We start from the raw sequence: 230,686 nt of genomic DNA, 5'->3' as shown, positions 1-230,686 counted from the left end.
AAAGAAACAATCTCGCTTAAAATTGACTTTGCATAAGCTTAGCTTGATAGCGATGGGGTATTTCTTTTTATTAGCCGAATAGCGATGAGGTACCGTCATATCGCTATAGCTCTTCTAAACTCCTTGTTTACAATGATTTAAATGTATATTTTTGATAATAATTTTATAGAAAGTACGCGATTTGCAATAAATTTAAAATTTGAATATAAAATTAACAATATATACATTGGAACATCTTATTAAAGTTTGTATACAATAGAGTGTAATTAAAAATGTATTAATATGAAAATGGTATTTTTTTCATACAAAAGGCCTAGTTTCTACTAGGCTTTTTGTTCAATCCATTTATATTCTACATACCCCCCGAATTGAAGCGTTATTCAAACTTTTAAATTTTAACATTTTTTTTGAAATTCAATATATGATGCTATGAACAATTACAACATAGTCTTAGTCTTTAAAAGAAAAAAAGATCTCTAAAAAATAGAGATCTTTTTTAAACTAAGGAATTGAGAGCTTAGATAATTATTTAGATTTAGTAATTATCATATTTATTTTTACAATCTTTGTTGTGATGAGGGTAATAAGGTTCAAAACGACAATAGCATTTTTTCACGTAGTATTTTTTGTAGTAGTAGTCATAGTCTTTTTCTTCATATCTATATCTATCTTTTTTATAATCATCACAATCATGTCTTTCTTTTTTATGATGACCACAATCATGTTTCCAATAACTCATATTTATCCCTCCTTTATATTTTGTATATAACACATTTTTATAATATGATCTTTTTATTCCGTAGTATCAGCTTGTCCCCTAGATTAGTTAAAAAAAGGGGAATGCCTATGCCCATCAACTTAAGAAAACAAATCCATCCCAAAACGAAAAAATGATCTTTTTTATTACAAATTAAGACAAAATCTCGTTTTGGGGGTAGTTGTATTTCCTTAGCTTGATAGCGATGGGGTATCGCCAGCATTTCTGAAAAAACACGCTAATGGTATAAAAAAATTATACAGTTTTCGGTGAATACAGTAACAAACGAGAACCCTAAAAACCATGCCAGGATAGGAATATATATTTAAGATGAATAGAGTTATAAAAGAGAAAAAAGGGAGTTCTTGTAAGAGTAAGAACCCACTTTTTATTGCAACTGATAATGAGACGTTATGTTAACTAGTTCTGTATAGAGTATTCATATGTTTTTAATAATTCATCTTGAATCTAAGTACATTTCCTTAACAAGTGCATAGAATAATTTTGTAAAAACGTGAAAGGATTGGGGAAAATGCACTATAATCCTTATATATATCCATATCAATATTTTTATTATGTTACCATGCCAATACCAATGTATAACTATGGAAGACAGTCTGTTTACTCGACTTTTCCTAATGAGATAGAGCATGCAAACAGATATGATTCTTTTCGTTCTTCCAACGGTGACAGAAGAATTTCATTAACAGATTATGGATCAAAACCATTTGTCGTTAATATCAATGAAGCAACGAAACAAAATAATACCTATCGTACTGCTTTATGGACAGGAACACATTTACAAGTTACTTTAATGAGTCTCAATGTTGGCGAAGATATCGGTTTAGAAATGCATTCAAACGTTGATCAATTCTTACGTATTGAACAAGGCCAGGGGATTGTCCAAATGGGAAAAAGTAAAGATAATTTAAACTTTAAAAGAAATGTCTATGATGATTATGCCATAATGATACCGGCTGGAACATGGCATAATCTAACTAATACAGGTAATATCCCTCTAAAACTTTATTCAATATATGCTCCTCCTAACCATCCATTTGGTACTGTACATGTAACAAAAGCTGATGCCATGGTAAATGAATAAAATTATTAAAAGTATTAAAAAGGATCTTGGATTGAAGATCCTTTTTTTATGTCTATAATAGGACGTTATGTCTACCTGATATGTATAGGATATACATCGTCAGTTTTACTGGACAAGTATACAAGCTAAATTACTTGATTTGAATATAATTAATTATATTATGTTTCAAAAAAAGGCGGTGAATTATTTTGGACTCATATTTTTCAAAACCAAAGGGACGCTGTCGTAGGCTTTTCCCTGCTTTCCCACCTGCTGTTCCTCCTATTATTGTGAAAGCTAAATTTCTTTATGTATCTAGTACTGACGGCGGCATTGATGATGACACTATAGAAATTTATAATATTATTAATCCTACGGCTCCTATACGTGTAGGAGAGTTTACATCAGTAACTAATTTAGGTCCTGCAGGATTAGCTATTACAGGTACTATTCTTTATATCGCGAATTTAGGAGATGGTGTGGAAATCTACAATATCACTAACCCTATAGCCCCTATACGCATAGGAGAATTTGGCACAGCAGATTTAAATGTTCCTGATCAATTAGCAATTACAGGTACCACTCTTTATATCTCAAATGGTGGTAATAACACAGTGGAAATTTATAATATTATTAATCCTACGGCTCCTATACGTGTAGGAGAGTTCGGCACTGGAGATTTAAATGCTCCTTCCGGCATGACTACTACAGATACCACTCTTTATGTAGCAAATACTGGAGATAACACAGTAGAAATTTATAATATTACTAATCCTGTGGTTCCTGTGCATGTCGGGGAATTTAACGCTGGAAATTTAAATATCCCTGCCGGATTAGCTGTTACAGGTACCACTCTATATGTCGCAAATGCTGGTGATAACACGATAGAAATTTATAATATAATCAATCCTACAACCCCTGTTCGTATAGGAGAGTTCGGTGCTGGAGATTTAAATGCTCCTGCAGTATTGGCTATTACAGATACTACTCTATATGTCGCAAACACTGGAGATAACACAATAGAAATTTATAATATAATCAATCCTACGACCCCTATACGTGTAGGAGAGTTTGGTGCCGGAGATTTAGATTTCCCTAATGGATTAGCAATTTTCACAGTATTTGGATACAACTACCAATAACGAGAATTATGTAAATAAGCTGTCTATATGGGCAGCTTATTATATTTTTTCCGCATAGTGTAGGTTATTTTGCAAAATGCTGGTGGTATCCGTATCCCTATGCAGTTACTCATAATTTTCGTGCTGTGTAACTCAAAAGAGAAAGTGAAATGAAATCAATGATACCAAGGGATTCAGCGAAGGGGTCAGTTACACACAATATAAGATATGGGTAAGTGGTAGTATCAAGGAATTGAATGGTGTATATACATAAATATAAAATGTAAGGGGGAGGTAATTGTGATTCATGTTAAATGAAGAACTATTAGAAGTAATAATTAGATATAAAAGGAATACTGGAAGAAATCCTGATGTGTTAAAGCTAAATCCAACTTATTTTAGAAATATTCTAGAAGAATTGAATTATCCACAGTGGATTATAAAAAAGAAAATGACAGAAATGAAAAAAAGTATATTCGGTGTATCAGTGGAATTAACAGATGCAGTGGGAAAATTTGAACTATGAAAAAGTTGGCAGAGTCGTGACCGCTTTTTGGCAGGAAATGTGCCGGTTATTTTGTAATTAACGTGTTATATTTGTATTGTGGGAAGTGGCGGGAAACACAACTCATTATGTTGTTTTTTAAATTCTAAACGGTTCGTAATGATGGCGCATAAAATCCGAAACCAGCAGATGGTAACGATTGAATGATACCGTTATTAAGGAGAGCTTTTGCTCTTCTTCCAGTTACTTAATAATGCATAAAAAGATTGGTGCAGCAATATTAGGTGATTGGAAGAAGGGTAAAACTTCATTTACCTTAATTAAAATACAAATAAATAATTGATATCAGAGCATCCGTAACGGTTGCTTTTTTCTTTGTTATATAGAAATTACACATTAAACGTATTTAAATACTGTTTTAGGTATAACATGAATTGACAACAATATTAGATGTTAAATGTACCGTGAAACTCTTGGAAATACAATGATGGGAAATTATAATGATATTGGTATATTACGGGAGAAGGCGGAATTGTAGGAGTAAAGGGAATGTGCCCAGGTTGCATACCATATTGACCATATGAAGGATATTGAGGTAAATGTTGCCAAGCAGAAGCTGGAGCTACAACAATCCTCATCGGTAAAGGATTCATAATATAATCACTCCTAAAGTAGTATTCATGTAATAGGGTATGCGCTCACTGAATATAGATGTGCACAATCTAGGCCTATAAACATAATAATTAACGAACAGAAAATACGGTTACTAATCTTATGATGTGTCCATTAGGGATGTTTTATTTTTAGAACAAACATGTGTATAGCAATTAGAGCAGGCGCTGCCGTGATCTGGGTGGTGTCTTGTTTGTTGTTAAGGAAAGATAAGCGCAAACGTGTTGCATTTATTATGAGGTGATACATATGGAATTAGAATTATTAAATGATTTAACAGCAGAGTTAAAGACACGAGTTTTATCTGATGCAGTTACATGGGAATTAATTAATATTATTGTATTGGATCATTTAGAGAGAATGACAGATAAAACAAAAATGAATGAAATGGGTATAGGGATGTATGGTGTTAAATGGGAAGATGTTAATTTGAAACCATATGCAGCGCTAGATAATGTTATTGGTGTTAATGATGCTCATCTTATTAGCGGTCTTTCTCCTGGTCATATAAAGAATCTATGTGCAGCAGGTGCTATTGAATCCAAAAAGGTCGGCAATACGTGGATTTTAGATAATGAGAGATTTAGAGTATGGTTTGAATGCTCCCAATTAAACGAAACAAACTCAACACAACCCAAATATTGTAAGGGGTGATGGTATTGTCAAATGTACAATATACTGCTCATGCAAATAATGGTAGTAAAGATGCTACAGAATATGTAAATGCATTAGCTTATATATCTTCATTTTTGTTAGCTTATTCTGATCAGAAAGTTATCGATAAATTGCTAACTCAATCCAATGAAAAAGAAACTGAACTAATTAATGGTATTTTAAGTGGATTGCAACTGCGTTTGTCCGAAAACTAGTGTCTCAAAAACAAAACATTATGAGACACTGAATATATGGGCCTTAAAACCTATAAAAATGGTATAACAAATGTCTCAAAACTATGTATCAATTAATAATTGATTTTGATACAGGAATTTGATACGATTTTTATATCAAATAACAAGGGATGATGGTGCATGATATTCGGATATGCTAGGGTTTCTACTAAAAAACAAAATTTAGATATGCAATTGGATGAATTAAACCGTTATGGTTGTGAAGAAATAGTTACAGAAAAAGAAAGTGGAGCGAAAAAGGACAGAAAAGAGCTTCAATTATTACTTGGCAAACTTCGCAAAGGTGATACATTGGTTGTTTACAAGTTAGATCGTTTAGGAAGAACCATGCACCAGTTAGTTAATTTATTGCAAGAATTTAATGATAAGGAAATTCACTTTGTTTCTATTAAAGATGGTATTGATACATCTACAACAATGGGAAGGTTTTTATTTCATATATTTGGTGCAATGGCTGAAATGGAACGCGAGGTTATTAATGAACGCGTTGTTAGTGGTGTAGCTGCTGCAAAAGAACGAGGAAAACAAGGCGGTCGCAAACGTGCTCATACTCCGGAACAGATAGAGGGTATGCTAAAAATGGTTGAACAAGGGTTACCTAAAGTTGATGTCTGTAAGATGTTCAATGTCTCAAGGGCAACTTTATATAGATACATAAATGAAGAAGAAAAAAATACGAAAAATTTGAAGTAGCGAATTCGCTGCTTTTTTATTTTGTGAAGCGATTAGCGTGAGGTGGTGTAAATGGAAGAAGAAACTATAAACGTTCCTACATGCTCTGTTTGTAATGAGCCGTGCATGTGGACATTAAAAATGCCATTAACTATTACTCATTTTGATAAAACATATCTCCGTGAAGCAAATACGGATAATGCTCATATATGCATTGAGTGTTTAGAGAAGGAAGTACAAACAATTGGATAAGGGGGCAGGTGTTATGTAATTATGGCCAGACAAAGAAGTCCAGACCGTAACAAAGCGTATGAAATATTTAAAGAACATAACGGTGATATTACGAATCGTAAAATTGCTGAATTGTTGTCTACATCCGAAAAAGCTGTAAGCGAAAAAACGGTTGGTGGATGGAAATCCAAAGATGGATGGATAGACAAATTAAATGGAGTACTCCATAAAAATGAACGGAGTACTCCAAAGAAAGATACGGAGTACTCCAAAAAGAAACCAGGAGCACCTAAGGGTAATAAGAATGCTGTAAACAATCGTGGTGGAGCTAAAAAGGGTAATAAAAATGCTGTTGGTAATTCCGGTGGTGCTGCTCCACTACGTAATGGTAATGCTGCTACTCATGGTTTATATAGAAAGTACTTACCGCAAGAAATATATGATTTAAAAGAAGAATTAAAAGAAGCAGTTAACAACGATTCCTTAACAATCATTTGGGATAGTATTATGCTGCAGTACACTCAAATCATCCATGCTCAACGTATTATGTTTGTTAAAGACAACGAAGACATGACCAAAGAACTGCGGAAAAATAAACTTACTGAAAGTGGTTTTGAAGAAGAGTGGGAGATACAATTCGCTTGGGATAAACAAGCTAGTTTCTTAAATGCTCAATCGAAAGCAATGTCAACGCTAGTAAATCTAATTGAAAAATACGATAGATTAGCTAATACAGAAGAACAAAAACTACGCATTGAGAAACTCAAGAAAGAGATCGCTGCTATTAAAGTTGATGGTGATACTAATCAGAATACAGAAGACTGGAAAGAGTCTCTTATGAAGATAGCAGAGCGCAGACGTAAGCAAAAGGAAGCTGAACAAAATGAGTAATACGGCTTTTAGCGAATTTATGGAGATTATCGATATTTATTGGGATGATCCTGTAGCGTTTGCTGAGGATATGCTAGGTTTTTATCCGGATGAATGGCAGAGAAAGGTTCTTATGGATTTGGCACAAAGTCCAAAGGTTTCAGTGCGTTCTGGCCAAGGTGTTGGTAAAACAGGTCTTGAGTCAGTTGTTGTTATCTGGTTCCTCTGCTGTAGGCCGAATCCAAAAGTTATTTGTACAGCTCCCACAAAGGAACAGTTATTTACTGTACTTTGGGCTGAAATAGCGAAGTGGTTAGAAGGTAGTGCAGTTAAAAATCTACTTAAATGGACTAAAACACGAGTATACATGATTGGTAGTGAAGAACGTTGGTTTGCTACTGCTAGAACGGCAACAAAGCCGGAGAATATGCAAGGTTTTCACGAAGATTATATGTTATTTGTATGTGATGAAGCTTCTGGTATAGCAGATCCTATTATGGAAGCTATACTTGGTACTTTATCTGGCGCAGAAAATAAATTGTTTTTATGCGGAAACCCAACAAGAACAAGCGGTGTATTTTATGATTCTCATAATCGTGACAGAGATTTATATAAAATACATAAAGTCTCTAGCTTAGATAGCCCTCGAACCAGTAAAGACAATATAGAAGTATTGAAAAAGAAATATGGTGAGGGTTCAGATGTTTGGCGTGTACGTGTACTTGGTGAATTTCCTAAAGCAGAAGCAGATGCATTTATCCCGTTAGAAATTGTAGAGCAAGCAGCATCTTGTAAAGTGGAGCCAACTGGTGAAACACTTGACTTAGGTGTTGACGTTGCGCGATTTGGTGATGATGAAACTGTAATTGTTCCAAGGATAGGAAATAAAGTCTTTAAATTATTAAACCACTATAAACAAGATACTATGGAAACTGCTGGTCATGTATTGAAATTAGCTAAGGAATACATGGCAAAGTACAAGCAGTTAAAAAGAGTGGATATAAAAGTCGATGATAGTGGTGTTGGTGGTGGTGTTACGGACAGATTGAAAGAAGTTATTAAATCTGAACGATTACCATTCAAAGTATATCCGGTTGTGAATAACGGGAAGCCGCTTGATGATGAGCATTATGATAATGCAGGTACAGAAGGTTGGGCCGTTGTAAGAGATTTACTTGAAGAGAATATGAAAGCATTTATACAGGGTGAAGAACCTACAATGGAGATTCCAAATGATGAAAAAATGATTTCTCAATTTTCTAGCCGTAAATACAGAATAACAAGTAGAGGTAAGATTGCATTAGAGCGAAAAGAAGAAATGAAGAAACGCGGATTGCAATCACCCGATAGAGCAGATGCTATAGTTCTAGCCTTCTATAAACCGAAAGTAGTTATGGGCGGTAAGGTTAAAAGAGTGTAGTCGGACATTTATTGTTCGGCTATTTCTTTTGATCTCTATTAATAGAAGAAAGGAGGACACACAAACGGTATGAGCAACAAGAAAACCATTAAGAATGTAAAAGTATTTGGTATTAATAAAGCAGCAGATGACCCAAAAAATAGGGAAGACAACAGTAAGCAAATGACTGTAGATCCATTCGCGCAAATATATGGCGATAAAGGGTTGGTTAAACCACCTTATGATATGTCGGTGCTGTTGGAAATAAAGGAAAGTAATCCAATCCATTCTGCTTGTATTAGCGCAAAAGTCGATGATATTGCAGGTGTTGGTTTTGACTTTGTTCCTTTTGAAGAAGTGAAAGAAGCGAACCAGGAGCAATATAAAAGGTTAAAAGAATTTATGCGGAATTGTAATCCAGAAATGACGAGTTCAGAAATTCTTAGAGCTGTATGGGATGATTATGAAACTGTTGGCTGGGGGATTATCGAAGTTGTTCGGAATCAAAAAAACGAACCATCGGAACTGTACCATATTCCGGCGCATACGGTTCGTGCTCATAAGGATAAAGTCCGATTTGCTCAAATTGTAAATAACAAAGAACGATGGTTTAAAAAGTTCAATTATCCCGATGATTTCCGTCTTGCTGATGGTAGGGCGATAAATGCAGAGGATGTTGCAGAAAGCGGAACAGAAAAAGCTGGAGAAGTAATTGTTATTCGTAAATTCGGTTCTCGTTCTTCTTATTATGGGATACCTAATTATGTTAGTTCTATCGGCTCGATAGTTGGATCTCAAGCAGTAAGAGATTACAATATTAACTTCTTTACAGGAAAGACAATTCCGGATGCTCTGCTATTTCTTGAAGGTGTTGATGAAATAGATGATGGAACGGAAAATGAACTAAAAGCATTCTTCTCTGTAGAAACAAAAGGAGAACATCATAAATTGGCCGTTGTCCCCGTGCCGCCAGGGGCAAAAGCTAGATTAGAAAAAGTTAGTCCAGATGTAAAAGAAGGCAGTTTTCGTTTATATAAGCAGGATAGCGCAATGGAGATATGTGTGGCTCATCGTGTGCCGCCTTATCGTATCGGCTGGGCTATGACAGGCTCATTAGGACAAACAACCGCTAAAGAAATGAACGAGATGTACAAGCGTTCTATTATTGAGCCTGGACAAGGAATATTAGAACATCGATTAAACTATCAATTATTTCGTGTATTTGCTGAAATACTCGGTGGATTAGATTGGTATTTCAAATTAAACGAAATTGATACAGATGATCGTGAAGCTGATATGCAATATGCGGCAGATGGTTATGAGAAACGTATATTAACACGGAATGAATCTCGTAAAGTAGTAGGTTATGAACCTGTAGCAGATGGAGATACATTCTTTGAAGGTGGTCCATCCGTTTCTCAAATAGAACCAATTGCAAAAGCTGCAGATAATGATCAAGAGAACATAATTGCTATTAATGAATTTAGGGAAAAGCATGAAGAAGTAGAGAAAGCTATGCAAAAGAAGGTGGCGGATTTTTTTCCGAACAGGGAAAACGGCTCTTAAACCTGCTTCCCTTAATTCGTATTAATAAAGCAGATGAAGAGATTGATCTTGTAATTGCTGAAGCAGAAGTTGATAAATTTCTTGATAGTGTCGATTGGGATGAAGAAAGACAAATGTTTGTTGATGAAGTCACGGACACACTACAGGATGATGTAACGGAATTCGTCCAAAGTACCATTGCATCAAACGGACTAACTTGGATGGTGCTAGATCCAATTGGTGACGTCGCTGCAAAATGGGTTGCTGCTTATGCATTCGAATTAGCAAAGGGAATCCATGGAACTACTAAAGATAGATTAAGAGAAGCAATGTTAAAGAATCTTAGTGAGGGAATGGGTGTCGATGCATTAAGTGTTTCTATTGCAGATGTAATGTCAGAAGCAAGTAACTACAGAGCAATGATGATTGCACGTACAGAAACAACATATGCGATGAATTACGGCAATTTAATTGCTTATAAAGGTGCAAATAGAAACAAGAAAACATGGCTTACAGGAAACGATGAGCGTGTTTGTAAAGAATGTGGCGGTTTACATGGCGAAACAGTAGATATTGATGATTTATTTAGCAACGGAAAGATGTGCCCGCCAGCTCATCCACATTGTCGCTGCACTATGATTTCAGAAGAGTAATAAAATACACCTATTTGATTGGGGTTTCATCGTCAAAACGTATGCAGCTTTAAATTGGCTATTATGCGTTTTGACAGTGGAACCCCAATATTTATAGGGAAGGAGGTAAAACGATGGGATACGAACTAAAAAACGCCAATATCAGCTATGTTTCATTAGTTACAAAGGGTGCTAATGGTCGTCAATTCGCCATTATGAAAAGCGAATCTGCTAAACAACCAAATATATCAAAGCAAGTTCCAATCCTTAAAACAGAGGAAGAGAAGCAGCTTGTTACAGGAGTTGTGTATGAACCGGATGTAGAAGATTCACATGGGGATACAATGACTGCAGAAGAAATAGAAAAGGCCGCTTATACCTTTATGGAAAATTACCAGCACATCGACAAGCAACATGACGAAATCGCTGGTAAAGGAACGGTTGTTGAAAACTGGATTGCTAAAAGTGATATGAAGGTAGGCGAACAAGAAGTACAAGCAGGGACATGGCTTATGACTGTTCGCGTTGATGATGCAGATACGTGGGAAGAAATTAAAAAAGGTGAAGTCACTGGTTTTTCTATGGGTGGATTTGGTGAACGTGTGGAAATCGCTAAGACTGATGATTTTACTCATGAAGATAAAGGTCTTATTCGAAAGATGTTAGATTTCGTTAAAGGTGAAACTCACAAAATCACAAAAGGCGAAGTAAAAGACCGCTTTATTGATGAAAAACAAAAACGTGATTTACGAGCTGTATTTAATTTGTTTGAAGATGTGTTCTATTGGGAGATTTGGGAAAGTAATCCCGATATCGACCGTATGGCAGTTGCTCTTGATGATATGAAGGACATACTTTCTTCCATTAAAGGCGGTTATACCATTGCGAAATCAGAAGACAGTGTACAAGCAGAAAGCATTGTTTTAGAAAGTATTAAAAAAGCTGGTAAAGTATTATCCCAAAAAAATCATACAAAATTAGATGAAGCATTAGCTTTAATTACTGAAATAAAAGAAGCTGCTTCACCACAGGAGGAAGATGAAATGAAAGCAGAAGATATTGCAGAGATTGTAAAACAAGCAGTAGAACCACTAGCTACTAAGTTAGAAAAGATTGAAAAGCAGGTGAATGGTGAAGAGGTAGAGCCGACGCCAGAAGAGCAAACAGAAGAAGAAAAAGCTGCAGCAGTTATTCAAAAAGCACTAGAACCAATTACAAAGCGACTTGATAATATCGAAAATGCTGCTTCTATCCGTAAAGGTTTAGATCCAGATGAAGAAGTTACACCAGGACAACAACAAATTAAAAAATCTAAATGGGCAGGATTGAACCTGTAAGGGGAGGATTTATCATTATGACAATGACTAACGCACAATTATTAAAACGTTTAGATCGTATTGAAAAGGCAGCAATGACAACAAGTGGAATGAATGCAGGGTTATTAAATCCAGAACAAAGTAAAGAGTTCTTCCGAATGGCATTTGATACAACGCCATTCTCACAATTACACCGTAAAGAAATGCGTAAAGCAAAACAAGGTGAATTAGATAAAATTGCAATTGGTGGCCGTATCTTACGCAAGAAAACAGAAAACAGCGATGATAATTACCGCGCAGGTGTTCAAACTTCTAAAATTGAGTACAATACAAAGGCTATTCGTTTACCTTGGGAAATTACAGAAGAATTACTCCGCGAAAATATTGAAGGTGAAGGTTATGAAGATACTGTAATGGCTCTTATGTCTACACAATTAGGTATCGATTTAGAGGATTTACATTGGAATGGTGATACAGAATCTTCCGACGGAATGTTATCTATCAATGATGGATGGTTGAAAAAAATCAAGAAATCGAAAGAGTCTCATATTGTCGATCATGCTAAATTGGTAACTGGTACAGGCGAAGCTGCTGCAGCAAATGGATTTGGAAAAGGCTCTATCTTTGCTTTATCCGGTGCAATGCCAAATAAATATAAAAACAGCAACCTACGTTGGATTATGTCTCCAAGCCGTAGAGAGAAATGGATTGAGTATTTAACAAATCGTCCTACTGGTGCTGGTGATGCTGCGTTACTTGGAGCAGGAGATCAAGTTAATAAACCGATGGGATACGGAATTGTTACGGTTCCATCTTTAGAAGACGATGTTATTATTCTTGCAGATCCTAAAAACTTCATTGCGGTTAATACATACGACACTCGTGTTCGTAAGACTACAGAAGGTAAAACTGCAGTAATGGAAGATAAACGATTTTATGTAATTCACTTTGACGATGATGCTGTAATTCAAGAAATGGATGCAGTAGCAATTCTAACAAATATTCCGGATACGTTTGGAGCTTAATATCCAGGCGTATTTTTTATGGGAATAAACCCATTGTTATTAGGGTTTTGAATGTATACTTTTTTACTGTTTTCTTGTTTTAAATAGAAAACGAGTAAGAACCAATAAAACCAACAATACGAATGTAAACTTTCATGTAATAGTTTACATTCGTGAAAGGGGTGTTAATTATGAAAGTAGTTACGCTACGATACGGTGGCACTTACACCGCTTATGGACAAAAGTTTAAGAATGGCCAAGAAGAAACAGTTGCAAATGAAAAAGCTGATTACCTTGTAAGTACTGGACATTTTGAACTTGTAAAAGAAGTCGATAAGAAGGAGAAAGAAACATAATGGATATTACCTTGCAGGACATTAAAGACCGCGTAAATGTGCAAAAGATGCCTGATACAGTAATTCAAGAACTAATAGATTACTATGCAGTTATTACTAGAAAGTATTTAAGAGTTAAGCCGGAGAATCCAATGAAAGAAGTCATCCAAACAAGTAAACTAGCGTGGCTTTCTTTTCCTGCTGAATCTATAGCAAAAGTAACTCATGTTAGTTCTAAACAAGATATGACCGATTCTATTACTGTAAATGGGCGGATTGTTTATGGTTTATCCAAAAATCAGTTATATGAATTCGAATATAAGATACAAGATTATGATGATCTGCAGGTACTTATGAAGAAATGTATTATTGATTTGGTTGTTTCGGCAGTAGTTCGTGCTAACTTACAACGAAAAGGTATGAAGACATCGGAGAGTATTGGCGATTATTCGTACCAGATTAGCCCAGAAACGCTGGATGAACCAGCAACAAACAATAAGATACTCAATGGTTTAAAAGGGTTTAGAGCAAGAGTTAAGCCGGTGATGGCTACATGAATACGTACTTCGATGATGGTGATATGGATGATTTATATATTCATGAGGTAGTAGTAAAACGAAAAATGAAAAAGAAACAATCCGCTGGTAACTATGCGGAAGTACCAGTGGACGTTTACGAGAAGATGATTTGCCGTGTAACTACTAATTCTGCTACTGATAATGAGAGATTTAAGCGTGATAAACAAAATTTTGATACAACCTTTAAGATATATGCACCTGCTTCTTACATAATTAAACCCAATGATCTTATTCATTTCAAAAATGAAGATGTGGGTGTTGATTATACATTTGAAGTAAAAGGAGAGCCGCGTAATCCTGCATTTATGAATCATCACATTGAAATTTATTGCGAAAAGGTATGATTCTATATGGCGAATTCAGTAGAAATTGAGTACTCAAGTAATATGGAGCAAGTAAAGACGCATATTAACGCTATGTGTGTTGAAAAAGTCACAGCAGCATCTATTCATTTACAAAATCAAGTTAAGAAGAATCTCACAGGTAGCCGTAGCGGTAAGCAATACAAAATACCTCATACGAGTCGTAAATATACTGCTTCTAAACCAGGTGAAGCTCCTGCTGTTCGTACCGGTGACTTGTTAAATTCGATTAAATACAATGTTAAACGGTCACAATCAGAGGTATTGGGTGCAGTAGGGAGCGATTTGAAAAAAGCAATATGGCTTGAAACTGGTACAAGTCATATGGAAGCCCGTCCATTCCTATTAAAAGCGTTTGAAAAAGAACGTAGAGAACTTAAAAGAATGATGGGAGGGTAATACATGTCTAACGCTATTGCAGCTATTAGAATGCTTGTAGAGAACGATGAGATAATAAAAGATAATCTATCAGAGTATGGTGAAGGCGAGGACAAAGGGCCTGCTCTTTCATTCCAAACTGCACAAGATGATATGGAAATGCCTTATGTAGTGATGAGAATTGAAGCAGATAATCCGGATGATGTTGAAATTATAGATCGTATGATTCTAAATTTCGATGTGTATTGTGATAATGGGGATTATGATAAGGCAAAGTTAATTGCTACACGTATTGAGAAGTTACTAGATAGAGAAGTGGGTTTAAAAGATGATGGGATACTTTCTATACATCGTGCAGGGAAACTGCCGGTACCGGATGAAGACCCATCTATCATTCATATAAATGCAAAATTTCTTGTCCGAACCATGCGAACGGACTTGTATTAGGGGGTAGGACAAATGAGCTGGAAATTAATTAATGGTGTCCGTGAAGGGACTACAGATAATTTTGTTATCGGTCCTGGTGTCATGTACAAAGGATTTAAAAGTGTAAAAGAATTAGGTGAACTTGTAGGAGCGACTACAGGCGGAACTAAAGTGGGTTTTGATCGTGAGTATTATGATGCAGATATTGATGGTGTGCTAGGTAAAATGGTGCGTGGTAAGTGGTTATTAAAAGATGAACCACATGTAGAACTTACATTAGTAGAGTTCACAAAAGAAAACCTGCAGTTAGCTTTACCTGGTATGACGGTAGATAGTACAACTGAAGAAGAATACGATATTATGAAACCTTCAAATGATATTCCAGATTCAAATTATCATGATATTGCACTCATTGGTATGATTTCGGGTAGTGAGCTACCAGTTATTTTTGTAATTCGTAATACAATGGTAGTTTCCTCTATTGAAGTAGATCTTAAAGACGGTAAAGGAACGGTTGGTTTGAAATGTAAATTTATTGGTCATTACAGTGAATCTGCACCAACTACACCACCATACGAAATTTATTTACCAAAGAAAAAGAAAACAACAGTACAAAAAGCACCGGCTACCGCATAAATGGTAGTCGGTTTTCTATTACATAAAACGAGCTAAATGCTAAAAGGAGAGAACAAAATGGCTTCTATTTTAGAAAAAATGATGAGTACCGGTACAGAAATTACAATCCTAGGCGAAAAAGTAGCAATGCGCCGATTAAATGTAACGGACGTTTGGCGATTTGCAAAAATTATCTCAAAGGTTGGACGCAGTGCAATGGCTAACTTTGCTGGTTTCGGTAAGGATAAGCAAGAAATGGATGAACTAACTAAAGCTGCTGAATCTCTTCCAGAAGAAGAAAAACAAGCGCAATTATCTGCACTTAAAGAGAAGCAACAACAAAAAGGATTAGAATTTGCTTTCCGTGTTCTAACGATGATCCCTGCTTGCGAAGATGATTTTACAGAGTTCTTTGCTAGTTTATTAAAAGTGAAAGCAGAAGAATTTAGACAGTTCCCTCCGGAAGCAATGGTTGCTGTTATACAGGGCCTATTAGAAAGTGAAGACTTAATGACTTTTTTCAACCAGGTCAAGGGACTCGTGAAAGTTCAGAGCGAGAAATGGAGCCAATCAGCAGTAATTCCAGCAGCAGCTCCGATTCAAGCGTAAATGAAAATTCAGATGAATATTTAGAAGAAGCCGAACAAAACATGTTACGTGCTTTCGACAAGATCCAAAAGCGGTATGGATGGACAGATGAATATGTCTTATCTATACCGTATTCGCGTTTAATGGACCTATTTTCTTTAATTGCACGAGAAGAGCAGCAAGAAGAACTGAATGAGTGGAAGAAGATGGCGTTCATTGGCTTTCAAACTCGTCAACTAGAAGAAGGTACTACTTTTAATGATTATCTTCAAGCTTTTGGACTAACTGACACCCAGGACAATAAAGAGTCATCTTATGAAATGGGTGAAGTATGGACGAAAGAAGAGTGTGAAGCGCATGTTGAGCAGATTATGGCTCAATTCCAGGAAGACGACGATGAAGAATAAAAGGGTTATCGGCCCCAGAAGGGGGTGCGTAAATGTTAGCTGAAATGTTCCAACTGTTCGGAACGATTGGTATTAAAGCAGAAGGCGCTTATAAAGATTTACAACAGTTTGAAGATCGAGTACAAAAGACTGCAAATGGAATGCATGATAAATTCCAAAAGGCAGGGGAATCCATTAGTCATGTAGGTAACAAAATGAAAGATGTTGGTACAAACATGACAACGGGCGTTTCCTTACCTTTAGCTGGTATCGGTGCTGCAGCTGTAAAAGTGGCTTCTGATTTCGATACTTCTCAAAGAAACATCCAATCTTCTTTAGGTCTTACTGAAAAAGGTGCTGAAAACCTTGGTAAAATCGCAAAAGAAACTTGGAAAGATGGATTTGGCCAAAGTATTGAAGAAGTGGATCAGTCTCTTATAAAAGTGTATCAGAATATGAAAGACGTTCCTCACGAAGAATTAGAAGAAGCTACAAAAAGCGCTATGACATTGGGTAAAACATTTGATTCTGATATCAATGAAGTAACTCGTGGTGCAGGGCAGTTAATGAATCAGTTTGGTATTTCTTCAAAGGAAGCATTCGATTTATTTGCTGCTGGTGGACAAGAAGGTTTGAACTATTCAAATGAAATGTTTGATAATGTGGCCGAATATGCGCCATTGTACAAACAAGCCGGCTTCTCTGCTAACGAGATGTTTACCATTATGGCAAACGGTACTCGTGATGGAAGTTATAATCTCGATTACATTAACGACCTTGTAAAAGAGTTCGGTATTCGGGTACAGGATGGTTCTAAAGGTGTATCTGATGCCTTTGCTGAAATGTCACCCCAAACACAAAAAGTCTGGGATAACTTTAACAAAGGTAAAGGAACTTCTGCAGATGTGTTTAATGCCGTCTTAGTTGATTTAGGTAAGATGGACGATAAAGTAAAAGCAAACCAACTTGGTGTTGCTGTATTCGGTACAAAATGGGAAGACATGGGTGCTCAAGCTGTATTAGGTCTTAATAATGCAAATGGTGCGTTAGGCGATGTCGAGGGCACAATGGGAAAAATGCAGAAGACACAGCAAGAAGCTTTTGGTGTTCGTTGGCAAAAGTTAATGCGTACTACAATGGCATCTTTAGAACCATTAGGACAAGCTATTTTAGATATTGCAGAAGTAGCACTTCCTCCAATTATTAAAGCGGTAGAAGTTGCTGCAAAAGCATTTAGTTCTATGCCTAAGCCAATTCAAATTGGTATTGTAGCAATTTTAGGTATGGTCGCTGTATTAGGACCATTAGTCGCCATGATGGGCTTTATGACAAGTGGAGTTGGAGCATTTGTTGGTTCATTAAGATTCCTAGTACCAATACTTACTAAAGTACCAATGCTATTTACAGGCATTCTTAAAGTCGGCCCTAAACTTATCGGTATGTTTGGTGGAATCGGGAAAGCTCTAGCGCTGTTGGGCCGATCCATGATGACTTTACTGATGAATCCCTGGACGATTGCCATACTAGCAATTGTAGGATTAGTATATCTAATTTATAAAAACTGGGATGACATCGTAAAATACACCAAGAAAGCAGTTAAATGGATTGGCGATGTCTGTTCTAAAGCTTGGGACGCAACCGTAAAAGGTGCAAAAAAGGCATGGAATGGTTTAGGTAAGTTCTTCTCTGGATTTTGGAATGGTACAAAAAAACTTTTCAAATCTGCTTCATCATTTTTGGGGAAGGTCTTAGAAGAAGCTTGGAAATATATAAAACAAAGAATTGAATACAACATTAAAATTTGGAAAAACATTTTCGAATTTGGATGGAATGCCATTAAATTTGTTTTTAATCTAGCATTAAGCGGTTTGAAAAAAATTGTAGATGGCACATGGAAATTCATTAAGAATAGTGTCCAAAAGGCAGTTAACACCTGGAAGAAAATTTTCTCTACTGGATGGAATGCTATTAAAAGAATTTTCTCTATGGCTTTAGCAATAATAAAGCAGTACGTAAAAACCGAATTCGAAAAAATGAAAAATACAATATCCAGTGTTTTTAATACGATTAAGGAAATTGTAAAGAAAGCCTGGGACGCAATTAAATCAACCTTTACTACAGTATTAAAGTTCTTAAAAGATTTTGTGAAATCTTCTTGGGAATCTATTAAAGATACAATTTCTAGCGTTATGAACACAATTAAAAATGTGATTCAATCGGCTTGGAATTTTATAAAGTTTACAATCATTAATGCAGTTCGTGAATTTGTTGGGTTTGTAATTACTAATTTCAACAAATTATATAACACGATAACTGATGTTGTGGGCGGTATAAAAGAATTTATTGTTAGTAACTTTAAAACTATAAAGAAAGCAATCACTGGTGCATTTACAGGGGTTGTAGATACTGTAAAAGATGTATTCAGTAAAGTTGGTTCTATAGTAAAAAATGTAGCAAAAGATGCAGTTAGCTGGGGAAAAGATATTATTGCCGGTATTGGTGAAGGTATGTCAGGAATGGCAGATTGGCTTATAAAAAAAGCTAAAGGAGTTGTTTCGGGAATACCTAAAGCCGTATTAAAGTTCTTTGGTATTCGAAGCCCATCCCGGTTAATGATGGAATACGGGGGCTATATTACAGAAGGTCTTGGTGTAGGGATGGAAAAAATGATTCCTGCAGTAGACAAAGCTTCTGAACTATTAAATAAAGCTGTCGTTCCACCTAAACCAATGAAACTAGTAACCGATGTATCTAATCAAATTGGACAAATGGGCGCACGTTCTGCTGATCTAATCGGTAAAACTGCACATCCATTTGCTGGACAAACCCACGTTGAGAAGAAAACGGATAATGGCGTAACAATTCAAAATGCTACTTTTAAAGTCTCTGTTGAAAAACTACAATCTGCAGATGACTTTGTAAAAATGAGAAAGCTGCTACAAAACGTAGTTGCTGATGATCTAATGGGAATGGCGGTGCGAAATGTATGAGTATATTAAAAACATTGCATAGAAGAGGTGGTTCATACCATCTCTTAGGAAAGGCTGCAGAGTTAAAAGACACAATACGATATACCATTGATTTCTCATGGCCAGGGACATATAACTTTTCGTTTTTGTCCCTGGTTCCTATTGGTTCTGATGGCATGTTACCAGATAAGTACTTTATTGTTCGGGTAAATGGTATTGAAAGATTTAGAGCAAGAGGACCTTATGACTGGGAAGCAAGAGAAATCTTTGTAGGTGCAGGGCCACAAACAATTGAATTTACAACAATCGGTTATGGTTCCTCTGACATAGCATATATACGCGACGTACATTACTATGCATTTGGGCATGTACCTAATATCGAAAAGATTGAACAAACAAAATTACCAAAATCACTAGATGGCTTAAAATTACATAATGTCATGCATGGATACCCGCGTTCTCAAAGTGCAGGTAGCAAAGGTTGTGAAGTAGAATTCACTGTACTATTTAAAGATATCAGTTATTGGCGTGATTTCATGAGGGAAATATACCGTCCTCATATTATTACTGGCGATTACGGTACCTACGGGGGTATAATTCCGCCGAATGAAGTAGATGCAATACGAAAAGGAACGTTAGTCATAGCAAAATGTAAATTAATGTCCATGTCACAAGCAGGAGTAGGAGTTGATGGAATGTGAGAGAAGGATCTATTTCTTTAATTAGAATGTTGGGGAGCTATTTCCAAGTTGGGAATAACTCCCCTAATTTAATTGTTTATATGAAAAGAAGAGACTCTTCTTCTTACGTACAAATACAACATCGTGTAATAGGCTTAGAAGTGCAGGAGAACGCAGATCAGTTTGCTAGTACATTTACTATTACCTTTGCAAATGAATACGGTCAAATGGCTCCTGACAACTGGTATGGGAAGTTCTCTTCTATTTCAGAATGGTTTTATAACAGTGAGGTAACAAATACAAACCAGCTATATCCGCAGACTGAATTTAAAGTGTCTATTGGCTACGGTGAGGAAGCATTACCTTATATACATGGTTTTGTATCTGATGTGAAGGTAAATGCCGAAAGCGGCACGATTTCAGTAACCTGCACTACATCCTATAAGAAGGTTTTACATAAATCAGTAATCCCAACACCTGGATCAGATGAAATTGTTGCACCTACCGGTAATGTTTATGATGTTGTGAAGTTCTTCTTTGAAAAAGCAGGAGTTACATTGCACGGTAACAGAGTAAATATTCCTGGAACCAATCAGAGCTGGATTGTAGAAGGAGCAACCGGTAAGAGATTTCAAAAATGGGATGAAATTGTTCGAGATATTATAGATACGACATTCCACTATATTAAACACGAACCAGACGGAAGTTGTACATTTATGAAAATGCCAGACTATGCAATTAATGAACCTGCAAAGTTTAGTTTTAGAGAAGGGGAAAACCTTATCTCTTTAGATATGCAGCTAACTGATCAGGATATAAGTAATAGTATTGTTGTTAAATGTGGAGATTACGCAAACGGATTTCTTAATTCGTTTCTATTAAAAAATGTATCGCAGGGTGATTTACGAGAGGAAATGATAGAAGTGCCCTGGGCAACAACATTCTTTGCAAGAAGAGCGGTTGCTGCAGCATATCATTTAAAAGCAATCCAGAAGTTCAGAACATTAACGGTTGCAGTTGTTGGGGATCCAAGGATTCAATTATTCGATGTTATTTCTGTTTACAATAGAGATTCTGGTCAACAGTGGAATTACTTTGTCAAAGGGATTAATACAATGATTTCTGCAGATGATGGATTCTATCAAACTTTAGATTTAACTGTTAACTATGGGTATGAACCTGCTCCATATACAGATATAACTGGTATTACAGTAAATGTAGATACATTACGATTAAAACTTTGGGACTATGATTATGAAGATGGCGACTTATTAAATATTTATTGCAATGATAAGTTAATAGAGGAAAATTACTTTATACGTAATAATCCTACATACGTTGATATACCACTCGAATACGGTGCAAACATGATTGTTTTCGAAGGGGTACGGACTCCTTTAAGATGGCTTACCGGACGGATACAAGTATTAGATACACAAAATAATATTTTATACGATTATGGTTCTTTACCCGATTTAACATTTAAACGAGTAAATATAGATGAATCAACTGGGTATTATATCAAACGCCCAGCGAAAACTTGGGCTGTCACAAGGGTAAATTAGGGGTGATCTTATGATAATGCAAAAGAATTTATATGATCCGATTATGTATCTAATGAAAGGGTTGATTGACAGGCAAATATATAACGGCGGTAAACCAATGCCTGGAAATGACCCGAACGATGTATTTAAAGAAGGTATGACAGAAGGCTATACCCTTATTCGTGATGGTGCTCGTTTGTCTGCAGTTGATGGAGATAAATATTTACACTATGATTTAGCCTTTAATTCACAAGGTATGCTAGAAAAGGTTCTTATCTCTCATAAAGTAACCGGAAAAGAGATGGAGATACAATTAATATACAATGCACAAAAGCAATTAGAGCGTGTGCAGCCGAGACTCCTTAATAAAGGTAACGGTATACTATCTGATTTACCAATTCCCGATGTGTCGTAATGATGCACGGGAATTTTTTAATACAAGAAAAGGGTGATTGCTCTTGTTTGAAACAACCTATTTAGCCGGTGGCCGATTAGATCCACCTTTTCATCCGACTAAAACAGAACCATTCATACCTGGTTTCATTATGGATTCCACATCATTTAAAACGGATGAAGTGAAATATACATTACCTGCAGATATGGAGATTTACGCAATTAGTGTTAGTTCTTCCATTTACGAATTAGATGATAAATGGGATTTAATCGTAAACGGGCAAACCGTTTGCCAAGATATTTATACAAAACGGCTTCCGGAAGGGATGCACTTTATGGTTTATAAAGCAGTTAAAGCAGGAGACACAATTGTATTTCGATTCCATAACCAAGGAATTCTTGATAAAACAGTTTGGTTTGAATTGCACTTTTTAAGATAAGGGGGCGTATTGATGAGTTTTGCTGTTACCTATATGGCTGGTGGAAGATTCGACGCACCTTACTTCCCGACAAAAACAGAGCCATTCATACAAGGGCGAAGAGTTGGTATACATGATGAAATTCATGTAGATAAGTTTTCATTACCATTCGAAACAGAAATGATTGCTTTTTCTGTTGCCGCTTCACATTACAGTGACTCGGACTACTGGAATTTATTTATTAATGGCCAACAAGTATTTAAAGAGGTTTATGTAAAAGATGTGCCAGAGGGATTTAATTTCTCCATTGTAAAACCTATACCTGTTAATGCAGAGCTAAAGTTTGAATACCACAATGCATCTGCAGAGAAAAAAGCTATATGGCTTAATTACCAACTATTAAGAGATTAGGAGCGTGAAATAGATGGCATACGTTGAAAAAATGTATACAGAAGGCGAATTCCAAGACGAAATTGTTAAATTGGTAATCGCTAACGGATGGAAGAAAGTAAAATCGTTTTTCAGAGCCGTTTATCCGGATTTAGACGTAAAATCCGACGATGATACAAAATTTGAATTCGGCATGAGTAAGCACATGCTAGTGAAGAACAATAGCGGTTCTATTTATGGAATTGCTCAAACTTCAAAATGGTCACTTAAAAAGTCAGAGATTAAATACAACTTCACAAATGAAGAAGGAAAGAAAGCTTTTGCCGAAGACGGTAAAAAACGTCTAGCAAGCGGTAGGGATCGTTCTTGTTTTTATGTTTACATGATTGAAAAAGAACCAAGCGTTGCTGATGAAGGTGTACTTGTTCTTCCTTATGAATCTAATAAATTTGAAAAAGTATTATTAGATGTAGAATTAACCAAAATAACAGTTACTCCAAAAGTAAATAATGGTATATCTTACAAAGTTTACTCCTATGACGAAGCAGAGACACAAGTCATGATGTCCCCTTGGGTTAAAGTAACATTACGAAATACGAATTTACAAGGTATCAACGCTCAAACAAATTGGTGGCCGGATTCATTGGTCCGGATTAATGGCCAAGTTGATGAAAGCCGTGTTGTTTTATTAATACAAGCTGATAATACACCAGCCTTTGAAAACAACGTAGTTCCAGTTACACCGCTTTATATGGGCCAATTAGAAAGTTACGCTAATGATGATACATTAGGTGATGCATTATGGGCGGGAACAGCTTTTGATACAGGTAATGAAGAAGCATCACATAAATTCGATTTTAACGACACGAAACCATATAGAAATGTAGAAAACTACATGCCTGTCATGAAGTCTTATCCACGTTCCCCTGGTAATGGTATTGATAACGTAATTATTAAACGTTCAAGATTAGGAGCAAGGTACCAGGCTCATTTTATTGCTTGGAATGTAGCGCCTAATGCAATGCCACCAGATCGCGTTGGTAAAGATGGCGGTCAATATTCACTAGCATGGCAATCACAAGATAATGACGAATACAAATATCAATTTAACCCGTCTGTTTATAGCAATAAAGTACATACTTCTCGTGCTTATATTGTTCATCCAGATGAAGGTGTACGTGGATATTTACCTTATATGATCCTATTGTCTCCGTTAGGTCTATTAAATGGCGATAGATTAAAAGTTAGAAAGAATACTTGCCCGGATTCACACGACATTTACAAATTCTTTAATGTAGATGCTATTTCACCAATTACAAAAAGACCTTCTACGGCGTATCGTCCTGCTGGATTAGGTATTTTTGAGAAAACAGTATAAAGGAGTGTACATATATGTGGTTTGATAAAGTCGTATATTTACAAACATTACCGCAAGAATTAGAAAAACTATTTGCTGATAACGGTTGGAAACGAACGCTGTTTTTCCAAATTAAGAGCGGCATTTCAAAATTTATTGATGTAAGGTTGTTTGAATCGTTAGGAAGCGATGGAGAACGTAGAAGATTCGGCATAGCAAATGCGTATGACACTGCTGATTCTGATTTCACTGATAGCCGGTTTATTTCTGCAGATTCTCCACTAGGTAAACTAGGGATGGGAGATGGCGTGAAGAAAGATTTCTCTATCCCTGTTTCTCCTGTTCTTGGCCCTTCTGTCATTGTATATGTAAATGGGTTTGAACAAGAAAAGAGTAAATATAAGGTGGATGCAACTACAGGAAAAGTAACATTCACTACTGCTATTGCAAAAGGCGATAAAGTAACGTGCGAATACAGATTAGCTACCAACACATATGAGCCAAACAATGACATGCTGCTATTCACTTTCAATCGATACTTTATTGAAAAAGAGATCCTTTCCGGTGATAAATTAGGGGAATTAGGAAATGGAAATGGAACGAAAAAGAACTTCGCATTGCCATTCCCTAACTTTGACGAAAGCAGGACCGTAGTTTACAAGGATAATACTATTGTTGATTCTAGCGAGTACTCGTTCACTGAAACGGAAATTGTATTTAAAACCGCACCTGCAGCAGATACAACAATTAAGATTAGCGGTATTTATTTCTTATTACCAAAAGAAGACGGAACACTGGATACATTAACGGCAAAAACAAGTTTCGATGTACAAAAGATGGAAAGTATTATGGGCGAAGTATATTCTACGATTAATTTTGTGAACCCATCCCCTTATACATCAATTAGTTTTACACCGGAGCAGCGTTTCTCTAAAGAATTAAATCGCGATTCTGTTGTTTATCTGTATGGGAACGCAAACAATGACCGCTTAATTATGTTTATGCGTGTAGATCCAACACCAAATCCAGTTCGTGCATTATTTGTTCCGTTGTATATCGGAAAATTATATACATTCGATGTTGCACCAAGAAAAAATATGATTATTTTAAGCGGCTGCAGACCAGGCGACCAATTTGTATATTCACCAAATAAGAAAATTGGTAATGCGCCACTTGATTACGGTTCTGATACATCAAACGGAAACGAAACGGTTCAATTATCACAATCAAGCACAGGAGCCATGTATCAACACCATTATTTAGCTTTCATTACTCATGATATGTCAGTAGATAGTGGACAAGGACGCTTTAATCCATCGGTTTATAGTGGTAAATATCATTTATCTCAAATTTATATTGTTCATCCAAACGATGGATATGTTGGAAAACTAGATGATGTTTATGCAGTTCATCCAAAGAATATCCAGCAAGCTGATGAGCTAGAAATTGAAAAAACAGTTGTAGATGAAGTACTTGGACAAGGTGATGGCCATCGTAAAGTATTTCATTTAGAACATAAGCCGAAGGGCGAAACGTTAAGATTATTCATTTCATGTAAAGAAGTAGAAAAAACGGATTATGTATACAATGCAGAAGATAAGACCGTTACATTTAACGAAGCACCGGTTATTGGTTCTGAAATCACAGGCGCTTATGAAATGGCTCAATTATATCGTTACACATTACCAACAACGCCAGTTTGTCCTATGACACAAGCGAAAGTAACACCATTTAATCCAATTGGTTTAGCGATCTACAAAGAAGATATTTAAGTATAAGGGGGTAGCAGAAGAATGAGTGAAAAAGTTTATTCTATTGCTTCCCCTTCTATATGTACCAAAGAAAAAAGTCATGTTGTTGTCGTTGGTTCTGGACCAGATCGGAATAAAAAAGTTTATTCTTTTTCTATTACACCAGCGAATACAGAAAACAAAAATGATGTTGATTATCCAATTTGCATTGCTCCTTATGCGAGATATAAAGCTGTTAAAGAAGATAACGCAGGAGTAACCGCTACAAAAGTAAGAGCAAAAGGGATTTTAACAGATGTTGTAGAGAATGCATTGCGACAAATAGAGGTAGAAGCCTACATTTCAAATACAACTGATTCTGATATAAATCGAAATATAAATGTGGCCAACATTGAAATGCAGCATTCGCAACGAATGGACAGTATTTCTGTTCAACTAATTTCTTCAGAAGGATCACAACAACATAGACGAATTTTCGATATAAACCATATCGAAGGGGTAGAGAGCACAAAACCAAACGAGATAGAAGCAATGGTACACGCTTCTGATGAAACAAATCTTATAACGAATGAGTATGAAGCTGCACCAATCATAAAGCAGGATTTACTAAAAGGTAAGTTACGTGAATTCGCTGCAGGTGTAGAAGTATTACCGGAATGGATAAATGTTGCGCGCATTGTATATGGTGAAGGTTTTTATAATGATCTTATGGCCGATAGAGTTACAACGGATTATGAAGCTGTATCAATGCATAATGAAACGAGCGAGATTGTTACCAGGGAGCTAACAGCTACACATGCAGAGGTTACTTTATCTACTGCAGTTCCAAATATATTACCTGTATCCATTGCCGAAAATGAAACTGGTGATATACAGAAAAAAGAAATACTTCTTCATGCTCCGGCACAATTTGAATTTGGTACAAAAGAGCGAGAAGTCAAAGGAATCATAGAAGAATTTGATTTGTTCAATGGTATGGGTATACCGGTTTATCTTCCGGATTATGATTTATTTGCTCGTATGCAAAGAGACATTGAAACGTCTATTGCTAAACAATATGAGTTGAATCGTGTAGAAGAAATTGAAAATGTGGACCTGCTTCCTTATGAAGATATTGAAAGTGCGTATTTAATTCGTGACATAGATGTAGCTCAAATTAACCTGGATCACTCTATTCGAACAAAGGAACTTGCTGCAGATGTTATTACAAATAACGAAGTAAGCAAGAAAATAAATATATTTGATTCTGAAAGAAACGAATCCGCATCATTTACAAGAACAAAAGAACAGTATGCGAATGTAGATACAACACACACATTTAAACGTATCGTAGAAACACTTGATTCTGTTTATACGGATCAACAAGAATTCGCAAATAAAGAAAATGTATTTACTGCAGCTATAGAGGTGGGACAAGAAGTTGAAAATACTTCACGGATATTATCTGTTAAAGACATTTCCGAAACTGACGATGCGAATAAATCGCAAAACATATTCGAGATACAGACAATTGTCACAGAAGAAGCAGAAAGGTTACATGAAATAAATGCCGGCATTACTGATGCAGATTATTCTCATCGTATCTTCAAAGAATTACAAGGCGTATCGCCAGACGTTACATTTGCAGAAGTAAAAAATGAGCTACAAGCAACTGTAGTTAAACTGGAACAAGCTAATAAAGAAGATACTGCAGTACTTACACATGTTGATGAAATTTCTTCATTCGGATTAAAAGAACGCGTACTTATTACTGATGTAAATACTGATGAAGTTGCCAATAAAACCGAAAAAGAATTTCAAGCTAACATAGAAGAGTTTGATTTATTTGAGGGCCTTGGTATTCCTGTATATCTTCCGGAATTCGATTTGTTCGGCCGTGTTCAAAAAGAACTAGAAACACGTATTGCCTTACTTAATGATTCATCTAAATCACTAAATGTGATGCAAATGAAGCTAGATCAAACAATTGAATCTGAAAAAGCAATAAAAGAACATACAACTGCAGTAATTGAAGAAGTAGCTTCGGACACCGTTCCAATTACCTTAGATGCTGAACATATAACTTTAGACATTTCTTACAAACAAGATTCACAACAAGCCCTTATTACAGAGCAAGAAGCTTTTAACGGTATTCGTGAATTTGAGGGCGGAATTATCTCTGATATAACACCAGCTGATAAAGAAGTTATAACAAGAGATACAAATGTAATTGAAACTGCAGATGCAGCAAGGGAATCTGAACGATATGCAATCGTTAGTGAACATGAATTATTAGAGCGACAGACTAGCATAGAAGCTGCAACTAACAAAGCAGATACATTTTATAGGGAACATGAATTAGAAAGCGTTACAGAGAAATATGAACGGTTTGAACGTACGCCAGAAAGAGAATCAGTTCTAGAAGATAATGAGCTATTCAAAATGGAGAGAGTACTAGATACAGAAAAACCAGATGAATTAATAGTTATCGAAAAAGAAAATGATGATCCTAAGTTATGGTTGCGGCATAGTCGTCAATCTTGGTGGACAAATTCAAATTGGAAGAAAACAAGATAAAGAGAAGGTGATAAAATGGTAAGCCAATTAGGAAAAAACCTATTGCAACCAGAACCAGGGTGGACTCGTGAATATTGCACTTTAGAAAATGCTGAACCAGGTAAGTTTTTTTCAAATGTAGCATTAAACAACATTAATACAGGAGATAAATGGCGTGCAGTAGGTGATTCTGATAGTTTAGAACGGAATAGCGCCTGGTATATTGGTGCTGCATTAGGTCGTTCATTTTATTTTAAGTTTACAGGGAATGCAGTACGTATATTATTAAAAAATTTTACAACTCATGCATTCAATATTGAAGTGACAATAGACGGTATTAGATATCCTGGTTCAGTTCCTGCATATTCTTCCGACTACTCTCTTGTCGTATTTGAGAAACTTGATCTATTTAAGGGTGAACATAACGTTAAAGTAACTACAGCAGGAAAGGCTTCTGGTGAACATGGAACTTCTTTTACGCTTTTAACTGCTATTGATTACGCAGATTTAATAAAAGTAGGAGATGTTCTAAAAAAAACGGAACCTGGGTGGAAACGGTTTGATGATACGGATAGAAATATTCGGTACACAGGAGTATGGGCAAATTCAACTCATAGTGATTTTTATAACTCGACTTTGCACTTTAAACACAGTACGTCAAACAATCCACCTGATAAGAATCCAGTTTCAATCAAGTTCAATTTTATCGGTACAAGACTTAGAGTTATCGGTCTTATGAACTCGTCGTATGATACTAACGCTAAGATACTAGTTGATGGAGTCGAAGAAATAATCAGCTTCTTTAGACCTGGTAGTCAATCCCAGACACTAGTATATGAGAAGATAGGTCTAATGAACCAAGAGCATACTGTTGAAATAAAAGGATATTTTATAAACCTCGATGCAATTGACATCGATGCCGACGGAGAGTTAGTTCCTTTTAAACAAGAAAAAACAAAAGTATCCTTATACGAAAAAGAAAGCGGAAAAATATTTGTAGATGATTTTGATTCCGTAAATCCAAAATGGCTTATGTCACCATCAAATTCATTTAACAATGCTGTTAAAAAGGGATTCTTACGTATGAATCATTCTACAGATAAAGACGTTATGCTTTTAATCGATAAACCACAAAGTAACTTTGCAATCCAGGTTATTGCGGATTATGCTCCTATAAAAGAAGGAGATGAAGGCGGCTTACTAATCTATCAAAATGAAAAGAATAAAGTCGAGTTTCTTGAATCCTATTCTGCTAATGGTTCACAAAGCGTTAAAGAGTGGATGGCAATATGCAAGGAAAATCAATGGGACTTTTATACAAAGACAGATACATTTTTTGATTATGCGGATAACGATTCATTGGCAGCAAAAAGAATTGGTGTTGTTTTAAAAAGAGGAACTGCAGAGGGATTTGTACCGCTAGACATCAATAAAATTATTATGACAACAAGCAACATGTTACGTCTGCGCCAACTATATGAAAATTATAAGGTTGTATTAAAAGATACTGCAGATAATATCCTGTCTACTAACATCGTAGCTGCAGCTCATACCGGCATTGACATTCTACTTCCTTCTTTAGAGTTTGAGGGAATCATAGAAATATATGACGAGGAAAACGAATTGATAGCAAAGAAACAAGCTACCTTTTACGGTGGGGATATGTATTGCATGGGTTCATCCCTGCAAATCAAAATGAATAGCGCAGAATTAAATACAACGGATCCAACGAACTTAGGTTACATGGTGAATAACGAGCGTATTGTAAAAATGACAATCGTAAATGATAACATCGGTGCTGCTACAAATATAAAACTATCTATTCAACAGTACATGGAGAAAATCGGTTACACCTGGGCGCTAATTTCGTTAGATGGGACAAACTATTTAAATGAAATACAGATTGATTCAGTAGCCGCACAAAGTACGCGTGATTTTTGGGTAAAGGTTGTGAAGGATACAAATTTCCTAGCATTCGAACCAATTTATTTTAATATTCATCTAAAAAATAATTGAGGTGAATACAATATGGGAACTGTAATGAAATTATATAGATATACATCGGAAAGTGAGATTACACCATCAATCCTTATTGAGAGGAATATAAAAATTACAATTGAACCAGGAAAAACTCTATATGCTCCACTAGATGTAGGTTGTAACAAATACGATATTCGCACGATTCAAGTTACAAATGATTCAAATGTTGAAGCAATGTTATTTATGTACGATCAAAAAGAGAATGGGAATCAAATCTATAAAAGTTTATCCGAAAAAAGAACGTATGATATTTTATCCATTCCTTGCGAGGATAAAGATCATACAAACAAGGTCCATCTTTATATAGAAAATAGGGGCGTAGCAAACTCTACTTTTAATGTTTCTATGAAAGCGATACGTTTAAGTTAAGGAGGAACATACAGAATGACAAATAAAATTTGTAAGTTACACAGACTAGAGCGAAGAGAAGTCTTTATGAAGATTATCGATGAAATGAAAAAGGCTGGGTGGCAGCAATTAAATGCTGATGCGCCATCAAAAGATAAAATTTACGTCATGTACTCAAGTGGTAACGACGGTATGAAGAACCATTTTATAGAATTGCGGCCATTCGAAGTCGCTGCTGCAAGTAGCCAAGATATTATAGCAGATAAATATCCCCATCTTGATATAAGGGATTCTGCTAATTCTGTTACTGATGCAAGCTTTAGATTAATTGAACGATATGATAAAGAGAAGGATGTTACTTTCGGAGGACCTGGTGCGTTCTATCCATTATGTTTTCATCAAGGGAAAACAATTAACAATACTAGTCTTACTACTATTAGTAAACCAATTGCTATGGTGGACCTATATTTATACGTTGATAAAGACATTGTTATCTATTGTGTTTATGAAAACGATGATAATCTTCCAGAACGAAAAGGGAAGACTGTAATAGGATTATTTGGTATTCCAGATGAACTATATCAACAAGAACAATTCACACCTATATCTTCTCCTTTTAGTGTATTGGTGAGCGTTTGTCCAAAATGGGACCCTTATGCAGCATTGGTGGCTGCTAGAAGTAAACTTATATATGAGGGATTAAAAAATGTTTCTGTTCCTATTTTCATTTGGGATAAGGTATTTTTAAAGGCACCATCTTTAGAAGGAAATATAATATTTACATCATTTTTTATGGGAGATAACGTAGATGGATTAAGAGCAAAATTTGATGGACTTTACACATATAGGGGTTCAAATTTTGTAATTGGCGATATCGTTGAAATTTCTCAAGATGGAGAAGTACAGAAATATAAATTATTTAACACCTACTACTCAAGTGTATGGAGTTCATTTTCGGAGTTCAACATTGCATTAAGAGTAGAATAAGGCTGGTGATTTTATGACAATAAAAGGCATAATAATTCAACCCAAAACACTGTATCCAACCGTACAACGTAAACCACAAATACGTAAAGGTTCAAAATTAGAAATTAGTGATATGTATATTACAGGGGGTAGGAAAACTTCTGTACGGAAAGGAGTTATGTTTAACTTCTCTCGAAACGAAAGCAAAACTACTGAAAAAGCAGTAATGAAACCACCACGTACTGAACCACTAGAATACGCGTGGAAGAAAATGAACATATAACTTTATCGAAATTAAGCGTGCTGCAGCAGGCTTTTTTATTTTGGTCAAAATTTGAAAGGAGGTGAGAACTTGGAAAGAATTCACGAACTCATCAAGGCATTGAATATAAGCGATGTTATTACAAGTACTCAATTTAAAGTAGGTGGTGCTATAGGCGGTGGATTAGGAACAATAATTAATTTGTTATATGGTAAAGCGAACTTAATTTGGATCTCGATTTACTGCTGGATTATCATGCTCGACTGGATTACTGGTAGTAAGGCTTCAAAACTAGATGGAACATACTCATCACAATATGGAATTGAGGGCATCACGAGAACCGTGGTGCTTTTATCATTACCAGCTCTTGCACATTTATTTGATATTGCTCTTAAACTACCTGATTTCTTTTTCTTCATGGTAGTCGGTGGATTGAGTTACCACATTTTTAATAGTTTCGCAGCAAACTGCGCACGAATTGGCTGGGAAAAATGGATTCCTGCATGGTTATTAGAAAGTGTAGCATCCGAAATACAAGCAAAAATCCAAAGAAGTGATGCACGAAAAGAAAAACATAATACCAAATAAAAAAATACACGCCTTACATAAGAAGAGCATTGTCAAAAGACGGTGCTCTTTTTGTTTGGCAAAAAGGGGAAAATACACAATGAAAAAACCAATTAAACTATTCAGCTCATTATTTATGACTCTATTACTCTTATTTTCGTTTGCTACGGCTTCTTTTGCCGATAGAGTACTAATTATCCAAGACTTACCGAAACAAGCATATCGCTACGGTGTAGGCGCTTATGAGGGCGTTGTAGCACATAGTACTGCAACGCCAGAAGCACCAGCAATTAACATTCGAAATTATGAAGCTAGAACATGGAGAAATGCATTTGTACATTATGCTGTAGATTGGAACGAAACAGTCCAAATTGCTGATACAAAATATGTTGCTTATGGTGCTGGACCATCTGCAAATAAAAGATTTGTTCACGTAGAACTTTCTGAAACTAGCAACCCAAATAAATTTAAATCTTCTTACGAGCGTTATGTAAAACTATTAGCTAAGATTTTAAAAGATAGAGGAATTCATCCAAGCAAAGGTTTATGGACACATAAAGATATTACTTACAAATTAGGTGGAACTGACCACGAAGATCCGATTGATTACCTTCGCAGTCACGGTGTATCAGAATCGCAATTCAGAGCGGACGTACAAAAGGCGTATGAAGGCGCAACAGTTACAGTTAAACCAAAACCACAAGAACCATCTCAAAACGTTGCAGGCGAAACAGGAGTAGCTTATATTGATGGTTTTAACGTAAACCTAAGAAGTGGGCCATCAACAAATTATGGTGTTATCCGTCAATTAAATAAAGGAGAAGCATATCAAGTCTGGGGAAAACAAGGTGATTGGTTAAATCTTGGTGGTAACCAATGGATTTATAACAACCCTTCTTACATTAAATATCAAGGGGAACAAACTACTACTTCAAGTTCTGTAGTAGGAAAACGTGTTGTTTCTAAAGTGGACGACCTTCGTTTCTATGATTCTGCTTCTTGGTCTGATAAAGATGTAGCAGGAACAGTAGATGAAGGGCTTGGATTTACTATTGATGCTAAAGTATCCGTTAATGGTTCACCGCAATACAAAGTGCACAATAGTAAAGGAACAACATACTATGTAACTGCAAATGAAGCCTATGTTTATGTGAAGTAAAAGAGGCCTACTCTATCATGAGTAGGCACTTTTTGTATATATTTTAAACTAATTAAATTAACCACCTGTATGACCGTGCGAGTATTGTACAACTTCTTCAGAGGATACTTGTGTTTCTTTTGGGGTATTTGCATTTCCTAAGATTAAGGTAAAAGCAGTTAATATTCCTAACGAATAAAGAATTGTTTTTTTCATTTTATTGCCCCCCTAAATGATTTTTTCCGTTCATTATAGAACATAAATAAAAATACTCACTTGACTTCACATGATTATTTTCCCGATAGAATGTTAGTGCTAATTTTTCATTATATTCCTTTACATACTCATATATATTTTCTCGTTCAAAATATACATTACCTGCTAATACAATTTTTTCTAATTCTTCCGCACATACACCTTTTGCTATTGCTTGTGAAATTTTAAAGTGATGTTCATATTCTTCATTTTTCAGATCTGTACTAATTTTCAAGCCTTTCTCAAACAACTCTAATGCTTTTTCTTTTTCCCCAATTTTTTCATGTTCACATGCTGCAATCAATATAGCCTTATAATCATTTGGTAATTCTTTAATGACTTCTGAAAGGTGACGAATAGCTAAGTCTGATAGCTTTTGGTTTGCGTACATAAACCCTAAATTGTGACGCACATATAAGATAGCCTGTTCTTCTTTTTGTTTTTGAAATATATTCATTGCAGACATAAAAAATTCCTCGGCTGTTTCAAATTCATTTAAATGTGTACAGATAAGACCAGATACGTTATTGCAATATCCTATATTTAGTTCGTATCCGTTATATTTAGAGAAGATTTCTTCTGCTTTGGACACTTGTTGAAATGCAGGTATATACTGCTGATGGTGACAGTTAAATGTAGCGAGTTTGAAATAAAACTCCGCATGCTCTAACTGATCTGGTATTTCTCTTAGTTTTATTTCAGCTTTATCATAGTAAATTTTAGCTAAGTTGTAATTTCCGACTATCGTCGAATGCATCGCCTTAAAAAAGTAATAGTAGTATATAAGAGAATCATCTGTTGGAATATTAAAAGATTCGATTTTGTTGAAACTATCTTTTCCAATACTTAAACTATCAACTAAATATTGATGACGAAAATCTAATAGAGAGTAGTATAAAAGTAAGTTTTGATCTTCTTCCATATTTTTCATTTTTTTATCAATTTCAGTTTTTAATAGATGTGCATTTCTTAAGCGTCTAGCGCGAATTTCAATGTACCATTCATTCAGCATTTGCATGATTTGTTCATTTGTTTGTGCCTGAACCTCCATACAACAACCTCCTCTTAGAGTGACAATGTTTATTATTTCCATTTATTTTAACACGCCTTTAGATATATAAATTTTTAAAAACTTGATATAATATATACTGAATATTCAGTATATATTATTGATATTAAAAAGAACTCTTCAAGTCATGAAAGAGCTCTTTTTTTAACTATATTTAAGAATACAGGTTACTTAACTATTTTTTGCTATTCTGTAGAAAAAAATAACTAACAATGTAATCCCCATTCCTAAAATTATTGATATCAATATTACTAAATCATGTAATACATAGAATGTTAATAAACTCCATAATCCTAAAGTTAAAAAAATTAAGGTTAAAAACAAATTTGGTTTAATGTATTTAAATTTTTTCGCATACAGCAGTAATAGCATTATAGGAATAGTATAGATAACAAACATGAGAATGTCTTTTTGATCATCTAGATTCCTAATATCAAATCCTATTACAATGATTACCACTAAAGCAATCAACATAAACGCTATTTCTTTTATTTTTCCACATTAAACAATCCTTTTTTTACAAAAATTCCGAATTTTATACACAAACATATAACAACATAGTATACTTGGATATATTAACCATATATGGAGGGGTATTGTTAAAAGAATTATTGGGATTTTGTTCAGTTTAGTTTAATTGAAGAGTACTCTGGAATTTTAGCGAAAAAACTTTATCAAGAAGGGAATTATGAGAAAGCTAGCCAATATTTTAATATATCTTATGATGCTAAAGAATTACTTCAGAAGGGAAGTGCGTTAAAATGAAAAAATTACTAATGGGATTTTTTAGTTTTGCTGCTGTTTTAACTATTGGAAGCTTTACTGAATCTTTTACATCACAAGCTGATCATGGTAGACCACCTGCACCACAAAGACCAGATTATATTTCTAATGTGGCCGATTTTGATCACGGTAGACCACCTGCGCCGGCATACGAATACGGCGATACTTATATTGATCATGGTGAGCATATCTAAAACAAAAAGAGGACGAGATCTTGATATGATCCCCTTATAGTAGACAGGAAAAAGAAAGCGCATTAACCTGTTTACTATGGAGGGGATTTTTTTATGGGGAAAATTAGAGTCACTTACGATGTAGAATTTAAGAAAAAAGCTATAGATTTATACTTAAAAGAAGGCATGAGCTATAAAAACATTGCGAAAGAATTAGGTATTCATCACTCGGTTGTAAGTCGTTGGGTGAAATACTTTGAAGCTGAAGGTATCAAAGGACTAGAAGAAAAACGTGGAAAAGCGAAAGGGCCAGGTATAGGAAGAACAAAACCAAAAGATCCAGAAGCTAAGATTAAACGATTAGAAGCCGAGAATGAAATGTTAAAAAAGCTCTTAGGGATGTAAAAGGAGGTATGCAAGCTATATCCAAAACGAGAAAGTTTGAAGCTATACTTGAGATGTTAGAAAAGGGGTATACGATTAGCCTATTATGTGCCATCGCTGGTGTAACTAGAAGTGGGTATATAAGCGGACAAAGCGGCACTTAGTGCCTTCTGAAAAACAACTAGAGGACGCTAAAACCAAGAAAAAGATATTGAAGTGTCATAAAAAACTAAGAGGGATTTATGGATATAGAGGAGTGCAAGTGTGACTGAAAGTCACCTATAACCTTCATTTGAAGCATAAGCGCATACAAAGATTGATGAATCAATTAGGCATCAAAGATTTCAAAAGAAATTAAATAATCTGAGTCCATATAAATATAGAACTCAGGTTACTTAGTTGCGCTTTTTAAATCCTGTCTACTTGACAGGGGTCACTGCAGGCATCAATTCCTTGTGTTTCGAGCTGTTTTTTCCAAACAGAAATCGTTGAAGGGGCAGGAATATTAAAGATAGCTGCCGTCTCAAATAAGGACATACCGTTTTCAGTCATAAAGTTTAGTACGTCTAGTTTAAATTGTTGTGTGTAATTTGTACATCGTTTTAGAAAAGCTTCCAGACCATGCTGTTTATATTGGTTTACCCAATTCAAAATGATTGTGTCACTTATACCGAGCAATCTACCCATTTCTCGATAACTTTCATTTCCGTTCAAATAACGTAGAACGATTTGTATTTTTTCATCAGCTGTAAATTTAGCCATAGAAAAACTGCACCTCCAATTGTTAGACACAGTCTAACAATTGGAGGTGCAGTTCATTATAGGGTACTCTTTTATGAATCAGTACACCATTCATATATTGTTAATGTTTGTGAGTCATGAACAATTAAATGGTTTAACAAGTAAGGATTCAAGATAATGTATGTAAGATGAGTATAAATCGTTATAAAAAAATAAAGAAGAGCACCATTATATAGTACTCTTCTATGAATCAGTACACCATTTATATATTGTTGATGTTTGTGAGTCATGAACAATTAAATGGTTTAACAAGTAAGGATTCAAGATAATGTATGTAAGATGAGTGTAAGTTGTTACAAAAAATAAAAAAGAGCACCATTATAGGGTACTCTTTTATGAATCAGTACACCATTTATATATTGTTGATGTTTGTGAGTCATGAACAATTAAATGGTTTAACAAGTAAGGATTCAAGATAATGTATGTAAGATGAGTATAAGTTGTTACAAAGAAATAATTAGTCAGCAAAAGCAAAATGATTAGCTCTTAATGGAAAATGAAATGTATTATTAGAAACTCATGATATAAACAACTAGGTTGTGAAGATTAAAGTTTTTCAAAAAACTTCATTTGGTATTACTCTAGAATGGAATTATTGAACTTATAAATTAATATGCCTTTTCGTTTATTGACAAAATAAACACGTTGATAGGAGTAATAACGTATTCCTTTAAAAATACGCTTTTTCATTAGGGAATTAATCTAAGCACTAGATAAATAGATGCGTATACTTATATTATGTGAGTTGTGAATGTAATTAAACTGAATTTTTATAGTTTAATTATTAGTAACTATTTTTATTCTAAGAAAAATGGATATTTAAAAATATTCAACACCATTATAATTGAGTGTTTCTTAGTATAAGAATATTCTCTCAAAATTATTAAATAAGGAGGAAATAAATGAAACATAATGATTGTTTTGATCATAATAACTGCAATCCGATTGTTTTTTCAGCAGATTGTTGTAAAAATCCACAGTCAGTTCCTATAACTAGGGAACAATTAAGTCAATTAATTACTTTACTAAACTCATTAGTATCAGCTATTTCAGCATTTTTTGCAAATCCAAGTGATGCAAACAGATTAGCGTTACTCAATTTATTTAATCAATTTTTAATTTTCTTAAATTCCTTACTACCTTCCCCAGAAGTTAATTTTTTGAAACAATTAACTCAAAGTATTATAGTTTTATTACAATCTCCAGCACCTAATTTAGGACAATTGTCAACATTATTGCAACAATTTTATAGCGCCCTTGCACAATTCTTCTTCGCTTTAGATCTTATCCCTGTATCCTGCGACTCAAATGTCGATCCTGCAACTTTACAAGTTCTTTTTAATTTATTAATTCAATTAATCAATGCTACTCCAGGGGCAACAGGTCCAACAGGAGCAACAGGTCCAACAGGCCCAACGGGAGCGACAGGTCCAACAGGAGCAACAGGAACGGGAGCAACAGGTCCAACAGGAGCAACAGGTCCAACAGGCCCAACAGGTCCAACAGGTCCAACAGGTCCAACAGGTCCAACAGGTCCAACAGGTCTAACAGGTCTAACAGGTCCAACAGGTCCAACAGGTCCAACAGGCCCAACAGGAGCAACAGGTCCAACAGGTCCAACAGGAGCAACAGGTCCAACAGGTCCGACAGGTCTAACAGGTCCAACAGGCCTAACAGGAGCAACGGGAGCTGGAGCAGTTATTCCGTTTGCATCAGGTGGGCCAGTAGCGTTAGCAACTGTTTTAGGTGGATTAGCAAATACAGGAGCACTTCTTGGATTTGGAAGTTCATTCTTCCCTGTAATTGTCCCACCTGGTGGCCCGATTACTATAGGCCCTGTACCTCCAGTATTTGATTTCGCATTTGTAGCTCCTCGCGCAGGTACAATTACTTCGTTAGCAGGATTCTTTAGTGTAACTGTAGCGGTTGCTTTATCGATAGGAAGCATACAAATTCAAATGCAGTTGTACAGCGCACCAGCAGCAAGTAATACTTTTACTCCAGTAGGTACACCGTTACTATTAACACCAGCATTTAGTGGTCTTATTGCTATCGGTAATACCTCAAGTGGTATTAGCGCACAAGCAATTGCGGTCGCTCCACAAGATAAGATATTACTTGTTGTTTCATCGACTACACCAGGTTTTGATATAGCTACTGCTATTACAGGCTTCGCAAGTGCAGGTATAACATTTGTATAATCACTTGTAAGTTTTGTAGTTGAAAATTTTGATATAAGAAAAGAGATTGTCAAAAAAGTATCCTCAGATTAACTTTTGAAGACAGTCTCTTTTCTTTAATTGTTTTTATACTTTATGTCTGGTGAAAATGATTAAATATACTATGAAAATGTAGTGTAATTGTGTTAAGTTAAATGATCACTGCTAGTAAATTACACATTAATAGGCATAAGAAAATGAAGGTTTCCAACCTATATGGGATACAGAACTAATTTCATACACATATAAAGGCATATATATAATATTTTAAATTTTAGTCTTACATATGTAAGGATTGAGAAGTGGGAGGGTTATATAATGAAGTATATGAGTATCAAAGAATTAAATGATGATTACATTTATACTATCCTTGCAATGAAACCAGGTAAGTTTTATAGAAAACGTAAATCAGGTATCATCAACTTTGCTACAGCGCTTGGCATGATTTAAAAAGTGATGGAATTTTAGGAGTACTGTTCGGGGCACTATTTAGGGCACTTAATCAGGTGCCTTTTTACATTGGAATCGGCGGTACGATATTTCTACAGTTAATTGTTCTTTGAAAAAAGAATACTGTGGGGATAGCGTAGCTCCTTTATCAAAACGTTACTTGGTCGGAATGGACGGAGAAAAAAGGAAGAAAAAGACGAAAAGCTTAATTGATTTTATATATAAAGCCACGGTGCATAAGTGTCGTGGCTGGATATCATGAAACTGTCCGGGTGCCAACGGGAAAAAGTGTTGGCTTTTCATATAAATCTCATAATTGAGAATTGGTTTAAATAACCAGTGCACCAACAGCAAAATGCGATTCATATATTTGCGCACATTTTGCTCACATTTTGTTCACGTACTATATAAAAAAGTATGAAAATCTATAAAAACAATTATTTCAATAAAATTTATTCTGGATATTAAAAAGTGCCAAAACCCTTGTTTTATAAGGGTTTTGGCACTTTTGTGTTTTTGTATTTTATCAAATAAACAATTCTAAAATTGTTCATTCTTCTCCCAAGATTCAACGATATAATGAGCAATCGTCGGATTGAAGCCTTTACCAACTAAAAACATAATTGCAGCAACTTCTGTTAATGCGTGTTCGTGTGATGTATGTTTTGCTTCATTTAAACCGTAATCTACCCATGGTTTTACGAAATCTAGTACAGGTTTCTTGAAAGGTAAAAACTGTGTACCGACAACTTGTTGAATTTGTTGTTGTGTTGGTTCAGTAATTGGTCCAGGTGGTAAGATTTGTGGTTGTGTAATGTCTAGTGTTGGTCCGGGCGGTAAAATTTGTGGCTGAGTTGGATCTATTGTTGGTGGTTTAGGTGGTGAGACACGTGCGTCGTAGTTTGGTTGATACATTTGTTGTTGATATTGCGGTTGTTGTGGTTGAGTTGTGTATGGGTTTTGTGGTGCTGCATATGGATTTTGAGGATATTCATAATTTGGACGTGTGTCATATGGATTTTGTTGAAATTCAGTTTCTTGGTTTTGCGTTGTTGCATATGGGTTTTCGTCATATTGTTGCTCTTGCTGTTGTAACTCTTGTTCTTCGTATTGTTCTGTGTATCTCTGTTCTTGTTGTTGAGGATACAATGGTTGCCTTGGATAAGGCGGTTGATTATTATAGAACATGTTTATTCCTCCTTCATGATGATGCCTACCACCTAGTGTATGGGCGGACAAGAAAATATGTGATGAAAAAATGCGGGCGTGTTACAATAAGTAACTGGGTGAAGATAAAATGACAAAACAAGAAAAAATTCAAAAAACAATTACTTTTGTAAAACATATTTTAGAAAAAGATGCGAGTGGGCATGATTGGTATCATATTGAACGTGTACATAAAATGGCGATTTCTTTATCTGAGCAAGAAGGTGGAAATCGTTTTATAATTGAAATGGCAGCATTACTTCACGATGTGGCAGATGAAAAGCTAAATGAAAGTGAAGAAGCAGGAATGAAAAAAGTTTCTGATTGGTTAGAAGAGCTACGTGTTGAAGAAGAGGAAAGTAAACATATTCTTCATATCATCGCCAATATGTCTTATAAAGGTGGCTATGGCGGCACAGTAGAGTCACTTGAAGGGAAAATTGTTCAAGATGCGGATCGTTTAGATGCTCTTGGTGCAATAGGAATTGCTCGTACATTTGCATATGGTGGGGCGAAAGGGAGATTAATGTATGACCCAACTATTCCGCCGCGTGAAGAAATGACGAAAGAAGAGTATAGAAAAAATAATGATCCATCTTTAAATCATTTTTATGAAAAACTTTTGAAATTAAAAGATTTAATGAATACGAATGCAGCAAAACAAGAGGCTGAAATTCGTCATCGTTATATGGAACAGTTTATTGAACAATTTATGAAAGAGTGGAATGCACAAATATGAAAATGTTAACTGTGGAGAACTTATCAAAATCATATGGAGAAAAGCCGTTATTTGATGGATTATCATGTAGTATTACAGAAGGACAACGTGTCGGAATTATTGGTGTAAACGGAACTGGTAAATCGACATTATTAAAAATTATTGCAGGATTAGAAGCTCCTGATACAGGTGATATGACGCATTCACGTGGGTATACAATTAGTTATTTATCACAGCAACCAGAGTTTGATGAAAAACTGACAGTATTAGAGCAAGTGTTCCATGGTGATACACCTTTAATTCGTCTTCTTCGTGATTATGAAAAAGCACTATTAAATATTGAAAAAGATCCAAGTAATGAAAAAGTACAGGAACAATTATTTGCAGTGCAGCAACGTATGGATGCAATGAGTGCATGGGAAGCAAATGCAAATGCGAAGTCTCTTTTAACGAAATTAGGAATTACGGACTTCACTGCAATTGTTGGGAATTTATCTGGTGGACAGAAAAAACGTATCGCAATGGCACAATGTTTTATTGAAACACCGGATTTATTAATTTTAGACGAGCCTACGAACCATCTTGACCATGAGACAGTTGAATGGTTAGAAGAATATTTAGCGAGATATACAGGTTCGGTATTACTTGTAACCCATGATCGTTATTTCTTAGATCGTGTGACGAATCGTATTTTTGAATTAGATAATGGTAAACTATATAGCTACGAAGGAAACTATAGTACATTTTTAGAAGCGAAAGCACTTCGTGAAGAGCAAGAATTGGCACAAGAATCGAAACGCCAAAATTTATATCGTCGTGAACTTGCTTGGATTCGTCGTGGTGCAAAAGCCCGTTCTACGAAACAAAAGGCGCGTATTCAGCGTTTTGATGAGCTAAAGGCACAAGAAGGACCAGCTGCAAAACAGTCAGTTGATATTGCACTAAGCGGAAGTCGTCTAGGAAAGAAAGTACTTGAGTTAAAAGATGTAACGAAAAAATTTGGCGATAAGACGGTATTACATAATTTTAATCATATTGTGAAACCGGGTGATCGTATCGGAATTATTGGGGCGAATGGAAGTGGGAAATCTTCCCTATTAAATATGCTTGCAGGTAAGTTATCTCCTGATAGTGGTGAAGTGGAAGTAGGACAAACTGTAAAAGTTGCTTATTATACGCAAGAAAATGAAGAGATGAATTTAAATCAGCGTATGATTGAATACATTAAAGAGATTGCAGAAGTTATTCATACGACAGATGGAAAAGTAATTGGTGCATCTCAAATGTTAGAACGTTTCTTATTCCCGACGCATTCACATGGTACACCACTTGGTAAACTATCTGGTGGTGAAAGAAGACGTTTATATTTATTACGTATTTTAATGGGAGAACCAAACGTACTTTTACTTGATGAACCTACGAACGATCTAGATACACAAACATTAACAGTACTAGAAGATTATTTAGAAGATTTCCCAGGTGTCGTTTTAACTGTATCGCATGACCGTTACTTCTTAGATAAAGTAGTAGATGAACTGTTCATCTTTACTGGCGGAGGCGAAGTGCGTGAGTTTCTAGGTAGTTATACAGATTATTTAGAAATGGAAAAAACGAGAGAACTTATGGAGAAAGCGGAAGTTCAAAAAGAGAAAAAAGTTGTAGAAGAAGCTCCAAAACAACAACGTAAACGTAAACTTTCATACAATGAACAGCGTGAATGGGAAACGATTGAAGATACAATTGCCGAACTTGAAGAGAAAATTGAGTCAATTGGAGAAGAACTTGCGAAAGTTGGATCTGACTTCACAAAGGCACAAGAATTATCTGAAGCACAGCAGAAAACAGAAGAAGAGCTAGAAAAAAAGATGGAAAGATGGAGTGAACTATCAGACATCGTTGAAGGATTAAAATAAAAACAAGCTGCATATATTGAAAAGTAAAGAGAAAAACTTTACACTATTGGTAGAACCTATTTTAGGAGGGAAAAAATGAGAACATCTAATCCAATGTTGAAAAAAGAGGCATTCCGTAAAGAGGGAGCAAGTGCTTCTGCGATGACGATTGGCGGAACAGTAGGCAAAACGTTCATTATGCTTATCTTGCTACTTGCAACGTCTGTCTATTCATACATACAGATGATGCAGGGGACGATGAAGATGCCAGTATTAATTGGTGCTTTAATCGTTGCGGCAATCATCGCATTTGCGTCTATGTTCTTCCCGCGTATTTCACCTTTTGGTGCACCAATCTACGCAGCGGTAGAAGGGGTTGTGTTAGGAAGTATTTCAGCAGTTTATACAATGAAATTTGGCGATTCTATCGTTTTAAATGCTGTATTACTAACAATCTCAATTCTATTTGCAATGTTAGTGTTATATGCAACACGCGTAGTAAAAGTAACGGATAAATTCCGTACAGGCGTGATGGCAGCAACACTTGGAATTATGGTTATGTATTTAGTCGTATTTCTACTAAATATGTTTGGTGTAACTGTTCCATACATTCACCAAGGTGGTACAATCGGTATTATTATTAGTGCAGTTGTTATTGTAGTTGCTGCATTAAACTTATTACTAGATTTCGATTTAATCGAAAATGGTGTACGTAGTCAAGCTCCGAAATATATGGAGTGGTATACTGCGATGGGATTAATGCTTACATTAGTATGGTTATACTTAGAAATTCTTCGTTTCGTTTCGTACTTTACGAAAAATGACTAATAAAAAAATCCTGCATGAAAAATGCAGGATTTTTTTATTTTCAAAGATATATTGAATGTATGGTATAATATGGATGATAGCAACTTGAAGTGAAGGAGATGGAATATGATGAAAGAGAAGAAGGGGATTATGAAAAAACTATTTTCTAAAAGTTTTTTCATAGAACTAGATGAAGCTTTAACGTATCCATCATCAAAAGTTATTACTTCAGCGATTGAAGGATATGCAACTGAATGCAATGAAAGACTAAAATTTGAGAGTAAAGTTAAACCGATTACTTTCTACTTAGAAAATGCAATGTACCGTGCTGAAATAAAGATGGCTCGCGGAGGATATTACATATCTTGTACTGAAGTGTAATAAATTTTGAAACCATACATGTTTGAACTATGTATGGTTTCTTTTTTTGTTTTGTAAGGTCTAAAATAATACTTTTTACTTACGGATATATCATTTTGTGCTTTTTACCATTCAAACATTTCTCCTTACAATGAAGAAAAACATGTGAGGTGGTATAACTTATGATGAATCGAGTTGTATTAATCGGTAGATTGACAAAGGAGCCAGAATTATACTACACAAAACAAGGCGTCGCTTATGCACGAATATGTGTTGCGGTGAATAGAGGATTTCGAAATAGTTTAGGTGAACAACAAGTCGATTTTATTAATTGTGTCGTTTGGCGCAAATCGGCTGAGAATGTAACTGAATATTGTAAGAAGGGGTCGCTCGTTGGGATTACAGGGCGTATTCAGACTAGTAATTACGATGATGAACAAGGAAAGAGAATATATAGAACTGAAGTTGTGATTGAGAGTATTACCTTTTTGGAGAGAAGGCGGGAGGGGGCATCGTAATAAAAGGTGATTTTAAGTAATAGCTTCGGAAAAAATTGTGGAAAGTATTTTAATAAACTTAATGGATAAAAAATAAAAATCATCGGAAACGAAAGCTTTTAAAATCCCGTTCCTAATTTAAAATGTAAAAAGAATGAAATAGTATGGTAGCGGGAAGAAAGTAGTAAAATTAAGCATCCGAGTAGGAGTATAGAGTGATAACATGTTACAATACAGCTAAGAACATGCAATAAAGGAGAGTTTTTTACGTGAAGATTAAAGCAATTGAACCGACGCCAAGTCCAAATACAATGAAAGTTATTTTGAATGAAGTATTACCATCAGGAGCACGTAATAATTATACAAATGAAAATAAAGAACAAGCACCAATGCAAGTGCAAGAAATTTTGAAAATTGAAGGCATTAAAGGTGTATATCATGTAGCCGACTTTTTAGCAGTGGAGCGAAATGCGAAGTATGACTGGAAAGTTTTATTACAACAAGTTCGTGCTGTTTTTGGCGAAGAAGTAGTGGAAGAAAGTGAAGAACAACAACTTGCTCATTTTGGAGAAGTGAAGGTGTTTGTTCAAATGTTCTTTACAATTCCAATGCAAGTAAAGTTAACAGATGGAACGACGGAAGAACGTGTTGGTTTACCAGATCGTTTTAAAGAATCAATTATGAAAGTGCAAATGTCTGCACCAAACGTTGTAAAAGAGCGTAAATGGGTAGAACAAAGTACACGTTACGGTAATTTTGAAGAAATTGGGAAAGAAGTAGTGGAAGAGATTGTTGCTGCTTATTCAGAAGAACGTGTAAATGAAACGGTTAAAGAATTATTAAATCAAGCGGGTGCTGTTGAAGTAACGATTCAAAAGCGTGAGCCATATAAAGTAACAGAAGAGATGATGAAAGATTCTGACTGGAAAAACCGTTTTGCAGCATTAGAACAAATGGATCCTACTGAAGAAGATATTCCAGTGTTGAAGATGGCGTTAGATGATGAAAAAGTTTCAATACGCCGCTTAGCAACAGCGTATTTAGGTATGGTAAAAGGTGATGAAGTATTACCGTTGTTATATAAAGCGTTGTTAGATCGCTCTGTAAGTGTTCGCCGTACTGCAGGAGATTGTTTATCAGATGTAGGTGATCCGGCAGCGATGTTCGTTATGATTAAATCTCTGAAAGATCCAAGTAAATTAGTACGCTGGCGTGCAGCGATGTTCTTATTTGAACTTGGAGATGAAAGTGCGATTCCAGCATTAAAAGCAGCGCAAGATGATCCAGAGTTTGAAGTAGCCATGCAAGCACGTCTAGCATTAGAGCGTATTGAAGGCGGAGAAGAAGCAAAAGGTTCTGTATGGAAACAAATGACGGAGTCTCGTAAAGGGGAATAATGTATGATTGTTTTCTATGATAGTTGGTGTCCGATGTGTACGGCCGTTGCAGAACGTACGAAAAAATTAGATAAAAAGGGTAAGATGAAATTTGTTTCATTTCGAAATGAAGATGTAGTTGAGAAGTATGAACTTTCTCAAGAACTACAAAGTAAAATGGAACAAAGACTGTATATTTTAAAAAATAATAAGTGGTATGACGGCATTCAGAGCATAGATGTATTAGCAAAGGCCGTTCCATCTTATTGGTTTGCAGTTCCTTTTATAAAGCTATCTATCGTACTTGGTTTTGGAAGTAAAGTATACGATTATATCGCTAATAATAGAAAACTTGTTCCAGTGGGACATTGCCGCGGTGGGGTTTGTGAAATCCCTACAAAAAAATGAAATCATCGTTATCTTTCTTTTGCACCTATTAATAGAGCGTGATATGATGAATTTGGAATGAAAGTTGAAGGAGAGATTACAAGATGTCAAATGCTTATGAAGAATACATGCGCCAAATGGTAATCCCAATGCGCCAAGAGTTAGTGCGTTCTGGGTTTGAAGAGTTAACTACAGAAGAAGCTGTAACAGAATTTATGGAAAATACATCAGGTACAACTTTAGTAGTTGTAAACTCTGTTTGTGGTTGTGCAGCTGGTTTAGCACGTCCATCAGCAGGTCAAGCGGTTGTTCGTGCTGAAAAACAACCTGATCATCTTGTAACTGTATTCGCAGGTCAAGATAAAGATGCTACTGCAAAAATGCGTGAATATTTCGGAGAAATTCCTCCATCTTCACCATCTATGGCATTATTAAAAGGAAAAGAAGTTGTTCACTTCATTCACCGTCATGAAATTGAAGGTGCAACTATGGACGAAATTATTACGAACTTAGAGCAAGCTTTCGAAAAGAATTGCTAAAGAAGGGGGAGAGTAAATCTCCCTCTTTTCTTTATATAGAGGTGAAACAATGATAGTAACAACAGCAGGAAGAACAAACAAAGAAATGACAGCATATGCAAAAAAGGTAGCAGAAGAATTAAATCGTTCTTTCATTTTACGTAATGATATACCAGTGCATAAATTACATGAGCAGTATGAACAAGATATACTTGTCGTAGGGAAGAACCGATTAGCTATTTATCCAAAAGGTACGGAAGAATCGTTTTTCTTTCATCCGAACTCAGCGATGTTTCGTGTGAAAAGGTTAATGCGTGGAGAACACGATCCGTTTGTACAAGCCACGCAATTAGAGAGAGGAATGACAGTGTTAGATTGTACGCTCGGGATGGCATCAGATAGTATTGTAGCTAGTTATGTTGTTGGGGAAAGCGGAAAAGTAACAGGACTTGAAGGCAATGAGTATATGGCTTATATTATGGAAAATGGTTTGAAAACATGGTCTTCATCTGTTTCTGAAATTGATGAAGCAATGCAAAGAATCCAAGTAAAGCAAACGGAGCATTTTTCATTTTTAGCGCAATGTGAAGACAATAGTTACGATGTCGTTTACCTTGATCCGATGTTTGAAGAAACTGTCATAGAATCCGATGGAATTAAAGGATTAAAACACTTCGCTTTGTATCATGATATTACTGACGAAACAATTGCGGAGGCAAAACGAGTGGCGAGAAAACGTGTCGTTTTAAAAGATCATTTCCGTAGTTCTAGATTTGAAAAACACAATTTTCACGTATACAAAAGAAAAAGTGCTAAGTTTCACTTTGGTGTAATTGACCTTTGCTAATTGTTTGAAAAGATGTATAATAAGCAATAATTAATTAAATATACTGTCTGTGATGAAGAGAGTAGTCTTTTTTAGAAGGAAAGCGAGCTAGGGATGGTGTGAGCCTAGTACGGAAGGAAAAGATGAAGCGCACTTCGGAGATGCTTCTTGAACGAATAGTAGAGAAAGCCGAGGCCCCCTGTCCTCGTTATAAACGGGAAAGTGGTTCGTAACGAACAACAAGGGTGGTACCACGGGTTCAAACTCGTCTCTTTTTTAGAGACGAGTTTTTTGTGTTTAAAAAATAAGGAGGTTGTAGTATGGAATATAAAACACAGTTTGCGAAAAGTTTATCGAATATTTTTGTAAATGAATTAACGCAAAATCAAATTTTAGATTTAATCGAAACACCGAAACAAGATGAATTTGGAGATGCAGCGTTCCCATGTTTTTCATTAGCGAAGCAATATAAAAAAGCACCAGCTATTATCGCAAAGGAAGTGGCGGAGAAGTTAAATGATCCGTTCTTTACAAAAGTAGAAGCCGTTGGTCCTTATGTAAATGTATTTTATAATCGTGAAACTGTAAGTGATGAAGTATTAAAGAAAATTTTAGCTGAGAAAGAAGAGTACGGTCAAAATCACTTTGGATGTGAAAAAACAGTAGTTATCGATTATTCTTCTCCTAATATCGCGAAACCTTTTTCAATGGGGCATTTACGTTCTACAATGATTGGAAATTCATTGAAGCATATCGCAGAAAAATGTGGATATGAAGTTGTAGGAATTAATTATATAGGGGATTGGGGAACACAGTTTGGAAAGTTAATTACGGCTTATAAAAAATGGGGAAATGAAGCAGTGGTGAAAGAGGATCCAATACGTGAGCTATTTAAGTTATATGTTCAGTTTCATGTAGAAGTAAAAGAGAATGATGAATTAGAAGAAGAAGGACGTGCTTGGTTTAAAAAGCTAGAAGAAGGCGATGAAGAAGCAGTTGAACTTTGGAATTGGTTCCGTCACGAATCATTAAAAGAATTTTCTCGTATTTATGAACTTCTCGGTGTGGAATTTACTAATTTTCAAGGCGAAGCTTTCTATAATGATAAAATGGAAGACTTTATTGGGATTTTAGAAGAGCACGACTTACTGGAAGAATCAGAAGGCGCATTAGTCGTTAATTTAGAAGAAGAAGGAATGCCGCCTTGCTTAATTAGAAAATCAGATGGTGCGACGATTTATGCAACGCGTGACTTAACGGCAGCTTTATATCGTCAAAACACTTATGGGTTTGATAAAGCGCTATATGTTGTTGGTCCAGAACAAAGCTTACATTTCAATCAATTTTTCACTGTATTAAAAAAACTTGGCTATACTTGGGTTGATGGTATGGAACACGTACCGTTTGGCTTCATTTTAAAAGATGGTAAGAAAATGTCGACACGTAAAGGAAGAGTTATTTTACTTGAAGAAGTACTCGAAGAAGCAATCGAACTTGCAAAACAAAATATTGAAGAGAAAAATCCAAACTTAAAACAAAAAGAAGTAGTAGCAAAGCAAGTCGGTGTAGGTGCAGTTATTTTCCACGATTTAAAAAATGAGCGTATGCACAATATTGAATTCTCATTAGAAAACATGCTGAAATTTGAAGGAGAAACAGGCCCGTACGTACAGTACACACATGCACGTGCTTGCTCTATTTTAAGAAAAGAAAGTGTAGAATTTGAAACATGTACGTTTGCTTTAAAAGACGATCATAGCTGGAGTGTCGTAAAATTACTAAATAAATTCCCGCAAATAATTGGAGCAGCTTTCAATAAAAATGAGCCATCGATTATTTCGAAATATATATTAGATGTAGCACAATCATTCAATAAATATTACGGTAATGTTCGTATATTAGAAGAGAGCAAAGAAAAAGACAGCAGACTCGCATTGGTTTATGCTGTGACGGTTGTATTAAAAGAAGGATTACGTTTACTTGGGGTGGAGGCACCTGAGGAGATGTAACATAGTAGTAAACTGACAAACTGGGTCTAGTATAAACCTGGTTTGTTTTTTTATTGGATATATATTTTTTTTGCAAAATCAATTAAAATCTTTTTAGAGAGGGTGATTCATATTGATTCGAACTTTTATTTTACAAATTCCTTGTCATAGAAGATTAGATAGGAGTTTTTTTAAACTACAAAAGTACATACCTTTATGTGCACGTTGTACAGGCATGCTTATTGGTATTTTAATGTTTCCAATTTATTTTTATATGACACCTTCATTTCTTTTGGCAATCATACTATCATTTTTCGCTCAAATTCCGTTACTTATCGATGGGTTCACCCAAAAGTGGAAATGGAGAAATAGCTCAAATTTGCTAAGAATAACTACTGGTGTATTAAGCGGTAATGGTATGGGATTATTCATTTCCTCTAGTGTTATATGGATATTATCTTAAGATATATAGTAATGGAGGTATTTACATAGATGTTCTGGATTTACTTAATTCTAATTTTTATTTCAGGCGGAAGTGGAATTGGTTTTATGACTCAAAATAACTATACAGAAGCAATAATAGCTTTTGTTATTTGTATACTATTGTTTGGGCTACTGTATTATTATCTTAAAAGAAACAAAAGAAAGAGAAAAGCAGATTGTGACGATTTAGACTGTACGGATTGTTTTGATTGTGATTGTACTTGTTAAATTTTTCTTCCAAATAAAAAGCTAGTGTATTATTAAAAATACACTAGCTTTTTTGCTTTGAAATTTTAAGAAAAGTGTAGGAATACGGCTATTATATAGAGAACTTTAGTTTTGTATATAAAAGGAGGCGTTAGATGTTGGAAACATATGATTGGAACAATAAACTAACATATTTAAAAAACACGAGAGATTTATATTACAACGACGATTATGTAAGCTTTTTAGTAAATACAGTTTGGAAGATTACTAAGCCTGTACATATCGTTGATTACGGTTGTGGATATGGTTATTTAGGGTTAGTATTAATGCCATTACTCCCAGAAGGTTCAAAGTATACAGGTATTGATAGTGGAGAAACATTATTAGCTGAAGCCAGAGAGTTGTTTCGTTTACTTCCGTATGATTCAGAATTTCTTGAAGGAGATGCTACAGAAATTGAACTGAACGATAAATACGATATAGCAATCTGTCATGCTTTCTTATTACATATGACTACTCCAGAAACAATGCTACAAAAAATGATACATTCAGTTAAAAAGGGTGGAAAAATAATCTGTTTTGAACCACATTGGATTTCTAATATGGCTTCTTATTTACTAGATGGGGAGAAACAATCGGAATTTATTCAGCTAGGTGTTTTGCAGAAATTATTTGAAAGTGATACGCAAAGAAATGGTAAAGATGGCAATATAGGCATGAAAATACCGATATATTTAAGTGAATTAGGTGTGAAAAATATTGAATGTAGAGTAAGCGATAAAGTGAACTTTTTAGATTCAAATATGCATCACAATGATAAAAACGATTTGTATCAATCATTAAAAGAAGAGGGGATTGCAGGTGATCCGGGTGATAAGCAACAATTTGTAGAACGTTTAATAGCCAGAGGATTAACATATGATAATGCGCTAGCTCAATATGAAGCTGAACTACGATTTTTCAAGGCATTTCATCTTCATTCTTCTTTAGTATATGCTCCGAATATGAAAATTACATTTGGTGAAATAGAATGTTGAAAGATAGTGATTTATTAAGGATTGCTACCTTCAATATATGGAACCATAATAGTCTTTGGTTGGAGAGATTAGAAGCTATTTGTGAGGAAATTTGAATTATTTCTCCACATATTCTTGCTCTACAGGAGGTTAGAAGTTGTGTTAATTTGAATTCAAAGAAAAATGTTGCACAGTATATAGCGGGTCAAATAGAGTATCCGTTTTGTATATTTAAGGAGTACCCTGATTTAATGAATGAGAAAAATGTCATTTTTTGTTGGTAAGTCGATATTCACCGTATAATCGCCGATATAATTTCATGTACTGTTTTTAACTAACAAAAGATAGGATACACATGTTACGTTATTCTATATAATCAAACAAAATACAGAGAAAGACAATCATTTTTACTATATTTTGTTATAAATTTGAATAATATTAATTAATACCATCCATTATAAGAGATTTTAGTTGAATACATACTATATGGTGTGTAAAATCTAAGCAAGTAGCAGTATAAATATAAATTCGAGGTGAATGCATGCTAGATTTTAAGCAGTTAGAAACTTGTTTAAAAGACAAGAGATTTGTAGATGGATTACAGGAAATAAATAATGAAATTGCATATATAAAAGAAACGAATACTTTATCCTATGTGAAGAATTGGCTTGCCAATATTCCTTCGCATAAGGAGTTCGATATATTAATTCGTCTTACTGATGAAGGGCTTATGCACCAATACAGTTCATTCCTCATTCGTTACGCTTATAAAAAATTCCCAAATATGAGAACGCTCTCTTTATATTGTGATGAGTTAATTGATGAGCGGAAAATTCTTGAAGCAGAGCAGCTGTTAAAAGAAACTTTAGAAGAGAGTAATAAAGAAGAAATAGATGCAGATTTTTTAGCGAAAACATATTTTACGTTAGTACGATGTCTTTTAGAAATGAAACGAAACGAAGAAGCGTTAATGTATATGCAAAAAGCAGAGGAGTACAGTGCACGCGCAGTGTTTGATAAATGGGGCTACGTTTATATGCATACAGGTGAATGGGAGAAAGCGGAAAAACAATTTATTGCTGGCATGCAGCATGAAGATTGTGAAGAGTTATCTACCTATTTATTATCACAATTGTATGCGAATAAAGGAGAACAAAAACGCGCGATACAGTTAATCGATGATGCAATTGTAAAATTCCCACAAGTACCATATTTTCATTTTGAGAAGATAAAGTATTTATTAGATTTAGAGCGATATGAAGAGATGTTAGCGGTAATAGATAACATAAATACTCAGCTGCCGTATCATGCCTATAATACTTACTTTGTACATTTACGTGCAGAAGCACTGTACAAAATGAATAAATTTGCAGATTTACAAAAACTATTAAAAGAAGAAAAGAGTTTAAAAGAATCTTTATATCATAATTTAGAAAAAAATCCGGATGGAAAAAAGGTTCACTTGCCGATAGTTCCTATTGTACAAAAGGATAATTATTGTGTTCCGACAAGTTTAGAGATGATGTTGCGTATATGGGGAGAGAAACGTACACAAGATGAAATAGCAGAGTTTATTTTTGATATGACAGGTTCGAAGTTTTCAGATACTGTTTCTTATTTAGAAGAATTAGGTTATGAATATCGTTATTTTAAAGGGAATGAAGAGAATTATAAGAGACTGATTGACGAAGGAATTCCTGTTTTATTAAGTATAGATATTGAGCATGCTTCACACGTACAAGTTCTATCTGGATATGATGATACATTGCAAGCTTTCTATGTTCAAGATCCAAACTTTATAGAACCAGTTCTTGTGGAATATAGTAAATTACAAGAAAAATATCGTTATACAGGCTGTTTAGCAATCACGTTTGTTCCGAAAGAAAAGAAGGAGCAACTAGCGTTTCTAAGTGAGGAAGAAAATCGTTACTTTAAATCTATTTTTTCTCTTACGGATCATTTAGATGAACATGACAAAGAGGGGATTAGTAACTTAGTACAATTTTTAAAAGAAACGAGTGATAATCCAAATACGTGGTTATATACGATAAAGCACTTAGATGTTGAAGTAGATAAAGAATTTATTTTATATTGTATCGATAAGTTAATGGAAAAGTTTCCGAACTCGGACTTTGTTAAATTGCATGGTGCACAGTGTTTTATTCGTCTTCAAGAAGTAGAGAAAGCGGAGCAAATGCTGACAAGCGTTGAGAAGAAAAATAATCGTGCTTTATATCATTTAATAAATGGAAGATATGCTTTTGAGCAGGAAAGTTATATAGAAGCGATTTCAAGCTTTCGTTCATCGTTACAATTAGACGCAGATCAGCCTATTGCTTGGAGTTTTCTCGCTTTATCCTATATGTATATTGATCAATCTGAAAAAGCATTGCAATACTCTCAAGTTGCGTTAGAGCGTAGTCCTGAAAGGTTCACTTTAACAAATCACGGTTTAATATTAATAGATTTAGAAAGATATGAAGAAGCATATGAAATCTTTAATGACTTGTTAAAAGAGTATAAATATGAAGCGCATGTATGGTATGAACGAGCGAGATGTGCACATCAACTAGGGAAATTATATTTAGCAATAAAAGGGCTTAAAGTAGCGATTCGTTTGGATAGTAATGCACCTTACATTTATACGAAACTTTCGGAAATATACGAATCTGATTTGAAGGATGAGGAAAGTGCGAAAGAAATTTTATTAAACGGTATTGAGAATTGTGATGATAAAGCACCTCTTTACGTAAAATTAGGTGATTATCATTTTCAAAATGATAGCTTGGAAGAAGCAGAAGTATTGTATAAGCGTGCTTTAGAAGAAAATGATGAGGATGTTTATTCTCACTTCGGACTTACACAAGTTTATATGGCAAGAGAACAATATAAGGAAGCAAAAGAATATATACTTGGTCTTGAGAAGCAAATTGAAAAGAGCCAAGATTTCCTCATGAATGCAGGAATGGTTTTATGGGATGCTGAAATTGAACTTGGTGGAAATGAAGAAGGGTTTAAAGTAGCACTATCTAAGTTAGAAAATGGTATAAAGAAAAGTGATTATAATGTAGCAAGTGCGTTAGATGAATATGTGAATCGAATTAAAGGAACGGAATTTGTACAACGAGGTATAGCATTTTTAAGAACGTTACACAAAGAAAGAAATGAAGTAAGTGAGTACGGTTGTTATGCAGGTATTTTATATGAATCTATTGGACAGTACGGCCAAGCGATGAAAAGATATAATAAGGCGATAGAACAAATGGAAACGGCATTACCGTATTACCGAATTGGTGAAACACTTATGGCATTAGGGCAATTGACGGAAGCAAAACAAGCGTATGAAACATGTTTAGAGCTTGATGGGAATTTCGTAGGTGTACATTTACAGCTTGCGGAAATATACGAAAAAGAAGAAAACCGTTCTAAAGAACAAAGTCATATGGTTCAGGCGATGAAAGAAGAGCCGTTGCATATTAATATGGAATATTTAGCACAGCTTTCAGTAGATATGAATCTTCAGGAAGAATTGCTGACTGAACTAGAACAATTAGTGGACGAAGTACCTGAAATATGGCGTTTAGATGCGATTGCATATGTGTACGGAGCGATGAATGAAATAGATAAAGAACAAGCACAGGTTGAATACGCACTACAATTAGATGGTGAGCATATAGAAGTTCTATATCATTATGCAAAAGTATTAGTGAAAAAAAGAAATGTAAAAGCAATTGAAGTTGCAATGAAAGTAATACAAAAAGATTTTGATAATGAACGTATATTTGATGTTTATGTAAAAGCAGTAGAGCAACATAAAAAATTGTCTAACATACGAGATTTTCTTCATACGTTAAAGGTGAAAAAAGCAGAAAGGAGTACAGCATTCATGTATGCTGCAGCTGCGGTTACGGAAATATGGATTGAACGCCAGCTGCATGAACAGCCAAAACGATCTATCATTACGAGAGCTTTTTATCGTATGAAAAATCGTGCGAAAGAAATTTCAATGGTTACTATGATAATTGATTTATATGAAATCTCTTTAAAGTTAAATCCGAAAAATAGTATGGCAGCACAGCGATTTGCGCTATTTTATGAGAATGTAGAGATGAATAAAGAAGCAATAGAGATTCTGCACACGTCACTAGAAAATAAATGGGATTATGACGTAGCGAAGCAACTTGTAAATCTTTTCGTTGAGTGCGAGGAAGAAGATATGTTAAGAGATGCTTTGGAATTAACGAAACAAATGGTTCGAGAACTACCAGATGATTATGATACTCTTCTTCTGCAAGCACAAGTATTCTTTAAAGCAGGGGAAGAAAGAAAAGCAGAAAAGATTATCTTGCAATTAACAGAGCAAACACCGTTTGTAAGTAGAGCATTTCTTGCTTTAGGAGAAATATATCAAAGTCAAGAAAGGTTTGAAGAGGCAATTCATGTATTAGAAAATGCTTCTATACATCATCCAAATGAAACAGCAATTCTTCTTTCTTTAGCATCTTCATATCATGGTGCAGGCCAAACGATAAAGGCAGAAAAAATAACAAATGAAGTATTAATAATTGACGCGAGTGATTTGTTAGCAAGATATGATCGAGCTTGTTATTTAGCACAGTTAAATAGAAATGAAGAGGCGAAGGAAGAGCTTGAATTTGTCCTTCGTGAGGATGAATCGGGATTCTTTGCTGAACTTATTGAGGATGATGAAAATTTAGCAGCATTGCGAGAATTTGAAAAGTAATTGTATAAGAATAGGGAAAAAAGATACGGATATATTTTGAATTAGTTGACAATTAGTTGCTAAATGGCATAAAATAACTTTTAACAAAGTATACAAATCTGAAGACGAGAAAGAGTAAAATAGTGAGCTGTTCTCCAGAGAGCCGGTATATTGCTGAAAGCCGGTGTGCAGACGTTATTTGAAAATCATCTCCGAGGAGCCGAGGCTGAAAGTAAGTAAGCCCGGACGGATGTCTACCGTTACAAAGAACACGTATGATAGTACGTTGCTAAGTGCTATTAGTGAAAAAGCTAATAGAATTAGGGTGGTATCGCGGGTAAACCCGTCCCTACTTTATAGGGACGGGTTTTTTGTGTGCTTTAAAATATTCAAAGGAGTGATTGTATATGGAAAAAGTAGATGTAAAAGAATCAGCTGTAGGAAGAGAAATGCGAATTCGCAAACAGTGGAACGAACAAAATATTTTCGAACAATCAATTCAGAATCGAGAAGGCGCACAGTCTTTCGTATTTTATGAAGGACCACCAACGGCGAACGGACTACCGCATGTAGGTCATGCACTTGGACGAACAATTAAAGACTTAGTAGCAAGATATAAAACGATGGCTGGTTATAAAGTGTTAAGAAAAGCAGGATGGGATACACATGGTTTACCTGTAGAATTAGGCGTTGAGAAGCAACTTGGTATTTCTGGTAAACATGAGATCGAAGAATATGGCATTGAACCATTTATTCAAAAGTGTAAAGAGAGTGTTTTCACATATGAGAAGCAGTGGCGCGAATTCACTGAAAGTATTGGTTATTGGGTAGATATGGATGATCCATATGTAACTTTAAAGAATCCATATATCGAAAGTGTATGGCATATTTTGGGGACAATCCATGAAAAAGGATTGTTATATAAAGGACATAGAGTTTCACCATACTGCCCAAGCTGCCAAACCTCATTGAGCTCACATGAGGTTGCACAAGGGTATAAAACAGTAAAAGATTTAAGTGCAACTGTGAAGTTTAAAGTGAAAGATAGTGAAAATGAGTATTTCTTAGGTTGGACAACGACACCTTGGACACTTCCAGCAAACGTTGCGCTTGCTGTCCATCCAAATATGGAATACGTTAAAGCAAAACAAGAAAGTCATGTATACATTGTTGCGAAAGAACGTGTACAAGAAGTATTAAAAGAGAATTATGAAGTATTATCTGTTCATAAAGGCGAAGAATTATTAAACACATCTTATACAGCGCCATTTCCGATGAAAGAAGTTACAAATGGTTACCGCGTTATTGCAGCAGATTTTGTAACGGGAGATAGTGGTACAGGACTTGTTCATATTGCTCCAGCATATGGAGAGGACGATTATAGAGTTGTTCAAAGTGAAGGATTGTCATTCTTGCACGTTGTAGATGAAAAAGGTGAGTATACAGAGGCAGTACCATTTTTGAAAGGGAAATTTGTAAAAGATTGTGACGTGGATATCGTTCGTTATTTAGCGAAGGAAGGTTTACTGTATCATAAAGAAAAATATGAACATAGCTATCCGCATTGCTGGCGTTGTGATTCACCACTACTTTATTATGCAGGAGAAAGTTGGTTAATCCGAACAACTGCAATTAAAGATACATTTTTACAAAATAATGATTCTGTTACTTGGTATCCGGATCATATGAAACATGGACGTTTTGGTAAGTTTTTAGAAAATATGGTAGATTGGAATATTAGCCGAAATAGATATTGGGGAACGCCATTGAATGTATGGGAATGTGAAAGTTGTGATCATCAGTTCGCACCGAAAAGCATTGCCGAATTAAGAAAGCATAGTACGAAAGAAACACCAGAAGATTTGGAATTGCATAAGCCTTATGTAGATGAAGTGCAAGTCTGCTGCGGGAAATGCGGAGGCACAATGAATCGTACACCAGAAGTGATTGATGTTTGGTTTGATAGTGGTTCTATGCCATTTGCACAATATCATTACCCATTTGAAAATAAAGAGTTATTTGAAGAGCAGTTTCCAGCGGATGTTATTGCAGAAGGAATTGATCAAACACGCGGCTGGTTTTATAGTTTATTAGCAGTATCAGCACTATATACAGGAAAAGTACCGTATAAACGAGTGTTATCACTAGGGCATGTTTTAGATGAAGAAGGGCAGAAAATGTCTAAAAGCAAAGGAAATGCACTAGATCCAGTTGATTTAGTAGATAAATTTGGTGCAGATGCGCTAAGATGGGCTTTACTTGTTGATAGTGCCCCGTGGAATGCGAAGCGTTTTTCTGAAAGAACAGTACTGGAAGCGAAATCTAAATTTGTAGATACATTAGTCAATGTGTATAGCTTCTACGTTTTATATGCAAATTTAGATGAGTATAATCCGAAAGAAACGTATGATGTAAAGCTTACGAAATTAGACGAATGGGTATTATCAAGATTGCATAGTACAACGAAAAAAGTGAGAACTGCACTTGATGATTATCAATTTACGAATGCAGCTCGTGAAATTGCAGCACTTGTAGATGAAGTGAGTAACTGGTATGTAAGACGCTCACGTAATCGTTTCTGGGAATCTGGTATGAACGCTGAGAAAGCAGCTGCGTACGAGACACTTCATGAAGTGCTTGTAACAATTAGTAAATTAATTGCACCATTTACACCGTTTGTCGCGGAAGACATTCATCTAAATTTAGAAGGAAGCAGCGTTCATTTAGCCGATTATCCAGTTGTAAATGAATCACTACTTCAACCAAAATTAGAAGCGGAAATGGATGCTGTTTTACAAGTTGTTGAACTTGGAAGAAGTAACCGTAATCAGCATTATTTAAAAGTAAAACAGCCGCTAGCAGAACTTGTATTACTTGAGCATAACGAGAATGATATGGATTGGGAATCTTATCGTGATATCGTTATGGATGAGTTAAATGTAAAAGCGTTCCATGTTGAACTCGATGAAACAAAATACACATCATATCAATTGAAGCTTAATTTTAAAACAGCGGGGCCAAAATTCGGTAAAAATGTGAATGCAGTGAATGGTTGGCTAAAACAATTATCACAAGAAGAAGTACAAAACTTTGTATCAACAGGAAGAGCAGTTTACGAAGCAACACCAGAAGGAGAAGTAGTTGTAACTGCTGAAGATGTGTTAGTTGAGAAAGTTGCAAAATCAGGATTCTCTAATACGACTAACGGACAATATACAGTTATGTTAGATACGAATGTAACGGAAGAATTGTTACAAGAAGGAGTAGCGCGTGAATTCATTCGTGCGGTTCAAGAATACCGTAAACAGTTGAATTTACCAGTTAATTTACGAGTCGATATTATTCTTGATACAGAAGAAGAACTACAGCGAACGTTAACGAACCATAAAGATTTATTGGAAGAAAACTTACTCGTTAAACAATTTACATTTGGTCACTTAACGAACGAAGATGATGAACTTTCTTTAGGTGAAACAAAACTTAGAATTAAATTAAGTGCAGCTAATTAAAGAAAAAAGGAAGTTGGAATGATTCCAACTTCCTTTTTTGTATGGAGGTAAATTAACTAGCTAATTTCCTCATAATCCATTCGATAGGTCCTCTAGAAAATTTCTTTCTCCATAATACGCTAAACAAAATACTGAAAATGAAAAATACAGTAGCAAATAATAAAACGAAAAGTAGTGTTTGATGTTCCATTCTATTGAATAGAATTAATGTCCCAATCCCGATAAATACATGACTTACATAATGAGTTAATGTTAATTGACCTGTTTGTATAATGGAAGTAACAAACCAATTATTTTCATATTTTTCAGTAATATAGAGGCAAAGTATTAATATAGCAATAGCAGATCCTGTTGCAGATAAAATGTACAATACATTTGGTAAAACGGGTCCTGTATTAAACAAAAATGTAGCAGCTGCTTTGCCAATGTGTGGAATGAAGTAGTACGTGAGCCCTTTTGATAAAAGTTCTATCAGTATGGTGAATGTAATACCGAGCAAGAGCAACCTATCTCTAATCTTTTTATTATGAAGATCTAATCTGCCAATTATCATACCGATTAAGAAGAATGAAAACCATGGGAAAAAAGGGTGATAACCATTAAAGAATAAATTGCGAAGAAAACCGTTAACTGTCCAGAAGTCTACATAGTTTATAAATGGAGTAGGGCCTCCCCAACCTTCGAAAGCATTGAAAGTAAGCTGAAGAGATTGTGCCAAGAGTAGGATAATAATAGATAAGAAGAGTAATGCTTTTTTTCGGACTGTAATGAGTAAGGCAGCAACGAAAAGGTAAACACCATAGTAGTGTAATATATCCCCAGTCCACTCCATTACGTATAAAAGTAATCCTAAAATAAATAAGAATAGTGCCCGTTTCCATATGATCTTTCGGCTATTAGAAATTTTTATTTTTTCATTTCTAGCAACAGAGGATCTAGTCATTAAAGATATTCCAATTCCAGCAAGTATAACAAACAAGGCAGAAGCTCTACCTTCAAAAAGTGACATTAAAGTTATTAAAAATGGGGGACCATTTCCTTCTGCACCTGTTATCACCATAAAATTAACAAGCAGCATACCAAACATCGCCAAGGCCCTAGCAAAGTCTAAGCCGATAATTCGTTTTTTAGTATTCAATTCAATCCCTTCTTTCAAAAATACTGTTTACAGCTTCCATCCATATTTGTCTATAATCTATATCCACATGTAACATCATAAAATTCCCGACATTATCAAGCACTAATGCTAACATATGAGCTTTTGAAACTAGATTTTTATTTTCAATTAATTGCAGCTCATTTGCTTTTGTAAGGAGTGATTCAAACCCTTGTAAATATTCTGTTTGCACAGTTAGTAATCGATCTTTGTACATATCATTTCTTGAAGATAGTAATAAATATTCTTGCAACACACGATTAAAATAAGGATCGTTCTGCTGTTCATCAATTATTTTGAATCCAATTTCAATGCATTTCTCAATAAAATTTTCTTTCGTAAACTCTTCTGTATGGAAGAAGGAAGAAAACTGCATCGCAGCACATAATTCTGTGAAAATACATTCGATTAATGCATCTTTAGATTTAAAGTAATAATAAATGGACGGTTTAGCAATTCCGACTTCTTCAGCAATCATAGAATAGGTCGTTTTAGTAATGCCATGTCCGGCAAACAGTCGATAGCTTGCTTCCATAATTGAAGAGAGTGTTTCTTCACTTTTGCTCATAATAAAGCCTCCTACAAAAAGGTTATATAAATCGTATCATTCATAAATATTTTTTTCAACCTACCGTTAGGTAAAAAATATCCTGTTTTTTACAAAGTAATTTAAAAAGGTTAAGAGTTATGGAAATACTTTAGAAATATATTTCTAAAGTATTGTGTTCACTTTACACATAAATATTGAGAAAATTTCACTTACCCTAAATAGAAAGGTAATAGAAGTGTTCATAGAGAATTACTCGTAGATTCAATTTTTATCCATCCGTTTTGCGGGGAATGATTGCCTAGTGGTAATGGGATAAGGTTGAGCTACTTTATTAGGGGGAGTGGTTCTATGTTTAATAAAAAAATGGTGGCAATGGCAATGACCGTGCCGTTAGTAATGGGGACGATTTCTACGGTTTCGGCATTGGAAAAACAACAGCAAGTAAAGTTAGAAGCTTATTCGCCACAGAAAAAAGCAACTGAATATTTAAAAGAAAATGCTGCGCAGTATGGATTGAAAACAGATCTTTCAGACTTGCAATATATTTCTACAACAGAAACATCAGTAGCTTCATATGTTAGGTTCCAACAAGTTGTTAATGGTGCACCTGTATTTTCAAAACAAATAACAGTTACTCTTAACGGAGAGGGAAAGGGAGTACTCGCTGTTTCTGATTATCAGCCTGTTACAGGTGTGAAGGAAGTAACGACAAAAATTAGTGAAAAAGATGCAATACAAAAATCAATGGCGTATGTTGGAGAAGCAAGTGAGCAAAATTTATGGGCTCCTACAGATAAAGAGTTCGGATATATTGTTGAAGAAGGAATTGCTCGTCCAGTATATAAAGTTGTAGTCCATTCTAATAATCCATTTGGTGCATGGGAAACATTTATTGATGCAGAAAATGGAAAGTTAATTAAAAAGGTTGATATAAACCGAAAAGCTGAAGGGTCAGGAAAAGTATTTTTACCTAACCCAGTCGTATCTAGCGGTAGTAAAGTAGGCTTAAAAGATAATAACGATGCAGATTCAACAGCTCTAACGAACCAACTGAAAACTGTTACGTTAAAAGGTTTAGATGGAACAGGATTTTTAATTGGAGAATATGTAACGATTTCTTCAAAAGCGAAAACAAAATCTACGAATTTACAATTTAACTATACACGCGCAAATGATAGCTTTGAAGATGTTATGTCGTACTATCATATCGACACATTGCAACGTTACATTCAAAGTCTAGGTTTTAAAAATATTAATAACCGTTCGATAAAAGTGAATGTTAATGGTACAACTGATGATAACTCATTCTATTCTCCATCAACAAAAGCTTTGACTTTCGGTACTGGCGGTGTTGATGATGCAGAAGATGCTGGTATTATCGCACATGAATATGGGCATTCGATTCAAGATAACCAAGTTCCTGGCTTTGGTAGTTCAGCAGAAGGTGGAGCGATGGGAGAAGGATTTGGGGACTTCTTAGGTGCTACATATGAAGATGCAGTATCGACTACTGGATATGGTAAAGCATGTGTTGGAGAATGGGATGCGACAGCTTATTCTAGTTCAGATCCAACATGCTTACGCCGATTAGATAATAATAAAGTATATCCGAAAGATATAACGAATGAAGTGCATGATGATGGTGAAATTTGGGCTCAAGGCCAATACGAAATGGCACAAGCTTTTGGCCGTGATGTAGCAACAAAAATCATTTTACAATCACACTGGTCATTAACACCAAACTCTAAATTCAGTGATGGAGCGAAAGCGATTAAGCAAGCGGATGCTCTTTTATATGGCGGACAACATGCTGCTGATATTGATCGCATTTGGGCAGCGAGAGGCATTAGTACGAATTAATATAAAAAGTCGTGGCGTTTATAAGCCACGACTTTTTAATTTGCTTACGAACTGGTACTAGTAAATAAAGCTATATCAATGATAGTGTGAATATATCCGTATCCCATTTATTTTTTAGCTTCTTTAAAAACAAAATGCTCTTTAAATTTTCTAGACTCAACTTTTTGACCATTTCTCATGGAGCGGAAAGGGTGTTCTTGCCATGTAATAATTACATCAACCTCATCCGCTGTTGTAGCAACAGGTAAATTAGCGTGTTCAAATCCAGTTTTTCCACTTGCCAAACGACTTTCCTTTAGGGAAAAGAGTTCATATTTCGTTTTCTTATTTGGTTCGTTGCGGAATACTTCGACGTTTACATTATATACTTCATTATTCCCGACATTCTTTACTGAAAAATGATATGTTTGAAATTCATCTTTTTTAGCTTGAAGCATATTCTTGTTTGTTTTTTTCGGTTTATCAATATTCACTTGCCATTGATCAGAGTTTTGAGAGATTGGTAAAGATTTTGGTGAATAGGCATACGTTTCGTTTACTACAATTAAGCAAAACAAAAGGAGAAAGAAACTAATTGCTTTTTGCATAAACACACCTCGCTTTAAAATTTTTATTAATATGCGTAAATGAATTAGTTTTTATGTAAAAATTGGAAAATATTAAAGGTGTAATTTTGGATTTAATACATAAGAATATGTATTACAAAATTAACTTTTCACACTTTAGAAGAATCTAGGAGTTAGAAAATCAGAATGTTTTAAAAAAGGCTTGCATTTTATAAAGTAAGGAGTTAGAATACTCTGTAAATATAAAAAGTGATGATCAGGAAAAGTACATGGTGCAAAGATCTACAGAGAGCAGCCGGTTGCTGGGAAGGTTGCGATACCGCATGATGGAAAGACACCTGTGAGTGTTGCTTTGAACGTGATTATTAGTAAAAGCAAACGGTACCTACCGTTATCAGGGCTAAGATGGTCAGTATGACAATTTGGGTGGTACCGCGGAAAAAAATCCGTCCCTATTTATAGGGGCGGATTTTTGTATTCTTTGAAAGGGGGTGAGTGACCGTGGATGATGACGATGACAACAATAACGTAAATAAATATAAAATTACTGGAGGGAAAAATAATGGATTCAATAATGAAGCGTTCACTCACAAAAGAATGTACAAAGCAAAGTGGAAAGGTTGTATTACTTCAAGGATGGGTAAAAAAAATTCGGCACCTTGGAAATGTTAGTTTTTTATTATTACGGGACAGAACAGGAGTAATTCAATGTGTATTAGAAAATGAATTGGCCGGATATAAAGTTGATGTAGAAAGTGTTGTCCATGTAATCGGTGAGATAGTCGAGACATCGAAAACAGAATTGGGTGTTGAAGTACTTGCTCATGAAGTGAAAGTAATAAACGGTGCAGAGCCACTTCCATTTGAAATAAATAAAAAGAAGTTACAAGTTGGCTTAGATCAACTACTTAATGAGCGAGTAATATCATTAAGGCATGAGCGAACCGCAGCGATTTTTAAAGTGAAATCTACACTCGTTCAGAGCTTTAGTGAATTTCTTATAGAGAACGATTTCACACGGATCTTTACGCCGAAAATTGTTTCGCAAGGGGCAGAAGGAGGAGCAAATGTTTTTAAGCTTCCATACTTCCAAAAAGAAGCTTATTTAGCACAATCACCACAGTTTTATAAGCAAATGATGGTGGCAGGTGGGTTAGAACGAGTTTTTGAAATTGCACCTGTATATAGAGCGGAACATCATAATTCTTCCCGTCATTTGAATGAATATATATCGTTAGACGTAGAACTTGGTTTTATTCATGATTTTTATGAAGTGATGCAACTAGAAACGGATGTTTTACGATATATGTTTCAACAAGTAGCGAAAAAATGTGAAATAGAACTACAACTATTACAAATAGAAGTACCTGTTATTACTGAAATACCTAAAATTACATTGTTAGAAGCACAAGAAATTTTGAAAAGTAAGTATCGTAAAGAATCTCCTGTAGGGGATTTAGATACAGAAGGTGAAAAGTTACTAGGGAAATATGTAAAGGAAACATATAATAGTGAATTTGTTTTCATTACACATTATCCGAAAGAAGCGAGACCGATGTATACGATGCAAAATAAAGAGAATCCAGCTATTACTGATTCATTCGATTTATTATATAAAGGGCTAGAAATAACGTCAGGGGCACAGCGAATTCATAATTATGAATTGTTACTCGCTTCGTTTAAAGAAAAAGGATTACATCCAGAGAAATTTCAATCTTATTTAAATACATTCCGATATGGTTGTCCACCACATGGAGGTTTCGGAATTGGGTTAGAAAGGATTGTATATAAACTATTAGAATTAACAAATGTACGAGAGGCTAGTGCTTTTCCGAGAGATTGTACTCGTCTTATACCATAAAAAGAATCTTTGCGATTATCGCGAAGATTTTTTTTTAGTTCGTTTGAAAAGATGAAAATATAGACTCTTTCTTTTGCTAATAAGCTTAGTAAAAGTGAGTTATCAATATGAACCATTTCGACAAAAAATCAATATACCCCTTGACAGTTACAAATATAACCGATATACTTCATATTAATTTCAAAAGAAAATATATTCTGAATATTACAATGTGTTGAATAGGAGTAGTAAGGTCATGTATTTGTACAGAGAGCTATGGGTTGGTGTGACATAGTCAAATGACATCCTGAACTCGCCTAGGAGCAGTAAGGTGGAACGGAATTACATTCTTAGTAAATCTTAACGGTTAACCTTCGATATTAGGTTTGTAATCAAACGATTACTACTAAGGTGGATTCATAATGGAATCAATAAGGGTGGTACCGCGTTAAGTAAATGGCTTAGCGTCTCTTTATATAGAGATGCTAGGCCATTTTTTTATTATATGGAAGAAGAAATGGAGGGTTTATTTGAATAGGTTTATAAAATTTATTTATTTATATAAAAAGATTTAATTAGGAGGAAAATGAGATGAAACAGACGGAGCAATGGACTTCGAAATTAGGTTTTATAATGGCGGCAGCCGGATCAGCAATTGGACTTGGTGCGATATGGAAGTTCCCTTATATCGCTGGGAAGAGTGGGGGAGGAGCGTTCTTTTTAATATTTATATTATTTACTGTTTTAATTGGACTACCGCTACTTATAGCTGAATTTATGATTGGACGCAGTACGCAGAAACAAGCAGTTGGAGCATTTAAAAGCATCGCACCAAATACAGGATGGCATTGGATTGGACGCCTTGGTGTTGGAACGTGTTTTATACTACTTTCATTTTATAGTGTTGTAGGTGGATGGGTATTAATTTATTTATTCAGAGGAATAACTGGACAACTGATTACGCCAGGACAAAATTACGGCACATTATTTACTGAAACAATTGGGAATCCTGCTTGGGCTATTATGGGACATTTCGCTTTTATGTTCATTACGATATGGGTTGTATCAAAGGGTGTACAAAACGGAATTGAAAAAGCAAGTAAATATATGTTGCCAGCATTGTTCGTTTTATTTGTCGCTCTTATTATTCGTTCGTTAACACTTGATGATGCAATGAAAGGTGTGAAGTTTTTCTTACAACCAGATTTCTCAAAGATTACTTCGGAAAGTATTTTGTTCGCAATGGGGCAATCATTCTTTGCAATTAGTATCGGGATTTCAATTATGGTTACGTATAGTTCCTATTTAAATAAAAAAGAAAGTTTACCAAAATCAGCAATAACAATTGTTGGATTAAATTTATTTGTTTCATTATTTGCAGGTCTTGCTATTTTTCCAGCCGTATTTTCATTAGGAATGGAGCCAACAGAAGGACCTGGATTACTATTTATCGTATTACCATCTGTATTTAGTCAAATCCCATTCGGTGGATTTTTCTTAACAGTATTTCTTGCACTATTTACATTTGCGACATTAACATCAGCATTTTCTCTACTAGAAACTGTTGTTTCAGCATTAGCAAATGGTGAACAAGAAAAGAGAACGAAATTATCATGGCTGATCGGTTTCGGCATTTTCTTAGTAGGTATACCATCAGCGTTATCATTTGGAGTATGGAGTGATATTACGATTTTCGGAAAGAATATTTTTGATGCAGTAGACTTCTTATCTAGTAATATATTAATGCCACTTGGAGCACTATTTATTAGTATTTTCGTTTCATTCAAAATGGAGAAGAAGGTACTAGAAGCAGAGTTTTTTGTAGGTGGAAATTATGGAAAGAAAGTATTTACTTGTTGGGCATTTTTACTTCGATTTGTAGCACCACTTGCAATAATTATCGTCTTCTTAAATGTAATAGGAATTATTTAATATTAAATGTTATAATATTCAGTAAAAAAAGGGGTGGTGATCATAAAGGAAAATTTGATAGAAGCAGGGAAATACATGAATATTAGAGGGAAAAAGCTATACGTTGAAACACATGGAAATCCTAAAAATAAGCCAGTCTTATACTTGCATGGTGGACCAGGAGAAAGTTGTTATGATTTTTCATTTCATCAAGCGGAACGTTTAAAAGATTCTCTATATGTAATTATGATAGATCAAAGAGGTGTTTGTCGCTCAGAAGAAATTACTGAAGACGAAGCTTTTGGATTAAATGATTTGATTGAAGACTGTGAGGAATTAAAAAAAGTATTACAAATTGAGAAGTGGTCTATAATTGGACACTCTTTCGGTGGATATGTAGCATTGCTTTATGCGTCGATATATCCAAGTTCAATAGAGAAAATAATATTTGAAGGACCAACTTTTAATTTTGCATTAACAAGTAGGGCTTTGTTACAAAAAACAGGGCATTTATTAAAAAAGTATGGAAAAGAAGAAATAGCAAAAGAATGCTTTGCTTATTCATCTAGCGATGCTAGTTCAGAAGAGTTGTTAGAAGCTTATATAAGATTAAGCGCTGAATTAGAAGAAAAAAGAATGGAGATTTACAATAATAAGGAAGATAGGACAGATGAGAGTTTATACAGTGATGAAGAGTGGGAAATATTTTCAAATCGCTCCAAAATTCACTTTGATAGATTAAAATTAGAGGGAGCATGTCATACATCATTATTATCAAAAATAAAAGATGTACAAAATCTAATGTTATTAATAGTAGGAAAACATGATGTAGTAACGTGTGAAGAACAAATTAAAACATTTAATAAAGATGCCCGAAACGGCAAGTATATCGTATTTGAAGAGAGCGGTCATTCACCTCATTATGAGGAAGCAGATAGATTTGCAGAAACAGTCATACATTTTTTGAAATGAAGAAAAGGGTGCTTCTATAAATGAGAGGCACCCTTTCTAAATTTCTGGATATGTGATTGTGATGCTAGGCCACTTACTTTGCCAATTCTTTTTTATAACTCTGTTTTTGTACATATGTAATCGTTCTTTCGATTTAAGAAAATGAGCTGTTGGTTTCACTTGTAAGGAAAGGACATCTTCAATACCACATGGGGCTGTTAAGATAACGTTGTTTAGTTCATCAAGTGTAACTCCTAAAGCCGTTGCTGTTTCAGGGAATTTAGATATAGCATTAACAGAAGAAGAATATGGTGGCATATTATTCACTACATGCATACGAGCTTGATTTTTTACAGACCAAGGGATAGTAGCATCAATATTCATTAATTTCGTTTCTAATGATTGTTCGTATATCTCATCTTGATGTAGACTATCATAATAAATCACATCAACATCAGGCATAGCCGTTTTAGCTTCATAGTCATGTAAAGTATCCCAAATTTTAGAACGAACAAATCCGGCACAAATCCACCAATCAGGTAGCTCTAGTGATTTTGCCATTTGTAATACATTCATCATCCATTCGTCGTTTTCTATTAAGCGAATGATATCTTGTTCTGTTTGTATAGTCATTTGTTATCTCACCTGCTTTTTTTTTAGAGAGTAAATTTAATTCATAAGCTTTATAATCCATGTAATCCAGTAAGCACCTGGTATGAATAACAGGTGAGCAAGTAATGTACCAAAAAGTCTAGAAATCATTAGCCAAGCATACATTTTACTCATTGCTTCAGCACCTTCTTCTGATTGAAGAGCTCGCTCTGTTAAAAGAGCAATACGTGGATCTAGTAGCACTGTTAATAAAATAGTAGCAAAACCATTAATAAGACCAGAAGCTGTAGTGGCTTTTGTTGCGAAAGCTGGAATTAAAAAAGAAGCATATAGTGCGGAAAGAACTCCCGCTGTATAAATTGCAGTAGCGAACATGTTAATAAGCATTATACGCTTTGGAATACCGCCGATACGCAGTCTATGAATCATTTCTAACTTTGGAAAGCGGACATATTTTTTTGTGTACTTTAATTTTTGAATGTTATTCGTTTTCATCATTCGAATGAAAGAACCGTCTGTTTCAAAGTTTTGAATGACATATCCAAATAGTTTTGTCAAAGTTGGATACAGTATAATCGCAAGCAATGTACCGATAGAAGCAGATAATAGTACAAGACGTATAATATGCTCTAAATCAATAGAAGGATCTAGTTTTGCTTCGTCCACAATCCCGCCAAGTAAAAAGGCTTGTAGTAAGTTTGACGTTCTTGAAATGAGTAATACGATTCCTACGACGGATAATGCGACAGCAATCTTCTTTAAACGAACCCCCGCTAATCGAATACTATAAGAGCTTGTTTCAACTGCGTGGATTACAATTGTGAAAGCCATTATAAAAATTAACGTAATTGACATTTGTTTCACCAGTTTCTATTAAAATAATTGTAACTTTTTTACTTTATCATATCTATCGTATTTTGTAACTGAAAGTATGTGACATATGGAAATTGATTTTTCGAAAAAATAGATAATGATAGTATAATAGGGAGAAGTGGAAGAGATGTTAGCAGTTATTTATACAGCAAATTAAGTGGAGGAATGAAACATGTATAAAACATTTCTATTTGATTTAGATGGAACTTTAACGGATCCGAAAGAAGGGATTGTAAATTCGGTTTTGTATGCGTTAAAAAAAGTAGGAATTGAAGAAGTACATATAAGTGAGTTAGATTCATTTATAGGTCCTCCTATTCAGCAATCATTCGTAGAGAGATATAATATGAGTGAAGGAGAGGTTGAACGTGCAGTTTTTTACTTCCGTGAGTATTTAAAGCAGCGTGGATTGTTTGAAAATAATGTATACGAGGGGATTCTGAAGCTCTTGCAACAATTAAAAAGTTCAGGGAATCGCATATTTGTAGCAACTTCAAAGCCCACTGTATTTGCGAAACAAGTTATAGAGCATTTTCAATTAACGAATTATTTCGAAGACATCATTGGAAGTAATTTAGATGGTACGAGAATAAAAAAAGAAGAAATAATTGCTCATATTTTACAAAAAAATGAAGAACTAAATAAAGAAGAAATGATAATGATTGGTGATAGAAAGCACGATATAATAGGTGCAAATCAGAATGGAATTGCTTCAATTGGTGTTTTATATGGCTATGGCTGTGAAAAAGAACTGACTGAAGTTAGTGCGACCTACATAGTGAAAGATGTTGAAGAACTGTATCATTTTTGTGTAGAGAAAAATTTAATACAGCAGTAAATATAGATTCTAGCAATCCCTTTATAACGTATGACGATGAATTCGTTTCTGTTTAAAGGGATTTTTCATATGTAATCGAATAATTATAATTAGACATTTTTAGCATAAAAATTTGTATGAATAAGAGGAGGGATGTCAGAATTAAAAGGTTAGTAGAAATTTATCAATAAAATTTAGAATATTCTGTTTAATGGAGGGGTAAAATTGGAGTTAGTTATTATATTATTAGCACTAAGTTTACTTATGTTCGTAGCATACAGAGGTTTTTCTGTTATTTTATTCGCACCGATATTTGCATTATTTGCAGTATTTTTGACAGAACCTAGTTATGTATTACCTTTCTTTTCTAATATCTTTATGGAGAAAATGGTTGGATTTATAAAATTATATTTTCCTGTGTTTTTATTAGGAGCAATATTTGGAAAAGTAGTGGAAATGTCAGGAATTGCAGATTCTATCGCAAAAACAATTATTGAGTTAGTTGGTGAAAAACGTACTATATTAGCGATTGTATTAATGGGGGCTATTTTAACGTATAGTGGTGTTAGTGTGTATGTAGTAGTGTTTGCTGTTTATCCGTTCGCAGCTAAGTTGTTTCGACAAGCTAATATTCCAAAGCGTTTAATCCCTGGAACGATTGTTCTTGGAGCAGTAACGTTTACAATGGATGCGTTACCTGGATCACCACAAATTCAAAATGTAATACCTACAACATTTTTTAAAACGGATATTTATGCTGCACCGATACTTGGGATTGTAGGAGCAATTTTTGTTCTTACAGTAGGTTTACTATATTTAGAGAGTAGACGTAAGAAGGCAAAAGCGGCAGGTGAAGGATACTTTGGTTTTAATGATGGAAATACTGAAATGGCAGCATCTTTGCAAGTAGAACAAAAAAATATGCCATTAATTAATAACATTGAAATCACAAGAGCACAACAACTTATTGCATTTATACCACTTATTTTAGTAGGTGTAATGAATAAAGTGTTTACTATTATGATACCGAAGTGGTATCCAAGCGGTTTTGATTTTTCTGCAATTGGTATGAAAGCATTTGGAAAAGTAGAATTAAGTGCAGTAGTAGGAATTTGGTCTGTAGAATTGGCACTTATTATAGGGATCTTAACAACGTTATTATTATATTGGAAGCGAGTAGTAACAGGTTTCCAAGCTGGATTGAATACAAGTATTGGTGGAGCGCTACTTGCAACGATGAATACAGGAGCTGAGTTTGGATTCGGTGGTGTCATTGCAGCACTTCCAGGTTTCGCAATTATGAGAGATGGCATCTCTGCTACTTTCACAAATCCGTTAGTGAATGGTGCAGTAACGACGAATATTTTAGCTGGAATTACAGGCTCGGCATCAGGAGGAATGGGAATAGTATTAAGTGCAATGGGAGATAAATTTATTGCAGCGGCCAATCAATTTGATATTCCATTAAAAGTTATGCACCGTATCGTATCAATGGCATCAGGAGGAATGGATACACTACCACATAACGGGGCTATTATTACTATTCTTACAGTAACAGGATTAACACATAAACAGTCATATAAAGATATATTTGCTATTACAATTTTGAAAACGGTTGCTGTATTTTTAGTTATCGCATTCTATACTTTAACAGGACTCTATTAAAAAATTTGAATCGTAAAGATTCATCAAATCGATAATTTATGTTATAAAATATTAATTAGGATAAGAAGGGGTGGGGGACTTGCAAGAGGTTTCTGAGTTTCGTATGCCAAAGTCGGTATTATATGGAAGGAATTCGCTTGAAAAACTGGGAGAACAATCAAAAAAGTTAGGGAAAAGAGCTTTTATAGTTACTGATACAATTATGGAGAAATTAGGATATGTTGAAAAGTGTATGCAACAACTAAATAAGAAAGGTATTACTGTTAGTACATATAATAAAGTGGATGCTGAGCCTACAAATATACACGTATTAGAAGCGTTATCTCTTTGTAAAGAGGAAAAGTGCGATTTTATTATCGGTATTGGTGGTGGAAGTTGTATTGATGCTGCGAAAGCGGTAGCGGTTTTATATACAAATGGTGGAGAAGTTGAGGATTATGTCCAAAAGGATATTAAAATAGAAAACAATCCACTACCACTTATTGCAATTCCAACAACTTCTGGTACTGGATCGGAAGTTACAAGTGTAGCAGTAATTACGAATAAAAAAACAGATGTAAAAATGATGATGAAGCATCCTAGTTTTATACCGAAAGTAGCAATTATAGATCCAGTTTTGACAAGTTCGTTACCCCCACAAATTACGGCAGCAACAGGAATAGATGCGTTATGTCATGCGATTGAAGCTTATATTTCTAAATTTTCACAACCACTTACAGATGTACTTGCTCTTTCAGCTATTGAAAGTATTATGAAATATTTACGTATAGCATATGAAGATGGACGTAATATGGAGGCAAGAGAAGCGATGATGATTGCTTCTTTACAAGCTGGAATTGCATTTTCTAATGCATCAGTTACATTAGTTCATGGAATGTCAAGGCCAGTGGGAGCATTATTTCATGTACCGCATGGAATATCAAATGCCATACTATTACCTACAGTGTTAGAGTTTACAAAAACAAGTGCAATGAAAAGGTTAGCAAAAATTGGACGTAGTTTAAATAAGGATTTGTATTCGAATTCTGATGAGGAAGTAGCAGACTACACACTTGGTGAAATAAAAAAACTTTGCTTTGATCTTCGTATTCCAAATTTAAAAGAATACGGAATCGATGAAATTGAATTTGAAAATGCTATTTCTAAAATGGCATCAGATGCAATTGAAAGTGGTAGCCCAGCTAATAACCCACGTGTTCCATCATATGATGAAATCAAAGAGCTGTATCGAGAGTGTTTTAATTATAAGTATAAAGAATTTATAAAAACATCAGATTGTTAATTTCAGAATATTCTATAAAAATTTCCTTGGAAATGAAAGTAGAATTATTCTTTATTATTTCCATATTTCCGTTAAAACAAGACTTTATATTCCAAACTTAAAGTCTTGTTTTATTATGTATAATATACACAATAAAACGTTGTTATTAGTTTTATAAAAATAGTTTAGGTAGGTGTTTATATGAAAACGATAGGTCTTATAGGTGGCATGAGTTGGGAATCAACTTCTGAATATTATCGAATTATTAATGAAGAAATAAAAGAGAGATTAGGAGGGCTACATTCAGCAAAATGTTTGATTAATAGTGTGGATTTTGAAGAGATTGAACGATGTCAGTCTAGCGGAGATTGGGATGGTGCTGGAGAAATTCTAGGGAATGCGGCATATTCATTACAAAAGGGAGGAGCAGACTTTATAATCATTTGTACAAATACAATGCATAAGGTAGTTGAAAAAATAAAGGAGAAAATTGATATTCCAGTCTTACATATTGCTGATGCAACTGCAAAAGAAATTAAAAGAAAAGACATTCAAAAGGTTGGTCTGCTTGGAACTAAATATACAATGGAGCAAGATTTCTATAAGTCACGTATTGAAGAGCATGATATAAAAGTAATAGTACCATCAGGAACAAATAGAGAAAAAGTAAACGAAGTAATATATACAGAATTATGTTTAGGAAAAATAGTAGTTCAATCTAGAGAGTATTATAAAAGGGTTATAGAAGAATTAGTACAAGAAGGAGCACAAGGAATTATATTAGGTTGTACGGAAATAGGTTTATTAATAAAGCAAGAAAACGTATCAGTCCCGATATTTGATACGACCCATATACATGCAATTGAAGCAGTCAAGGTAGCTTTAGATAAATAGATTATAATTATATTATGTAAACTTAATTCGTATATCTGGAAAACATTCAGAAAATACTTTATAATGTAAGTGGTTACATTTGAGGGGGAATGCGTATGTTTTCAGTTCAACCAATCGCATTTGTACATAATGAAAGAAAGGAAATAAAAGATGATGAGTGGGGAGAAGTAAGATCCCGTATAACTTTAACTGAAATGTATGCAGAAAAAAGTATACAAGGGATTGAAGATTTTTCTCATATTGAAGTTGTTTTTTATTTTCATAAAGTAACTGACGAGCAAATTCAGTATTTTGCTAGACATCCTAGAAATAATAAGGATTATCCTGAAGTAGGTATTTTTGCACAGCGCGGGAAAAATCGTCCGAATCGCATAGGTGCAACAATTGTAAAGGTGATCAAAAGAGAAGGTAAATCAATTATTGTTGAGGGATTAGATGCTATTGATGGCACTCCTATATTGGATATAAAACCAATAATGAAAGAGTTTATGCCGACAGAAGAAATACACCAGCCTAAATGGGCAACGGATATAATGAGACAGTATTGGAAGGGGAATGGAGTAAAATGAGAATATATGAGGCAACAATTGCAGATTTAGATGGACTGGCATCAGTTTTTAATAACTATCGCATGTTTTATAGACAAGATTCTGATTTAGAAGGTGCAAAAGTATTTTTACGAAATCGAATTGAGAAAAAAGAGTCCGTTATTTTCGTAGCAGTTGAAGACGGCGAATATATTGGGTTCACACAACTATATCCATCATTTTCTTCCATTTCAATGAAAGAATTATGGATTTTAAATGATTTATTTGTACAAGCGGCGAAGCGTGGAGCCGGAACAGGTAAAAAATTATTAGAAGCTGCTAAAGAATACGCATTAGAGAATGGAGCAAAAGGTGTAAAATTGCAAACAGAGATTGATAATTTATCAGCACAACGATTATACGCTGAAAATGGCTATTTGAGAGATAATCGTTATTTCCATTACGAATTAACGTTTTAAAAAATTAAGTTGAAAGAGGCATTTTCAAGAAAAAGAATTTCTTTGTAATGAGAAATTCTTTTTTATTTTTGCCTAAATTAAAAAATATGACAAAAATAAAACGATATTTATTTATTGTTAAACAATAAATGTTGTGATAAAATTATGTTGCCATTAAATAAGTGAGGTATTGTAAATGAATCTTAAACGAAGTTCAACAATGTTCTTAAAAGTAATTATTTTTCTTGCTGGAATTTCAGTGCTTGCTTTATGCATATTTTTAGTGCCGGAAATGGCGGATTTCACAGCGAATTTGTATCCTAACATTGCTCCAATAAAATATCTTGTTTTCATTGTAATGTATGGAGCAGCTGTGCCTTTTTACGTTGCTCTTTATCAGGCTTTCAATCTTTTACAGTACATTGATGAGAACACAGCGTTCTCGGAATTATCAGTAAAGGCGTTAAAGAATATAAAGCGCTGTGCAATTACAATCAGTGGTTTGTATGTATTAAGTTTGCCACTTTTTTATTTTATAGCGAAAAAAATGGACCCTCCTATTGGGTTAGTGGGACTCATTATCGTTTTTGCTTCGCTCGTTATCTCCGTTTTTGCTGCTATCCTCCAACGACTTCTACAAGAGGCAATTCACATAAAATCAGAAAATGATTTGACGGTTTGAGGTGGCGGATATGACAATCATTATTAATATTGACGTCATGTTAGCAAAACGAAAAATGAGTGTAACGGAGCTTTCAGAGAAGGTTGGAATTACGATGGCGAATCTTTCTATTTTGAAAAATGCGAAAGCAAAAGCGGTTCGTTTTTCAACATTAGAAGCGATATGTAAAGCTTTGGAGTGTCAGCCAGGGGATATTTTGGAGTATAAAAACGATGAGAATACTCAATAAAAACAGATAACAAATGTAAATAATAGAAGTCAATAAAGAAGGGATAGCCACTAAGCTATTCCTTCTTTACGTTAATTGCTGTTACTAATAAAAAATATAATTTGAATTGCAATGTTTGCGTATCAAAAGGGAACTTGCTACCTTTTGAGGTGATCCGTTTTGTGGAATACAATTATTTGCCAAAAGGCTATTTTAACTATGTTTTAAATTATTTCGGGTGAATCAAAATTTTCATTTGTATTATAGTTGATTTAAAACCCAGTTTGTTGCATCTTCAAAGTTATCTGCAATGTAGTTTGGTTCAATATGTGCCCATTTGTCTCGGTACGTATGCAAAGCATCATACCCAGCGCCTGTTCGGACTAGAATCGTAGTCGCATTTACTTTTGCTCCTGCAACAATATCAGTCCAACGATCACCAACTACAGCACATTGTGTTAAATTAAGTCCATGTTTTTTTGCTGCTTTAAGCAGCATGCCTGTACTTGGTTTACGGCATTCACAACCATCACCGTGTTTATGAGGACATACATAAATATCATCAAAACCGAAGCCTTCTAATTCTTGTACAAAATCGGCTACAGTTGCTATTCCATCTGCGATACCGGGTTGATTTGTGAAAGAGAAAATTTTTATATTTTTAGCTTTTAGTTTTTGCAAGGATGTTTTTGTGAATGGAAATAATGTAAAAGATCCTGGATAATGTATTGTAGTGTCACCACCAATTGTACCGTCACGATCAATGAAAATTGCTTTAATGTTTGTCATAGTTATAGTCCCTTCACTTTATAAAGTAGTTTAAAAATATTTTACAAATCGGTAGCCATTTACTTCATAACCTAATTTTTTGTAAAAAGGATGAGCTTCTACTCTTTTTGTTCCACTAACTAGCCATGTGCCAATGCAATTATGTTTCTTTGCTAATTGCTCGGCATAATCCATCAAAACTTGTCCAATGCCTTTCCGTCGTATGTTAGAATCAACGCTAATAATTGAAATCTCTCCATAACGTGTTACATCTTCTAAATTTTCACGTATACGAAATCCAAGTAATCCAAATATAGCTTCTTCTTCCTCGTAAACATATAAAAAATCAAACGGACTCATTTGTACGAATTGTAGGCGGTTGTTCATATCTTCATAGGAAATAGAGGAACCTTTTAATTCTTTCGTTAAAGAACAAAGTGCGTCTATATCATCTATCGTTGCTTCACGAATTTGAAAAGACATATTATCAACTCCAATAAAATGTAATCAAACATTTAATATTCTGTTAAAAAATGTTTTTTCCTGCTATGAAAATAAATATTTTATAATGATATATAGATAGTTATATGTTATTCTTTTCCTTGATTGTATTGGAAATGGAAAGAAGGGGAATGCATGTTAAAAGTAAATATCCGCTCAGCTGGATATGAAATAGGCGAAAAAACAATTCATGATATAGTTTTTTCTATCGAAAAAGGTGAACTAGTTGCTCTTATTGGAGCAAATGGTGCTGGGAAAAGTACGACGATTAAAACGATACTCGGATTACTTGTAAATATGGACGGTGAAATATCATTCGGTGAAAAGAAAAATCCGTATGCATACGTACCAGAACATCCAACATACTATGATTACTTGACGCTCTGGGAACATATTGAATTATTAATGGCAGCTCGTGGAAGTGAAATGGGAAGTTGGGAAGAACGAGCGGAACAATTATTACATACTTTTCGAATGAATAAGCATAAACATGAGTATTTATCAAAGTTTTCAAAAGGCATGAAACAAAAATCTATGCTAATATTGGCGTTTTTAACTGAGCCAGATTTTTATATCATTGACGAACCTTTTATCGGTTTAGATCCAGTAGCTACGAAAGAGTTTTTAAATTATTTATATAAAGAAAAAGAGCGCGGGGCAGGAATTTTACTTTGTACGCACGTATTAGATACTGCTGAAAAAATTTGTGAAAGATTTTTACTCATTTCACGAGGTACATTAGTCGCAGATGGACATTTAGAATCTATTCAAATATTAGCGGAAATGCCGGGTAGTTCATTATTAGACTGCTTTGATGTAATTGTAAGGCGTGAACAACATGATTAAACAACAATTTTATAAGAGATTACGCCATGAACTTGAGCGGAAATGGAAGTCTATACGTTCGGTAACAGATTGGACAGTCGCATTATATATTATTATTCCAGCACTTATATTTATGGGAATCTATTATCGATCGCTATGGATAAATGAATTATCAACGGAAGAGACGATTTATTTCGGATTAGGATTACTCGCATTTTATCTAGTAACATATCCAAGAGGAGTTCGTTCATTTTTTGAGCAAGCGGATAGTTTATTTTTAATTTCGTATGCAACACATATGCGAAAATTAGTCCAGTATGGCATGATGTACACATTTGTTCGAATAGCGATAACGAATATAATAGTAGTCGTTATTATGTTACCAGTGTTGATGAAAAGTATCGAAGTAACAGAGATACAAGTCCTATTATTTTGGGTATTCTTTACTATATTTCGATTTATGTTGTCGTTGTTAACGAGATTTGTTCATGTACATGTGGGGAAACGATGGGTTTTATGGATTGTAAAAAATGTAGTATTTTCTATGAGTGTGTCCTTTTTTGGAATTAGTTTATTTTTTATTTATAAAAATCCGTTGTATTCAATTCTATTTATCGGTCTAGTAATTTTCTTAAGTAGTGTATTAGTAAAAGAGAAAATGAATTATAAAAAGTTCTTTTTTAAAGAAATCGAGAAAGAAAAGGAGGAAAGCATGCGCTGGACGAGCGGAATTATGCAAGTTGGTGGTCATGCGGCTAAACCGAGTAGTTCGAATAAAAAACCGTGGATGTTTTCGCGCTCTAAAAGACTTTTAGGGAAAAAAGCTGATTCTCGTATTGTCGAATCTTTTTTGAAAGAATTTTTCCGTACAAGTACTGCACGAATATTTTATATTCAAATTGTATGTATCAGTACTGCAAGTATAATTATGACTCCAAGGTGGATTGCAGCTATTGTTCTCGTATTTGCTGTAGTTGCAATTTCTCGCTATGCACGTGATTATTGGAATGAATTTACGAATAAGATGTTTCTTCGTTTATATTGTGATGAAGGGAAATTACTATTGTTAAGATGGAAGGCAGATCGTTATTTACTACTACCAGCAATACTTTTATATGGAATAGTTATACTTTCACAGTTTTATTTATTGCCAGCTGTGGTAGGCAGCGTTGTTTTTATTTTATTAATTGTATGGATTGTATTTGTACCATTAAAAAAGAGCCATTGACGGCTCTTTTTCTAGTCTGTAACACATTGATAAATAAAATATACTAAAACGAGTATACTTGCGGCGGAATACATGACATCTAAAGTCATCTGATCGCCTCCTTATTGTTGTTGTATTTTTATTGTATGAAATCTTACAATTTCATATTCAAGTGAAAAATATGTGAACGTTAACAAAATTGTAAAGTGCAAAAATTACAATCATTTTGTATAATAGAAGAAACCACCGTTATATAAAAAATAATGAGTGAAAGGGGAGGGAACATAAATGCCAAATTGGTTTAGAAAAACCTTAGTCGCATTAATTACCGTGTTTACATTTGGTTTAGTGACGCCTCCTTCCATATTACTTGATAATGCCAAAGCTGCGGACAAGCCTACGAGCACAGCTGGGCAACAAAGTTTGGAGAGCACGTCCTATACATATGAAGAAACGAATGACAGGTTAACCACCGATACTTTTATTACTTATGCAATGCAAGAAGCAGAGAAGCAGTCGATGCAAAAGTTTGGTACTAAAATTGGTCCAGTAATTGAAGATGAGTTTAAAGATGTAATATTACCGAAAATTGAAGAGGCAATTGCTGAGCTTGCTAGTGATGTACCAGAAGATTCACTACAATCATTAGCGATTTCTCAAAAACCAGCTGGTGGAAATAATGAGAAGATTTTTCACGTCTACGATACGAAATCTGGAAATGATTTATTGCGTTTCCATGTAAGAAGAGATCATCCACCGCAAGATGGTTATTATTTTAATTTCCATTACCACCGTTTTGATGATGGATACTCTGGACATCATGAGTTAGGAAATATTTATTGGAATACGAATGTACCACCGAAATGGTTGTCTTAAAAAGAACAAGAGAAAATCTTGTTCTTTTTTATTTTTATAGAAGGGACAGACAACTATGTTGTTGAATAACATAGGTTTAGAAAAAAGAAGCAAAGGGAGTATGGGAATGCAAAAATATATTGTTTTTGACTTTGATGGCACATTAGTAGATTCACAAAATATATTTGTACCGATTTATAATCAACTTGCTGAAAAACATGGGTATAAAGCAGTAAAGGAAGACGAAATTGAACATTTACGTAAATTAACGATGCCAGAGAGATGTAAACAACTTAATGTACCACTGTATAAACTACCGATATTAGCGTTGGAATTTTATAAATTATATCAGCCTGCTATAAAAAATCTCGTTTTGTTCCATGGGATGAAAGAAGTATTAGATGAACTACATAAAAAAGGCTACGGAATTGCAGTCATATCATCGAACTCAGAAGAGCATATTCGGGCGTTTTTACACAAGAATGGTATCGAAAATATTCAAGAAGTGTATTGTTCTAAAAATTTGTTTGGTAAAGATAAAATGATAAAAAGATTTTTGAAATCAAAAAAAATAACAGAGAAAGATATGTTATATGTCGGTGATGAACAGCGAGACGTAGCAGCGTGTAAAAAGGCTGGAGTGAACGTAATTTGGGTATCTTGGGGATATGATGTTATTGAAACAGTGAAAAAAGATGCACCAGATTACATGGTTCATAAGCCGATGGAAATTGTGCAAGTAGTACAAGGAGCGTATTCTTAATATGAATACACTGCGAGCAGGCATTCATCATATTGAATTTTGGGTAGCAAATTTAGAGGAATCCATTTCTTTTTATAATAAGTTGTTTTCCATAATTGGGTGGAGAAAGTTAAATGAAATAGCATATAGCACAGGAGAAAGTGAAATATACTTTAAAGAAGTAGATGAGGAAATTGTAAGGACGTTAGGGCCTAGACATATTTGTTATCAAGCTATTCATAGAGAAGTAGTTGAGGAAGTAGCAGATTTTCTTTCTAGTACGAAAGTGAAGGTAATACGTGGTCCAATTGAAATGAATCATTATTCGGAAGGTTACTATACGATTGATTTTTACGATCCGAATGGATTTATTGTAGAAGTTGCCTATACACCAAATGCAGAAATGTAAGGGGAATAGATATGAAGATAATTACAGCATGGCAAAACAATATACAAATAGTAAAAAATGCAGTGGATATTAAAGAAATTTCTAAAGGTTTTTCACCTGATAAGAAATATATAATTACGAGTGCGAATAATGATAAATATTTATTGCGGACAGGCGATATAAAAGAGTATGAAAGAAAGAAAATAGAGTTTCAAATTTTAAATGAAATGCAAAATCGTAGTGTGCAAGCACAAAAACCAATTGAAATAGGTTTGTTGGCAGAAGAAGGTTTATGCTATGGCATCTTTTCGTATTTAGAAGGAGAAGATGCGAAGAAGTTATTGCCTACGTATTCACCAAAAGAACAATATGATATTGGTATAGAGGCAGGGAAAGGTTTAGCAAAAATGCATACATATGAAGCTCCTAATAATATACTTCCATGGTATGAAAGAGCAATGAAAAAACATAGTAAATATTTAGAGGCATATAAAACATGTGGAATAAACATAAAAAATGATGATAAAATCATAAAGTTTATTGAAGAAAATGAAATATATTTAAAGAACCGCCCAAATCGATTTCAACACGATGATTTTCACTTAGAAAATATAATTGTACGGGATGGAAAATATGTAGGTGTTGTTGATTTTAATGGCTACGATTGGGGCGATCCACTTCATGATTTTGTGAAAATTGCACTGTTTGCAAGGGACATTAGTATTCCGTATTCAATCGGACAAATAGAAGGATACTTTAATAGAAAAATACCAGAGGAATTCTGGAAATTATACACGGTGTACGTTGGTATGACAGTTTTCTCCTCAGTTGTCTGGACATTACGAGCAGCGCCGCATATGTTAGATGATATGTTAGAGCGCCTTACTATAGTTTTAGAGGATCATAATAACTTTGAGTTATCGAAGCCAATTTGGTTTCAATCAGATAAGATTGATATGAAATAGAAAAGGTAGGTGTGATTCGCACCTACCTTTATTTTTTACCATCAAAATACTTATTTAATTTTCTTAAATGTAAGCGGCTGAGTACTTAATGTAGCTGGTACATGTAACTGAAGGGATGGGAATTCACCACTTACATTCATTTCATAAGCGAATAATAAGCTCATTTTCATTTGGAATAAGTCAACTTTTGCAGAGAAGATGTCGTAATGATGATGCCCTAATTGAATATCCATTTCCATAAATTGTACATATAACGAATCATCTCGTTTGTATACTTGTAATGTTCCGTATGCAGGATGTTCAAAAGTACCAGTATAATCCTCTAACTTGTGCGAAGGTGTAGTCCCTTTAATTTGTTCAGGGAGGGATTCAGTTGCTTCTTTCATCATTTCCTTCATTTTTTTAGTATCTTCTACAGCACGTTTATGCCAATCAATGGATTCTAATTCAAGTAGTTCGTCATAAATTTGATTAGCGAGATAAGTAGGAAGTAATGTTCCTCCAGCATTCGTTAAAATGACAAGGCCTATGTTTTCTGTTGGTATGAATGAAACAAGCGCTGAAAATCCATCGATATTACCGCCATGATGAATCACTTTTTTACCACGATAAGCGCTAATAAACCAACCAAGACCGTAACTATTTAATGGAGATTCAGGGAGTGATAAAACCGGTTGGTCTGGAATTGAATTGTGTGGTGTATACATTTGTTGTAATAATTCAGAGGAGATTAATTCATGATCTCCAAATTTTCCTTCATTTAAGTGGAGAAGTACCCAATTTGCCATATCTTCAATTGTGGAATTAATACACCCAGCAGCGCCAACTGTATCGATGTTACGGAATGGAACTGCTTTTATTTCACCGTCATTTTCAATGTAAGGTAAAGCGTAATCATCTGTAGTTTGTGAATCGTTAACAGAGAAGTTTGTATGTCTCATATTTAAAGGTTCTAAAATATGTTCTGTAGTGTATTGCTCCCACGTTTGATTTGTAATGTTTTCAACAATGTAGCTAATTGTTGCATACATTAAATTGTTATATAGAAATGCAGTTCGGAACGGTGCATCAAGTGGTAAATGTTTTATTTTTTCAACGAGATCTTTTCGAGATAAGGAAGAACTGTACCAAAGAGCCTCATGACGACTCACTCCAGTTCGATGAGAAGCTAAATCCCGTCCTGTAACTTGTGAGCTAGCAAGTAGTTCAGATAAAGTAAAGTTAGGTATATAAGACTGGATAGGGGTATCCCAATTAAACTTTTTTTGCTGTGCTAACAAGCTTAATGAAAGTGTGCCAAATGCTTTCGTTGAGGAACCGATTGCGAATCGAGTATTCGGTGTAACAGCCTCTTTTGTTTCTATATTACGATAGCCGAAACCTTCTGAAATAATAACTTCACCGTCTTTTATAACAGCGACAGCAGCACCAGGAACATTTAAATCCTTCATCATTTTTTCAGCCGTTGTTTGTAAAGAAGTCATAACAGGCGTTTCAATTTTAGACATACTTCTAACCTCCAAATATAAATTTTGTTCTACCGCACTATACTTTCGGTAATAGAAAATGAAAACCTTTTTATATTTGGAAAGTTAATAATTTTGTAAGAATTAGCGCAAGAAATTTTATTAATTAGGATTATTAAATTTATCATTTTTCATGTTATGATAAATTGCATATACGATTGAAAGAAGGTTTTCCTACATATGAAACATGCTGAAAATGAATACTTAAATTTATGCCGCCATGTAATGGAACATGGTACGAAGAAAGAAGACCGTACAGGGACAGGCACTGTATCTGTATTTGGATATCAAATGCGTTTTGATCTAAGTAAAGGTTTTCCTTTATTAACAACAAAGAGAGTACCGTTTCGCCTTGTAGCAAGTGAACTGCTTTGGTTTATGAAAGGTGATACAAATATTCGCTATTTATTGCAGCATAATAATAACATTTGGAATGAATGGGCTTTTAAGAGCTGGGTAGAAAGTGATGAGTATACTGGTCCTGACATGACTGATTTTGGTCTTCGCTCACAACAAGATGAAGAATTTAAAGTACAGTACGACGAGCAAATGGAATTGTTTAAAAAGAACGTTTTAGAAGATGATGAGTTCTCAAATAAATATGGTTATTTAGGAGACGTTTACGGTAAACAGTGGCGTGCTTGGAAAACGACAGCTGGTGAGACACTTGATCAATTAAAAGATGTAATTGAAATGATTAAAAAAACACCAGACTCACGTCGTTTAATCGTTTCTGCCTGGAATCCAGAAGATGTACCAAGTATGGCCTTACCGCCTTGTCATACGCTATTCCAGTTTTATGTAGCAGATGGAAAGCTTTCTTGTCAGTTATATCAAAGAAGTGGTGACATATTCCTTGGAATTCCATTTAACATTGCAAGTTACTCACTACTAACACATTTAATTGCACATGAATGCGGACTTGAAGTGGGAGAATTTGTTCATACAATTGGTGATGCACACATTTATACAAATCATTTTGAACAAGTAGAAAAGCAATTGGCACGTGAACCACGTCCATTCCCGAAACTTACATTAAATCCAGATGTGAAATCTGTTTTCGATTTTGAAATGGAAGATTTAACGATTGAAGGATACGATCCGCATCCAGCAATTAAAGCACCGGTTGCAGTATAATTGTAGAGGAGATGAAAAAATGATTGTTTCATTTATGGTCGCTATGGACGAAAATAGAGTAATTGGTAAAGATAATAATTTACCTTGGCGTTTACCGAGTGAATTACAATACGTGAAGAAAACAACGATGGGTCACCCGCTTATTATGGGAAGAAAGAACTATGAAGCAATTGGTAGACCACTGCCTGGAAGACGTAATATTATTGTAACTCGTAATGAAGGGTATCATGTTGAAGGTTGTGAAGTTGTTCATTCTGTAGAAGAAGTGTTTGAACTATGTAAAAATGAAGAAGAGATTTTTATTTTTGGTGGAGCGCAAATTTACGACCTCTTTTTACCTTATGTAGACAAGTTATATATAACAAAAATCCATCATGCATTTGAAGGAGATACATTCTTCCCAGAAATAGATATGACAAATTGGAAAGAGATTTTTGTAGAAAAAGGTTTAACGGATGAAAAAAACCCATATACGTATTATTACCATGTATATGAGAAACAACAATAATAAAAAAGATTGATGTGAGAATTCGCATCAATCTTTTTATTTATATTCACCAATATAAGTTTATAGATGAGATTCGATAGTGCTATAATGATAGGTAGCATGTAAAAATGCTAAAATTTTCAAAAGTACTAATATAGAAAGAGGAGGAGAATCGATTGAGAAAGATATGGGGGATTCTTTTTCTTTGCTTAACATTCATGTTAGTTGGATGTGGTAAAGAAGAAAAACCACAAGAAGCGTTTGATACATATGTAAAAGCGTGGAATAAACAAAAATTTGCAGATATGTATGATCAACTATCAAAAAATGCAAAAAAAGATATTTCAAAGAAAGAGTTTACTGAGAAATATGAAAAAATTTATTCTGGTATCGAAGTGAAAGACTTAAAGGTAGAAACAGGGGAAGTAAAAGAAGATAAAAAAGATGAAGGCCCTGTTCCTTTTAAAGTAAGCATGGATACAGTTGGTGGTAAAATTACATTTGGTCATGAAGCAAAAATGGTGAAAGAAAAAGATGGAGATAAAGAATCTTGGAAAATAGATTGGACTCCTGATTTTATTTTCCCAGGCATGACGAAAGATAGTAAAGTGCGTATGCAGACAACACAGCCAAAACGTGGTGAAATATACGATCGTAATGGAAAAGGTCTTGCAACGAATGGGAAAGCTTCTGAAATCGGATTGATTCCTGAAAAGTTAGGCGATACTGCTCCGCAAACGAAAGAAACAGTAGCGAAGTTATTAAATATGTCTGTAGAAGAAATTGATCAAAAATTAGCTGCTAAATGGGTAAAACCAGGGTATCTCGTACCAATTGGAATTTTGCCTGAAGGGGCAACACAAAATACGTACATTGATTTACCAGGTGTTTCAACAAAACCTGTAAATGTTCGTACATATCCGTTAGGGGAAGCGGCAGCTCATCTGACTGGTTATATTGGAAAGGTAAATGCTGAAGATTTAAAAACGCTACAAAAGAAAGGCTATCAAGCTGATGACCCAGTTGGTAAAGCTGGTTTAGAGCAAGTATTAGAGGAAAAGCTACGCGGTAAAAAAGGTGGCCGTGTCTTTGTAGAAGATGCGCAAGGAAAAGAAATTAAAAACTTGGCAAAAACAGATGCTGTTGATGGAGAAAATGTAACTTTAACTATTGATAGTGTTGTTCAAGAAAAAACGTATAATGAAATGAAGGGCGAAGCTGGTTCAAGTGCAGCAATTAATCCGAAAAGTGGAGAAACAATTGCACTAGTAAGTAGTCCAGCATATGATCCTAATATAATTGCACGAGGGACATCGAAGGCACAACGCGAAGCTTGGAATAATGATCCGAAAAAACCAATGACAAATCGCTTTACACAATTGTCGGTACCAGGTTCTGTATTTAAACCTATTACAGCTGCAATTGGTCTTGAAACGAAAACAATTGATCCAAAAGAAGAGTTGAAAATTGAAGGATTAAAATGGACAAAAGATTCTTCTTGGGGTAATTACTATGTAACGCGTGTGAAAGATGCAAATCCGATTGATCTTGATAAGGCGATGAAATACTCGGATAATATTTACTTCGCACAAGAAGCTTTGAAAATCGGAAAAGACAAGTTTATGAGTGAAGCAAAAAAATTCGGATTCGATGAGAAACTACCAATTGAATATGGATTCCCTGCTTCTAAAATTGCAAATGACGGCATTAAAAATGATATTCAAATGGCAGATACGGGATATGGACAAGGACAAGTATTAATGACTCCTCTTCATTTAGCTTTAACGTATGCGCCAATTGTAAATGATGGAACGATTCCGTCACCGTATATTATTAAAACAGATAAACAACCAAAAGCTTGGAAAGAAAATGTAATTTCTAAAGGAAATCAGGATATATTAAAAACTGCAATGACGAAAGTAATTAATGATCCAGATGGTACAGGGAAAATTGCTAAAATTGATGGTATGACTCTTGCTGGAAAAACAGGTACAGCGGAATTAAAAGTATCAAAAGAGGCCGAAGGAAAAGAACTAGGTTGGTTCGCTGCATTTGATTTAAATTCGCCAGATATGGTCATTACAATGATGATTGAAGATGTAAAAGGTAGAGGCGGAAGTAATATTCCAGCTGAAAAAGTAAAACATGTATTTCAAAAATAATATGTAATAGAAGGCTATCTCTATAGGTTGTAGAGGTAGCCTTTTTATATGAAAGAGTTTGTAATATCTGTATACTAAATTTTAAGGAAACAAAGTAAATCATTAACTTACGAAAAAAAAGTAGCTATTTTTTATTGACATTGATTAAAACTTTTTATATTATACTTACATAAGGTAAGTTATTAACTTTTAAAAAACAAATCTTGAATTAAAGATAAAGAGAAAAAAGGGAGAGAATACAATGACAAAAGTACTATTTATTACAGCAAATCCAAATTCAGCAGAAGGTTCTTTCGGAATGGCAGTAGGGGAAGCTTTCATCGAAGCTTATAAAAACGAACATCCACAAGACGAAGTTGTAACAATTGATTTATTCAACACTACAGTACCAGCAATTGATGCAGATGTATTTGCTGCTTGGGGTAAATTTGCAGCAGGTGAAGGCTTTGAAGCTTTAACTGAAGTTCAACAACAAAAAGTAGCAGCAATGAACACAAACTTAGAAACATTTATGAATGCAGATCGTTATGTATTCGTAACTCCAATGTGGAACTTTAGCTATCCACCAGTAGTAAAAGCATACTTAGATAACGTAGCAATCGCAGGTAAAACATTCAAATATACTGAAAATGGTCCAGTCGGCTTATTAGAAGGTAAAAAAGCACTTCACATTCAAGCAACAGGTGGCGTATATTCTGAAGGAGCATACGCAGCTGTAGACTTCGGTCGTAATCACTTAAAGACTGTATTAGGATTTGTCGGTGTGAATGATACTGAATATATTGCAGTTGAAGGCATGAATGCAAACCCTGAAAAAGCACAAGAAATTAAAGAAGCAGCAATTGCTAATGCTCGTGAATTAGCAAAACGTTTCTAATATAGAATGCTTAAAAAGTCCGAACACTTGCTGTTTGGACTTTTTTTCTTCTTTTTCCTTCGTTTGTCTAGTATAATGAAGGTCGGAATGATAATAGGTGGGGGTTCTGTATGATTCAAACGTTTTTTAAAATCTTTTATTTAATTTTAATCGTAATTGCGATTACACCGAGAATGTGGCGTCTTAAAAGACAAGTAAATACGATGGCGCCAAAAGAAAAAGACAATGCTGTGTATAAAACGACAAATTGGTTTGGTAAGAAAATGGTACGTGTAGCTGGAGGGGCAGTAGAAGTGAAAGGACTTGAAAATGTTCCGAAAGACAAGCCAGTACTAGTTGTAAGTAATCACCAAAGTAATATGGATATCCCTGTTTTACTAGGTTACTTAAATAAACCAATTGGATTCGTTTCAAAAGCAGAGATTAAAAAGTTCCCAGTTGTACCAACTTGGATGGAACTGATGAATTGTGTATTTATGGATCGTAGCGATCGTCGTCAATCTCTTCAAGCGATTAAAGATGGAATTGAACTATTAAAGAATGGACATTCTATCGTAATTTTCCCTGAAGGAACGAGAAGTAAGGGTGGCGAAGTTGGAGAGTTTAAGGCTGGTAGTTTTCATCTTGCAGTAAAGTCAGGTGTAGCAATTTTACCTGTAACGTTAGATGGTACATATAAGATGTTTGAAGCAAATGGAAATCGTATGAAGCCAGCTCATGCAACAGTAACAATTTCTAAGCCGATTACACCTGAAGATTATGCGAATATGGATATTAAAGAATTAACGAAGCATACACAGGAAGTTATTGCATCACAATTACATAAGTAATAAAAAAGGATTCAGCTTATCGTAAGCTGAATCCTTTTTATTATGCTGTAGGTAAGACATAAAAGAGTACACAGAAGAACATCATCGCACTACCACCTAAAACGAACAGGTGCCATATGGCATGGTTGAAAGGTAGCTTTTCCCAAAGGAAGAATATAGCTCCGACAGAATATAAAATGCCACCTGCTAAAAGTAGTGAAAAACCATGTCCAGTTAGATTTTCATAAAGTGGTTTAATAGCAACGATTATGAGCCATCCCATTATGATATAACATAGCGTTGATGCCTTAATAAAGCGACGTACAAAGAAAATTTTGAAGACGATACCTCCGATTGCTAGTGTCCATATTATAGCAAGCAACGTCCATCCTAATGGGCCACGAAGTGTAATAAGTAGAAAAGGAGTATACGTGCCAGCAATCAATAAGTAAATGGCTGAATGATCTAAAATAGTAAATATTTTTTCTACTTTAGGATGATGAATGCTATGTAGCAATGTTGAAAACAAGTACAGTAAGAACATACTTACACCATAAACAGTAAATGCAACTACGGCTGATGCGGTACCGTGCTTAGAAGCATGAATAATCAATATGATTAAGGCAGGGATGCTTAAAATGGCACCGATACCATGTGTAATTGCATTTGCAATTTCTTCTTTTACAAATTGGGTCATTCGTGTCATTTTTTCAGTCATAATGCAAATCCTTTCTACTATCATAAAATAATATGTCATTTCCCTTACCATATCATACACAAGAGCAATAGAAAATGAAATTTGTATAATTGATTATATTTTTGAATTTTTTTGACAAAAGACAATGGATTTGTTGACGTTTTCAAACTTTTTTGACAAAATAAAATTATGTAATAGTAGGACAAGGAAACTACTAATAAAGGGGATGGGGAAATGTTTTCAAATATTGGCTTTCCAGGGTTAATTTTAATTTTAGTAGCAGTACTCATTTTATTTGGACCTAAAAAATTGCCGGAAATCGGGAAGGCTTTAGGGGAAACGTTAAAAGAGTTTAAAAAATCAACGAAAGAATTGACAGATGACGCATTTCAAGAAAAGGAAAAGAAAGAAAAAATGTAGTGTATTTTCCTTGTAATGGATAAATAAAGTGTGGTGAACGAGATGGAAAATCGGGAAATGAGCGTAGTAGAACATATTGTTGAGCTTCGAAAAAGAGTAATATATACGGTGTTATCCTTTGTACTATTTTTAATTATTGGATTTACTTTTACAAAGGATATTTATTTTTGGCTTGTAAAAGATTTACCAATGAAATTAACTGTTCTCGGTCCAAGTGATGTATTGTGGATTTTTTTCTCGATTGCTACAGTATTTGCTATCGTTTGTACAATTCCTTTTGCTGCTATACAAATTTGGTTATTTGTAAAACCGGGTTTACATCCAAATGAACAAAAGATGACAATAATGTATATACCGGTATTGTCTATATTATTTATTGCAGGTTTATGTTTTGGATACTTTATTGTAATGCCGTTTCTATTTCACTTTTTAACTACGATAGGTAATGAAATGTTTAATACGATGTTTACGACAGAAAAGTATTTCCATTTTGTACTTAATTTAACAGTTCCATTTGCTGTGATTTTTGAATTGCCAGTCGTTGTAATGTTTTTAACTAGTATTGGAATACTTACGGCGGAATTTTTAATAAAAATAAGAAGGTATGCTTACGTAGCATTAATTATCATTGCATCTTGTATATCACCGCCAGACTTTTTATCTCATAGTTTAGTTGCAGTGCCGCTTATTTGTATTTATGAAGTAAGTATTGCGTTATCAAAGGTTGTTAGTAAGAGGAAAAAGAAAAGAGAAGAAATGCAGTCGAAAAGTGCCTCGTTATAAAGGCACTTTTTTATTTATTTGTTATACTATAGCTATAAACGTATACAATATATAGAAGAAAAAAATTATAGAATCTCCAAAATTTAGACAAACTTTGCGCTTTTATAAGCTTATACTAAATGTATTAAACAATTGATGGATAATGAGATTCCCGTCTCAGAGATATTTAGGACGGGAAGGTGAATTAGGTGGAGATGAATAGAGTATAAATCTTCTAGCCATAAGGACTACAGAAATCATATAAGTCTGATTTTACTCCACTTTAAACAACGTGTTACAGCGCAAAGTAGAGGAAGTTCAAAAATCCAATGAAAAAGAGGATTGATATTGTGATTACGAAAAGTTTTTATTTCACTCATTCAACAGGGGATTGCATTAAAATATTCGAAATCCCTGTCCTACAGGCACAGCATCCATTATCGTTTCTAATTCAGTCTCGTCTTCAATTATTTATTGCAAAAATTCAAAAACAAAAACACCCAAGATTTTCGTATTCTTTCCGTGAATATTTACAAAATTGTTTGAAGTGGAATGATTATTTAAATGTATATAAAACAAATACCCTTGAAAAAAATGCATGATACGAAGTACGGACAGGGTTAGTAAACTCTGTCTTTTTCATTTTAGATATGAAAATATAATTAATTTGATGAAATTTCGTTCCAAATTGTTGAAAGCAATGGGAATACTAGTATAATAACAAGGAGAGCGTATTGGAAAGGGAAGAAGTATAGTATGCAAAAAATTAAAATTGTAACAGATTCAACGGCAGATTTATCACAAGACGTAATCGAAAAGTATGACATTCATGTTTTACCATTATCAATCTCTGTAAATGGACAAACATATTTAGATCGCGTTGATTTACAACCTGACGAATTTATTGAAGAAATGATTAAATCAGAGGAATTACCAAAAACATCACAACCAGCTATGGGTACATTTGTAGAAATGTATGACAAGCTAGGGGAAGATGGAAGCGAAGTCCTTTCTATCCATATGACAAGTGGAATGAGCGGTACTGTAGCAACTGCAAATAGCGCTGCATCAATGACGGATACAAAAGTAACAGTTGTTGATTCTCAATTTATTACACATGCTTTAGCATATCAAGTAATTGAAGCTGCAAAAATGGCAAATGACGGACGCTCACTAGAAGAAATTTTAAAACGTGTAGATGAAGTAAGAAAGAATACTCGTTTATATGTAGTAGTGGATACATTAGAAAACTTAGTGAAGGGTGGACGTATCGGTAAAGGAAAAGCGTTTATCGGTTCTCTACTTAATATAAAGCCAATTGCTAGTCTTGAAGACGGTGTTTATAATCCTGTAACGAAAGTTCGTAGCCAAGGCCAAATTGTAAAAACATTAGCTAAGTTATTTGAGCAAGATACGGCTGGAAAAGTCGTAAAAGCTGTTGCAATTCCGCATGCGAAAGCAATTCCTTTAGCTGAAAGTATGAAAGCGGCGGTTGAAAAAGTAAGTGGATTTGCTCAATCAGAAATTTTCTATACAACGCCTATTATTAGTACTCATACAGGTCCGGGCGCAATCGGATTTATGTATTTAGCAGAGTAATAAAAAAGCTACTTGAAAATATATTTCAAGTAGCTTTTTTATGTAAATAGAAAGTAAGAAATAAGAAGAGCTACACAGGCACTACCGCTAATGATATAGCGAGTCTGTAAATATTCATTCATAGAAAACACCCTTTATCCCGCTATTTGTGGACAGTAAAACTCTCTACCTCAAATTTAGCTGGAGCAAAGAGGTTAGGTAGCGGGCTGCCCGTAAAAGCTTGATTGGTGAAGGCAAATAATCAGTGGGGATGAAGAAAACCCACTAATTAAAGTTTCACTATAGGATTTTCTATATTATATGTTGGATATAGAAAATCAGTCATTACGTTACACATGTAAAGTTTCAATTTTTTCGTTTATTTGCTTATTATTTGTTGCGTTACTATAAATAAAAGTTTGACCTAAAAAGAGTACATGCAGTTGTTCCCACGGTAACATGCGCAAATTCCAATTATTTCGAAGTCTAGTTATTGCTTCACGAGGTGTTTCATCGGCGAGTGCAAAAGCTCCGTAATGCATTGGTATAAAATGCGTAGCGTTTAAATCTAAATAAGCTTGCACGGCCTCTTCAGGTGAAACATGAGATACTTTCATAAACCATTCTGGTTCATAAGCGCCAATGGGCATAAGAGCAATATCAATTAAAAAGCGTTCACCAATTTCTTTGAAACCTTGGAAATAGCCACTGTCACCACAAAAATATATGGTTTCCATAGTCGTTTCATTATCAATAATCCATCCACCCCAGTGAGACGTATTCATATCAAATAAGAATCTTCTCGTCCAGTGCTGAGCGGGTACGAAGTGAAAAGAAACTTCGTTAATTATCGTACTTTCCCACCATTTATACTCTTCTACATGTTTAAATTTCTTACGAGTAAATAATTTTTTTAATCCAATAGGTACAAGATATAGAACATCATCATTCAACTGACGAAGAGTTGAAAAATCTAAATGATCATAATGACCATGTGAAATAAGGACAATATCAATTTTAGGTAGTGCTTCTATAGAGAGTCCAGGTTCTGTAAGTCTTGGAACTAGCTTTAATTTATTAGCCCATACTGGATCTGTTAATATATTAAGTCCATTCGTTTGGATAAGAAAAGTGGAATGCCCAATCCATGTGATAGTCGTTTTTTCAACATTACTTTGCAAAAATGCACTTTGTTTAACGGGTGATTGTTCTACTAAGAAAGAAAAATCTTTTTTGTTTTGCTTTCGTTCTTTACGCCAGCGTAAAAAAGAGCGAATTGATTTTTTTGTACTAACATTATCCATATTTTCATAGCGCTTTGCCATGAACATCACCTCATTTAAAATCGTTGTATTTGTATTGTACCGAAATGTTGTTAAGGAATACAGTGTAAAACATGGATTAATGTTTAAGGAATTGTTAAAAAATAGGGAGAGGTATTTACAAAAGTAACAATAAAAATTAGTTTTATCACTTTTATTTAGAGAAAGAATAGTAAAAAAATATATTTTGTCTAGTAATTCGCTTGAAATAAAAAAGTAACATACGTAAATTCGTACGATTTCGTGAACAAATGCAGTAAACAATTTTCTCGTAGTGTTAACTTTTGTTATTATAAACATAACCTATTTAAATTTAGGATAGAGAAAAGAGGTTTATAAATGAAGCGTTATCAAAAAATAATTGGTCTTATGGTTGTATTTTGTCTCTTTGTACTTGCTGGATGTAGTGAATCAGGTTCAAAGCTTCGTAAACCATTAAATTGGGATTTAGAAACCTTCCAATTTACAAATCAAGATGGAAAGCAATTTGGTACAAAAGATTTAAAAGGGAAAGTTTGGGTTGCAGATTTTATGTTCACAAATTGTCAGACAGTTTGTCCACCAATGACTGCAAATATGGCCAAGCTTCAAAAGATGGCAAAAGAAGAGAAATTAGACGTTCAGTTTGTTTCATTTAGTGTAGATCCAGACCTTGATAAGCCAGAAAATCTGAAAGCTTTTATTCAAAAGTTTACAGAGGATACTAGTAACTGGAATTTATTAACGGGGTATTCGTTAGAAGATATTACAAAGTTTTCAAAAGATAATTTCCAATCACTTGTAGATAAGCCGGAGAACGGTCAGGTCATGCATGGTACATCATTTTATTTAATTGATCAAAACGGAAAAGTAATGAAAAAGTATAGTGGCATTAGTAATACGCCATACGAAGACATTATACGTGATATGAAGCGATTAGTGGGTTGAAAATAAGGGTGCATAGCACCCTTATTTTTTTGCATTAGTCTATCGATAAAATGTCATGTTGCTGGGGAAGTTTCGGCGCCCGAATTTCTAATACGCCGTTTTGATAAGAAGCTTTTGCCGCTTTTTTATTAATTGAATACGGCAATTTAATCAATCTTGATGCTTCTGAAATGGAACGTTCTCGGCGATAATAGTTATGGGATGTTTGTTCTTCTTCCTCTTCAAGTATCTCTTCTTTTACAGAGACTTTTAAGTATTCACTTTGTATTTCAATTTGGATTTGTTCTTTTTGTATACCTGGTAGTTCAGCTGTAACAACGAGTTCTTCACCAACTTCATATAAATCTACAGGGAATGTTAATAAACGGTTTCCTTTTTGGAAAAAATGATTTAAATCAGCGATTACATTGCGAAGAGGTGTTTGCTCGAAGAAATCATCAATTTGCTTTAAGTAATTACGAACCGGTGGGCGAGAAGAATCTTTTTTTTCTTCACTCATGGTATTCCCTCCTAGAAATCAATTTGCAATATCATATGACAAAAGCGGAGAAAGGTGAGTGCCTAGTTTTCATGTTTTCATAAAAAATTGTTAAAAATGTGAAATGGAGTGATTTTTTTATAGTTTTTGGTCGCCATATTCAGTTGATTATGCTAGTATAAATAGGGTTGATATAGTAGTATAGAGACAGAATGAAAACTGAAAGAGGGTAAGAAGTATGTGTGGTTTTGTAGGATGTTTATGTGAAAACCCTAGAGAGTTTTCAGAAACAGAAAAACATCAATTTGAAAATATGAACACGATGATTTTCCACCGTGGTCCAGATGACGAAGGATATTTTCGTGATGAACATGTACAATTTGGCTTCCGCCGTTTAAGCATCATTGACTTAGAGGCAGGACATCAGCCGCTAACTTATGAAAATGATCGATATGTAATTATTTTTAATGGTGAAATTTACAACTATGTAGAATTACGTGAAATGTTACTTGAAAAAGGTGCAACGTTTGCAACGCAATCTGATACAGAAGTTATCATTGCATTGTATGCACATATGAAAGAAAAATGTGTAGATTACCTTCGTGGTATGTTTGCATTTATGATTTGGGATCGTGAAGAAAAGAAACTTTTCGGTGCACGTGATCACTTCGGTATTAAACCTTTATACATCGCACAACAAGGTGATACTACATTCTTCGCATCTGAGAAGAAAAGTATTATGCATGTGATGGAAGATAAAGGCGTTAATCCAACGTCACTACAACATTACTTTACGTACCAATATGGTCCAGAGCCAGAAACTTTAACAATTGATGTTAATAAAATCGAGCCTGGTCATTATTTCGTAAAAGAAATCGGTAAAGAGATGGAAATCCATCGCTACTGGAAACCTTATTTCAACGCTTCAAGTGCAACGAAAGAGGAGCATATCCAAGCAATTCGTGATGTGTTATACGATTCAGTAAAAGTGCATATGCGTAGTGATGTACCAGTAGGTTCATTCTTATCTGGTGGTATCGATTCATCTATCATCGCTTCTATCGCAAGAGAAATGAATCCAAATCTTTTAACATTCTCTGTTGGTTTTGAGCAACGTGGTTTCAGTGAAGTTGATGTTGCGAAAGAAACTGCTGAGAAATTAGGCGTTAAAAACCATAACGTATTCATTTCAGCGAAAGAATTTATGGATGAGTTCCCAAAAATCATTTGGCATATGGATGATCCTTTAGCTGATCCAGCAGCTGTACCATTGTACTTCGTTGCGAAAGAAGCACGTAAACATGTAACAGTTGTTCTTTCTGGTGAAGGCGCAGACGAGCTATTTGGTGGTTATAACATTTACCGTGAGCCAAACTCACTAAAAATGTTCTCTTACATCCCTAGTCCAGGTAAGAGCGTTCTAAAAGCATTAAGTGGTGCTCTTAAAGAAGGATTTAAAGGTAAGAGCTTCCTAGAGCGTGGATGTACACCAATTGAAGAGCGTTACTATGGAAATGCTAAAATCTTCCGTGAAGAAGAAAAAGCTGAATTAATGAAGTATTACAATGAAAGTGTTAACTATATGGATATCACGAAACCATTGTATAACGAGATTAAAGATTATGATGATGTAAGTAAAATGCAGTACATTGACATGTTCACATGGTTACGCGGTGACATTTTATTAAAAGCTGATAAAATGACAATGGCAAACTCATTAGAACTTCGTGTACCGTTCTTAGATAAAGAAGTATTCGATGTTGCATCTAAAATTCCAACTGAATTTAAGATTGCTAACGGAACTACGAAAGCTATTTTACGTGAAGCAGCACGCGGAATCGTTCCAGATCACGTATTAGATCGTAAAAAACTTGGATTCCCAGTACCAATTCGTCACTGGTTAAAAGACGAAATGCATGATTGGGCTATAAATATTATAAACGAAAGTAAGACAGAGCATTTAATCGACAAACAGTATGTATTAAACTTACTGGAAGCACATTGTGCAGATAAAGGCGATTATAGCCGTAAAATTTGGACTGTACTTGCGTTTATGGTATGGCACCAAATTTATGTTGAGCATAAATACGATACGAATAAGTTCCATGAAGAAACAAAACGTGCGTATAGCTTAGTTTAATTAGAAAAACCTTAAGATCGCATACGGTCTTAAGGTTTTTTTCATAAATAGGAAGTATTATTGATACAATAATAGTAAAAGGATGGACAACATATGATTACGTTTGAGAAAGTTACTGTAGAAAATGAAAGCGTTGTTAAAGAAATGTTTAAATCGCATAGTTTAGGTGAGAAAAAGGTACAGTACTGTGTGAAAGTTGATGATACATATATTGGTGTAATAGATTATAGTGTACAAGAGGAACGGGCTGTTTTATCACAGCTAATTATTCATTTTGATTACCAAGGTTACGGTTATGGTACAAATACGTATTTTACATTTGAAGAAATGATGAAACAAAGAAATGTGAAAGAAATAAAAGTGCTACAAGAGAAATTAACAGAAAAGGCGAAGTCTTTCATAGAGAGTTTTGGTTTTACTTCAGAAGATGAAGAGTATGTAAAGAAAATATAACGATGATTATTTATGCGATACAATAAATATAAGGCAGGTGGATGTATGACGATGACTTCTGGTCTTGTATTAATTGGAGGGTGCTTTATAGTAGCAGAATTATGTCATATAATCATTCGGAAAAGAATGATTAAGAAAAAAAAGCCGTATGAATTACAATACGTCCCTGTCTTTTTCATTATGTTTTGCATGCTTAGTACATTACAAAATCTAATAAACTTTCCACCACTTGTAAATGTTTTTTTAAAGTTCGGTTTACTTTATAGTGGTGTTGGAATAGCACTTTTATTTATTTTATTTTGCATACGTTATGTTCACTATCAATCGTATATATTTATTTTAAATTGGTTAAAGCAAGATGATAGAAACCGCCTTACATAAGGCGGTTTTTTTATTTGCAATTGTAACAGAATTTGTACATTTCACATAAAATAGGACGAGTAGAAATGCAAACATATTACAAGAAAGGGGCGAGGCAATAAAATGAAACTTGTTATAGACGCAGGGCACGGTGGATATGATTCTGGTGCTGTTGGTAATGGTTTAGTAGAAAAAAACTTAACACTTCAAATTGCTAGACGCGTTCGAGACATTTTAACGGTAAATTACCCAATTACAATTAAAATGACACGTGATAGTGATGTGTTTATTTCTTTATCTGAACGTGCTAATATTGCTAATGCTTTCAGTGCGGATTATTTTATTTCATTTCATATTAATAGCGGCGGGGGTACAGGTTTTGAAAGTTATATTTATAATGCGTTATCCAATAGCAGCACTGCATATGCAAAGCAACAAAAAATGCATACAGCTGTCAATCCTGTATTAACAAAATATGGTCTTCGTGATCGAGGAGCAAAAAAAGAAAATTATGCGGTATTAAGAGAAACCGCAATGGATGCAATTTTAACTGAGACTGCTTTTATTGATACAGCTTTTGATGCAAATTTATTAAAAAATCCACAATTTATTGAAGATCTAAGTCAAGCGTATGCAAATGGAATAGCAGCTATTTTTGGAGTAGCTCCAAATCCACAACCTCCTAACCCACAACCGGTACCTCAAACGAAGGGAATCGCTTATGTTCTTGGGAAAAATGTAAATTTAAGAAATGGTCCATCAACTTCTTCCTCAGTTATTCGTCAATTAAATTCTCCAGAATCTTACGTTGTATATCAAGAAAGTAACGGATGGCTAGATTTGGGGAATGGACAATGGGTGTATAATGATTCTTCTTACATTAATTTTGTAAAGACAAGCAATAGTGATGGAAGCCCGATTGGGGTTGCATATATACAAGGGATGAATGTAAATTTAAGAAGTGGTCCATCAACTACATCTGCAGTTATCCGCCAATTAAATTCTCCAGAATCTTATTTAGTATATATAAATGAAAATGGTTGGTTAAACCTTGGTGGAAATCAGTGGGTATATAATGACCCAGCGTATATTAAGTATACTCAATATTAGGAATTGAAATGATAGTGCAATATGGATGCGTATCCTTGTTATGTATAACAAGGATACGCATTTTAATAACAACATTTTTTTCATACTTATGCACTATGTTTTAAAAAGAAACATTAGAAAAGCGGATAGAATCTAAATAGTATATATTAAAAAAGTTTTCTGATATACATTGACAATGTATGTAAGATACATTAATCTTTAAATGTTAATGATAATCGATTTCATCTAGGGAGGACATATGATACATACTAAAAAACTAATTATGTTCTGCATTATGATACTCATGGTTGTAATTGCAGGATGTAGTAAAGAAGAGAAAAAAGAAAATAATATATCAGCGAAAGCAAAAGATTCATATACGGTAAAGCATGCAATGGGTGAAACGACAGTAAATGGTACACCTAAAAAAGTTGTTGTTTTAACAAATGAAGGCGCAGAGGCTCTCCTAGCTGTGGGCGTAACGCCAGTGGGGACTACGAAACCACGTGCTGGTGATGAATGGTATCCTCATTTAGCGAAAGAGTTAAAAAACACGGAAGTTGTAGGAACTGAACGTGATATTAATTTAGAGGCTGTAATGAAGCTTAAGCCAGATTTAATTATCGGAAATAAAATGCGTCATGAAAAAATATATGATCAGCTAAAAGAAATCGCACCAACTGTTTATGCAGAAACATTACGCGGTGATTGGAAAGAAAACTTTACACTTTATACAAAAGCTGTAAATAAAGAAAAAGAAGGGCAAAAAGCTCTTGATGATTATAAAAAACGCATTGAAGGAATGAAAGAGAAGTTAGGCGATAAATTGAATTCTAAAGTTTCTATTATTCGTTTCGTGCCAGGTGATGTTCGTATTTATCAAAAAAACTCATTCTCGGGCGTTGTTTTAAATGATATTGGATTTAAACGACCACCATTACAAGATAAAGATGATTTTGCGATAAAAGGAATTACAAAAGAGCAGATTCCAAATATGGACGGAGACTACTTATTCTATTTCACGTCTGATAAAGATGCAGATAAGAATAATGAAGGAAATTCGTTAGCGAAGGAATGGACAGAAGATCCACTCTTTAAGCAACTACAGGCTTCTAAAAATAATAAAGTATTCCAAGTGGATGAGGTAATCTGGAATACAGCAGGCGGTATTAAAGCTGCGAACCTTATGTTAGATGATATTGAAAAATATTTCCTTAAATAAATGATAAAATACATCACTTTTACGAAGTGATGTATTTTTAGTTTGTGAAAATACAGAAAATTCCTTCTTTCAGGGTGTCATAAGTTGTACAATAAAATCAATCATGTGATAAAGGAGTGGGGAAGAATGAAAGCTACTCATAAAGATTGGATCTTGTTTAATGGGAGAATGATTAATACGAAAGAAGAACAGCCGATGGTAGCATTAGAAGAGAGAGGCTTCCAATTTGGTGATGGGATTTATGAAGTATTTAGACTATACGATGGCAAGCCTCATTTATTAGATTTACATTTGGAACGATTCTTTAACTCTATGGCAGAAATAAAACTAATTCCACCATTTACGAAGGAAGAATTAGTAGAAGAGTTATATCAAATGATTGAAAAAAATCAATTTCAAGAAGATGGGAATGTATATTTACAAATATCAAGAGGTGCACAACCGCGCAATCATGTATATGAATCAGATTTACAACCGACATATTTTGCAAATCTTGTTTCGTTCCCAAGACCAGTTGCTTCAATGGAGGCAGGGATTAAGGTGACAGTAGAAGAGGACATCAGGTGGAAGTTTTGCCATATAAAATCTTTAAATTTGCTTCCTAATATCATGATCAAAAACAAAATAAATGAACAAGGGTATCAAGAAGCAATATTAGTACGAGATGGTATTGTGACTGAAGGGTGTCATTCCAATTTCTTTATCGTGAAGAATAATAAGTTGATTACACATCCAGCGGATCATTTCATTTTACATGGTATTACACGTCACTATGTAATTACATTAGCGAAAGAGTTACATATCGATGTAGAGGAACGAGAGTTTTCATTACAAGAAGTATATGACGCTGAGGAGTGCTTCTTTACAGCGACGCCACTTGAAATATTCCCAGTCGTTCAAATTGGTGATGAACAGTTCGGGGCTGGTGAAAGAGGACCAATTACGAAAAAACTACAAGCTGCATACGAAGAGAGTATTCGTTTGTTTAAAGTGACAAATTAATCATGAAGAAAAAAGCTGGTATTCTTCCGGCTTTTTTTCATGATATAATTCAAGCATAGGACAAGTTTTGAAAACGCTGTAAAAAGGGGATTTAATATATGAATTATGAAGATTTTAAAGAAGTAATTCACGGAAGACGAAGTGTTAGAAAGTTTACAGATCAAGAAGTATCTACTAATGATATAAAAGAAATAATTGATTGTGCTCGTTACGCACCAAGTGATACGAATTCACAAACGTGGGAATTCTTAGTTATCATGAATCGAGAGAAGATTAAAGAAATTGAACAAATGACGTGGGATGCATTACATAAACTTGCGGCAAAAGCAGCAGAAAATGGAGAAGAGAAAGCAGGGAAATTACTTACACGTTCTTTCGGACCATATGCAACAGCTTTCTCGGAGGCACCAGTATTAATCGTATGTTTGGCAACACCATATGAATCAAAGTTCCGTGAAAAGATATTTGATCCAATTGCTTTTGTTCCAAATTCAGTTTGGGAGGAAGAAGGCATTAAGAGTAGCTGTTTAGCGGCACAAAACTTAATGTTAGCTGCACATGCAAAGGGACTTGGTACTTGTCCAATGACAGGGCCAGTATTGCTAGCTCAAGATGAACTGCGCCAATATTTACAAGTTGAGCCTGAAAAACAAATAAATATGGTTATTTCACTCGGATTTCCGAAAGATAAACCGAAGAAACTTCCAAGAAAAGAAGTAGATGAGATTACAACGTTTGTTTTTTAATTGCTGTATAGAAAAGACATTGAATTAACAATGTCTTTTTATTTTTGAGGGTATGTAATTCATATGTTGGGCTAAAATGATAGATAAGAGGAAATTACTATTTATTTCATAAAAAAAATTAATGTTCTATTAAGGAAAGTATGATACATTAATCGTGAGCAAGATTCTATTTGTTCATGAAAGTGTTGAAAGTAGTCTCAAAATTTAAAAGTTATTTTTGTATAATAAATTATAATGAAGTTACAGGGGGGATGAATTTTGAAAAAATTCATAATCACTGGATTGTCTGTATTGTTATTAGTTGGTTGCGGTGCTCCACAGGAAAAAGAGGACGCGCAATCAAAACAGGAAGAACAAGTTGTAAACGCAAGTGATGAGAATATGGTTGTATTTCCTGAAGGAGCAATGTCAATTGGAGAAGGGAAAGTAAAAGTTATTACTCCAGATGGTACTTCTGAAAACGGCAATATACCGACTGTATTCATCAAAAAGGATACGTTAATTCAGCAAGTTGAATTAGAACTTTCTAATTTTCAAAGTGATAAAGAAACATTCGTATTTGTAGATCAAATGTATACAGATAAACATCAAGTAACTAGTACAACGCAGACAACAGTGCAGTTAAAAGAAAAAACGCTGGAAACAGGTAGTCATACAATTACTGCAGTTCAGTATGAAAACAATGACCCGAAAGGAAAGGTTATTAGTTTTAATCAAGCAACATTTGAGACAAAACCTGCGTCTTAATAAGAATAAAAAGTACATTACTCAAAAAGTAGTGTGCTTTTTTGTTTGGACTAAAGTGGGCAAGAGTGAATAACTTATTTCATTTTCTAATACGATTAAATAGGAAGTAATCACTTGTTACTACTATGACAGAGAAAGAGGTTGAATACGTGAATCGGTGTATTCGTATCATTTTGATTAGCCTAATGATGGCAGTAATTTGGTTTACGATACAAGAGTTTATGCAAATAACGCTCAATTATCAAATTCATGACTTGTTAATAGGAGCTATTTGTTTTACCATTGTTTATCTATTATATGATAAACTCGGACTAAGGTAAGTTTCAGAAGAAAAATGTAGGTATTTCATTTGAAATGTCGAATAGTACATACGATGTCGTAATAACAAATTTTCTATTGTTTACTGTGAAACAGAAGAAGGAGAGATAGTGGTTATGAAACGAGCTCTTATTAATATTGATTATACATATGATTTTGTAGCGGAAAAGGGTGCTTTAACTTGCGGGAAACCAGGACAGGAAATTGAGAAGGAAATTGTACATATAACGAAGCAATATATTGAAAATGGAGATTACGTTGTCTTTGCTATTGATAAACATGAAGAAAATGATGTATATCATCCAGAATCAAAGTTATTCCCACCTCATAATATAGCTGGTACAAGTGGAAGAGATTTGTTTGGTGAATTACAAGATGTGTACGAAACATATAAAAATGCAGAGAATGTATATTATATGGACAAAACGCGATACAGTGCGTTTGCTGGAACGGATTTAGAGATGAAGCTAAGAGAAAGAGGAATAGAAGAAGTTCATCTTGTAGGTGTTTGTACTGATATTTGTGTTCTTCATACAGCAGTAGATGCTTATAATAAAGGGTTTAAAATTGTTGTTTATGAAAAGGCGGTTGCATCTTTTAATGCACAAGGGCATGAATATGCACTTGGACATTTTAAGTCATGCTTACATGCAGAAGTGAAGTGAAAAAAGAGGCCTTTAAAAAAGGTCTCTTTTATTTGTCCATGTTCATTGAAAACAGCTACAGCAACTCCTGCTAGATTGAGTGGTCTTGATCCGACAACTTTTCTAAGTTCTTCAATATATCCCATTGTATGTAACCTCCGTAAGAAAAAATAAGAGCAAATAAACTATTCGTTATTATGTAAATATATTCCTCTTTATAAGGGGAGAGATGACATATAACTTATTTGTTTTATTTGGTAAAATATACATCAAAAAAGGTCAAACAAAAACTTTGACCTTTTTTGACCAAATGTTATAATAAAGGCAGAAAGAGATAATCTTTCATTCATAAATAATAAGGAGGAAAAAATATGCGTAATTTATTTCCAGAGATAACAAAACGTCAAAATGGCATTTTTGATTTTGGGCCTTCTTTATTAGAAGGGATGACAGATGCTTTCTTTAAGCCACTGAACATGGATACTTTTAAAGTAGATGTTCATGAGCAATCTGGTAAATATACTGTGAAAGCAGATTTACCAGGTTTTCAAAAAGAAAACATTCAAGTTGATTTTGAACAAGATATATTAACGATCCAAGCAACGAATCATAATGAAGTAGACGGAAAAAATGAGAATGGCACATATATTCGTAAAGAACGTTCTATAGGTTCTGTAACTCGACGCTTTAATTTTAAACAAGTTGAGGAAGAAAATGTTAAAGCAAATTATAAAGATGGCGTACTGACAATTGAATTGCCAAAATTGAAAGAAGAAAAAAGTAGTAAGACAACAATTAATATTGAATAAAAGAGCTGATAAATTCAGCTCTTTTTTTACGTAGTTAATGAATAAATGAGTTGAAATCGTAATGAGATGAATAAAGTTTTAACGTATAAAAAAATTTCACGATTCGCTCCCCCTTAGGTTATTAAAAAGGGTATATTTAAAGGGAAAGGAAAAAGAACACCTAGACATACTGTTTAAGGTGAATTAGTAATAGAGTCAAAATACATAGTAAGGATAGTGGCATTTTAGATTAGGATAATAGATTTTTCTGGAACAAACTTAGGCGATTATGAATTTTTTAATTAGTAAGGAAGTGGTTAAATGAGCTTATTAACGTATACTGAAGAATTTTTTAATTATGTAAGAGAGTTTTTACTTTTAAGATTTTTACTATTTGCTTTAGTTTTAATCATTATTTCTTTTGTAATAAACCGTATTATTGATTGGTTTTTTAGGAAATCAAGCTTTTTTGATGAAGAGGTAGAGCAGACGATTCAAAGTGTAATTCGATCTATTTTTAGATATATCATTATCATCAGTCTTATCATATATTTAATTAGCCAATTTGTAGATATAAAAAGTATTATTGCAGGTGCAGGGATAGCTGGAGTTGTCATCGGTTTTGCTGCACAACAGATGCTAAAAGATGTTATATTAGGCTTTGCAAGATTAGCGGACAAAGAGTTTCGGGTTGGTGATTTTGTAACTTTTAACGGAACAAATTCAGGAACTATTGAAGAGATTAGTATTCGTTTTATGCAAATTCGTGAATGGTCAGGAAAACTACTTACCATCCCGCACGGAGAGATTAGAACGATACAAAATTTTAATAAAGGATGGATGCGTGTAATTGAACGCATCACGGTAAGTTATCAGGAAGATCCAACAAGAGTGAAGGAATTGTTAGAAGAAGTATGTGTTATATGCAATGAAGAATTGAATCAAACTCTTTATAGAGTAGAGGATGAGGCTGTTGAACCATTTAAATACGTCGGTGTTACAGACTTAAATCCTAACTTGAAATATGTTGGCTATGAATTTTGTATTACAGGTTTAATAAAGCCAGAAGATTATTTTGAAACTTCTAGACAAGTAAGATTTGAATTAATGTCTATGTTCCATAAGAATCAAGTGCAAATGCCAGCAGCGAATATGGTTGTTACTACTGAAGGTTTACAGCATATCCATGGTGGACAATCTTTATCGGACAGCTAAAGTAGAATCGTTTGTTAACAAAAATTCTGCTTCCAACATTGGATAGAATAACAATAATAAAATGATTGATATAAAGAAAGGGCTGAAGGAATTCGGTTCTTTTTTTATTTATAGAATTTAGAAATTTCTTAATGTTATAATTGTAGTTGGTGATGAGAATGAACTTTGAAGAAAAAGAGATGCGTCGTTTAGAAGCATTAAAAGAAATTGCTGAATTATTAAATGAAGCAACAAACTTACAGGATATGTTAGAAAAAGTGTTGCATACATTGTTACAAGTAATGAATTTACAAACAGGGTGGATATTCTTTATTGATGAAAGTGGAAAGCACAGCATGCTTGTAGACGAAAATTTACCAGAGGCTCTTACGTGGCAAAAGAAGAAGCCGATGTGTGAAGGAAACTGTTGGTGTGTAGAACGTTTTGTGAATGGGAGATTGGAAAAAGCGACTAATATTATTGAATGTAAGCGAATAGAAGATGCAATTGAATGTAATTGGGGAGAGACAGAAGATGTTACACATCATGCGACAATTCCGCTTAGGTCTGGATCAGAAAAATTTGGTCTACTAAATGTGGCTGCACCTCATAAGACTCATTTTTCTGAGGAAGAGTTAGCGTTATTAGAATCAATTGCATTTCAAATTGGAACGACAATACAACGTATTCAATTAGTTGAGAAAGAACGTAAATATGTAGTGGTAGCGGAAAGAAATCGACTTGCACGTGATTTACATGATTCAGTAAAACAATTGTTATTTTCTATTATGCTAACAGCGAAAGGTACTCTGAATATGACGCAAGATAGAGAATTGCAAGAGATGTTAAGTTATATTGGGGAATTATCACAAGAAGCATTACAAGAGATGACGCTATTAATTTGGCAATTAAGACCTGAAGGATTGGAGAAAGGATTAGCAGAAGCAATTCAAAATTACGGGAAGTTATTAGGAGTTCAAGTGGAAGTTCGAATTGATGGGATGGTTTCAATTGGGGATGAAATAGAAGAAGTTTTATGGCGTATTAGCCAAGAGGCGCTACATAATTGTAAAAAGCATGCTTCGTGTGAAAAGGTACATATTCTTTTGAAAATAGAAAATAATCAGTTACATTTTTACATAGAAGACAATGGAATAGGATTTATACAAGAACAAGTAAGGGAATCAGCACTTGGCCTGAAAAGTATGAAGGAACGTATTCAGTTAATGAAGGGATCGTTTCAAATTATAACAGAGCTGAAAAAGGGTACAAAAATAGAAATTCAATTGCCGATTTGAAGGGGAGAATAAGGTTGAAGATTAAACTGCTACTAGTTGAGGACCATCATATCGTTCGAAGAGGACTTGTATTCTTTTTGAAAACGAGAGAAGAATTTGAAATTATTGGGGAAGCGGAAAATGGCGAAGAGGCATTACATTTCATGCAAAAAGAAAGACCAGATGTCGTACTAATGGATGTATCGATGCCGAAAATGGATGGAATTGAGGCAACAAAACGTCTAAAGCAATATGATGAGACAATAAAGGTACTTATATTAAGTAGTTTTTCAGAGCAAGATTATGTTATACCAGCACTTGAAGCTGGAGCAGATGGTTATCAATTAAAAGAAGTACAACCTGAGCAACTTGTCGCTTCTATTATTGCAGTACATCAAGGAAATGCGAATTTTCACCCGAAAGTAACACCTGCATTAATGGGGCGTTCTGCAGTAAAGAAGGAAGTAGAAAATCCTTTTTCAATGTTAACGAAAAGAGAGCAAGAGGTACTTCGCGAAATTGCGAAAGGAAGAAGCAACAAGGAGATTGCAGCAGAACTTCATATTACAGAACAAACTGTGAAAACACACGTTTCAAACGTTTTAGCTAAATTGGAAGTGGATGATCGTACGCAAGCCGCATTATACGCAGTGAAACATGGAGAGAATTATTCATAAGCATGAATAATTCTGTTATATCGTATGACAGAATACATAGGAGCAATTAAAATTTATAGTAATCCCTAATATAGGTTTTTCTTCTTTCGATAATTAGGTACAATAAAGTGAAACTCTAATCAGTGGGGGACCATCCCCACTGATGATTAGTTTAACTAATCGGTTTTTACAGGATAAAGCTACGATGGAAGGGGAGGATATGCTATGCCTGGTACAAGAAGTGGGATTGGAAAGATTCAGGCTTCGTTAAATGGTTTATCACCGAAATTGCGAAGTATTGCCGAACATATTTTGAAACATCCACAAGATGTTGTACATAAATCTATTACAGAATTAGCTGAAGTTACGAATAGTTCCGAAGCTACGATATTCCGCTTATGTAAAAACCTTGGTTTGCAAGGTTTTCAAGATTTAAAGATTACATTAGCTCGTGAAATTGTACATACACCGATGCAAAATATTCATGAAGAAGTATCAGCAGAAGATAGTATGGTAACTGTTGCTAAAAAAGTTTTTCATTCGCATATTACAGGACTGCAAGATACTTTACATTTGCTTAATGAAACGGCACTTGAGCAGGCTGTACGAGCCTTACAAGAAGCAAGTCGAATTGAGTTTTATGGAAATGGTGGCTCTGGTATTATTGCAATGGATGCGTATCATAAGTTTATGAGAACGGGTATTTCTTGTATCGCTCATACTGATTCGCATTTTCAAATTATGGGAGCAGGTTTACTCTCAGAAAATTCAGTTGTTATTGGTATTTCTCATTCTGGTAGCAATAAAGGATTACTTGAAGCGTTAGAAGTAGCGAAAGCAAGAGGAGCCAAAATTATTGCGATTACGAGCTATAAGAAATCAGCATTAAGTCAACTTGCTGATATAACGTTATATACATCAACACGTGAGACTGAATTCCGCACAGAAGCAAGTTCATCACGATTAGCACAGTTAAGCTTATTAGATACTTTGTATGTAGGGTTGTCGTTGCAGCGACAAGAGGAAACTCTAAAAAATTTACAAAGTATACGTGAAACGATTTCGATGAAGCGAATATAAAAAAAGCTCTTCAAATGAAGAGCTTTCAGACTGTAGACAAACTATTTTTGGAGAGTTCAAATGCTAAAAATAGTTTGTTTCTTATTTTAGGGATAATTTATCCAATGGAATTTATATGTAGTGCTTTCTATACTATAATTTACTATAAGTGAGGAAGATGTCTTATGAAAATATCTGTTTATGTTGCAAGTGCATTTAGCAAGGAGCATAAAGGCGGAAATAAAGCAGGAGTGGTATTTATTGAGAATACAAATACATTGACCACTACTCAAAAAATCGAAATAGCCAAACAACTGGGTTATGCGGAAACCGCATTTATATCAGAATCTGAAATTGCTGATTATAAATTTGAGTATTTTACTCCAAAAGAAGAAGTTGATTTATGTGGTCATGCCACAATTGGCTCTTTCGCGATACTGATGTATTTAAATAAACTTTTCAGGAATCGCTATACGATTGAAACGAACAGCGGTGTTCTTACTATCACTATAAAAGATGACATCATATTCATGGAACAAAATAAACCGAGATTCTATGATGTTGTATCTCCAAACGAGTTCATCGACTGTTTTGATAGTAAAGATATAGACAATAAATACCCAATTCAAATTGTCTCCACTGGCTTAAAAGATATTTTAATTCCTATAAAAAGCGAAATACAATTACATGCACTGCAACCTAATTTTGAAAAAATTAAAGAAATCAGCAAGTATTATAATGTTGTCGGGATGCATTTATATACTTTTAATGACAATCGAATTATATGCAGAAATTTTGCTCCACTATACGACATTAATGAAGAAGCAGCGACTGGAACTTCAAACGGTGCATTAGCTTGCTATCTTTATGAACAGCACTATTTGCAAAAAGAAGTCTATGTATTTGAACAAGGTTATTCTTTACACTCGCCTTCCGAAATATTAGTTAAATTAGCAACCAATAGCAAGAATAAAATAGAAAAAGTTTATGTTGGTGGCAAAGGCTATTACTGTGAAACTAAGTGTTTAAATATAGAAAATATTGAGTGAAGAGCTTTTTTATCGATGAGAAGTTTGTTACTTTATTTTCTTTTAGAAATGTATGACTTACTTATAGTCAGTGATAAACTCTCATTTTTAAAAATTTAAAATAAAGACCGATTTATGTAATAATTCAAATATTGTTCATAATTTCACAAATTGTTTATGAAGTGTCATGTTATGATGAAGATGTAATGATGATTGAACACTTAAATTTGGTACAATAACTAGCCAAAGTAGTGAAGAAAGTAGTTGTGAGATAAACTCATTAAAATGCTAAAACACTAAAGGGGAGATCATATATGAAAGCAGTAGTGGTTAATAAAAACAGCAAAGCAAACATCGAAGTGATTGAAAAAGAATTACGTCCGTTACACTCAGGTGAAGCGTTAGTAGATGTAGAGTATTGTGGAGTTTGCCACACTGATTTACACGTTGCGAATCATGATTTTGGTAACACTGATGGCCGTATTCTTGGTCATGAGGGTGTAGGTATTGTTACGAAAATAGCTGATGATGTTACTTCACTAAAGATAGGTGACCGTGTAAGTATTGCATGGATGTTCCAATCTTGTGGACGTTGTGAATATTGCGTAACTGGTAGAGAAACATTTTGCCGTGAAGTTAAAAACGCTGGTTATTCAGTGGATGGTGGTATGGCTGAACAATGTATCGTTACAGCTGATTATGCGGTAAAAGTACCAGAAGGATTAGATCCTGCTCAAGCATCATCAATTACTTGTGCTGGTGTAACTACATATAAAGCTATTAAAGTATCAGATATTAAACCTAGTCAACCTATTGTAATCTATGGCTGCGGTGGATTAGGTAACTTAGCTATCCAATATGCTAAAAATGTATTTGGTGCAAAGGTAATCGCAGTAGACATTAATGACGATAAATTAGCCTTAGCGAAAGAAGTTGGTGCTGATATGACTATCAATCCAATTTCTCAAGGTCCTGCTGATAAAATTGTGCAAGAGAAGTTTGGTGGCGCTTATGCTGCGGTAGTAACAGCAGTCTCTAAAGTAGCCTTTAACTCAGCAGTTGATGCAGTACGTGCTTGCGGTAAAGTAGTTGCAGTAGGGCTACCAGTAGAAACAATGGACTTAAACATCCCACGACTTGTACTGGATGGAATTGAAGTAGTTGGTTCTCTAGTTGGTACTCGTAAAGATTTGGAAGAGGCGTTTATGTTTGGGGCAGAAGGAAAAGTAGTGCCGGTTGTTCAAACTTGTTCGCTAGATAAAGTACAAAATGTATTCGAAGAAATGGAACAAGGTAGAATTCAAGGGCGTATGGTAATTGATTTTAAAAAACATAATTGTGATTGCAAATAATTCACTTTAAATATAAAAAACATGAGTCTAGCAAAGGACATGTAAAAAAGTTAGACAGCATAAGAAGATGATCCCTATATTTAATAGGGATCACCTTCTTTATTTTCTACTAATATCGATGCCAATTAATACTTCATTAATGAGAAATGATTAAAGGTTTACTTTATTTGCAAACGAAAAGGAATCTTTATGTTTAACAAATTTTTTATGATCTGGAACGTTTTGAATTGCTACAATTTGCGAATCTCTTGCTTTCAGTGCATCTTGAATCCCGATGGTCATAAGCTTAATAAATAGAATCGTAATAAAGAATGAAGCGAGAGTATAAAAAATAATCCACCATGAAAGATTCATTTCATTACGATTTAATCCAATAAGACCTGCCCAATCATTAGATAGAGAAACAGGTTTGAGCACTCCGTCATAGAGTTCACGCATTTGTATGCCGCCAATTACAATGTTAAGCAACGCTAAATGGATAACGAGTATGAGTGTTTGGACGATATGTTCCATAAATAATACAAATAAGCGGTCAAGTAATAAGACTCGTAAGTGTTTTTTTATAATATGAAAACGACTAGCCCCCAGTAATTGTGAACTTAAGATGTAATCTTGTTTCATAAATTCATCAACCTCTGAGGATATGTATAAAGAAAGTGTAGGCAGAGCGACGAAAATAAGTACGAGTACTTGATAAAACGTAAATGAAATATTTGGATCTACCCCATCAGCATTTGATGTGATTATAATATTAACGGGCGTGATGAGTATGAATGCGATAAATAGAGTTGGAATGTAATAAAAAACTTCTGAGCATGACTGGAAAAATCTCTTGAGTTTTGGAGCAAATAAACTTAAGAGGATTCCTATACATGTTCCGCATAAAATTCGAAAGAAGCTAATTGCCATGGCTAATAAAATAGTGAATTTTGCTCCTTCTACAATTTGTAAGAAAACAGACTCTCCAAAACGATCAGATCCAAAAGGTGGAATTAACGATGGCGGAAAGGGGGCCTTTCCAAGTAATTCGTTATTGTCATTGTAAAGTAACTGAGGAGGTTTTGGGATGTTATCTTTAAAGAACCAACTATAAATAAAACTAGCTGAAATAAGTATGAATAGATAAGTAAAGCCGATTAAAAAGCGTTTTGATTTCCAAATAGATTTCATAATGATACTCCTTTCAATTGCTTTTTCCATCTATTCATCATGAATGAGACTATTTGGAAAATAGCATAAAATGGTAAAATAATCATAACAAGTATGATAAATGCAGCTGGAGGTGAAACAAACGCCTTATTAAATAAAAATTGAATAATGCCTTCCATATTAAAAACAAATTCTAAAATGAATAAATTAGAAAGTAAGAAAACAAAAATCGTTTTTAGATGGTGGAAGAAGTGGATAGATATATTTTTGAATAAATGAATGCATAGTATATAACTTGATGAAAGGCCTTTTCCATATGCAACCTCTACGTAATGTTTTCCTTGCTCTTCTTTTATGTATAACACCATCATCCGAAACATTTGTAATGTAGGTAAGACAGCTAATGATAAAATAGGGAGTAAATAAGCTCGATTGTCATTAAAGGAAATAATAGTGACAGGAGATTCCCCAAATTTCTGAAGTACCCATATGAAAAAAATTTGCAAACAAATCATCATCATCATATCAGGGACAGCTTCTAATATGAACACAATTCGGTTTATCCATTTTTTTATATAATCTTTTGCTAAAAAATAAAAAAATGCCATGCTAGATGATAAAAAGAGAGCAAGAAAAAAGGCTAAAAATAATATAGTAAATGAATATAGGTAAGGTTCTAAAACAGTTGGAAATAATGGTGTTTTTTTGAAATGGCCAAACTTCGGGTCTGATCCTATAATCACTAATGATTCAGGGGAAAAAACCTGTTTTAACATAGTAACGGTCTGATTAAAAAAATAAATTGGTTGAAAGGTAAATCCTTGTTGAGTGATAAATAAATAAGGTAAATTTAATAATAGTAAGAGTGATAAAAGAATTGATGAAAGCTTAATTGTGAATTGAGATATTTTATTTAACATTAAATCCCTCCGACATCTTTTTACAACATTATACAATAAATTTCGTGTTATTGTTTTTATTTTTCTGAAAAATAAAAATACTTTTCGATTTTATAGTATGCAAGATATATTTACAAGATAAAAAAGTGATAGTAGGGGGCCACGCTCTATGTTTATCAAGATAAAAGACTAGTGAACCTAAAACAATAAATATGAGTAAAATGCACAGAATTCTCATTCTGCGGTTAGTTACTTTTCTTGGCTTGATGGTGATGTTACGTGACCGCTAAAAATGAATATTGCTTTTCAACTTTTTCTTCAAGCAAATAAGTAGAACGTATGGAGGATTATGTATGTGTTGTTAATGAGAGGAAAGAGTGTATTGCGTAACGAATATAACGTAATTTTACCGCATGGAAAAGCTAAATTTAGTATATAAGTGAAATGGAATGAGGGGATTTATTTTTGGTATGAAAAAAATTTTCTTTTTATAACTTGATAAATGAAAAAATATTTTATATACTAATTCATGTAAACGGTTTACTAAATCGTATTTTGCTAGTAATGAAGGGAAGATTCGCATGGAAACAAGGGGGAGAGTAATCGGGATTGATATCGGTACCACAAGTACAAAAACGGTTGTGTTCACAGAAAAAGGAAAAGTCATTGCATCACATGCAATCGATTACCCAATTATTCAACCGAATGTAGGATGGGCTGAGCAAGATCCTGATGTAATATGTGCCGCTGTATACAAAAGTGTAAGCGTTGCCATTGAAAAAGGTAATGTATTACCAGAAGATATTTCTTCAATCGGTATTAGTACAGCTATGCACGCATTAATTGCAGTAGATGAAAATGGTGCGCCATTAACGCGTTCTATCATTTGGGCAGATAATCGAAGTACGAAGCAGTCAGAAAAATTATTAAAACAAATGAATGGGCATGAAATTTATAGACGTACAGGTACACCGATTCATCCGATGTCACCACTTTCTAAATTGTTATGGATGAAAGAAGAGGAACCAGAGTTATATACAAGTGCCTATAAATTCATTTCCATTAAAGAGTATGTGATTTACCAATTATTTTCACGCTACGTAGTTGATTATTCGATTGCTTCTGCTACAGGGTTATTTAATTTAGAAACATTAAACTGGGATGAAGATGTTTTAACTATGTTACATATGTCATCAGAAAAATTATCAACCCCTGTACCAACTACATATATTTTATCAGGTATGAAGCCAGAGTTAGCACAGAAGATGGGGATAAGTGCAGAAACACCAATTGTCATCGGAGCAAGTGATGGGGTTCTTGCAAATGTAGGAGTTGGTGCGATATCACCGGGTGCGGCTGCAATTACGATTGGAACGAGTGGTGCGGTTCGAACAATCTCATCAAATATAAATACAGATGAGAAAGGGAGAACGTTTTGTTACGCATTAACAGATGAGCACTGGGTAATCGGTGGTCCAACGAATAACGGCGGAATATTACTGAGATGGTTACGTGATGAATTTGGTAGTCCAGAGCAAGAAGTAGCAAGAAAGCTCGGCATTGATCCTTATGATTTATTAATTAAATATGCAGAAAGCGTACCAGCTGGAGCGGATGGGCTATTGTTCTTACCTTTCTTATCTGGAGAACGCGCACCTTACTGGAATGCAAATGCTCGTGGTACATTCTTTGGAATCAATCTTCAACATAAGCGAGAACATTTTATACGTGCAGTGATGGAAGGTGTTTGTATGAGTGTATATTCAGTAGCACTCGCAATCAGGGATTGTACAGGGCCACTTACTGAAATACGAGTTTCAGGAGGGTTTGCAAAATCTGCATTTTGGAGACAAATGTTGTCCGATATGATGGGAAAAGAATTGCTTGTACCTGAAAGTCATGAAGCATCTGCGCTTGGGGCAGCGGCAGTTGCTTTATATGCTGTAGGAAAAATTGATTCTCTTGAAGAGGTAAAGGATTGGATTGATATTGTCCATCACCATGTACCGAATAAAGAAAATACGGCTATATATTTAGAAATGTTTTATATGTATGAACGACTTTACAATCGCTTGAAAGAAGAATTTGATTGTATAGCTGCTTTCCAACGTAAACAATAGGGGGATTGGGAGAAATGGTAGTTGGGATCGTACTAGCGGCAGTTGTCATACTACTTTTACTTATTACGGTAGTAAAATGGCATCCATTTGTCGCATTAATTTTAACAGCAATTGGTGTAGGATTAGCAATGGGAATGCCTTTAATTGGAACTTCACCAAAAGATCCAGGGATTATTGATTCTATTAAACTAGGGCTTGGTAATACATTAGGGTTTTTAGCAATAGTTTTAGCACTAGGAACGATGCTTGGAAAAATGATGGCCGAATCTGGTGGTGCTGAACGTATCGCTAACACATTAATTAATCGTTTTGGGAAGAAACGAGTTCACTGGGCGATGATGTTCGTTGCATTTTTAGTAGGGATTCCGGTATTTTTCCAAGTTGGATTTGTACTATTAATTCCGTTAGTATTTACAATTGCGTTAGAAACTGGGGTATCACTTATTACAATTGGTATTCCGCTAGTAGCAGGACTGTCAGTCGTACACGGACTTGTTCCACCGCATCCAGCGGCAATGGCGGCAGTTGGTATTTTTAAAGCAGATGTAGGGAAGACAATTTTATATGCGTTAATTGTCGGACTTCCAACTGCAATTATTTCAGGTCCACTTTACGGGAAATGGATTGGTGCTCGTATACATAAGGAAGTACCATTAGATATAGCGGAGCAATTTGTTGAAAAAGATAATAAAAAAGAGCTTCCTAGCTTTTGGAATACATTGTTTACAATTTTACTTCCAGTATTTCTTATGCTTGGTGCATCAATAGCAGAAGTTGCATTAAATAAAACGAGTCAACTAGCACAAGTATTACACTTTATTGGAGATCCGATTGTGGCTTTATTAATTGCAACCATTTACTCTTTCTTTAGTCTTGGATATGCAAAAGGTTTCTCAAAAGATAAAGTGTTACAATTTACAAATGATTGCCTTGGACCTATTGCAAACATATTGTTAGTGATTGGTGCAGGCGGCGCATTTAATAAAGTATTATTAGATTCTGGAATTGGAACGACAATTGCAGATATGGCGAAAGAATCACATATTTCACCGATATTATTAGGGTGGGGAATTGCGGCACTAATCCGAATTGCAACTGGATCGGCAACTGTTTCTATGATGACAGCAGCTGGTATTGTTGCGCCGATTGCAGCAAGCACACCAGGTGTAAATGTTGAATTATTAGCACTTGCAACTGGTGCAGGGTCATTAATTTTATCACACGTGAATGATTCAGGATTTTGGATGATTAAAGAGTATTTCGGAATGACTGTGAAAGAAACATTATTAACATGGACTGCAATGGAGACTATATTATCTGTAGTAGCACTTGGGCTAATTTCGATATTAAATATATTTGTATAGAATAGGAGATTGATTAATATGAAACTAGGTTTAATTGGATTAGGAAAAATGGGATTTCCATTAGCTGAACACTTATATGAAGACAAGCATGAAATAGTTGTATACGATGTAAATAAAGAGCTTGTTGAAAAGGCAGGAAAACTAGGAATTACTGCACGTCATACATTAAAAGAAATGATTGCTGAACTAGAAGCTCCTCGTACAATTTGGGTAATGGTGCCTGCAGGAGAAGTTGTAGAGTCAGTACTAAAAGATGTATATCCATTATTAGATGAAGGTGATATCGTTATTGAAGGCGGAAATTCATTCTATAAAGATACGTTACGCCGTGCTGAAGAAGCAAAAAGCTTCGGATTACATTATGTAGATATCGGTACATCAGGCGGTGTAGAAGGAGCTAGATACGGTGCTTGCTTAATGGTTGGTGGAGAAAAAGAAATTTACGACCAATTAGAACCTTTATTTAAAGATTTAGCAGTAGAAAATGGCTATTCTTATGCTGGCCGTGTTGGTAGTGGTCATTTCTTGAAAATGGTTCATAACGGTATTGAGTACGGCATGATGCAAGCAATCGCTGAAGGATTTGAAGTACTAGATAAGAGTGACTTTGATTTCAATTATGAAGATGTTGCAAAAGTATGGGCTAACGGATCAGTTATCCGTGGTTGGTTAATGGACTTAACTGAAAAAGCATTTGCAGAAGATCCGAAACTAGATGGCATTAAAGGTGTAATGAACTCTTCAGGAGAAGGAAAATGGACTGTTGAAACTGCACTTGAACTTCAAGCTGCAGCACCAGTTATCGCTATGTCATTATTTATGCGCTATCGTTCTCAGGAAGATGATACATTCCATGGAAAAGTAGTTTCAGCATTACGTAATCAGTTCGGTGGACATGAAGTTGTGAAAAAATAAGGATGTTTTTAAAAAGAAACTTGTGTATAAGCGCAAGTTTCTTTTTTATAGTTTAAGAAATTACTAATTTAAAAATACCAATCAATCATCGTTTTTTTGTCACAAATGATAGCTTCAACGTTCATTGAATGAACAATATATTCTATATTTTCTTCTTTAGCTAATAATAAGGTTGTAAAGGAATCGTATATACTCATAAACGCATACTCATTATCTTCGCCAGTAATAATTAACTCATTATTGCTAATGTCCCAAATATCTAATGGAGTAGTATTATTTACCTGTAATAATCCGTTTGTATCAAGAATTGGTTCAGAGAAATATAGATTTTTTGCACCTTTAGAACCGAGGAGTTTAAGTAATTTGTGTAATAAAAATATAGACGTATAATCTTCTGTTGGATAATAAAGATCTTTTTTTAAGTTTGAATGTAGCTTTTCAGCTAAATCCTCTCTTTTATATTCTTCTGAAAGGGCACTAATGGAAGTCAACATGGCCATTGCTAGGTCTGCGTATGAATGTAATCCACTACAAGACATCATTTCCTTCCAAGAAACGGATTTCCCATTATAAATGATTTCTTCAGCGCTAGGATAGATGTGCTCATATGGTCTTTTTCTCACAGACTTTTCCCATCCTAAAGGCATTTGGATAAAAGGATGTAGCAATATAGCTGCAGATTTAAAGTTTCTTGGTAGTTGTTCTAAAATTGGTGATTTGTCATCTAGCCAAATGTAATCCAACAAAATATAACCTCCTCTTAGACTTTGAAATGTACGGATTCCCGTATTATGTTTTTTGTATTGATTGTATCAAATATAAAGCGAAGCATGAAATATGTCCCCACATAAAAGTAAGAATAAATAAAATGAAGTTTTCATAAATAGTAAAAGGGTGCTTATGTCATCAGTATAGCTAAGAAATGTTGTTACATATGAGAAGAGCGTGTTAATAAAATATGAGGTGGTTAAATGGGAAATGAGCAAGTGAAGTCTGTAAAGGAAGAAAAAAAGTTATGTCTTTGTATGATCGTTAAAAATGAGTCTAGAATTATGGAAAGATGTTTAAATGCAACAAAATCAATTGTAGACTTTGTTTCTATTTGTGATACTGGATCGACGGATAATACGCCTGAAATTATTGAAAATTGGTGTAAGGAAAATGAGATACCTGGGACGGTTCATCATGAGCCGTTTAAAAACTTTGGTTATAACAGAAGCTTAGCTGTTTCGTTAGCGCAAAAAACATACCCAGAAGCAGATTATTTATTAATATTAGATGCGGATATGATTTTAGAGGTTGATCCGAATTTCGATAAAACGAGCTTAACGGAAGATCATTATCTTACATTACAATATGATGTTCATATTAAATATTGGCTTACGCGTCTTTTAAAAGCTTCTTTACCATGGAAATCTGTCGGTGTTACTCATGAATATTGGGATATAGATCGTTCAAAAGTTGGAGCGAATTACAATACGAGGGTAGCTCGGTTAGAGACTCTTGTCGTGAATGATCCCGGAGATGGCGGGAGCAAAGCTGATAAATTTGAAAGAGATGAGAGGTTGTTGTTACAGGGAATAAACGACCCAGAAACAACGCCAGATTTGCATATAAGATATTTATTTTATTTAGCTCAGACTTATTTTCATTTAAGTCAATTTGAGAATTCAATTAAATGGTATAAAAAACGTGTGGAAGCAGGAGGATGGGTTGAAGAGGTATTCTATTCGTTATTGCGAATAGGATTTTGTTATGAGCAGTTAGCAAATCGTTCAGCAAATAAACAAAATGAAGTGACAGATGCTGATGAAAAAGAAACTGTTAAAGGGCAAGAAGAGCAATATTTAGCGTTAGCTGTTTTTTATTTTCAAAAAGCTTGGGAATATAGACCAACCCGGGCTGAACCATTATACCAACTTGCAAGGTTGTATCGATTACGATCTCAAAACAATATTGCTTTGATGTATGCTCTGCAAGGGAAGGAAATTCCTTTTCCAAAGGATGATCTACTATTTGTAGATTATCATGTGTATGATTACTTATTTGACTATGAAATTTCTATTAGTGCTTTCTATATACCTCATAAAAAACATTTAGGGGCGGTGTCGCAAAAGTATTTGGAATCGATAAAAGAAAAGATTCCATTTCATATAGCAAATATAGTAGAGAATAATGCGAAATTTTATTAAATACATTTTCGATTAAAGGAGTAGTGGAGTAATCATGGAATTAATACGATGGGCGATTGAACTAGGAGAATCGGTGCATGGAAATACGTATGAAGAATTGATGCCACTACTAGACTATTATTATGATCGTGATCATTTAAAAGCGTATTGTATCGCAAATCTTCTTTTAAACATGGATGTATTAGATGAGGACCGGGAAAGAATCGAATTAAGAAGATGCATCGCTGCTTATTATGCTGGATTATATAAAGTAGCAAGAAAACATGCAAATGAGTTGGTACTTAAACATCCGGATGTAGATCTATATAAAAATAATTTAAGATTAATGGAAGTTTATTTGAATAAAGAATATGATTATTGTCTTTTTATATGCCCAAAGACATACGGTAGTTTCATAGATGTTGCGCGAGCTTTAAAGTGGAGGTTGGAGCAGGAGGGAAATACAGTAATTATATCAGAAACAATACTGGAAAATGTAAAGAATACAGTTGTTTTTGGAGCACATACATATGCATATAACCCGAACCTTCTTCCGAAAGATGCAATTGTTTATAATTTAGAACAGCTATACGAAGGAAGTCCATATGCGCACCCCCTTTATTTAATATTATTAAAAGATAGAGTGATTTGGGATTATAGTAAACAAAATATAGAATGGCTTAAACAAAAAGGGGTAGGAAAAGAAATAAAACATGTAGAAATGAACTATGCTCCAACTTTGGAAATAAAAAAAGATGCGTTTGAAGATGAGATTATTGAAGATATTGATATTCTGTTTATAGGTGCTCTTAATCCGAGGCGACAAGCTATTTTTGATCATCTAAAAGCGATTGCCCCGAATTTAAATATAGTTTTTAAAAATAATGCGTGGGGAATTGTTAGAAATGAATTGATTGCTAGAGCTAAAATTATATTAAATATTCATTTTTATTTATCAGGAATTCTTGAAACACCTCGCGTGTCTTATGCAGTCGCAAATAAGAAATTTATTATTTCCGAAAATAGTAATCCAGAAGATGAGGTAGAGTGGCCAGGAATTGTGTTTACTCCGTACGAAAAAATAATTGAAAACGTAATGAAATATATAGAATTACCAGAAGAACGGAAAAGATTAGCGGAAAAAGCATATAATCATTTTGAAGCAAATGAAAGTTTAGGTACATTGAGCATGAGAGATGAAACAAAGTAATTGTACAAAACTCATACGAAAGTATGAGTTCTTTTTTGTTTATCATACTATTTTATGAAACAAGTTAACTCTTTATATTGTGTTTTGTATAGAAATTTCTGATAATATATAAGTAGAACTTGAAAACAAAGGGGAGAAATAATCATGAAACTAGTCGTTATTAACGGTACACCAAGAAAATTTGGTCGAACTCGTGTGGTGGCAAAATATATTGCGGATCAATTTGAAGGGGAATTATATGATTTAGCAATTGAGGAGTTACCTTTATACAATGGAGAAGAGTCACAACGTGATTTAGAGGCAGTAAAAAAATTAAAAACGTTAGTGAAAGCTGCGGATGGGGTTGTATTATGTACACCAGAATATCATAATGCGATGAGCGGTGCGCTGAAAAACTCTTTAGATTACTTAAGTAGTAGTGAATTTATTCATAAACCAGTTGCATTGTTAGCGGTTGCTGGTGGCGGTAAAGGTGGAATAAATGCATTAAACAGCATGCGAACGGTCGCTAGAGGTGTTTATGCAAATGCAATTCCAAAACAAGTTGTGCTTGATGGATTACATGTGCAAGATGGTGAACTTGGAGAAGATGCAAAACCATTAATTCATGATGTAGTTAAAGAATTAAAAGCATATATGAGCGTATATAAAGAGGTGAAAAAACAACTAGGAGTGGAATGATATGTCCTCACTTTATCATGATTCTCGCTTGTATTACATTCTAGGAGCCAATAGTCTATCTGCTATTGGTTCCGGAATTGTTATGATAACGATTCCTTGGCTGTTAATTAAAGAGAGTGGAGGAGAGACAACATTTGGTTATGTTTCTATCATTGCAACCCTCATTATGTTTTTATTAACACCATTCATTGGGCAAAGTATTGATCGTTTTTCAAGAAAATCTTTATTGCTATGTAACGAAGGAATCGGAATAGCCGTAATCGGAATAATGGTTATATGGGGATTTGCTGGGCAACCTTATCATTCTATTCACTATATTCTTATTTATATAGCCGGATCATTCTACTATTTATTGTTTTATCCTACAATATTTGCGTTCAACCAAGAGATATTTCAAGCAGAACATTATAAAAGTTTAAGTGGAACGATGGAAATACAAGGACAGTTAACACAAGTTATTTCTGGAGCGGCTGCGAGCTTCTTAATTGAAATTGTATCTTTGAGGTGGATTTTGTTAGTAGACATGTTAACTTTTGCTGGAGCATTTTTTCTTTTCTTATGTATACCGTACGTAAAGAAAAAAGAAGTGAAAAGAAAAATAACATTTAAGAAGCAATTGTTTGAAGGAATTCACTTTATGAAAAAACGTCCTAAGCTCTTTTGGTTCTTACTGGCCACTTATATGCCGTTTATAGGTGTTATGATGGCAAATTATTTAATACCAGTTTATATTTCGGATATACTTAAAGCCAATGCCTCTGTATACGCAATAGAGGGCACGATGTACGGTGTCGGAGCGGTTGTTGCAGGAATCTGTATTCCACTCATAATGAAATATGTAAAAACAGAAGTTTCAATCGTTATGACGATGTTCATTTATGTAATTTCAATTACCGCAATGATTATTGAACCTTCCGTAATTTTCTTATATGGACTTGCAATTTTTCATGCAGTTGGAAATGCGGGTACAAGAGTGGCGAGAAATGTATTGATGATGGAGGAAATTCCAAACGAAGTAATGGGACGTGTAGACAGCTTATTTCGCCTAATTGGTACTGGAATACGAATTGTATTATTAATGCTGTTTACAGCGGGTGTATCTAAAGCCGGAGTAATGCTTCCGTTTTACGTATTAAGCTGCATATTGATCTTCTCATTAGGAATCGCTATTTATTATGTACTATCACAACGTAAAGTAGCGGCGAATGTTTCTAATAAATCAATCGTTTAAAAAACACTTCTGCCGCCCTTTCTTTTTCTGTATAATAAAAAGAAAGGGAGTGCAAACTTATTTATGAACAAATGGATCTTTCTTATCATTTTATTATTACCGCCACTATACATCATTTATATGACGTTTAGAATGAACAAAGTTGCTCGTGAAAAGTTGAGCTATCACTCTCCGTACGTTCTTATACTGGGTGCAAAGTTATTTGGAGATAGACCGTCTTTATCTCTTCAAAATCGTTTGGATGTAGCGGTGGAGTATTTATTTTCCCATCCTAAAGCGAAAGTAATTGTTTCAGGTGGTCAAGGAGAAGATGAAGATATACCGGAAGCTCACAGCATGAGAAACTATTTAATGGTACACGGTATAGATGAGAGTCGTATTTTAATAGAAGATCAATCTACAAATACGTATGAAAACTTAAAGTTTAGTATGGATTTATATAATGTGAAACATGCAGTAGTTGTAAGTAATACGTATCATTTATATCGAACGAAAATAATTGCAAAGCGTTTAGGCATGAAGATGGAGGCACTAGCTGCTGAAACACCAATTCGTTCTAAGAGAAAAATGTATGTTCGCGAATATGCTGCTATTATGAAAACAATATTGTTCGACCGTTAGAGCTCAAATGTGAGCTCTTTTTTAATTTAAAAGCGTATCATTTGAAATGAATGCCATATTCCATCAAAATAAAGGAAACAACATTAAAGGAGTTGTATTTGTGATTCAATTTAATCATGTGTCAAAATCGTATGAAGATGGCACGAAAGCAGTGGATTCATTGCATTTAGAAATTAAAAAGGGAGAATTTTTTGTTCTCATCGGTCCGAGTGGATGCGGTAAAACAACGACAATGAAGATGATTAATCGTTTAATCGAAACGACTGAAGGATCGATTTTAATCGATGGAAAAGATATTCAACAATATAATATAAACGAATTACGTTGGGATATAGGATACGTGTTGCAACAGATTGCTTTGTTTCCTCATATGACAATTGCTGAAAATATTGCAATTGTTCCTGAAATGAGGCAATGGAGCAAAAAAGAAATTAAAGCACGCGTCGATGAATTGTTACATATGGTTGGATTAGATCCGGATATTTATCGAAATCGTATGCCTGATGAATTGTCAGGAGGACAAAAACAACGTGTTGGTGTCGTGCGAGCATTAGCTGCAAACCCGAAAATCGTTCTTATGGATGAACCATTTAGTGCGTTAGATCCATTAAGTAGGGAACAGCTTCAGAAGGATATTGTACAGTTGCAAAAAAAGATTCAAAAAACAATCGTATTTGTAACACATGATATGCAAGAAGCATTATCACTTGGAGATCGCATTTGTATTATGAAAGAAGGAAAAGTTGTTCAACTAGATACACCAGAAGGAATTATACATAATCCGAAAAATGAATTTGTAGAGGAGTTTATTGGAAATCGCGGACGAACTTGGTATCAGGGGAAAAGTATAGCAGATGTATTGCCGCTTGATCAAAGTGTGCAATTAGAAGGGCAGGCGCTATCATTACATTCTTCTTTACAAGAAGCGTTAATTCGTGTGCGTGATGAGGAGGTCGTTCCAGTTGAAAAAAACGGTCAATATATTGGAGCGTTAACAAGTCGTCATATTGTCAATTACATTGTTGAACAAATGAAGGAAAGAGGCTAAACAGTGACTAATTTTATACAAACGTTCCAAGAACGAAAAATAGAATTACTAACTGCATTAAGTGAGCATTTACAAATATCGCTTATTTCATTATTTTTTGCAGTAATTATAGCGGTGCCACTTGGCATCTTATTAACAAGAAAAGAACGAATGGCTGAATTTATAATAGGAACTTCTGCAGTAATGCAGACAGTGCCATCACTTGCATTACTCGGACTATTAATTCCATTAGTAGGAATCGGAAAACTTCCAGCGATTATCGCATTAGTTGTGTATGCACTATTACCTATTTTACGAAATACATATACAGGAATAAGGGAATTAGATGAATCTCTAATAGAAGCCGCGAAAGCTATGGGGATGAATAGTTGGAGAAGATTGTGGAAGGTAGAACTTCCTCTTGCATTGCCTATCATTATGGCCGGTATTCGTACAGCGATGGTATTAATTGTTGGAACGGCTACATTAGCAGCTCTCATTGGTGCTGGTGGGCTCGGTAAGCTTATACTATTAGGTATAGATCGAAATGATCATGCACTTATCATTTTAGGGGCCGTACCAGCCGCGTTACTCGCTTTATTCTTTGATATAGTACTTCGCATACTTGAACGACCGAAACGCTCTTCTAAGCGTGTTATATTGACGATATGTATTGTTTGTATAATGATTGCTTCTCCATTTCTTTGGAGTACAGAAAAGAAAGATATTGTTATTGCGGGCAAACTTGGATCAGAACCTGAAATTTTAATTCAAATGTATAAGCAGCTTATTGAACAAGATACAGATTTACACGTACAATTAAAACCAGGTCTTGGAAAAACAGCATTTGTATTTGAAGCGTTGAAATCAGGGGAAGTAGATATATACCCAGAATTTTCAGGAACAGCTTTATCTACTTTCGTGAAAGAAGAACCAAAGAGTACAAATCGTGATGAAGTATATGAGCAGGCTCGCATTGGAATGGAAAAGAAATATAATATGATTATGTTGAAGCCAATGGAGTATAACAATACATATGCACTAGCTATGCCGAAAAAAATAGCAGATCAAAAGAATATAAATACAATTTCTGATTTAGGGAATGTTGCACAGGAAGCCAAAGTAGGATTTACATTGGAATTTGCTGATCGTGAAGATGGTTATAAAGGAATGCAAAAATTATATAACTATAAGTTCTCGAATGTTAAAACGATGGAGCCGAAGCTGCGTTATAGCGCAATTGAATCTGGAGATGTTAACGTAATTGATGCATATTCAACAGATAGTGAATTGGAGCAATACGGACTGAAAGTGCTGAAAGATGATAAAGGGTTATTCCCACCTTATCAAGGAGCACCATTATTAAGAAAAGAAACGTTACAGAAATATCCTGAACTCGAAAAGGTATTAAATAAATTATCTGGAAAGATTACAGATGAAGAAATGCGAAAAATGAATTATGAAGTTAACGTAAATGGTAAAAGTAGTGAAGAAGTCGCAAAACAATTTTTACAAAAAGAGAAGTTACTTCGTTAAATTTACAAGAAATATACAAATTTATATGTTTGAAATGACCGTTCATTACAAAATGAGCGGTTTTTTTGTGCATACTTATACATTTTTTCAAAAAAGTATTCCATTTTTGCTCATTTTCTTTTAGAATAAGTAATGTTTTCCTGAAAAAATATAAGAGAAACGTCTATTAGAGAAAAAGGTGACTTTAATAGTTGAACGAACATAACACCTAGAATGACAGATGGGGTGGTACAAATAGAAAAGAAGTTAGGATTTTTTCCATTAATCGCATTAGTAGTTGGAACAATGGTTGGTGGCGGTGTTTTTAGTTTACCGCATGATTTAGCAGTAGGAGCAAACAGTGGTGCAATAATAATTGGCTGGTGTATTACAGCGATGGGAATGATTCCACTTGCGCTCGTATATCAAACGTTAGCAAGACAAAAACCGGAACTTGAAGGTGGAATTTATAGTTATGCACGTGCTGGTTTCGGTGAATATATTGGATTTAATAGTGCTTGGGGATATTGGCTAGCAGGAATCTTAGGTAATGTCGCAACAATTATGTTACTGTTTAGTACATTAGGTTATTTCTTTCCAATTTTCAAAGGAGGAAATAATGTTGCGTCTATCGTTGGGGCATCACTTTTATTATGGACACTTCATTTTTTAATTTTATTTGGAATCCGTGAAGCTTCTATTATGAATGTGATCGCAACAATAGGGAAGTTAGTTCCAATCGTTTTATTTATTGTTGTAATGGTAACAGCCTTTCGCTGGGACACATTTACACATGATTTTTGGGGAGAAGGAACGATCTCACTTTCCGCTATACTTGGTCAAGTGAAAAATACAATGCTTGTAACACTTTGGGTTTTCATTGGAGTTGAAGGAGCGGTTGTATTATCTGGAAGAGCGAAGAATAGTCGAGATGTTGGTAAGGCAACAGTATTGGGACTTATTTTAGTAATGTCCATTTATATTTTAATTTCTGTCCTATCAATGGGAGCTATGACAAGAGGCGAACTTTCTGTGTTAGAAACTCCGTCCATGGGACATGTATTAGAGCACGTTGTTGGTCCATGGGGTGCAGTTGCGATTAACATCGGATTAGTTGCTTCACTTGTCGGTACATTAATTGGCTGGTTTTTACTTGTTTCTGAAATTTCTCATGTAGCAGGAAAAGATGGCGTATTTCCGAAAGTCTTTACGAAAACAAATAAGAAGCAAACACCGCACATGGCATTATGGATTTCAAATGGTGTTGCCCAAATTATATTTATCATCGTTTTGTTTTCGGAATCAACATATCAAATTATGTATTTCATTGCATCAACATCAATTTTATTACCATATTTATTATCAGCGTTATTCCAATTTAAATTAGTCATTACAAACGAACTAAAAGACGCTAAATTAAAAAACGGAGCGTTAGCTTTAATTGCTTCTATTTACTCTGTATGGCTTCTTTATGCAGCTGGTTTAAAAAATTTACTACTCGTTTCAATTGTGTATGGAATTGGAATTATTGTTTACACATTTGCAAGAAAAGAACAAGGGAACCGTTGCTTTGTAGGTGCAGAGAAGTATGTGATGTGGGCAATTATTGTTGCGGCTATCACATCAATATATATGTTGTTAACTGGAAATATAAAAATGTAAAAAGTCCTTTTCATTTAAAGGGCTTTTTTCTTTGTTTAGAGAATATTTACTACATAAGATATTCAGGAGGGATGAGAATGGAAGAAAAAGAACAGTTGTCTAGAATAATTGATTTAGCTAGTGAGTTAAGGAAAGTATTAGTGCAAGAATCTTTTTTTAATCATCATCCTGAACTAAGAGGAGTCATTGAAAATTTAGCAAGTTCTGTTGAAAATTTGGCGGAATTACAAATAAGTAAAGATGAAAACGCTGAAGATCGATTACGTTACGTACTTGCGAAAATGAAAATTGCTCATAATGCAATTTTACAAGAGAAAAAAGCATTTCCTTCTCATTAATATAAGTTTTTATTTTGAACCTGGCGGATAACGTCAGGTTTTTTATTTCTAGTTTTTCGTTTCTTTCATACACTAAGAATAGTATGAAAAAAGAAGGTGACTAAGGTGAAATTACATAAAGCTCTTCAGCCAAGTTTTATAAAACGAATGTACTATATGAGATTTTTAGGGAAATTTACAAAAGCTGAGAAAGAGAAGAGTGGAGAGAATTTTTTTGTACAATGCTTATCGCCAATACCATTCACTTTACAGGAACAATTTATAAATGAACCATATGTATTTGAAGGGTTATGTAGCAATAAAAAGAATGAAAAAATTTTTTCGGAATTAAAGAAGAGGAAATTAGAAAAGCAATTAGTAATGTTTCGTCTTTATTATGAAAGAGGAAATGTATACGTGGAGTTAATATGTACAGAAGAACCGAAAGAAATAGCAAGCAGCTATAAAATGATTCCGGCACCTAAAGTTACAAATCATAAAAAAAGAGAATCTTTAGAGCGAAAACTTAGCAACGGTTATTTATCATTTCTTATGCCAAAATTTCCGAAAGACTTTGAGCCTCCCGAATTATTGTGGCACGATGGAAGACTGTACGGAAACATATCCCTAAAGTCATCAATTAGCTCAATCGCCTATTTTGAACAGAAACGTGAATGTAAATATATAAACTGCAGTGACTGGACGAAGTATGTAGAAATAGCGGTAGAAGATCAATTATATTTTGTAAGTGATTATGTATATGAGCAATTAAAAAAACGAATGCATGAAGAAGGTAAGCTAGTTGAAGTAGAGGATATAAAAATACAAAAAGATGAATGGGAATGGGATGAGCGTGAATCGTCCTTTTTACAGTATGTACAAAGTATGGTGCATAATAAAGGGTTATATTTGGATGAAACGGATATTTATAATTTCCATATAAGTGTAAAAACAAATATGTTAACGATTCTTGGTGGTATACCGGGCGTTGGGAAATCACGTTTTGTGCAAACTTATGCAGAAGCATTAGGGTTACAGTATGGGGAAGAGTTGGTTTGGATTCCAATTTCGCCATCGTATCAAGAACCACATGATTTACTTGGTTACCTTCATCCAAATGGTACTTTTATTGAATCTGAAGCGAAGTTAGTTAGGACGTTAATGAAGGCGAAAGAAAATCCAAATCAACTGTATATAATCGTTTTTGATGAAATGAACATGTCTCATATTGAGCATTGGTTTACTCCGTTTCTATCTGTTCTTGAACTTGAAACAAAAAATCGTATTTTAAACTTGTATGAGGGTGTACAGGACATAGAGAATTCAATTCCATCAACAATTGAAATTGGAGAAAATATTATATTTGTAGGTACTGTAAATTTTGATGAAACAACGAAAGAGCTCTCTGATCGATTATTAGACCGAACGAACCTAATAACGTTACAGAAAATTCCGTTTTGTGAGATGGGCATGGAACAGGGGAAAGTCGTATTACATCCACCTTTGAAAGTAACGGCGGGAGAATTTCGGATAAATTGGATGAGAAATAAAGCGATGATTGAAGTGTTTTCTGAAGAAGAATTAGAGCTATTAGATAAGTTGCATGTCGTATTGTCATCACATGACGCGTCTAAGGGGATTTCTTTCCGATGTGCAAATGCAATTGCGACTTATTTGCAAAACATACCGTTTCAAAATAACCATACCTATATGATTAGTAGAGAAGAGGGGTTTGATTTACAAATAAAGCAGCGTGTATTGACGAAAATCAGAGGGACCGAGATGATGGTTGGGCCTTTACTTTCTGAAGAAGCAAAAAGGGGGGCGACCTTAGTACCTCTTTTGCAATCTACACTTGCAAACAGAGTATCTACATTTGAACACTCTTTAGCATATATACGAGAAAAACGTAGAGAACTGGAGTTGTATGGATATGCAAAATGAAGGGCGTTATGAAACAAAAATCGTTGATACGAATGAAACGCTCCCTTTTGTATTAAAGTTAATCATTGGAAATGAGGGGAAAGGAGATTATATTTTATTAAATCGTCTTTGTACATCTACTACAGCATTAGTTCAATGTATTTATAAAGTACAAGAATTAAAACCAATAAGATTGCAGTACAATTATGAAATCCCAATGAATATTACTTTTATATGGAATAAAGTATATGAGGGACAGAAAAATATAAAAGAGGCTCAATATGAAATAAATGAAAAAAAACAAAGAGTATTAATATATGAACACGGGAAAACAGAATTCTTTTATCCATGGCGCTGTGGTCTATACCATTTTGAAGTGCGTATAGAAGATACAACGTATTATGGCGCATTTCAAATCGTACCGAAAAACTTTTTTGATGATCAATTTGAAATGATTCAAGACTATGTGAAGTCAATTTTAAATGAGTTGATTTTGGATAGAGGTTACTATAAAAAAACCTTCTCTGCACTTAGCGATATTGAGGATTCTTCTTATTTAGTGTTACTTAGAAAGTTACCGCAAAAAATGAAAATGATAAAGCAAATCTTTAAGAAAATAGAATCAAGCTCAAAATTTATAAATGAATATAAATGGGAAGGAAAAGAGCGAAAGCCAACAAGAAAAGGAACTATAGTGGCAGAACGAAAACCTTATGCCAAACATTATAATCGTAAGTTTATGGAACAAAAAAATAGTAAGGAAAATGCATTTCTTAAATATAAAGCGATGCAATTTTATCATTATTTAATTGAAGCTAAAAGTTTTTTACGTCAAACAATTGAAATATTAGAAAGAGAAAAAAAGAAAAAATCAGAAGAGTTTCAAGCTGTAAAAACGATTATACAAACAATTGAGCGTAATGGATCAGTAACCGATAGAGAGAAGCAAAAATATAAAAATATACATTTACTAAAAGAAGCCGATTTACGAAAGAGCTCAATGAAAATACAAGAATATAAAATATTGGCGCATATTGTGCATGAAAATGTACAATACTTTCAAATGTTAATGCACTCTTCATTTTGGAGGGAAGTTACTGAAACAAGTAACATGAACTTACATGATTTATCGATACCACATCAACAATTACTACATCATTTAGAAGTACTCCCGCAATATACGGATCAATCTCCATCATTATTATTTGTTTATAAGCCAACGTTTTTAGTGTATGAATATTACGCTTTTTTTATCGTTATTTCACTTTTAGAGCAAATTGGTTTTGAGGCTAGAAACTCCATCCGTGAACAAATACAAGAACATTTTTATGTAGATGGATTACAAGATGGAACGACAGTAGTTTTAGAACGAGATGATATAAAGGTGCATGTCGCATTTAATGACTTAATTGAAACACATCCTCTTATTGCATTAAGTAAAGGTAGTAATTTTTACAATGGTGAGGATACGAAGAAGCCAGATATTCGCTTAGACTGTTATGTAAAAGAAGATGGGAAATACGTATATAAATCTTCTATTATTATTGAAGTGAAGTATAGTCCAATGTACAATATTTTTCAGCACGTCGGAAATACGAAAGCAACTGAGCAAATGTATAAGTACTGGTCTATAAAGTATGTAGAAGAACAGGATGGAAAGCGAGTCTATTATCGAAGGTCAATTTATGAAGTCATTTGTGTATATCCAGGAAGCCATATGCATAGTAAAAAAATTGAGTCTGGATGCGGTGTTTTCTTGCAGTTATATCCATATAAGACGAAACAAGGGGAAGAGAAATTAGCTGGAAAACATGGGATGGTACAAATTTTTGAAAAATGGCTAAAAAGCATTAAGAAGTAAAAGAAATCCTTTTTCATAAAGGATTTCTTTAGATTAAGAAGAATTATATGCTGTATGGAAAGAAACGTAGTGTAATTTAGATTTGAAAAGTGCTACAAATGTGTTATTAAAAGGAATGTGAGCGCGGGATAAAAGTCGATTAAATTGGAATCTAATTCATTTTGCAGAATATAATAAGTCATAAATATTTTTAGTTGCATACGAAGATTTGTTCTTATATGATAGATAGTGAAAGCGTTATCAAAAAAACAGAGCGGCGATGGGAAAGGCGGTTAAATATGTTCCAGCGTGTTCAAACAAAGGAAGAACATTTTGGGTTCGAGCAACTATGGGGAGATTTTTGTGAAGAAAGAAACTTAATGTTCGTAGAACGTAATTTAAATCCATCACGATTTTTATTAATAGAAGATGAACATCCTATTGGTACAGTAGAATGTATTAAGTATACGGTACCTGAACAATCGAATTCTGAGTTTTTCTATCCGTTTTCTAAAAATGATTTAGTAAAAGATTTGAAGAATGTATATGAAATAGGCAAGTTAAGTATTTCGAAAACGTCTCGTGGAAGAGGACATTTCAAAAGGCTAACAGCTATTTTATTTATACATGCGTTAGAAACAAAAGCTGAATGGTACATTGCAGCAGTAACAAAAAGAATGTATATGTATTTACTTACACTTGGTTTTCCAATTGAACCAATAGATAATCCTTTTCAGTTTCATGATACTTTACAAGGTGTACCAGTAAGAATTCATGCTCGAAAAGGGGTTACGCATTTGTATTCTTTAAAAGAATTTCGTGATGTGATTCAAGGGAATGCTCATGCACAGGCATTAATTACAGAATACAGTAAAAATATTATGTTAACGAAATAAAGCGAAGTGAATATGTATAATAAAGAGAATAATATTTGTATAGGATATAACTCTTCATTAAAAAAGACCCTTATTATTTTAATAAGGGTCTAAAAATTATAATCCAAATATACTAAAAATCATTTTGCGGCGCTTCGGTTTCTTTTCTCTTTCATATGTTGGTTTTGAATCCGGAGTAATATAAATGGGTTCTTCTTTCGTTAGGGCAGCTTCTAACTTTTGAATTCGCTCTAACATTTCCTCCATTTCACGACGGTGTTGTAAAAGTTGGTACGTGACGACATCATTTGCCTTATCTTGCATTTGTTCTTCCATTCGATCAAGTCTTCTCGTAATAGTGTTTAATTGATTAGCTAATTGCTCAAAATCATTCGATGATATGTTTTGAACAATTGTATTAACTTGAGTTTTTAATTCCTCAACTTCATTTGAGGAAGCCTTTTGAGTAGATTGAGAATTTTGAGATTGCTCTATTTGAAATCGATGGTGTTCTAACATTTGATCGACATCCTCTTGTGTGAAAATAAAGTGGCCATATTTGTTTTTCTCTATCGTAAGATTTAATTGTTGCGCGATCCGGACAACAGCCTTTGGGCTAACACCTAATTTCTTTGCGATAAATGGTGTTTTATATTCCAAAATAATCCCTCCTATATATATCCTGTTGAATGATTTCGAGCTATGAAGTAAGTTCCCTTCTAGTGCGACAAAAGAAGTGTGGAATCGGCAAAGAAAGTGTTTTTTCACGAAATTGAGTTGAGGAGAATAGTTCTTTTAAATAAAAATGTCTTATCGTAACATTTAGAATAATTTGACGAGTGTAAATGAATTAGATTATCATAATGATAAATATCTTTTTTATGTATGCATATAATATATAAAAAGGTGGTTGCTAATGTAGAATTTTGTTAGAGTATTAGAATGCTTACTTCACTTGAATAAAATTAAGTAGGAGGTGGCTTCCTTGCTTACAAAGTAAGTAAGGAAAAGTATTTGGACATATATAGTATAAGTATAGTGATTGTTTTAATTGCCTTAACGGCATTTTTCGTTGCAGCAGAATTTGCAATTGTTAAAGTGAGAAGTTCACGAATTGACTATTTAATTGCAGAAGGAAATAATCGTGCAACATCGGTCAAAACAGTCATTACAAACTTAGACGAATATTTATCTGCTTGTCAGTTAGGAATTACTGTTACAGCTTTAGGAATTGGGTGGTTTGGTAAACCTGCGTTAAAGCAAATGTTTGATACGCTTTTTGCAAATTGGAATATCTCTACTCAACTAGCAGACATTTTTGCTGTAACTTTAGTATTTTTGTTAATTACTTTTTTACATGTTGTAATAGGGGAATTGGCCCCAAAAACATTTGCAATTCAAAAATCTGAACAAGTGAGTTTGCTTGTTTCTAAGCCGTTAATTTTCTTTTATCGTATTGCATTCCCATTCATTTGGCTATTAAATGGTTCAGCTCGAATCATTACGAAGCTGCTAGGGCTGAAACCGCCGAAGGGGCATGATGAGGTTCATTCAGAAGAAGAATTACGGTTGTTAGTTTCAGAAAGTTATAAAAATGGTGAGATTAATCAATCTGAATATAAATATGTAAATAAAATTTTTGAATTTGATGATCGGATTGCAAAAGAAATAATGGTACCTCGAACTGAAATGAATATTATAAGTAAAGAAATGCCTGCTGAAGAAGCTTTGCAAAAAATGTCTCGCGAAAAATATACAAGGTATCCAGTTGTTGATGGCGACAAAGACCACGTAATAGGTTTTGTGAATTTTAAAGATATTTTTACTGAGTTTGTACAACATAAAGCTGTTAATAAGAAGACAGTAGAGCAATATGTGAGACCAATTATTTTAGTTATCGATTCTATTCCAATTCATGATTTGTTTTTAAAAATGCAAAAAGAAAGAACACATATTGCTATATTGATAGATGAATATGGTGGGACATCTGGACTTGTTACTGTTGAAGATATTTTGGAAGAAATTGTTGGAGATATTCAGGATGAGTTTGATACGGATGAGCAGCCAGAAATTCAAAAGGTTAGTGAAACGAAGACGATACTAGAGGGAAAAGTACTTGTTAGTGAAGTGAATACGTTATTTGGTTTAGGGATTGATGATGATGGTGTTGATACAATCGGTGGTTGGATTTTAACGAAGAATATAGAGATTGCTGAAGAGGATTCCATTGAAATTGAAAATTATAAGTTTTGTGTAAAAGAATTAGATGGACATTATATAAAAAGATTAGAAGTTACAAAGATAGTAGAATCGATTGTTATTTTAGAAGATGAAAAACAAATTTCGTTACAAGAGCAAATTAGCTCGTAAACTCTGCTATATAGCAGAGTTTTTTTGAGCATAATGTTTTTTGAGGGATAGGGGCTATGATACAATGACATAAGTTGAACCTTTCACTAGGTGAAGTATTGTTGTATACATATATTTGGAAGGAGAAGAAGTATGAAAAAGCATTTATATATAAACGGAAGTTGGAAATCTGTAAACACGTATAAACCATTATACGCACCATATTCTGAAGAAACATTAGCGGAAATTGCACAAGGAACGGAAGAAGATGTAAAAGAGGCTGTTACTGCTGCAAAAAATGCAATGATAAAAATGAATACATTATCTGCATATGATCGTGCGACTATTTTAGAGAAAGTTGCACAAAAAATGGATGAAAGAAGAGAAGAATTTGCAGAGATTATTGCAAAAGAAGCTGCAAAACCAATACGTGCTGCAAGGGGAGAAGTAGATCGTACTGTTCAAACGTACAAATTTGCAGCTGAAGAAGCGAAGCGTATATATGGTGAGACATTGCCATTAGACGCCGCACCTGGTGCAGATGGGCGTATTGCATATACAATCCGAAAGCCGATTGGGGTTATAGGGGCTATTACACCATTTAATTTCCCATTAAATTTAGTAGCGCATAAAGTTGGACCAGCAATCGCTGCCGGAAATACAGTTGTATTAAAGCCAGCTGATCAAACGCCATTATCATCTTATGCATTAGTTGAGTTATTTGAAGAGGCAGGATTGCCAAATGGAGCTTTAAATATCATTTCTGGCCCTGGCCCCACGGTTGGTGAGGCAATCGTCAAAAATGATTACGTTGCTTCTATTACTTTTACCGGAAGTCCAAAAGTTGGAATCGGAATAAAACAAAAGGCTGGGCTAAAACGAGTTACGTTAGAACTAGGCTCAAATGCTGCTGTTATTATTGATGAAGATGTAGAGTTAACAGATGAAATAATTGAACGTGTAAAATGGGGAGCATTTGTTAATAATGGGCAAGTTTGTATTTCAGTACAACGTATTTTTGTACATGAAACGAAAATACATGAATTTCTCTCAAAGCTAAAGAAAGCGATGGAATCAGTTGTTGTTGGTGATCCATTGCTTGAGGAAACGGATGTATCAGCTTTAATTTCAAAAAAAGATGTAGAGCGAATTGATATGTGGGTTCAAGAAGCAATTAAGGAAGGAGCAACTGTTTTATGTGGTGGTAAGAAGCAGGATGCAAGAATTTTTGAACCGACTGTATTAACAAATGTTCCAGATCATGTATCTGTGCAGTGCCAAGAAGTATTCGGTCCACTCATGACAGTAAATACATTTAAAGAATTTGATGAAGCGATTGAGCAAGTAAATAATTCGCGTTACGGCTTACAGGCAGGAGTATTTACAAATAATTTATTTAAAGCAATGCGTGCAATTGATGAGCTAGAGGTTGGTGGTGTCATGATTAATGATATTCCAACGTTCAGAGTAGATCATATGCCTTATGGTGGTGTGAAAGAAAGTGGCACGGGACGCGAAGGAATTAAATATGCAATAGAAGAAATGACAGAAATGAAATTAGTATGTATTAAAAAATAAAGTGGAAAAACTTAAAACTTGCACTAAAAAACGAGTAGGAAATGTTTACGATTCCATACTCGTTTTTTACGCTTCTAGTAACTATTTAATTAAGTGTAACTTTTACTTCATTTCTTGTTTGAAAATAGTATCTTCTACATAAATTTGTTCTTTATCTATAGCAGTAGCATGAGTTAATACTAAACCGATTGGTGTTTTTGTATCTTTATTTTGAACAATTGTAAAAGGAACATTTTTTTCGTTTGCTAATTTAATGTATTTTGATAAATGTGGGTAAGCAATGCCACCATTTAGGAGGAGTTGTAATGATTGAGAAGAGCGCATGCTACCCGCCACTTCAGAGTATACATTACTTTGCATTACTTGACCGATTGTTAAAGCGATTTCCACACGCTCACGTAATGTAGTTAAATACATATTACGTTCTTCTGGTTTGTTTTGCTTTTGGCCGTAAATGCCTTCTTGGAGATAATCTTCCACATTTTTATTTACCATATTTTTCACACCTTTCATTTTCTATTGTACGCAAGAATTAAAAATGATGCAAAAAAAAGTCGTTTTGACTACGGAAATAATGAAAATATGTGAAGGAAAAAGGGGATTTGTATACAATTAGTTAAATAAGAAAGAAAAAATAATTTTATCAACAGAAATTAACAAAATGTGACAAAAATCTATTAACGAATCGTATTTTTTGTGTTAATATTCAAAATATAAAGGGTATTCGTCGTATGGAAATGGAGGGAATGGAGGTTTTTCCAATCGATAAGGATATTAAAGAAATATTTTGTTCACACTTGAAAAACAATAGGCACCAATTCGTAGAGAACTGGAAAAACAAAATGATAATTTCCGAAAAAGATCCATTTAAACTAGAAGTGGTTCAAAATGGAGAGGATTTACTAGAGTTAATTATCGAACTTACTATGGAAGATAAAGATATAAATTATCTTCAACCGTTATGTGAGAAAATTGCTATTGAACGTGCTGGAGCAGATGCGAATATTGGAGATTTTGTTTATAACGCAAACGTGGGAAGAAATGAACTTTTCGAAGCGATGTGTGAATTAGATGTTAGCGCTCGTGAATTGAAACCAATTATGGCAAAAATACATACTTGTTTTGACAAATTAATTTATTATACCGTTTTAAAATACTCGGAAATTATATCGAAGAATTTAGAGGAAAAACAGCAATATATTAACGAAACACATAAAGAAAGGCTGACGATTTTAGGGCAAATGTCAGCTAGTTTTGTACATGAATTTCGTAATCCGCTTACTTCCATTATGGGGTTTGTTAAATTATTAAAGGCGGATCATCCGAGTTTATCGTATTTAGATATTATTTCGCATGAATTAGATCAATTAAATTTTCGTATTTCGCAATTTTTACTCGTATCGAAAAAAGAAATGTGGAATGAATCGGAACGGTTTTGGCTTAATGACTTGTTTCAAGACATTATACAATTCTTATATCCGAGTTTGGTCAATGCGAATGTTTTGATTGAAAAGAATTTACCGTATCCAATTCCGCTTGTTGGTTATCGGAGTGAAGTGAGACAAGTATTTTTAAACATATTAATGAATTCAATTGATGCTCTTGAATCAATGAAAGAAGAACGAAAAATTATCATTGATGTATTTGAAGAAGATCAAGCTATTCGAATTGTGATAAAAAATAATGGACCAATGATTCCAGCTGAAAATGTAGAAACGATTTTTGAACCATTTGTAACTACTAAAAAGTTAGGAACTGGTATTGGATTATTTGTATGTAAACAAATTGTGGAAAAACATAATGGATCCATTATGTGTCGATCAGATAACGATTGGACAGAATTTCAAATTGCATTTCAAAAATAAACAGTCTACACCAAATGAATGGTGTAGACTGTTTTAATTTGTGAGTATAACGGCTTCTAATTTAGGATCTTTAGTTGAATAACCTACTATTGAAATTGTATAAATAACATTTGGTTCAACATTGAATTTTGGTATAGTCAATAAAACGTTTTTATTATCTGCGAGTGAAATTTCAATATCTGCTGTACCAGGGCTAACTTGCAAAAAATCTGTTATTTGTTTAAAGAGTACATTTTCAAATAAATGATCCCCATCTTTTAAATCTACGTTTACAACAGGGGTATCTGGAGAGAAATGTGCAAACCGTATTTTGGCTTGACCAGCTGGTAAATGTGTATTATCAAGTATAGGCTGTAATTGTAGGTGATTATCACTATTTATTGCAGCAAGAGTATAAGTATGATTTCCCATTATTGGTACCAACGCTGAAAAGATTGGAGTTTCATTTCCGACAGGAACAATATCTATACGGTATTTACCTTGCACTAATGATAAATAAGGGCTGAATTGCTTAAATGAAATATTTTTAATAACCTTTTGTCCGTTTACTAAAATGTCAACCGCTGGTATATTTGGATCGGCATGAAAAATTCTTATATGTGACGGTAAAGCAGCTTCTTGTGAGTCTCTTGTTTCATACGCCTGTACAAGTTTTGATAGTGCATCGTAATATTTCATATATAATTCTATATATTTTTTAGGATTACGAAACTGATAGTAACGTGCGAGTTGTTCGTATTGTGTAACTTCTTGTCCATATTTTTCGATTTCAGATTGAGACATGAACATTCCTCCTTTGTCATCATTAAAACTATATGCGAAGCAAGAAAGCGGTTATGCAAAAAAAATGATTTTATAAAGGGAAAATTAAAAATTGACAACAAATATGTTTTCATAAAGAGGTGCTGGTGCTTACGAGAATTTCGCAGAGTAAAGCAGTACATATGACTGTACGAAAGTAAAATAAATGCCAAATTGAAAGTGCATTTCAATTAACATATTGAATACACGTCCAAAAATCGCTAGAAAACTAGGGATTTTTTTAATTATAGGCAAATACACATACAAAGTGATAATTGTCCTACATAAATTATAAAGGAAAGATACTTTGAATCTGAGGAAAGGAGTACCACTTCGGGATAGGGATATCCCGATAGTAATTGTGAATGAAGTTATGAAAAGGTTTTGTGTTATAGGCTGTAGGATGAATTTGTAAACTTCATTTTTCTATTTATTTTAGCAATTGACAGTATTAACCCATAAGAGAGCGTCATGACGAACTGATTAGTGTGGTTAATCGGTTCTTTTTTTATAGTTTAAAACTGAAAAGTTTACATAATGAATAGGAATCTGAATTGATTAGTAAGGTGGGTGTCGAAATTTGTTTTAAAATATGCAATTTAAAGTAGGATAATAGGAAGGAGTTTAACGGGAGTTCCGTCGAAGTGTACAGAATGTCGGCATTTAAGGACAGTTGGCATTATGCTATAAAAACATTTGGTGATGTAGTCATTTCATATAAAAAGGAGGGTTATTTGGGCGTATAGAAAAGGGTTGGTCTTCGGTTTTTTAGTTCTGAATTTTCTGTTTTATAAAAATTTTTAAGCACTCATTTGTATATTTTATAATAGTTTTTTGATAAATTCACTGCTTTTGCAGAGGATTCTTTTTTATGAAAGAAACGTCAATTTTCTTCATATATATATACAAATTGGAGAAATGGGGGAGCGCTATGCGCGATTACTTAATTAAACCACTTGTTGGTCAGCCGTATCCAATGATTTCACATGGAAAAGGTGTTTATTTGTATGATCAAAATGGCAATAAATATTTTGATGGTTCGTCAGGAGCAATTACGGCAGGTATTGGGCATGGCGTAAAGGAGATTGCAGACGTTATTAAAAAGCAAGCTGAGGAGATTGCTTTCGTTTATAGATCACAGTTTACGAGTGAACCAGCTGAAAAATTAGCGAAGAAGTTAAGTGATTTAAGTGTAGGAGATTTGAACTGGAGTTTTTTTGTAAATAGTGGCACGGAAGCGAATGAAACAGCTATGAAAATTGCAATTCAGCATTTTCAAGAGCGAGGTATTCAAGGGAAACATAAAATTTTATCAAGATGGATGAGTTATCACGGTATTACGATGGGTGCTTTATCGATGTCTGGGCATCCACTACGTAGACAACGTTTCGTATCTATTTTGGAAGATTATCCGACTATACCAGCTCCATATTGTTTCAGATGTCCTGTTCAAAAAGTATATCCAACTTGTCAGCTGGCATGTGCGACTGAACTAGAAAGATCAATTGAAAGAATTGGTGCAGAGCATATTGCTGCTTTTATTGCTGAGCCGATTATCGGAGCAGCTGGAGGCGCGGTTGTTCCGCCGAAAGACTATTATAAAGTCATTAAAGAGATTTGCGACCATTACGATATTTTATTTATTGCGGATGAAGTAATGACTGGGCTTGGTCGTACTGGAGCATGGTTTGCGATGGAGCATTGGGGCGTAGAGCCGGATATTATGACACTTGGTAAAGGGTTAGGAGCGGGATATACACCGATGGCAGCGACAGTTGTAAGTGATCGTGTTATGGAACCAATATTACGTGGATCACGTTCAGTAATGAGTGGTCATACGTTAAGTGCAAATCCATTGTCTGCAGCAACGGCTTTAGCTGTTATTGAATATATGGAGAAACATAATCTTCCTGAAAAAACAGCAGAAAAGGGAGAGTATTTAATAAAAGGCTTACAGAAAGTTCAACAACAATCGACAATCATTGCTGATGTGCGCGGAAAAGGGTTGCTAATCGGAGTAGAATTGCAACCGTTTACAAAAGCGTCAGAGCTTATTTCAGTTGCAGCTAAAAATGGTCTGCTTTTATACCAAGCAGTTTCAGGGCAAGCAGGAAAAGAAGATAGTGCACTGCTTGTAGCACCGCCAATGACAACTACATATTCCGAGTTAGATGAATTACTTTCAATTTTCTCTAAAAGTGTGGAAGAGATGATGCAAAAAGGAGGGCATAGTATCGCATGACAACTATTACAAATACATTCGGTAAATTAAAAGAAATTGAGGAAGTAATTTCTTTGTTCCATGATGATATGACATTGATGTTTGGGGGATTTGGAGGGATTGGATCCCCTCCATCTTTAATACAGGCAATTTTAGAAAAAGGCGTTACAAATTTAAATTTAATTGGAAATGACACTGGATTTCCTGATGTAGGTATCGGTCGTCTTGTTACAAATGAAAGAGTTAAATCAATAATTACTTCTCACATTGGCTCCAATCCAAATGCAGGAAGGCAACTAAACGAGGGAAGGTTACAAATTGAGTTTTCTCCGCAGGGAACATTAGCAGAGCGTATTCGCGCTGGTGGCGTTGGTCTTGGTGGTGTTTTAGTTGATGTTGGTGTTGATACGATTGTGGAAGAGGGAAAACGAACAGTTGAAATGAATGGTAAGACCTACTTAGTTGAAACAGCATTAACTGCTGAAGTTTCAATTGTATATGCGAAAAAGGCAGATCCGTTTGGTAACCTTGTATTTGACAAAAGTGCACGAAATATGAATCCCCATGTAGCTATGGCTGGGGATATAACAATTGTAGAAGCAGAAGAAATAGTCCCGCTTGGAAGTTTAGATCCAGAGGAAATTGTCGTTCCAGGTGTTTTCGTAAATTATATTGTACCGTCGGAAGGAGTGAACTGGAAATGGGTATGGGCGTAGAAGTGAGGGATAAGATTGCTAGGCGTGCGGCGAAAGAAATACAAAATGGTATGATTGTAAATTTAGGTATTGGCATACCATCGCTTGTACCAAATCATTTGCCTGAAGATATAAATGTTATGTTTCATGCGGAAAATGGAATCGTCGGCATGGGACCAACGCCAAGTAAAGGGAATGAAGATGAAAATTTGTGTAATGCAGCAGGTTTACCAACTTCTCTTATAACAGGAGCGAGTTATTTCGATAGCTGCACAGCGTTTGGGATGATTCGAAAAGGTTTGCTAGACATAACGATTCTTGGTTCATTACAAGTAAGTGAAAATGGTGATTTAGCAAACTGGATTGTACCTGGAAAACGTGTTCCAGGTATTGGTGGAGCAATGGATTTAGCACAAAAAGCGAAGCGGGTCGTTGTTGTGATGAATCATGTTGATAAGTACGGAAATGCAAAAATTGTTTCAGAGTGTACATTGCCATTAACTTCAAAGAAATGTGTAGATTTAATTATTACTGATATGGCAGTCATGGAGGTAACTCCGAGTGGACTTATATTACAAGAATTAATGAGCCCATACACAGTAGAAGATGTAAAACGACATACAGAAGCTGATTTTCAAATTAGTTCTAACTTACTAGTAATTGAATGAAGGGAGATGTAATATATGGAGCAATTAAAAAAGCAAGTTTGTGATTATATTGAGAGCCATGAAGAGGAAAGTGTGAAATTTTTAAAACGATTAATTCAAGAAAAGAGCGTATCTGGTGATGAAAGCGGTGCGCAGGCAATTGTGATTGAAAAATTACGTGAATTAGGTTTAGAGCTCGATATATGGGAGCCTTCTTTTTCTAAAATGAAAGATCATCCTTATTTTGTATCACCCCGTACAAGTTTTTCAGATAGCCCAAATATTGTAGCAACTTTAAAAGGAAGTGGCGACGGGAAATCTATGATATTGAATGGGCATATTGATGTAGTTCCAGAAGGGGATGTGAATCAGTGGGAACATCATCCTTATAGCGGTGAGAAAATCGGAAATCGTATATATGGCCGTGGAACGACGGATATGAAGGGCGGAAATGTCGCACTTATGCTTGCGATGGAAGCGATTATTGAATCTAACATTGAATTAAAAGGAGACATCTATTTTCAAAGTGTAATAGAAGAGGAAAGTGGCGGAGCAGGGACATTAGCAACTATATTACGAGGATATAAGGCAGATGGTGTCATTATTCCGGAGCCTACTAATATGAAGTTTTTCCCGAAACAACAAGGTTCCATGTGGTTTCGTCTACGTGTAAAAGGGAAAGCTGCACACGGTGGAACGCGCTATGAAGGGGTTAGTGCAATTGAAAAAAGTATGTTTGTTATAGAACATGTAAGAAAGCTAGAGGAGAAAAGAAATAGTCGAATTACAGATCCGTTATTTAAAGAAATTCCGATTCCAATTCCAATTAACATTGGGAAAATTGAAGGAGGGAGTTGGCCAAGTTCTGTTCCCGATGAATTAATTTTAGAAGGAAGATGCGGTGTTGCGCCGAATGAGACTATAGAGGCGGCAAAAGAAGAGTTTGAGAATTGGATTGCTGAATTAAATGATGTGGACAATTGGTTTGTTGAAAATCCAGTAGAAGTAGAATGGTTTGGAGCGAGATGGGTTCCTGGTGAACTAGAAGAGAATCATGAACTCATTACGACACTTCATCACAACTTTGTTGAAATCGAAGGGAACGAACCAATTATTGAAGCATCTCCGTGGGGGACTGATGGAGGTTTATTTACACAAATTGCAAACGTACCAACAATAGTATTTGGTCCAGGAGAGACGAAAGTAGCACACTATCCAAACGAATATATAGAAGTTGATAAAATGATAGCTGCCGCAAAAATTATTGCATGTACATTACTAGATTGGTGTGAGGTGAAAAAATGAAATACTATGAATCTTTTAGAGAACAGACGAATTGTTATACAGTAGAAGGTGTTTTAGATTATTTTAATAAGCGTATTCGGGTAGATCACTATACAGGAAATGTTGAAAGTATTATACAGACAATTGACGAACTAGCAGAGAAACATTCTTTCACTAAATGTATTATTAAAGGAAAGGGAGAGCATGTTTCAACATGGCTCTCTTTCGGTTTTTTGTTGGAAGCAACGATACCTCATTATTTTCAAGGACACGATGCATACTTTTTTGTGAAATATAATAATGATGAAAGACGAAATAGTATGCATTGGATTGAGGAAGATACTATATTAAGCGGTGTAAAAGGAAAAGAAATAAAAGAAAAAGTAGTTCCAGAGAAATTTTTGCTGAGAAAAGCGACTGAAGAAGATGCAGAAGAATTAGCAACTGTATTCGGAAAAGTATTTGAAGTGTATCCGACACCTTTAAATGAAGCGAGTTATGTATTACAGACGATGAAAGAAGACGATACAATTTACTACGTGTATGAATTTGAGGGGAAAATTATTAGTACAGCATCTGCAGAAATGAACATAAAGGAAGGGAATGCAGAATTAACGAATTGTGCTACTTTACCTGAATACCGTAAACATGGATTTATGAAAAGTTTACTAATTAAATTAGAGGAAGAACTTCAAGAAAGATCTATTTTCTGCTCCTATACAATTGCTCGATCGCTTTCTTTCGGAATGAATGCTGCCTTTCATCAATTAGGCTATACGTATACAGGAAGACTGGCGAATAATTGCTACATTTTCGATAAGTTGGAAGATATGAATATATGGGTGAAAGATCTATCTAGCTATTCGAAAGCAGTAAAACTTCCGCCTCAAAATTTGGCTGTAAAGCAAAACAGTTAGGTGGAGCTGGGTGTTTGAAAAAGCCGTACTAATTAGAGTTTCGAGTTATCTAATGAAAATATAAAATTGATTAAAATTATAGAACGGAATCGTCATGCTTACAATCGCACATAGGTGTGCCGAAAATTCGGCATGTAATTGCTGGATTTTCGGCAAGAGGGGGGATGACATTGCTAGCAGTTTCGACACAAGAAGTCATTGAAGCGATTTTGGGCAGTATTGATGAGGCTATACACGCTGTAGATGAAAATGGAATTACAATATTTTATAATTCTGTAGCTGCAAAACACGATGGATCGAAGATTGAAAAAGTGTTAGGGAAACATCTGTTAGAAGCGTTCCCGTCTTTATCAAGGGAAACGAGTACATTGATGAAAGTACTAGATACAAAAAAACCTATCGTACATCAGGTACAACATTATCAAAATTTAAATGGTGAAGATGTTTGTACAGTAAATACGACGTTACCTATTTTTATAGATGGGAATATTGCTGGGGCTGTTGAAATTGCAAAGGATTACTCTACAATTCAAAAGCTTACTGACACAATTGTTGACTTACAGTCGAAAATAAAGCGATCATCTAGAAAAAAAGTGATTAAAAAGCACGCTGCATTTGAGACGATAGTGACAAATGATACGCGGTTTAAACAGACGAAAGAGTTAGCACAAAAAGTAGCACCAACAGACGCGAATGTTTTAATATATGGTGAAACAGGAACAGGAAAAGAACTGTTCGTACAAGCAATTCATGAAGCTTCTAAAAGAAAAAACAAGCCATTTATTGCACAAAACTGTGCAGCTTTACCAGAGTCGCTATTAGAAAGTTTATTGTTTGGAACGACAAAAGGAAGCTATACGGGAGCGATTGAAAGAGCTGGGCTATTTGAACTTGTTGATGGTGGTACATTATTTTTAGATGAACTGAATTCAATGCCTCTTGATTTGCAGGCAAAAATGTTACGAGTGTTAGAAGATGGAGTCATTAGAAGAATTGGTGATAATAAGACGAGAAAAGTAGATGTTCGTGTTATTACCGCGATGAACCAGCCTCCAGAAATATGTTTACGAGAGAATAAAATTCGCACTGATTTATATTATCGCTTAAACGTATTTTCATTATATATCCCACCGCTTCGTGAAAGAACTGAGGATGTACTATTATTAGCATCTTATTTTTTGAAAGAATATAATAAAAGTTATAAAAAAGGTGTACTTCAAATTGATGAGGAAGCGAAAGATAGACTGCAAGCTTATCAGTGGCCTGGAAATGTACGGGAGTTAAAACATACGATTGAACATGCTGTTATTATTGCAGAAGGGAATACATTAACAGCCAATTGTTTACCACGTACATTTCGGAAAGAGAAGTTTTCGAAGAAGAAGGGTATAATGCCACTTAGAGAAGCACTTCATCAAAAAGAAAAAGAATTAATAGATCAAGCGTTGATTGAAACGGAAGGGAATATATTACAAGCCGCAAAAATGTTGGGTATCCCTCGTCAAACGCTTCAATATAAACTGAGCAAGTACGACAAAACCGCCGAATAATCGGCGGTTTTTGTGTGTTTGCACGAATAAAAGAGCGTTTACATATATAAAAAGTAATGAATATGATGTTAAGTATTGATTTCATACAACGCTTAAAAATATTTTTTCGCTTATGTAATAGGGTTCTCCGCACATTTACTTATCAACAATGTAAAGTTGGCATAACTATTGCTTATATAAAGGATGAGCGTATAAAAAGGGGGAATAGCAATGTTACATGATGTATACAAACCAAATCGTCACTGGAAGGATATCGAATTATGGAAAGATGTTACTGAAGAGCAATGGAATGATTGGGTTTGGCAATTAACGAATACGATCAAAACGTTAGATGACTTAAGAAAAGTAATTAACTTAACACCTGAAGAAGAAGAGGGCGTTAAAATTTCAACGAAAACGATCCCGTTAAACATTACACCGTACTATGCTTGGCTAATGAATCCTGATGATCCACGCTGTCCGATTCGGATGCAATCAGTACCGATTTCGGAAGAGTTATATAAAACAAAATATGATTTAGAAGACCCACTTCACGAAGACGAAGATTCACCAGTTCCAGGGCTAACACATCGTTATCCGGACCGTGTACTATTCTTAGTAACAAATCAATGTTCTATGTATTGTCGTTACTGTACACGTCGTCGTTTTAGTGGACAAATTGGAATGGGTGTACCGAAGAAACAATTAGATGATGCAATTGCTTATATTCGTGAAACGCCACAAGTACGAGATGTATTAATCTCCGGTGGTGACGGACTTCTAATTAACGATAAAATTTTAGAATATGTATTAAAAAATTTACGAGAGATTCCGCATGTTGAGATTATTCGTATCGGAACGAGAGCACCAGTAGTATTCCCACAACGTATTACAGAAAACTTATGTAACATTATTAAAAAATACCATCCAGTATGGTTAAATACACATTTCAATACATCTATTGAAATTACTGAAGAATCGAAAAAGGCATGTGAAATGTTAGCGAATGCTGGTGTTCCAGTCGGAAACCAAGCAGTAATTTTAGCTGGTATTAACGACAGCGTTCCAATTATGAAAAAACTTATGCATGACTTAGTAAAAATCCGTGTACGTCCATACTACATTTATCAATGTGACTTATCTGAAGGTATCGGTCACTTCCGTGCACCAGTATCTAAAGGTCTTGAAATTATTGAAGGTTTACGTGGACACACATCTGGTTATGCTGTTCCGACATTCGTTGTTGATGCGCCAGGCGGAGGCGGTAAAATTGCACTTCAACCAAACTATTTAATCTCACAAAGTGCAGATAAAGTTGTACTTCGTAACTTTGAAGGTGTTATTACGACGTATCCAGAGCCAGAGAGCTATATTCCAGGAAGAGCGGAAGGATACTTTAAAGAGATTTATCCGAACTACGAAGAAAAACGTTCAGATGTTGGTATCGCAGGTCTTATGAGCGATAAGAAATTTAACCTCGTTCCAGACGACTTACAGCGTATGAACCGTCGTAAAGACTACGAAGATAATGATACTCATGCATCTTTAAAAGATAAACGTGATAAGCGCGATCAATTAAAAGATAAAAAATATCAAGCACAAATGGCTAAGTTAGAAGAAAACGACAAAAAAACTGAGGGTGATGCAGTATGAATTGTATGTGGTGTGACAGTACAGAAGCGAAAGAAAGCTTGAATACTGTATATTGGGAATTACCAGATGGTACGAAAGCCATTGAAATCCAAGAGACACCATGTATTTCTTGTTCCTCGTGCGGGATGGACTATCAATCAGACCATACAGTAAAAGAAATTGAAGATCAATTATTCTTAATTTACACGAAAGATTTACCAAAACAACTAACATATGAAGAATTAATGGGAAGACCGCGTCTATTAAAAAGAAATTATTTCGACTTTTAACCAGCTTTTATGCTGGTTTTTTTCTTTTTTGCCTTGTATAATGTACCCAAGTTAGAAAGGTAGGGAATATTTTTGAAAAAGACATTTTACCATTATATGATGAAGCATCGTGCAGCTTTATTTAGAAATGAAATTTCAGATTTAGCAGAGGCGATGTATGATGATTTAAGTTTTCCGAAGCAATCTGAAGACTATGATGAAATTAGTTCATACTTAGAGTTGAGCGGAATGCTAGAAAGTATGTCTATATTTGATGAAGCCTGGGATTTATATATACAAGATAGATAAAAACTATTTGAAAACATACAGAATACATTACTTTATTTAAAGTGAAGTATTCTGTATGTTTTTTTATTATGAAATTTGTTGATTTAAAGCTAGTCTAGTTACTAGCTTTTGTTTGAGTGTAATGTAAATTTTATAAGATTATAATTTTTATTGAAAAAATTTATGAATATAAGCTTCTGTGATAAGCGTTTTTATGTAGGTTGCATATACTGATATCAAAATCACGACGTCAAAAAAAGGAGAGATAGAGATGGCAAGAAAAAAACAACCTAAATACAACGTAGGGGACATAGTCGTGATTACGCTATATGGAACCGTTGGGAAAATCACAAATATGAAGGTTTTAGATGGAGTTTATGTATACGAAGTCAATAATCACGATGGATTTTACGTAGAGCAAACATTGCAGCACGTTACAGAGCAAGATATGAAAAAGGGCGATACGGAGTGGATTGAATTAAATTATAATTTCACGTTTGGTGATCTTGTGCAAGTAACTGGATATGATAAAGATGTTTTCCGTATTGTTGGTTTTCGTACAGAAGTATGGAGATATAAGAATGACGCATGGGAAGATACAATTTATGAATTGTCACGGATTACGGATGGTGAATGGTTAGAAGCGGATGAATCAGATTTAACGTTACTCGCCAATGCTCAAACGGCAAATGCAATTTTGAAGAAAATGAAACAAGATAAAGCCGGTATGAATAAATTAGATTTAGGAAAGTTAAAGTCAATTAACAACTCGAAAAAAGTGAGTGTTAAGACGAATCGTCAAGAAATCATTGATGGATTACTTGATATTTATAACGATTATCAATTATTGTTCGATACATTTAAAGATGAAGAATATAAAATTGTAATGGATGTTGTTCATAATTATTTAGTTAAATTGACAGAGAAAAAATAGTTAACTAGAAAGAGAGAATAAATTGAACAACAACATATGCAGTATAAGGTATGCCTACAACTATTAAAAAAATAAAAAGCCACTTTATAAGAGAGTCTGCCCATTGATCTTCATGCATGAACTCTTCTTTTGTTTGTCCTACTTCATATTGATTTTCCATTATTATTTCCCCCTTTGAATAGCTTGTACTACAATCGTATGCATCTCGTCCAAAGCTTATGACCTATAAAAAAATAAAATCTATTTTTCTAATCTCATATACATAATTTTGAGATTTTTTCATAAAACAGAAATAAAGGAGTGATGCTCATGAAGGAAATTGAAGTCGTGATTGATACGGAAGAGATTGCGGAGTTTTTTTATGAGCAACTAATTGAAAGAGGGTACGTCCCAAAACGAGAAGAAATTGAAGATCTCGCAGATATTACATTTGAGTATTTATTAGAGAAATGCATGATTGATGAAGTTTTTGATGAAGAGGATGAATGAAAGTAACGACGGGCATAACTCGTCGTTTTTTACTCTTTACAAACCTGTCACAAATATAGTCAATAATTATTGGTATAATGAAAAGGAAATTTTACTCAAGAGGTGAAGGAATGTTCAAAAAAATTATTGATTCTTTATTAGGAAAGAAAAAATATCGTTCGTATTCAAGTAGTGATTATCGTCGTAGAGGGCGCTCGTATTCAAGTAGCGATTATAAACGACGTTCATCTGGTTATGGACATCAACATTATAAAAGAAAACGTAAAAGCCGTAGCTTCTTTTCAAGTAGCTGATGAAATGGCGTCGTGTACTAGCATTATTTGATAGACCACTGCGAAAAAATACAATTGTTGCAGAGCGTTATAAAATTGAATCAGTAATTGGAATGGGCAGTTATGGGGTTACATATGTCGTTAATGATTTACAAATAAATAGATATAAAGTCTTAAAACAATTAAGACAAAGTAAACAAAGATATGAGTCTGGTAGAAAATCATTTGAACAAGAGAAAATGATTTTACAAACATTAAATCATCATGCAATTCCTAGTCTATATGATCATTTCCTATGGGAGAAAAAGAGCTTCTTTGTGATGGAGTACATGCCTGGTAAAAATTTTGAAGATTATATTTTCATAGATGGGTATGTATATACAGAACGTGAAGTTTTTGAGATTTTATATGAAATATTAGAAATTGTATCGGTGTTTCATAGTGAAGGCATTATTCATCGAGATTTACGCATTCCAAACATACTAATGAAAGAAAATCAAATTAGTATTATTGATTTTGGATTGGCTAAATGGAAAGGTGAGGATGATGAGCGAGCTACAACTTACGAAGGTGAACAAGCTTTGATGCGAGAAGTTCACTTTCGTAGCGACTTTTATGCGCTCGGTCATTTCTCATTATTTTTATTATATGCAGGATATGAATCTAATGAAAAACAGGAAAAACCATGGTACGAAGAATTAACTTTGGAACATTATAATCGCGAAATGCTTATGCGAATGTTACAAATGAAAACGCCGTACTATGAGAATGTACAAGATTTAAAACAAGATGTAGCTTCTGCTTTAGAAAGGATGGAGACTCCATGTTTCAAAAGTTTTTAGCAAGCGTTGGTATTGGAAGTGCAAAGGTAGATACTGTTCTTGAAAAAGATGAGTATATTGTTGGGGAAGAAATAGTTGGAAAAGTTCATATAACTGGAGGTTCAGTTAGCCAACAAATTGAAAGCATTTACTTAACATTATCAACGTCGTATGTACGAGAAGTGGATGATAAAAAAGTAACAGCAACATATGATTTAGAGCGAGTACGCTTAACAGAACCGTTTTCTGTAGAACCGAATGAAAAAGTTGAAATTCCATTTTCTTTTCCAATGCCAATTGAAGCACCACTTACACTTGGTATGAAAACGGTTTGGATTCATACAGGTCTTGATATTAAACGTAGTATAGACCCAAGTGACCGCGACTACGTTCAAGTGTTACCTAATGCATTATTAAGTAGTGTTTTAGATAGTGTAAAGGAATTAGGGTTTAAAGCACGTCATATAGAATGTGAAGAATTACCGCATCGATTACGTAAGCAAGTTCCATTCGCACAAGAATTTGAGTTTATTCCGGTTTCTGGAGAGTACTATGGGAAATTAGATGAATTAGAATTATTAATCTTGCCACGTGCATACGACCGACTAGAAATAATTATGGAAGTAGATAGAAAATCACGTGGATTAGCTGGTTTATTCGCTGAGGCACTTGATCTTGATGAGAAGGTGATTCGTTTTACCGTAACAAGAGAAGATATCCCTGAGATGAAGCAAAAAATTAATAATTATATTTTTTAATAAACTATGCATAAAAAAGAAATGGAGAGGAAAACTAAAACAACCGCTCCATTTTTTTGCATAGTGAGGTTATGTATGTGAAACGATATCGACATTTATACTTGCTAAGTTTTACGTTACTCATTTGTTTTGTCGTATTATCACTTTCGTATCATACCGCTTGTATTGAGAACTTTGACAATATAGTCGCACATTTTATTCAAAGCTTTCGAAACGATTATTTGACGACCTATTTTACTTGGGTGTCTTTTATCGGTTCCAAAAGAATATATTTTCCATTACTCATTATTCTTGTAATGTATTTTCTCGTTAGAAAAAAGTTGCTTAGTGCGTTACTTCTAACAATTAATTACTACGGATCTCGTTATTTAAACAGTATGCTTAAACTATGGTATGAACGAGCAAGACCTGATGTTACGCAGCTTGTTACTGCAACTGGATATAGTTTTCCGAGCGGTCATACGATGAATGCTACTGCTTTTTTAGGATTTATTGCATACGTCACAATTACTGAAGAGCGTATTTCGTTGCATAAAAAATTGTTAATTATTCTTATAGCAAGCTTTGTTGTATTATCTATTTCAGTTAGCCGAATATATCTTGGCGTGCACTATCCATCTGACATATTAGCAGGATGGGCAGCTGGCGGTAGCTGGCTCGTTTTATGTGTTATATTCCATAAAACGTTCATAAAAAAAGAACCTATGTCATAATAGGTTCTTTTTTCATTGGCTCAACATGAATGTGTGCATGGTAAATTCCAAATTTTTTGCGCAGCATAGCTTCGATGTTGTCGGTAATACAGTGACTTTCTCCAACATCCATGCGAGCATCTACTTCAATTGTAATATCAACGTACGTTTGATTCCCATACATACGTGCTCGAATATCTACAATGTTTTCCACACCGCCAATATGCTCAATAGCATCAGCGTATTCTTCCATTTTATCAGGATCAATTCCATCTGTTAGCATATGAGAAGATTCTACGAAAATCTCCCATGCAGTTTTACAAATAATAAGACCGACAATTAAAGCGGCAATAGGGTCTAAAATAGGCATTTGGAACTGAGAACCGACAATACCTACTACGGTACCAATACTTACGAGTGCATCTGATAAATTATCCTTTGCAGCGGCTTCTAATGATTTACTTTTTGTTCGTGCTGCAATTTTTTTCGTATACAAATACACGCAGTACATAACGACAGCAGAAAATAAAGCAACCCATGCAGCGAGTACATTAGGCGCTGCTTGTTTCGGATTTAAGAAAGATTGAATGGCACTAATAACAACTTCTAATCCGACTGTTGCCATAATGAAGGACGCAACAAGTGATGCGATTTGTTCGGCACGCGAATGCCCATACGGATGATCTGGGTCACGAGGTTTACGAGATATTTTTAGACCAATTAATATCGCTAAAGAAGCACCGATATCCGTTAAGTTATTTAAACCGTCAGCGCGTAATGCGCTAGAGAGGGTAATATAACTGATGATGATTTTCATAGAGGATAAAAATATGTAGGCCATAATGCTGACAATAGCACCTTTATCAGCTTCTTTATGAGAAAGAGTATCCATTTTAATCACTCACCTTTCTTTAAAGGAATTTCTTTCTATAAATAGAGTATCAAACGAAAGTCGTGTGGGTCTATACAAACATTGTTGACGTTTTATAGCTTTTTAAGAAGGGGATAACAAAGTTTCGTAAAGGAAAAATATGTTGAAAAGTACAAAGTCAAGGTGTGAACCTAATTGGAGTTTATTTACTAAAGAGATAGGAGGGTAGATGGATGAGGAAACGAATACTTTTCTTACTACGTATTATTCTTATCATGACAAGGTGTAATTCATTAAACGATGAAAAACTTCAAAAGATAATTGTGAAAATAGATGAAAACCCTCTGAAAAATATTTTCCAGAGGGCTTTCATTTTAGTATGCTTCTAAAAACTCAGTAACTTGCTCTTCTGTTTTTGCATTAGCACTATGTAAGTGGCCTAGCTTCTCACCGTTTTGGTATACAAGTAAACTTGGAATACCCATTACTTGATACTCTTCAGCGATACTTGGAAACTCATCTTTATTGATAGAGTACCATTCAAATTTATTGAACTCTTCCATTACATCTCCGATAAAGTTGTCCATACGTACGCAATCTGGGCACCATGTAGTAAAGAACTTAACAACTACAGGCTCCTCGCTTGCGATGATGTCTTTGAATTCTTGTTCTGTTTTAATTTCTTTCATAAGTAAAACTCCTTTCAATATCACACGAATTTATATGCAAAATTCGTATTTGCAAACATGTTGCAAACTTATTATTTGTTTTTTAGTTTTGTAGTTCGTTCACACTTATAAAATTATATGTAACATGATTGCGCTACTAAGTGTGAAAATAATGGAACCTCACTTTTCTTTATAAGCTTTTTCCAGGATTGTGTCAAACTTTTGAATTTTATACAGAAATTAAAGAAGCCCACACTTTGATTGAGTATGGGCAGAGTGACTAAAATTAATCGCTTATTAATTTCGAATAGATATTTAAATCGATAAGCTTTCCAGCTGATTTTTCGCTCTTTCTCAGAATCCCTTCTAGATTAATTAACTTTTATTATACAAGAAAATAACTACATTGAACAAAAGCGTTAATTGGAGGTAACGAAATGACAAACTCATCAATTGAATATTGCGTTCAGTGTGATTAAGAAAGTGGTGTATAAAGATGGGACGAGATGAGAGTTACTTCCGAGCTAAAAAAAGAGTAGATAATTTAAAATCATTTTACATGCATTTAACCATCTACATACTAGTCAATCTGATGCTTTTTTACTTTTTAAGTAGTGAATTAGCTATTTTTTATTTTATAAAGAAATAACTCCGAAGCTCATATCCTTTCATGATAATATAAGGTGAAGAGGAGGGCCTTCCCTCTAATTATTAGTACACACTAATAAGGTTTTACGGGTAGTTAATTTTTTATCTAACTTCCTCGTATGTACTGAATTTTAATGTGAAAATGTTCGTTAATAGGAGATAAAAGAAAAAAGAGGATATATGAATGCTTGTATTAGGTTTTATATTAATTGGTTTAGGTGTTTTTATTGTTTGTCTGACTGTAATTGATGGAATCAGAGAGACAAAGGAACATAGTTTCAGTGGGTTTAAAGATTTTATTATTATTGTGCTGGTGCATATTATAGAAATAATCAGTGATTTATGGGGATTCCGATTGCTATTTATATTGATAGGATTGGTTTGCATCGGATTTGGCGTTGCTATTTTAATAGTAGAATTGTAGTGGAAGATAAGTAAAGGGCATCTAATTAAGATGCCTTTTTATATTAATTACAAAAATTGAATCAAGTTAGAAATTATATGGTTGTAATGGGAATTGAGGGATATGAATAAAAAAATTATCCTGCATTAACGGGCAGTAAGCCCCCCACTGATTAAAGTTTCACTTTATTAGGGATTTGCCTTAAACATTTATTACAGTCAAGAATATTTATAATAATATGAACTAAAAAAGGTCCAATTTTTGTAATGTTGGAGGGGATTATTGTGGACATAACTCAAAGCGTATCAAGAATAGTGGTTAATGGGAAAGACCTTTCTTTCACTTCAGTTCAAACCTCTGCATGGAATCATGGACCTGTAAATGATTTAATCGTTACGACGAATCAGAGAGTGAATGAGCTTTATCAATTCATGTGGTCACAAGTACCGGTTACGATTTCGGTATATTTCCTTCAAGGAGCGGATTTACTTAGGTTCGTTAGGGTTGCGGGAATTAATGAGCGCGTAACAGGAGAATATGTATATCATTTCATTTGGTGATAAGAAGGAGTCAAAGTAGTCTAGCAGCTACTTTTTTATTTTGTCATTTGAATATAAGCGAGCGAACTAGCTTTATAGTACCCACTGAAATAAAGAATCATAATATAATTTGTAATGACTTATACGGAAGTGAGTTGAAAATCATGTTTTATTCATATTTTAATTCTGAAACTGGTATGCGACCAGCGTATGGTACATCTATAACGTATAGTGGAGCACAAAGTACAGTCCAAGCTATTCAACAAGCATTGCAAATGCAACAACAATTGCAAATGCAGCAGCAAGGTGTACAACCGTATTATTCATCCGTAGAGTATTTTTACCCAGTACATCAAGTTACACCGTACGGAAGTGCTTTTCTGACTATTCCATATGGGACTGTATACAACTTATAACTAGTAAGGAATGAAGTGGTGTATATAAATAAGGGTGCAGGTTAATAGCGCCCTTATGAATAATAAAAATAGCTAGTCCAAACCTTATAAATCAATCTTACATAATATATAGTAATAAGTTTGAAAGGGGAATCAGTATGTCTTGTTATTACTACTGTAAGTATTGTAAGGAGTATAAAAATAAGCATTATGATTGTTGTAAGAACACTAGTAAGTGTCATGATAACAAGGACAATCTTGTTAGAGCATCGGCATTTAGAGCTAGAAATACTGTGAATCAAAATGTTCCTGCTAATACTTTTGTGAAAGTGTTATTTCAAAATGAACAATTTGATTTAGCGAATGAGTATAATCCAGCAACATCTATTTTTATGCCGAAGACTAAAGGTGTATATTCTATTATTGGAACGATTGGTTTCTTTCCAAACGATCCAACTTTAAATTATAGAGCGCGTGTAGAAATTCGTGTGAATGGAAACGCAGCGATAGCTATAGATAATGACTTTTTTGGTCCAATAAGTTTTGGAAATGTCGCAAGTGTTTCGACGATTGTTCAATTGAATGCAGGGGATGAAGTTGAGATTTATGCACAAAGTAGTATAGATGGAGTTTTAAGTCCTTTAGAAGATGGTGCACATTTTGAAGCAGCAAGATTTCCTTCTCCAATTAAATAAAGTCATTAAACAATGAGTTTGCAGAAGCTTAAAGGTAAACCCTCACCGAAATGGTGAGGGTTTTTTAATCTATTAAAAATAGTAACAGGTCGTCCAAGCTATTCTAATCTATATAGCATACTATGTAAAAATAAGTGTAAAGGGGGACTAACTATGTCTTATTATTACTGTAAGTATTGTAAAGATTACAAAAAGGAAAGTCATGATTGTTATAGGAAAAGTAGTAAATGTGATAGGAAGTATGTAAAGGTGAAGTGTTGTGATGATAAGAAAGAGGAGCTTGTAAGGGCATCGGCATTTAGAGCTGTGAATACAGTTAATCAACCTGTTCTAGCAAATACTCCTGTTAAAGTATTATTTCAAAATGAACAATTTGATCTAGCGAATGAATATAATCCAGTAACGTCGATTTTTACTCCGAAAACTAGAGGGGTATATAGTGTATTAGGAAATATAACATTTTCTCCAAATGATTTTAATGTAAATTACAGAGCTAGAGTAGAAATTCGTGTAAATGGCAATCCGGCAATAGCGATAGATAATGATTTCTTTGGAACAGGAGTATTTTTTAATAATGATGTTTCCGTAACTACTATTCTTCAATTAGAAGCAGGAGATTTAGTTGAAGTTTTTGCAGAAAGTAGTATTGCTGGTGTAATTGTACAAAATGTTAATGGTGTAAATACGGTTCACTTTGAAGCGGCAAGATTTCCTTCTCCAACTAAATAAAACTGATTATTAAATGTTTTTTAGTAGGTTTAGTTAATCCCCTTACCAAATGGTGGGGGATTATTATTGTTTTTCTAAAATATATAAGTAAATAGGTAAAGCGTAGTTTAATTTGTAGGGGCTTCAACCTTCTTCAGATAATAAACAGAATAATAAGTAACATGCTTGTAAAAACGCATTGTTAGTAAGTTTACTAGTTTTCTTATAGAACAAGAAAGACAGAATACATAAAAGATCGTATCATTATGTTTTTTCTTTACCATATAGAAATTATATATTGAACATAGATTTGTGTAGGGAATGCTAATACACTGAAAAGAATAGCATAAAGGCGATTACACTATATAAAAACAAAATCAATCCTAAGATGAGTAGTATTGGATGCAACTTGAACATATTTGACCTCCTTGAGTATATAAAGAATTTTAATATATTGTTGGTCAATTTAGAAGGGGGACGGTTACATAAAAAAAGAGCATACATAAAAAGTACGCTCCAAAGAAAGATAGGTTTTATGAGTGGATAATCTCCATACGATAATATATGTTCTTTTCATAAAAACGTGTAAAAAATCAATGAATTATCAATGGAATATCATAACATGAGTAATTTTAGTCTAGGAATGCAGTTATTTTCTTTCTCGGTTATTTTAGGTAATAAAGTTGTGAAAATCGTGCATTATGCGGACTAACAACGGGATAGCGATCGTACTTCCGTTACATATTTCTTAAAGTCTGGGTATTGCGTGATAGTTTGACATTTAGGGGTGCATAGTTGATTAATTATAGACACATTTGTAATTACTTCGTTACAAGGACCGAAAAATGTAATTTTTAGCTTTGAATTTGGTGGGATTTTGAACACGATAGGTTTTTTTTCCATGAAATCAGCTCCTAATATTGAGTATTATAATTTAATGGATATAGAGTCGTATTAGTATAATATGAAATTTCAGTGGATTTGCTTATAATAAAGAATTTTATAGTAGTAAAAGTGCTTAAAGATGTAAAGGGGAAATTGAGAATGGAAAATAAAATGTTTAATTAATATAATCAATAAATACGCAAATGGTTAATATAACTAATGCATTTTTTTGTTTGTTACATATTATGTTAGTAAGAATGGTATAAGGGGATAGTATAAAATAGTGGAAGAAAATGTACAAGCTCAGCTTTCGCCACCGTGGATCACATATTTTAATGAATTAAAAAATTCAATAGGTGCTGATCCAACTGTTACAGTTGGGCCGCTTATTCCTGTTGGTGGTAATTATATTATTTTAGTGCATGCGTTAAGCAACGAAAAAGCGAGAGCATTAGCAACGCTTTTAAAATCTTTTGTACAATTTGGGAATGTAAGTGTGACAGTTATTGTAACGAATAATGAGAATGAAATTGTAAATCCATTTCCTTGTCCACTAGATGCATTTGAAATAGCTCATTTATTTCAAGTAGCACTAGAAAATAATCCTTATTTTGAACAAGTTGTGGTACAGCCTCAGTTCCCTGGCGGACCGAATGTTGTTTTTCCGGTTTTCGCTGCGGAAGTCATTCAGTTTTTCAATGACGATATTTCTAACTTATGTCAAACGTTTACAGGTGTTGCGGCCAATGTGTTTCGTGATGTAATGAATGATGAGGTTTGTGGTATCCCAATTCTATTTTCCACAAGTTGTGTTATGAGCAGTGAAAACTCACAATTACAAAATACAGATTTAGCACCAAAGTTGTTTTATTAAACTGTAAAAAGACATTTTCAGTAATAGAAAATGTCTTTTTTATGCACCAATAGTGTTCAGGTTGGAAAATTGCAATTTAATAGGAGTAAACTTCAATTAATTAAAATTTTTCTAAATCTCAAATTTCATGTAGAGGTAGTAATTTTGACTTAAGAATATATAGAAAATGAGGGATGAAATTTTTTAGTTGAAAGGAAATCGATACTGAAAGTTATAATTTAATAATACAGGAGATTTTTTTTAATATCTGTAAAAATGATTGATAGGACGAGATTACATAATAAATGAATAGTAGGGTATATTTCGAATGTTTTATGTGGCATACATGTTAAAGTTGATAGAAATATTTCTGAAAGAGAATATATTTTGAAAAACAGTAAAGATTCTTTTTATTTATATTATAGATAGCTAGTTTTAGAGAGAGGAGGCTTACAATAAAACAAGCTATGAATAAGACATTCAAAAGGAGCTGGAATGTATGGGGTATATTGTAGATATTTCAAAATGGAATGGAACTATTAATTGGGATATTGCAGCATCTCAGCTAGATTTAGTGATTGCTAGAGTTCAAGATGGCTCTAATACGGTGGATTTTATGTATCAAAATTATGTTAGTGAAATGAAAAAGCATAGTATCCCATTCGGTAATTATGCTTTTTGCCGTTTTATATCTATTGCTGATGCAAAGAAAGAGGCACAAGATTTTTGGAATCGTGGTGATCAATCTGCTAAGTTTTGGGTAGCGGACATAGAAGTTCAAACGATGGTAGATATGCAAGGCGGGACACAGGCATTTATTGATGAATTACGCCGTTTAGGTGCGGAAAAAGTAGGATTATACGTAGGGCATCACACGTATTTATCATTTGGAGCATGTAATATTGAAGCTGATTTCGTATGGATCCCTCGTTATGGAGGGAATAAGCCAGCATATCCATGCGATATGTGGCAATATACGGATTCAGGGAATGTTCCTGGGATTGGGAAATGTGATCTGAATCGATTAGTAGGAAATAAGTCACTTTCTTGGTTTATAGATTCCAACAAAGCAAATCAATCTAACATAGTGTATACACAGCAACCGAATGGCATTGGTATTGCAGTTTCGAAATATCCTGATGGATACGGAATAAATTTATATGAAACTCCCATGACCCCTCAATTTACAGGTGCACTCACTCAGAAAATTCCATATTTAATCTTAACAGGTTATTGGGGAGGCGGTGAGCAAGATATGATTTGTTTAGGGAACGATAAGCAGTGGGCATATTTAAAACATTTTAATGTGAAATGGTTTTATGCAACTTCGAAATATCCTGTCGGTTACGGAGTAAATTATTATGAAGAGCCTGAATGTATGAATTATAAAGGGAATATAGATGGATCGACATCTTTTCGAGTGTGGGGTAGAGTGGGAAATGCGGTAGATATCGGGCAGAATAGTTGGATACCTGAAAAACATGTAATTATTAAGTAACTATAGCGGCAGTATTGTTTTTAAGGAGTATGTAAAGAGTCTTCTTACTATACATAATAGTAAGAAGACTCTTTACGTTTAAAAATGAAAATACATGATACATAGTCTACTCATATGAAATGAATTACATGTAGAAAACACACTGTTTTCACAATGACTGTGTATAGTTAATTTGCATAATGATAAAAGTGAGGTATTTGAATTGAAAAAGAAAAAAATATTTATTGGAACAATTATTTCATGCGTGATGCTAGCATTATCTGCATGTGGTTCCTCAGACAACGTAGTAACATCAAAAGTAGGGAATGTTACAGAGAAAGAATTAAGTAAAGAATTACGACAACAATATGGAGAAAGTACTTTATATCAAATGATGTTAAGTAAGACATTGTTAGATAAATATAAAGTTTCAGATGAGGAAGCAAAAAAGAAAGTAGAAGAAGCAAAAGATAAAATGGGTGAGAACTTTAAATCGACTTTAGAACAACTTGGATTGAAAAATGAAGATGAATTAAAAGAAAAAATGAAGCCAGAAATTGCATTTGAGAAAGCGATTAAAGCAACAGTTACAGATAAAGATGTGAAAAATAACTATAAACCAGAAATGAAAGTAAGTCACATTTTAGTGAAAGATGAAAAAACGGCTAAAGAAATAAAGGAGAAAGTAAATAATGGTGAAGATTTTGCTGCCTTAGCAAAACAGTATTCAGAGGATACTGGTTCAAAGGAACAGGGCGGGGAAATATCTGGTTTTGCTCCTGGGCAAACAGTGAAAGAATTTGAGGAAGCTGCGTATAAATTAGATGCAGGCCAAGTAAGTGATCCGGTTAAAACAACTTACGGTTACCATATTATTAAAGTGACGGATAAAAAAGAATTGAAGCCATTTGATGAAGTAAAGGATAAAATTCGTAAAGATATAGAACAACAAAGACTACAAGATACGACAGGTAAATGGAAACAACAAGTAGTCAATGATTTATTGAAAGATGCTGATATTAAAGTGAATAATAAAGAATTTAAAGATACATTTAAATTTCTAGAAAAGAAATAATGACTGTAATCATAATTAGAAAAGGGAACTCATATAGAGTTCCCTTTTCTAATTAGTGTGTGAGTTATAAATAGATAGTAAGACAATACAATATTACATTTAAATATTAAGAATTACAATGGGAAATTATGGTTTATAATTATTTCAACGAAAGTGGATATTTTACGGTTTTCATTATGCAAGTTTATTACATATATTTACTCTTTAATAATGAATATCGAACATAATTTAAAAAATAATACATATAATGTTTTTGAATAAATATTTAACATGGATAATTAGTAAAAAGCTGAGCATTCGATTGGAAAGGATGTTCTTTTTGTTGTGAAAATTTTAGGATAAAGAATGAATCGTTTTAAACGCATCATTTACCACATCAATAAATTAAGGTGGGGAGAATATATGAAAGTAATCTTTCAAGGAGAGGGCGGAGCGAAAATTTTTGAGTCATATGATGAAAATATAAGTGATTTATTAGTTATATTAAAAGAAACGAAAGGGATTAAAATTGGGATGGTTGAGTATAAAGTGTTAAAGTACGAACTTAATTATTTTCGTCATCCGAAAAAAGCGGATACAGAGAGAGAGTTACATATAATAGTACAACCTAAGTATATGTAATAAAATATAATAATAAAAATCACTGATTCAGTTTTGTAAAGTTCCATAGAGTATGTAAGAAAAGAGAGTGTTGTAAATGCTCTCTTTTCTTATGCTTTGTGAGTTCGTTCATCATAGTATATGTTTTCAGTTATAGATGGTTAATAAACGATAAAAATTTAAAACTTTTTCGTTTAGGCAGGGATTTTATATTTGAGTAAATAAATATACTATGAAGTATTTTTTATACGAATATTGAAGGAGTATAAAATGAGTTTAGCAAGTTACATAGGCTGTAATGTAGAAATTCCGTTAACGGATCCAGATTCTAATGATGTAATTGTTTTTGGACCGTGTTTTTCAGATGAAAGTATGCTTGAAATTGTACAAGATTATCAATTCCAAACAAATTACACATATGAGGTTTCAACTAATTGGGGAATTGAACTTGTCGAGTGGCAAAATGTAAAGGAAAAAAAAGAAGCGAAAGAAAAACTTTTAACTTTATGCAAGATTATGGAAAGTTATTTGGAAGATGGAGACTATTTCGAATTATTTAGTTGTTGGGTTGGTGATGAAGATAAGGAACGAGTAGGGGAATTGAACTTAAAAATAAATCATTTTAATATAGATGAATTATGTATTCCAGAAAGAACATTAGTTAGGATAGAAAAATAAGCTTTGAATATTTTTTAGAAAAAGGCGATTTCACTTTGTGTGAAGTCGCCTTTTAGTTTTTATATGCATTTTATATAAGAAATGAAAAGTTTATTTGATAAAGGAAAAAATATGGAGATAAATAAAATTATGTTTTTTGTTAAGAAATAATAAGTATAGCTCTTCTCAAAGGAACGTAAGTTCGTGTATAATAAGAACGAATGTTCTTTTGAGAGGTAACCTAATTATAGTTTAGAAGTAAATTCGAGTTTAGTAAGTATTAAAAATAACTAAGGGATAGCATGAATAAATAAATGTATAAATGATCAAGGAGATAAAAAATGAACGATGTAAAGATACAAAAAGAAGAAAGAGAGTGGGTTCCGTTTACAGTAATGTCCGAACAACTTTTAAATATGAGAAAGATTATTGGAGAGAAATTAAAAGTACAAAAATCGCTTTTAACAAATGAAGCAAAAGAGAGGATTTCTGATAAATTATTAACGTCATTACTGTCTGAGAAAGAAATATTGGTAACATATTTTGAAGATGGTTACATATTAACAAGCTACATGACTGTTGTACATATCAATCCGGTAAAACAAATTGTAATTTGTACAGACGCCTTTTATAAAACTTACGTATTTAACGCTATGGATATTATTGAAATAATGTAAAAGAAGCTGAATATTTAAATGGCAGCTTTTTTTATTTCTGATTTATGAGACAAATAATATAAGAAAAAGCAGCTAGCTTTGTGCTAGCTGCTGAGCCCCAGGGAAAGGGAGAAAAAGATAGGGTACTCCAAAATCGATAAGAGCTGTCAAACAGCCTGATTATAGTATAGACAAATTAAAATTTTCTATACAAAAAGTTGAACATAAGATTAGGCTGTACCCACTTGGTTTTGATCTGCAAGGTCAGAATCAAATGTATTGGTCGCGCTAACACCGCTAAAAGTATTAACAACAAAACCAACGTTTGATGCGCCGGAACCATTATAAGCTTTCGTATTTTCTTTCGGAGAAACGTTGTAGAAATCACCTAAGTTAAATGATCCATTACTATTTTGTACAACTAAATTTCCTACAACTGATGGCATAATTTTCACCTGCTTTATAATAAGTTGTTAACATTACTATATGGAGTTATAGTCCAGATGGTTCATATAATAAAAATTGTGGAATAGTAAAACGTTTGGAGCATGGATTTCAATAAAAGTGTGTTAAAATTAATATAATAAAGTTGAGTAATTTTTTTAAAAAATTTGTATAATCGATATATATGAAAATAAAGGAGGCAAAATGTAATGAAAGATATTATGAAAAAAGTTGATTTAACAGATGCCAAATCAAGTAATCTTGTTGCACTAATTTATAGTAATGAAGTTATATTAGTTGAAGACGCATTTTGTCCAAATGAAATAAAATTAAAGTTTAATGAAATTGCAATTTTATCTGCAATTAAAACAGCTCATATTGCGAAAGTGTCTATTAGGAAAGAACTTGAAGCGCTTTTTCATGATACGGGTGTTATATTAGTGAAACAAAATGTTGATTATGGTAGTAGCCAATCTATTACCATGCATTTTGAGCAATTTAAAAAGTTGCAAGATGAGATTGAACATTTAAATAAAAGTATGTAATAAAGCAGCTAAATAAAGGTTCTATCATAAAGGTGGAATGTGTTGTGTTGAAAAAGTGGTTTAAAAATTATTTGGGTGAATCGCATTGTAAACATAAATATGTTTTTATTAAGATGCAGGATAATGAGGATTTTAAAAAAGGTACATTAGGTGTAGTTTATATTTACCAGTGTGAGAAATGTGGAAAAGAGAAGTTGAAATGTAAAAACAATAATGAAATAAACAATGAATTTTTAGATATATAGCAAAAAGTAACCATGATGGTTACTTTTTTGGTTTATGTATACAATATCAAAACCATTACTAAAGTATGAGTTGAGTTGATACTATAGTAAATCGCTGAATAAAAATGAAGAGAGTAAGATATAGGGAAGGAGGATGAGAGAAATGAAGCGAAAAGAAATTAGTAAATCTGTAATTATTACAGGCGTGACACAAGGGTTAGGGCGTGCGATGGTTGATCGATTTCATGAATTAGGGTGGAACATATATGGTTGTGGACGTTCAAAAGATAAAATTGAAGAACTAAAAAAACAGTACAGTAAAATACATGATTTCCAAGTAATTGATGTTTCAGATTCTCAGCAAGTTAACAATTGGGCAAATTATATACTTAATACACATACAGCTCCCGATATGATAATAAATAATGCATCGATTGTAAATCAAAATGCACAACTTTGGAAAATTACGGCTCAAGAATTCGAAAATGTAATGAATGTAAACGTGAATGGTGTAGTAAATGTAATAAGAGCATTTGTTCCAGCGATGGTAGCTAGGAAAGAAGGAATTATCATTAATATGAGTTCTAGTTGGGGGAGAGAAGGTGAGGCTGAGCTTGCGCCATATTGTGCCTCGAAATTTGCTATTGAAGGTATCACTAAATCTATGGCCCTGGAATTACCCCATGGCATGGCTGTAGTTGCTTTAGATCCTGGAGGGAGTATTAGTACTCCAATGCTGAAGTCATGTGCGCCACAATATATAAATGAATCGCCTACACCTGAAACTTGGTCACATAAAGCAATTGAATATATATTGAATATAACAATAGATAAAAATGGAGATTCATTGACATGCCCAGCATGCATATAAAAAGCACCTTTAAGGTGCTTTTATATTAGTAGCACATTATATCATTCACAAAATTACATCTAAAAAATAAAATAAAAGATTAAGGGTGAGATTTGTTTGTTTTGAAAGCTTTAGAAAATATTTAAATAGGTGATAAAAATGAATCCAAGCAGTTTAAAAGTGACAGGGGCATGGTTTCAAGTGGGAGGGAATCTTACAGCTGCTATTGGAACGACAAGAGGATTTATTGGAGAAGAGAAAGTTGAATCGGATCTTGTTATTGTAGGAAGCTCATTACAAGCCCTCGGATATATATTACAAATCATTGCGAGCAATTATGATGATGGGGAAGAAAAAAGAGAAAATCAAAATATAGGCTTAGAGAATCAAAGTAAATTACTTGATCAAATAGGAATTGAGTTATTAGCATTAGGCAATATATCAAATGTAATAGGAACATATTTTAATATAAATGAACAATTGAAAGAAAATGATTATCTTATCATTACAGGGAACAGTTTACAATCGATCGGTGCTTTTTTAGGAGTAGAAGCAGCTTTGTTGGATATAAATGTATTACAGAAAATTATTATACTGGGTAACTCCATGCAAAGTTTAGGGGCTGGATTACAAGCGTATCAAGGTGTTTCAAATGTATTGAAAGATGAGAGAGAAAATGAAGATAGTATTTTTGATAAGAAGGATGAGAGAATCATTGCACTCATTGGTATTTGGATACAAGCGATAGGAACGTTAATTTCTGCAATTGGAGTAACTGCAATAGAGGAAGAAAATAGGCTAGAAAACAATAAAAAGTCTGAAATACTTATTTAAATAGAAGGAGATACATTGATTTTAGAGGTAGGTTAAGATTAAAATGGTAGTAGGTTTTTTTGCGTATATTTTGAAAAGTGATATATAAAATACAAAATAAGGAGTTTTCAAGGGATGATGTATTTATTAGCAATTCTTCTTCCACCTGTTGCTGTATTATTTTGTGGAAAACCAATTCAGGCAATCATAAATTTCATATTAACATTAATATTTTGGGTTCCAGGAGTTATACATGCAATTCTTGTAGTGCATGATAAAAAAGCTGATCGGCGTTTGAAAAAACAAATTCAAGCATATGATGAAATTAATAAGAGGAATCGAAGATAATTCATCTGCAAAATGTTTTTAAAAGAAAGGAGGATTAACCTCCTTTCTTTTTTAGTGGGTGTTAAGTTTAGATTTTTGTGTGGCGGAAAGAATTTTTAATGTAAGTATTATGATAATAACTTTTAGATTGTGCATGTAATAGGCCAGTATAAATACTTTCTGGTACATTAAAGAAATCGTACATACCATTCTTTAATTGGATTCGCAAAATCATAGAAAAAGGATTATAACCAACAGCAACTATATTTTTTGAAATTACGGGAGATAGCTTCATCATTACGCAACTCCTCACTTTTTATTTTTAATACTTTTTTGTAGATGTTGAGGTTGTGATGTTGAAATCCTTATAATTTAAGAGGTATTATACTTATATGCAATATATTAAATGTTTGTTATACGTAATTATAAGGAAGTTCACACGAAGTACATATCGTTGTGCTATTTTTATTTCACCTTTGATTTATAAATAAGAAAATATTGACCATTTGAAAAAAAGGTATATTATTTATACGAGGTATTAAAAATTCACTTTTTACATTCTATGCTTCAAGGGGCAGCGTTATTAGGAAAAATAGAAGTGAAAATAGTTTGTATAAGAAGTATTCTAAAATTTATAATCTGTGAATTGGGAAAATATTGAATGCTCCAGGTCAATATACTTTCTTAATCAAATTTATTTTAGAAAGTGACCTCAATATTTTTAAGTAAATCAACGGGAGAATTGAAAGGCAGGAGAAAGTAACATGTCAGAAAATTATCGTTCTCGAGAGGAACGACGACAAGTTAAAAAGAAAAAACAACCAGCTTCTAAAACACAAAAGCCAAAAGGTAAAACATCATTCTTTCGCAAGTTTTTAATTACTTGTTTATTACTTGGTATTGTTGGTTTAGTGGCAGGGGTTGCTACCTTTTTCGTAATGATTAAGGATGCACCAAAACTTGAGAAAGCAAAACTTGTTAATCCGTTATCCTCAAAAATTTATGATAAAAACGGGGATTTGGTATATGAATATGGAAAAGAAAAAAGGACGAATGTTACGTATGAGCAAATACCTAAATTAGTAGAAAATGCATTTTTAGCGACAGAAGATTCACGTTTTTATGAGCATAGCGGAGTAGATTTTAAAGGTACTGCCCGTGCTGTTCTAGTAAGTCTTAAAGGGGATTATGGTTCTCAAGGTGGAAGTACGATAACACAGCAAGTTATAAAAAACTACTTCTTATCAATGGACAAAACACCAAAGCGTAAGGCGCAAGAAATATATTTAGCTTATAAGCTAGAACAACAGTATTCAAAACATGAAATATTAGAGATGTACTTAAATAAAATTAACTTAGGAAACCGTTCATATGGGATCGCAACAGCAGCACAAAACTACTATGGTAAAGAATTGAAGGACTTAACATTACCAGAAGTTGCGATGCTTGCAGGTTTACCGAAAGCACCGAATAACTATGATCCAACGAAAAAAGAAAATGTTCAAAAAGCAACAGAAAGAAGAAATGTTGTTCTAAGTTTAATGAACCGACATGGATATATAACAAAACAGGAAATGGAAGAAGCATCAAAAGTTGACGTAGAAAAGGGGCTTAAGCCTGCAGCTCAACTACAAACAATGCCATACCCTGCATTTATGGATGCAGTTGTGAAAGAAGTAGAAAAAGAATTACCAGATGCTAATATCGGTTCTGACGGTTTAGAAATTTATACAACGTTAGATCCGAAAGCACAGAAACTTGCTGATAATATTTTAAATAATAATATCATTGATTATCCGAACGATAAATTCCAAGGTGCATTCACATTTATGGATACGAAAACAGGAGAAGTTCGTGCTATAGGTAGTGGCCGTGGAGAAAATAAAGCTGTATTTAAAGGGCATAATATGGCAATTGAATTAGATCGTGCAGCTGGTTCAACGATGAAGCCGATTTTCGACTACGCTCCTGCAATTGAATATTTAAAATGGGCTACGTACCATCAAATTGATGACTCTCCATTTAAGTATTCAACGGGACAAGAAGTACGAAATGCAGATAGAAGTCATATGGGTCCAATTACAATGCGTGAAGCATTAAAAATGTCGCGTAATATTCCTGCAATTAAAACTGCAAAAGAAGTAGGGATTAGTAAATCGAAAGAATTCTCTGAGAAACTAGGTATTACATTTAATACAGCACCGACAGAATCGACAGCGATTGGTACAAATGAAGTATCGCCAACTGAAATAGCGGGTGCTTATGCGGCATTTGGTAATGAAGGTAAATATACGAAACCGCATTTTGTTAAGAAAGTCGTTTATCCAGACGGTAAGTCACAAAGTTTTGGACAAAAACCAAAACAAGTTATGACAGATTCTACCGCATACATGATTACTGATATGCTTCGTTCTGTAGTTACATCAGGTACTGGTACATCGGCAAATGTAGGCTCTTTAGATGTAGCTGGTAAAACGGGTACGACAAACTATTCATCAAAGCAATTAGCTCAATATAAAATTCCAGAAAGTGCAACTCGTGATAGTTGGTTCGCTGGATATACACCGCAATATACGATGGCAGTATGGACTGGGTATATGAAAGATGGTAAAGACGAGTATATTAGTAGTAAAAATACGAAAATTGCACAGTTGATCTTTAAAGAAATGATGAGCGAAATGGCTACAGATAAATCACGCTTTAAAATGCCAAGTAGTGTTATTCAAGAAGGTAGTGAGCTACGTATAAAAGGTGAAAAACGTGATTCATCGCCAAATACTAGCGTACCGGATACAACGGAGCAACCAAAACAAGATCAACAGCAAAAAACTGAAGAAGAGAAAAAGCAAGAAGAATTAAAGAAACAAGAAGAACTGAAAAAACAAGAAGAACAAAAGAAACAAGAGGAACTTAAGAAGCAAGAAGAACAAAAGAAACTAGAAGAGCAAAAGAAACAAGAAGAACAAAATAATGGAAATGGCCAAGGAACGACACCTCCAGCAAATAACGGAGGAGGTCAAGGAAATACGACACCTCCAGCAAATAATGGAGGAGGTCAAGGAAATACGACACCTCCAGCAAATAATGGAGGAGGTCAAGGAAATACGACACCTCCAGCAAATAACGGAGGAGGTCAAGGAAATACAACTCCACCAGCGACCACACAACCAGAGACTGGCGGTAATGCAGGAGAGACCCCTGCTAATAATGGGCAATAAGAAAAATTTATAAAAAATATTAAAAAGCACTTAAGATTTGTGAAAATTACAATCTTAAGTGCTTTTTTCGTTTAAATGTAGTAGCTATGAAATGATGTGTTTTAAATGTTAAACGTACCATAAAAATTTTGAAAATAAATTGATGGGAAATGATAAAAGACTTGAGCCTGAGGTAGTGGAGCGTGGCTAGGATGATAAAAGGTAGTGCTACTTGGATGGGCACCATGATGCCAAAATGAAGGGGTAGCTTGACCTGGTGATTGGTATTGTTGCCAAATTGCTGGAAGTTCAATGCCGACATCGGAACTTGCTGTATGAACGGCGGGGGCATGTATTTCGGGTATCGAAGGAACCGCGACAGTTACTCTTGATGATAATACCCACATAAAATAATCACTCCTAAGTTGTGATAATAAATTAGTATATTCTTTTCACACGTATAAAGGTACATATATAGGACTTTCGTTTAAAATATGCGTACAAAGTCTTAAGACTAATGTAAGCTGATGGTGGACTATTTAATATGAAAAGATACGTCTATTTGCGGAGGGAAAAGAGATAAAAAAAATATACAATGAGGGTGTTAATCGTAATATTTTACGAGTGTATGGAGGTATTTTTATGGAACGATTATGGACGAAATCATTTATTCAAATGACTTTCGCAATGTTATTTTTATTTACAGGATTTTATTTACTTGTTCCAACGCTACCGCTCTTTATTAAAGAGATAGGTGGCAATGAATCGCAAGTTGGACTTATGATGGGGATGTTTACAATAGCTGCTGTTGTAATACGACCGATTATTGGAGGAATGTTAGATCAATATGGTAGAAGATCCTTTATTATTTTCGGACTCATCTTTTTTGGCTTAACGATGTATTCCTATAATATAGCATCGACTATTGTCCTTTTAGCTGTTTTACGTGTTATTCACGGAGTAACATGGGCTGTTTCTACAACAGCTGTTGGAACAGCAATAACGGATATTATTCCAGATTCACGCCGCGGTGAAGGTATGGGTTGGTACGGGATGGCGATGACAATTGCAATGGCGATCGGACCTATGATTGGATTATGGGTTGTGCAAAATTATTCATTTGATGGTCTATTTTTATTAGCGACGTTGTTATCTTTTATGGCAGTCGTATTATCATTAATAACGAAGATCCCATTTACGCCACAAAAAGAAAAAGGGAAAATTCAGCTATTTGAGAAATCCGTATTAACAATCACGATTGTAGTATTCTTTTTATCGTTTGCATATGGAGGAATAACAACCTTTTTACCGTTATTTGCATCATCAATTCATGTAAACCCGGGAACTTTCTTTCTTGTATATGCAATTGCATTAACAATTGTAAGACCAATTTCAGGGAAACTATTAGATAAGTATGGAGAAGTATTCATTATACTTCCAGCATTATGTATTACTATTTTAGCTATAGTTGTTTTAACTATTTCAAATGGTTTGATAGGTGTAATTATCGCAGCAACATTATACGGTATTGGATTTGGTTCAGCGCAGCCAGCTTTGCAAGCGGCAATGCTTACAATTGTCGATCCGAGTAAAAGAGGAGTTGCAAATGCTTCATTTTTTACAGCGTTTGATTTAGGAATCGGGTTAGGTGCTATTTTACTTGGAGTTGTTTCACAAATGTTTGGTTATCGTATTTTATTTTCAGGGAGTGCAATTTCAGCATTGATAGCCTTAATTATTTTCGTCTTCTTTGTAAAACAACGATTAGGAAAAAAAGAGTTTGCGTAAACTGGAGGAATAAAGATGACAATTTCAATTGATCGTAAAGCTCTGCAATGGTTCCAGGAAGAATTACGTATAAAGCACGGTGAATCTGTACGTTTTACTGTAAGGTACGGAGGGGATAGTTCAATTCAGCCCGGATATTCTTTAGGGGTTGTTGCTGAGAAACCCGATGGCGAAATAGTGTCAGTTGAGAAGGAAGGTATTATATTTTTTGTAGATTCTGATGATCTTTGGTATTTTCAAAACTATGATTTATTTGTAAGTTATCATGAGGAAATGGAAGAAATTCAATTTAATTATGTAAAATAATAACTTTATTAAAAATGAATAAGTTTTATATAAAAATTATATTTAAGAGATAGTGAAATAAATATCATATAGTAACGAGCTGTATTTATGTACAGCTCGTTTTTTCTATTTCTCAAATAAAATTAGAATAATTGTATATTTGGCGGTGTTATATGAAAAATCTTTATATCTTGTTTTTGAAAATACGCAAAGAAGTCTATCCTTTCTTTATAAAATATAAGAATTATTTTCAAAAAATTGTATTGTTACAGTAAGAAAAGTGTAGGAAACTTATCATTATAAAATAAATTGAAATCTTCTAAAAACTCTGATACATTGAAATAGAAATGTAGTTTCACAATATTGTAAAGGCTTACAGTTATGTGCACGAAGATCTATTAGGATTGGAGGAAATAATGATGAAAGCTGAAGAGAAATTTTCCCCGGGATTAGATGGTATAGTGGCAGCGGAGACGAAAATCTCGTTTCTTGACACAGTAAAAGGTGAAATTGTAATTCAAGGGTATGACTTAATCGAACTCTCAAAAACAAAAGAGTATTTAGACATTGTGCACCTTTTATTGGAGGAACACCTACCGAATGAAGATGAAAAAGTAACACTTGAAAAGAAATTAAAAGAAGAATATGCAGTACCAGAAGGTGTATTCAACGTACTAAAGGCATTGCCTAAAGAGACGCATCCCATGGATGGATTACGTACAGGTGTGTCAGCGTTAGCTGGTTACGATAATGATATCGAAAACCGCTCGTTAGAAGTGAATAAAAGCCGAGGGTACAAGCTGTTAAGTAAAGTGCCAAACATTGTAGCGAATAGCTATCATATTTTAAATAATGAGGAGCCAATTGAACCTCTTAAAGAATTATCTTATAGTGCGAATTTCTTCTATATGTTAACTGGTAAAAAACCAACTGAACTTGAGGAAAAGATCTTTGATCGTTCCCTTGTTTTATATAGTGAGCATGAAATGCCAAACTCTACATTTACAGCTCGCGTTATTGCATCAACACAATCAGATTTATACGGTGCTTTAACAGGTGCAGTTGCATCTTTAAAAGGAAGTTTACATGGCGGTGCAAATGAAGCGGTTATGTACATGCTTTTAGAAGCTGGTAATGTTGAGAAATTTGAAGAGTTATTACAGAAGAAACTATATAACAAAGAAAAAATTATGGGCTTTGGACACCGTGTTTATATGAAGAAGATGGATCCAAGAGCACTTATGATGAAGGAAGCTTTAAAACAGTTATGTGATGTAAAAGGTGATTATACACTATATGAAATGTGTGAAGCTGGAGAAAAGATTATGGAAAAAGAAAAAGGAATTTATCCAAATCTTGATTATTATGCAGCTCCAGTATATTGGATGCTAGGTATTCCAATTCAACTTTACACACCAATCTTCTTTAGCTCTAGAACAGTGGGGTTATGTGCGCACGTTATTGAGCAACATGCAAATAATCGTTTGTTCCGTCCTCGTGTAAATTATATTGGCGAGCGACATGTACTTAGTAAATAAGAACAACTGGGGAGTTGTTAGCGCCGCCCGCCAGATGGGTGTTTGACCGACACCCATCATTAATAATAACGAATTTTCGACAGAAAGGGAAGAATAGCATGATTAAAACAAATGAAATTAAGCAAAAAGATGCATTATTAGAAGAGATTACCGATTATGTATTAAATAAAGAGGTTACTAGTGCAGAAGCATTCAGTACAGCTCGTTACGTATTACTTGATACACTTGGATGTGGAATTTTAGCACTGCAATATCCAGAATGTACGAAATTACTAGGACCAGTTGTGCCAGGAACAATCGTGCCAAATGGTACACGTGTACCAGGTACGTCTTATGTACTAGATCCAGTAAAAGGTGCATTTAATATCGGATGTATGATCCGTTGGTTAGACTATAACGATACTTGGCTTGCAGCAGAGTGGGGACATCCATCTGATAACCTAGGCGGAATTTTAGCAGTTGCAGATTATATTAGCCGTGTTCGTATTTCAGAAGGAAAAGAAGCTTTAAAAGTACGTGAAGTATTAGAAATGATGATTAAAGCACATGAAATTCAAGGCGTGCTTGCTTTAGAAAACAGCTTAAACAGAGTTGGTCTTGACCATGTATTATATGTAAAAGTAGCAACAACTGCAGTAGTTGCGAAAATGCTTGGCGGAACACGTGAAGAAATCTTTAATGCATTATCACATGCGTGGATTGATAATTCTAGTCTTCGTACATATCGTCATGCTCCAAATACGGGCTCACGTAAATCATGGGCTGCAGGTGACGCAACGAGCCGCGGTGTTCATCTTGCAATGACTGCTCTAAAAGGTGAAATGGGTTATCCAACAGCATTATCTGCGCCAGGATGGGGATTCCAAGATGTATTATTCAATAAACAAGAATTAAAATTAGCAAGACCACTAGAGTCATATGTAATGGAAAATGTATTATTTAAAGTGTCATATCCAGCAGAATTCCATGCACAAACGGCTGCAGAATGTGCAGTGAAGTTGCATCCGGAAATTAAAGAGAGATTAGATGAAATTGACCGTATTACAATTACAACTCATGAATCAGCAATTCGTATTATTGATAAAGAAGGTCCATTAAATAACCCAGCTGATCGTGATCATTGCTTACAATACATTACGGCAATTGGTTTATTAAAAGGAGATATCGTTGCAGACGATTATGAAGATGCAGTAGCAAACGATCCACGTGTAGATGAATTACGTAATAAGATGGTTGTTGTTGAAAACAAACAGTACAGTTTAGATTACCTTGACCCGAACAAGCGCTCAATCGCCAACGCTGTTCAAGTTCACTTTAAAGATGGCACAGTAACAGAAAATGTGGAATGTGAATATCCGCTTGGTCACCGCTTCCGTAGAGACGAAGCAATTCCAAAAGTTGTTCAAAAATTCACTGCAAATATGGTAGGTCATTATTCTAGTAAGCAACAAGAACAAATTCATGAAGTTTGTTTAAATGAAGAAAAACTAGAAAATATGAATGTAAACGAATTTGTAGATCTATTCTTAATTTAATAATAGGGGGGAATTTAGAATGGCTTGGGTTGTGAAAAAACAGTCAACACAAGAGGAGCTTGCGAATCGATTCCGAGCTTTAGTAGAAGCACCTGAAATTTTGCAAATTCCAGGTGCTCATGATGCAATGGCAGCTCTTGTTGCGAAAAATACAGGTTTTTCAGCTCTTTATTTATCAGGAGCTGCTTATACTGCAAGTAAAGGTTTACCAGATTTAGGTATCGTGACGTCTACTGAAGTGGCTGAGAGAGCAAGAGATTTAGTAAGAGCTACAGACTTACCTGTTCTTGTTGACATTGATACAGGATTTGGTGGTGTACTAAATGTGGCGAGAACAGCTGTAGAAATGGTGGAAGCGAAAGTAGCAGCTGTCCAAATTGAAGATCAGCAATTACCAAAAAAATGTGGACATTTAAATGGTAAGAAACTTGTTACTACAGAAGAATTGGTTCAAAAAATTAAAGCGATTAAAGAAGTTGCACCGAGCTTATACATTGTAGCACGTACTGATGCTCGTGGCGTTGAAGGATTAGATGAAGCAATTGAAAGAGCAAATGCATATGTAAAAGCAGGTGCAGACGCAATTTTCCCTGAAGCGCTTCAATCAGAGGAAGAATTCCGTCTATTTAATAGTAAGGTAAATGCACCTTTGCTTGCGAATATGACTGAATTCGGAAAAACTCCATATTATAGTGCAGAGGAATTTGCGAATATGGGTTTCCAAATGGTTATTTATCCTGTAACTTCACTTCGCGTTGCAGCGAAAGCGTATGAAAATGTGTTTGCTTTAATTAAAGAAACAGGTTCTCAAAAAGATGCACTTTCTAATATGCAAACGAGAAGTGAATTATACGAAACAATTTCATATCATGACTTTGAAGAGTTAGATACTGGTATTGCAAAAACAGTATTATCAGAAGATCAATAGATAAAGCAGCGAAGGCGATGAAAATACATCTTTGGCAAAATAAAATGCTTGATGTGAAAAATCATCGCCTTCTATTTTCAAAAAAGATATTCCACTCATCGTAGACGAGCATAAGCAAAAAGCTATGAAAGCCGAATGATAGGGGGATACATATGGAGAAAACGAAGTTACCATGGGATGAATTCTTTTCACTTAATAAAGATATAAATCATACTTACTTTACACCAGAAGATTTTTCAGGCGATGAAGATTTAATCGCAAAAACGACAGAACAATTCGTTAAACAAGAAATTGTTCCACAAATGGAGAATATTGAACAACATAACTATAAAGTTTCTCGTCAATTATTTGAGAAAGCTGGGGAACTTGGATTATTAGGCATTGAGGTACCAGAAGATTATGGCGGGTTCGAGTTAGGAAAGGCTGTCTCAGGTCTTGTAGCAGAGAAAATGGGTTACGCTGGTGCGTTTAGCGTTTCTTTTAATATACACGCTGGTGTCGGTACATTGCCTTACATATATTATGGAACGAAAGAGCAAAAAGAAAAATATTTACCGAAAATCGCATCGGGAGAATGGATTGGGGCTTATGCTTTAACAGAGCCAAATGCTGGTTCGGATGCATTAAGTGCAAAAACAAGCGCCGTATTGAATGAAGAGGGAACAGCTTGGAAGTTAAATGGTGAGAAGCAATGGATTACAAATGCTCATATGGCAGATGTATACGTTGTTTTTGCGAAGACAAATAAAGGAATGACAGCGTTTATTGTCGAAAGAACATGTGAAGGTGTATCTATTGGATTAGAAGAAAAGAAAATGGGGATTAAAGGTTCTTCAACAGCGACTCTTATTTTAGAAGATGTTGTCATCCCTGCTGAAAATGTTTTAGGGGAAGTTGGGAAAGGGCATCACGTAGCCCTTAATATTCTTAACTTTGCTAGACTTAAACTTGCTTTTGGAAATATTGGAACAGCAAAACAAGCAATTGGTTTGTCGGTTCAATATGGAAAAGAGCGAAAACAGTTCCAAACGGAATTAGTAGACTTTACGATGATTCAAGAGAAAATTGCAAATATGATCATTGCTACATATGGAGCCGAAAGTGCAGCTTATCGTACGGCAGGTGTAATCGATGAAGCAATTCATGAGAGCGATGAAGATCTTATGAAGAAAATGTCCCAATTTGCAATTGAATGTGCACTGAATAAAGTAAATGCTTCTGAAACACTTGCTTATATCGTAGATGAAGCTGTACAAATTCATGGTGGTTACGGTTATATGCAAGAGTATGAGGTAGAACGATTATATCGTGATGCTAGAATTAGTCGTATTTTTGAAGGAACGAACGAAATTAATAGATTAACAGTTGCCAAAATGTTAATGAAGCAAATCGAACAATTAGAAGATACTGAAGTAGAAAGTGATGTAGCAAATGTAGAAAGAAACCATCGTTACATTTTATTAGCGAAAAAATTGTTGAAACAATCTTTGAAAACGCTCTCTAAAACTCCAGGCCTAAAAATTGACCAAGAACAAGAATATTCACGTGTAATTTCAAATATGTTGACGGACGTGTACGTCATGGAATCAGCGTTTTTACGTACGAGAAAAGCGGTAAGTAAAAATGGTGAGGAAAAAGAACGTACGAAGCAATTAATAACGGATGTTATTTGTGAAGAAGGATACCGTAAAGTAGAAGAAGCGGCGATTTCTGTACTTTCAGCGGCTGTCACAGAAGAACAAGATAGACATGTGATTTTAGCTGAAATCCGTCAATTATTAGTGCCTTTATACACGAACGTATTTACGAAGAAGAGAGAAATTGCGAAAGCTATTATAAATCGCGGGAAATATATTGTGTAAATAGGAGGAAAGCGATATGAAAAAGATTGGTTTTATCGGTTTAGGTAACATGGGCCTTCCAATGTCAAAAAATCTAGTTAAATCAGGTTACACAGTATATGGCGTGGACTTAAATAAAGAGGCGGAAGCGTCCTTTGAAAAAGAAGGCGGAATTATCGGTCTATCAATCTCAAAACTAGCAGAAACATGTGATGTAGTTTTTACAAGTTTACCTTCACCTCGCGCTGTTGAAGCGGTATATTTTGGAGCAGAAGGATTATTTGAAAATGGTCACTCGAATGTAGTTTTCATTGATACAAGTACGGTATCGCCGCAGTTAAACAAACAGTTAGAGGAAGCTGCAAAGGAAAAGAAAGTAGACTTTTTAGCAGCACCTGTGAGCGGTGGTGTAATAGGAGCCGAAAACCGTACATTAACGTTTATGGTTGGTGGATCAAAAGACGTATATGAGAAAACGGAATCTATCATGGGCGTACTAGGCGCGAACATTTTCCACGTTAGTGAGCAGATTGATAGTGGTACAACTGTTAAGTTAATTAATAACTTATTAATTGGTTTTTATACAGCTGGTGTGAGTGAAGCTTTAACATTAGCGAAAAAGAATAATATGGATTTAGATAAAATGTTTGATATTTTAAATGTAAGTTACGGTCAAAGTAGAATTTATGAACGTAATTATAAAAGTTTTATAGCACCTGAAAACTACGAGCCAGGATTTACTGTGAACTTATTGAAGAAAGATTTAGGATTTGCAGTTGACTTAGCTAAGGAAAGCGAACTCCATTTACCGGTAAGCGAAATGTTATTAAACGTATATGACGAAGCGAGTCAAGCTGGATATGGTGAAAACGATATGGCTGCTTTATATAAGAAAGTTAGCGAGCAATTAATTTCTAATCAAAAATAAATTATACAAAGGAGAGAATACAATGATTACAACTGAAATTAAACGAGTAAAAAATCACATTAACGGTGAGTGGGTTGAATCGACAGGTACGGAAGTAGAAGCAGTTCCAAATCCAGCGACTGGAAAAATTATCGCTTACGTTCCACTATCTCCAAAAGAAGATGTTGAAAAAGCTGTTGAAGCGGCAAAAGCAGCATTCGAAACATGGTCTAAAGTACCAGTTCCAAATCGTTCAAGAAATTTATATAAATATTTACAGCTATTACAAGAAAACAAAGATGAGCTTGCAAAAATCATTACGCTAGAAAATGGTAAGACGCTAACGGATGCAACAGGTGAAGTACAGCGTGGTATTGAAGCGGTAGAACTTGCAACATCTACGCCAAATTTAATGATGGGTCAAGCACTTCCGAATATCGCTAGCGGAATTGATGGATCGATTTGGCGCTACCCAATCGGAGTTGTTGCTGGTATTACACCGTTTAACTTCCCGATGATGATTCCGTTATGGATGTTCCCACTTGCAATTGCTTGCGGTAATACATTCGTATTAAAAACATCTGAAAGAACGCCACTTTTAGCGGAGCGACTTGTAGAATTATTCTATGAAGCAGGTTTCCCAAAAGGCGTATTAAATTTAGTGCAAGGCGGAAAAGATGTTGTAAATAGCATTTTAGAAAATAAAGATATTCAGGCTGTTTCGTTCGTTGGCTCTGAGCCGGTAGCTCGTTACGTATATGAAACAGGTACGAAACACGGAAAACGTGTACAAGCATTAGCAGGTGCGAAAAACCATGCGATTGTAATGCCAGATTGCAATCTTGAGAAAACAGTACAAGGTGTAATTGGATCTGCATTTGCAAGTAGTGGAGAGCGCTGCATGGCATGCTCAGTAGTAGCAGTAGTGGATGAAATTGCTGATGAATTTATTGATGTATTAGTAGCAGAAACGAAAAAATTAAAAGTAGGCGATGGCTTTAACGAAGATAACTATGTTGGACCATTAATCCGTGAATCTCATAAAGAGCGCGTTTTAGGCTATATTAATAGCGGTGTAGCAGATGGGGCAACTTTATTAGTAGATGGCCGTAAAATTAATGAAGAAGTTGGAGAAGGTTACTTTGTAGGTGCGACAATCTTTGATGGCGTGAATCAAGAAATGAAAATTTGGCAAGATGAAATTTTTGCTCCAGTATTAAGTATTGTACGTGTTAAAGATTTAGAAGAAGGTATTAAACTAACAAATCAATCTAAATTTGCAAATGGTGCGGTTATTTATACGTCAAATGGTAAACATGCACAAACATTCCGTGATAATATCGATGCTGGTATGATTGGTGTAAACGTAAACGTTCCAGCACCAATGGCATTCTTCGCATTTGCAGGAAATAAAGCTTCATTCTTTGGTGATTTAGGTACAAATGGTACAGATGGCGTTCAATTCTATACACGTAAAAAAGTTGTAACTGAGCGCTGGTTTTAATATAGAGTAAACAACCAAATCAGTTATTAGATGAAAACCACCACTATTAATAGTGGTGGTTTTCGTCTTGTTAATTATTTTTTTCAAAAGCTAGTTTAATACCAAATCCAATTAGGACGACTCCTGTTAGCCCTTGAATATAACGTTGCGTCTTCGGTTTTTTCATAAAAGCACTAATTTTATCAATTAAAAATATATAAAATGCAAACCAAATGACTGTTAAAACGAGGTAAGTAAGGCCCATTACAAGAAGTTGAATAAATGTATTATGATTTGGATTTAAAAATTGTGGTAAAAAAGTTAAAAAGAAGACTGCTACTTTAGGGTTTAATAAATTTGTAAGAAATCCTTGGCGAAAGCAAGAAGTATGTTCGTTTTCATTATTCAAAGATAGATCATTTGTATCTAAGTTTTCTTTGTTTCTTACTGCTAAAAGGGCTTTAATACCGATATATATTAAATAGAGAGCCCCAACGTACTTGAAAATAGAAAATAAAAGAGCTGACTTTACAATAAGTGCAGAAAGACCAATTACAGCAGCTAAAGTATGAATTAATAGTGCAATACATGTACCAAACACTGTTTTCACTCCACCGACTTTACCAGCAACCAATGTATTTTTCGTAGCCATTGCTGTATCTGGACCAGGTAAAATGATAAGGCAAATAGACATAATGATGAAAAGAAGATAATTTTCTATCATAGCCGCCCCTCCTTTTTATTTTTAGAATATTTGATTAAAATCAGTGTAGCACAAAAATGGATTTAATAAAATTAAATTTTATTAAAAATAATTAAATAAAAAAGGCTATATAGTAGCTGTAATTACACTACTATATAGCCTCGATTTTATACCGCTATTTGCGGGTAGTAAGATTTTCACCACACAAGATTTAGCTGAAGCAAAGAAGTTAGGTGGGGGATGAACAAAATATCCCCTCATGACAATTTCATTTTATGCATTAAGTAAGTTAAAGAAACGATTCACATCTTCTTCTGAAACGTCACTTAACTGTTTATATTTATAATTCGGATTTTGATCTTTATCAACGACAACGGAGCGTACTCCTTCGAAGAAATCTTCATGTCTCATGAAGTTTTTAGCAAGTATAAGGTCCGTAGCGAAACATTCTTCAACGGATTTATCTTGTCCATCAATAAACTGTTTTAATGTTACTTTTAGTGAAATAGGGGATTTTGATAACAGTATTTCTTTCGTTTTTAGAGCAAAGGAGCTTTCATCTTTCTCCAATGAATGGATGATTTCTTCAATTGTATCGAAAGCAAAATGTGAATTGATTACTTCTAATGAAGGAGCGAGCTCGCTTTCTAAGTTTGGAGCAGTTGCAAATGTACGAATAACTTCTTTTAAATTAGTATGTACATCATCTTCTTTATGCCAATTTACACTTTCAAGTTCAGTAAGAAACTCTGGTAATGAATCAGATGTCATAAAGTAATCTGCAGCATTAATAAATAATACGTCAGAAGCTTTTAAAATAGATGCTGTTAAAGCAACGAAGCGTCCTGTATATCCAGGTGCTTTATTTAAGAAATATGCAGCTCCGACGTCTGGGAAGAAGCCGATATTCATCTCTGGCATTGCCCATTTCGTACGCTCAGTTACAATGCGATACTTCGCACCATTTGTAAGACCGACACCACCGCCCATTACAATTCCATCTAAACAAGCAATAATCGGTTTTGTATATTGATAAATATATGTATCAATTTCATACTCTTCTTCAAAAAAACGTTCTGCATGTTGCAATGCCACTTCATTGGAACGCGCTTCATAAAGAGTTTTAATGTCGCCACCTGCACAAAAACCTTTTGTGCCAGCTCCTTTTAACACGATAAGTGCAATACGCTCATCGTGTTCCCACTCTTTAAGTTTTTGTCCGATAGGTTGTAACATGTCATAAGATAAAGAATTAAGTGCTTTTGGACGGTTTAAAGTAATTGTTGCAACGCCGTTTTCACTAACAGAAAATAAAACTTGTTCAGTCATAATGCATCCTCCCTTACATATCTTCTTATTCTTAATTCTTGATATGTACTGAAATGTCCTTTATAAATTTTGTCAAAAGTTGACGGTAAATATTAATTTGGTCACTGCATATTTTGACGAGTTATCTTTGCAGGATTTCAGAGACTGAGAGGGAATATTACAACATTACTGTAAGTGTAATTATTTGAAGTTATAATGATAAAAGCGCTATTATATAGGTGTGAAATGTTCATTATCAATTCTAAAAGTGTGTTTGAAGAAAAAATAAATCGTACAATTGTAATAAAAAATTTTACACTGAATTAGAAATAGAGAAAGGAGAAATCGGAATGCCAGGACCTTTACTATTGTCGGTTATTATTTTGTCTTTTTTAATGATAGGAATAACGCAGTATTTTCATCATACAGATACGACAGAAGAAGTGAAGGATAAAGTACGTCTCGTATTTCCGATTTTTATAATATCTATTTCATTCTGTATTTTATTAAATAAAGATGGCTACATTGTCGCAGTGTTCTCATTTTTCGTCGCAATCGTCGTAATTACTGTTTTATATTATGTAATGAAAGACTTTATACAAAAATAAAGATGTCACAATAGGCATTTTTATTTTGGGGGAAATGTAAAATTTCACATACCGTATTTTATATAAAATACATAAAGCATATAACAATAGAAAAGTGTGTACTTTGCTGTGTATGTACTTGTCAATCTTGCATAGCCACTATACTATTAAAATGTAGAGATTATAAAAAGGGGTTGTATCTATCATGAAATTTGAGATGCACACAAAAATTATTTCAAATGAAAAAGAAGTAAGATTACATATTGAAGAAAATATATTTCAATTAATATTGGATGGTTATCACTTATTTACAATTCAAGAAATATTGCCTTTATATAAATCAAATGAAGAAAGAATTGGAAGTGCAACAATATTGAAACTAGAGTGGGAGAACGGAAAAACTACAATAAACTATCAACTCGTTTCACTAAAATCAGTAAATTAAAAGGAGTAGAAAAATATGAAGTTATTTCATACAGCGGATTGGCATTTAGGAAAGCTTGTTCATGGCGTGTATATGACTGAAGACCAAAAGATTGTATTAGATCAGTTTGTACAGGCTGTTGAAGAAGAAAAACCAGATGCTGTAATTATTGCAGGGGATTTATATGACCGAGCAATTCCACCTACAGAAGCAGTAGACTTATTAAATGATGTGCTGCAAAAAATAGTTATTGATTTACAAACACCAGTTATTGCAGTAGCTGGTAATCATGATAGTCCGGATCGTATCCATTTTGGAAGTAGTTTAATGAAAAAACAAGGATTACATATTGCAGGTCAATTTCAATTCCCGTACGAACCTGTTGTACTAAATGATGAATATGGAGAGGTTCACTTCCATCTAATACCGTATGCAGACCCAAGCATAGTTAGACACGTGTTGAAAAATGAAGACGTACGTTCTCATGATGATGCGATGCGCATTTTTATGAATGAGCTCTCTGAAACGATGGATAAAGAAGCTAGACATGTATTTGTTGGACATGCATTTGTAACTTCTTCAGGAGAAGCGGAGGAGAATACAAGTGATGCAGAACGACCACTTTCAATTGGTGGTGCTGAATATGTAAATAGTCATTATTTTGATAAGTTTCATTACACAGCGCTTGGACATTTACATCAAGCGCATTTCGTACGTAATGAGACCATTAGATATTCAGGTTCACCACTTGCCTATTCAATTTCTGAAGAGAAACATAAAAAAGGTTATTACATTGTAGAACTGAATGAAACTGGTGAAGTAGCAATTGAAAAAAGGTTACTTTCACCACGTCGTAAAATGCGAACAGTAGAAGCGAAAATAGATGAATTATTACAGCACCCAGTAAGTGAAGATTACGTATTTGTAAAATTATTAGACGAAAACCCTGTCTTACAGCCAATGGAGAAAATACGATCTGTATATCCAAATGCAATGCACGTTGAAAGAGCGATGCAAAGGCGAGAACTCACAGATACAAATGAAGTAACGGTTTCAAGACATAAAACGGATGATTTATCTCTTTTAAAGGCTTTCTATAAAGAAATGAAAGGGTTAGATTTATCAGAAGAGAAAGAACGCCTATTTATAGATGTATTACAAACAGTGCAAGAACGGGAAGGTGAACGAGGATGAGACCGATTCAGCTTATTATGACAGCATTCGGGCCATATAAACAGAAAGAAGTAATCGATTTTGAAGATCTTGGAGAACATCGTATTTTCGCTATTTCTGGGAATACGGGAGCTGGAAAAACAACGATTTTTGATGCGATTTGTTATGTGTTATATGGTGAGGCTAGTGGAGAAGAACGTAGTGATACGAGCATGCTTCGAAGTCAATTTGCTGATGATAATGTTTATACAAGTGTTGAATTAACCTTTCAGTTAAAAGGGAAACGCTATGAAATAAAACGACAACTTGGACATAAAAAACAAGGGAATAAGACCATTACAGGACATGCAGTAGAATTATATGAAGTTATTGATGGAGAAAACGTTCCAGCCGTCGATCGTTTTCATGTAACAGACGTAAACAAAAAAGTGGAAGATTTAATTGGGTTAAGTAAACATCAATTTAGCCAAATTGTTATGTTACCCCAAGGGGAATTCCGAAAACTATTAACATCTGAGACGGAAAACAAAGAAGAGATTTTACGTCGTATTTTTAAAACGGATCGTTATAAATTAATGCGTGAGTTACTTGATCAAAAGAGAAAACAATGGAAAGATGTCTTGCAAGAAAAACAAAAAGAGAGAGAGCTCTATTTCCGTAATGTTTTTAAATTACCAATCCGTGATGGAGCATTATTAGAGACATTAGTGGCACAAGAACATGTAAATACGCATCAAGTAGTAGAAGCGTTAGAACAAGAAACAACCGTGTATAAGGCAGAGGTTGAGCAATTACAAGTAGAACAAGATGTTCAAACGAAGCAATTAAAGGATGCAGAAACACGTTTTCATGCAGCAAAATCTGTAAATGAGAAATTTATAGATTTACAACAAAAGAATGAGAAATATAACACTTTACAAGAGAACCGTGCAGCAATTGAAAGGAAAGAAAAATCCTTTAAACGTGCGGAACAAGCAAAGCGCTTATTACCATTTGAACAATGGTATGAAGAAGCGATGGAAAATGAGCAGAAAGCTGAAAGTTTGTTAAAACAGATAAGCGTCAAACAAGAACAGATAATGAATAGCTTTGAACTTGCTCAGGAGAAGTATGAAGTAGTAAAGAATAAAGAAGCTGAGCGAGAAGAGGCTAAAAAACTTGTTCAAAGATTAGAAGAGTTACAAGCGATTATTGAATCATTAGCTGAGAGAAAGCTGAATTTACAAAATACCGAAATCCAAATAGGGAAATTAAAAGAAAGTATGCAAAAGTTAGATCAACAACTAGAAGAGCATACAAACAAAAAACAGAGAATGTCTGATGAATTGCAGCAATTAGAACAAGCACTTGAGCAATATGTAGCTAAAGTAGAAGAACTAACGAATATGCGAGAAGATGCAAAAGTTTTAAAGCAAGCATATGATGTTTGGCAAGAAAAACAAAAATTCGAGCAAGAAAAAGAAGCGGCAAATAATAAAATGCAAGTGGCAGTTCGTGCATATGAAAACATGGAGCGCCGCTGGTTAAGTGAACAAGCTGGTATATTAGCTCTTCATTTACATGACGGTGAATCTTGTCCGGTATGTGGTAGTACGAATCATCCGCAAAAAGCTACAGAGCAAAGTAATGCGATCGATGAAAAAGAGTTAAACGATTTAAGAGATAAGAAGAACATTGCTGAAAAATTACATGTGCAAGTAGAGGAGAAATGGAATTTCTATCGACTACAATATGAACAAGTGATAGAAGAAGTTGTGAAGCGCGGCTACAACTCGGAAAAATTAGCTGAAACATATAGTGCACTTGTTCAAAAAGGAAAACAATTAGCTGCAGACGTTAATACGTTAAAAGCAAGTGAAGAAACACGTAAGCAGATTGCTGCGAACATGAAAAGCGTAGAAGAAAAAATAGAAGAACTTCAGAAACAAAAACGAGAAGTGGAAACAATGCAGCACCGTACAGAAATGGAGTGTATGCAACTTTGTACGTCATATGAACATGATAAACGAAATATTCCAGAAAACTTACAAACAGTACAAGCTTGGAAAGCACAGTTTGACCAAGCTATGCAGGAACTTAGGTTAATGGAGGACGAATGGAAGAAAGTGCAGGAAGCGTATCAGCATTGGCAAAATGAAAATATACGTATTCAAGCAGAACAAAAAGGTGCTTCTAATCAATTTGAAAGTGCAAAATTAAAGAAAGAAGAGACTTTCGCACGCTTTATGAAAGAGCTAGAACAAAGCGGGTTTACAGACGAATTCACGTATAAAGAAGCCAAATTAAGCGATCACGAGATGGAAATGTTACAAAAAGAAATTCAAGGTTATTATTCATCGCTTGAAGTGCTTGCAAAACAAATTGAAGAGTTACAAGCTGAATTAAAAGATAAAGAGTATATGGATATTACAGCGTTAGGTGAACACATAACAGAATTACAAATTAATCTCGATATCATTAAAGAAAAACGTCAACGTGCGCAAAATGCGGTAACATATATTTCTGATTTACATGAAAACATTAGACGTATTGATGAGCAAATTCATGAGGAAGAAAAAGCTTTCCAAGAACTTGTTGACTTATATGAAGTAATGAAAGGTGATAACGAGAGCCGTATATCATTTGAACGTTACATCTTAATTGAGTATTTAGAACAAATTGTTCAAATTGCAAACGAACGATTACGTAAATTATCAAACGGACAATTTTATTTAAAACGAAGTGAACGAGTTGAAAAGAGAAATCGTCAAAGTGGATTAGGCTTAGATGTGTACGATGCATATACTGGCCAAACACGCGATGTAAAAACACTATCCGGCGGAGAGAAATTTAATGCATCACTTTGCCTAGCGCTAGGAATGGCAGATGTCATTCAAGCATATGAAGGTGGTATTTCCATCGAAACGATGTTCATCGATGAAGGGTTCGGTTCATTAGATGAGGAGTCATTAACAAAAGCTGTAGACGCCTTAATTGACCTACAAAAATCAGGCCGATTTATCGGTGTCATTTCACACGTACAAGAGCTGAAAAACGCAATGCCAGCTGTATTAGAAGTAACGAAGCAGAAGGATGGGTGTAGTCAGACTAGGTTTGTGGTGAAGTAAGCTTAGAGAATGGAGTAGGGAATCTACCGATACTTTTAGTGTCATATGTATGAATCATAAAACGTCGTCTCTTCATATTAGAGGCGACGTTTTATTTTATAAAATATCTATGAATTATCTGTAGAAGGCGGCGTATTCTCCAAACGATTATAAGCTTTAAAAGCTGAAATTGCCGATATAACCCCGCCTACTAAAAATAAAGTCGATCCTCCAACTAAGATGATACGACTGACATATGTTTCCAGTGCTTCTTCGACTTCTTCTTGTAACGCTGTAGGCATATGAATCCTCCTTTATAAAAGTTGTTTTATAAATAGTATATACAAACGCCTAAAATGTGTTAAAATAACTGATGATTTTACGCAGTGAGTAATTAGATGAGTAGGATGCGAGTGGCTAAGTAAATCTTCATCACAAATTTATGTGAACTTCACATAGAGCACATATTAACATTGTATTATGTATATGTACCAAATAAATAAATAAAGTGAATGTAAGTTCTGTTTTCAAAAATTTAAAATCCTTTTATTTCTATATGAAAGTTTTAATCAAGGGTTTTAAAAAATTTGGAAATAGATCTTATGAATATGGAATTCATATAAAAGGGGAATGTCTTATGACAACATATACGAGTGAAATGAGAAAAACTTTAGTTTCAGAAGAAGATGTAGATATTTTAAAAATTATGGCGCATCCAATCAGACTGCAAATTGTAAATGAATTAAGTACGAGAAAAACTTGTAATGTAACACAATTAACAGAGTTACTGAATATTCCGCAATCTACTGTTTCACAACATTTATCAAAAATGAAGGGTAAAGTGTTACGAGCAGAGAGAAGAGGTTTAGAAATTTATTATCATATTAACAATTTAAAAGCGAGTAAGATTGTTAATGTTTTAGGGTATATAAACTAGTGAAATATTTTTATATAAAATAGCCCCTGCTGTTGAGCAGGGGCTATTTTGTGTTGTTTTATGTATTTGTATTTAAAACTTTATAGTTTTTATGATTTACAATTGTTCGATCAAATTCAAAAGTACCACCGCTTACATTTGTAATTTCAACTAAGACCGATTCAGTATAAAGTTTTAATACAGATCCTGTAATCTTTAAATTATTTCGTTGAAAAAGTATAGTATCCCCTACGTTTGCTTTCATAGTACCTCCTCATTAAAGACAGAAATATTTTTTTATTATATATATTAAACCACGGATAGATATATTAGTGAATATTTAGTTTTATTTATTGGGAAAAAATTTGTTCTCTAATAGAAGAGTATAAAGTACTCTTATGTTAAAAGTTATATTTTATTTAAGTTTATCCCGCTATTTGCTGGGCAGTAAGACCCCCACCTCAAAATTCAGTGGAAACAAAGAAGTTAGGTGGGGGCCCTGCTGCCCATAAAAGCCCGATTGGTGAGGGTTGATTAAAGTTTCACTTTATTATAAGTAAATTGTTTTCAGCATTAGCGAAACAATATTTCTATGTAAATACTGCAGAGAAGCAAATTATTCAAAAAACAGACACTATGTAGCCCAAAACGTAAAGTAGATAAGTAAAGTTTTTTTCAGGAGTATAAGAAAAATATACGTTTATTAATAAGATCTCTAATTGGTAAAATTCCAATTAAAAACATAGAAAAACTTTAATATAAAAAGGTAATCAATTAAAAATGGAGAAGTAATATATACGAAAGGAGAGATTTATATGAATAAAGGGAAAAAACAAGTTAGTCAACTTAGTTTTCTGGTGAATTTTATGAACGACAAGGGGAGTCTTGTGAAAATTTAATAGTATTATAGTATCCCCTTGTGAAAAAATGGTTGGGGGAATATATAAATGATAACAGAAATGAATATTAAAGTAGTTTGTGAAGAATCGTTTTCAAAAAGAGAAATAAAAATTTTAGAGACGTTTCTTTCAACTTTATCGGGGCATTCTAATGCTCTCGTTACAAAAGAAGGGATGTTTTTAAACCCATTAAGTAAAGAGAAGAGTGTGATTTATTATCATAACTTTGTATTTGTAAAATCACTTACAGAACAAATGTGTGCAGAATTAAAAGAAGTTTTAACAAGACGTATTAAAAATGCTTTCATTATGATGGAATTTGTAGAGCCAATTGTTACATTTGAAGAAACAATTATAAACGTATAAAAAAAGTCAGGCTTATGAATTGACCTAATAAAACCGTCTCTTTAATAAATAGTAAAGAGACGGTTTTATTGTTTCACTTTTTAAAAAAGGGTTCAAAAACAAATGTAAATCGAGCTTATACAAAAACTACTTATTAAATAACTGTTACGTATTTAATAAGTAGTTTTTGTATTTCATCCTTCGTTTTTTGTAACTGATTCTACGTTTTTGACGCTCTGTCTTGTAAGTGCTTACATGAACGAAAACATCTTATACAATGAAGGTGTCAAATCAAAAGAGGTGACCAAAATGAACATAAAAAAAGTAAATTTAGCGAATAGCATTGAAATAGAAAGAGGAGGCGGAAAGGTATGAAAAAATCAACTGTTAATCCATGGTTTGTTGTCCTTGGCACAGTTATAGTACAAATGGGGCTTGGGACGATATATACATGGAGTTTATTCAATCAGCCTTTAGTTAGTAAATACGGTTGGAGTCTTAACGCTGTTGCGATAACTTTCTCAATTACTAGTCTTTCTTTAGCATTTTCAACTTTATTTGCGAGTAAATTGCAAGAAAAATGGGGACTTCGTAAACTTATTATGATAGCTGGATTAGCATTAGGACTAGGGTTAATACTTAGTTCACAAGCTTCTTCATTAATATTGCTTTATGTACTAGCAGGAGTTGTTGTAGGTTATGCAGATGGTACAGCATATATCACTTCACTATCAAATTTAATAAAGTGGTTTCCAGAGCGTAAAGGTTTAATTGCTGGTATTTCTGTCTCTGCATATGGTTCAGGTAGCTTAATCTTTAAATACGTTAACGCACAGTTGATTGAATCAGTTGGTGTATCGCAAGCATTTATATACTGGGGTTTAATTGTTACAGCTATGATTGTAATTGGTGCTTGTTTAATCCATCAAGCTGCAGATCAAGGAGCAGTTCATGAAACAAAAACTAAGGAATACACAACGAAAGAAATGTTAGGCACAAAACAAGTATACTTATTATTTATCATGTTATTTACATCATGTATGAGTGGCTTATACTTAATTGGTATGGTAAAAGACATTGGTGTTCAACTTGTAGGACTTAGCGCAGCAACAGCAGCTAATGCGGTGGCTATGGTTGCAATCTTCAATACATTAGGTCGTATCATTTTAGGACCGTTATCGGATAAAATTGGGCGTTTAAAAATCGTTACTGGTACTTTTGTTGTTATGGCGAGTTCAGTCTTAGTTCTAAGTTTTGTAGATTTAAATTATGGTATTTACTTCGTATGTGTAGCAAGTGTAGCGTTTTGCTTTGGTGGAAATATCACTATTTTCCCAGCTATTGTTGGTGATTTCTTCGGTATGAAAAACCATAGTAAGAACTACGGAATTGTGTATCAAGGATTTGGATTTGGGGCGCTTGCAGGTTCCTTTATCGGTGCACTTCTAGGTGGATTCAAACCAACGTTCATGGTGATCGGTGTATTATGTGTCGTGTCATTCATTATCGCAATTTTAATTCAAGCACCTAAACAGAAAAAAGAACAAGAAGAAGAGTATCGCAGCGTAGCATAAGTATACAAATCTTCTATAACACTATGATTACGAAAAAGCATCCTATTCTATTAATTAGGATGCTTTTTTATGAGTTATTTTAACAAGGTTAAATTACTTTTGTGATTTTTATAGATATAAAAGTGAGTGGAATACCCATTTGGAATATAATAAATTGATACATCATATTCGAAATATATATTAAATCTTAAATGATAAAGAAGACATTCATTAGTATTTGTAAGATATATTTTCAGAAAAATATTGAGAAAATATATACTTGAGTTTTTCATAAAGCATTGTAAATGAACGTATCTCTAGTTTATCTTCTTCAATTTTAAAAAGAGGAGTTTGAATTTTATTTATAATATAAGTACATTTAATGCGTTTAGGTATGATTTTATTAAGAAGCATTAAAATACTTTATCTGAAAAATAAAAAAAGATTGACAAGTTTATTGAGAAACATTATCATTTCGGTGTAAGATAGTAAATGAAAAACATTATCAATAAAATGGATTTTAAAGTAATGCGCACTTGACCAATTAGTTTAGTAAGTGTATTATTTTTTACAACATGACTGATAATGAAAATCAATATCATTTATGTTACTTAATGAAATTAATGTTTATGTGAAAGGATAGAGAAAATGAACTTAGGGGAATTTGATGGGCAAACAGTTTTAGTAACAGGTGCAGCACAAGGCATAGGCAGTGTTGTTGCCAAAATGTTTTTAGAAAGAGGAGCCACAGTTATTGCGGTTGATCAAAATGAAGAGGGGTTAAATGTACTCTTAAATCAAAATGAATTAAATAAAACACGTATGAAAACGTTTCGTTTAGATGTGAGTAATAGCGCTGCTGTTGAAGACATGGTAAATCATATTGCAAATGAAATAGCGCCAATAGATATTTTAATAAATGTTGCAGGGGTTTTACGTATGGGACCAATTCATTCGTTAAGTGATGAAGATTGGAATAAAACATTCTCTGTAAATACTACAGGGGTTTTCAATATGTCCCGAGCGGTAAGTAAAAATATGATGTTAAGAAAATCAGGGGCAATTGTTACAGTCGGTTCAAATGCGGCAAATACGCCGAGAATGGAGATGGCTGCGTATGCTGCGTCAAAGGCTGCAACGACGATGTTTATGAAATGTTTAGGACTAGAGCTTGCGGCATACAATATACGCTGCAACTTAGTTTCTCCAGGTTCTACTGAAACTAAGATGCAAAGATTACTATGGGCTGATGAGAATGGAGCTAAAAATATAATTGCTGGTTCTCAAAATACATATAGACTCGGAATTCCATTACAAAAAATTGCACAACCTTCAGAAGTTGCTGAAGCCGTGTTATTTTTAGCCTCAGATAGAGCAAGTCATATTACAATGCACAATTTATGTGTCGATGGCGGTGCTACGTTAGGAGTTTAATCAAAATTCAGGAGGTTATTATATTATGAATGAACATATAGCTGTAAAGGAATTGTCAGAAAAACTTTTAGAAGATTATAAGACTGAATCTTCATTCTTTTTCGCTTCACCAACTCGAACGATATTAGCAGAAGGAGAGTTTACTACAGTAAAGCATCGTGAAATTGAAAATTTCCCAGAGCTTGTGCAAGCGACATTAAGTAATGCGAAACAAGCTGGAAATCCAAATCCTATCGTTGTGGGTGCTTTGCCATTCGATCGTAGAAAAGAAGTCCAACTTATCGTACCAGAATATAGTAGGATTTCTGAGCGTTTACAATTGGATACAACAAATCAGCTTGAAACAAATGAGAACGTAACATTTGAAATGACGCCAATGCCAGACCCTGAAGTTTATATGAATGGTGTGAAGCAAGGAATTAAAAAAATACAGGACGGTGATTTAAAGAAAATCGTTCTATCTAGATCGTTAGATGTTAAATCTTCGGAAAAGATTGATAAGCAAAAACTTCTGCGAGAATTAGCAGAGCATAATAAGCATGGTTATACATTTGCTGTGAATTTACCGAAAGATGAAAAAGAGAACAGTAAGACGCTAATTGGAGCAAGTCCTGAATTACTTGTTTCACGTAATGGTATGCAAGTTATTTCTAACCCGTTAGCTGGTTCAAGGCCACGTAGTGAGGACCCAGTAGAAGATAAAAGAAGAGCAGAGGAATTACTTTCTTCTCCAAAAGATTTACATGAACATGCGGTAGTAGTGGAAGCGGTTGCCGCTGCACTTCGTCCGTATTGTCATACATTACATGTTCCAGAAAAGCCATCAGTTATTCATAGTGAAGCGATGTGGCATTTGTCTACAGAAGTGAAAGGTGAACTGAAGGATCCAAATACTTCTTCTTTACAATTAGCAATTGCCCTTCATCCTACGCCAGCAGTTTGCGGAACTCCGATGGAAAAAGCAAGAGAGGCTATACAGCATATTGAGCCATTTGACCGCGAGTTCTTTACAGGAATGCTAGGATGGAGCGATTTAAATGGAGATGGAGAATGGATTGTTACAATTCGTTGTGCTGAAGTACAAGAAAATACACTGCGTTTATATGCAGGAGCTGGAGTTGTTGCTGAGTCAAAACCAGAAGATGAGTTAGCAGAAACATCAGCTAAGTTCCAAACAATGCTAAAAGCTTTAGGGTTAAGAGATAGTTCACTTAATGAAAAATAGGGGGAAGAAAGAATGCTAGTAGGTTATACAGAATGGCCAAAAGAATTTGCCGATCGTTACCGAGAAGAAGGATGTTGGCTTGGTGAAACATTTGGAGGAGTGTTAAGAGAGCGGGCTGAGAAATATGGAGATCAAATCGCGGTTGTAAGTGGTAAGAAGCATATAACATATAGTGAACTTAATAAAAAGGTAGATCGTTTAGCAGCAGGTTTACTGAATTTAGGAATAAAGAAAGAGGACAGAGTTGTAATCCAGTTACCTAACATTATCGAGTTTTTCGAAATATGTTTTGCACTATTTCGAATTGGAGCGCTTCCTGTCTTTGCACTGCCGTCACATCGAAGCAGTGAAATTAGTTATTTTTGTGATTTTGGCGAGGCGAGCGCTTACGTTATTTCAGATAAGGCTCTCGGTTTTGATTATCGAAAACTAGCAAGAGAAGTGAAAGAGAAAGTGCCAAATTTACAACATGTAATTGTAGTGGGAGAAGAAGAAGAGTTTGTGAACATAAATGATCTGTATATGGATCCCGTCTCATTACCAGAAGTTCAGCCAAGTGATGTTGCGTTTCTCCAATTATCAGGAGGCACAACAGGTCTTTCTAAATTAATTCCTAGAACACATGATGACTATATTTATAGTTTACGTGTTAGCGCTAAAATTTGTAATTTGAATGCAGAAAGCGTCTATATGGCAGTTCTTCCAGTAGCACACAATTACCCAATGAGTTCTCCAGGGACATTTGGAACTTTCTATGCGGGTGGAAAAGTGGTATTGGCAACCGGTGGTAGTCCAGATGAGGCATTTGCTCTTATCGAAAAAGAAAAAGTTACAATTACAGCGCTCGTTCCGCCATTAGCAATGATTTGGCTTGATGCTGCATCTTCTCGTAATACCGATTTATCGAGCCTAGAGGTTATTCAAGTAGGTGGTGCTAAGTTTAGTGCTGAGGTAGCAAGACGTATACGCCCTACATTTGGATGTACGTTACAGCAAGTATTCGGTATGGCGGAAGGATTAGTGAACTATACAAGATTAGACGATCCGGAAGAAATTATTATTCATACACAAGGTAGACCAATGTCTGCACTCGATGAAGTACGAGTTGTTGATGAAAATGACAACGATGTACAACCGGGCGAAGTAGGTAGTTTATTAACACGAGGTCCATATACAATTCGTGGTTACTATAAAGCCGAAGAGCATAATGCACGATCATTTACAAAGGATGGGTTTTATCGCACAGGTGATCTTGTAAAAGTAAATGAACAAGGATACATCATTGTAGAAGGAAGAGATAAAGATCAAATTAACCGTGGTGGTGAGAAAGTTGCTGCAGAAGAAGTTGAAAATCATCTATTAGCACACGATGCGATCCATGACGTAGCAATCGTATCTATGCCTGACGATTATTTAGGTGAACGCACCTGTGCTTTTGTTATAGTTCGCGGACAAGTTCCGGCAGTAAGTGAATTAAAAATGTTTTTAAGAGAACGTGGTATAGCGGCTTATAAAATTCCAGATCGAATTGAATTTATTGAATCATTCCCGCAAACAGGAGTCGGAAAAGTCAGCAAAAAAGAACTACGTAAAGTCATTGCTGAAAAACTTATTACAGTAAAACAATAATAAAAATCGGAAGGAAGTGATTAGATGGCCATCCCATCTATTTCAGTATATAAAATGCCAATTGAATCAGAACTACCAAAAAATAAAGTGAATTGGACACCAGATCCGAAACGTGCAGTACTTTTAATTCATGACATGCAAGAATACTTTCTTGATGCATATAGCGATAAAGAATCACCAAAAGTAGAACTTATTTCAAATATTAAAATGATAAGAGAAAAATGTAAGGAACTTGGTATACCAGTTGTTTATACAGCACAACCTGGTGGGCAAACGTTAGAACAACGAGGTTTATTACAAGACTTTTGGGGTGACGGTATACCTGCTGGACCAGATAAAAAGAAAATTGTTGATGAACTTACTCCTGATGAAGATGATATATTCCTAACAAAATGGAGATATAGTGCATTTAAAAAGACAAATCTATTAGAAATTTTAAATGAACAAGGAAGAGATCAACTCATTATTTGCGGTATTTATGCGCATATTGGCTGTCTTTTAACAGCTTGTGAAGCATTTATGGATGGTATAGAGCCGTTCTTTGTAGCAGATGCAGTTGCTGATTTTTCACTAGAGCATCATAAACAAGCATTGGAGTATGCATCTAATAGATGTGCAGTAACGACATCAACAAACCTACTGTTAAAAGATTTACAAAGTGTAAAAGGTGATGAGGGTGAAGGAATCACTATACAGGAAGTGCATGAACTAGTTGCACAACTACTTCGTGAGCCAGTAGAGAGTATTGATATTGATGAGGACTTATTAAATAGAGGGCTTGATTCGGTCAGAATTATGAGTTTAGTAGAGAAGTGGCGTCGTGAAGGGAAAGAAATCACTTTTGCAGATTTAGCAGAACGTCCAACTGTTGCAGGTTGGTACAGTTTACTATCTTCACAAACAGCACAGGTGCTGTAACAAATAGACTACATAATAAAGGGGTAGTAAAGAATGCCTAACAGTCAAAAGATTCGTCATTCGTTATCATCTGCGCAGTCTGGTATGTGGTTTGCGCAACAATTAGATCCGCTTAATCCAATTTATAATACTGGGGAATATGTAGAAATAAACGGAAATATTCATCAAGACATTTTTGAATTAGCTGTACGTAAAGTTGTAATGGAAACAGAAGCACTTCATGTTCGCTTCGAAGAGGATGAAATTGGCCCATGGCAAGTTATTGAAGAATCACAGTTTCATATGCATTTTATTGACGTTCGTAAAGAAGAAAATCCTGAAGAAGCTGCTAAAGTATGGATGAAAAATGATTTATCTATGCCAGTCGATTTGAAAAAAGATACTTTATTTACTGAAGCACTTATTCAAGTTGAAAATAATCGTTTCTTTTGGTATCAGCGCATCCATCACATTGTGATGGATGGCTATGGATTTTCACTTCTTAGCCAAAAAGTAGCGAATGAGTATACATCACTTATAGAAGAAACAAACAAGAATGAAAAACCATTTGGTTCTCTTGCAAAAGTCGTGCAAGAAGATATTGAGTATCGTGAGTCTAAACAATTTCAGGAAGATCGTACTTTTTGGTTAGAAAAGTTTGCAGATGCCCCAGAAGTTGTAAGTTTGGCAGAACGAGCACCGAGAACATCAAATGGATTTTCACGAGAAACAGCTTATTTATCTAGTTCTAGCACGAAAACTTTACTAGAAGATATCAATATTTCGTTAACAAGTTGGCCGGAATTCATTGTGGCTGTAACAAGTATTTATATGCATAAATTAACAGGTGAAAATGATATTGTTTTAGGTTTACCGATGATGGGACGTCTAGGTTCTGTATCTATTCATACACCAAGTATGGTAATGAATTTAGTTCCACTTCGTATTACAGTAACTCCAAATATAACTCTTGCGGAATTATTGCAGCAAGTTTCTAAAGAAATCCGAGATGTACGTCGCCATTATAAATACCGTCATGAGGAATTAAGAAGAGATTTAAAGTTACTAGGTGAAAATCAAAGGTTGTTTGGACCGTTAGTGAATGTTATGCCTTTTGATTACGGGCTTAATTTTGCTGGAAATCGTGGTATTACGCATAACTTATCAGCAGGACCTGTCGATGATTTATCGATAAATGTATATAAATGTTTTGATCAAAATGAGATAATGATTCATTTTGATGCAAATCCTGAAGTATATAATAACGCGGAGCTAGCATTGCATAAAGAAAGATTTATGAATCTATTTGAATTAGTAATAAATAATTGTGAGAAAAACGAGTCGATTGGAAAAATAAACATTACTCTGCCTGAAGAAAATCATAAAGTTTTATTGGAATGGAATGAAACGAAGGAAGACGATGAATTAATCAGTCTGCCTATATCATTTGAAAAACAAGTGAAAAAAAATCCCAATAAACTAGCGATTACTTGTGACGGTGTAATCCTTACGTATAAAGAGCTAAATGAACGAGCGAATGAACTAGCACATTATTTAGTAGAAGAAGGAATACGACCAAATCAGTTTGTAGCTTTAGTATTCCCTAGATCAATAGAAATGGTAGTTAGTATGCTAGCAGTCTTAAAGGCTGGTGCAGCGTATTTACCAATAGATCCAGAATACCCAGCAGATAGAGTTACTTATATAGTAAATGATGCAAAACCAGTTTGTATCATAACACATTCATCTGTTTCATCTAAGTTAGTTATAGAAAAGGATATGAAAAAAATTGTATTAGATGACGAAGAAACGAAACTAGCGTTACATACATATTCTCGTATGAATATAGCATGTAAGAATGATGTATCACTGTTAAACCCAGCCTATACAATATATACTTCAGGCTCAACAGGAAACCCAAAAGGTGTAATTGTTCCTATGAGAGGTTTAAGTAACTTTTTAATGGCTATGCAACAAAAGTTTTCATTAAATGAAAATGATCATTTATTAGCAGTTACAACGTTTGCATTTGATATTTCTGCACTAGAAATTTATTTACCTCTTATTAGTGGTGCAAGTTTAACAATTGCGCAAAAAGAAGACATACAAGAGCCTTCTGCATTAACGACACTTTTACATGAAGAAAGAGTGACCATTATGCAGGCTACACCGACGCTTTGGCAGGCGTTAGTAACTGATTATCCAGAGAAGCTACAAGGGCTAAGCATACTTGTTGGTGGTGAAGCTCTTCCAGCGCATTTAGCAAATAAATTACGAGAATTAGGTTGCTCAATAACTAATTTATATGGACCAACTGAAACGACGATTTGGTCTACTTTCATGAACATTGATGAAGGTGAAAAGGGCATACCTCCTATTGGAAAACCAATTTGCAATACAGAAGTGTATGTATTGGATGCAGGGTTACAACCAGTGCCACCTGGAGTTATTGGGGAATTATATATTGCAGGGGAAGGACTTGCAAGCGGATATTTAGGAAAACCTGAGTTAACAGCTGAACGGTTTGTTGCAAATCCTTATGGAGAATCAGGGAAGCGCATGTACCGTACAGGAGATCTTGTGAAATGGCGTAGTGATGGTGCGTTAGAGTACATTAGTCGCGCAGATCATCAAATTAAAATTCGTGGATTCCGAATTGAATTAGCTGAAATTGAAACGGTATTACAACGACATGAAAATATTCAACAAGCGGTAGTAATGGTACGAGAAGATCGTGCAAATGATAAACGCATCATTGCGTATATCGTTGCAGAAGAAAAGGAACAGATTAATCTTTCAGAAATTCGTTCTTATGTTTCAGAAAGTTTAGCGAATTATATGATACCATCGACATTTGTTGTGCTAGAAGTATTACCATTAACGCCAAATGGTAAGGTTGACAGAAAGAAATTACCTGCTCCTGATTTTAATGGAATGAACAATGAGAGAGTTGCTAGAAATCCGAAAGAAGAAATATTATGTGATTTATTTGCAGAAGTACTTGGTGTTTCTCGAATTAGCATTGATGATAATTTCTTTGAAATGGGTGGACATTCACTTCTCGCATCTCGTTTAATGGCAAGAATTCGTGAAACGTTAAGTGTGGAATTAGGAATTGGGAAACTATTTGAATCACCAACTGTTGCCGAACTGGCGAAACAATTAAACCATGCAAAAAGCGCAAGACCAGCTATTCAGAAAGCAAGTAGGCCAAATGAAGTTCCACTTTCATTTGCACAGCGCAGGTTATGGTTCTTAAATTGTTTAGAAGGTCCAAGTCCTACTTATAATATTCCGCTAGTCATTCGTATGAATGGAATATTGAATCGGGAAGCATTACAAGGTGCTTTTTATGATGTAGTTGAGAAACATGAAACACTTAGAACAATTTTCCCTAACGTATTAGGTAGTTCCTATCAGAAAATTTTAGATATGGAAAACTTAAATTTAGAAATGGTTATAACTAATACATGTAAAGATGAATTAGAAAGTGTACTTTCAGAGGCGGTAAGATATAGCTTTAACCTCGATTTTGAGCCGGCAGTTCGTTTGCAACTTTTTACAATGAGTGAAAACGAACATGTATTATTAATTCTATTACATCATATTGTAGGTGATGGCTGGTCATTACAGCCGTTAACGAGAGATTTTACAGCGGCGTATAAAGCGCGATGTCAAGGTGACAGAGTTCAGCTGGAGACACTACCAGTTCAATACGCAGATTATGCACTTTGGCAACAGCAATTGCTAGGTGATGAAACGACACAAGAGAGTCTTATTTCAACACAATTAGATTTTTGGAAAGAAGAACTTAAAGGTTTACCAGACCAAATGGAGTTACCTACAGATTTCCAGCGTCCAATTGAGACGAGTTACCGCGGGGAAACAATTCATTTTCATATAGATGAAGGTATGCATAGTAGGTTAGTAGAGCTTGCACGTAAAAATGGAGTTAGTTTGTTTATGGTATTGCAAGCAGGGCTTAGTGCACTATTTACAAGATTAGGTGCAGGCACTGATATACCAATTGGAAGTCCGATTGCTGGAAGAAATGATGATGTACTTTCAGATATTGTTGGTTTATTTGTAAATACATTAGTGTTACGTACAAATACTTCAGGAGATCCAAGTTTTAAAGAATTATTAAATAGAGTGAAGCAGGTAAATCTTGCAGCTTATGAAAATCAAGATGTTCCATTTGAAAGGCTTGTTGAAGTATTAAATCCAGTACGTACTCGAAACAGCCATCCGTTGTTTCAAGTTATGTTAGCTTTTCAAAATACACCAGAAGCAACGTTTCATGTACCAGATTTAGAAGCGAGCCTTGAAATTCAAAGCGTTGGTTCTGCAAAATTTGATTTAACATTTGAAATTAGTGAGAGTAACGGGGTTGATGGTACTCCGAACGGTTTACATGGATTACTAGAGTTTAGTACCGATTTATATAAACGTGAAACGGTTCAAAAACTAATAGAACGATTCATTTTGTTATTAGATGATGCAACTACAAATCCAGATCAATCCATTGGCAGATTAGAAATATTAACTTTAGCAGAGAAAAATACAGTGTTAGAAAAGTGGAATGGTGGTTTTCAAATTGCACCAGAAATGACATTGCCACAATTGTTTGAAAAGCAGGCTCATATAAATCCAAATTCTATTGCTGTTGTCTTTGAAGATAAGAAATTAACTTATGAAGAGTTAAATAGAAAAGCAAATAAAATAGCTCGATTCCTAATAGCAAAAGGGATTGGTCCTGATCAACTCGTTGCTTTAGCGATGCCAAGATCATTAAACATGGTTGTAAGCTTATTAGCTGTTCTTAAAGCTGGTGCTGGATACCTTCCGTTAGATCCAGATTACCCAGCAGACCGTATTTCATTTATGCTACACGATGCGAAACCATCATGTGTTTTAACGAATTCAGAAGTGGAAATTGAATGTAATGAGGCACTAAAAGTTTTAGTTGATGATGTGAAAGTAATAGCAGAGGTTGAGAAATATAGTGAAGACAATATTGATGAAGTGGAACGAATTAAGCCATTATCTCCATCACATATTGCTTACGTTATTTATACGTCAGGGTCAACGGGCAGACCGAAAGGCGTTATGATACCTCATCAAAATGTAGTGAGACTTTTAGGAGCAACTGATCATTGGTTCCAGTTTGACGGAAACGATGTTTGGACGATGTTCCATTCATATGCTTTTGATTTCTCGGTTTGGGAAATTTGGGGACCTTTATTATACGGAGGGCGTTTAGTTGTAGTCCCACATACTGTAAGTCGCTCGCCGAAAGAATTTTTACAGCTTCTTGTTAAAGAAAAGGTTACGGTTTTAAACCAAACTCCATCAGCGTTCTACCAATTGATGCAAGCAGATCGTGAAAATGAAGAGATTGGCCAAAAATTATCTTTACGATATGTTGTTTTTGGAGGAGAAGCACTTGAGCTAAGTCGCTTAGAAGATTGGTATAGTCGACATCCTCATAACGCACCAAAGCTTATTAATATGTATGGTATTACAGAGACGACAGTACATGTTAGTTATATTGAATTAGATGAAACTATCGTCTCTTTACGGGCAAATAGTTTAATTGGGTGCAGTATACCTGACCTTAAAGTGTATGTGTTAGACAACTATTTACAACCAGTCCCACCTGGAGTAGTTGGAGAAATGTATGTTGCAGGTGCAGGACTTGCGCGTGGATATTTAGGAAGAGCAGGATTAACGGCTGAACGCTTTATCGCAGATCCATTTGGCAAGCCAGGTACAAGAATGTATCGTACAGGAGACTTAGCTCGCTGGCGTAATGATGGGACGCTAGATTATATAGGACGTGCAGATCATCAAATCAAAATTCGTGGATTCCGAATTGAATTAGGAGAAATAGAAGCAGTCATAATGAAGCACCCTAAAGCTGAGCAAGTAGCCGTTATTGTACGTGAAGATCAACCAGGGGATAAACGGTTAGTTTCTTATATCGTTGCATCAAATAATGAAGCAATTGATACGAATGAAATGCGTCAGTTTGCTAGTGGTAGTTTACCAGATTATATGGTTCCATACGCTTTTGTAGTAGTAAATGAGTTACCTTTAACTCCAAACGGTAAATTAGATAGAAAGGCATTGCCAGCTCCAGCATTTATCGCATCATCTTCTAGTCGTGGTCCAAGAACACCGCAAGAAGAAATGTTATGTGACTTGTTTACAGAAGTGCTAAGTGTACCTCAAATTGGAATTGATGACGGATTCTTTGATCTTGGTGGTCATTCACTCCTTGCAGTGCAGCTTATGAGCCGCATGAAAGAGGCGCTTGGAGTGGAACTAAACATTGGTACTTTATTTGCAGCACCGACTGTTGCAGGGTTAGCTGAAAGACTTGAGATGGGGAATGGTCAAAGTGCACTTGATGTGTTGCTTCCATTACGAGCAAGCGGGGATCAATTACCACTATTTTGTGTACATCCAGCAGGTGGATTAAGTTGGTGCTATGCAGGACTTATGAAATCTTTAGGAACAGATTATCCAATTTATGGTGTGCAAGCACGTGGTATTGCTAAAAATGAAGAACTTCCAAAAAGTTTAGAGGAGATGGCGGCGGATTACTTGAAACACGTTCGTGAAGTACATCCTCATGGACCATATCGTTTATTAGGTTGGTCGCTTGGAGGAAATGTTGTGCATGCAATGGCGGCGCAATTACAAAATGAAGGGGAAGAAGTAGAATTACTCGTTATGCTTGACTCTTATCCTGGACACTTCTTACCGAATACGGAAGCGCCTACTGAAGAGGAAGCGTTAATCGCATTACTTGCTTTAGGCGGATATGACCCAGATAACATGGATGGTAAACCACTTACAATGGAAAGTGCAGTTGAAATCCTTCGTAAAGATGGAAGTGCATTAGCAAGTCTTGAAGAAGAGACTATATTGAACTTGAAAGAAACATATGTAAATTCAGTAGGGTTGTTAGGGAAATATGTACCGAAAGTTTATAACGGAGATATCCTGTTCTTTAGATCTACTGTTATACCAGACTGGTTTGATCCTATTTCTCCAAATACGTGGCTAAATTATTTAGACGGGCAAATTGTGCAGCACGATATTGATTGTAGACATAAAGATCTATGTCAGCCAGGTCCGCTTACGGAAATTGGACAAGTATTAGCGAAATATTTGCAGAATAAGAAAGGGGTAAGTAGAGTATGACGAATCCATTTGAAAATGATAATTACACATATAAAGTATTAATAAATGAGGAGGGCCAGTATTCTCTCTGGCCTGCTTTTCTCGATGTACCTATTGGCTGGAATATCGTATATGAAGAAGCTAGTAGGCAGAGCTGCTTAGAATATGTTGAATATAACTGGAAAGATTTGAATCCAAAAAGTAATCAAGTTCGCGAAAAAACATTAGCAGGAAAACGATAATGAAAGAAAAACTAAATCCAAAAGTAGTTGTAAGTATCGTTTATATAACTGCGATGTTTATGGCTGCGATGGACGCAACGATTGTAAATGTAGCACTGCAAACGATAAGTAGAGAACTACAAGTACCTGCATCTGCAATGGGGACGGTTAATGTTGGGTATTTAGTTAGTTTAGCTGTTTTCCTTCCGATTTCTGGTTGGTTAGGAGATCGATTTGGTACGAAAAGAGTGTTTTTAATTGCTCTTTTCGTATTTACGATTGCCTCTGCTTTATGCGGAATGGCTAACGATATTACTTCATTGAATATTTTCCGTATTATTCAAGGTGCTGGTGGAGGGCTTTTAACACCAGTTGGAATGGCAATGTTATTTCGAACATTTTCACCAGAGGAAAGACCGAAGATTTCTCGGTTCATTATACTTCCAATTGCTGTAGCACCAGCAATTGGTCCTATCATCGGTGGTTTCTTTGTAGATCAAATGTCTTGGCGTTGGGCATTTTATATTAATCTACCGTTTGGAATCGTTGCATTGCTATTTGGACTTCTATTTTTAGCAGAGCATGTTGAAAAATCAGCTGGTCGCTTTGATTCGCTCGGCTTTATTTTATCAGCACCAGGATTTGCGATGCTCATATATGCGCTCAGCCAGGGACCATCAAAAGGGTGGATTTCTCCAGAAATTATGAGTACTGGGATAGCTGGGGGTGTATTCATTACATTGTTTATAATCGTAGAACTGAAAGTAAAGCAACCGATGTTAGATTTACGTTTATTAAAAGAACCAGTGTTTAGAAAGATGAGTCTTATATCATTATTTTCATCAGCTGGTTTACTAGGAATGTTATTTGTTTTTCCACTTATGTATCAAAATGTGATAGGAGTTTCCGCGCTGGAATCAGGACTTACGACATTTCCAGAGGCGATTGGATTAATGATTTCTTCACAAATTGTGCCATGGTCATATAAAAAATTAGGAGCGCGAAAGGTAATTTCTATTGGATTAATTTGTACCGTGGTTATCTTTGTTTTATTAAGTTTTGTAAATCACGATACGAATCCGTGGCAAATCCGCGCATTATTGTTTGGTATCGGTATTTTCTTAGGTCAATCTGTCGGTGCGGTTCAATTTTCTGCCTTTAACAATATCACGCCGCCTTCTATGGGGAGAGCTACTACTATATTCAATGTGCAAAATCGATTAGGTTCAGCAATAGGAGTAGCTGTTTTAGCTAGTATACTAGCTGGTTTTGGAAGTAATAACGCTCAATCCGATTTTTTACCATATCAAGCAGCATTAATTGGATCAGCAATATTTTTGCTCATAGCACTACTATTTTCTTTACGTATTTCCGATAAAGAGGTAATGTCAAAGAAGAAAGAAAAAACATTATCTGTATCAGAAAAAGAGAAAGTACTTGTCAATGAATAACAATATACGCATGCTTTCTTATGAAAATTGGTATTCGTTGAATAAAGGAGAGTTTACATGATAGAAAGTAAAGTTGTAGATTCTATTCCAACTTTGAATGAGAATGATTGTCAAATATGGTGGGCAAGAATTTCGGATTTACAATCATGGCATTACAATTTACTAAATGATATAGAGCGAGAGAAAGCAAATTCGTATCATCATTCGGCAGATCGAGCTCGTTTTATAATAGGTTGCGTAATAAGTAGATTAGTTCTCGGTAAGATACTTTCTATGTCACCAGTCCAAGTACCAATTGATCGAATGTGCTCAGTATGTAAAGTGCAGCATGGAAGACCACAATTACCAGAAGGTATGCCGCAATTATCCGTTTCGCATTCAGGTGAGTGGGTTGTCGTTGCTTTTACAAAATCTGCACCTGTTGGCATAGATGTAGAACAAATGAATCCAAATGTAGATGTTATGAAAATGGCAGAAGGTGTATTAACAGACATTGAAATAGCGCAAGTTATGAAACTGCCAAATGAACAGAAAATAGAAGGATTTTTAACATATTGGACTCGAAAAGAAGCGGTGCTGAAAGCGACAGGTGAAGGACTAATGATTCCGCCAGTACATATTACAGTATCAGCTCCAAATGATCCTCCAAACTTGTTGGTTTTTAAGGATAGACAAGAGTTATTAAATAATACAATGATGGAAGATGTAAAGCCTAGTTTAGATTATAGGGCCTCTGTTGCAATATTCAGTAAGGAAGTAACTGAAATTACGCAATTAGATGCGGCAGCACTTTTAAATCTTAAATAAAAAAATTATAGAAGAGGTGTTCCTCATGTTAGTAGCGGAAAATAGAAAGAATGAATTCACTTATAACGTACAAGCAATTAAAAATATTTTATTTTCTGGAGATACATCATCCATTCATGCTTTAGAAAAGCTTTTAAATGATACAGTTCAGTTTGATGTTCTTGAACAAGAGGCACTTGGTAGACAGTACATTCCGAAAGAAGCAAAGAATTTCTTTGATAAAGATGGAACATTTCTTTACCGTGTATCTAATGTTAGTTATAAAGGCAAGGTGTTATCTGAAAATCTAATTTTTGCAGACACTTCGTTTTTACCGGACGCAATAAAGAGTGAATTAGAGAGTGGAAATATTCCTGTTGAAAAGCTTATAGAAAAGATGGAAGTAAGAAGAAATGTATTATATGAAGGATATCAGCCATCTGGAAATATTATCGAATTGTTTGATGGATGTTCTGTTACAGCGAATGTGTATCCAACTAGAAAGTATCAAATTGTAAGTAAATGCAAATGTGTATTTTATATTTGTGAAGTGTATCATGCAGAGAATATAAAGCAATTGCTTAAATAAAAACAAGAAACCAGCCTATAAAATGGCTGGTTTCTTGTTTATTTAACAGCTTCTTTTAATTCTTTACCTGCTTTAAATGCAGGAACTTTACCAGCGGCGATTTGAATTTCTTCGCCAGTTTGCGGATTACGTCCTGTACGAGCAGATCTTTCGCGCACTTCAAAAGTTCCAAAACCGATTAGTTGAACTTTATCTCCAGATTGTAATGCATTAGCAATTGTGTCAAATACGGATTGTACAGCTGCAGAAGCGTCCTTTTGAGAAATATCAGCTGATTGAGCTACGTTTTTAATTAATTCTGTTTTGTTCATGTTTTCACCTCATAAAAAAATTTTTGGAATGAATGTTTTAGTATAATAGATAGTAAAGATAAAGCTATCACTATGATTAGATAGAATACTATATAATTATGTTAATTTCGTTGCAAGAGACTGAATCCCTTCTATTATTTAGGGATTAATTAAGAATCGATGCATATAAAAAGCTTTAGTATGAGGATGAGGGGGAGTATATGAATGATTTTTCGTGAAAAAAATGACAAGGAAAGTATATTAATTCGTCAACATGACCATGGTTTTTTAGCTGGAGAGATTGCAAAACATATAAAAGAAGACTTTTTTGAAAGTAAAACATATTTAAAAGAAACAGTTGATGCAATATATGAGCATGACAGAGGATGGATAGAGCTTGATAAAGTACCAATTTTGAATGATGCTAAAAATATTCCATATACATTTATGGATTGTCCAAGCCCATTACGTTTTGTTTTTTATACGATTGGTTTGAATGAAATTGAAAATTCTAATCCATACGGGGCATTGGTTTGTAGTAAACATTTTTTATCATTTCCACTAAACGAGGAAGATGAAGAGATGATGTCATTTTATAAACATGAATTAGAACGACAAAAAAGAATCTTGAAAACGTTAACAAAAGAACAGTTTGCGATGTTCGATAAACATTATAAATTATTAAAGTTTTGTGATGAACTTTCTTTATACGTATGTATGAATAAGCCTGGTGTCAAAAAGAAAGATGAAATTGATTTATTTAAAGATGGTTTTGAAGGAACAGAAATGTTTAATAGTGAAGAGGAGAAACTTATTCAAGCTGAATGGGTGGACGAGGAAACAATTCGGATTACACCATTTCCATTTCAAACGGAATTTTATACGTATGTAAAATATAAAACGATAAATAAGCATGAAATGAAAGAAAAAGGGGTTGCAAAGGCTGATAGAGAATCAGAAATGAAGAAACAAACCATTCGTTTCATACAATAAGGAGGTAATATAAATTGAAAGATTATATATTAAAACAGTGTGATTATCATGCTTGGGCCAATACAAGATTATTCAATCGATTAAAAGAGTTACCAAACTATGAGACGATTTTTAATGAGCAGATACAGAGTGTATTTCCATCCATTAAGGATACTTTTGTGCATATTTATATTACAGATCAAGTGTGGTTACATATATTGCATGGTAAAAGTATGAATGAAGCAATACAAGACCGAGAAGATTTACGAAAACAAATTGAAACTAAATCGTTACATGAATTAGAAAAAATGTTTGAAAACATGGCAAATCAATATAAAGATTTTTTAATTACAATACAAGATGTGAATGCTGTATTTGTTATTGAGAATCCATATGTAGGGAAATTAGAAACTTCGATTTTAGAATTAGTGCAACATGTCGTAAATCATGGTACATATCATAGAGGAAATATAACAGCGATGATCCGTCAACTTGGTCATTCGTCGACAATGATGGATTTTGTACTGTATTTACATATGGTTAAAAAGCAGGGAGAGTAATATAGTTTGTAAGAAGGAGAGGCTTTAATTATAGAAGTCTCTCCTTCTATTTTATTCCGCATTCATGGTAGATCGACTGATTAAAGTTTTCTTAAGAAGCTTTATTTTCTTGTAATTGCTTAGCGTATTGTACAGCCTTATATGCATTGACTCTACCGTTTTTCCAGTACGTACCTGTACCACTAATTTTATCAGAAGTTGACTCAATAATTTGGCGAATTTGTGTATTACTATATCCTTGATTTGCTAAAAGAGCAGCGACTCCTGCAACATGAGGTGTTGCCATAGATGTACCACTTAATGATTGATACGTGCTTCCTTTATATGTTGAATATATATTTGAACCTGGTGCTGCAACATCTACCCAGCTACCATAAGTAGAGAATGAAGATTTTCTATCTGATTGATCTGTAGAACCAACTGCAATTACTTCGCTGTAATAAGCAGGGTAATTAGCTTTTGTATTTCCAGCATTTCCAGCAGCTGCAACTATAACAGAGCCTTTATTCCATGCATATTGAACGGCTTGTTGTAATGCAGTACCACCATTTGGAGCTCCTAAACTTAAACTAATTACTTTTGCACCCGAATCAGCAGCTTCTCGAATACCTTGCGCTACAGCATCAAGAGTACCACTTCCTTGATTATCTAATACGCGGACAGCATAAATTGAAGTTTGTGGGGCAACACCAGCAATTCCGACGCTGTTATTCGTAAGTGCTCCAGTAATTCCAGCGCAATGTGTACCATGACCATTACCATCATCAGATGTATTGTCGTTATCAACATAATCATGCCCGTAAATTACTTTCGAAGCCAGATCAGGGTGTGAGCCTTGAACTCCTGTATCAATAATAGCTACTTTTACACCCGGATCACTTCGTTGGCTATCCCAAGCTTGTGGAGCTTGAATCTTTTGTAATCCATATTGATTATTAAAATATGGGTCGTTTGGAGTCCAAAAGGCGTGAACGTAATAATTTGGTTCTGCATATTCCACATCTGGATTATTTTTATAACTCTTTATTTTTTCTTTTACAGTACCTTTTGAAAATTGTACGACTTCAAAACCTAACTTATCATCTTTAGATAAGACATTAGCTCCGACAGATTTATGAAAAGATTGCACATTACTTAAAGATGCATTTTGTTTGAACTTAACGATTAATTGGTTAGGAACATAATCAGTAGATGATGTTTCAGCACTTGAAGTATTCGTGTTAAAGAAGAAACCACCAATAATAAATGATAAAACAGATAGGAAAACAATGATTTTGTTTTTCAAAAGATTTTTCCTCCCTTTTCTTGGATGAGTTTTTCAGCGACACTTTAATGTCGCATTCCTTTTCAACTATATAGTTAGACCATACGATTTATGACATTTATGTGAAAAACTTTTGGAGGAATAAAAAGGAGTAAATATTGATATAAATATATTTTTAATGATAGTAATTAAGTAAAAGAGGGGATGAAAAAAGGAATGCTCATCATGTATGAGTCATTCCTTTTTTCATAGATTAACTTGCCTGTTTTTTATTATTTTCTTTCAATTTCTCTGCTTGTAAAAAGCGATTCGTTTCAGCAACAACAATACTACTTAATCCAATCAAACCAATCAAGTTTGGAATTGCCATAAGTCCATTTGCAATATCAGCAAATGTCCATACGATTCCTAGCTTTAAATTAGCACCAATTGCAATCATGAAAATAAAGATTGCTTTATAATATTTAACTGCACTTTCTCCGAATAAATAAGCTACACATTTTTCTCCATAATACGACCAGCCTAAAATAGTAGAGTAGGCAAATAAAATAATTGCGATACCGAGAATCATACTACCAGCAGTACCGAATACAGATTGGAATGCAAGTGTTGTAGCTTCAACACCAGTTTTACCTGATTTCCAAGCGCCTGTAGTAATTAATACTAGTCCTGTAATTGTACATACAATAAACGTATCTAGAAAAGTACCAGTCATTGAAACTAAAGCTTGCTTTGCAGGCGAATCGGTTTTTGCCGCCGCCGCCGCAATTGGTGCACTACCTAAACCAGCTTCGTTCGCAAATACACCACGCGCCATTCCGATTTGGATAGCTGATGCAACTGTTGCCCCAATAAAACCACCAGCAGCTGCTGTACCATTAAATGCACCAGAAAAAATAAGTGAAAATGCTTCTGGAATTTGGTCGTAGTGATAGAAAATAATTATAAGACCAGCAATTATATAAAAGAAAGCTTTAATAGGAACGACATATCCCGTCACTTTCCCGATTTTTTTTACACCGCCTAAAATAACAATTGCGATTAAAAATGACATTACTATACCAGTTAAAGCAGGAGGGAAAGAGAAATTAATTCGCATTGCCTCTGCAACTGAGTTAGATTGCACCATATTACCAATACCGAAAGAAGCAGTTGTACCAAATATAGCGAATAATATAGCAAGCCATTTCTTACCTAAACCACGCTCTAAATAATACATTGGTCCACCTGAATATTCACCATTTTCATTACTAACACGGTATTTCACTGCAAGTATTGCCTCTGCATACTTTGTTGCCATACCGAATAAAGCGGTAATCCACATCCAAAATATTGCACCAGGACCACCAATTGTAACCGCTGTTGCAACACCGGCTATATTACCCATACCAATCGTTGCGGCCATAGCTGTCATGAGTGCTTGGAAGTGACTAATATCTCCAGAAGAAGAAGTATCTTCTGATTTTTTAAACGCTAGTTTGTGAGCGTATAATAGTTTACTAAACTGTAAACCTTTCAAACGCACTGTGAGAATGATACCTGTTCCAACGAGTAGCAACAAAGTTGGTAATCCCCACACGTATTGATTTAGTTGTTCTAATACTTTACTTACTGTCTCCATCTTTATTCTCCTTTTTTAGAAAAAATAAAAACCACTTCAAGTAAATGAAATGGTCTCTGGAGAAACAAGGGATAGAAAAATAAACCGATACAATCGGCTTTTTCTTTCGCTTGTCTCTGTCCTTTTACCTGAGAGATTATCCGCTAAAGTAGCGGATTTGCTCCTTCGGTGCTCGTTTTCCTCCGCGCTCTATGAAAGCGAGAGGGAGTCTCTCCAGAGATTCGTCCCCATGCAGTTCTACTTGTAACCAAGACCTGAGAGTTTCAAAGCTGGTATAACAACTTTTTGCCCCGTCGGTAGATCAATAGACCTTCTCCTGAATGGTTCATCCGAATTATAAAATTTATAAACACATTGATTGTAAATCAATAAAAACATTATAGACATACAAATTGTGAATTGCAATCATTTTTTATTTTAAAATAGTAAATAGTTTTATTTTTTTGTAAGTCCTAATTTATCTTCAACTTCATTTAAAGTAGATAAAGCGATGACAATATGTTGATCCGCAAGTCCTAAAGCTTGTTTTGTTTTTTCAATAGTTTCATTGGTTGGAGTAGAGTTATTTGCTCCGTCTATAATCAAATTTGCTGCATTTTTCATGAAATTTGATGCGGATTTAAACTGAGTTGTGAATTGAAGTAGTTGTTTTTGTATATCTATATCTGTTATGTTTTCTTCAATTTTAAGCGTGTCTATTTCGTTCATAATTGTTTCGTACTGTTTGGAAACAGCACTCATTGTAACTAATAGTTTATTTCGATCTACTGAATCTCCATTCGTGTTAATCTCTTCCCAGGCAGGTAACCAATCTTTTTCGATGATGTCATTATAGTGAGTAGTCAATTCATGAATTTTAGGTTGTAATTTCGTTTTGAAAGTTTTTGTCTCCGCTGTTTCTACAGTTGCTTTTTCGTTGTTATTTTTAACATTAGTAACATAGAAAATCGTACCGAAAATGATGAAAATAGAAATAACAACTGTCCATTTAGTAAAAAGTAATTTCTGCAATATGTAACGCCTCCAAAATTTAAAAACTTATAATTATAATATATAACAATAATGTTGTTTAAAGTAGAGAAAATAGGTTAGAAATAATTTAAATTATGTCTTTTCTATACACGAATAATTAAATTTAGTAAAATGATGAAAGCTATATGCGAGAAAAGAGGGTTTTTAGTGAAAATGAATAGAAGAAAACTGGTTTTAAGTATTTCAATGGCTATGTTATTAGTTGGTTTATTTGCACTCATATATGTAGACAAAGAATCTAAAATTAAAGATTTTCCAGTGCCAATGTCAGCAATCCATATTAACGATGATAATGAAGAGGACTATCAATATATAAGTGTAATGCCTATTACAAAGGCAAATGGATGGGAGAACTTAGGGGAAAACGGGCATACTGTTAGTTTTAAAAAAGGGGAAAGGAAGGTAGCAGTAGTACATTATCCGGGAGAAATTACGTATTATTTATTTGAGAAAAAGATGAATAAGGGAGATTAGCTAAAGATGTAATTCATTAAGAGTTACATCTTTTTTTATTCTGAATCATTTGAAATTAAATTCGATAGATGTTTTGATAGATGTAGTGATAAATATGATTAGTTCTATATGCCTATAAAGAGTATTAGGGTGATTATAAAAATATTATGTGAACTAATTATTGTGAGAAGAAGATAAATTATATGCTAAAGGGGGATTTAAAAATGTTACTAAAAACAATCTACTGTAAGGTGGAAGAAGAGAAAAAGAAATTGTTTTCAAATGCGCAAGAAAAATGGAGTGATATACGGCATCTAGATGGTTTTCATGGACAATTTGGTGGATGGTATGAAGATGAGGCATGTGTATTTACTTTATGGGAAGATAGAAGTACATATCAATCATTTATGAATGGTGCTCACGATACAATTTATTTAAATAGTAATCAAGAGGATACGTTTCTTTCGTGTGAAATTGAATTATTTCAAACGTTGTATGATATAACTGATACGCATTTGAAAGACGTTGTTACAGAAGGATCATTCGTAAGAGTTGCTATATGTGATGTAAAGGTGGAAAAGGAAAAGTATTTTTTACAGAAGCAAGAAACAATTTGGAATAAAGGAATGGAAAAAGCAAAAGGAATGTTAGGTGGAGTAGTTGGGAAGTCTTTAAAAAATGAAAATCGTTACATAGTGTTAACATATTGGAAAGATGAACAGACGCATCAAAATTATGTGGAAGAGATTTTCCCAGATTTATATAAATTAGCTAATATTCATGAAGATATAGAAGAGATAAAAGGAAAACAAGCTGTATGTAAGGAAGAATGGCTTGTATATTAAACGCTGAAAAAGTGTATAAATGAATGTATAATAAAGATATTTTCTTATAAACAAGTAATTAATAGAAGACGTTATATACCCTTTCATGTTAATATATTTAAGTTATAATAGGAGGCTTACCCTTTTGTATTGTACGGTAGAAGCAGTGTGAGCTTGAAATTTTTTTAGAAAAGGATGTGCCTAATTTGCGTATCAATAAATTTATTAGTGAAGCTGGAAAAGCGTCTCGACGTGGAGCGGATAAACTAATTAATGAGAGAAGAGTAATTATTAACGGTAAGGTTGCAAAAATTGGTGACCAAGTGAACCCAGGTGATGATGTACGAGTAAATGGAGAGCAGCTTCGAATTGCTCGAGATCACGTATATATCGCTTTAAATAAACCAGTAGGTATTACATGTACGAGTGAAAAAGCTGTAAAAGGTAATATTATCGATTTAGTGAACCATCCTTTACGAATTAGTCACATTGGACGTCTTGATAAAGACTCAGACGGTTTAATTTTGTTAACGAATGATGGTGATATTGTTAATGAAATTTTACGTGCTGAAAACAAACATGAGAAAGAATATATCGTTTCAGTAGATAAGCCAATTACACCTGATTTCTTAGAGAAAATGGCAGCGGGTGTTAAAATTTTAGGAACAAAAACGCTTCCTTGTGAGGTTACACAGTTATCAAAATATGAGTTCCAAATTATTTTAACACAAGGGCTAAATCGTCAAATTCGCCGTATGTGTGAAGCTTTAGGTTATCAAGTATACACGTTAAAACGTACGAGAATTATGAATATTGAATTGAATAATTTACCGGTTGGGCAGTGGAGAGATTTAACAAAGAAAGAGAAAAGACGTCTATTTGCAGACTTAAATTACGAACCACAAGATTGGTAAAATTGTGAAGTGAAACCAAAAAAATTTGGTTTCACTTTTTTAATTAAATAAATAATTTTTTTAAACACTTGCAAAAATAAAATGAATAAGATATATTAAATAACAATAAATGGATGTTTTACAAAAAGCACAGAAAAGGACACGAGTTATTTTACCCGGTTATACAGAGAAGGAAGGAAAGCTGAGAACTTCCTAACGCAGAAAAATAACTTACCACCTTAGAGCTGCACTAGGGAAATTAAGTATCTAGTGCCGTGTATGCGACGTTATCGCAAAAGAAGCCATTATGTTTTTTGTGATGGGAATCTGGGTGGAACCACGGATATAAGCATATTCGTCCCTATATTTAGGGATGAATATGCTTTTTTGCATTCAATTTCATAATAAGCGAAGAAAAGGACACGAGTTATTTTACCCGGTTATACAGAGAAGGAAGGAAAGCTGAGAACTTCCTAACGCAGAAAAATAACTTACCACCTTAGAGCTGCACTGGGGAAATTAAGTATCTAGTGCCGTATAAACGACGTTACCGTAAAAGAAGCCATTGCATTTTGTGATGGGAATCTGGGTGGAACCACGGGTAAAAGCACGCTCGTCCCTATGTTAGGGATGAGTGTGCTTTTTATTATGAAATGGAGAGATGAAAAATGAAAGAACAAATGATTGAAATTAAATTTCCAGATGGTAGCGTGAAAGAATTTGTAAAAGGAATTACTTTAGAAGAAATTGCGGGATCCATTAGCAGTAGTTTGAAAAAGAAAGCAGTCGCGGGGAAAGTGAATGATGGGTTATATGATTTACGCCGAAAGATTGAAGAAAATGCGGAGGTAGAAATCATTACTATAGATTCAAATGAAGGTGTAGAAATTACAAGACACTCTGCGGCACATATTTTAGCGCAAGCTGTAAAAAGAATGTATGGTGATATAAATCTTGGGGTGGGGCCTGTTATTGAAAATGGATTTTATTATGATATGGATCTTCCAAGTAGTGTAAACGTAGAAGATTTACGAAAAATCGAAAAAGAAATGAAAAAGATTATAAATGAAAATATAAAGATAGAACGAGTTGAGGTTTCTCGAGAAGAAGCAGCAAAACTGTTTCAAGAAATGAACGATCGCTTGAAATTAGAACTTTTAGAAGCAATTCCTAGTGGGGAAAGTGTAACACTATATAAACAAGGTGAATTTGTAGATTTATGTAGAGGGCCACATTTACCATCAACAGGTTATTTGAAATCATTTCAATTAACTCACGTTTCCGGTGCATATTGGCGAGGTGATAGTAATAACCAAGTGCTTCAGCGCATATATGGTGTTGCATTCTCTTCTCAAAAAGAATTAGAAGAGTATTTACATTTCGTTGAAGAAGCAACAAAAAGAAATCATCGTAAGTTAGGCAATGAGCTTGAGTTATTTATGTTTTCTGAAGAGGCTCCGGGAATGCCGTTTTATTTACCGAAAGGACAAATGATTCGTAACGAATTGGAAGCATTTTTAAGAGAAATTCAAAAAGAGTACAATTATCAAGAAGTACGCACTCCGTTCATGATGAACCAAGAAGTATGGGAGAGATCAGGGCACTGGGGACATTATAAAGATAATATGTATTTCTCTGAAGTAGATAATAAAAGTTTTGCATTAAAACCGATGAACTGTCCAGGGCACATGCTTATGTTTAAAAATAAATTGCATTCTTATCGTGAATTACCGATTCGTATGTGTGAATTCGGTCAAGTACATCGCCATGAATTTAGTGGTGCGTTAAACGGATTATTAAGAGTACGTACTTTCTGCCAAGATGATGCACATTTATTTGTAACTCCAAAACAAATTGAAAATGAAATCAAATCCGTAATGGCGCAAATTGATTACGTATATAAAACTTTTGGATTCGAATATGAAGTAGAGCTTTCTACTCGTCCAGAAGACTCAATGGGTGATGATAAATTATGGGAGCAAGCAGAAGCAGCATTAGAAAATGTATTACAATCGCTAAATTATAAATATAGACTAAATGAAGGTGACGGTGCATTTTACGGGCCGAAAATTGATTTTCATATTAAAGATGCTTTAAATAGAAGTCACCAGTGCGGAACAATCCAGCTTGATTTCCAAATGCCAGAGAAATTTGATTTAAATTATATAGATGAAAATAATGAAAAGAAAAGACCAGTTGTTATTCACAGGGCAGTTTTAGGGTCATTAGATCGCTTCTTAGCAATATTAATTGAGCACTTTGGAGGTGCGTTCCCGGCATGGGTGGCACCAGTTCAAGTGAAAGTAATTCCAGTTTCAAATGCAGTACATGAACAATATGCCAATGAGATTGCACTTAAATTAGCACAAGCTGGAGTTCGTGTTGAACAAGATGCACGAGATGAAAAATTAGGATATAAAATAAGAGAAGCACAAATGCAAAAAGTACCGTATGTTCTTGTTATTGGAGATAAGGAAATGGAAAACGGAGCTGTAAATGTACGTAAATATGGGGAAGAGAAGTCAGAAGTTATTGCACTAGATGTATTTGTGGCAACTATTGAAGAAGAAATAAAGAATAGAAAATATTGATTGTAAAGAAAACACACTATTAGAAATTAGTGTGTTTTCTTTTTTATCTTACAAAAATGTAAGGTAAATGTAAGCGAAATCGAGGGAACGAGTTGTAGAAAAATGAGAATATGAAGTAGGAAATAGGTTCATGTTACAGGTGTAACTCTTATTGAATGAATAATTAAAAAAATCTTAAGGATTTACATGACAAAATAATAAGAAATATGTGAGAAATTAATTTTATACAAAAGGGATGGAGTGAAAGAGATGTCAACAAATGTAGTTACTGTAGAAAGTGTAGAAAAAACGTATGGAAAAAGAAATGAGAATCAGTCAAAAGCATTAAGGGGTGTATCGTTAAGTATTAAAGAAGGAGAATTTGTCGGGATTATGGGTCCTTCTGGGTCTGGAAAAACGACTTTACTTAATGTGATAAGTACACTTGACCAAGCGACAGGTGGTAGTGTGACGATAGCTGGTACAAATATTACTTCTATGAAGGGCAATGCGTTATCTGATTTTCGCTCTCAAAAATTAGGTTTCATTTTTCAAGATTTTAATCTACTAGAAAACTTATCAATTTATGAAAATATAGCTTTACCACTTTCTCTGCAAGGCGTACCATCAAGTGAGATTACTGGAAAGGTAAATGACGTTGCGAAGAAATTAGGAATTACTGAAATTTTAACAAAATATCCAACTGCTGTTTCTGGTGGACAAAAGCAAAGAACAGCGGCGGCAAGAGCTTTAGTACATAATCCAGCAATTGTATTAGCAGATGAACCGACAGGTGCGCTTGATAGTAAAAACGCAAAAAGTTTATTAGAAGCAATGCAAGATTTACATGAAAATCACAATGTAAGTATTTTGATGGTTACACATGATGCATTTAGTGCAAGTTATTGTGAGCGTATTTTATTTATTCAAGATGGTCTTCTTTATAAAGAATTAAATCGTCAAGGCACTAGAGAGAATTTCTATCAAGACATTTTAGGTGTGCTCGCTCATATGGGCTCAGCTGCTGAGTCTAAGTAGGGGGCGAAACTATGTTATTTAAATTATCACGTCATAGTATGAAAAAAATGTTAAAAGATTATATGGTTTTACTTATTGGCCTCGTTATTAGTATTAGTATTTTCTATATGTTCCAAACGATGGCGATGAATAGCGAATTTACGAAAGATAATAGCCTAATTAGTAGTATTAGACTCGTCTTTTGGGTAGGTGCAATACTATTATCTTTCATTACTGTATTTTATATTATATATGCCAACTCTTTCTTACTCACGTTAAGAAGAAAAGAACTCGGTATGTACATGATGCTTGGTGCAAAAAAGAAAAAAGTAGCACAGTTATTATTTATTGAAACATTCGGTATGGGTATTGTCAGTATTATTATCGGTATTTTAGTAGGGATGTTACTTGCAAGTGTAGCAGGAAACTTTTTAATGAATGGAATGGAAATTTCAGCAAAAGGTAGTTATGCATCTGTATACACACCAGCAATTTTAGTTACAGCTATTTTCTTCTTAATACTATTTTTCATTACTGGCTTAATGAACAGTGTCCGATTGTTACGTAAAACTGAACTAGAGTTAATTCGTGAAGATGAAACACTAGATGAAGTGAAGAAAAGTAAAACTCGCATTATTATAATGACAGTACTTGGTGTATTACTAGTAAGTATAGGGTACTATTTTATGATCAATGTAAAAATATATGCTGAATTAGGTTTTATTATAGCAACCATCGTTACAACACTTGGAACATATTTTATCTTTAGTTCATTACTCCCATTTTTTGTGATGAAAATTAAGGGGAATAAAAAACGAAATGAAACTGGTCTAAATAGTTTTACATATGCACAGCTACGCTTTCGAGTAAATAGTTTATCGAGAGTATTAGGTACTGTAGCGATGTTAATTGCATTAGGCGCAGGTGCGATGACGGCAGGTATGGCTTTCCAAAAAAATGTAGGTATTATGACAGACTTTTCTCGTGTATATGATGTTGTAATTCATGATCCGAATGATCAAGACAAAGCTGCCTTAAAAGAAATGGAAATTGTTGAAGAAAGCAAGTACAACTATAAAGTAGATGGAGAAGCGGTTTATTATTTACGTAACGACTTAACTGCGAAACCACCACTTGTTTCAGACCATTTTGATACAAAAACGTTAAAAGAGCCTGTTCGTAAACGTGTGACTGAACCTTTAACTGAACCTGTATATTCAGCTTTAGAGGCTCCTGAATTAGCAAAATTCCCTCGTATGCCAAAGGATTGGGAAGACGCAGTTGTAAGAGAGATACAAATTACGCATAATCAATTTAGCGGAAAACCAGTAAGAATTGCAGACGAAGAGCATTATAAAGGAATTCAAGGAACAGAACACACTGTAACATTAGCAAAAGTAGATGATATGAAAAAATATAAACCGTTATTGATCGAAATAGACAAGAGACAAAAAGCACAAATTGAAAAAGCAACAGGTGAAAAGGTAGACTTATTTACGAAAATGACAATTTATCAGTTTATGAACAGCTTCATGAGCGGAACAATGTTTATGGGATTTTTCCTCGGAATTGCCTTTTTAGCAATGATGGCGAGTTCCCTTATGTTCAAAATATTAACAGGTGCTTCTCGTGATGTACGCCGTTATGAAATGTTACGAAAAATTGGTGTGAGACGCAGTATGCTAACGAAAAGTATATATAAAGAAATTTCATATTTATTTATCTTCCCAGCAATCATTGGCATTTCTCACGTTTTAGTAGGGCTTAACTTATTCAGCTTTATATTAGTTGACCCGTTTGTAAAAGTGTGGGTGCCAATTGGGATATTCTTAGTCATTTATTTCATCTATTACTGGATAACTGTTCAACTTTATAAAGGTATGGTAATGCCGAAAGAAGAGGTAGCTAAATAGTTTATCCCGCTATTTGCCAGGCAGCCCGATTGGTGAGGGCTGATTAAAGTTTTATTTTATGAAAAGAGTCCTTGTTTTGAAAATAGGGGCTCTTTTTTATGTTTTTTATAAAGAAGGAAAAGATTGGATAATGGTCGAAAAATATAATGTAACTTCCAAGAAATGACTAAAATAATACTATTTTGTCGAGAGGAAGGATACGAAGTATGAAAGAAATGCTACAGTTATTTCGCAACAAAGTGTATGCACGTTTTTTCTAGCAAATATTTTAGAGCGACTCGGTTCTATGATTGCTGGAATTTCTTTAATGTTTTACTTGTTAGATCAATACGGAAAACAACCAGTTTACGCAACGATGACAAAAATTATGATTGCATTACCTGCATTAATCTTTTTTCTATTAGTAGGGACAGTAGTGGATCGATTTGATAGACAACGTATTTGTACAGTAAGTAACATATGTTGTTCGCTCTGTAATATTGGAATCCTAATTTCGCTTTATTACGGGATGATTATACTTGTCTTTATATTTTTATTTTTGGAAAATGCATGTATACAATTTTTCTCTCCATCAGAACAATCGATGATACAGGGAGTAGTTGAATCAGACCAATATGGTGCAGCAGCGGGTATTAATCAAATGGTAAATAGTTTGTATGCTTTATTTGGTGTAGGAATTGCAACGATGGTGTACTGAACTTTTGGAATTTACGGGAGCATTTTAGTAAATACGCTCACTTTTATTATGAGTGGTATTTTGATTCAAACAATCTCCATTCCAGAAAAAGTTTGTTTACCAAATGGTAGAACAAAATGGAAAGAAGTTAATTTGAAGATGTTAATAACAGAGTTTAAAGAAGGGATTAGGTATATATACCTAAATGAAACTTTTAAAAAATTACTTTTGGGATTTATCGTGTTTGGTTGATTATTTTTTGTTACGTGTTTATTCCAAGCTATTTTACTAAGTGGGAAAAAGCGAATTCAAGGTATGGTTGAAGAGGTTTGTTTTTTCTGAATATTCTTTTTTAAAGGGGTGATAGTTATGTTGATGCGAACTGCTAAGTGGTGTGGGATTACTTGTTTACAATTATTCGCTACAATTCTATGTATAATCTGTTTAGGTGCGCTCCCTCGATTATTTAAGGGATTACAAATTGATTTAATTGGTTTTTGGAACACGATTGTGTTTATTGGAGGAAAGTTACTCCAACCTTGGGAAATTACATATGGATTTCGAGATTCGAGGAAATTATTTCCGCAAATATGGATTCATTATTTAGAGACAATGTTTGTATTTATTTCGGCATTTTTACTGTCATTACTTATTGCGTATGTTCTCGTTGTGTGGGTATTACAACGGTCTCAATCAAAGCAACGAATGTGGAATGGGATTTTTGTCGTACTTGAAAGCATCCCAGATATTTTAATAATTTTATTATCGCAACTTCTAGTCGTAATAATCTTTCAAAAGACAGGCTTTATGCCAGTAAAACTAGCGGGGATTGGGGAGGAAAGGGCTCGCCTATTGCCAATAATATGTCTAACTTTGCCTACAACACTATTATTTATTAAGCTACTACTATTACGTTTCAGAGAAGAATTAGAGAAAGATTATAGTATATTTGCTAAAAGTAAAGGGCTTAGTTTACGACATATTTTAACAAATCATATTTCAAGAAATGTTTTGTTAACAACAATCTATTATGCAAAAACAAATATTTTATTTATGTTATCAAATTTATATATTATTGAATGGATATTTAATACGTACGGTATGTTTGTTTTTGTAAAAGAAAATTCGAAATTAGAAATATTTACAGTAAGTTTAATTATATTATACGTACCGCTTTTTATACTATTTCGTTTATTACATACGTTTTTACAAAATGTAATAAAGGAGCGTGTTTAGCATGTGGCAAGTTGTAAAAAGAGATGTGAGATTTTGGTTTGGTGTTACTTTTTTAAGCGTACTTATGATTATTAGTATTGGAAATACTTTATTTTTCGATGGGAATATCCGTGAACTTACGATGATGTATAACGAAAAAGGAGAACTAGAGGCTGCTCCATTTTCACCGTCGAATAAATTTTGGTTCGGTAGTGATGAGAAAGGACGCGATCTTTTCCAGCTAATAATAGAAGGAGCGAAATGGACAGTTGGTGCGAGCGTAATTATAGCGATTCTACGAGTTATAGTTGGAGGAGGTATTGGTTTGCTTCTTGGTATGTATAGCAAACGTTCTTTTCCAGTTATAGCATCTTTTTTTGATCCGTTCAGCATTGTACCTATGGTTATGATCTCTTTTTTTGTGTTAAAGGAAGTTTTAGTGTTTGAAAATGGGACAGTACCAGAGCCGTTTCATTTAAGGGTAATATTTCAAATGGTTATCCTTACATGTTTAGCGGTACCAACAATTATGTTATATACAGCGCAGGAAGTCCGTCGGATAAAAAGAGAAGAATTTATGATGGCAGCAACTGTGCTTGGGGGCAGTAAATGGCATAGAGTGAAAAATCACGTATGGCCACACGTATTACCATCATTTTTTTTACTTGTTGCTCAACAATTTGTGAGTACTTTATTACTTCTCTTGCATCTTGGCTTGTTAGAGTTATTTTTTGGCGGAACAATTATCTTTGGTACAGAGGCAGATAGTGTAACAAAAGAATGGACCGGCCTAATTGGTCAAAACTTCCGTCATTTAACTACTCATACATGGATTGTACTTATACCGATTGCTTTTTATAGTATGACAATTTTAGCTGGAAATCTAATTAGTAATAGCATGCAAGATGCGATTAAGTTAGGAAATGTGAGAAAGCTAGAGAGGGAAAGTAAAGAATTACAAGTAGAGAAACAAGTACAACCAACTATGGATGACTTTTCTTTTTATAGAGAGATACAAAAATAAAAAAGATAGCTGAAGACAAATTGTTTTCAGCTATCTTTTTTCTCTTAAAATGGTGGTAAATCAATCTTACCTTCTTCAAATAATTCTTTTATCATATGTTTCGTATAACCAGCGGCTTGACCAAATGTGATTTTTGCTGGCATTGGTGCTTCGTTAGCATCTACAACTACATCAATAATACATGGTTTATTTTGTTTTACTGCATTTTCGAAAGCGGGAAGTAGTTCATCTAAATTCTCAACACGGTATCCAATACCTCCACACGCCTCTGCATATTTTGCAAAATCAGGGTTCGTTAAATCTGTTTCGAATTCGATATTACCCATAACTTCTTGCTCGAATTTAATCATCGCAATTTTATTATTGTTTAATACGACGACAACGATTGGCAATTTATATTTTACAGCTGTTACGAAGTCATTCATCGTCATTCCAAATCCGCCATCACCACAAACTGCAAATACTTGTTTATCTGGGAATGCAATTTTTCCAGCAAGAGCACCAGGTAAACCGCAACCAAGTGTTGCGAGCCAGCTAGAAATGACAAATTGCTGGTTTGTCATACGGAAGTGCCTTGCGGTCCATACTGTTACATTTCCGACATCGACTGATAGAATTGCGTCATCATGTGCTACTTGCTGCAGAGCATGCATAACGCGTTGTGGTTTAATTGGAATGGAAGAGTCTTCTTCTTGATCGTGTAATTTTTCTTCCCACTTTTTCATCATTTCTTGGTGATGTTCTAAGAAGGAATGGTCTGTGTGTTCTTCAACATTTTCAATTAACCATCGTAATGTTTTATCAGCATCACCAGCTAAACCAATATCTGTCGCATAACGTTTCCCGATTTGGGCAGGATCTGTATCGATATGAATTGTTTTTGCTTTTTCAGGTAAGAAGCCGGTGAACGGATAAGAAGTACCGACCATAATTAAAGTATCTGCATGCTTCATTGCTTCATAAGAAGGTTTCGTGCCAATTAATCCTAATCCACCAATACAAAGAGGGTGTTCATCAGGAATAATTCCTTTAGCTGGCAATGTAAGTACGATTGGAGCACCAATATGTTCTGCCAATGCAAGTAAAGATTCTCTCGCATGTTTCGTACCTTTTCCAGCTAAAATAACAGGCTTTTTCGCTTCATTAATTGCGAGTTTTGCAGCATCTAAATCTTCTTCTTGAGGAAATAAATCAGGTAATGTAAAGGAAGTATTTGTAACTCGAGCACCACTTTTTACTTCGAATTTCGGAACATCATCAGGAATTGTAAGAACAGAGACCCCTTTTTTCGTATAAGCCATTCGAATCGCTTGATTCACGACAGCAGGTAGCTGTTCTGCTGACATAATACGCTGGTTATAAACCGCAACATCATCAAACATTCTTTCTAAATTTACTTCTTGGAAAAAGTCGGTTCCAAGTAAATCGGTTTCTACTTGACCTGAAATTGCTAGAACAGGGGCTTTATCGAGTTTCGCATCATATAAACCATTTAATAAATGAATAGCACCAGGTCCTGCAATTGCCATACAAACGCCAAGTTTTCCTGTTAATTTTGCATAGGCAGCCGCTGCTAATGCACCAGCTTCTTCATGGCGAACTTGAATGAATTTAATTTTATCTTGTTTTTTTCTTAAAGCTTCAATGATAGAATTGATGGAATCTCCAGGCATACCGTATATGTGTTCTACTCCCCAGTCAATTAATAAATCAACTAATGCTTCACCGGCTGTTTTCCCAAACATAAGTGTTCCTCCTTATAATAGGTAGATAACATTATGTTTTGGATAAAAAGGAAAAATATACAAATAAGAAAATTTATCTGGTTATTTGTAATCTAAGAATCAGTGTGGGAGGAACAAAAGTTTTACTTTAGCAACTTTAATGATGACCAGCGAATAAAGTGAACACTGTTATTAGTAAAAAACCACTAGTCGCCCACATTAGAAATGTAAGGAAAGAGAGCTGTTTCTTAGCTTTCCAAAGCATTTCATGAATTGTGACATATCCAAGTGAACCAATAGCACTTCCCATAATGAGCCCTTGCAGGTGAAGAGCTTTTCCTTCCATCAAAATGCCAAAAACTGTGCCAGTACCGAGAATAAGCGAAAGTAATAAAGTCGTTAATAAAAAGGAAATATATTTATGTTTTGTAAAAAGAAATGGAATAATTAAAGCTAATCCTTCTGGAATATGGTGAACGACAATTGCTATTAAAAAGGGAATGGCAGAGTCATTATGATTTATAAAAGCTGTACCTAACGCAAATCCACTAGGTATATTATGAATAAATATAGCGAAAGAGAGAAAAAGGAAGGTTTGCCATGCTTGTTGATCTTTTTTATGTATCATTGGATGGTGACAATAGTTATCTAATAAGCTCATAACTAAAATACCGATGGCTATACCAAGTATAGGCCCAATCATTTCGTAGCTTGAAAATGTTTCAGGAATAATTTCAAGGGATAAAAGCCCAAGTAAAATTCCGCCACATAATGCGTATAAACGATGCATCTTTTCTTCAATGAGTTGGCGTGTTGCTACTCCAACAGCACCGCCTAATAGTAATCCACCAAATGAAAAAAACGTAACAATCATTGGAATCCATAATCGTTCCATAGTATCACACTCCGATTCTTCCACTTATTTTTAGCTTACGAAAAGGAAAGTTAGAATAGTCCAAGTAATTGTGTTTGAGTATAGAGAAAAAAGTAGTGATTCGTTATAATCTATATATTAAACTTAAGTGAGGAAATGAAAAGGGGAATTGGTTATGCAACAAATTAAAAAAATAGGAAACTCATTTTGGTATATGACACCTGTTTCTGAAACAGATAGACCTATCTTAGGAATGGTCGTTGGACAAGAAAAAACGTTAATGATTGATGCAGGGAATTCAGAAGAACATGCACAATTATTTTTAGAAATGTTAAAAGAACAAAATGTATCGAATCCAGATTTCGTAGCACTAACCCATTGGCATTGGGATCATATTTTTGGATTGCCTGTACTACAAGATGTATTGTCTATTGCACATTCTGAAACGAAAAAAGAGATGCGTAAACTTGTTTCTTATGAATGGACAGATGAAGCTTTGGACGCACGCGTAAAAGAGGGTACTGAAATTGCATTTTGTGCGGATTGCATAAAAAAAGAGTTTGAAGAAAAAGCGAGAAATATTAACATTATTCCTCCGACCTTAACGTTCCAGAATCAAATGGAATTAGATCTTGGTGAAGTGACATGCGTGTTAAAACATGTGGGCGGAGATCATGCACATGATTCAGTTGTTATTTACGTGAAAGAAGAAAAGATATTATTTTTAGGAGACTGTATATATGCAGATATTTTTTCTTCGAAGTGGAACTATACGACGAAAAGAATGTTTGCATTAATAGATGAATTAGAAAAATTTGATGCTGAGACATATATTCTTTCTCATGGGGAAGCGATAAATCGAGAGGAGTTTTTACAAGAGATTCGCATGTTAAAAGCAGTAGGAACTTATACAGAAATGCATAAAGGCGATGAAGAGAAGATAAAGGCAGCGTATAAACAAGAACTAGATAGAGAATTAAATGAAGATGAGTTAGAAACAATAACTTATTTTGTCAATGGTTATGAAATGAATAATCAATAAGACACTACATTAATCCAATATAATTAAATTGCACAAAAAGAGTATTGAAATTTAATTCAATACTCTTTTAAATATTAAGTCCCAAGCAATTTCTAAATTTTTTGGCTGGTTCATCATCTGGATTTATACCACTTTCAAAACTAGTAGTGAAAGGTAACCACTGCCAATCTTCGCATCCTACAAAAGCTACTCTTGACCAATTCTCAATGAATTCAATGAAATTATTCGCAATCTTATACCCATGTCCTTCTCCATCGTCGTGGCTTAGGTAAATTATTGGAGCATCTATATCATCTTTCATATCAAATGCTAAATAATCTCCATTTCCCACTTCACAAAATGCTAATTTGTTGTGCCAAACTACATCATATTCATCATCTAGATTTGAAAAAAACTCGTCAACCAAGTCTTTACGTTCTTTTTCGAATTCAGAAAGACTTTCTAAACTCTAGTGGGGTGTTCCGCAAAAAATATCAGTAAGTTCATTTGGTAGCTCTACATCGTCAGGTAAAAACCAGCGTAAGCTAAAATTTCCTGAGAACTCTAAAAGTACTTTTTTGAAGCTATTTGGTAGTTTAATACCCAGTTTTTCTTCTACTTGGATTATTTGTTCAAGGGAAGATGGTTCATCTATACAAACTTCTTGAACTTCACCACCTATGTATTTAATTCTAGAAGTTATAATTTCTATTCGTTCTTTTAGTAACTCATAATCCATCTTATCACCTCATGTTATATTAATTAAAGTATATCATTCTTAATAAATTTTTTTCGTGTTATTGAGGTTTCAAGTAGCAGCTTTTTTAGCTAATTTAGTAATATATTCAAAGAAAACATCGTGTTTTACATCGTAAACGACATTTACAGGTCGTCCATCAGCAGTTTCCTCTGTACGTCCTTGGCTTGGTCCGTATGTATGAACAATACTATTAATTGTTTCAGTTTTTGCAAGGTTAGTGTTTCCGACAAGCGCGGTAGTTAGTACATCCCATAAATAGTAGGTAGAGTTCGTTGAGAAGTGAACGAGAGGGGGAACCATTGCATAGCATTGACCAAGGAAATCCATACCAATATACTTTCGTTCTTTTGCCCACTGTTCACGTATGTTTATAGTTAACGGAACTTGGTTTGTACTTTCTAGTGTCACTAAGTCGATTTTAATTTGTGCATCCCATACACGAGCCACTGCTTCAGGGTCCCAAAACGAATTCCACTCAGCTGTTCCATCATGCTCTGGTTCATGTACATTGCCTGCTGCAAGAAATGTACCACCCATCCAAACGAGACGTTCAATTTTATCTTCGACTATGGGAGCTTCATATAATGCACGAGCAAGGTCAGTTAGGGGTCCCGTAAATAATAAAGTTGTTTTTCCTTCCGTTTGTAGAAGCGTTTCTATTAAGTGATGATGTGCAGACTTTGCTGCTACAGGTGTTATAACTTTTCCAGCCTCATTTAAAATTGGTAAAGCATCTACATAAAATGCATGCATCCGCCAGTCTTTTGGAAATGGATTTTTCGCACGGGAATTTGATGCGGCTACTTTAATATATTCTTTGCTGAAGCGATCAATAATTTTGCGACTTGCAGATATTGCTGGTTCCAAATAGCAATCAGCAGGGATAACTGAAACACCTGTAAGTTTGACATTATCCATCTGAAGTAATAAAAATAGTGAAATTAAATCATCTACACCACCATCATGATTGAAGTACACTTTTTTCATCATTGTAATCTCCATCCTATTTGATTTAGTTAGAAATTAAACATGAATTGAGGAAAAGTCATCAATAATTTCGACTACTTCAATTTCGCCATTAATGAGTAGCTCAGGGAGTTCGTTATTCACATTTCCTTTCCAATATTCTCTAGCTTGTTCCATTTTTTGAGAAAAAGGAATAGCATCTTCTTTCGGTAAAAGATTCCCGTCACCTTCAAAAGAACTTCCGATTACTCGTAGTTTAACAATCTGCAAAACTTCTCGATTGTAAGAATCAAATAATGCTTTCCATTTTAAAGCATCTTCATAGCTTTTAGCAGCATATAAACAAGACAATCTTGATGGATAATCAGGATATTCTTGCAGCCTAACCATTTCCATAATCGTTTCTCTAATGGCTCTAATTGTTTGATCCATGTAATTCATAACTACTGTAGCATTTTCATTCTTTATATGTAAT

Annotated in this window: 227 protein-coding genes, 6 pseudogenes, 1 riboswitch and 6 other annotated features (1 of these 240 cut by a window edge); of the genes and pseudogenes, 189 read left to right on the top strand and 44 right to left on the bottom strand. The window is 34.3% G+C overall.

Annotated elements, in window-relative coordinates:
* Positions 1 to 535: 535 nt before the first annotated feature.
* Complete coding sequence (locus ACTFN4_RS19235) at positions 536 to 739, bottom strand: hypothetical protein (protein WP_400154596.1); 204 nt, start codon at positions 737 to 739, stop codon at positions 536 to 538.
* Between the two features lie 550 nt (positions 740 to 1,289).
* Here ACTFN4_RS19235 and ACTFN4_RS19230 point away from each other — a divergent pair.
* The 3 genes from ACTFN4_RS19230 (at position 1,290) to ACTFN4_RS19220 (ending at position 3,488) form a co-directional block, all read left to right on the top strand.
* Complete coding sequence (locus ACTFN4_RS19230) at positions 1,290 to 1,862, top strand: cupin domain-containing protein (protein WP_400154610.1); 573 nt, start codon at positions 1,290 to 1,292, stop codon at positions 1,860 to 1,862.
* Between the two features lie 188 nt (positions 1,863 to 2,050).
* On the top strand, positions 2,051 to 2,983 hold the full coding sequence (locus ACTFN4_RS19225) for an LVIVD repeat-containing protein (RefSeq protein ID WP_400154597.1): 933 nt from the start codon (positions 2,051 to 2,053) through the stop codon (positions 2,981 to 2,983).
* 286 nt (positions 2,984 to 3,269) lie between these two features.
* Positions 3,270 to 3,488: a hypothetical protein gene (locus ACTFN4_RS19220; protein ID WP_000930975.1), complete on the top strand. Its 219-nt coding sequence runs from the start codon at positions 3,270 to 3,272 to the stop codon at positions 3,486 to 3,488.
* Between the two features lie 425 nt (positions 3,489 to 3,913).
* Here ACTFN4_RS19220 and ACTFN4_RS19215 read toward each other — a convergent pair whose 3' ends face one another.
* Positions 3,914 to 4,120 (bottom strand): hypothetical protein, encoded by a 207-nt coding sequence (locus tag ACTFN4_RS19215; RefSeq protein WP_001068928.1) that lies wholly within the window; start codon positions 4,118 to 4,120, stop codon positions 3,914 to 3,916.
* Positions 4,121 to 4,388: 268 nt separating this feature from the next.
* On the opposite strand from ACTFN4_RS19215, the gene ACTFN4_RS19210 reads away from it, so the two are divergent.
* The 33 genes from ACTFN4_RS19210 (at position 4,389) to ACTFN4_RS19050 (ending at position 33,764) form a co-directional block, all read left to right on the top strand.
* Complete coding sequence (locus tag ACTFN4_RS19210) at positions 4,389 to 4,793, top strand: hypothetical protein (protein ID WP_063536219.1); 405 nt, start codon at positions 4,389 to 4,391, stop codon at positions 4,791 to 4,793.
* Positions 4,793 to 5,008, top strand: a complete 216-nt coding sequence (locus ACTFN4_RS19205) for a hypothetical protein (protein ID WP_063536220.1) — start codon at positions 4,793 to 4,795, stop codon at positions 5,006 to 5,008. Before ACTFN4_RS19210 ends, ACTFN4_RS19205 begins: the two co-directional genes overlap by 1 nt.
* Positions 5,009 to 5,167: 159 nt before the next feature.
* Entirely contained in the window at positions 5,168 to 5,740 is a 573-nt protein-coding gene (locus ACTFN4_RS19200; RefSeq protein WP_000576168.1) for a recombinase family protein, read from the top strand.
* Between the two features lie 51 nt (positions 5,741 to 5,791).
* Positions 5,792 to 5,971, top strand: coding sequence for a hypothetical protein (locus ACTFN4_RS19195; RefSeq protein WP_000390790.1), 180 nt, complete (start codon positions 5,792 to 5,794; stop codon positions 5,969 to 5,971).
* 21 nt (positions 5,972 to 5,992) lie between these two features.
* Entirely contained in the window at positions 5,993 to 6,841 is an 849-nt protein-coding gene (terS, locus tag ACTFN4_RS19190; protein ID WP_324656351.1) for a phage terminase small subunit, read from the top strand.
* A complete protein-coding gene (locus ACTFN4_RS19185; RefSeq protein WP_324656352.1) occupies positions 6,834 to 8,240 on the top strand; it encodes a DEAD/DEAH box helicase family protein in 1,407 nt (468 codons plus the stop codon). The genes terS and ACTFN4_RS19185 overlap by 8 nt, the downstream gene beginning before the upstream one ends.
* Positions 8,241 to 8,309: 69 nt before the next feature.
* Complete coding sequence (locus ACTFN4_RS19180; RefSeq protein WP_324656353.1) at positions 8,310 to 9,785, top strand: phage portal protein; 1,476 nt, start codon at positions 8,310 to 8,312, stop codon at positions 9,783 to 9,785.
* A 113-nt stretch (positions 9,786 to 9,898) separates the two neighbouring features.
* Complete coding sequence (locus ACTFN4_RS19175) at positions 9,899 to 10,417, top strand: phage head morphogenesis protein (protein ID WP_439962682.1); 519 nt, start codon at positions 9,899 to 9,901, stop codon at positions 10,415 to 10,417.
* A gap of 113 nt (positions 10,418 to 10,530) precedes the next feature.
* Positions 10,531 to 11,733 (top strand): XkdF-like putative serine protease domain-containing protein, encoded by a 1,203-nt coding sequence (locus ACTFN4_RS19170; RefSeq protein WP_324656355.1) that lies wholly within the window; start codon positions 10,531 to 10,533, stop codon positions 11,731 to 11,733.
* 17 nt (positions 11,734 to 11,750) lie between these two features.
* Positions 11,751 to 12,737, top strand: a complete 987-nt coding sequence (locus tag ACTFN4_RS19165; RefSeq protein ID WP_044795829.1) for a phage major capsid family protein — start codon at positions 11,751 to 11,753, stop codon at positions 12,735 to 12,737.
* A gap of 170 nt (positions 12,738 to 12,907) precedes the next feature.
* On the top strand, positions 12,908 to 13,072 hold the full coding sequence (locus ACTFN4_RS19160) for a YqbF domain-containing protein (RefSeq protein WP_000869888.1): 165 nt from the start codon (positions 12,908 to 12,910) through the stop codon (positions 13,070 to 13,072).
* Positions 13,072 to 13,608, top strand: coding sequence for a hypothetical protein (locus ACTFN4_RS19155; RefSeq protein ID WP_322373061.1), 537 nt, complete (start codon positions 13,072 to 13,074; stop codon positions 13,606 to 13,608). Before ACTFN4_RS19160 ends, ACTFN4_RS19155 begins: the two co-directional genes overlap by 1 nt.
* Positions 13,605 to 13,973 (top strand): hypothetical protein, encoded by a 369-nt coding sequence (locus ACTFN4_RS19150; RefSeq protein ID WP_078186924.1) that lies wholly within the window; start codon positions 13,605 to 13,607, stop codon positions 13,971 to 13,973. The genes ACTFN4_RS19155 and ACTFN4_RS19150 overlap by 4 nt, the downstream gene beginning before the upstream one ends.
* 6 nt (positions 13,974 to 13,979) lie before the next feature.
* Positions 13,980 to 14,390: an HK97-gp10 family putative phage morphogenesis protein gene (locus ACTFN4_RS19145; RefSeq protein ID WP_000024034.1), complete on the top strand. Its 411-nt coding sequence runs from the start codon at positions 13,980 to 13,982 to the stop codon at positions 14,388 to 14,390.
* A 3-nt stretch (positions 14,391 to 14,393) separates the two neighbouring features.
* Entirely contained in the window at positions 14,394 to 14,816 is a 423-nt protein-coding gene (locus ACTFN4_RS19140) for a hypothetical protein (protein WP_000063400.1), read from the top strand.
* A gap of 12 nt (positions 14,817 to 14,828) precedes the next feature.
* On the top strand, positions 14,829 to 15,431 hold the full coding sequence (locus ACTFN4_RS19135; protein WP_322373064.1) for a hypothetical protein: 603 nt from the start codon (positions 14,829 to 14,831) through the stop codon (positions 15,429 to 15,431).
* Between the two features lie 57 nt (positions 15,432 to 15,488).
* Positions 15,489 to 16,019 (top strand): hypothetical protein, encoded by a 531-nt coding sequence (locus ACTFN4_RS19130; RefSeq protein ID WP_439962681.1) that lies wholly within the window; start codon positions 15,489 to 15,491, stop codon positions 16,017 to 16,019.
* A complete protein-coding gene (locus ACTFN4_RS19125) occupies positions 15,971 to 16,405 on the top strand; it encodes a hypothetical protein (RefSeq protein ID WP_002204937.1) in 435 nt (144 codons plus the stop codon). The genes ACTFN4_RS19130 and ACTFN4_RS19125 overlap by 49 nt, the downstream gene beginning before the upstream one ends.
* Positions 16,406 to 16,437: 32 nt before the next feature.
* The gene (locus ACTFN4_RS19120; RefSeq protein WP_439962679.1) at positions 16,438 to 19,374 is read left to right on the top strand and encodes a phage tail tape measure protein; all 2,937 of its coding nucleotides are present in this window, start codon (positions 16,438 to 16,440) and stop codon (positions 19,372 to 19,374) included.
* Positions 19,371 to 20,054, top strand: coding sequence for a hypothetical protein (locus ACTFN4_RS19115; RefSeq protein ID WP_400154601.1), 684 nt, complete (start codon positions 19,371 to 19,373; stop codon positions 20,052 to 20,054). The genes ACTFN4_RS19120 and ACTFN4_RS19115 overlap by 4 nt, the downstream gene beginning before the upstream one ends.
* Positions 20,051 to 21,598: a hypothetical protein gene (locus tag ACTFN4_RS19110; RefSeq protein ID WP_001206677.1), complete on the top strand. Its 1,548-nt coding sequence runs from the start codon at positions 20,051 to 20,053 to the stop codon at positions 21,596 to 21,598. The genes ACTFN4_RS19115 and ACTFN4_RS19110 overlap by 4 nt, the downstream gene beginning before the upstream one ends.
* Positions 21,599 to 21,608: 10 nt before the next feature.
* Complete coding sequence (locus ACTFN4_RS19105) at positions 21,609 to 21,992, top strand: hypothetical protein (RefSeq protein ID WP_000605841.1); 384 nt, start codon at positions 21,609 to 21,611, stop codon at positions 21,990 to 21,992.
* 43 nt (positions 21,993 to 22,035) lie between these two features.
* On the top strand, positions 22,036 to 22,410 hold the full coding sequence (locus ACTFN4_RS19100) for a hypothetical protein (RefSeq protein ID WP_000464284.1): 375 nt from the start codon (positions 22,036 to 22,038) through the stop codon (positions 22,408 to 22,410).
* 12 nt (positions 22,411 to 22,422) lie between these two features.
* The gene (locus ACTFN4_RS19095; RefSeq protein WP_000006650.1) at positions 22,423 to 22,800 is read left to right on the top strand and encodes a hypothetical protein; all 378 of its coding nucleotides are present in this window, start codon (positions 22,423 to 22,425) and stop codon (positions 22,798 to 22,800) included.
* A gap of 13 nt (positions 22,801 to 22,813) precedes the next feature.
* Entirely contained in the window at positions 22,814 to 24,157 is a 1,344-nt protein-coding gene (locus ACTFN4_RS19090) for a hypothetical protein (protein ID WP_400154603.1), read from the top strand.
* A 14-nt stretch (positions 24,158 to 24,171) separates the two neighbouring features.
* On the top strand, positions 24,172 to 25,908 hold the full coding sequence (locus ACTFN4_RS19085; protein WP_439962678.1) for a hypothetical protein: 1,737 nt from the start codon (positions 24,172 to 24,174) through the stop codon (positions 25,906 to 25,908).
* Positions 25,909 to 25,929: 21 nt separating this feature from the next.
* The gene (locus ACTFN4_RS19080; RefSeq protein ID WP_439962677.1) at positions 25,930 to 28,443 is read left to right on the top strand and encodes a hypothetical protein; all 2,514 of its coding nucleotides are present in this window, start codon (positions 25,930 to 25,932) and stop codon (positions 28,441 to 28,443) included.
* A 15-nt stretch (positions 28,444 to 28,458) separates the two neighbouring features.
* Entirely contained in the window at positions 28,459 to 30,438 is a 1,980-nt protein-coding gene (locus ACTFN4_RS19075) for a hypothetical protein (RefSeq protein WP_400154606.1), read from the top strand.
* A 12-nt stretch (positions 30,439 to 30,450) separates the two neighbouring features.
* Positions 30,451 to 30,831, top strand: a complete 381-nt coding sequence (locus tag ACTFN4_RS19070) for a DUF1998 domain-containing protein (RefSeq protein WP_000537585.1) — start codon at positions 30,451 to 30,453, stop codon at positions 30,829 to 30,831.
* Between the two features lie 15 nt (positions 30,832 to 30,846).
* Entirely contained in the window at positions 30,847 to 31,797 is a 951-nt protein-coding gene (locus tag ACTFN4_RS19065) for a hypothetical protein (RefSeq protein ID WP_400154607.1), read from the top strand.
* A 13-nt stretch (positions 31,798 to 31,810) separates the two neighbouring features.
* Positions 31,811 to 32,059, top strand: a complete 249-nt coding sequence (locus tag ACTFN4_RS19060) for a hypothetical protein (RefSeq protein WP_400154608.1) — start codon at positions 31,811 to 31,813, stop codon at positions 32,057 to 32,059.
* Positions 32,060 to 32,128: 69 nt separating this feature from the next.
* Positions 32,129 to 32,626, top strand: a complete 498-nt coding sequence (locus ACTFN4_RS19055; protein WP_000439586.1) for a phage holin family protein — start codon at positions 32,129 to 32,131, stop codon at positions 32,624 to 32,626.
* Positions 32,627 to 32,705: 79 nt separating this feature from the next.
* Positions 32,706 to 33,764: an N-acetylmuramoyl-L-alanine amidase gene (locus ACTFN4_RS19050; protein WP_324656369.1), complete on the top strand. Its 1,059-nt coding sequence runs from the start codon at positions 32,706 to 32,708 to the stop codon at positions 33,762 to 33,764.
* A gap of 57 nt (positions 33,765 to 33,821) precedes the next feature.
* On the opposite strand, the gene ACTFN4_RS19045 is transcribed toward ACTFN4_RS19050, so the two are convergent.
* Both ACTFN4_RS19045 and ACTFN4_RS19040 read right to left on the bottom strand, forming a co-directional pair.
* Positions 33,822 to 33,959, bottom strand: a complete 138-nt coding sequence (locus tag ACTFN4_RS19045) for a hypothetical protein (protein WP_170879373.1) — start codon at positions 33,957 to 33,959, stop codon at positions 33,822 to 33,824.
* A gap of 1 nt (position 33,960) precedes the next feature.
* On the bottom strand, positions 33,961 to 35,049 hold the full coding sequence (locus tag ACTFN4_RS19040; protein WP_086408604.1) for a hypothetical protein: 1,089 nt from the start codon (positions 35,047 to 35,049) through the stop codon (positions 33,961 to 33,963).
* Between the two features lie 645 nt (positions 35,050 to 35,694).
* On the opposite strand from ACTFN4_RS19040, the pseudogene ACTFN4_RS19035 reads away from it, so the two are divergent.
* The 4 genes and pseudogenes from ACTFN4_RS19035 to ACTFN4_RS19020 all read left to right on the top strand — a co-directional run.
* Positions 35,695 to 35,832, top strand: a pseudogene (locus ACTFN4_RS19035) (aspartate phosphatase); the annotation flags it as partial.
* Positions 35,829 to 36,044 (top strand): hypothetical protein, encoded by a 216-nt coding sequence (locus ACTFN4_RS19030; RefSeq protein WP_061457132.1) that lies wholly within the window; start codon positions 35,829 to 35,831, stop codon positions 36,042 to 36,044. The pseudogene ACTFN4_RS19035 and the gene ACTFN4_RS19030, both read left to right, overlap by 4 nt.
* Before the next feature lie 93 nt (positions 36,045 to 36,137).
* A complete protein-coding gene (locus ACTFN4_RS19025) occupies positions 36,138 to 36,428 on the top strand; it encodes a transposase (protein ID WP_061457133.1) in 291 nt (96 codons plus the stop codon).
* Positions 36,429 to 36,436: 8 nt separating this feature from the next.
* Complete coding sequence (locus ACTFN4_RS19020) at positions 36,437 to 36,571, top strand: hypothetical protein (RefSeq protein WP_262984027.1); 135 nt, start codon at positions 36,437 to 36,439, stop codon at positions 36,569 to 36,571.
* 277 nt (positions 36,572 to 36,848) lie between these two features.
* Here ACTFN4_RS19020 and ACTFN4_RS19015 read toward each other — a convergent pair.
* Positions 36,849 to 37,169, bottom strand: a pseudogene (locus tag ACTFN4_RS19015) (transposase); the annotation flags it as partial.
* A gap of 941 nt (positions 37,170 to 38,110) precedes the next feature.
* Between ACTFN4_RS19015 and ACTFN4_RS19010 the strand changes: the two are divergent.
* Together ACTFN4_RS19010 and ACTFN4_RS19005 are read left to right on the top strand one after the other, a co-directional pair.
* Positions 38,111 to 39,409: an exosporium glycoprotein BclB-related protein gene (locus tag ACTFN4_RS19010; RefSeq protein WP_061458044.1), complete on the top strand. Its 1,299-nt coding sequence runs from the start codon at positions 38,111 to 38,113 to the stop codon at positions 39,407 to 39,409.
* Between the two features lie 336 nt (positions 39,410 to 39,745).
* Positions 39,746 to 39,877 carry a hypothetical protein gene (locus tag ACTFN4_RS19005; protein WP_276565566.1) on the top strand — a complete coding sequence of 44 codons (132 nt, stop codon included), beginning with the start codon at positions 39,746 to 39,748 and terminating at the stop codon, positions 39,875 to 39,877.
* A gap of 540 nt (positions 39,878 to 40,417) precedes the next feature.
* Here the strand turns inward: ACTFN4_RS19005 and ACTFN4_RS19000 are convergent.
* A complete protein-coding gene (locus tag ACTFN4_RS19000; RefSeq protein ID WP_151639550.1) occupies positions 40,418 to 41,065 on the bottom strand; it encodes a hypothetical protein in 648 nt (215 codons plus the stop codon).
* A 109-nt stretch (positions 41,066 to 41,174) separates the two neighbouring features.
* On the opposite strand from ACTFN4_RS19000, the gene ACTFN4_RS18995 reads away from it, so the two are divergent.
* The 15 genes from ACTFN4_RS18995 (at position 41,175) to ileS (ending at position 60,390) form a co-directional block, all read left to right on the top strand.
* Positions 41,175 to 41,822 (top strand): HD domain-containing protein, encoded by a 648-nt coding sequence (locus ACTFN4_RS18995; protein WP_098327512.1) that lies wholly within the window; start codon positions 41,175 to 41,177, stop codon positions 41,820 to 41,822.
* Positions 41,819 to 43,714 (top strand): ABC-F family ATP-binding cassette domain-containing protein, encoded by a 1,896-nt coding sequence (locus ACTFN4_RS18990; RefSeq protein ID WP_000783160.1) that lies wholly within the window; start codon positions 41,819 to 41,821, stop codon positions 43,712 to 43,714. Before ACTFN4_RS18995 ends, ACTFN4_RS18990 begins: the two co-directional genes overlap by 4 nt.
* 75 nt (positions 43,715 to 43,789) lie before the next feature.
* On the top strand, positions 43,790 to 44,521 hold the full coding sequence (locus tag ACTFN4_RS18985) for a Bax inhibitor-1/YccA family protein (RefSeq protein ID WP_001260655.1): 732 nt from the start codon (positions 43,790 to 43,792) through the stop codon (positions 44,519 to 44,521).
* A 105-nt stretch (positions 44,522 to 44,626) separates the two neighbouring features.
* Entirely contained in the window at positions 44,627 to 44,881 is a 255-nt protein-coding gene (locus ACTFN4_RS18980; RefSeq protein ID WP_000975138.1) for a DUF4318 domain-containing protein, read from the top strand.
* 161 nt (positions 44,882 to 45,042) lie between these two features.
* On the top strand, positions 45,043 to 45,378 hold the full coding sequence (locus tag ACTFN4_RS18975) for a single-stranded DNA-binding protein (protein WP_000982018.1): 336 nt from the start codon (positions 45,043 to 45,045) through the stop codon (positions 45,376 to 45,378).
* Between the two features lie 248 nt (positions 45,379 to 45,626).
* The gene (locus tag ACTFN4_RS18970) at positions 45,627 to 46,754 is read left to right on the top strand and encodes a conserved virulence factor C family protein (protein ID WP_000692580.1); all 1,128 of its coding nucleotides are present in this window, start codon (positions 45,627 to 45,629) and stop codon (positions 46,752 to 46,754) included.
* 3 nt (positions 46,755 to 46,757) lie between these two features.
* On the top strand, positions 46,758 to 47,141 hold the full coding sequence (locus ACTFN4_RS18965; RefSeq protein ID WP_000634887.1) for a thiol-disulfide oxidoreductase DCC family protein: 384 nt from the start codon (positions 46,758 to 46,760) through the stop codon (positions 47,139 to 47,141).
* A gap of 83 nt (positions 47,142 to 47,224) precedes the next feature.
* On the top strand, positions 47,225 to 47,659 hold the full coding sequence (locus ACTFN4_RS18960) for a BrxA/BrxB family bacilliredoxin (RefSeq protein ID WP_000063706.1): 435 nt from the start codon (positions 47,225 to 47,227) through the stop codon (positions 47,657 to 47,659).
* Between the two features lie 49 nt (positions 47,660 to 47,708).
* A complete protein-coding gene (locus ACTFN4_RS18955; RefSeq protein ID WP_439962676.1) occupies positions 47,709 to 48,485 on the top strand; it encodes a class I SAM-dependent methyltransferase in 777 nt (258 codons plus the stop codon).
* Positions 48,486 to 48,525: 40 nt separating this feature from the next.
* Positions 48,526 to 48,740 (top strand) — a binding site (T-box leader).
* A gap of 44 nt (positions 48,741 to 48,784) precedes the next feature.
* Positions 48,785 to 50,473, top strand: coding sequence for an arginine--tRNA ligase (gene argS / locus ACTFN4_RS18950; protein ID WP_439962675.1), 1,689 nt, complete (start codon positions 48,785 to 48,787; stop codon positions 50,471 to 50,473).
* 112 nt (positions 50,474 to 50,585) lie between these two features.
* Positions 50,586 to 50,915, top strand: coding sequence for a DUF2085 domain-containing protein (locus ACTFN4_RS18945; RefSeq protein WP_000621474.1), 330 nt, complete (start codon positions 50,586 to 50,588; stop codon positions 50,913 to 50,915).
* Positions 50,916 to 50,944: 29 nt separating this feature from the next.
* A complete protein-coding gene (locus ACTFN4_RS18940; RefSeq protein WP_000498606.1) occupies positions 50,945 to 51,163 on the top strand; it encodes a hypothetical protein in 219 nt (72 codons plus the stop codon).
* A 137-nt stretch (positions 51,164 to 51,300) separates the two neighbouring features.
* Positions 51,301 to 52,179 (top strand): class I SAM-dependent methyltransferase, encoded by an 879-nt coding sequence (locus ACTFN4_RS18935; protein WP_048656812.1) that lies wholly within the window; start codon positions 51,301 to 51,303, stop codon positions 52,177 to 52,179.
* A 520-nt stretch (positions 52,180 to 52,699) separates the two neighbouring features.
* Positions 52,700 to 56,902 (top strand): tetratricopeptide repeat protein, encoded by a 4,203-nt coding sequence (locus tag ACTFN4_RS18930; RefSeq protein ID WP_439962674.1) that lies wholly within the window; start codon positions 52,700 to 52,702, stop codon positions 56,900 to 56,902.
* 92 nt (positions 56,903 to 56,994) lie between these two features.
* Positions 56,995 to 57,235 (top strand) — a binding site (T-box leader).
* Between the two features lie 53 nt (positions 57,236 to 57,288).
* Positions 57,289 to 60,390: an isoleucine--tRNA ligase gene (gene ileS, locus ACTFN4_RS18925; RefSeq protein WP_439962673.1), complete on the top strand. Its 3,102-nt coding sequence runs from the start codon at positions 57,289 to 57,291 to the stop codon at positions 60,388 to 60,390.
* A gap of 52 nt (positions 60,391 to 60,442) precedes the next feature.
* On the opposite strand, the gene ACTFN4_RS18920 is transcribed toward ileS, so the two are convergent.
* Positions 60,443 to 61,528, bottom strand: coding sequence for a DUF418 domain-containing protein (locus ACTFN4_RS18920; RefSeq protein WP_001093114.1), 1,086 nt, complete (start codon positions 61,526 to 61,528; stop codon positions 60,443 to 60,445).
* Between the two features lies 1 nt (position 61,529).
* Positions 61,530 to 62,114: a TetR/AcrR family transcriptional regulator gene (locus ACTFN4_RS18915; RefSeq protein WP_406904054.1), complete on the bottom strand. Its 585-nt coding sequence runs from the start codon at positions 62,112 to 62,114 to the stop codon at positions 61,530 to 61,532.
* Between the two features lie 330 nt (positions 62,115 to 62,444).
* Between ACTFN4_RS18915 and ACTFN4_RS18910 the strand changes: the two genes are divergently transcribed.
* Positions 62,445 to 63,956 carry a M36 family metallopeptidase gene (locus ACTFN4_RS18910; protein ID WP_000482273.1) on the top strand — a complete coding sequence of 504 codons (1,512 nt, stop codon included), beginning with the start codon at positions 62,445 to 62,447 and terminating at the stop codon, positions 63,954 to 63,956.
* A 107-nt stretch (positions 63,957 to 64,063) separates the two neighbouring features.
* Here ACTFN4_RS18910 and ACTFN4_RS18905 read toward each other — a convergent pair whose 3' ends face one another.
* On the bottom strand, positions 64,064 to 64,543 hold the full coding sequence (locus ACTFN4_RS18905) for a hypothetical protein (protein WP_439962672.1): 480 nt from the start codon (positions 64,541 to 64,543) through the stop codon (positions 64,064 to 64,066).
* Between the two features lie 222 nt (positions 64,544 to 64,765).
* Positions 64,766 to 64,979, top strand: a binding site (T-box leader).
* Positions 64,980 to 65,084: 105 nt separating this feature from the next.
* On the opposite strand from ACTFN4_RS18905, the gene aspS reads away from it, so the two are divergent.
* The 3 genes from aspS to ACTFN4_RS18890 all read left to right on the top strand — a co-directional run bounded on the left by aspS (position 65,085) and on the right by ACTFN4_RS18890 (position 69,245).
* Complete coding sequence (aspS, locus tag ACTFN4_RS18900) at positions 65,085 to 66,383, top strand: aspartate--tRNA(Asn) ligase (RefSeq protein ID WP_000377346.1); 1,299 nt, start codon at positions 65,085 to 65,087, stop codon at positions 66,381 to 66,383.
* 205 nt (positions 66,384 to 66,588) lie between these two features.
* Positions 66,589 to 66,837 (top strand) — a binding site (T-box leader).
* Positions 66,838 to 66,953: 116 nt separating this feature from the next.
* Positions 66,954 to 68,294, top strand: coding sequence for a sodium-dependent transporter (locus ACTFN4_RS18895; RefSeq protein ID WP_000814537.1), 1,341 nt, complete (start codon positions 66,954 to 66,956; stop codon positions 68,292 to 68,294).
* Between the two features lie 75 nt (positions 68,295 to 68,369).
* Positions 68,370 to 69,245 (top strand): alpha/beta fold hydrolase, encoded by an 876-nt coding sequence (locus ACTFN4_RS18890; protein WP_001026102.1) that lies wholly within the window; start codon positions 68,370 to 68,372, stop codon positions 69,243 to 69,245.
* A 36-nt stretch (positions 69,246 to 69,281) separates the two neighbouring features.
* Here the strand turns inward: ACTFN4_RS18890 and ACTFN4_RS18885 are convergent, their stop codons facing one another.
* Entirely contained in the window at positions 69,282 to 69,857 is a 576-nt protein-coding gene (locus ACTFN4_RS18885) for a nucleotidyltransferase family protein (RefSeq protein ID WP_000155287.1), read from the bottom strand.
* A gap of 36 nt (positions 69,858 to 69,893) precedes the next feature.
* A complete protein-coding gene (locus tag ACTFN4_RS18880) occupies positions 69,894 to 70,691 on the bottom strand; it encodes a lipid II flippase Amj family protein (protein WP_211478052.1) in 798 nt (265 codons plus the stop codon).
* Positions 70,692 to 70,881: 190 nt separating this feature from the next.
* On the opposite strand from ACTFN4_RS18880, the gene ACTFN4_RS18875 reads away from it, so the two are divergent.
* The 8 genes from ACTFN4_RS18875 to ACTFN4_RS18840 all read left to right on the top strand — a co-directional run bounded on the left by ACTFN4_RS18875 (position 70,882) and on the right by ACTFN4_RS18840 (position 77,242).
* A complete protein-coding gene (locus tag ACTFN4_RS18875; protein ID WP_000278485.1) occupies positions 70,882 to 71,547 on the top strand; it encodes an HAD family hydrolase in 666 nt (221 codons plus the stop codon).
* Positions 71,548 to 71,751: 204 nt separating this feature from the next.
* Positions 71,752 to 73,191, top strand: a complete 1,440-nt coding sequence (locus tag ACTFN4_RS18870) for a GntP family permease (RefSeq protein ID WP_439962671.1) — start codon at positions 71,752 to 71,754, stop codon at positions 73,189 to 73,191.
* Between the two features lie 79 nt (positions 73,192 to 73,270).
* Positions 73,271 to 74,473: an iron-containing alcohol dehydrogenase gene (locus tag ACTFN4_RS18865; RefSeq protein WP_001158674.1), complete on the top strand. Its 1,203-nt coding sequence runs from the start codon at positions 73,271 to 73,273 to the stop codon at positions 74,471 to 74,473.
* A 180-nt stretch (positions 74,474 to 74,653) separates the two neighbouring features.
* Positions 74,654 to 75,346 carry an aspartate/glutamate racemase family protein gene (locus ACTFN4_RS18860; protein ID WP_000848563.1) on the top strand — a complete coding sequence of 231 codons (693 nt, stop codon included), beginning with the start codon at positions 74,654 to 74,656 and terminating at the stop codon, positions 75,344 to 75,346.
* Between the two features lie 95 nt (positions 75,347 to 75,441).
* A complete protein-coding gene (locus ACTFN4_RS18855; RefSeq protein WP_439962670.1) occupies positions 75,442 to 75,915 on the top strand; it encodes an SAM-dependent methyltransferase in 474 nt (157 codons plus the stop codon).
* Positions 75,912 to 76,352, top strand: coding sequence for a GNAT family N-acetyltransferase (locus ACTFN4_RS18850; protein ID WP_001223866.1), 441 nt, complete (start codon positions 75,912 to 75,914; stop codon positions 76,350 to 76,352). Before ACTFN4_RS18855 ends, ACTFN4_RS18850 begins: the two co-directional genes overlap by 4 nt.
* Positions 76,353 to 76,527: 175 nt before the next feature.
* Positions 76,528 to 77,013: a DUF2975 domain-containing protein gene (locus tag ACTFN4_RS18845; protein ID WP_061457146.1), complete on the top strand. Its 486-nt coding sequence runs from the start codon at positions 76,528 to 76,530 to the stop codon at positions 77,011 to 77,013.
* Between the two features lie 10 nt (positions 77,014 to 77,023).
* Entirely contained in the window at positions 77,024 to 77,242 is a 219-nt protein-coding gene (locus ACTFN4_RS18840; RefSeq protein WP_000152532.1) for a helix-turn-helix domain-containing protein, read from the top strand.
* Between the two features lie 240 nt (positions 77,243 to 77,482).
* On the opposite strand, the gene ACTFN4_RS18835 is transcribed toward ACTFN4_RS18840, so the two are convergent.
* Together ACTFN4_RS18835 and ACTFN4_RS18830 are read right to left on the bottom strand one after the other, a co-directional pair.
* Complete coding sequence (locus ACTFN4_RS18835) at positions 77,483 to 78,010, bottom strand: HAD-IIIA family hydrolase (RefSeq protein WP_000181785.1); 528 nt, start codon at positions 78,008 to 78,010, stop codon at positions 77,483 to 77,485.
* Positions 78,011 to 78,040: 30 nt separating this feature from the next.
* Positions 78,041 to 78,472: a GNAT family N-acetyltransferase gene (locus ACTFN4_RS18830; RefSeq protein ID WP_000009777.1), complete on the bottom strand. Its 432-nt coding sequence runs from the start codon at positions 78,470 to 78,472 to the stop codon at positions 78,041 to 78,043.
* Between the two features lie 153 nt (positions 78,473 to 78,625).
* Between ACTFN4_RS18830 and ACTFN4_RS18825 the strand changes: the two genes are divergently transcribed.
* The 6 genes from ACTFN4_RS18825 (at position 78,626) to ACTFN4_RS18800 (ending at position 83,472) form a co-directional block, all read left to right on the top strand.
* Positions 78,626 to 79,336 (top strand): ABC transporter ATP-binding protein, encoded by a 711-nt coding sequence (locus ACTFN4_RS18825; RefSeq protein WP_439962669.1) that lies wholly within the window; start codon positions 78,626 to 78,628, stop codon positions 79,334 to 79,336.
* A complete protein-coding gene (locus ACTFN4_RS18820; protein ID WP_439962668.1) occupies positions 79,329 to 80,543 on the top strand; it encodes an ABC transporter permease in 1,215 nt (404 codons plus the stop codon). The genes ACTFN4_RS18825 and ACTFN4_RS18820 overlap by 8 nt, the downstream gene beginning before the upstream one ends.
* Positions 80,544 to 80,810: 267 nt before the next feature.
* Positions 80,811 to 81,398 (top strand): YpjP family protein, encoded by a 588-nt coding sequence (locus ACTFN4_RS18815; RefSeq protein ID WP_001134421.1) that lies wholly within the window; start codon positions 80,811 to 80,813, stop codon positions 81,396 to 81,398.
* Positions 81,399 to 81,504: 106 nt separating this feature from the next.
* Positions 81,505 to 82,140, top strand: a complete 636-nt coding sequence (locus ACTFN4_RS18810) for an HAD family hydrolase (RefSeq protein ID WP_025687389.1) — start codon at positions 81,505 to 81,507, stop codon at positions 82,138 to 82,140.
* A gap of 1 nt (position 82,141) precedes the next feature.
* Positions 82,142 to 82,528: a VOC family protein gene (locus ACTFN4_RS18805; RefSeq protein WP_001094664.1), complete on the top strand. Its 387-nt coding sequence runs from the start codon at positions 82,142 to 82,144 to the stop codon at positions 82,526 to 82,528.
* A gap of 11 nt (positions 82,529 to 82,539) precedes the next feature.
* On the top strand, positions 82,540 to 83,472 hold the full coding sequence (locus ACTFN4_RS18800) for an aminoglycoside phosphotransferase family protein (RefSeq protein ID WP_439962667.1): 933 nt from the start codon (positions 82,540 to 82,542) through the stop codon (positions 83,470 to 83,472).
* A 50-nt stretch (positions 83,473 to 83,522) separates the two neighbouring features.
* Here ACTFN4_RS18800 and ACTFN4_RS18795 read toward each other — a convergent pair whose 3' ends face one another.
* Positions 83,523 to 84,980: a serine hydrolase gene (locus ACTFN4_RS18795; protein WP_000034322.1), complete on the bottom strand. Its 1,458-nt coding sequence runs from the start codon at positions 84,978 to 84,980 to the stop codon at positions 83,523 to 83,525.
* 198 nt (positions 84,981 to 85,178) lie between these two features.
* Between ACTFN4_RS18795 and ACTFN4_RS18790 the strand changes: the two genes are divergently transcribed.
* From ACTFN4_RS18790 to ACTFN4_RS18770, 5 genes are all read left to right on the top strand, one after another.
* A complete protein-coding gene (locus ACTFN4_RS18790) occupies positions 85,179 to 86,135 on the top strand; it encodes a thymidylate synthase (protein ID WP_000679609.1) in 957 nt (318 codons plus the stop codon).
* Between the two features lie 19 nt (positions 86,136 to 86,154).
* The gene (locus tag ACTFN4_RS18785; RefSeq protein ID WP_000637205.1) at positions 86,155 to 86,643 is read left to right on the top strand and encodes a dihydrofolate reductase; all 489 of its coding nucleotides are present in this window, start codon (positions 86,155 to 86,157) and stop codon (positions 86,641 to 86,643) included.
* 155 nt (positions 86,644 to 86,798) lie between these two features.
* Positions 86,799 to 88,784 carry a penicillin-binding protein 3 gene (gene pbpC, locus ACTFN4_RS18780; protein WP_001227248.1) on the top strand — a complete coding sequence of 662 codons (1,986 nt, stop codon included), beginning with the start codon at positions 86,799 to 86,801 and terminating at the stop codon, positions 88,782 to 88,784.
* Positions 88,785 to 89,025: 241 nt separating this feature from the next.
* A complete protein-coding gene (locus tag ACTFN4_RS18775) occupies positions 89,026 to 89,661 on the top strand; it encodes an FMN-dependent NADH-azoreductase (RefSeq protein ID WP_000170025.1) in 636 nt (211 codons plus the stop codon).
* 110 nt (positions 89,662 to 89,771) lie between these two features.
* Complete coding sequence (locus ACTFN4_RS18770) at positions 89,772 to 90,491, top strand: lysophospholipid acyltransferase family protein (RefSeq protein WP_000616577.1); 720 nt, start codon at positions 89,772 to 89,774, stop codon at positions 90,489 to 90,491.
* 40 nt (positions 90,492 to 90,531) lie between these two features.
* Here ACTFN4_RS18770 and trhA read toward each other — a convergent pair whose 3' ends face one another.
* Positions 90,532 to 91,188 (bottom strand): PAQR family membrane homeostasis protein TrhA, encoded by a 657-nt coding sequence (gene trhA, locus ACTFN4_RS18765; RefSeq protein WP_000136889.1) that lies wholly within the window; start codon positions 91,186 to 91,188, stop codon positions 90,532 to 90,534.
* Positions 91,189 to 91,401: 213 nt separating this feature from the next.
* On the opposite strand from trhA, the gene ACTFN4_RS18760 reads away from it, so the two are divergent.
* The 4 genes from ACTFN4_RS18760 to ACTFN4_RS18745 all read left to right on the top strand — a co-directional run bounded on the left by ACTFN4_RS18760 (position 91,402) and on the right by ACTFN4_RS18745 (position 93,948).
* Positions 91,402 to 91,587, top strand: coding sequence for a twin-arginine translocase TatA/TatE family subunit (locus tag ACTFN4_RS18760; RefSeq protein ID WP_000492443.1), 186 nt, complete (start codon positions 91,402 to 91,404; stop codon positions 91,585 to 91,587).
* A gap of 42 nt (positions 91,588 to 91,629) precedes the next feature.
* Positions 91,630 to 92,370 (top strand): twin-arginine translocase subunit TatC, encoded by a 741-nt coding sequence (gene tatC, locus ACTFN4_RS18755; RefSeq protein ID WP_000431523.1) that lies wholly within the window; start codon positions 91,630 to 91,632, stop codon positions 92,368 to 92,370.
* A gap of 329 nt (positions 92,371 to 92,699) precedes the next feature.
* Entirely contained in the window at positions 92,700 to 92,951 is a 252-nt protein-coding gene (locus tag ACTFN4_RS18750) for a DUF2535 family protein (protein WP_000629012.1), read from the top strand.
* Between the two features lie 154 nt (positions 92,952 to 93,105).
* Entirely contained in the window at positions 93,106 to 93,948 is an 843-nt protein-coding gene (locus ACTFN4_RS18745; RefSeq protein WP_001169470.1) for a DegV family protein, read from the top strand.
* A 329-nt stretch (positions 93,949 to 94,277) separates the two neighbouring features.
* Here ACTFN4_RS18745 and ACTFN4_RS18740 read toward each other — a convergent pair whose 3' ends face one another.
* A complete protein-coding gene (locus ACTFN4_RS18740; RefSeq protein ID WP_001129630.1) occupies positions 94,278 to 95,252 on the bottom strand; it encodes an MBL fold metallo-hydrolase in 975 nt (324 codons plus the stop codon).
* 336 nt (positions 95,253 to 95,588) lie between these two features.
* On the opposite strand from ACTFN4_RS18740, the gene ACTFN4_RS18735 reads away from it, so the two are divergent.
* Positions 95,589 to 96,176, top strand: coding sequence for an SCO family protein (locus ACTFN4_RS18735; protein ID WP_000833335.1), 588 nt, complete (start codon positions 95,589 to 95,591; stop codon positions 96,174 to 96,176).
* Positions 96,177 to 96,210: 34 nt separating this feature from the next.
* Here the strand turns inward: ACTFN4_RS18735 and ACTFN4_RS18730 are convergent, their stop codons facing one another.
* The gene (locus ACTFN4_RS18730; protein WP_001288085.1) at positions 96,211 to 96,675 is read right to left on the bottom strand and encodes an Hsp20/alpha crystallin family protein; all 465 of its coding nucleotides are present in this window, start codon (positions 96,673 to 96,675) and stop codon (positions 96,211 to 96,213) included.
* Between the two features lie 217 nt (positions 96,676 to 96,892).
* Between ACTFN4_RS18730 and asnB the strand changes: the two genes are divergently transcribed.
* From asnB to ACTFN4_RS18680, 10 genes are all read left to right on the top strand, one after another.
* Entirely contained in the window at positions 96,893 to 98,794 is a 1,902-nt protein-coding gene (gene asnB / locus ACTFN4_RS18725) for an asparagine synthase (glutamine-hydrolyzing) (protein WP_000333816.1), read from the top strand.
* Positions 98,795 to 98,887: 93 nt separating this feature from the next.
* Positions 98,888 to 99,247 carry a GNAT family N-acetyltransferase gene (locus ACTFN4_RS18720; protein WP_000627523.1) on the top strand — a complete coding sequence of 120 codons (360 nt, stop codon included), beginning with the start codon at positions 98,888 to 98,890 and terminating at the stop codon, positions 99,245 to 99,247.
* A gap of 51 nt (positions 99,248 to 99,298) precedes the next feature.
* A complete protein-coding gene (locus ACTFN4_RS18715) occupies positions 99,299 to 99,628 on the top strand; it encodes a hypothetical protein (RefSeq protein WP_000200455.1) in 330 nt (109 codons plus the stop codon).
* Between the two features lie 102 nt (positions 99,629 to 99,730).
* Positions 99,731 to 100,717 (top strand): N-acetylmuramoyl-L-alanine amidase, encoded by a 987-nt coding sequence (locus ACTFN4_RS18710; protein WP_000779891.1) that lies wholly within the window; start codon positions 99,731 to 99,733, stop codon positions 100,715 to 100,717.
* Positions 100,718 to 100,955: 238 nt separating this feature from the next.
* On the top strand, positions 100,956 to 101,918 hold the full coding sequence (locus ACTFN4_RS18705) for an ABC transporter substrate-binding protein (protein WP_000581989.1): 963 nt from the start codon (positions 100,956 to 100,958) through the stop codon (positions 101,916 to 101,918).
* 126 nt (positions 101,919 to 102,044) lie between these two features.
* Positions 102,045 to 102,920, top strand: coding sequence for a D-amino-acid transaminase (dat, locus tag ACTFN4_RS18700; RefSeq protein ID WP_000648383.1), 876 nt, complete (start codon positions 102,045 to 102,047; stop codon positions 102,918 to 102,920).
* 98 nt (positions 102,921 to 103,018) lie between these two features.
* Positions 103,019 to 103,666 carry a nitroreductase family protein gene (locus ACTFN4_RS18695; protein WP_001105288.1) on the top strand — a complete coding sequence of 216 codons (648 nt, stop codon included), beginning with the start codon at positions 103,019 to 103,021 and terminating at the stop codon, positions 103,664 to 103,666.
* A gap of 258 nt (positions 103,667 to 103,924) precedes the next feature.
* A complete protein-coding gene (locus tag ACTFN4_RS18690; protein ID WP_000713496.1) occupies positions 103,925 to 104,413 on the top strand; it encodes a hypothetical protein in 489 nt (162 codons plus the stop codon).
* A 125-nt stretch (positions 104,414 to 104,538) separates the two neighbouring features.
* The gene (locus tag ACTFN4_RS18685; protein ID WP_017674122.1) at positions 104,539 to 104,733 is read left to right on the top strand and encodes a hypothetical protein; all 195 of its coding nucleotides are present in this window, start codon (positions 104,539 to 104,541) and stop codon (positions 104,731 to 104,733) included.
* 114 nt (positions 104,734 to 104,847) lie between these two features.
* Positions 104,848 to 105,396, top strand: coding sequence for a cysteine hydrolase family protein (locus tag ACTFN4_RS18680; protein WP_000816763.1), 549 nt, complete (start codon positions 104,848 to 104,850; stop codon positions 105,394 to 105,396).
* Positions 105,397 to 105,425: 29 nt separating this feature from the next.
* Here the strand turns inward: ACTFN4_RS18680 and ACTFN4_RS18675 are convergent.
* Positions 105,426 to 105,521: pseudogene (locus ACTFN4_RS18675) on the bottom strand (DNA mismatch repair protein MutT); the annotation flags it as partial.
* A 225-nt stretch (positions 105,522 to 105,746) separates the two neighbouring features.
* Between ACTFN4_RS18675 and ACTFN4_RS18670 the strand changes: the two are divergent.
* The 7 genes from ACTFN4_RS18670 to adhP all read left to right on the top strand — a co-directional run bounded on the left by ACTFN4_RS18670 (position 105,747) and on the right by adhP (position 112,729).
* Positions 105,747 to 106,184 (top strand): Hsp20/alpha crystallin family protein, encoded by a 438-nt coding sequence (locus ACTFN4_RS18670; protein ID WP_439962666.1) that lies wholly within the window; start codon positions 105,747 to 105,749, stop codon positions 106,182 to 106,184.
* A 300-nt stretch (positions 106,185 to 106,484) separates the two neighbouring features.
* Complete coding sequence (locus ACTFN4_RS18665) at positions 106,485 to 107,378, top strand: mechanosensitive ion channel family protein (protein WP_000055427.1); 894 nt, start codon at positions 106,485 to 106,487, stop codon at positions 107,376 to 107,378.
* Between the two features lie 179 nt (positions 107,379 to 107,557).
* Positions 107,558 to 108,655 (top strand): two-component system sensor histidine kinase CasK, encoded by a 1,098-nt coding sequence (casK, locus tag ACTFN4_RS18660; protein WP_170879395.1) that lies wholly within the window; start codon positions 107,558 to 107,560, stop codon positions 108,653 to 108,655.
* A 14-nt stretch (positions 108,656 to 108,669) separates the two neighbouring features.
* On the top strand, positions 108,670 to 109,311 hold the full coding sequence (gene casR, locus ACTFN4_RS18655) for a two-component system response regulator CasR (protein WP_000694623.1): 642 nt from the start codon (positions 108,670 to 108,672) through the stop codon (positions 109,309 to 109,311).
* 204 nt (positions 109,312 to 109,515) lie between these two features.
* Positions 109,516 to 110,370 carry a MurR/RpiR family transcriptional regulator gene (locus tag ACTFN4_RS18650; RefSeq protein ID WP_001119646.1) on the top strand — a complete coding sequence of 285 codons (855 nt, stop codon included), beginning with the start codon at positions 109,516 to 109,518 and terminating at the stop codon, positions 110,368 to 110,370.
* Between the two features lie 164 nt (positions 110,371 to 110,534).
* A complete protein-coding gene (locus ACTFN4_RS18645; RefSeq protein ID WP_000704350.1) occupies positions 110,535 to 111,398 on the top strand; it encodes a PhzF family phenazine biosynthesis protein in 864 nt (287 codons plus the stop codon).
* Between the two features lie 293 nt (positions 111,399 to 111,691).
* Positions 111,692 to 112,729 carry an alcohol dehydrogenase AdhP gene (adhP, locus tag ACTFN4_RS18640; protein WP_000649120.1) on the top strand — a complete coding sequence of 346 codons (1,038 nt, stop codon included), beginning with the start codon at positions 111,692 to 111,694 and terminating at the stop codon, positions 112,727 to 112,729.
* Positions 112,730 to 112,879: 150 nt separating this feature from the next.
* Here the strand turns inward: adhP and ACTFN4_RS18635 are convergent, their stop codons facing one another.
* Together ACTFN4_RS18635 and ACTFN4_RS18630 are read right to left on the bottom strand one after the other, a co-directional pair.
* Positions 112,880 to 113,899 (bottom strand): ABC transporter permease, encoded by a 1,020-nt coding sequence (locus ACTFN4_RS18635; RefSeq protein ID WP_000836565.1) that lies wholly within the window; start codon positions 113,897 to 113,899, stop codon positions 112,880 to 112,882.
* Positions 113,896 to 114,798, bottom strand: a complete 903-nt coding sequence (locus ACTFN4_RS18630) for an ABC transporter permease subunit (RefSeq protein ID WP_439962665.1) — start codon at positions 114,796 to 114,798, stop codon at positions 113,896 to 113,898. Before ACTFN4_RS18630 ends, ACTFN4_RS18635 begins: the two co-directional genes overlap by 4 nt.
* A gap of 560 nt (positions 114,799 to 115,358) precedes the next feature.
* On the opposite strand from ACTFN4_RS18630, the gene gntK reads away from it, so the two are divergent.
* From gntK to gnd, 3 genes are read left to right on the top strand one after another with little or no spacing between them, the layout of a single operon-like run.
* Entirely contained in the window at positions 115,359 to 116,897 is a 1,539-nt protein-coding gene (gene gntK / locus ACTFN4_RS18625) for a gluconokinase (RefSeq protein ID WP_439962664.1), read from the top strand.
* A 14-nt stretch (positions 116,898 to 116,911) separates the two neighbouring features.
* Complete coding sequence (locus ACTFN4_RS18620) at positions 116,912 to 118,261, top strand: GntP family permease (protein WP_000260208.1); 1,350 nt, start codon at positions 116,912 to 116,914, stop codon at positions 118,259 to 118,261.
* 18 nt (positions 118,262 to 118,279) lie between these two features.
* Positions 118,280 to 119,176 carry a phosphogluconate dehydrogenase (NAD(+)-dependent, decarboxylating) gene (gene gnd / locus ACTFN4_RS18615; RefSeq protein WP_439962663.1) on the top strand — a complete coding sequence of 299 codons (897 nt, stop codon included), beginning with the start codon at positions 118,280 to 118,282 and terminating at the stop codon, positions 119,174 to 119,176.
* Positions 119,177 to 119,244: 68 nt separating this feature from the next.
* Here gnd and ACTFN4_RS18610 read toward each other — a convergent pair whose 3' ends face one another.
* The gene (locus ACTFN4_RS18610; RefSeq protein WP_000888154.1) at positions 119,245 to 119,922 is read right to left on the bottom strand and encodes a DUF2711 domain-containing protein; all 678 of its coding nucleotides are present in this window, start codon (positions 119,920 to 119,922) and stop codon (positions 119,245 to 119,247) included.
* Between the two features lie 225 nt (positions 119,923 to 120,147).
* On the opposite strand from ACTFN4_RS18610, the gene ACTFN4_RS18605 reads away from it, so the two are divergent.
* The 12 genes from ACTFN4_RS18605 (at position 120,148) to ACTFN4_RS18550 (ending at position 134,270) form a co-directional block, all read left to right on the top strand.
* Positions 120,148 to 121,368 (top strand): glycosyltransferase, encoded by a 1,221-nt coding sequence (locus ACTFN4_RS18605; RefSeq protein ID WP_000526219.1) that lies wholly within the window; start codon positions 120,148 to 120,150, stop codon positions 121,366 to 121,368.
* Between the two features lie 34 nt (positions 121,369 to 121,402).
* The gene (locus ACTFN4_RS18600; RefSeq protein WP_000420431.1) at positions 121,403 to 122,557 is read left to right on the top strand and encodes a hypothetical protein; all 1,155 of its coding nucleotides are present in this window, start codon (positions 121,403 to 121,405) and stop codon (positions 122,555 to 122,557) included.
* Positions 122,558 to 122,701: 144 nt separating this feature from the next.
* Complete coding sequence (locus tag ACTFN4_RS18595) at positions 122,702 to 123,238, top strand: NADPH-dependent FMN reductase (protein ID WP_000780355.1); 537 nt, start codon at positions 122,702 to 122,704, stop codon at positions 123,236 to 123,238.
* A 1-nt stretch (position 123,239) separates the two neighbouring features.
* Entirely contained in the window at positions 123,240 to 124,469 is a 1,230-nt protein-coding gene (locus ACTFN4_RS18590) for an MFS transporter (protein WP_439962662.1), read from the top strand.
* Between the two features lie 63 nt (positions 124,470 to 124,532).
* Positions 124,533 to 125,090: a YdcF family protein gene (locus tag ACTFN4_RS18585; RefSeq protein WP_439962661.1), complete on the top strand. Its 558-nt coding sequence runs from the start codon at positions 124,533 to 124,535 to the stop codon at positions 125,088 to 125,090.
* A 100-nt stretch (positions 125,091 to 125,190) separates the two neighbouring features.
* The gene (locus ACTFN4_RS18580; protein ID WP_048656779.1) at positions 125,191 to 126,138 is read left to right on the top strand and encodes an ABC transporter ATP-binding protein; all 948 of its coding nucleotides are present in this window, start codon (positions 125,191 to 125,193) and stop codon (positions 126,136 to 126,138) included.
* A gap of 3 nt (positions 126,139 to 126,141) precedes the next feature.
* Positions 126,142 to 127,653: an ABC transporter permease/substrate-binding protein gene (locus tag ACTFN4_RS18575; RefSeq protein ID WP_000181014.1), complete on the top strand. Its 1,512-nt coding sequence runs from the start codon at positions 126,142 to 126,144 to the stop codon at positions 127,651 to 127,653.
* Between the two features lie 213 nt (positions 127,654 to 127,866).
* Entirely contained in the window at positions 127,867 to 129,294 is a 1,428-nt protein-coding gene (locus ACTFN4_RS18570; protein WP_000129444.1) for a basic amino acid/polyamine antiporter, read from the top strand.
* Positions 129,295 to 129,371: 77 nt separating this feature from the next.
* Entirely contained in the window at positions 129,372 to 129,632 is a 261-nt protein-coding gene (locus ACTFN4_RS18565) for a hypothetical protein (RefSeq protein ID WP_000391445.1), read from the top strand.
* Between the two features lie 105 nt (positions 129,633 to 129,737).
* Positions 129,738 to 131,555 (top strand): AAA family ATPase, encoded by a 1,818-nt coding sequence (locus ACTFN4_RS18560; protein ID WP_000766194.1) that lies wholly within the window; start codon positions 129,738 to 129,740, stop codon positions 131,553 to 131,555.
* Entirely contained in the window at positions 131,545 to 133,395 is a 1,851-nt protein-coding gene (locus ACTFN4_RS18555) for a hypothetical protein (protein ID WP_001178731.1), read from the top strand. Before ACTFN4_RS18560 ends, ACTFN4_RS18555 begins: the two co-directional genes overlap by 11 nt.
* Positions 133,396 to 133,673: 278 nt before the next feature.
* On the top strand, positions 133,674 to 134,270 hold the full coding sequence (locus tag ACTFN4_RS18550; RefSeq protein ID WP_000487796.1) for a hypothetical protein: 597 nt from the start codon (positions 133,674 to 133,676) through the stop codon (positions 134,268 to 134,270).
* Between the two features lie 96 nt (positions 134,271 to 134,366).
* Here the strand turns inward: ACTFN4_RS18550 and racA are convergent, their stop codons facing one another.
* Complete coding sequence (gene racA, locus ACTFN4_RS18545) at positions 134,367 to 134,909, bottom strand: chromosome-anchoring protein RacA (RefSeq protein WP_000456023.1); 543 nt, start codon at positions 134,907 to 134,909, stop codon at positions 134,367 to 134,369.
* Between the two features lie 354 nt (positions 134,910 to 135,263).
* On the opposite strand from racA, the gene ACTFN4_RS18540 reads away from it, so the two are divergent.
* Together ACTFN4_RS18540 and ACTFN4_RS18535 are read left to right on the top strand one after the other, a co-directional pair.
* Positions 135,264 to 136,619 carry a hemolysin family protein gene (locus ACTFN4_RS18540; RefSeq protein WP_000356254.1) on the top strand — a complete coding sequence of 452 codons (1,356 nt, stop codon included), beginning with the start codon at positions 135,264 to 135,266 and terminating at the stop codon, positions 136,617 to 136,619.
* Positions 136,620 to 136,751: 132 nt separating this feature from the next.
* A complete protein-coding gene (locus ACTFN4_RS18535; RefSeq protein WP_439962660.1) occupies positions 136,752 to 138,176 on the top strand; it encodes an aldehyde dehydrogenase family protein in 1,425 nt (474 codons plus the stop codon).
* 102 nt (positions 138,177 to 138,278) lie between these two features.
* Here ACTFN4_RS18535 and ACTFN4_RS18530 read toward each other — a convergent pair whose 3' ends face one another.
* Entirely contained in the window at positions 138,279 to 138,671 is a 393-nt protein-coding gene (locus tag ACTFN4_RS18530) for a YueI family protein (protein WP_000247558.1), read from the bottom strand.
* A gap of 236 nt (positions 138,672 to 138,907) precedes the next feature.
* On the opposite strand from ACTFN4_RS18530, the gene ACTFN4_RS18525 reads away from it, so the two are divergent.
* Positions 138,908 to 140,041 (top strand): BA2291 family sporulation histidine kinase, encoded by a 1,134-nt coding sequence (locus tag ACTFN4_RS18525; RefSeq protein WP_000425086.1) that lies wholly within the window; start codon positions 138,908 to 138,910, stop codon positions 140,039 to 140,041.
* A gap of 33 nt (positions 140,042 to 140,074) precedes the next feature.
* Here the strand turns inward: ACTFN4_RS18525 and ACTFN4_RS18520 are convergent, their stop codons facing one another.
* Positions 140,075 to 140,824, bottom strand: a complete 750-nt coding sequence (locus tag ACTFN4_RS18520) for a DUF4397 domain-containing protein (RefSeq protein ID WP_000083284.1) — start codon at positions 140,822 to 140,824, stop codon at positions 140,075 to 140,077.
* Between the two features lie 949 nt (positions 140,825 to 141,773).
* Between ACTFN4_RS18520 and ACTFN4_RS18515 the strand changes: the two genes are divergently transcribed.
* From ACTFN4_RS18515 to ACTFN4_RS18470, 10 genes are all read left to right on the top strand, one after another.
* On the top strand, positions 141,774 to 143,084 hold the full coding sequence (locus ACTFN4_RS18515) for an aspartate aminotransferase family protein (protein WP_001205882.1): 1,311 nt from the start codon (positions 141,774 to 141,776) through the stop codon (positions 143,082 to 143,084).
* Entirely contained in the window at positions 143,081 to 143,779 is a 699-nt protein-coding gene (gene atoD / locus ACTFN4_RS18510) for an acetate CoA-transferase subunit alpha (protein WP_000208102.1), read from the top strand. Before ACTFN4_RS18515 ends, atoD begins: the two co-directional genes overlap by 4 nt.
* Complete coding sequence (locus ACTFN4_RS18505) at positions 143,764 to 144,426, top strand: CoA transferase subunit B (protein WP_000525293.1); 663 nt, start codon at positions 143,764 to 143,766, stop codon at positions 144,424 to 144,426. The genes atoD and ACTFN4_RS18505 overlap by 16 nt, the downstream gene beginning before the upstream one ends.
* Positions 144,427 to 144,441: 15 nt before the next feature.
* The gene (locus ACTFN4_RS18500) at positions 144,442 to 145,710 is read left to right on the top strand and encodes a peptidase (protein WP_000436698.1); all 1,269 of its coding nucleotides are present in this window, start codon (positions 144,442 to 144,444) and stop codon (positions 145,708 to 145,710) included.
* The gene (ablB, locus tag ACTFN4_RS18495) at positions 145,707 to 146,606 is read left to right on the top strand and encodes a putative beta-lysine N-acetyltransferase (RefSeq protein ID WP_000878594.1); all 900 of its coding nucleotides are present in this window, start codon (positions 145,707 to 145,709) and stop codon (positions 146,604 to 146,606) included. Before ACTFN4_RS18500 ends, ablB begins: the two co-directional genes overlap by 4 nt.
* A gap of 164 nt (positions 146,607 to 146,770) precedes the next feature.
* A complete protein-coding gene (gene rocR / locus ACTFN4_RS18490; protein ID WP_439962659.1) occupies positions 146,771 to 148,156 on the top strand; it encodes an arginine utilization transcriptional regulator RocR in 1,386 nt (461 codons plus the stop codon).
* 210 nt (positions 148,157 to 148,366) lie between these two features.
* Complete coding sequence (gene ablA, locus ACTFN4_RS18485) at positions 148,367 to 149,788, top strand: lysine 2,3-aminomutase (protein ID WP_000902142.1); 1,422 nt, start codon at positions 148,367 to 148,369, stop codon at positions 149,786 to 149,788.
* Positions 149,785 to 150,057: a YokU family protein gene (locus ACTFN4_RS18480; protein ID WP_000995763.1), complete on the top strand. Its 273-nt coding sequence runs from the start codon at positions 149,785 to 149,787 to the stop codon at positions 150,055 to 150,057. Before ablA ends, ACTFN4_RS18480 begins: the two co-directional genes overlap by 4 nt.
* Before the next feature lie 72 nt (positions 150,058 to 150,129).
* Positions 150,130 to 150,345, top strand: coding sequence for a YozE family protein (locus ACTFN4_RS18475; RefSeq protein WP_000750717.1), 216 nt, complete (start codon positions 150,130 to 150,132; stop codon positions 150,343 to 150,345).
* Positions 150,346 to 150,595: 250 nt separating this feature from the next.
* The gene (locus ACTFN4_RS18470; protein ID WP_000101499.1) at positions 150,596 to 151,258 is read left to right on the top strand and encodes a hypothetical protein; all 663 of its coding nucleotides are present in this window, start codon (positions 150,596 to 150,598) and stop codon (positions 151,256 to 151,258) included.
* 4 nt (positions 151,259 to 151,262) lie between these two features.
* On the opposite strand, the gene ACTFN4_RS18465 is transcribed toward ACTFN4_RS18470, so the two are convergent.
* Complete coding sequence (locus tag ACTFN4_RS18465; protein ID WP_000431486.1) at positions 151,263 to 151,418, bottom strand: DUF3930 family protein; 156 nt, start codon at positions 151,416 to 151,418, stop codon at positions 151,263 to 151,265.
* A gap of 149 nt (positions 151,419 to 151,567) precedes the next feature.
* Here ACTFN4_RS18465 and ACTFN4_RS18460 point away from each other — a divergent pair, with 149 nt between their 5' ends.
* The 5 genes from ACTFN4_RS18460 (at position 151,568) to ACTFN4_RS18440 (ending at position 154,311) form a co-directional block, all read left to right on the top strand.
* On the top strand, positions 151,568 to 151,747 hold the full coding sequence (locus ACTFN4_RS18460; protein WP_000658451.1) for a YozD family protein: 180 nt from the start codon (positions 151,568 to 151,570) through the stop codon (positions 151,745 to 151,747).
* A 110-nt stretch (positions 151,748 to 151,857) separates the two neighbouring features.
* Positions 151,858 to 152,040, top strand: coding sequence for a hypothetical protein (locus ACTFN4_RS18455; protein ID WP_000473371.1), 183 nt, complete (start codon positions 151,858 to 151,860; stop codon positions 152,038 to 152,040).
* Positions 152,040 to 152,861 (top strand): serine/threonine protein kinase, encoded by an 822-nt coding sequence (locus ACTFN4_RS18450; RefSeq protein ID WP_000872064.1) that lies wholly within the window; start codon positions 152,040 to 152,042, stop codon positions 152,859 to 152,861. The genes ACTFN4_RS18455 and ACTFN4_RS18450 overlap by 1 nt, the downstream gene beginning before the upstream one ends.
* Complete coding sequence (locus ACTFN4_RS18445; protein ID WP_439962658.1) at positions 152,843 to 153,598, top strand: sporulation protein; 756 nt, start codon at positions 152,843 to 152,845, stop codon at positions 153,596 to 153,598. Before ACTFN4_RS18450 ends, ACTFN4_RS18445 begins: the two co-directional genes overlap by 19 nt.
* A 77-nt stretch (positions 153,599 to 153,675) precedes the next feature.
* Positions 153,676 to 154,311: a phosphatase PAP2 family protein gene (locus tag ACTFN4_RS18440; protein ID WP_000833370.1), complete on the top strand. Its 636-nt coding sequence runs from the start codon at positions 153,676 to 153,678 to the stop codon at positions 154,309 to 154,311.
* Here ACTFN4_RS18440 and ACTFN4_RS18435 read toward each other — a convergent pair.
* Both ACTFN4_RS18435 and ACTFN4_RS18430 read right to left on the bottom strand, forming a co-directional pair.
* A complete protein-coding gene (locus tag ACTFN4_RS18435) occupies positions 154,301 to 155,182 on the bottom strand; it encodes a cation diffusion facilitator family transporter (RefSeq protein ID WP_000380385.1) in 882 nt (293 codons plus the stop codon). The two genes, ACTFN4_RS18440 and ACTFN4_RS18435, sit on opposite strands and share 11 nt — an antisense overlap.
* 353 nt (positions 155,183 to 155,535) lie before the next feature.
* Positions 155,536 to 155,850, bottom strand: a complete 315-nt coding sequence (locus ACTFN4_RS18430; RefSeq protein ID WP_000658787.1) for a thioredoxin family protein — start codon at positions 155,848 to 155,850, stop codon at positions 155,536 to 155,538.
* 475 nt (positions 155,851 to 156,325) lie between these two features.
* Between ACTFN4_RS18430 and ACTFN4_RS18425 the strand changes: the two are divergent.
* The 6 genes and pseudogenes from ACTFN4_RS18425 to ACTFN4_RS18400 all read left to right on the top strand — a co-directional run.
* Positions 156,326 to 156,430: pseudogene (locus tag ACTFN4_RS18425) on the top strand (2TM domain-containing protein); the annotation flags it as partial.
* A 231-nt stretch (positions 156,431 to 156,661) separates the two neighbouring features.
* Positions 156,662 to 156,901 (top strand): hypothetical protein, encoded by a 240-nt coding sequence (locus ACTFN4_RS18420; RefSeq protein WP_000960640.1) that lies wholly within the window; start codon positions 156,662 to 156,664, stop codon positions 156,899 to 156,901.
* Positions 156,902 to 157,164: 263 nt separating this feature from the next.
* Entirely contained in the window at positions 157,165 to 157,440 is a 276-nt protein-coding gene (locus ACTFN4_RS18415; protein ID WP_000355695.1) for a hypothetical protein, read from the top strand.
* Positions 157,441 to 157,583: 143 nt separating this feature from the next.
* Positions 157,584 to 157,835, top strand: coding sequence for a DUF3947 family protein (locus tag ACTFN4_RS18410; protein WP_439962656.1), 252 nt, complete (start codon positions 157,584 to 157,586; stop codon positions 157,833 to 157,835).
* Positions 157,836 to 157,972: 137 nt separating this feature from the next.
* Positions 157,973 to 158,509 carry a C1q-like domain-containing protein gene (locus tag ACTFN4_RS18405; RefSeq protein WP_439962655.1) on the top strand — a complete coding sequence of 179 codons (537 nt, stop codon included), beginning with the start codon at positions 157,973 to 157,975 and terminating at the stop codon, positions 158,507 to 158,509.
* A gap of 153 nt (positions 158,510 to 158,662) precedes the next feature.
* Positions 158,663 to 159,238 carry a hypothetical protein gene (locus ACTFN4_RS18400; protein WP_000122943.1) on the top strand — a complete coding sequence of 192 codons (576 nt, stop codon included), beginning with the start codon at positions 158,663 to 158,665 and terminating at the stop codon, positions 159,236 to 159,238.
* A 687-nt stretch (positions 159,239 to 159,925) separates the two neighbouring features.
* Here the strand turns inward: ACTFN4_RS18400 and ACTFN4_RS18395 are convergent.
* Positions 159,926 to 160,120: a hypothetical protein gene (locus tag ACTFN4_RS18395; RefSeq protein WP_000412555.1), complete on the bottom strand. Its 195-nt coding sequence runs from the start codon at positions 160,118 to 160,120 to the stop codon at positions 159,926 to 159,928.
* 265 nt (positions 160,121 to 160,385) lie between these two features.
* On the opposite strand from ACTFN4_RS18395, the gene ACTFN4_RS18390 reads away from it, so the two are divergent.
* From ACTFN4_RS18390 to ACTFN4_RS18365, 6 genes are all read left to right on the top strand, one after another.
* A complete protein-coding gene (locus tag ACTFN4_RS18390) occupies positions 160,386 to 160,976 on the top strand; it encodes a hypothetical protein (protein ID WP_000392281.1) in 591 nt (196 codons plus the stop codon).
* Positions 160,977 to 161,454: 478 nt separating this feature from the next.
* Entirely contained in the window at positions 161,455 to 162,453 is a 999-nt protein-coding gene (locus ACTFN4_RS18385; RefSeq protein WP_326264022.1) for a glycoside hydrolase family 25 protein, read from the top strand.
* Between the two features lie 202 nt (positions 162,454 to 162,655).
* On the top strand, positions 162,656 to 163,507 hold the full coding sequence (locus ACTFN4_RS18380) for a peptidylprolyl isomerase PrsA (protein ID WP_000727354.1): 852 nt from the start codon (positions 162,656 to 162,658) through the stop codon (positions 163,505 to 163,507).
* A gap of 402 nt (positions 163,508 to 163,909) precedes the next feature.
* Positions 163,910 to 164,128, top strand: coding sequence for a hypothetical protein (locus ACTFN4_RS18375; RefSeq protein ID WP_000864275.1), 219 nt, complete (start codon positions 163,910 to 163,912; stop codon positions 164,126 to 164,128).
* A gap of 249 nt (positions 164,129 to 164,377) precedes the next feature.
* A complete protein-coding gene (locus ACTFN4_RS18370) occupies positions 164,378 to 164,785 on the top strand; it encodes a hypothetical protein (protein ID WP_000050503.1) in 408 nt (135 codons plus the stop codon).
* A gap of 320 nt (positions 164,786 to 165,105) precedes the next feature.
* The gene (locus ACTFN4_RS18365; protein WP_439962654.1) at positions 165,106 to 165,441 is read left to right on the top strand and encodes a YolD-like family protein; all 336 of its coding nucleotides are present in this window, start codon (positions 165,106 to 165,108) and stop codon (positions 165,439 to 165,441) included.
* A 209-nt stretch (positions 165,442 to 165,650) separates the two neighbouring features.
* On the opposite strand, the gene gerPF is transcribed toward ACTFN4_RS18365, so the two are convergent.
* The gene (gerPF, locus tag ACTFN4_RS18360; RefSeq protein WP_001141569.1) at positions 165,651 to 165,866 is read right to left on the bottom strand and encodes a spore germination protein GerPF; all 216 of its coding nucleotides are present in this window, start codon (positions 165,864 to 165,866) and stop codon (positions 165,651 to 165,653) included.
* Positions 165,867 to 166,073: 207 nt separating this feature from the next.
* On the opposite strand from gerPF, the gene ACTFN4_RS18355 reads away from it, so the two are divergent.
* The 5 genes from ACTFN4_RS18355 (at position 166,074) to ACTFN4_RS18335 (ending at position 168,644) form a co-directional block, all read left to right on the top strand.
* Positions 166,074 to 166,409: a hypothetical protein gene (locus tag ACTFN4_RS18355; RefSeq protein ID WP_000651907.1), complete on the top strand. Its 336-nt coding sequence runs from the start codon at positions 166,074 to 166,076 to the stop codon at positions 166,407 to 166,409.
* A 44-nt stretch (positions 166,410 to 166,453) separates the two neighbouring features.
* On the top strand, positions 166,454 to 166,654 hold the full coding sequence (locus tag ACTFN4_RS18350; RefSeq protein ID WP_000915148.1) for a hypothetical protein: 201 nt from the start codon (positions 166,454 to 166,456) through the stop codon (positions 166,652 to 166,654).
* 142 nt (positions 166,655 to 166,796) lie between these two features.
* Positions 166,797 to 167,504, top strand: a complete 708-nt coding sequence (locus ACTFN4_RS18345; RefSeq protein ID WP_000823062.1) for an SDR family oxidoreductase — start codon at positions 166,797 to 166,799, stop codon at positions 167,502 to 167,504.
* Positions 167,505 to 167,642: 138 nt separating this feature from the next.
* Entirely contained in the window at positions 167,643 to 168,317 is a 675-nt protein-coding gene (locus ACTFN4_RS18340; RefSeq protein WP_001070038.1) for a DUF6944 family repetitive protein, read from the top strand.
* Between the two features lie 114 nt (positions 168,318 to 168,431).
* Positions 168,432 to 168,644, top strand: coding sequence for a YqaE/Pmp3 family membrane protein (locus ACTFN4_RS18335; protein ID WP_000990233.1), 213 nt, complete (start codon positions 168,432 to 168,434; stop codon positions 168,642 to 168,644).
* Between the two features lie 67 nt (positions 168,645 to 168,711).
* Here the strand turns inward: ACTFN4_RS18335 and ACTFN4_RS18330 are convergent, their stop codons facing one another.
* Entirely contained in the window at positions 168,712 to 168,921 is a 210-nt protein-coding gene (locus ACTFN4_RS18330; RefSeq protein ID WP_000977081.1) for a KTSC domain-containing protein, read from the bottom strand.
* A 466-nt stretch (positions 168,922 to 169,387) separates the two neighbouring features.
* On the opposite strand from ACTFN4_RS18330, the gene ACTFN4_RS18325 reads away from it, so the two are divergent.
* The gene (locus ACTFN4_RS18325; protein ID WP_001293964.1) at positions 169,388 to 171,841 is read left to right on the top strand and encodes a transglycosylase domain-containing protein; all 2,454 of its coding nucleotides are present in this window, start codon (positions 169,388 to 169,390) and stop codon (positions 171,839 to 171,841) included.
* 101 nt (positions 171,842 to 171,942) lie between these two features.
* Here ACTFN4_RS18325 and ACTFN4_RS18320 read toward each other — a convergent pair whose 3' ends face one another.
* Positions 171,943 to 172,227, bottom strand: a complete 285-nt coding sequence (locus tag ACTFN4_RS18320) for a hypothetical protein (RefSeq protein ID WP_000270101.1) — start codon at positions 172,225 to 172,227, stop codon at positions 171,943 to 171,945.
* Positions 172,228 to 172,462: 235 nt separating this feature from the next.
* Here ACTFN4_RS18320 and ACTFN4_RS18315 point away from each other — a divergent pair, with 235 nt between their 5' ends.
* The 8 genes from ACTFN4_RS18315 to ACTFN4_RS18280 all read left to right on the top strand — a co-directional run bounded on the left by ACTFN4_RS18315 (position 172,463) and on the right by ACTFN4_RS18280 (position 182,146).
* Complete coding sequence (locus tag ACTFN4_RS18315; protein WP_000440662.1) at positions 172,463 to 173,608, top strand: MFS transporter; 1,146 nt, start codon at positions 172,463 to 172,465, stop codon at positions 173,606 to 173,608.
* A 15-nt stretch (positions 173,609 to 173,623) separates the two neighbouring features.
* Entirely contained in the window at positions 173,624 to 173,914 is a 291-nt protein-coding gene (locus tag ACTFN4_RS18310; protein ID WP_439962653.1) for a HesB/YadR/YfhF family protein, read from the top strand.
* Positions 173,915 to 174,309: 395 nt separating this feature from the next.
* Positions 174,310 to 175,431, top strand: a complete 1,122-nt coding sequence (mmgD, locus tag ACTFN4_RS18305; RefSeq protein ID WP_002041090.1) for a citrate synthase — start codon at positions 174,310 to 174,312, stop codon at positions 175,429 to 175,431.
* A gap of 98 nt (positions 175,432 to 175,529) precedes the next feature.
* Positions 175,530 to 176,966, top strand: a complete 1,437-nt coding sequence (gene prpD, locus ACTFN4_RS18300; protein WP_439962652.1) for a 2-methylcitrate dehydratase — start codon at positions 175,530 to 175,532, stop codon at positions 176,964 to 176,966.
* Positions 176,967 to 176,985: 19 nt separating this feature from the next.
* Positions 176,986 to 177,894, top strand: a complete 909-nt coding sequence (prpB, locus tag ACTFN4_RS18295) for a methylisocitrate lyase (protein ID WP_025709710.1) — start codon at positions 176,986 to 176,988, stop codon at positions 177,892 to 177,894.
* Positions 177,895 to 178,046: 152 nt separating this feature from the next.
* On the top strand, positions 178,047 to 179,756 hold the full coding sequence (locus tag ACTFN4_RS18290; protein WP_000415995.1) for an acyl-CoA dehydrogenase family protein: 1,710 nt from the start codon (positions 178,047 to 178,049) through the stop codon (positions 179,754 to 179,756).
* Positions 179,757 to 179,772: 16 nt separating this feature from the next.
* The gene (locus tag ACTFN4_RS18285; RefSeq protein ID WP_000719409.1) at positions 179,773 to 180,663 is read left to right on the top strand and encodes an NAD(P)-dependent oxidoreductase; all 891 of its coding nucleotides are present in this window, start codon (positions 179,773 to 179,775) and stop codon (positions 180,661 to 180,663) included.
* A 22-nt stretch (positions 180,664 to 180,685) separates the two neighbouring features.
* Complete coding sequence (locus ACTFN4_RS18280) at positions 180,686 to 182,146, top strand: CoA-acylating methylmalonate-semialdehyde dehydrogenase (protein ID WP_000633344.1); 1,461 nt, start codon at positions 180,686 to 180,688, stop codon at positions 182,144 to 182,146.
* A 70-nt stretch (positions 182,147 to 182,216) separates the two neighbouring features.
* Here ACTFN4_RS18280 and ACTFN4_RS18275 read toward each other — a convergent pair whose 3' ends face one another.
* Together ACTFN4_RS18275 and ACTFN4_RS18270 are read right to left on the bottom strand one after the other, a co-directional pair.
* Positions 182,217 to 182,849, bottom strand: coding sequence for a LysE family translocator (locus tag ACTFN4_RS18275; RefSeq protein WP_000572360.1), 633 nt, complete (start codon positions 182,847 to 182,849; stop codon positions 182,217 to 182,219).
* A gap of 252 nt (positions 182,850 to 183,101) precedes the next feature.
* Positions 183,102 to 184,157, bottom strand: coding sequence for an enoyl-CoA hydratase/isomerase family protein (locus tag ACTFN4_RS18270; RefSeq protein ID WP_000139775.1), 1,056 nt, complete (start codon positions 184,155 to 184,157; stop codon positions 183,102 to 183,104).
* Between the two features lie 329 nt (positions 184,158 to 184,486).
* Here ACTFN4_RS18270 and ACTFN4_RS18265 point away from each other — a divergent pair, with 329 nt between their 5' ends.
* The 4 genes from ACTFN4_RS18265 (at position 184,487) to ACTFN4_RS18250 (ending at position 189,427) form a co-directional block, all read left to right on the top strand.
* Positions 184,487 to 184,744, top strand: a complete 258-nt coding sequence (locus ACTFN4_RS18265) for a hypothetical protein (RefSeq protein WP_439962651.1) — start codon at positions 184,487 to 184,489, stop codon at positions 184,742 to 184,744.
* A gap of 184 nt (positions 184,745 to 184,928) precedes the next feature.
* Positions 184,929 to 185,168 (top strand): DUF2584 family protein, encoded by a 240-nt coding sequence (locus ACTFN4_RS18260; protein WP_000667344.1) that lies wholly within the window; start codon positions 184,929 to 184,931, stop codon positions 185,166 to 185,168.
* A 15-nt stretch (positions 185,169 to 185,183) separates the two neighbouring features.
* The gene (locus tag ACTFN4_RS18255) at positions 185,184 to 186,341 is read left to right on the top strand and encodes an exonuclease SbcCD subunit D (RefSeq protein ID WP_000765150.1); all 1,158 of its coding nucleotides are present in this window, start codon (positions 185,184 to 185,186) and stop codon (positions 186,339 to 186,341) included.
* Positions 186,338 to 189,427 (top strand): AAA family ATPase, encoded by a 3,090-nt coding sequence (locus tag ACTFN4_RS18250; RefSeq protein WP_439962650.1) that lies wholly within the window; start codon positions 186,338 to 186,340, stop codon positions 189,425 to 189,427. Before ACTFN4_RS18255 ends, ACTFN4_RS18250 begins: the two co-directional genes overlap by 4 nt.
* Before the next feature lie 107 nt (positions 189,428 to 189,534).
* Here the strand turns inward: ACTFN4_RS18250 and ACTFN4_RS18245 are convergent, their stop codons facing one another.
* Positions 189,535 to 189,708, bottom strand: coding sequence for a hypothetical protein (locus ACTFN4_RS18245; RefSeq protein WP_439962649.1), 174 nt, complete (start codon positions 189,706 to 189,708; stop codon positions 189,535 to 189,537).
* A gap of 335 nt (positions 189,709 to 190,043) precedes the next feature.
* Between ACTFN4_RS18245 and ACTFN4_RS18240 the strand changes: the two genes are divergently transcribed.
* Positions 190,044 to 190,343 (top strand): ArsR/SmtB family transcription factor, encoded by a 300-nt coding sequence (locus ACTFN4_RS18240; RefSeq protein ID WP_000214801.1) that lies wholly within the window; start codon positions 190,044 to 190,046, stop codon positions 190,341 to 190,343.
* Positions 190,344 to 190,401: 58 nt separating this feature from the next.
* Here ACTFN4_RS18240 and ACTFN4_RS18235 read toward each other — a convergent pair whose 3' ends face one another.
* Positions 190,402 to 190,587 (bottom strand): YkvS family protein, encoded by a 186-nt coding sequence (locus tag ACTFN4_RS18235; RefSeq protein ID WP_000646793.1) that lies wholly within the window; start codon positions 190,585 to 190,587, stop codon positions 190,402 to 190,404.
* A gap of 682 nt (positions 190,588 to 191,269) precedes the next feature.
* Between ACTFN4_RS18235 and ACTFN4_RS18230 the strand changes: the two genes are divergently transcribed.
* The 11 genes from ACTFN4_RS18230 (at position 191,270) to ACTFN4_RS18180 (ending at position 208,542) form a co-directional block, all read left to right on the top strand.
* Entirely contained in the window at positions 191,270 to 191,587 is a 318-nt protein-coding gene (locus tag ACTFN4_RS18230; RefSeq protein ID WP_000627304.1) for a hypothetical protein, read from the top strand.
* A gap of 350 nt (positions 191,588 to 191,937) precedes the next feature.
* Entirely contained in the window at positions 191,938 to 193,140 is a 1,203-nt protein-coding gene (locus ACTFN4_RS18225) for an L-lactate MFS transporter (protein WP_000750111.1), read from the top strand.
* Positions 193,141 to 193,767: 627 nt separating this feature from the next.
* Entirely contained in the window at positions 193,768 to 194,553 is a 786-nt protein-coding gene (gene dhbA / locus ACTFN4_RS18220) for a 2,3-dihydro-2,3-dihydroxybenzoate dehydrogenase (RefSeq protein ID WP_439962648.1), read from the top strand.
* A gap of 25 nt (positions 194,554 to 194,578) precedes the next feature.
* On the top strand, positions 194,579 to 195,778 hold the full coding sequence (gene dhbC, locus ACTFN4_RS18215; protein ID WP_001002068.1) for an isochorismate synthase DhbC: 1,200 nt from the start codon (positions 194,579 to 194,581) through the stop codon (positions 195,776 to 195,778).
* Between the two features lie 12 nt (positions 195,779 to 195,790).
* Positions 195,791 to 197,407 (top strand): (2,3-dihydroxybenzoyl)adenylate synthase, encoded by a 1,617-nt coding sequence (locus ACTFN4_RS18210; RefSeq protein WP_000960124.1) that lies wholly within the window; start codon positions 195,791 to 195,793, stop codon positions 197,405 to 197,407.
* A gap of 24 nt (positions 197,408 to 197,431) precedes the next feature.
* Positions 197,432 to 198,325: an isochorismatase family protein gene (locus ACTFN4_RS18205; protein ID WP_025687424.1), complete on the top strand. Its 894-nt coding sequence runs from the start codon at positions 197,432 to 197,434 to the stop codon at positions 198,323 to 198,325.
* A 33-nt stretch (positions 198,326 to 198,358) separates the two neighbouring features.
* Positions 198,359 to 205,516: an amino acid adenylation domain-containing protein gene (locus tag ACTFN4_RS18200; RefSeq protein ID WP_439962647.1), complete on the top strand. Its 7,158-nt coding sequence runs from the start codon at positions 198,359 to 198,361 to the stop codon at positions 205,514 to 205,516.
* The gene (locus ACTFN4_RS18195; protein ID WP_000184055.1) at positions 205,513 to 205,737 is read left to right on the top strand and encodes an MbtH family protein; all 225 of its coding nucleotides are present in this window, start codon (positions 205,513 to 205,515) and stop codon (positions 205,735 to 205,737) included. Before ACTFN4_RS18200 ends, ACTFN4_RS18195 begins: the two co-directional genes overlap by 4 nt.
* On the top strand, positions 205,737 to 207,167 hold the full coding sequence (locus ACTFN4_RS18190) for an MDR family MFS transporter (protein WP_000660191.1): 1,431 nt from the start codon (positions 205,737 to 205,739) through the stop codon (positions 207,165 to 207,167). Before ACTFN4_RS18195 ends, ACTFN4_RS18190 begins: the two co-directional genes overlap by 1 nt.
* Positions 207,168 to 207,224: 57 nt before the next feature.
* Entirely contained in the window at positions 207,225 to 207,974 is a 750-nt protein-coding gene (sfp, locus tag ACTFN4_RS18185) for a 4'-phosphopantetheinyl transferase Sfp (protein WP_000573004.1), read from the top strand.
* Positions 207,975 to 207,999: 25 nt separating this feature from the next.
* Positions 208,000 to 208,542: a hypothetical protein gene (locus tag ACTFN4_RS18180; protein ID WP_000959125.1), complete on the top strand. Its 543-nt coding sequence runs from the start codon at positions 208,000 to 208,002 to the stop codon at positions 208,540 to 208,542.
* Between the two features lie 38 nt (positions 208,543 to 208,580).
* On the opposite strand, the gene ACTFN4_RS18175 is transcribed toward ACTFN4_RS18180, so the two are convergent.
* Positions 208,581 to 208,853, bottom strand: a complete 273-nt coding sequence (locus tag ACTFN4_RS18175) for an HU family DNA-binding protein (RefSeq protein ID WP_001043905.1) — start codon at positions 208,851 to 208,853, stop codon at positions 208,581 to 208,583.
* 204 nt (positions 208,854 to 209,057) lie between these two features.
* Here ACTFN4_RS18175 and ACTFN4_RS18170 point away from each other — a divergent pair, with 204 nt between their 5' ends.
* Both ACTFN4_RS18170 and ACTFN4_RS18165 read left to right on the top strand, forming a co-directional pair.
* Positions 209,058 to 209,825: a DUF3891 family protein gene (locus ACTFN4_RS18170; RefSeq protein WP_439962646.1), complete on the top strand. Its 768-nt coding sequence runs from the start codon at positions 209,058 to 209,060 to the stop codon at positions 209,823 to 209,825.
* Positions 209,826 to 209,839: 14 nt separating this feature from the next.
* On the top strand, positions 209,840 to 210,364 hold the full coding sequence (locus ACTFN4_RS18165) for a DinB family protein (RefSeq protein ID WP_000656267.1): 525 nt from the start codon (positions 209,840 to 209,842) through the stop codon (positions 210,362 to 210,364).
* A gap of 91 nt (positions 210,365 to 210,455) precedes the next feature.
* Here the strand turns inward: ACTFN4_RS18165 and ACTFN4_RS18160 are convergent, their stop codons facing one another.
* The 3 genes from ACTFN4_RS18160 to ACTFN4_RS18150 all read right to left on the bottom strand — a co-directional run bounded on the left by ACTFN4_RS18160 (position 210,456) and on the right by ACTFN4_RS18150 (position 214,260).
* Positions 210,456 to 211,649, bottom strand: coding sequence for a S8 family peptidase (locus ACTFN4_RS18160; protein WP_000790938.1), 1,194 nt, complete (start codon positions 211,647 to 211,649; stop codon positions 210,456 to 210,458).
* 232 nt (positions 211,650 to 211,881) lie between these two features.
* Entirely contained in the window at positions 211,882 to 213,249 is a 1,368-nt protein-coding gene (locus ACTFN4_RS18155) for an alanine/glycine:cation symporter family protein (protein ID WP_000451037.1), read from the bottom strand.
* Between the two features lie 106 nt (positions 213,250 to 213,355).
* Positions 213,356 to 213,476: riboswitch (glycine riboswitch) on the bottom strand.
* A 208-nt stretch (positions 213,477 to 213,684) separates the two neighbouring features.
* Complete coding sequence (locus ACTFN4_RS18150; protein ID WP_001170889.1) at positions 213,685 to 214,260, bottom strand: hypothetical protein; 576 nt, start codon at positions 214,258 to 214,260, stop codon at positions 213,685 to 213,687.
* A gap of 132 nt (positions 214,261 to 214,392) precedes the next feature.
* Between ACTFN4_RS18150 and ACTFN4_RS18145 the strand changes: the two genes are divergently transcribed.
* The 9 genes and pseudogenes from ACTFN4_RS18145 to ACTFN4_RS18105 all read left to right on the top strand — a co-directional run bounded on the left by ACTFN4_RS18145 (position 214,393) and on the right by ACTFN4_RS18105 (position 224,866).
* The gene (locus tag ACTFN4_RS18145; protein ID WP_002197739.1) at positions 214,393 to 214,755 is read left to right on the top strand and encodes a hypothetical protein; all 363 of its coding nucleotides are present in this window, start codon (positions 214,393 to 214,395) and stop codon (positions 214,753 to 214,755) included.
* Between the two features lie 203 nt (positions 214,756 to 214,958).
* Positions 214,959 to 215,579, top strand: a complete 621-nt coding sequence (locus ACTFN4_RS18140) for a YdbC family protein (RefSeq protein WP_025687526.1) — start codon at positions 214,959 to 214,961, stop codon at positions 215,577 to 215,579.
* A 185-nt stretch (positions 215,580 to 215,764) separates the two neighbouring features.
* On the top strand, positions 215,765 to 216,472 hold the full coding sequence (gene rluF, locus ACTFN4_RS18135) for a 23S rRNA pseudouridine(2604) synthase RluF (protein ID WP_001222162.1): 708 nt from the start codon (positions 215,765 to 215,767) through the stop codon (positions 216,470 to 216,472).
* Positions 216,473 to 216,593: 121 nt separating this feature from the next.
* Positions 216,594 to 216,817: a binding site (T-box leader), on the top strand.
* A 36-nt stretch (positions 216,818 to 216,853) separates the two neighbouring features.
* Positions 216,854 to 217,075: a binding site (T-box leader), on the top strand.
* A gap of 44 nt (positions 217,076 to 217,119) precedes the next feature.
* Positions 217,120 to 219,042, top strand: a complete 1,923-nt coding sequence (gene thrS, locus ACTFN4_RS18130; RefSeq protein WP_048656799.1) for a threonine--tRNA ligase — start codon at positions 217,120 to 217,122, stop codon at positions 219,040 to 219,042.
* 249 nt (positions 219,043 to 219,291) lie between these two features.
* Positions 219,292 to 220,059, top strand: a complete 768-nt coding sequence (locus ACTFN4_RS18125) for an ABC transporter ATP-binding protein (protein WP_000106426.1) — start codon at positions 219,292 to 219,294, stop codon at positions 220,057 to 220,059.
* Between the two features lie 11 nt (positions 220,060 to 220,070).
* Positions 220,071 to 221,951 carry an FtsX-like permease family protein gene (locus ACTFN4_RS18120; RefSeq protein ID WP_063245809.1) on the top strand — a complete coding sequence of 627 codons (1,881 nt, stop codon included), beginning with the start codon at positions 220,071 to 220,073 and terminating at the stop codon, positions 221,949 to 221,951.
* A gap of 206 nt (positions 221,952 to 222,157) precedes the next feature.
* Positions 222,158 to 222,876, top strand: a pseudogene (locus ACTFN4_RS18115) (MFS transporter); the annotation flags it as partial.
* Between the two features lie 120 nt (positions 222,877 to 222,996).
* Positions 222,997 to 223,863, top strand: coding sequence for an ABC transporter permease subunit (locus ACTFN4_RS18110; protein WP_000929107.1), 867 nt, complete (start codon positions 222,997 to 222,999; stop codon positions 223,861 to 223,863).
* A 1-nt stretch (position 223,864) separates the two neighbouring features.
* Positions 223,865 to 224,866, top strand: a complete 1,002-nt coding sequence (locus ACTFN4_RS18105; RefSeq protein ID WP_439962645.1) for an ABC transporter permease subunit — start codon at positions 223,865 to 223,867, stop codon at positions 224,864 to 224,866.
* 44 nt (positions 224,867 to 224,910) lie between these two features.
* Here the strand turns inward: ACTFN4_RS18105 and ACTFN4_RS18100 are convergent, their stop codons facing one another.
* Together ACTFN4_RS18100 and ACTFN4_RS18095 are read right to left on the bottom strand one after the other, a co-directional pair.
* Positions 224,911 to 226,611, bottom strand: coding sequence for a pyruvate oxidase (locus ACTFN4_RS18100; protein WP_439962644.1), 1,701 nt, complete (start codon positions 226,609 to 226,611; stop codon positions 224,911 to 224,913).
* Between the two features lie 136 nt (positions 226,612 to 226,747).
* Complete coding sequence (locus ACTFN4_RS18095; protein WP_000440626.1) at positions 226,748 to 227,485, bottom strand: ZIP family metal transporter; 738 nt, start codon at positions 227,483 to 227,485, stop codon at positions 226,748 to 226,750.
* 154 nt (positions 227,486 to 227,639) lie between these two features.
* On the opposite strand from ACTFN4_RS18095, the gene ACTFN4_RS18090 reads away from it, so the two are divergent.
* Entirely contained in the window at positions 227,640 to 228,506 is an 867-nt protein-coding gene (locus ACTFN4_RS18090) for an MBL fold metallo-hydrolase (RefSeq protein ID WP_439962643.1), read from the top strand.
* A 67-nt stretch (positions 228,507 to 228,573) separates the two neighbouring features.
* Here the strand turns inward: ACTFN4_RS18090 and ACTFN4_RS18085 are convergent.
* The 3 genes and pseudogenes from ACTFN4_RS18085 to ACTFN4_RS18075 form a co-directional block, all read right to left on the bottom strand.
* Positions 228,574 to 229,224, bottom strand: a pseudogene (locus tag ACTFN4_RS18085) (SMI1/KNR4 family protein).
* Between the two features lie 69 nt (positions 229,225 to 229,293).
* Entirely contained in the window at positions 229,294 to 230,247 is a 954-nt protein-coding gene (locus tag ACTFN4_RS18080; protein WP_439962642.1) for a nucleoside hydrolase, read from the bottom strand.
* 21 nt (positions 230,248 to 230,268) lie between these two features.
* Positions 230,269 to 230,686 carry the 3' portion of a DUF2441 domain-containing protein gene (locus ACTFN4_RS18075; protein WP_439962641.1) on the bottom strand. It continues 185 nt past the right edge of the window, so 418 of the gene's 603 nt are visible here — the last part of the coding sequence; its start codon lies off the right edge, out of view; it ends in the stop codon at positions 230,269 to 230,271.

Origin of the sequence: Bacillus cereus group sp. MYBK95-2, from assembly GCF_051915225.1 — a bacterium.
GTDB classification, from domain to species: Bacteria; Bacillota; Bacilli; order Bacillales; family Bacillaceae_G; genus Bacillus_A; species Bacillus_A cereus.
The sequence above is the reverse complement of the archived record's forward strand: the minus strand, read 5'-3'. Positions and strand labels throughout refer to the sequence as shown.

Coding starts and splice junctions, on each gene's coding strand:
- ACTFN4_RS19235 (WP_400154596.1), bottom strand. CDS start 739: ATGAGTTATTGGAAACATGATTGTGGTCATCATAAAAAAGAAAGACAT.
- ACTFN4_RS19230 (WP_400154610.1), top strand. CDS start 1,290: ATGCACTATAATCCTTATATATATCCATATCAATATTTTTATTATGTT.
- ACTFN4_RS19220 (WP_000930975.1), top strand. CDS start 3,270: ATGTTAAATGAAGAACTATTAGAAGTAATAATTAGATATAAAAGGAAT.
- ACTFN4_RS19215 (WP_001068928.1), bottom strand. CDS start 4,120: ATGAATCCTTTACCGATGAGGATTGTTGTAGCTCCAGCTTCTGCTTGG.
- ACTFN4_RS19210 (WP_063536219.1), top strand. CDS start 4,389: ATGGAATTAGAATTATTAAATGATTTAACAGCAGAGTTAAAGACACGA.
- ACTFN4_RS19205 (WP_063536220.1), top strand. CDS start 4,793: ATGGTATTGTCAAATGTACAATATACTGCTCATGCAAATAATGGTAGT.
- ACTFN4_RS19200 (WP_000576168.1), top strand. CDS start 5,168: ATGATATTCGGATATGCTAGGGTTTCTACTAAAAAACAAAATTTAGAT.
- ACTFN4_RS19195 (WP_000390790.1), top strand. CDS start 5,792: ATGGAAGAAGAAACTATAAACGTTCCTACATGCTCTGTTTGTAATGAG.
- terS (WP_324656351.1), top strand. CDS start 5,993: ATGGCCAGACAAAGAAGTCCAGACCGTAACAAAGCGTATGAAATATTT.
- ACTFN4_RS19185 (WP_324656352.1), top strand. CDS start 6,834: ATGAGTAATACGGCTTTTAGCGAATTTATGGAGATTATCGATATTTAT.
- ACTFN4_RS19180 (WP_324656353.1), top strand. CDS start 8,310: ATGAGCAACAAGAAAACCATTAAGAATGTAAAAGTATTTGGTATTAAT.
- ACTFN4_RS19175 (WP_439962682.1), top strand. CDS start 9,899: ATGTTTGTTGATGAAGTCACGGACACACTACAGGATGATGTAACGGAA.
- ACTFN4_RS19170 (WP_324656355.1), top strand. CDS start 10,531: ATGGGATACGAACTAAAAAACGCCAATATCAGCTATGTTTCATTAGTT.
- ACTFN4_RS19165 (WP_044795829.1), top strand. CDS start 11,751: ATGACAATGACTAACGCACAATTATTAAAACGTTTAGATCGTATTGAA.
- ACTFN4_RS19160 (WP_000869888.1), top strand. CDS start 12,908: ATGAAAGTAGTTACGCTACGATACGGTGGCACTTACACCGCTTATGGA.
- ACTFN4_RS19155 (WP_322373061.1), top strand. CDS start 13,072: ATGGATATTACCTTGCAGGACATTAAAGACCGCGTAAATGTGCAAAAG.
- ACTFN4_RS19150 (WP_078186924.1), top strand. CDS start 13,605: ATGAATACGTACTTCGATGATGGTGATATGGATGATTTATATATTCAT.
- ACTFN4_RS19145 (WP_000024034.1), top strand. CDS start 13,980: ATGGCGAATTCAGTAGAAATTGAGTACTCAAGTAATATGGAGCAAGTA.
- ACTFN4_RS19140 (WP_000063400.1), top strand. CDS start 14,394: ATGTCTAACGCTATTGCAGCTATTAGAATGCTTGTAGAGAACGATGAG.
- ACTFN4_RS19135 (WP_322373064.1), top strand. CDS start 14,829: ATGAGCTGGAAATTAATTAATGGTGTCCGTGAAGGGACTACAGATAAT.
- ACTFN4_RS19130 (WP_439962681.1), top strand. CDS start 15,489: ATGGCTTCTATTTTAGAAAAAATGATGAGTACCGGTACAGAAATTACA.
- ACTFN4_RS19125 (WP_002204937.1), top strand. CDS start 15,971: ATGGAGCCAATCAGCAGTAATTCCAGCAGCAGCTCCGATTCAAGCGTA.
- ACTFN4_RS19120 (WP_439962679.1), top strand. CDS start 16,438: ATGTTAGCTGAAATGTTCCAACTGTTCGGAACGATTGGTATTAAAGCA.
- ACTFN4_RS19115 (WP_400154601.1), top strand. CDS start 19,371: ATGAGTATATTAAAAACATTGCATAGAAGAGGTGGTTCATACCATCTC.
- ACTFN4_RS19105 (WP_000605841.1), top strand. CDS start 21,609: ATGATAATGCAAAAGAATTTATATGATCCGATTATGTATCTAATGAAA.
- ACTFN4_RS19095 (WP_000006650.1), top strand. CDS start 22,423: ATGAGTTTTGCTGTTACCTATATGGCTGGTGGAAGATTCGACGCACCT.
- ACTFN4_RS19090 (WP_400154603.1), top strand. CDS start 22,814: ATGGCATACGTTGAAAAAATGTATACAGAAGGCGAATTCCAAGACGAA.
- ACTFN4_RS19085 (WP_439962678.1), top strand. CDS start 24,172: ATGTGGTTTGATAAAGTCGTATATTTACAAACATTACCGCAAGAATTA.
- ACTFN4_RS19080 (WP_439962677.1), top strand. CDS start 25,930: ATGAGTGAAAAAGTTTATTCTATTGCTTCCCCTTCTATATGTACCAAA.
- ACTFN4_RS19075 (WP_400154606.1), top strand. CDS start 28,459: ATGGTAAGCCAATTAGGAAAAAACCTATTGCAACCAGAACCAGGGTGG.
- ACTFN4_RS19070 (WP_000537585.1), top strand. CDS start 30,451: ATGGGAACTGTAATGAAATTATATAGATATACATCGGAAAGTGAGATT.
- ACTFN4_RS19065 (WP_400154607.1), top strand. CDS start 30,847: ATGACAAATAAAATTTGTAAGTTACACAGACTAGAGCGAAGAGAAGTC.
- ACTFN4_RS19060 (WP_400154608.1), top strand. CDS start 31,811: ATGACAATAAAAGGCATAATAATTCAACCCAAAACACTGTATCCAACC.
- ACTFN4_RS19050 (WP_324656369.1), top strand. CDS start 32,706: ATGAAAAAACCAATTAAACTATTCAGCTCATTATTTATGACTCTATTA.
- ACTFN4_RS19045 (WP_170879373.1), bottom strand. CDS start 33,959: ATGAAAAAAACAATTCTTTATTCGTTAGGAATATTAACTGCTTTTACC.
- ACTFN4_RS19040 (WP_086408604.1), bottom strand. CDS start 35,049: ATGGAGGTTCAGGCACAAACAAATGAACAAATCATGCAAATGCTGAAT.
- ACTFN4_RS19030 (WP_061457132.1), top strand. CDS start 35,829: ATGAAAAAATTACTAATGGGATTTTTTAGTTTTGCTGCTGTTTTAACT.
- ACTFN4_RS19025 (WP_061457133.1), top strand. CDS start 36,138: ATGGGGAAAATTAGAGTCACTTACGATGTAGAATTTAAGAAAAAAGCT.
- ACTFN4_RS19020 (WP_262984027.1), top strand. CDS start 36,437: ATGCAAGCTATATCCAAAACGAGAAAGTTTGAAGCTATACTTGAGATG.
- ACTFN4_RS19010 (WP_061458044.1), top strand. CDS start 38,111: ATGAAACATAATGATTGTTTTGATCATAATAACTGCAATCCGATTGTT.
- ACTFN4_RS19005 (WP_276565566.1), top strand. CDS start 39,746: ATGAAGTATATGAGTATCAAAGAATTAAATGATGATTACATTTATACT.
- ACTFN4_RS19000 (WP_151639550.1), bottom strand. CDS start 41,065: ATGTTCTATAATAATCAACCGCCTTATCCAAGGCAACCATTGTATCCT.
- ACTFN4_RS18995 (WP_098327512.1), top strand. CDS start 41,175: ATGACAAAACAAGAAAAAATTCAAAAAACAATTACTTTTGTAAAACAT.
- ACTFN4_RS18990 (WP_000783160.1), top strand. CDS start 41,819: ATGAAAATGTTAACTGTGGAGAACTTATCAAAATCATATGGAGAAAAG.
- ACTFN4_RS18985 (WP_001260655.1), top strand. CDS start 43,790: ATGAGAACATCTAATCCAATGTTGAAAAAAGAGGCATTCCGTAAAGAG.
- ACTFN4_RS18980 (WP_000975138.1), top strand. CDS start 44,627: ATGATGAAAGAGAAGAAGGGGATTATGAAAAAACTATTTTCTAAAAGT.
- ACTFN4_RS18975 (WP_000982018.1), top strand. CDS start 45,043: ATGATGAATCGAGTTGTATTAATCGGTAGATTGACAAAGGAGCCAGAA.
- ACTFN4_RS18965 (WP_000634887.1), top strand. CDS start 46,758: ATGATTGTTTTCTATGATAGTTGGTGTCCGATGTGTACGGCCGTTGCA.
- ACTFN4_RS18960 (WP_000063706.1), top strand. CDS start 47,225: ATGTCAAATGCTTATGAAGAATACATGCGCCAAATGGTAATCCCAATG.
- ACTFN4_RS18955 (WP_439962676.1), top strand. CDS start 47,709: ATGATAGTAACAACAGCAGGAAGAACAAACAAAGAAATGACAGCATAT.
- argS (WP_439962675.1), top strand. CDS start 48,785: ATGGAATATAAAACACAGTTTGCGAAAAGTTTATCGAATATTTTTGTA.
- ACTFN4_RS18940 (WP_000498606.1), top strand. CDS start 50,945: ATGTTCTGGATTTACTTAATTCTAATTTTTATTTCAGGCGGAAGTGGA.
- ACTFN4_RS18930 (WP_439962674.1), top strand. CDS start 52,700: ATGCTAGATTTTAAGCAGTTAGAAACTTGTTTAAAAGACAAGAGATTT.
- ileS (WP_439962673.1), top strand. CDS start 57,289: ATGGAAAAAGTAGATGTAAAAGAATCAGCTGTAGGAAGAGAAATGCGA.
- ACTFN4_RS18915 (WP_406904054.1), bottom strand. CDS start 62,114: ATGAGCAAAAGTGAAGAAACACTCTCTTCAATTATGGAAGCAAGCTAT.
- ACTFN4_RS18910 (WP_000482273.1), top strand. CDS start 62,445: ATGTTTAATAAAAAAATGGTGGCAATGGCAATGACCGTGCCGTTAGTA.
- ACTFN4_RS18905 (WP_439962672.1), bottom strand. CDS start 64,543: ATGCAAAAAGCAATTAGTTTCTTTCTCCTTTTGTTTTGCTTAATTGTA.
- aspS (WP_000377346.1), top strand. CDS start 65,085: ATGGATTCAATAATGAAGCGTTCACTCACAAAAGAATGTACAAAGCAA.
- ACTFN4_RS18895 (WP_000814537.1), top strand. CDS start 66,954: ATGAAACAGACGGAGCAATGGACTTCGAAATTAGGTTTTATAATGGCG.
- ACTFN4_RS18890 (WP_001026102.1), top strand. CDS start 68,370: ATGAATATTAGAGGGAAAAAGCTATACGTTGAAACACATGGAAATCCT.
- ACTFN4_RS18885 (WP_000155287.1), bottom strand. CDS start 69,857: ATGACTATACAAACAGAACAAGATATCATTCGCTTAATAGAAAACGAC.
- ACTFN4_RS18880 (WP_211478052.1), bottom strand. CDS start 70,691: ATGTCAATTACGTTAATTTTTATAATGGCTTTCACAATTGTAATCCAC.
- ACTFN4_RS18875 (WP_000278485.1), top strand. CDS start 70,882: ATGTATAAAACATTTCTATTTGATTTAGATGGAACTTTAACGGATCCG.
- ACTFN4_RS18860 (WP_000848563.1), top strand. CDS start 74,654: ATGAAAACGATAGGTCTTATAGGTGGCATGAGTTGGGAATCAACTTCT.
- ACTFN4_RS18855 (WP_439962670.1), top strand. CDS start 75,442: ATGTTTTCAGTTCAACCAATCGCATTTGTACATAATGAAAGAAAGGAA.
- ACTFN4_RS18850 (WP_001223866.1), top strand. CDS start 75,912: ATGAGAATATATGAGGCAACAATTGCAGATTTAGATGGACTGGCATCA.
- ACTFN4_RS18845 (WP_061457146.1), top strand. CDS start 76,528: ATGAATCTTAAACGAAGTTCAACAATGTTCTTAAAAGTAATTATTTTT.
- ACTFN4_RS18840 (WP_000152532.1), top strand. CDS start 77,024: ATGACAATCATTATTAATATTGACGTCATGTTAGCAAAACGAAAAATG.
- ACTFN4_RS18835 (WP_000181785.1), bottom strand. CDS start 78,010: ATGACAAACATTAAAGCAATTTTCATTGATCGTGACGGTACAATTGGT.
- ACTFN4_RS18830 (WP_000009777.1), bottom strand. CDS start 78,472: ATGTCTTTTCAAATTCGTGAAGCAACGATAGATGATATAGACGCACTT.
- ACTFN4_RS18825 (WP_439962669.1), top strand. CDS start 78,626: ATGTTAAAAGTAAATATCCGCTCAGCTGGATATGAAATAGGCGAAAAA.
- ACTFN4_RS18820 (WP_439962668.1), top strand. CDS start 79,329: ATGATTAAACAACAATTTTATAAGAGATTACGCCATGAACTTGAGCGG.
- ACTFN4_RS18815 (WP_001134421.1), top strand. CDS start 80,811: ATGCCAAATTGGTTTAGAAAAACCTTAGTCGCATTAATTACCGTGTTT.
- ACTFN4_RS18810 (WP_025687389.1), top strand. CDS start 81,505: ATGCAAAAATATATTGTTTTTGACTTTGATGGCACATTAGTAGATTCA.
- ACTFN4_RS18805 (WP_001094664.1), top strand. CDS start 82,142: ATGAATACACTGCGAGCAGGCATTCATCATATTGAATTTTGGGTAGCA.
- ACTFN4_RS18800 (WP_439962667.1), top strand. CDS start 82,540: ATGAAGATAATTACAGCATGGCAAAACAATATACAAATAGTAAAAAAT.
- ACTFN4_RS18795 (WP_000034322.1), bottom strand. CDS start 84,980: ATGTCTAAAATTGAAACGCCTGTTATGACTTCTTTACAAACAACGGCT.
- ACTFN4_RS18790 (WP_000679609.1), top strand. CDS start 85,179: ATGAAACATGCTGAAAATGAATACTTAAATTTATGCCGCCATGTAATG.
- ACTFN4_RS18785 (WP_000637205.1), top strand. CDS start 86,155: ATGATTGTTTCATTTATGGTCGCTATGGACGAAAATAGAGTAATTGGT.
- ACTFN4_RS18775 (WP_000170025.1), top strand. CDS start 89,026: ATGACAAAAGTACTATTTATTACAGCAAATCCAAATTCAGCAGAAGGT.
- ACTFN4_RS18770 (WP_000616577.1), top strand. CDS start 89,772: ATGATTCAAACGTTTTTTAAAATCTTTTATTTAATTTTAATCGTAATT.
- trhA (WP_000136889.1), bottom strand. CDS start 91,188: ATGACTGAAAAAATGACACGAATGACCCAATTTGTAAAAGAAGAAATT.
- ACTFN4_RS18760 (WP_000492443.1), top strand. CDS start 91,402: ATGTTTTCAAATATTGGCTTTCCAGGGTTAATTTTAATTTTAGTAGCA.
- tatC (WP_000431523.1), top strand. CDS start 91,630: ATGGAAAATCGGGAAATGAGCGTAGTAGAACATATTGTTGAGCTTCGA.
- ACTFN4_RS18745 (WP_001169470.1), top strand. CDS start 93,106: ATGCAAAAAATTAAAATTGTAACAGATTCAACGGCAGATTTATCACAA.
- ACTFN4_RS18740 (WP_001129630.1), bottom strand. CDS start 95,252: ATGGCAAAGCGCTATGAAAATATGGATAATGTTAGTACAAAAAAATCA.
- ACTFN4_RS18735 (WP_000833335.1), top strand. CDS start 95,589: ATGAAGCGTTATCAAAAAATAATTGGTCTTATGGTTGTATTTTGTCTC.
- ACTFN4_RS18730 (WP_001288085.1), bottom strand. CDS start 96,675: ATGAGTGAAGAAAAAAAAGATTCTTCTCGCCCACCGGTTCGTAATTAC.
- asnB (WP_000333816.1), top strand. CDS start 96,893: ATGTGTGGTTTTGTAGGATGTTTATGTGAAAACCCTAGAGAGTTTTCA.
- ACTFN4_RS18720 (WP_000627523.1), top strand. CDS start 98,888: ATGATTACGTTTGAGAAAGTTACTGTAGAAAATGAAAGCGTTGTTAAA.
- ACTFN4_RS18715 (WP_000200455.1), top strand. CDS start 99,299: ATGACTTCTGGTCTTGTATTAATTGGAGGGTGCTTTATAGTAGCAGAA.
- ACTFN4_RS18710 (WP_000779891.1), top strand. CDS start 99,731: ATGAAACTTGTTATAGACGCAGGGCACGGTGGATATGATTCTGGTGCT.
- ACTFN4_RS18705 (WP_000581989.1), top strand. CDS start 100,956: ATGATACATACTAAAAAACTAATTATGTTCTGCATTATGATACTCATG.
- dat (WP_000648383.1), top strand. CDS start 102,045: ATGAAAGCTACTCATAAAGATTGGATCTTGTTTAATGGGAGAATGATT.
- ACTFN4_RS18695 (WP_001105288.1), top strand. CDS start 103,019: ATGAATTATGAAGATTTTAAAGAAGTAATTCACGGAAGACGAAGTGTT.
- ACTFN4_RS18685 (WP_017674122.1), top strand. CDS start 104,539: ATGACAGAGAAAGAGGTTGAATACGTGAATCGGTGTATTCGTATCATT.
- ACTFN4_RS18680 (WP_000816763.1), top strand. CDS start 104,848: ATGAAACGAGCTCTTATTAATATTGATTATACATATGATTTTGTAGCG.
- ACTFN4_RS18670 (WP_439962666.1), top strand. CDS start 105,747: ATGCGTAATTTATTTCCAGAGATAACAAAACGTCAAAATGGCATTTTT.
- ACTFN4_RS18665 (WP_000055427.1), top strand. CDS start 106,485: ATGAGCTTATTAACGTATACTGAAGAATTTTTTAATTATGTAAGAGAG.
- casK (WP_170879395.1), top strand. CDS start 107,558: ATGCGTCGTTTAGAAGCATTAAAAGAAATTGCTGAATTATTAAATGAA.
- ACTFN4_RS18650 (WP_001119646.1), top strand. CDS start 109,516: ATGCCTGGTACAAGAAGTGGGATTGGAAAGATTCAGGCTTCGTTAAAT.
- ACTFN4_RS18645 (WP_000704350.1), top strand. CDS start 110,535: ATGAAAATATCTGTTTATGTTGCAAGTGCATTTAGCAAGGAGCATAAA.
- adhP (WP_000649120.1), top strand. CDS start 111,692: ATGAAAGCAGTAGTGGTTAATAAAAACAGCAAAGCAAACATCGAAGTG.
- ACTFN4_RS18635 (WP_000836565.1), bottom strand. CDS start 113,899: ATGAAATCTATTTGGAAATCAAAACGCTTTTTAATCGGCTTTACTTAT.
- ACTFN4_RS18630 (WP_439962665.1), bottom strand. CDS start 114,798: ATGTTAAATAAAATATCTCAATTCACAATTAAGCTTTCATCAATTCTT.
- gntK (WP_439962664.1), top strand. CDS start 115,359: ATGGAAACAAGGGGGAGAGTAATCGGGATTGATATCGGTACCACAAGT.
- ACTFN4_RS18620 (WP_000260208.1), top strand. CDS start 116,912: ATGGTAGTTGGGATCGTACTAGCGGCAGTTGTCATACTACTTTTACTT.
- gnd (WP_439962663.1), top strand. CDS start 118,280: ATGAAACTAGGTTTAATTGGATTAGGAAAAATGGGATTTCCATTAGCT.
- ACTFN4_RS18605 (WP_000526219.1), top strand. CDS start 120,148: ATGGGAAATGAGCAAGTGAAGTCTGTAAAGGAAGAAAAAAAGTTATGT.
- ACTFN4_RS18600 (WP_000420431.1), top strand. CDS start 121,403: ATGGAATTAATACGATGGGCGATTGAACTAGGAGAATCGGTGCATGGA.
- ACTFN4_RS18595 (WP_000780355.1), top strand. CDS start 122,702: ATGAAACTAGTCGTTATTAACGGTACACCAAGAAAATTTGGTCGAACT.
- ACTFN4_RS18590 (WP_439962662.1), top strand. CDS start 123,240: ATGTCCTCACTTTATCATGATTCTCGCTTGTATTACATTCTAGGAGCC.
- ACTFN4_RS18585 (WP_439962661.1), top strand. CDS start 124,533: ATGAACAAATGGATCTTTCTTATCATTTTATTATTACCGCCACTATAC.
- ACTFN4_RS18570 (WP_000129444.1), top strand. CDS start 127,867: ATGACAGATGGGGTGGTACAAATAGAAAAGAAGTTAGGATTTTTTCCA.
- ACTFN4_RS18565 (WP_000391445.1), top strand. CDS start 129,372: ATGGAAGAAAAAGAACAGTTGTCTAGAATAATTGATTTAGCTAGTGAG.
- ACTFN4_RS18555 (WP_001178731.1), top strand. CDS start 131,545: ATGCAAAATGAAGGGCGTTATGAAACAAAAATCGTTGATACGAATGAA.
- ACTFN4_RS18550 (WP_000487796.1), top strand. CDS start 133,674: ATGTTCCAGCGTGTTCAAACAAAGGAAGAACATTTTGGGTTCGAGCAA.
- ACTFN4_RS18535 (WP_439962660.1), top strand. CDS start 136,752: ATGAAAAAGCATTTATATATAAACGGAAGTTGGAAATCTGTAAACACG.
- ACTFN4_RS18530 (WP_000247558.1), bottom strand. CDS start 138,671: ATGGTAAATAAAAATGTGGAAGATTATCTCCAAGAAGGCATTTACGGC.
- ACTFN4_RS18525 (WP_000425086.1), top strand. CDS start 138,908: ATGGAAATGGAGGGAATGGAGGTTTTTCCAATCGATAAGGATATTAAA.
- ACTFN4_RS18520 (WP_000083284.1), bottom strand. CDS start 140,824: ATGTCTCAATCTGAAATCGAAAAATATGGACAAGAAGTTACACAATAC.
- ACTFN4_RS18515 (WP_001205882.1), top strand. CDS start 141,774: ATGCGCGATTACTTAATTAAACCACTTGTTGGTCAGCCGTATCCAATG.
- atoD (WP_000208102.1), top strand. CDS start 143,081: ATGACAACTATTACAAATACATTCGGTAAATTAAAAGAAATTGAGGAA.
- ACTFN4_RS18505 (WP_000525293.1), top strand. CDS start 143,764: ATGGGTATGGGCGTAGAAGTGAGGGATAAGATTGCTAGGCGTGCGGCG.
- ACTFN4_RS18500 (WP_000436698.1), top strand. CDS start 144,442: ATGGAGCAATTAAAAAAGCAAGTTTGTGATTATATTGAGAGCCATGAA.
- ablB (WP_000878594.1), top strand. CDS start 145,707: ATGAAATACTATGAATCTTTTAGAGAACAGACGAATTGTTATACAGTA.
- rocR (WP_439962659.1), top strand. CDS start 146,771: ATGACATTGCTAGCAGTTTCGACACAAGAAGTCATTGAAGCGATTTTG.
- ablA (WP_000902142.1), top strand. CDS start 148,367: ATGTTACATGATGTATACAAACCAAATCGTCACTGGAAGGATATCGAA.
- ACTFN4_RS18480 (WP_000995763.1), top strand. CDS start 149,785: ATGAATTGTATGTGGTGTGACAGTACAGAAGCGAAAGAAAGCTTGAAT.
- ACTFN4_RS18470 (WP_000101499.1), top strand. CDS start 150,596: ATGGCAAGAAAAAAACAACCTAAATACAACGTAGGGGACATAGTCGTG.
- ACTFN4_RS18465 (WP_000431486.1), bottom strand. CDS start 151,418: ATGGAAAATCAATATGAAGTAGGACAAACAAAAGAAGAGTTCATGCAT.
- ACTFN4_RS18460 (WP_000658451.1), top strand. CDS start 151,568: ATGAAGGAAATTGAAGTCGTGATTGATACGGAAGAGATTGCGGAGTTT.
- ACTFN4_RS18455 (WP_000473371.1), top strand. CDS start 151,858: ATGTTCAAAAAAATTATTGATTCTTTATTAGGAAAGAAAAAATATCGT.
- ACTFN4_RS18450 (WP_000872064.1), top strand. CDS start 152,040: ATGAAATGGCGTCGTGTACTAGCATTATTTGATAGACCACTGCGAAAA.
- ACTFN4_RS18445 (WP_439962658.1), top strand. CDS start 152,843: ATGTTTCAAAAGTTTTTAGCAAGCGTTGGTATTGGAAGTGCAAAGGTA.
- ACTFN4_RS18435 (WP_000380385.1), bottom strand. CDS start 155,182: ATGGATACTCTTTCTCATAAAGAAGCTGATAAAGGTGCTATTGTCAGC.
- ACTFN4_RS18430 (WP_000658787.1), bottom strand. CDS start 155,850: ATGAAAGAAATTAAAACAGAACAAGAATTCAAAGACATCATCGCAAGC.
- ACTFN4_RS18420 (WP_000960640.1), top strand. CDS start 156,662: ATGCTTGTATTAGGTTTTATATTAATTGGTTTAGGTGTTTTTATTGTT.
- ACTFN4_RS18410 (WP_439962656.1), top strand. CDS start 157,584: ATGTTTTATTCATATTTTAATTCTGAAACTGGTATGCGACCAGCGTAT.
- ACTFN4_RS18405 (WP_439962655.1), top strand. CDS start 157,973: ATGTCTTGTTATTACTACTGTAAGTATTGTAAGGAGTATAAAAATAAG.
- ACTFN4_RS18400 (WP_000122943.1), top strand. CDS start 158,663: ATGTCTTATTATTACTGTAAGTATTGTAAAGATTACAAAAAGGAAAGT.
- ACTFN4_RS18395 (WP_000412555.1), bottom strand. CDS start 160,120: ATGGAAAAAAAACCTATCGTGTTCAAAATCCCACCAAATTCAAAGCTA.
- ACTFN4_RS18385 (WP_326264022.1), top strand. CDS start 161,455: ATGGGGTATATTGTAGATATTTCAAAATGGAATGGAACTATTAATTGG.
- ACTFN4_RS18375 (WP_000864275.1), top strand. CDS start 163,910: ATGAAAGTAATCTTTCAAGGAGAGGGCGGAGCGAAAATTTTTGAGTCA.
- ACTFN4_RS18370 (WP_000050503.1), top strand. CDS start 164,378: ATGAGTTTAGCAAGTTACATAGGCTGTAATGTAGAAATTCCGTTAACG.
- ACTFN4_RS18365 (WP_439962654.1), top strand. CDS start 165,106: ATGAACGATGTAAAGATACAAAAAGAAGAAAGAGAGTGGGTTCCGTTT.
- gerPF (WP_001141569.1), bottom strand. CDS start 165,866: ATGCCATCAGTTGTAGGAAATTTAGTTGTACAAAATAGTAATGGATCA.
- ACTFN4_RS18355 (WP_000651907.1), top strand. CDS start 166,074: ATGAAAGATATTATGAAAAAAGTTGATTTAACAGATGCCAAATCAAGT.
- ACTFN4_RS18345 (WP_000823062.1), top strand. CDS start 166,797: ATGAAGCGAAAAGAAATTAGTAAATCTGTAATTATTACAGGCGTGACA.
- ACTFN4_RS18340 (WP_001070038.1), top strand. CDS start 167,643: ATGAATCCAAGCAGTTTAAAAGTGACAGGGGCATGGTTTCAAGTGGGA.
- ACTFN4_RS18335 (WP_000990233.1), top strand. CDS start 168,432: ATGATGTATTTATTAGCAATTCTTCTTCCACCTGTTGCTGTATTATTT.
- ACTFN4_RS18330 (WP_000977081.1), bottom strand. CDS start 168,921: ATGATGAAGCTATCTCCCGTAATTTCAAAAAATATAGTTGCTGTTGGT.
- ACTFN4_RS18325 (WP_001293964.1), top strand. CDS start 169,388: ATGTCAGAAAATTATCGTTCTCGAGAGGAACGACGACAAGTTAAAAAG.
- ACTFN4_RS18320 (WP_000270101.1), bottom strand. CDS start 172,227: ATGTGGGTATTATCATCAAGAGTAACTGTCGCGGTTCCTTCGATACCC.
- ACTFN4_RS18315 (WP_000440662.1), top strand. CDS start 172,463: ATGGAACGATTATGGACGAAATCATTTATTCAAATGACTTTCGCAATG.
- ACTFN4_RS18310 (WP_439962653.1), top strand. CDS start 173,624: ATGACAATTTCAATTGATCGTAAAGCTCTGCAATGGTTCCAGGAAGAA.
- mmgD (WP_002041090.1), top strand. CDS start 174,310: ATGATGAAAGCTGAAGAGAAATTTTCCCCGGGATTAGATGGTATAGTG.
- prpD (WP_439962652.1), top strand. CDS start 175,530: ATGATTAAAACAAATGAAATTAAGCAAAAAGATGCATTATTAGAAGAG.
- prpB (WP_025709710.1), top strand. CDS start 176,986: ATGGCTTGGGTTGTGAAAAAACAGTCAACACAAGAGGAGCTTGCGAAT.
- ACTFN4_RS18290 (WP_000415995.1), top strand. CDS start 178,047: ATGGAGAAAACGAAGTTACCATGGGATGAATTCTTTTCACTTAATAAA.
- ACTFN4_RS18285 (WP_000719409.1), top strand. CDS start 179,773: ATGAAAAAGATTGGTTTTATCGGTTTAGGTAACATGGGCCTTCCAATG.
- ACTFN4_RS18280 (WP_000633344.1), top strand. CDS start 180,686: ATGATTACAACTGAAATTAAACGAGTAAAAAATCACATTAACGGTGAG.
- ACTFN4_RS18275 (WP_000572360.1), bottom strand. CDS start 182,849: ATGATAGAAAATTATCTTCTTTTCATCATTATGTCTATTTGCCTTATC.
- ACTFN4_RS18270 (WP_000139775.1), bottom strand. CDS start 184,157: ATGACTGAACAAGTTTTATTTTCTGTTAGTGAAAACGGCGTTGCAACA.
- ACTFN4_RS18265 (WP_439962651.1), top strand. CDS start 184,487: ATGCCAGGACCTTTACTATTGTCGGTTATTATTTTGTCTTTTTTAATG.
- ACTFN4_RS18260 (WP_000667344.1), top strand. CDS start 184,929: ATGAAATTTGAGATGCACACAAAAATTATTTCAAATGAAAAAGAAGTA.
- ACTFN4_RS18255 (WP_000765150.1), top strand. CDS start 185,184: ATGAAGTTATTTCATACAGCGGATTGGCATTTAGGAAAGCTTGTTCAT.
- ACTFN4_RS18250 (WP_439962650.1), top strand. CDS start 186,338: ATGAGACCGATTCAGCTTATTATGACAGCATTCGGGCCATATAAACAG.
- ACTFN4_RS18245 (WP_439962649.1), bottom strand. CDS start 189,708: ATGCCTACAGCGTTACAAGAAGAAGTCGAAGAAGCACTGGAAACATAT.
- ACTFN4_RS18240 (WP_000214801.1), top strand. CDS start 190,044: ATGACAACATATACGAGTGAAATGAGAAAAACTTTAGTTTCAGAAGAA.
- ACTFN4_RS18235 (WP_000646793.1), bottom strand. CDS start 190,587: ATGAAAGCAAACGTAGGGGATACTATACTTTTTCAACGAAATAATTTA.
- ACTFN4_RS18230 (WP_000627304.1), top strand. CDS start 191,270: ATGATAACAGAAATGAATATTAAAGTAGTTTGTGAAGAATCGTTTTCA.
- ACTFN4_RS18225 (WP_000750111.1), top strand. CDS start 191,938: ATGAAAAAATCAACTGTTAATCCATGGTTTGTTGTCCTTGGCACAGTT.
- dhbA (WP_439962648.1), top strand. CDS start 193,768: ATGAACTTAGGGGAATTTGATGGGCAAACAGTTTTAGTAACAGGTGCA.
- dhbC (WP_001002068.1), top strand. CDS start 194,579: ATGAATGAACATATAGCTGTAAAGGAATTGTCAGAAAAACTTTTAGAA.
- ACTFN4_RS18210 (WP_000960124.1), top strand. CDS start 195,791: ATGCTAGTAGGTTATACAGAATGGCCAAAAGAATTTGCCGATCGTTAC.
- ACTFN4_RS18205 (WP_025687424.1), top strand. CDS start 197,432: ATGGCCATCCCATCTATTTCAGTATATAAAATGCCAATTGAATCAGAA.
- ACTFN4_RS18200 (WP_439962647.1), top strand. CDS start 198,359: ATGCCTAACAGTCAAAAGATTCGTCATTCGTTATCATCTGCGCAGTCT.
- ACTFN4_RS18195 (WP_000184055.1), top strand. CDS start 205,513: ATGACGAATCCATTTGAAAATGATAATTACACATATAAAGTATTAATA.
- ACTFN4_RS18190 (WP_000660191.1), top strand. CDS start 205,737: ATGAAAGAAAAACTAAATCCAAAAGTAGTTGTAAGTATCGTTTATATA.
- sfp (WP_000573004.1), top strand. CDS start 207,225: ATGATAGAAAGTAAAGTTGTAGATTCTATTCCAACTTTGAATGAGAAT.
- ACTFN4_RS18180 (WP_000959125.1), top strand. CDS start 208,000: ATGTTAGTAGCGGAAAATAGAAAGAATGAATTCACTTATAACGTACAA.
- ACTFN4_RS18175 (WP_001043905.1), bottom strand. CDS start 208,853: ATGAACAAAACAGAATTAATTAAAAACGTAGCTCAATCAGCTGATATT.
- ACTFN4_RS18170 (WP_439962646.1), top strand. CDS start 209,058: ATGATTTTTCGTGAAAAAAATGACAAGGAAAGTATATTAATTCGTCAA.
- ACTFN4_RS18155 (WP_000451037.1), bottom strand. CDS start 213,249: ATGGAGACAGTAAGTAAAGTATTAGAACAACTAAATCAATACGTGTGG.
- ACTFN4_RS18145 (WP_002197739.1), top strand. CDS start 214,393: ATGATGAAAGCTATATGCGAGAAAAGAGGGTTTTTAGTGAAAATGAAT.
- ACTFN4_RS18140 (WP_025687526.1), top strand. CDS start 214,959: ATGTTACTAAAAACAATCTACTGTAAGGTGGAAGAAGAGAAAAAGAAA.
- thrS (WP_048656799.1), top strand. CDS start 217,120: ATGAAAGAACAAATGATTGAAATTAAATTTCCAGATGGTAGCGTGAAA.
- ACTFN4_RS18125 (WP_000106426.1), top strand. CDS start 219,292: ATGTCAACAAATGTAGTTACTGTAGAAAGTGTAGAAAAAACGTATGGA.
- ACTFN4_RS18120 (WP_063245809.1), top strand. CDS start 220,071: ATGTTATTTAAATTATCACGTCATAGTATGAAAAAAATGTTAAAAGAT.
- ACTFN4_RS18110 (WP_000929107.1), top strand. CDS start 222,997: ATGTTGATGCGAACTGCTAAGTGGTGTGGGATTACTTGTTTACAATTA.
- ACTFN4_RS18105 (WP_439962645.1), top strand. CDS start 223,865: ATGTGGCAAGTTGTAAAAAGAGATGTGAGATTTTGGTTTGGTGTTACT.
- ACTFN4_RS18100 (WP_439962644.1), bottom strand. CDS start 226,611: ATGTTTGGGAAAACAGCCGGTGAAGCATTAGTTGATTTATTAATTGAC.
- ACTFN4_RS18095 (WP_000440626.1), bottom strand. CDS start 227,485: ATGGAACGATTATGGATTCCAATGATTGTTACGTTTTTTTCATTTGGT.
- ACTFN4_RS18090 (WP_439962643.1), top strand. CDS start 227,640: ATGCAACAAATTAAAAAAATAGGAAACTCATTTTGGTATATGACACCT.
- ACTFN4_RS18080 (WP_439962642.1), bottom strand. CDS start 230,247: ATGGAGATTACAATGATGAAAAAAGTGTACTTCAATCATGATGGTGGT.